The 230,686-nt window shown below is 55.1% G+C and carries 206 protein-coding genes, 2 tRNA genes, 2 other RNA genes, 7 pseudogenes and 1 other annotated feature (1 of these 218 cut by a window edge); of the genes and pseudogenes, 108 read left to right on the forward strand and 109 right to left on the reverse strand.

Annotated elements, in window-relative coordinates:
* The first annotated feature begins 87 nt into the window (after positions 1–87).
* From rluE to I6N93_RS08590, 8 genes are all read left to right on the forward strand, one after another.
* A complete protein-coding gene (gene rluE, locus I6N93_RS08555) occupies positions 88–714 on the forward strand; it encodes a 23S rRNA pseudouridine(2457) synthase RluE (RefSeq protein WP_112131612.1) in 627 nt (208 codons plus the stop codon).
* The gene (locus I6N93_RS08560) at positions 707–1,159 is read left to right on the forward strand and encodes an NUDIX hydrolase (protein ID WP_085687425.1); all 453 of its coding nucleotides are present in this window, start codon (positions 707–709) and stop codon (positions 1,157–1,159) included. Before rluE ends, I6N93_RS08560 begins: the two co-directional genes overlap by 8 nt.
* A gap of 102 nt (positions 1,160–1,261) precedes the next feature.
* The gene (gene mnmA, locus I6N93_RS08565) at positions 1,262–2,386 is read left to right on the forward strand and encodes a tRNA 2-thiouridine(34) synthase MnmA (RefSeq protein WP_085687423.1); all 1,125 of its coding nucleotides are present in this window, start codon (positions 1,262–1,264) and stop codon (positions 2,384–2,386) included.
* Positions 2,387–2,534: 148 nt separating this feature from the next.
* Positions 2,535–3,173: a high frequency lysogenization protein HflD gene (hflD, locus tag I6N93_RS08570; protein WP_085687542.1), complete on the forward strand. Its 639-nt coding sequence runs from the start codon at positions 2,535–2,537 to the stop codon at positions 3,171–3,173.
* 99 nt (positions 3,174–3,272) lie between these two features.
* On the forward strand, positions 3,273–4,643 hold the full coding sequence (gene purB, locus I6N93_RS08575) for an adenylosuccinate lyase (RefSeq protein WP_085687421.1): 1,371 nt from the start codon (positions 3,273–3,275) through the stop codon (positions 4,641–4,643).
* Between the two features lie 188 nt (positions 4,644–4,831).
* The gene (gene phoP / locus I6N93_RS08580) at positions 4,832–5,515 is read left to right on the forward strand and encodes a two-component system response regulator PhoP (RefSeq protein ID WP_094107785.1); all 684 of its coding nucleotides are present in this window, start codon (positions 4,832–4,834) and stop codon (positions 5,513–5,515) included.
* Between the two features lie 3 nt (positions 5,516–5,518).
* Positions 5,519–6,970, forward strand: coding sequence for a two-component system sensor histidine kinase PhoQ (gene phoQ / locus I6N93_RS08585; RefSeq protein ID WP_085686349.1), 1,452 nt, complete (start codon positions 5,519–5,521; stop codon positions 6,968–6,970).
* 66 nt (positions 6,971–7,036) lie between these two features.
* The gene (locus tag I6N93_RS08590) at positions 7,037–8,158 is read left to right on the forward strand and encodes a ribosomal protein uL16 3-hydroxylase (RefSeq protein ID WP_085686351.1); all 1,122 of its coding nucleotides are present in this window, start codon (positions 7,037–7,039) and stop codon (positions 8,156–8,158) included.
* A gap of 101 nt (positions 8,159–8,259) precedes the next feature.
* On the opposite strand, the gene pepT is transcribed toward I6N93_RS08590, so the two are convergent.
* The 8 genes from pepT to I6N93_RS08630 all read right to left on the reverse strand — a co-directional run bounded on the left by pepT (position 8,260) and on the right by I6N93_RS08630 (position 16,460).
* Positions 8,260–9,528, reverse strand: coding sequence for a peptidase T (gene pepT / locus I6N93_RS08595; protein ID WP_085686353.1), 1,269 nt, complete (start codon positions 9,526–9,528; stop codon positions 8,260–8,262).
* A 275-nt stretch (positions 9,529–9,803) separates the two neighbouring features.
* Positions 9,804–10,052: a FeoC-like transcriptional regulator gene (locus I6N93_RS08600; protein ID WP_085686355.1), complete on the reverse strand. Its 249-nt coding sequence runs from the start codon at positions 10,050–10,052 to the stop codon at positions 9,804–9,806.
* 36 nt (positions 10,053–10,088) lie between these two features.
* Entirely contained in the window at positions 10,089–12,410 is a 2,322-nt protein-coding gene (gene feoB / locus I6N93_RS08605; RefSeq protein WP_085686357.1) for a Fe(2+) transporter permease subunit FeoB, read from the reverse strand.
* 24 nt (positions 12,411–12,434) lie between these two features.
* On the reverse strand, positions 12,435–12,662 hold the full coding sequence (locus I6N93_RS08610; RefSeq protein WP_085686359.1) for a FeoA family protein: 228 nt from the start codon (positions 12,660–12,662) through the stop codon (positions 12,435–12,437).
* Between the two features lies 1 nt (position 12,663).
* Positions 12,664–12,918, reverse strand: coding sequence for a FeoA family protein (locus I6N93_RS08615; RefSeq protein ID WP_085686361.1), 255 nt, complete (start codon positions 12,916–12,918; stop codon positions 12,664–12,666).
* Between the two features lie 221 nt (positions 12,919–13,139).
* Positions 13,140–15,158 carry a carboxy terminal-processing peptidase gene (prc, locus tag I6N93_RS08620; protein ID WP_085686363.1) on the reverse strand — a complete coding sequence of 673 codons (2,019 nt, stop codon included), beginning with the start codon at positions 15,156–15,158 and terminating at the stop codon, positions 13,140–13,142.
* A 19-nt stretch (positions 15,159–15,177) separates the two neighbouring features.
* The gene (gene proQ, locus I6N93_RS08625; protein ID WP_085686365.1) at positions 15,178–15,870 is read right to left on the reverse strand and encodes an RNA chaperone ProQ; all 693 of its coding nucleotides are present in this window, start codon (positions 15,868–15,870) and stop codon (positions 15,178–15,180) included.
* Positions 15,871–15,965: 95 nt separating this feature from the next.
* Complete coding sequence (locus tag I6N93_RS08630) at positions 15,966–16,460, reverse strand: GAF domain-containing protein (protein WP_085686544.1); 495 nt, start codon at positions 16,458–16,460, stop codon at positions 15,966–15,968.
* A 282-nt stretch (positions 16,461–16,742) separates the two neighbouring features.
* Between I6N93_RS08630 and rsmF the strand changes: the two genes are divergently transcribed.
* Together rsmF and I6N93_RS08640 are read left to right on the forward strand one after the other, a co-directional pair.
* The gene (gene rsmF / locus I6N93_RS08635) at positions 16,743–18,191 is read left to right on the forward strand and encodes a 16S rRNA (cytosine(1407)-C(5))-methyltransferase RsmF (protein WP_085686367.1); all 1,449 of its coding nucleotides are present in this window, start codon (positions 16,743–16,745) and stop codon (positions 18,189–18,191) included.
* A gap of 117 nt (positions 18,192–18,308) precedes the next feature.
* Positions 18,309–18,500 (forward strand): YdfD/YebW family protein, encoded by a 192-nt coding sequence (locus I6N93_RS08640; RefSeq protein ID WP_085686369.1) that lies wholly within the window; start codon positions 18,309–18,311, stop codon positions 18,498–18,500.
* 182 nt (positions 18,501–18,682) lie between these two features.
* Here I6N93_RS08640 and I6N93_RS08645 read toward each other — a convergent pair whose 3' ends face one another.
* The gene (locus I6N93_RS08645; protein WP_085686370.1) at positions 18,683–19,510 is read right to left on the reverse strand and encodes a helix-turn-helix domain-containing protein; all 828 of its coding nucleotides are present in this window, start codon (positions 19,508–19,510) and stop codon (positions 18,683–18,685) included.
* Positions 19,511–20,013: 503 nt separating this feature from the next.
* On the opposite strand from I6N93_RS08645, the gene I6N93_RS08650 reads away from it, so the two are divergent.
* Positions 20,014–20,178, forward strand: coding sequence for a hypothetical protein (locus I6N93_RS08650; RefSeq protein WP_232099972.1), 165 nt, complete (start codon positions 20,014–20,016; stop codon positions 20,176–20,178).
* Positions 20,179–21,029: 851 nt separating this feature from the next.
* Here the strand turns inward: I6N93_RS08650 and I6N93_RS08655 are convergent.
* Positions 21,030–22,373 carry an MFS transporter gene (locus I6N93_RS08655; protein WP_085686374.1) on the reverse strand — a complete coding sequence of 448 codons (1,344 nt, stop codon included), beginning with the start codon at positions 22,371–22,373 and terminating at the stop codon, positions 21,030–21,032.
* Positions 22,374–22,789: 416 nt separating this feature from the next.
* Here I6N93_RS08655 and I6N93_RS08660 point away from each other — a divergent pair, with 416 nt between their 5' ends.
* From I6N93_RS08660 to I6N93_RS08680, 5 genes are all read left to right on the forward strand, one after another.
* Positions 22,790–22,999, forward strand: coding sequence for an ogr/Delta-like zinc finger family protein (locus I6N93_RS08660; RefSeq protein WP_085686376.1), 210 nt, complete (start codon positions 22,790–22,792; stop codon positions 22,997–22,999).
* 340 nt (positions 23,000–23,339) lie between these two features.
* On the forward strand, positions 23,340–24,659 hold the full coding sequence (gene guaD, locus I6N93_RS08665; RefSeq protein ID WP_085686378.1) for a guanine deaminase: 1,320 nt from the start codon (positions 23,340–23,342) through the stop codon (positions 24,657–24,659).
* Between the two features lie 492 nt (positions 24,660–25,151).
* The gene (locus I6N93_RS08670; RefSeq protein ID WP_232099974.1) at positions 25,152–26,948 is read left to right on the forward strand and encodes a sensor domain-containing diguanylate cyclase; all 1,797 of its coding nucleotides are present in this window, start codon (positions 25,152–25,154) and stop codon (positions 26,946–26,948) included.
* A gap of 352 nt (positions 26,949–27,300) precedes the next feature.
* Positions 27,301–27,621, forward strand: a complete 321-nt coding sequence (locus tag I6N93_RS08675; protein WP_085686382.1) for a phage holin family protein — start codon at positions 27,301–27,303, stop codon at positions 27,619–27,621.
* Between the two features lie 312 nt (positions 27,622–27,933).
* On the forward strand, positions 27,934–28,167 hold the full coding sequence (locus I6N93_RS08680; RefSeq protein WP_085686384.1) for a hypothetical protein: 234 nt from the start codon (positions 27,934–27,936) through the stop codon (positions 28,165–28,167).
* A gap of 41 nt (positions 28,168–28,208) precedes the next feature.
* Here the strand turns inward: I6N93_RS08680 and I6N93_RS08685 are convergent, their stop codons facing one another.
* Positions 28,209–28,502: a hypothetical protein gene (locus tag I6N93_RS08685; RefSeq protein WP_085686386.1), complete on the reverse strand. Its 294-nt coding sequence runs from the start codon at positions 28,500–28,502 to the stop codon at positions 28,209–28,211.
* 245 nt (positions 28,503–28,747) lie between these two features.
* Here I6N93_RS08685 and I6N93_RS08690 point away from each other — a divergent pair, with 245 nt between their 5' ends.
* From I6N93_RS08690 to I6N93_RS08700, 3 genes are all read left to right on the forward strand, one after another.
* Entirely contained in the window at positions 28,748–28,927 is a 180-nt protein-coding gene (locus I6N93_RS08690; protein WP_085686387.1) for a DUF2158 domain-containing protein, read from the forward strand.
* A 570-nt stretch (positions 28,928–29,497) separates the two neighbouring features.
* The gene (locus I6N93_RS08695) at positions 29,498–29,857 is read left to right on the forward strand and encodes a transcriptional regulator (protein ID WP_373853600.1); all 360 of its coding nucleotides are present in this window, start codon (positions 29,498–29,500) and stop codon (positions 29,855–29,857) included.
* A 777-nt stretch (positions 29,858–30,634) separates the two neighbouring features.
* The gene (locus tag I6N93_RS08700) at positions 30,635–31,078 is read left to right on the forward strand and encodes a PAAR domain-containing protein (RefSeq protein ID WP_085686391.1); all 444 of its coding nucleotides are present in this window, start codon (positions 30,635–30,637) and stop codon (positions 31,076–31,078) included.
* A gap of 215 nt (positions 31,079–31,293) precedes the next feature.
* On the opposite strand, the gene I6N93_RS08705 is transcribed toward I6N93_RS08700, so the two are convergent.
* Together I6N93_RS08705 and ftnA are read right to left on the reverse strand one after the other, a co-directional pair.
* Entirely contained in the window at positions 31,294–31,632 is a 339-nt protein-coding gene (locus I6N93_RS08705; protein WP_085686393.1) for a YebY family protein, read from the reverse strand.
* Positions 31,633–31,808: 176 nt separating this feature from the next.
* The gene (gene ftnA / locus I6N93_RS08710; RefSeq protein ID WP_085686395.1) at positions 31,809–32,318 is read right to left on the reverse strand and encodes a non-heme ferritin; all 510 of its coding nucleotides are present in this window, start codon (positions 32,316–32,318) and stop codon (positions 31,809–31,811) included.
* Positions 32,319–32,637: 319 nt separating this feature from the next.
* Between ftnA and I6N93_RS08715 the strand changes: the two genes are divergently transcribed.
* Positions 32,638–32,868, forward strand: coding sequence for a DNA polymerase III subunit theta (locus I6N93_RS08715; protein WP_085686397.1), 231 nt, complete (start codon positions 32,638–32,640; stop codon positions 32,866–32,868).
* A 165-nt stretch (positions 32,869–33,033) separates the two neighbouring features.
* Positions 33,034–34,212, forward strand: a complete 1,179-nt coding sequence (gene purT / locus I6N93_RS08720) for a formate-dependent phosphoribosylglycinamide formyltransferase (RefSeq protein WP_085686548.1) — start codon at positions 33,034–33,036, stop codon at positions 34,210–34,212.
* Positions 34,213–34,811: 599 nt separating this feature from the next.
* Here the strand turns inward: purT and I6N93_RS08725 are convergent.
* Both I6N93_RS08725 and zwf read right to left on the reverse strand, forming a co-directional pair.
* On the reverse strand, positions 34,812–35,453 hold the full coding sequence (locus tag I6N93_RS08725) for a bifunctional 4-hydroxy-2-oxoglutarate aldolase/2-dehydro-3-deoxy-phosphogluconate aldolase (protein ID WP_085686399.1): 642 nt from the start codon (positions 35,451–35,453) through the stop codon (positions 34,812–34,814).
* Positions 35,454–35,575: 122 nt separating this feature from the next.
* Positions 35,576–37,051 carry a glucose-6-phosphate dehydrogenase gene (zwf, locus tag I6N93_RS08730; protein WP_085686401.1) on the reverse strand — a complete coding sequence of 492 codons (1,476 nt, stop codon included), beginning with the start codon at positions 37,049–37,051 and terminating at the stop codon, positions 35,576–35,578.
* Between the two features lie 360 nt (positions 37,052–37,411).
* Between zwf and I6N93_RS08735 the strand changes: the two genes are divergently transcribed.
* The gene (locus tag I6N93_RS08735) at positions 37,412–38,281 is read left to right on the forward strand and encodes a MurR/RpiR family transcriptional regulator (protein WP_085686403.1); all 870 of its coding nucleotides are present in this window, start codon (positions 37,412–37,414) and stop codon (positions 38,279–38,281) included.
* A gap of 156 nt (positions 38,282–38,437) precedes the next feature.
* The gene (gene pyk / locus I6N93_RS08740) at positions 38,438–39,880 is read left to right on the forward strand and encodes a pyruvate kinase (protein ID WP_085686405.1); all 1,443 of its coding nucleotides are present in this window, start codon (positions 38,438–38,440) and stop codon (positions 39,878–39,880) included.
* A gap of 213 nt (positions 39,881–40,093) precedes the next feature.
* Here the strand turns inward: pyk and I6N93_RS08745 are convergent, their stop codons facing one another.
* From I6N93_RS08745 to znuA, 4 genes are all read right to left on the reverse strand, one after another.
* Positions 40,094–40,438, reverse strand: coding sequence for a hypothetical protein (locus I6N93_RS08745; RefSeq protein WP_085686407.1), 345 nt, complete (start codon positions 40,436–40,438; stop codon positions 40,094–40,096).
* Between the two features lie 332 nt (positions 40,439–40,770).
* Positions 40,771–41,733 carry a lauroyl-Kdo(2)-lipid IV(A) myristoyltransferase gene (lpxM, locus tag I6N93_RS08750; protein WP_085686409.1) on the reverse strand — a complete coding sequence of 321 codons (963 nt, stop codon included), beginning with the start codon at positions 41,731–41,733 and terminating at the stop codon, positions 40,771–40,773.
* Between the two features lie 152 nt (positions 41,734–41,885).
* Positions 41,886–43,265, reverse strand: coding sequence for a murein DD-endopeptidase MepM (gene mepM, locus I6N93_RS08755; protein ID WP_085686410.1), 1,380 nt, complete (start codon positions 43,263–43,265; stop codon positions 41,886–41,888).
* Positions 43,266–43,277: 12 nt separating this feature from the next.
* On the reverse strand, positions 43,278–44,252 hold the full coding sequence (gene znuA, locus I6N93_RS08760) for a zinc ABC transporter substrate-binding protein ZnuA (protein ID WP_085686412.1): 975 nt from the start codon (positions 44,250–44,252) through the stop codon (positions 43,278–43,280).
* A gap of 74 nt (positions 44,253–44,326) precedes the next feature.
* Between znuA and znuC the strand changes: the two genes are divergently transcribed.
* Complete coding sequence (gene znuC / locus I6N93_RS08765; protein WP_085686414.1) at positions 44,327–45,079, forward strand: zinc ABC transporter ATP-binding protein ZnuC; 753 nt, start codon at positions 44,327–44,329, stop codon at positions 45,077–45,079.
* Positions 45,076–45,861, forward strand: a complete 786-nt coding sequence (gene znuB, locus I6N93_RS08770; protein WP_085686415.1) for a zinc ABC transporter permease subunit ZnuB — start codon at positions 45,076–45,078, stop codon at positions 45,859–45,861. The genes znuC and znuB overlap by 4 nt, the downstream gene beginning before the upstream one ends.
* A 139-nt stretch (positions 45,862–46,000) precedes the next feature.
* On the opposite strand, the gene ruvB is transcribed toward znuB, so the two are convergent.
* The 6 genes from ruvB to aspS all read right to left on the reverse strand — a co-directional run bounded on the left by ruvB (position 46,001) and on the right by aspS (position 51,282).
* Entirely contained in the window at positions 46,001–47,005 is a 1,005-nt protein-coding gene (gene ruvB, locus I6N93_RS08775; RefSeq protein WP_085686417.1) for a Holliday junction branch migration DNA helicase RuvB, read from the reverse strand.
* A 7-nt stretch (positions 47,006–47,012) separates the two neighbouring features.
* Positions 47,013–47,630: a Holliday junction branch migration protein RuvA gene (ruvA, locus tag I6N93_RS08780; RefSeq protein WP_085686419.1), complete on the reverse strand. Its 618-nt coding sequence runs from the start codon at positions 47,628–47,630 to the stop codon at positions 47,013–47,015.
* A gap of 84 nt (positions 47,631–47,714) precedes the next feature.
* Positions 47,715–48,236 carry a crossover junction endodeoxyribonuclease RuvC gene (gene ruvC / locus I6N93_RS08785; RefSeq protein WP_085686421.1) on the reverse strand — a complete coding sequence of 174 codons (522 nt, stop codon included), beginning with the start codon at positions 48,234–48,236 and terminating at the stop codon, positions 47,715–47,717.
* Between the two features lie 37 nt (positions 48,237–48,273).
* A complete protein-coding gene (locus I6N93_RS08790) occupies positions 48,274–49,017 on the reverse strand; it encodes a YebC/PmpR family DNA-binding transcriptional regulator (protein ID WP_026741394.1) in 744 nt (247 codons plus the stop codon).
* A gap of 23 nt (positions 49,018–49,040) precedes the next feature.
* Positions 49,041–49,493, reverse strand: coding sequence for a dihydroneopterin triphosphate diphosphatase (nudB, locus tag I6N93_RS08795; protein WP_123225447.1), 453 nt, complete (start codon positions 49,491–49,493; stop codon positions 49,041–49,043).
* Entirely contained in the window at positions 49,486–51,282 is a 1,797-nt protein-coding gene (aspS, locus tag I6N93_RS08800; RefSeq protein WP_085686425.1) for an aspartate--tRNA ligase, read from the reverse strand. Before aspS ends, nudB begins: the two co-directional genes overlap by 8 nt.
* A 306-nt stretch (positions 51,283–51,588) precedes the next feature.
* Between aspS and I6N93_RS08805 the strand changes: the two genes are divergently transcribed.
* From I6N93_RS08805 to I6N93_RS08840, 8 genes are all read left to right on the forward strand, one after another.
* Positions 51,589–52,170, forward strand: coding sequence for a hydrolase (locus I6N93_RS08805; RefSeq protein ID WP_085686426.1), 582 nt, complete (start codon positions 51,589–51,591; stop codon positions 52,168–52,170).
* Between the two features lie 18 nt (positions 52,171–52,188).
* Entirely contained in the window at positions 52,189–53,004 is an 816-nt protein-coding gene (locus tag I6N93_RS08810) for a DUF72 domain-containing protein (protein ID WP_085686427.1), read from the forward strand.
* A gap of 155 nt (positions 53,005–53,159) precedes the next feature.
* Positions 53,160–53,555 (forward strand): MAPEG family protein, encoded by a 396-nt coding sequence (locus tag I6N93_RS08815; protein WP_085686428.1) that lies wholly within the window; start codon positions 53,160–53,162, stop codon positions 53,553–53,555.
* 120 nt (positions 53,556–53,675) lie between these two features.
* Entirely contained in the window at positions 53,676–54,419 is a 744-nt protein-coding gene (gene cmoA / locus I6N93_RS08820; RefSeq protein ID WP_085686430.1) for a carboxy-S-adenosyl-L-methionine synthase CmoA, read from the forward strand.
* Positions 54,416–55,387 (forward strand): tRNA 5-methoxyuridine(34)/uridine 5-oxyacetic acid(34) synthase CmoB, encoded by a 972-nt coding sequence (gene cmoB / locus I6N93_RS08825; RefSeq protein WP_085686432.1) that lies wholly within the window; start codon positions 54,416–54,418, stop codon positions 55,385–55,387. Before cmoA ends, cmoB begins: the two co-directional genes overlap by 4 nt.
* A gap of 310 nt (positions 55,388–55,697) precedes the next feature.
* Positions 55,698–56,009: a hypothetical protein gene (locus tag I6N93_RS08830; protein ID WP_085686434.1), complete on the forward strand. Its 312-nt coding sequence runs from the start codon at positions 55,698–55,700 to the stop codon at positions 56,007–56,009.
* A gap of 13 nt (positions 56,010–56,022) precedes the next feature.
* On the forward strand, positions 56,023–56,220 hold the full coding sequence (locus I6N93_RS08835) for a hypothetical protein (RefSeq protein WP_085686436.1): 198 nt from the start codon (positions 56,023–56,025) through the stop codon (positions 56,218–56,220).
* Positions 56,220–56,486, forward strand: coding sequence for a hypothetical protein (locus tag I6N93_RS08840; protein ID WP_085686438.1), 267 nt, complete (start codon positions 56,220–56,222; stop codon positions 56,484–56,486). The genes I6N93_RS08835 and I6N93_RS08840 overlap by 1 nt, the downstream gene beginning before the upstream one ends.
* A gap of 439 nt (positions 56,487–56,925) precedes the next feature.
* On the opposite strand, the gene cutC is transcribed toward I6N93_RS08840, so the two are convergent.
* Entirely contained in the window at positions 56,926–57,684 is a 759-nt protein-coding gene (gene cutC / locus I6N93_RS08845; protein ID WP_085686440.1) for a copper homeostasis protein CutC, read from the reverse strand.
* Positions 57,685–57,814: 130 nt separating this feature from the next.
* The gene (locus tag I6N93_RS08850; protein WP_085686550.1) at positions 57,815–58,420 is read right to left on the reverse strand and encodes a VOC family protein; all 606 of its coding nucleotides are present in this window, start codon (positions 58,418–58,420) and stop codon (positions 57,815–57,817) included.
* A 660-nt stretch (positions 58,421–59,080) separates the two neighbouring features.
* Between I6N93_RS08850 and argS the strand changes: the two genes are divergently transcribed.
* Positions 59,081–60,811 carry an arginine--tRNA ligase gene (argS, locus tag I6N93_RS08855; RefSeq protein ID WP_085686442.1) on the forward strand — a complete coding sequence of 577 codons (1,731 nt, stop codon included), beginning with the start codon at positions 59,081–59,083 and terminating at the stop codon, positions 60,809–60,811.
* Positions 60,812–61,066: 255 nt separating this feature from the next.
* On the opposite strand, the gene murJ is transcribed toward argS, so the two are convergent.
* Both murJ and rimJ read right to left on the reverse strand, forming a co-directional pair.
* Positions 61,067–62,602 (reverse strand): murein biosynthesis integral membrane protein MurJ, encoded by a 1,536-nt coding sequence (gene murJ, locus I6N93_RS08860; RefSeq protein WP_085686443.1) that lies wholly within the window; start codon positions 62,600–62,602, stop codon positions 61,067–61,069.
* 187 nt (positions 62,603–62,789) lie between these two features.
* Positions 62,790–63,374, reverse strand: a complete 585-nt coding sequence (gene rimJ, locus I6N93_RS08865) for a ribosomal protein S5-alanine N-acetyltransferase (RefSeq protein ID WP_085686444.1) — start codon at positions 63,372–63,374, stop codon at positions 62,790–62,792.
* 286 nt (positions 63,375–63,660) lie between these two features.
* Here rimJ and mdtH point away from each other — a divergent pair, with 286 nt between their 5' ends.
* From mdtH to I6N93_RS08880, 3 genes are all read left to right on the forward strand, one after another.
* On the forward strand, positions 63,661–64,866 hold the full coding sequence (mdtH, locus tag I6N93_RS08870) for a multidrug efflux MFS transporter MdtH (RefSeq protein WP_085686445.1): 1,206 nt from the start codon (positions 63,661–63,663) through the stop codon (positions 64,864–64,866).
* 169 nt (positions 64,867–65,035) lie between these two features.
* Positions 65,036–65,683, forward strand: coding sequence for a glutaredoxin 2 (grxB, locus tag I6N93_RS08875; RefSeq protein ID WP_085686446.1), 648 nt, complete (start codon positions 65,036–65,038; stop codon positions 65,681–65,683).
* A 144-nt stretch (positions 65,684–65,827) separates the two neighbouring features.
* Positions 65,828–66,391 carry a lipoprotein gene (locus I6N93_RS08880; RefSeq protein WP_085686447.1) on the forward strand — a complete coding sequence of 188 codons (564 nt, stop codon included), beginning with the start codon at positions 65,828–65,830 and terminating at the stop codon, positions 66,389–66,391.
* A 68-nt stretch (positions 66,392–66,459) separates the two neighbouring features.
* On the opposite strand, the gene I6N93_RS08885 is transcribed toward I6N93_RS08880, so the two are convergent.
* Positions 66,460–67,029 (reverse strand): TorD/DmsD family molecular chaperone, encoded by a 570-nt coding sequence (locus tag I6N93_RS08885; protein ID WP_085686448.1) that lies wholly within the window; start codon positions 67,027–67,029, stop codon positions 66,460–66,462.
* A gap of 31 nt (positions 67,030–67,060) precedes the next feature.
* On the reverse strand, positions 67,061–67,798 hold the full coding sequence (locus tag I6N93_RS08890; protein WP_085686449.1) for a phosphatase: 738 nt from the start codon (positions 67,796–67,798) through the stop codon (positions 67,061–67,063).
* 261 nt (positions 67,799–68,059) lie between these two features.
* On the opposite strand from I6N93_RS08890, the gene I6N93_RS08895 reads away from it, so the two are divergent.
* From I6N93_RS08895 to I6N93_RS08905, 3 genes are all read left to right on the forward strand, one after another.
* Positions 68,060–68,149 (forward strand) — tRNA-Ser (locus I6N93_RS08895).
* A 46-nt stretch (positions 68,150–68,195) separates the two neighbouring features.
* A non-coding RNA gene (locus tag I6N93_RS08900) (RtT sRNA) lies at positions 68,196–68,326 on the forward strand.
* Between the two features lie 46 nt (positions 68,327–68,372).
* Positions 68,373–68,503, forward strand: a non-coding RNA gene (locus tag I6N93_RS08905) — RtT sRNA.
* 183 nt (positions 68,504–68,686) lie between these two features.
* Here the strand turns inward: I6N93_RS08905 and I6N93_RS08910 are convergent.
* Positions 68,687–69,634, reverse strand: a complete 948-nt coding sequence (locus tag I6N93_RS08910; RefSeq protein WP_085686450.1) for a carbon-nitrogen hydrolase family protein — start codon at positions 69,632–69,634, stop codon at positions 68,687–68,689.
* Positions 69,635–69,746: 112 nt separating this feature from the next.
* Here I6N93_RS08910 and I6N93_RS08915 point away from each other — a divergent pair, with 112 nt between their 5' ends.
* From I6N93_RS08915 to yjiA, 4 genes are all read left to right on the forward strand, one after another.
* The gene (locus I6N93_RS08915) at positions 69,747–70,670 is read left to right on the forward strand and encodes a LysR family transcriptional regulator (RefSeq protein WP_085686451.1); all 924 of its coding nucleotides are present in this window, start codon (positions 69,747–69,749) and stop codon (positions 70,668–70,670) included.
* A gap of 332 nt (positions 70,671–71,002) precedes the next feature.
* Positions 71,003–73,153, forward strand: coding sequence for a carbon starvation CstA family protein (locus tag I6N93_RS08920; RefSeq protein WP_085686452.1), 2,151 nt, complete (start codon positions 71,003–71,005; stop codon positions 73,151–73,153).
* Between the two features lie 52 nt (positions 73,154–73,205).
* Positions 73,206–73,409, forward strand: a complete 204-nt coding sequence (locus I6N93_RS08925; protein WP_026743502.1) for a YbdD/YjiX family protein — start codon at positions 73,206–73,208, stop codon at positions 73,407–73,409.
* Positions 73,410–73,426: 17 nt separating this feature from the next.
* The gene (gene yjiA / locus I6N93_RS08930; protein ID WP_085686453.1) at positions 73,427–74,389 is read left to right on the forward strand and encodes a GTPase; all 963 of its coding nucleotides are present in this window, start codon (positions 73,427–73,429) and stop codon (positions 74,387–74,389) included.
* Positions 74,390–74,426: 37 nt separating this feature from the next.
* On the opposite strand, the gene btsR is transcribed toward yjiA, so the two are convergent.
* The 6 genes from btsR to cmoM all read right to left on the reverse strand — a co-directional run bounded on the left by btsR (position 74,427) and on the right by cmoM (position 84,513).
* Positions 74,427–75,146, reverse strand: coding sequence for a two-component system response regulator BtsR (gene btsR, locus I6N93_RS08935; protein WP_085686454.1), 720 nt, complete (start codon positions 75,144–75,146; stop codon positions 74,427–74,429).
* A complete protein-coding gene (locus I6N93_RS08940) occupies positions 75,140–76,828 on the reverse strand; it encodes a sensor histidine kinase (RefSeq protein ID WP_085686455.1) in 1,689 nt (562 codons plus the stop codon). The genes btsR and I6N93_RS08940 overlap by 7 nt, the downstream gene beginning before the upstream one ends.
* Positions 76,829–77,269: 441 nt before the next feature.
* Complete coding sequence (gene mukB / locus I6N93_RS08945) at positions 77,270–81,712, reverse strand: chromosome partition protein MukB (RefSeq protein WP_085686456.1); 4,443 nt, start codon at positions 81,710–81,712, stop codon at positions 77,270–77,272.
* The gene (mukE, locus tag I6N93_RS08950; RefSeq protein ID WP_085686500.1) at positions 81,709–82,428 is read right to left on the reverse strand and encodes a chromosome partition protein MukE; all 720 of its coding nucleotides are present in this window, start codon (positions 82,426–82,428) and stop codon (positions 81,709–81,711) included. The genes mukB and mukE overlap by 4 nt, the downstream gene beginning before the upstream one ends.
* Positions 82,409–83,731 carry a chromosome partition protein MukF gene (gene mukF / locus I6N93_RS08955; RefSeq protein WP_085686501.1) on the reverse strand — a complete coding sequence of 441 codons (1,323 nt, stop codon included), beginning with the start codon at positions 83,729–83,731 and terminating at the stop codon, positions 82,409–82,411. The genes mukE and mukF overlap by 20 nt, the downstream gene beginning before the upstream one ends.
* Positions 83,728–84,513 (reverse strand): tRNA uridine 5-oxyacetic acid(34) methyltransferase CmoM, encoded by a 786-nt coding sequence (cmoM, locus tag I6N93_RS08960; RefSeq protein ID WP_094107530.1) that lies wholly within the window; start codon positions 84,511–84,513, stop codon positions 83,728–83,730. The genes mukF and cmoM overlap by 4 nt, the downstream gene beginning before the upstream one ends.
* Before the next feature lie 153 nt (positions 84,514–84,666).
* Between cmoM and elyC the strand changes: the two genes are divergently transcribed.
* A complete protein-coding gene (gene elyC / locus I6N93_RS08965; RefSeq protein WP_085686502.1) occupies positions 84,667–85,443 on the forward strand; it encodes an envelope biogenesis factor ElyC in 777 nt (258 codons plus the stop codon).
* Here elyC and I6N93_RS08970 read toward each other — a convergent pair.
* The 8 genes from I6N93_RS08970 to I6N93_RS09005 all read right to left on the reverse strand — a co-directional run bounded on the left by I6N93_RS08970 (position 85,440) and on the right by I6N93_RS09005 (position 95,669).
* Positions 85,440–86,333 (reverse strand): YcbJ family phosphotransferase, encoded by an 894-nt coding sequence (locus I6N93_RS08970; protein ID WP_085686552.1) that lies wholly within the window; start codon positions 86,331–86,333, stop codon positions 85,440–85,442. The genes elyC and I6N93_RS08970 overlap by 4 nt on opposite strands.
* Positions 86,334–86,491: 158 nt before the next feature.
* Positions 86,492–87,805: a pectate lyase PelN gene (gene pelN / locus I6N93_RS08975; RefSeq protein ID WP_085686503.1), complete on the reverse strand. Its 1,314-nt coding sequence runs from the start codon at positions 87,803–87,805 to the stop codon at positions 86,492–86,494.
* 271 nt (positions 87,806–88,076) lie between these two features.
* Positions 88,077–88,829, reverse strand: coding sequence for a 3-deoxy-manno-octulosonate cytidylyltransferase (gene kdsB / locus I6N93_RS08980; RefSeq protein WP_085686504.1), 753 nt, complete (start codon positions 88,827–88,829; stop codon positions 88,077–88,079).
* The gene (locus I6N93_RS08985; protein ID WP_085686505.1) at positions 88,826–89,008 is read right to left on the reverse strand and encodes a Trm112 family protein; all 183 of its coding nucleotides are present in this window, start codon (positions 89,006–89,008) and stop codon (positions 88,826–88,828) included. The genes kdsB and I6N93_RS08985 overlap by 4 nt, the downstream gene beginning before the upstream one ends.
* A 48-nt stretch (positions 89,009–89,056) precedes the next feature.
* Entirely contained in the window at positions 89,057–90,067 is a 1,011-nt protein-coding gene (gene lpxK / locus I6N93_RS08990; protein ID WP_085686506.1) for a tetraacyldisaccharide 4'-kinase, read from the reverse strand.
* Entirely contained in the window at positions 90,064–91,812 is a 1,749-nt protein-coding gene (gene msbA, locus I6N93_RS08995; protein ID WP_085686508.1) for a lipid A ABC transporter ATP-binding protein/permease MsbA, read from the reverse strand. The genes lpxK and msbA overlap by 4 nt, the downstream gene beginning before the upstream one ends.
* A gap of 735 nt (positions 91,813–92,547) precedes the next feature.
* On the reverse strand, positions 92,548–94,812 hold the full coding sequence (locus I6N93_RS09000) for a ComEC family protein (protein ID WP_085686510.1): 2,265 nt from the start codon (positions 94,810–94,812) through the stop codon (positions 92,548–92,550).
* A gap of 518 nt (positions 94,813–95,330) precedes the next feature.
* Positions 95,331–95,669 carry a DUF496 family protein gene (locus tag I6N93_RS09005; protein ID WP_026740414.1) on the reverse strand — a complete coding sequence of 113 codons (339 nt, stop codon included), beginning with the start codon at positions 95,667–95,669 and terminating at the stop codon, positions 95,331–95,333.
* 117 nt (positions 95,670–95,786) lie between these two features.
* Between I6N93_RS09005 and I6N93_RS09010 the strand changes: the two genes are divergently transcribed.
* From I6N93_RS09010 to sbcB, 3 genes and pseudogenes are all read left to right on the forward strand, one after another.
* A complete protein-coding gene (locus tag I6N93_RS09010; RefSeq protein WP_139829919.1) occupies positions 95,787–96,287 on the forward strand; it encodes a hypothetical protein in 501 nt (166 codons plus the stop codon).
* A 226-nt stretch (positions 96,288–96,513) separates the two neighbouring features.
* Positions 96,514–96,860 (forward strand): annotated as a pseudogene (locus tag I6N93_RS09015) (LutC/YkgG family protein); the annotation flags it as partial.
* Between the two features lie 191 nt (positions 96,861–97,051).
* Positions 97,052–98,482, forward strand: coding sequence for an exodeoxyribonuclease I (gene sbcB / locus I6N93_RS09020; RefSeq protein WP_085686512.1), 1,431 nt, complete (start codon positions 97,052–97,054; stop codon positions 98,480–98,482).
* Between the two features lie 433 nt (positions 98,483–98,915).
* Here sbcB and I6N93_RS09025 read toward each other — a convergent pair whose 3' ends face one another.
* Positions 98,916–99,305: an ArsR/SmtB family transcription factor gene (locus I6N93_RS09025; protein ID WP_085686554.1), complete on the reverse strand. Its 390-nt coding sequence runs from the start codon at positions 99,303–99,305 to the stop codon at positions 98,916–98,918.
* A 150-nt stretch (positions 99,306–99,455) separates the two neighbouring features.
* Between I6N93_RS09025 and I6N93_RS09030 the strand changes: the two genes are divergently transcribed.
* Positions 99,456–99,800 carry an MFS transporter gene (locus tag I6N93_RS09030; protein WP_085686514.1) on the forward strand — a complete coding sequence of 115 codons (345 nt, stop codon included), beginning with the start codon at positions 99,456–99,458 and terminating at the stop codon, positions 99,798–99,800.
* Between the two features lie 148 nt (positions 99,801–99,948).
* Here I6N93_RS09030 and I6N93_RS09035 read toward each other — a convergent pair whose 3' ends face one another.
* From I6N93_RS09035 to I6N93_RS09080, 10 genes and pseudogenes are all read right to left on the reverse strand, one after another.
* Positions 99,949–101,310 carry an APC family permease gene (locus tag I6N93_RS09035; protein WP_085686516.1) on the reverse strand — a complete coding sequence of 454 codons (1,362 nt, stop codon included), beginning with the start codon at positions 101,308–101,310 and terminating at the stop codon, positions 99,949–99,951.
* Between the two features lie 473 nt (positions 101,311–101,783).
* Positions 101,784–102,521 (reverse strand): flagellar brake protein, encoded by a 738-nt coding sequence (locus tag I6N93_RS09040; protein WP_232099985.1) that lies wholly within the window; start codon positions 102,519–102,521, stop codon positions 101,784–101,786.
* A gap of 139 nt (positions 102,522–102,660) precedes the next feature.
* Entirely contained in the window at positions 102,661–103,557 is an 897-nt protein-coding gene (gene citG / locus I6N93_RS09045) for a triphosphoribosyl-dephospho-CoA synthase CitG (protein ID WP_085686520.1), read from the reverse strand.
* Entirely contained in the window at positions 103,535–104,077 is a 543-nt protein-coding gene (gene citX / locus I6N93_RS09050; RefSeq protein ID WP_085686522.1) for a citrate lyase holo-[acyl-carrier protein] synthase, read from the reverse strand. Before citX ends, citG begins: the two co-directional genes overlap by 23 nt.
* Positions 104,070–105,599: a citrate lyase subunit alpha gene (gene citF / locus I6N93_RS09055; RefSeq protein WP_085686524.1), complete on the reverse strand. Its 1,530-nt coding sequence runs from the start codon at positions 105,597–105,599 to the stop codon at positions 104,070–104,072. The genes citX and citF overlap by 8 nt, the downstream gene beginning before the upstream one ends.
* A gap of 36 nt (positions 105,600–105,635) precedes the next feature.
* Positions 105,636–106,511 carry a citrate (pro-3S)-lyase subunit beta gene (citE, locus tag I6N93_RS09060; RefSeq protein ID WP_085686526.1) on the reverse strand — a complete coding sequence of 292 codons (876 nt, stop codon included), beginning with the start codon at positions 106,509–106,511 and terminating at the stop codon, positions 105,636–105,638.
* Positions 106,511–106,801 carry a citrate lyase acyl carrier protein gene (gene citD / locus I6N93_RS09065; protein WP_085686528.1) on the reverse strand — a complete coding sequence of 97 codons (291 nt, stop codon included), beginning with the start codon at positions 106,799–106,801 and terminating at the stop codon, positions 106,511–106,513. The genes citE and citD overlap by 1 nt, the downstream gene beginning before the upstream one ends.
* A 32-nt stretch (positions 106,802–106,833) precedes the next feature.
* On the reverse strand, positions 106,834–107,877 hold the full coding sequence (gene citC / locus I6N93_RS09070; RefSeq protein WP_085686530.1) for a [citrate (pro-3S)-lyase] ligase: 1,044 nt from the start codon (positions 107,875–107,877) through the stop codon (positions 106,834–106,836).
* A 72-nt stretch (positions 107,878–107,949) separates the two neighbouring features.
* Complete coding sequence (locus I6N93_RS09075; RefSeq protein ID WP_085686532.1) at positions 107,950–108,834, reverse strand: fumarylacetoacetate hydrolase family protein; 885 nt, start codon at positions 108,832–108,834, stop codon at positions 107,950–107,952.
* Between the two features lie 55 nt (positions 108,835–108,889).
* Positions 108,890–110,246 (reverse strand): annotated as a pseudogene (locus I6N93_RS09080) (2-hydroxycarboxylate transporter family protein).
* Between the two features lie 82 nt (positions 110,247–110,328).
* On the opposite strand from I6N93_RS09080, the pseudogene I6N93_RS09085 reads away from it, so the two are divergent.
* Positions 110,329–110,583: pseudogene (locus I6N93_RS09085) on the forward strand (histidine kinase); the annotation flags it as partial.
* Positions 110,571–110,902 (forward strand): annotated as a pseudogene (locus I6N93_RS09090) (response regulator); the annotation flags it as partial. The pseudogenes I6N93_RS09085 and I6N93_RS09090, both read left to right, overlap by 13 nt.
* Here the strand turns inward: I6N93_RS09090 and I6N93_RS09095 are convergent.
* Positions 110,895–111,719 carry an SDR family oxidoreductase gene (locus I6N93_RS09095; protein WP_085686534.1) on the reverse strand — a complete coding sequence of 275 codons (825 nt, stop codon included), beginning with the start codon at positions 111,717–111,719 and terminating at the stop codon, positions 110,895–110,897. The pseudogene I6N93_RS09090 and the gene I6N93_RS09095 overlap by 8 nt on opposite strands.
* 199 nt (positions 111,720–111,918) lie before the next feature.
* Positions 111,919–112,041, forward strand: a sequence feature (His leader region).
* 62 nt (positions 112,042–112,103) lie between these two features.
* On the opposite strand from I6N93_RS09095, the gene hisG reads away from it, so the two are divergent.
* From hisG to hisIE, 8 genes are read left to right on the forward strand one after another with little or no spacing between them, the layout of a single operon-like run.
* Complete coding sequence (hisG, locus tag I6N93_RS09100) at positions 112,104–113,003, forward strand: ATP phosphoribosyltransferase (RefSeq protein WP_085686536.1); 900 nt, start codon at positions 112,104–112,106, stop codon at positions 113,001–113,003.
* Between the two features lie 5 nt (positions 113,004–113,008).
* Positions 113,009–114,319, forward strand: coding sequence for a histidinol dehydrogenase (gene hisD, locus I6N93_RS09105; protein WP_085686538.1), 1,311 nt, complete (start codon positions 113,009–113,011; stop codon positions 114,317–114,319).
* A complete protein-coding gene (hisC, locus tag I6N93_RS09110) occupies positions 114,316–115,389 on the forward strand; it encodes a histidinol-phosphate transaminase (protein ID WP_085686540.1) in 1,074 nt (357 codons plus the stop codon). Before hisD ends, hisC begins: the two co-directional genes overlap by 4 nt.
* A 15-nt stretch (positions 115,390–115,404) precedes the next feature.
* Positions 115,405–116,472: a bifunctional histidinol-phosphatase/imidazoleglycerol-phosphate dehydratase HisB gene (gene hisB, locus I6N93_RS09115; protein WP_112092112.1), complete on the forward strand. Its 1,068-nt coding sequence runs from the start codon at positions 115,405–115,407 to the stop codon at positions 116,470–116,472.
* Complete coding sequence (gene hisH / locus I6N93_RS09120; protein ID WP_085684526.1) at positions 116,472–117,062, forward strand: imidazole glycerol phosphate synthase subunit HisH; 591 nt, start codon at positions 116,472–116,474, stop codon at positions 117,060–117,062. Before hisB ends, hisH begins: the two co-directional genes overlap by 1 nt.
* A 6-nt stretch (positions 117,063–117,068) precedes the next feature.
* The gene (hisA, locus tag I6N93_RS09125) at positions 117,069–117,806 is read left to right on the forward strand and encodes a 1-(5-phosphoribosyl)-5-[(5-phosphoribosylamino)methylideneamino]imidazole-4-carboxamide isomerase (protein ID WP_085684528.1); all 738 of its coding nucleotides are present in this window, start codon (positions 117,069–117,071) and stop codon (positions 117,804–117,806) included.
* The gene (gene hisF, locus I6N93_RS09130; protein WP_085684530.1) at positions 117,788–118,564 is read left to right on the forward strand and encodes an imidazole glycerol phosphate synthase subunit HisF; all 777 of its coding nucleotides are present in this window, start codon (positions 117,788–117,790) and stop codon (positions 118,562–118,564) included. The genes hisA and hisF overlap by 19 nt, the downstream gene beginning before the upstream one ends.
* Positions 118,558–119,172, forward strand: coding sequence for a bifunctional phosphoribosyl-AMP cyclohydrolase/phosphoribosyl-ATP diphosphatase HisIE (gene hisIE / locus I6N93_RS09135; RefSeq protein ID WP_085684532.1), 615 nt, complete (start codon positions 118,558–118,560; stop codon positions 119,170–119,172). Before hisF ends, hisIE begins: the two co-directional genes overlap by 7 nt.
* 602 nt (positions 119,173–119,774) lie before the next feature.
* On the opposite strand, the gene ihfB is transcribed toward hisIE, so the two are convergent.
* The 5 genes from ihfB to serC form a co-directional block, all read right to left on the reverse strand.
* Positions 119,775–120,059, reverse strand: a complete 285-nt coding sequence (gene ihfB, locus I6N93_RS09140; RefSeq protein ID WP_026740440.1) for an integration host factor subunit beta — start codon at positions 120,057–120,059, stop codon at positions 119,775–119,777.
* Positions 120,060–120,149: 90 nt separating this feature from the next.
* A complete protein-coding gene (rpsA, locus tag I6N93_RS09145) occupies positions 120,150–121,823 on the reverse strand; it encodes a 30S ribosomal protein S1 (protein ID WP_099017393.1) in 1,674 nt (557 codons plus the stop codon).
* Between the two features lie 104 nt (positions 121,824–121,927).
* The gene (cmk, locus tag I6N93_RS09150; protein WP_085684536.1) at positions 121,928–122,617 is read right to left on the reverse strand and encodes a (d)CMP kinase; all 690 of its coding nucleotides are present in this window, start codon (positions 122,615–122,617) and stop codon (positions 121,928–121,930) included.
* Between the two features lie 184 nt (positions 122,618–122,801).
* Entirely contained in the window at positions 122,802–124,091 is a 1,290-nt protein-coding gene (gene aroA / locus I6N93_RS09155; RefSeq protein ID WP_085684538.1) for a 3-phosphoshikimate 1-carboxyvinyltransferase, read from the reverse strand.
* Between the two features lie 92 nt (positions 124,092–124,183).
* Complete coding sequence (gene serC / locus I6N93_RS09160) at positions 124,184–125,269, reverse strand: 3-phosphoserine/phosphohydroxythreonine transaminase (protein ID WP_085684540.1); 1,086 nt, start codon at positions 125,267–125,269, stop codon at positions 124,184–124,186.
* Between the two features lie 252 nt (positions 125,270–125,521).
* Here serC and ycaO point away from each other — a divergent pair, with 252 nt between their 5' ends.
* From ycaO to pflA, 4 genes are all read left to right on the forward strand, one after another.
* The gene (gene ycaO / locus I6N93_RS09165) at positions 125,522–127,282 is read left to right on the forward strand and encodes a 30S ribosomal protein S12 methylthiotransferase accessory factor YcaO (RefSeq protein ID WP_085684542.1); all 1,761 of its coding nucleotides are present in this window, start codon (positions 125,522–125,524) and stop codon (positions 127,280–127,282) included.
* Between the two features lie 519 nt (positions 127,283–127,801).
* On the forward strand, positions 127,802–128,659 hold the full coding sequence (focA, locus tag I6N93_RS09170; RefSeq protein WP_085684544.1) for a formate transporter FocA: 858 nt from the start codon (positions 127,802–127,804) through the stop codon (positions 128,657–128,659).
* 56 nt (positions 128,660–128,715) lie between these two features.
* Positions 128,716–131,004, forward strand: a complete 2,289-nt coding sequence (gene pflB, locus I6N93_RS09175; RefSeq protein WP_085684546.1) for a formate C-acetyltransferase — start codon at positions 128,716–128,718, stop codon at positions 131,002–131,004.
* Positions 131,005–131,238: 234 nt separating this feature from the next.
* Positions 131,239–131,979: a pyruvate formate lyase 1-activating protein gene (gene pflA / locus I6N93_RS09180; protein WP_085684958.1), complete on the forward strand. Its 741-nt coding sequence runs from the start codon at positions 131,239–131,241 to the stop codon at positions 131,977–131,979.
* A gap of 48 nt (positions 131,980–132,027) precedes the next feature.
* Here the strand turns inward: pflA and I6N93_RS09185 are convergent, their stop codons facing one another.
* The 6 genes from I6N93_RS09185 to lrp form a co-directional block, all read right to left on the reverse strand.
* Positions 132,028–133,182 carry an MFS transporter gene (locus tag I6N93_RS09185; protein ID WP_085684548.1) on the reverse strand — a complete coding sequence of 385 codons (1,155 nt, stop codon included), beginning with the start codon at positions 133,180–133,182 and terminating at the stop codon, positions 132,028–132,030.
* Between the two features lie 301 nt (positions 133,183–133,483).
* Positions 133,484–134,779: a serine--tRNA ligase gene (gene serS, locus I6N93_RS09190; RefSeq protein WP_085684550.1), complete on the reverse strand. Its 1,296-nt coding sequence runs from the start codon at positions 134,777–134,779 to the stop codon at positions 133,484–133,486.
* Between the two features lie 102 nt (positions 134,780–134,881).
* Entirely contained in the window at positions 134,882–136,225 is a 1,344-nt protein-coding gene (locus tag I6N93_RS09195) for a replication-associated recombination protein A (protein ID WP_085684552.1), read from the reverse strand.
* A 7-nt stretch (positions 136,226–136,232) separates the two neighbouring features.
* The gene (lolA, locus tag I6N93_RS09200) at positions 136,233–136,847 is read right to left on the reverse strand and encodes an outer membrane lipoprotein chaperone LolA (protein WP_373853583.1); all 615 of its coding nucleotides are present in this window, start codon (positions 136,845–136,847) and stop codon (positions 136,233–136,235) included.
* Between the two features lie 170 nt (positions 136,848–137,017).
* Complete coding sequence (locus I6N93_RS09205; RefSeq protein ID WP_085684554.1) at positions 137,018–140,308, reverse strand: DNA translocase FtsK 4TM domain-containing protein; 3,291 nt, start codon at positions 140,306–140,308, stop codon at positions 137,018–137,020.
* Positions 140,309–140,425: 117 nt separating this feature from the next.
* A complete protein-coding gene (gene lrp, locus I6N93_RS09210; RefSeq protein WP_011094192.1) occupies positions 140,426–140,920 on the reverse strand; it encodes a leucine-responsive transcriptional regulator Lrp in 495 nt (164 codons plus the stop codon).
* Positions 140,921–141,441: 521 nt separating this feature from the next.
* Between lrp and trxB the strand changes: the two genes are divergently transcribed.
* The 6 genes from trxB to treA all read left to right on the forward strand — a co-directional run bounded on the left by trxB (position 141,442) and on the right by treA (position 149,068).
* Positions 141,442–142,401: a thioredoxin-disulfide reductase gene (gene trxB, locus I6N93_RS09215; protein WP_085684556.1), complete on the forward strand. Its 960-nt coding sequence runs from the start codon at positions 141,442–141,444 to the stop codon at positions 142,399–142,401.
* A gap of 213 nt (positions 142,402–142,614) precedes the next feature.
* On the forward strand, positions 142,615–144,381 hold the full coding sequence (gene cydD / locus I6N93_RS09220; protein ID WP_085684558.1) for a heme ABC transporter permease/ATP-binding protein CydD: 1,767 nt from the start codon (positions 142,615–142,617) through the stop codon (positions 144,379–144,381).
* Between the two features lies 1 nt (position 144,382).
* Complete coding sequence (gene cydC / locus I6N93_RS09225) at positions 144,383–146,122, forward strand: heme ABC transporter ATP-binding protein/permease CydC (RefSeq protein ID WP_085684560.1); 1,740 nt, start codon at positions 144,383–144,385, stop codon at positions 146,120–146,122.
* Between the two features lie 12 nt (positions 146,123–146,134).
* Complete coding sequence (gene aat / locus I6N93_RS09230) at positions 146,135–146,833, forward strand: leucyl/phenylalanyl-tRNA--protein transferase (protein ID WP_085684562.1); 699 nt, start codon at positions 146,135–146,137, stop codon at positions 146,831–146,833.
* 122 nt (positions 146,834–146,955) lie between these two features.
* Positions 146,956–147,174 carry a translation initiation factor IF-1 gene (infA, locus tag I6N93_RS09235; RefSeq protein ID WP_002211347.1) on the forward strand — a complete coding sequence of 73 codons (219 nt, stop codon included), beginning with the start codon at positions 146,956–146,958 and terminating at the stop codon, positions 147,172–147,174.
* 271 nt (positions 147,175–147,445) lie between these two features.
* Positions 147,446–149,068, forward strand: coding sequence for an alpha,alpha-trehalase TreA (gene treA, locus I6N93_RS09240; RefSeq protein ID WP_085684563.1), 1,623 nt, complete (start codon positions 147,446–147,448; stop codon positions 149,066–149,068).
* A gap of 109 nt (positions 149,069–149,177) precedes the next feature.
* Here treA and clpA read toward each other — a convergent pair whose 3' ends face one another.
* Positions 149,178–151,451 (reverse strand): ATP-dependent Clp protease ATP-binding subunit ClpA, encoded by a 2,274-nt coding sequence (clpA, locus tag I6N93_RS09245; protein WP_085684565.1) that lies wholly within the window; start codon positions 151,449–151,451, stop codon positions 149,178–149,180.
* A gap of 30 nt (positions 151,452–151,481) precedes the next feature.
* Positions 151,482–151,802, reverse strand: a complete 321-nt coding sequence (gene clpS, locus I6N93_RS09250; RefSeq protein ID WP_085684567.1) for an ATP-dependent Clp protease adapter ClpS — start codon at positions 151,800–151,802, stop codon at positions 151,482–151,484.
* A 324-nt stretch (positions 151,803–152,126) separates the two neighbouring features.
* Between clpS and cspD the strand changes: the two genes are divergently transcribed.
* A complete protein-coding gene (cspD, locus tag I6N93_RS09255; protein WP_085684569.1) occupies positions 152,127–152,348 on the forward strand; it encodes a cold shock-like protein CspD in 222 nt (73 codons plus the stop codon).
* Between the two features lie 131 nt (positions 152,349–152,479).
* Here cspD and I6N93_RS17350 read toward each other — a convergent pair whose 3' ends face one another.
* On the reverse strand, positions 152,480–152,605 hold the full coding sequence (locus I6N93_RS17350; RefSeq protein ID WP_254900106.1) for a hypothetical protein: 126 nt from the start codon (positions 152,603–152,605) through the stop codon (positions 152,480–152,482).
* Positions 152,606–153,529: 924 nt separating this feature from the next.
* Positions 153,530–154,246 (reverse strand): DUF2813 domain-containing protein, encoded by a 717-nt coding sequence (locus tag I6N93_RS09260; protein ID WP_085684573.1) that lies wholly within the window; start codon positions 154,244–154,246, stop codon positions 153,530–153,532.
* Between the two features lie 170 nt (positions 154,247–154,416).
* Between I6N93_RS09260 and I6N93_RS09265 the strand changes: the two genes are divergently transcribed.
* Positions 154,417–155,319: a lysine exporter LysO family protein gene (locus tag I6N93_RS09265; protein ID WP_085684575.1), complete on the forward strand. Its 903-nt coding sequence runs from the start codon at positions 154,417–154,419 to the stop codon at positions 155,317–155,319.
* Between the two features lie 25 nt (positions 155,320–155,344).
* Here the strand turns inward: I6N93_RS09265 and I6N93_RS09270 are convergent, their stop codons facing one another.
* Positions 155,345–156,187, reverse strand: a complete 843-nt coding sequence (locus tag I6N93_RS09270; RefSeq protein WP_085684577.1) for an N-acetylmuramoyl-L-alanine amidase — start codon at positions 156,185–156,187, stop codon at positions 155,345–155,347.
* Between the two features lie 13 nt (positions 156,188–156,200).
* The gene (locus I6N93_RS09275) at positions 156,201–156,524 is read right to left on the reverse strand and encodes a heavy metal-binding domain-containing protein (protein WP_085652308.1); all 324 of its coding nucleotides are present in this window, start codon (positions 156,522–156,524) and stop codon (positions 156,201–156,203) included.
* 356 nt (positions 156,525–156,880) lie between these two features.
* On the opposite strand from I6N93_RS09275, the gene artP reads away from it, so the two are divergent.
* The 5 genes from artP to artJ (I6N93_RS09300) all read left to right on the forward strand — a co-directional run bounded on the left by artP (position 156,881) and on the right by artJ (I6N93_RS09300) (position 160,749).
* Positions 156,881–157,609 carry an arginine ABC transporter ATP-binding protein ArtP gene (gene artP, locus I6N93_RS09280; protein ID WP_176222513.1) on the forward strand — a complete coding sequence of 243 codons (729 nt, stop codon included), beginning with the start codon at positions 156,881–156,883 and terminating at the stop codon, positions 157,607–157,609.
* Between the two features lie 17 nt (positions 157,610–157,626).
* Positions 157,627–158,358, forward strand: coding sequence for an arginine ABC transporter substrate-binding protein (artJ, locus tag I6N93_RS09285; RefSeq protein WP_085684581.1), 732 nt, complete (start codon positions 157,627–157,629; stop codon positions 158,356–158,358).
* 11 nt (positions 158,359–158,369) lie between these two features.
* Positions 158,370–159,086, forward strand: coding sequence for an arginine ABC transporter permease ArtQ (gene artQ, locus I6N93_RS09290; protein WP_085684583.1), 717 nt, complete (start codon positions 158,370–158,372; stop codon positions 159,084–159,086).
* On the forward strand, positions 159,086–159,757 hold the full coding sequence (artM, locus tag I6N93_RS09295; RefSeq protein ID WP_085684585.1) for an arginine ABC transporter permease ArtM: 672 nt from the start codon (positions 159,086–159,088) through the stop codon (positions 159,755–159,757). The genes artQ and artM overlap by 1 nt, the downstream gene beginning before the upstream one ends.
* Positions 159,758–160,014: 257 nt before the next feature.
* The gene (gene artJ, locus I6N93_RS09300; RefSeq protein ID WP_085684587.1) at positions 160,015–160,749 is read left to right on the forward strand and encodes an arginine ABC transporter substrate-binding protein; all 735 of its coding nucleotides are present in this window, start codon (positions 160,015–160,017) and stop codon (positions 160,747–160,749) included.
* A 136-nt stretch (positions 160,750–160,885) separates the two neighbouring features.
* Here the strand turns inward: artJ (I6N93_RS09300) and rlmC are convergent, their stop codons facing one another.
* The 8 genes from rlmC to nfsA form a co-directional block, all read right to left on the reverse strand.
* A complete protein-coding gene (gene rlmC, locus I6N93_RS09305; RefSeq protein ID WP_085684589.1) occupies positions 160,886–162,016 on the reverse strand; it encodes a 23S rRNA (uracil(747)-C(5))-methyltransferase RlmC in 1,131 nt (376 codons plus the stop codon).
* Positions 162,017–162,083: 67 nt separating this feature from the next.
* A complete protein-coding gene (locus tag I6N93_RS09310) occupies positions 162,084–162,536 on the reverse strand; it encodes a YbjO family protein (RefSeq protein WP_254900107.1) in 453 nt (150 codons plus the stop codon).
* A gap of 115 nt (positions 162,537–162,651) precedes the next feature.
* Positions 162,652–163,497 (reverse strand): putrescine ABC transporter permease PotI, encoded by an 846-nt coding sequence (potI, locus tag I6N93_RS09315; protein WP_085684590.1) that lies wholly within the window; start codon positions 163,495–163,497, stop codon positions 162,652–162,654.
* Entirely contained in the window at positions 163,494–164,441 is a 948-nt protein-coding gene (potH, locus tag I6N93_RS09320) for a putrescine ABC transporter permease PotH (protein WP_085684592.1), read from the reverse strand. The genes potI and potH overlap by 4 nt, the downstream gene beginning before the upstream one ends.
* 18 nt (positions 164,442–164,459) lie before the next feature.
* Positions 164,460–165,593: a putrescine ABC transporter ATP-binding subunit PotG gene (gene potG, locus I6N93_RS09325; protein ID WP_085684594.1), complete on the reverse strand. Its 1,134-nt coding sequence runs from the start codon at positions 165,591–165,593 to the stop codon at positions 164,460–164,462.
* Between the two features lie 107 nt (positions 165,594–165,700).
* The gene (gene potF, locus I6N93_RS09330) at positions 165,701–166,810 is read right to left on the reverse strand and encodes a spermidine/putrescine ABC transporter substrate-binding protein PotF (RefSeq protein ID WP_085684596.1); all 1,110 of its coding nucleotides are present in this window, start codon (positions 166,808–166,810) and stop codon (positions 165,701–165,703) included.
* Between the two features lie 382 nt (positions 166,811–167,192).
* Positions 167,193–167,672 (reverse strand): type III secretion system chaperone family protein, encoded by a 480-nt coding sequence (locus I6N93_RS09335; RefSeq protein WP_085684598.1) that lies wholly within the window; start codon positions 167,670–167,672, stop codon positions 167,193–167,195.
* A 259-nt stretch (positions 167,673–167,931) separates the two neighbouring features.
* Positions 167,932–168,654, reverse strand: coding sequence for an oxygen-insensitive NADPH nitroreductase (nfsA, locus tag I6N93_RS09340; RefSeq protein WP_085684600.1), 723 nt, complete (start codon positions 168,652–168,654; stop codon positions 167,932–167,934).
* A 268-nt stretch (positions 168,655–168,922) separates the two neighbouring features.
* Between nfsA and I6N93_RS09345 the strand changes: the two genes are divergently transcribed.
* The gene (locus I6N93_RS09345) at positions 168,923–169,186 is read left to right on the forward strand and encodes a GrxA family glutaredoxin (RefSeq protein ID WP_026740479.1); all 264 of its coding nucleotides are present in this window, start codon (positions 168,923–168,925) and stop codon (positions 169,184–169,186) included.
* A 119-nt stretch (positions 169,187–169,305) separates the two neighbouring features.
* On the opposite strand, the gene ybjM is transcribed toward I6N93_RS09345, so the two are convergent.
* Positions 169,306–169,677: an inner membrane protein YbjM gene (gene ybjM / locus I6N93_RS09350; protein WP_085684602.1), complete on the reverse strand. Its 372-nt coding sequence runs from the start codon at positions 169,675–169,677 to the stop codon at positions 169,306–169,308.
* Positions 169,678–169,986: 309 nt separating this feature from the next.
* Here ybjM and I6N93_RS09355 point away from each other — a divergent pair, with 309 nt between their 5' ends.
* Together I6N93_RS09355 and deoR are read left to right on the forward strand one after the other, a co-directional pair.
* Complete coding sequence (locus I6N93_RS09355; RefSeq protein WP_085684604.1) at positions 169,987–171,675, forward strand: aspartate:alanine antiporter; 1,689 nt, start codon at positions 169,987–169,989, stop codon at positions 171,673–171,675.
* 529 nt (positions 171,676–172,204) lie between these two features.
* Complete coding sequence (gene deoR / locus I6N93_RS09360; protein ID WP_085684605.1) at positions 172,205–173,062, forward strand: DNA-binding transcriptional repressor DeoR; 858 nt, start codon at positions 172,205–172,207, stop codon at positions 173,060–173,062.
* Here the strand turns inward: deoR and I6N93_RS09365 are convergent.
* From I6N93_RS09365 to I6N93_RS09380, 4 genes are all read right to left on the reverse strand, one after another.
* Positions 172,998–174,185, reverse strand: a complete 1,188-nt coding sequence (locus I6N93_RS09365) for a serine hydrolase (RefSeq protein ID WP_099017394.1) — start codon at positions 174,183–174,185, stop codon at positions 172,998–173,000. The genes deoR and I6N93_RS09365 overlap by 65 nt on opposite strands.
* 247 nt (positions 174,186–174,432) lie before the next feature.
* The gene (locus tag I6N93_RS09370) at positions 174,433–175,092 is read right to left on the reverse strand and encodes a methionine ABC transporter permease (RefSeq protein WP_085684609.1); all 660 of its coding nucleotides are present in this window, start codon (positions 175,090–175,092) and stop codon (positions 174,433–174,435) included.
* Positions 175,085–176,101, reverse strand: coding sequence for a methionine ABC transporter ATP-binding protein (locus tag I6N93_RS09375; protein WP_085684611.1), 1,017 nt, complete (start codon positions 176,099–176,101; stop codon positions 175,085–175,087). The genes I6N93_RS09370 and I6N93_RS09375 overlap by 8 nt, the downstream gene beginning before the upstream one ends.
* A gap of 83 nt (positions 176,102–176,184) precedes the next feature.
* A complete protein-coding gene (locus I6N93_RS09380) occupies positions 176,185–177,024 on the reverse strand; it encodes a MetQ/NlpA family ABC transporter substrate-binding protein (protein ID WP_085684613.1) in 840 nt (279 codons plus the stop codon).
* A 184-nt stretch (positions 177,025–177,208) separates the two neighbouring features.
* Here I6N93_RS09380 and I6N93_RS09385 point away from each other — a divergent pair.
* The 3 genes and pseudogenes from I6N93_RS09385 to sanA all read left to right on the forward strand — a co-directional run bounded on the left by I6N93_RS09385 (position 177,209) and on the right by sanA (position 180,258).
* A pseudogene (locus I6N93_RS09385) lies at positions 177,209–177,825 on the forward strand (glutathione S-transferase family protein).
* 104 nt (positions 177,826–177,929) lie between these two features.
* The gene (rimO, locus tag I6N93_RS09390; protein WP_176222506.1) at positions 177,930–179,333 is read left to right on the forward strand and encodes a 30S ribosomal protein S12 methylthiotransferase RimO; all 1,404 of its coding nucleotides are present in this window, start codon (positions 177,930–177,932) and stop codon (positions 179,331–179,333) included.
* Positions 179,334–179,511: 178 nt separating this feature from the next.
* On the forward strand, positions 179,512–180,258 hold the full coding sequence (gene sanA, locus I6N93_RS09395; RefSeq protein ID WP_085684615.1) for an outer membrane permeability protein SanA: 747 nt from the start codon (positions 179,512–179,514) through the stop codon (positions 180,256–180,258).
* 13 nt (positions 180,259–180,271) lie between these two features.
* Here the strand turns inward: sanA and yeiB are convergent, their stop codons facing one another.
* From yeiB to I6N93_RS09430, 7 genes and pseudogenes are all read right to left on the reverse strand, one after another.
* On the reverse strand, positions 180,272–181,450 hold the full coding sequence (gene yeiB / locus I6N93_RS09400) for a DUF418 domain-containing protein YeiB (RefSeq protein WP_085684617.1): 1,179 nt from the start codon (positions 181,448–181,450) through the stop codon (positions 180,272–180,274).
* A 200-nt stretch (positions 181,451–181,650) separates the two neighbouring features.
* Positions 181,651–182,316, reverse strand: coding sequence for a GTP cyclohydrolase I FolE (gene folE, locus I6N93_RS09405; protein WP_085684619.1), 666 nt, complete (start codon positions 182,314–182,316; stop codon positions 181,651–181,653).
* Positions 182,317–182,619: 303 nt separating this feature from the next.
* Positions 182,620–183,249: a methyl-accepting chemotaxis protein gene (locus I6N93_RS09410; RefSeq protein WP_269152072.1), complete on the reverse strand. Its 630-nt coding sequence runs from the start codon at positions 183,247–183,249 to the stop codon at positions 182,620–182,622.
* 928 nt (positions 183,250–184,177) lie between these two features.
* Positions 184,178–185,866 (reverse strand): methyl-accepting chemotaxis protein, encoded by a 1,689-nt coding sequence (locus I6N93_RS09415; RefSeq protein ID WP_085684625.1) that lies wholly within the window; start codon positions 185,864–185,866, stop codon positions 184,178–184,180.
* Entirely contained in the window at positions 185,757–186,005 is a 249-nt protein-coding gene (locus I6N93_RS09420; protein ID WP_167459576.1) for a hypothetical protein, read from the reverse strand. The genes I6N93_RS09415 and I6N93_RS09420 overlap by 110 nt, the downstream gene beginning before the upstream one ends.
* 540 nt (positions 186,006–186,545) lie before the next feature.
* On the reverse strand, positions 186,546–186,884 hold the full coding sequence (locus I6N93_RS09425; protein WP_085684626.1) for an ArsR/SmtB family transcription factor: 339 nt from the start codon (positions 186,882–186,884) through the stop codon (positions 186,546–186,548).
* A 57-nt stretch (positions 186,885–186,941) separates the two neighbouring features.
* Positions 186,942–188,065, reverse strand: a pseudogene (locus I6N93_RS09430) (alkene reductase).
* Between the two features lie 214 nt (positions 188,066–188,279).
* Here I6N93_RS09430 and I6N93_RS09435 point away from each other — a divergent pair.
* The 4 genes from I6N93_RS09435 to I6N93_RS09450 all read left to right on the forward strand — a co-directional run bounded on the left by I6N93_RS09435 (position 188,280) and on the right by I6N93_RS09450 (position 191,629).
* On the forward strand, positions 188,280–189,143 hold the full coding sequence (locus I6N93_RS09435; protein ID WP_085684628.1) for a LysR family transcriptional regulator: 864 nt from the start codon (positions 188,280–188,282) through the stop codon (positions 189,141–189,143).
* 90 nt (positions 189,144–189,233) lie between these two features.
* On the forward strand, positions 189,234–190,355 hold the full coding sequence (locus I6N93_RS09440) for an S-(hydroxymethyl)glutathione dehydrogenase/class III alcohol dehydrogenase (protein WP_085684630.1): 1,122 nt from the start codon (positions 189,234–189,236) through the stop codon (positions 190,353–190,355).
* 17 nt (positions 190,356–190,372) lie between these two features.
* Positions 190,373–191,215, forward strand: a complete 843-nt coding sequence (gene fghA, locus I6N93_RS09445) for an S-formylglutathione hydrolase (protein ID WP_085684632.1) — start codon at positions 190,373–190,375, stop codon at positions 191,213–191,215.
* A 201-nt stretch (positions 191,216–191,416) separates the two neighbouring features.
* Positions 191,417–191,629 (forward strand): KTSC domain-containing protein, encoded by a 213-nt coding sequence (locus tag I6N93_RS09450; protein WP_085684969.1) that lies wholly within the window; start codon positions 191,417–191,419, stop codon positions 191,627–191,629.
* Between the two features lie 42 nt (positions 191,630–191,671).
* Here the strand turns inward: I6N93_RS09450 and I6N93_RS09455 are convergent, their stop codons facing one another.
* Entirely contained in the window at positions 191,672–192,760 is a 1,089-nt protein-coding gene (locus I6N93_RS09455; RefSeq protein WP_085684634.1) for an oxidoreductase, read from the reverse strand.
* A 266-nt stretch (positions 192,761–193,026) separates the two neighbouring features.
* Between I6N93_RS09455 and I6N93_RS09460 the strand changes: the two genes are divergently transcribed.
* From I6N93_RS09460 to I6N93_RS09470, 3 genes are all read left to right on the forward strand, one after another.
* The gene (locus tag I6N93_RS09460) at positions 193,027–194,538 is read left to right on the forward strand and encodes a sugar ABC transporter ATP-binding protein (RefSeq protein WP_085684636.1); all 1,512 of its coding nucleotides are present in this window, start codon (positions 193,027–193,029) and stop codon (positions 194,536–194,538) included.
* Positions 194,535–195,530, forward strand: a complete 996-nt coding sequence (locus I6N93_RS09465) for an ABC transporter permease (RefSeq protein WP_085684638.1) — start codon at positions 194,535–194,537, stop codon at positions 195,528–195,530. The genes I6N93_RS09460 and I6N93_RS09465 overlap by 4 nt, the downstream gene beginning before the upstream one ends.
* A 202-nt stretch (positions 195,531–195,732) precedes the next feature.
* Complete coding sequence (locus I6N93_RS09470; protein ID WP_085684640.1) at positions 195,733–196,923, forward strand: sugar transporter; 1,191 nt, start codon at positions 195,733–195,735, stop codon at positions 196,921–196,923.
* A gap of 219 nt (positions 196,924–197,142) precedes the next feature.
* Here I6N93_RS09470 and I6N93_RS09475 read toward each other — a convergent pair whose 3' ends face one another.
* Both I6N93_RS09475 and yieE read right to left on the reverse strand, forming a co-directional pair.
* On the reverse strand, positions 197,143–198,615 hold the full coding sequence (locus I6N93_RS09475) for an amino acid permease (RefSeq protein ID WP_085684642.1): 1,473 nt from the start codon (positions 198,613–198,615) through the stop codon (positions 197,143–197,145).
* Between the two features lie 183 nt (positions 198,616–198,798).
* Positions 198,799–199,683, reverse strand: a complete 885-nt coding sequence (gene yieE / locus I6N93_RS09480; protein ID WP_085684644.1) for a DNA-binding transcriptional regulator YeiE — start codon at positions 199,681–199,683, stop codon at positions 198,799–198,801.
* A gap of 112 nt (positions 199,684–199,795) precedes the next feature.
* On the opposite strand from yieE, the gene I6N93_RS09485 reads away from it, so the two are divergent.
* Positions 199,796–200,875 (forward strand): YeiH family protein, encoded by a 1,080-nt coding sequence (locus I6N93_RS09485; RefSeq protein ID WP_085684646.1) that lies wholly within the window; start codon positions 199,796–199,798, stop codon positions 200,873–200,875.
* Positions 200,876–200,988: 113 nt separating this feature from the next.
* Positions 200,989–201,840: a deoxyribonuclease IV gene (gene nfo / locus I6N93_RS09490; RefSeq protein ID WP_085684648.1), complete on the forward strand. Its 852-nt coding sequence runs from the start codon at positions 200,989–200,991 to the stop codon at positions 201,838–201,840.
* Positions 201,841–202,023: 183 nt separating this feature from the next.
* Here the strand turns inward: nfo and fruA are convergent, their stop codons facing one another.
* Genes fruA through fruB form a run of 3 tightly spaced genes read right to left on the reverse strand, consistent with a single transcriptional unit; the run spans position 202,024 to position 205,809 of the window.
* On the reverse strand, positions 202,024–203,727 hold the full coding sequence (gene fruA, locus I6N93_RS09495; RefSeq protein ID WP_085684650.1) for a PTS fructose transporter subunit IIBC: 1,704 nt from the start codon (positions 203,725–203,727) through the stop codon (positions 202,024–202,026).
* A 16-nt stretch (positions 203,728–203,743) separates the two neighbouring features.
* On the reverse strand, positions 203,744–204,682 hold the full coding sequence (fruK, locus tag I6N93_RS09500) for a 1-phosphofructokinase (RefSeq protein WP_026740507.1): 939 nt from the start codon (positions 204,680–204,682) through the stop codon (positions 203,744–203,746).
* Positions 204,679–205,809: a fused PTS fructose transporter subunit IIA/HPr protein gene (gene fruB / locus I6N93_RS09505; protein ID WP_085684652.1), complete on the reverse strand. Its 1,131-nt coding sequence runs from the start codon at positions 205,807–205,809 to the stop codon at positions 204,679–204,681. The genes fruK and fruB overlap by 4 nt, the downstream gene beginning before the upstream one ends.
* Positions 205,810–206,122: 313 nt before the next feature.
* On the opposite strand from fruB, the gene I6N93_RS09510 reads away from it, so the two are divergent.
* Positions 206,123–207,304, forward strand: coding sequence for a sugar efflux transporter (locus I6N93_RS09510; protein ID WP_085684654.1), 1,182 nt, complete (start codon positions 206,123–206,125; stop codon positions 207,302–207,304).
* 14 nt (positions 207,305–207,318) lie between these two features.
* On the opposite strand, the gene I6N93_RS09515 is transcribed toward I6N93_RS09510, so the two are convergent.
* Positions 207,319–207,573 (reverse strand): YkgJ family cysteine cluster protein, encoded by a 255-nt coding sequence (locus I6N93_RS09515; protein WP_085684656.1) that lies wholly within the window; start codon positions 207,571–207,573, stop codon positions 207,319–207,321.
* Between the two features lie 187 nt (positions 207,574–207,760).
* Between I6N93_RS09515 and yeiP the strand changes: the two genes are divergently transcribed.
* From yeiP to yejF, 8 genes and pseudogenes are all read left to right on the forward strand, one after another.
* Positions 207,761–208,333, forward strand: coding sequence for an elongation factor P-like protein YeiP (yeiP, locus tag I6N93_RS09520; RefSeq protein ID WP_085684658.1), 573 nt, complete (start codon positions 207,761–207,763; stop codon positions 208,331–208,333).
* An 84-nt stretch (positions 208,334–208,417) separates the two neighbouring features.
* Positions 208,418–208,750, forward strand: a pseudogene (locus I6N93_RS09525) (GTP-binding protein); the annotation flags it as partial.
* 79 nt (positions 208,751–208,829) lie between these two features.
* A complete protein-coding gene (locus tag I6N93_RS09530; RefSeq protein ID WP_085684660.1) occupies positions 208,830–209,546 on the forward strand; it encodes a phosphatase PAP2 family protein in 717 nt (238 codons plus the stop codon).
* Between the two features lie 409 nt (positions 209,547–209,955).
* Positions 209,956–210,534, forward strand: coding sequence for a bifunctional murein DD-endopeptidase/murein LD-carboxypeptidase (gene mepS / locus I6N93_RS09535; RefSeq protein WP_085684662.1), 579 nt, complete (start codon positions 209,956–209,958; stop codon positions 210,532–210,534).
* A 231-nt stretch (positions 210,535–210,765) separates the two neighbouring features.
* Positions 210,766–212,574, forward strand: coding sequence for an extracellular solute-binding protein (locus tag I6N93_RS09540; protein WP_085684664.1), 1,809 nt, complete (start codon positions 210,766–210,768; stop codon positions 212,572–212,574).
* Positions 212,575–212,583: 9 nt separating this feature from the next.
* The gene (locus I6N93_RS09545) at positions 212,584–213,663 is read left to right on the forward strand and encodes a microcin C ABC transporter permease YejB (protein ID WP_085684666.1); all 1,080 of its coding nucleotides are present in this window, start codon (positions 212,584–212,586) and stop codon (positions 213,661–213,663) included.
* Entirely contained in the window at positions 213,660–214,685 is a 1,026-nt protein-coding gene (locus I6N93_RS09550; protein ID WP_085684668.1) for an ABC transporter permease, read from the forward strand. The genes I6N93_RS09545 and I6N93_RS09550 overlap by 4 nt, the downstream gene beginning before the upstream one ends.
* A gap of 1 nt (position 214,686) precedes the next feature.
* Positions 214,687–216,279 (forward strand): microcin C ABC transporter ATP-binding protein YejF, encoded by a 1,593-nt coding sequence (gene yejF / locus I6N93_RS09555; protein WP_112123107.1) that lies wholly within the window; start codon positions 214,687–214,689, stop codon positions 216,277–216,279.
* 26 nt (positions 216,280–216,305) lie between these two features.
* Here yejF and I6N93_RS09560 read toward each other — a convergent pair whose 3' ends face one another.
* The 3 genes from I6N93_RS09560 to rsuA form a co-directional block, all read right to left on the reverse strand.
* Positions 216,306–216,650 (reverse strand): YejG family protein, encoded by a 345-nt coding sequence (locus tag I6N93_RS09560; RefSeq protein ID WP_085684670.1) that lies wholly within the window; start codon positions 216,648–216,650, stop codon positions 216,306–216,308.
* Between the two features lie 322 nt (positions 216,651–216,972).
* Positions 216,973–218,163: a Bcr/CflA family multidrug efflux MFS transporter gene (locus I6N93_RS09565; protein ID WP_085684672.1), complete on the reverse strand. Its 1,191-nt coding sequence runs from the start codon at positions 218,161–218,163 to the stop codon at positions 216,973–216,975.
* 147 nt (positions 218,164–218,310) lie between these two features.
* Complete coding sequence (gene rsuA, locus I6N93_RS09570; protein ID WP_085684972.1) at positions 218,311–219,009, reverse strand: 16S rRNA pseudouridine(516) synthase RsuA; 699 nt, start codon at positions 219,007–219,009, stop codon at positions 218,311–218,313.
* Positions 219,010–219,250: 241 nt separating this feature from the next.
* Here rsuA and I6N93_RS09575 point away from each other — a divergent pair, with 241 nt between their 5' ends.
* From I6N93_RS09575 to rplY, 3 genes are all read left to right on the forward strand, one after another.
* Complete coding sequence (locus I6N93_RS09575; RefSeq protein ID WP_158088399.1) at positions 219,251–219,427, forward strand: hypothetical protein; 177 nt, start codon at positions 219,251–219,253, stop codon at positions 219,425–219,427.
* Positions 219,428–219,429: 2 nt separating this feature from the next.
* Positions 219,430–221,190, forward strand: coding sequence for a DEAD/DEAH box helicase (locus I6N93_RS09580; protein ID WP_085684674.1), 1,761 nt, complete (start codon positions 219,430–219,432; stop codon positions 221,188–221,190).
* 138 nt (positions 221,191–221,328) lie between these two features.
* A complete protein-coding gene (rplY, locus tag I6N93_RS09585; protein ID WP_085684676.1) occupies positions 221,329–221,619 on the forward strand; it encodes a 50S ribosomal protein L25 in 291 nt (96 codons plus the stop codon).
* Between the two features lie 292 nt (positions 221,620–221,911).
* Here the strand turns inward: rplY and I6N93_RS09590 are convergent, their stop codons facing one another.
* The 4 genes from I6N93_RS09590 to yejK form a co-directional block, all read right to left on the reverse strand.
* Entirely contained in the window at positions 221,912–223,132 is a 1,221-nt protein-coding gene (locus I6N93_RS09590) for an L-lactate MFS transporter (RefSeq protein ID WP_085684678.1), read from the reverse strand.
* 136 nt (positions 223,133–223,268) lie between these two features.
* Positions 223,269–224,003, reverse strand: a complete 735-nt coding sequence (locus tag I6N93_RS09595; RefSeq protein WP_085684680.1) for a LytR/AlgR family response regulator transcription factor — start codon at positions 224,001–224,003, stop codon at positions 223,269–223,271.
* Positions 224,004–224,025: 22 nt separating this feature from the next.
* The gene (locus tag I6N93_RS09600) at positions 224,026–225,726 is read right to left on the reverse strand and encodes a sensor histidine kinase (protein WP_085684975.1); all 1,701 of its coding nucleotides are present in this window, start codon (positions 225,724–225,726) and stop codon (positions 224,026–224,028) included.
* Positions 225,727–225,916: 190 nt separating this feature from the next.
* On the reverse strand, positions 225,917–226,927 hold the full coding sequence (yejK, locus tag I6N93_RS09605) for a nucleoid-associated protein YejK (protein WP_085684682.1): 1,011 nt from the start codon (positions 226,925–226,927) through the stop codon (positions 225,917–225,919).
* A 177-nt stretch (positions 226,928–227,104) separates the two neighbouring features.
* On the opposite strand from yejK, the gene I6N93_RS09610 reads away from it, so the two are divergent.
* The 5 genes from I6N93_RS09610 to I6N93_RS09630 form a co-directional block, all read left to right on the forward strand.
* On the forward strand, positions 227,105–227,332 hold the full coding sequence (locus I6N93_RS09610; protein WP_085684684.1) for a YejL family protein: 228 nt from the start codon (positions 227,105–227,107) through the stop codon (positions 227,330–227,332).
* Between the two features lie 13 nt (positions 227,333–227,345).
* Entirely contained in the window at positions 227,346–229,100 is a 1,755-nt protein-coding gene (yejM, locus tag I6N93_RS09615; protein WP_085684686.1) for an LPS biosynthesis-modulating metalloenzyme YejM, read from the forward strand.
* Positions 229,101–229,178: 78 nt separating this feature from the next.
* Positions 229,179–229,255: transfer RNA gene (locus I6N93_RS09620), tRNA-Pro, on the forward strand.
* Between the two features lie 295 nt (positions 229,256–229,550).
* On the forward strand, positions 229,551–230,027 hold the full coding sequence (locus I6N93_RS09625) for a cold-shock protein (RefSeq protein ID WP_085684688.1): 477 nt from the start codon (positions 229,551–229,553) through the stop codon (positions 230,025–230,027).
* 456 nt (positions 230,028–230,483) lie between these two features.
* Positions 230,484–230,686 carry the 5' portion of a DUF2058 domain-containing protein gene (locus I6N93_RS09630; RefSeq protein WP_085684690.1) on the forward strand. 337 nt of this gene lie beyond the right edge of the window, so 203 of the gene's 540 nt are visible here — the first part of the coding sequence; its start codon is at positions 230,484–230,486; its stop codon lies off the right edge, out of view.

The raw sequence follows: 230,686 nt of genomic DNA on the forward strand, positions 1-230,686 counted from the left end.
GTATATTAATACTACTGGAATATCTAACCCGCGCCAACCGCAACCCTTTCGAGTATAATGGCTTTGTCACTCTCAGCCATGAATAAAATGAACACAATCCCTGTTAAAAATCACAAAGTTAAACGATTCAGTTCACGTTTTAACGTAAAAAAAGACGCGTCGCCGAAACCACGTCGAATCATCCTGTTCAACAAACCTTTCGATGTGCTTTCTCAGTTCACTGACGACTCAGGCCGCGCCACCTTGAAAGACTTTATTCCCATCGGCGACATTTATGCCGCCGGACGTCTGGATCGAGACAGCGAAGGACTTATGGTGCTCACCAATGCTGGCGCATTGCAAGCACGCCTGACTCAGCCGGGAAAGAGAACGGCCAAAATTTACTATGCGCAGGTTGAGGGGGTTCCCGACCCCGATGCGCTGGCACGATTTCGTGCGGGACTGACGCTCAACGACGGCATTACCCTGCCCGCGGATGTCGAATTAGTGGACGAACCCGACTGGTTGTGGCCGCGCAACCCGCCAATACGCGAACGAAAATCCATTCCGGTGAGCTGGCTGAAAATTACGTTGCAGGAAGGTCGCAACCGCCAGGTCCGCCGCATGACGGCGCACATTGGTTTCCCAACGCTGCGTTTAATCCGCTACAGTATGGCTAATCAGACTCTGGCCGGGTTATCGCCCGGGGAATGGAAGGAAATCACGCATGTTTAAACCTCATGTCACCGTCGCCAACATCGTCCAGGCAGAAGGCCGTTTTTTGGTGGTGGAAGAAACCGTCAACGGCAAAAGCCTCTGGAATCAGCCAGCGGGTCACCTCGAAGCTGAGGAAACGCTGATTCAGGCTGCCAGCCGCGAGCTGTATGAAGAAACGGGCGTCAAAGCGCAGCCTCAGCATTTCCTCCAGCTTCATCAATGGGTGGCTCCCGACGGCACGCCCTTCTTGCGCTTCAGCTTTACGATTGATCTGTCTCACCAGGTCGTCACCGTGCCTCAGGACAGTGACATTGACTGCTGCCACTGGCTGAGCGCCGAGGAAATTCTTCGCTCCAATAGATTGCGCTCGCCGCTGGTCGCGGAAAGCATTCGCTGCTATCAAAGCGGCACCCGATATCCTTTGAGCGTGCTGGGCGCGTTCAACTGGCCTTATCAGACCTAGTCGTTGGCCGTGGTGCGACGCTGCGGCCAATGTGCTACCCTATGCGGCCTATCATTTTGCCCTTATTTGTTGCATTAAATATTTTCTATTCGCGAGACTGCCATGTCAGATAACAGCCAGAAAAAAGTCATTGTCGGCATGTCCGGCGGCGTTGATTCTTCCGTTTCCGCATACCTCCTCCAACAGCAGAATTATCAGGTCGAAGGCCTGTTCATGAAAAACTGGGAGGAGGACGACGACACAGAATATTGTTCTGCGGCTGCCGATTTGGCCGATGCACAGGCTGTCTGCGACAAACTCGGCATGGAACTGCATACCGTCAACTTCGCGGCGGAATATTGGGACAACGTGTTCGAGCACTTCCTGGAAGAGTACAAAGCCGGTCGCACCCCTAACCCCGATATCCTGTGCAACAAGGAAATTAAATTCAAAGCGTTCCTGGAATTCGCCGCCGAAGATTTGGGCGCGGATTATATTGCCACCGGCCACTACGTGCGACGTCAGGATATCGACGGTAAAAGCCGACTGTTGCGCGGTCTGGATGGCAATAAAGACCAGAGTTATTTCCTGTACACCCTCAGCCATGAGCAATTGGCCCAAAGCCTGTTCCCGGTCGGCGAGCTGGAAAAAACCGAGGTGCGAAAAATTGCCGAACAGTTAGATCTGGCAACGGCCAAGAAGAAAGATTCCACTGGGATTTGCTTCATCGGCAAACGCAAATTCCGCGACTTCTTGGCCCGCTACCTTCCTGCTCAACCCGGCCCTATCATCGCCGTGGATGACGGCGGTACCATGGGCCGGCATCAGGGTCTGATGTATCACACACTGGGGCAGCGTAAAGGCCTCGGCATCGGCGGCGTTAAAGAAGGCGGCGACGATCCCTGGTATGTCGTCGATAAAGACGTGGCGAACAACGTGCTATACGTTGCGCAGGGCCACGAACATCCGCGGCTGATGTCCAACGGGTTGATCGCTCAGCAGTTGTACTGGGTTGACCGTGACAATGTCACTGAACCCTTCCGCTGTGTGGTGAAAACTCGTTATCGTCAGGCCGATATCCCCTGCACCGTTACGCCGTTGGGCGCCGAACGTATCGAAGTTCGCTTTGATGAGCCGGTCGCCGCCGTCACGCCGGGCCAGTCCGCCGTATTTTATCGGGGCGAAATCTGTCTTGGCGGAGGTGTTATCGAGGAGCGTCTGTGCGATAGCTCATCGGATTACGCCTGAATACCTCTCGAGACGGCTGATTCAAGAGCACGGCGCAACTAACCGCCCTGTTTCTAGCAGCGTCGTATCTCGTTTAACGCTCTCCACGTGGATAGCACGCTCCTGACGTCCCCGACGTCATGGAGCACTAAGAATGACAGGAGCCACCGTGGCCAAAAACTATTACGACATTACGCTGGCGCTGGCAGGCATTTGCCAATCGGCCAGTTTGGTGCAGCAGCTTGCGACGACGGGGACCTGCCAGCAGGCGGCGTTGCAGACGTCGCTCAACAGCGTTCTGGTAATGAAAGCGGCCAGCACGCTGGAGATTTTTGGTAACGACGAGAACAATCTGAAGCTGGGCGTTGAAACCCTGCTGGGCATCCTCAGTTCGTCGTCGCGCGAAAAAATCGGTGCCGACCAGTCCCGCTATACCTTAAGCCTCATGGCGCTGGAACGTCGTTTGCACAAAAACGGCAATGCCCTCAATGAACTCGGCAACCGTGTCGACCAGCTAGACCGCCAGTTGGAACACTATGAATTATTATCCGACCCGATGATTAACGTGCTGGCAGGTATCTACGTGGACGTCATCAGTCCACTGGGACCGCGCATTCAGGTCACCGGCTCACAGGAAGTCCTGAAAAATGCGCAGGTCCAGGCCAAAGTGCGCGCCATTTTGCTGGCGGGCATGCGCGCCGCCGTACTCTGGCAGCAAATTGGTGGAGGACGCCTGCAGCTTATGTTTTCCCGCGCCGCGTTGGTGAAACAGGCACGGCAGATTTTGTCGCGTTGCCGCGACCAATAGACAGGCCGGCGGACGACGATTCCGGTTCGTTCGCCATCATGAGATACTTGTAGCCACGCTTTTGTCTTTTATTAAAAACGATCCCAGGAGTTGCTCGCGATGGAATTAACCTCACTGACCGCCGTTTCCCCTATTGATGGACGCTACGGCGATAAAGTCAGCGCCCTGCGCACCATTTTCAGCGAATATGGCCTGCTGAAATTCCGGGTGCAGGTTGAAGTACGGTGGCTGCAAAAGCTGGCCTCCTGTGCAGCGATCAAAGAAGTTCCTTCATTTGATGCCGACGCAAACGCTTACCTCGATAACATCGTCGCTGAATTCAGCATTGAAGATGCCGCCCGCATTAAAACCATCGAACGCACCACTAACCATGACGTCAAAGCCGTCGAGTATTTCCTGAAGGAAAAAGTGGCCGCCGTACCAGCCCTTCAGGCGGTTAACGAATTTATCCATTTCGCCTGCACGTCTGAAGATATCAATAACCTGTCTCACGCCCTTATGCTGGAAACGGCGCGACGCGACGTGGTGCTGCCGTTCTGGCGCCAAACCATTGACGCTATCGGCGCGCTGGCTCAGGAATACCGCGATATCCCGCTGCTTTCGAGGACGCACGGCCAGCCCGCCACCCCATCCACCCTCGGTAAAGAGTTTGCAAACGTGGCCTACCGCATGGAGCGCCAATTCCGCCAGTTACAGCGGGTGGAAGTGATGGGCAAAATCAACGGCGCGGTCGGCAACTATAACGCGCATATGGTCGCTTACCCGGACGTCGACTGGCATACCTTTAGCGAAGAGTTCGTTACGTCGCTCGGCATCACATGGAACCCGTACACCACGCAGATTGAACCACATGACTATATCGCCGAGCTGTTCGATTGCGTCACCCGCTTCAATACCATTCTGATCGACTTCGATCGCGATGTGTGGGGCTATGTGGCGCTTAATCACTTCAAACAGAAGACCATCGCCGGCGAAATCGGCTCGTCCACCATGCCGCATAAAGTGAACCCGATCGACTTCGAAAACTCCGAAGGAAATCTGGGATTGGCGAATGCCGTGCTCGGCCACCTGTCCACCAAACTGCCGATCTCTCGCTGGCAGCGCGACCTGACAGACTCCACCGTGCTACGTAACCTGGGCGTGGGTTTAGGCTATGCGCTGATTGCCTATCAATCTACACTCAAAGGCATCAGTAAACTGGAGGTCAACCGGGACCGTCTGCTGGATGAGTTGGATCACAACTGGGAAGTCCTTGCCGAACCTATTCAGACCGTGATGCGTCGCTACGGCATCGAAAAACCGTATGAGAAACTGAAGGAGCTGACGCGCGGTAAACGCGTAGATGCCGAAGGCATGAAAGCCTTTATCGATAGCCTGGAACTGCCTGAGGAAGAGAAAGTCCGTCTGAAGGGTTTGACCCCTGCCAACTATATCGGCCGCGCCGTCAAAATGGTCGATGAGCTTAAATAGCCGGCAATCGGACAGGCGGAACACATTCCGCCTGTCCTCTCTCCCCCATTCCCGCGGTTTGTTGACCCTAAGTTTATTGCCCTGGTGAATAATGTGTTTTTCAATCAAGCCCGCTAAACCGACAATCCGAAGCCAGCCAATCTTCGGATAAGCCGGGTTAATCAACATCCTTTGATAGGAAAAACACTATGCGAATTCTGGTCGTCGAAGATAACGTTCTTTTACGTCATCACTTAACTGTTCAGATGAACGAAATGGGCCACCAGGTTGATGCCGCCGCAGACGCTAAAGAAGCCAACTACTTTTTGCATGAACATGCGCCGGATATCGCTGTCGTCGATCTTGGTCTACCCGACGAAGACGGCGTCAGCCTGATTCGCCGTTGGCGTTCTCAGCAGGTCAAAATACCCATACTGGTCTTAACCGCGCGCGAAAGCTGGCAAGAAAAAGTTATCGTGCTGGAAGCCGGTGCCGACGACTATGTGACCAAACCTTTTCATCTGGAAGAAGTGATGGCGCGAGTGCAGGCCTTGATGCGTCGTAACAGCGGATTGGCGTCTCAGGTCATTAGCATGCCGCCATTCGAGGTTGACCTGTCGCGACGTGAACTGCTCGTAAACAGCTCACCGATAAAACTCACCGCTTTCGAATACACGATTATCGAAACGCTCATCCGCAACCACGGCAAAGTCGTCAGCAAAGAGTCGCTGATGCTGCAACTCTACCCGGACGCGGAGTTACGCGAAAGCCATACCATTGATGTCCTGATGGGGCGTCTGCGTAAAAAATTGCAGGCCGCCGACTCACATGAAGTCATCACGACCGTGCGCGGTCAGGGCTATCGCTTCGATATTCAGGCCCGCCGGGACTGACACATGAGCAAGAAATCACCGCTATCGTTGCGCTTTCGTTTTTTAATCGCCACCGCCGCCGTCGTACTGGCGCTCACCTTATCCTACGGTGGCGTGGCCATTGTCGGCTACAGCGTTAGCTTCGATAAAACGTCTTTCCGCCTACTTCGAGGGGAAAGCAACCTGTTCTACAGTTTGATCCAGTGGCGGGAAAATCGACTGACTATCGCCCCGCCGCCCGAAATCGATATTAACTATCCAACGCTGGTGTTCATTTACGATCATGGCGGAAAACTGCTGTGGCGCGATCGTGCGGTGCCCGAGCTGGAGTCGCAGTTCAAGCCGGAGTGGCTGACGAAAACCGATTATCATGAGCTGGATACCGACACCGGCACCAGCAACGCCGTGCTGCAAGGCAGCCCGGCCATTCAGGATCGCCTGCGCGGTTATCATTCGGAAGACAAAACCCCCTTCACACACTCTGTGGCCGTCAATGTCTATCCTGCAACCGATCGCCTGCCGCCGTTGACTATCGTCGTTGTCGACCGAGTTCCGCAGGAGTTGCAGCAGGCAGATGTCGTCTGGGAATGGTTCCGCTACGTCTTTATCGCCCATCTTCTACTGGTGCTCCCCCTGCTGTGGCTAGCGGCCCACTGGAGTTTGAGGCCAATTAAAAATCTGGCTAATCAGATACAGGAACTTGAAAACGGCAGTCGCGAGAATCTGGATGAGCGGCCGCCTCAGGAGCTGAACAGCCTGGTCCGCAACCTAAACACCCTGCTGAAAAACGAACGACAGCGCTACCACAAATACCGTACCGCGTTGACAGACCTGACCCACAGTCTCAAAACGCCGCTGGCCGTGCTGCAAACCACACTACGGTCCCTGCGCACGGGCAAAGAGCTCACCATCGAACAGGCGGAGCCCGTGATGCTGACGCAGATTAGTCGGATATCTCAGCAGATAGGCTATTACCTGCATCGCGCCAGCGTTCATACGGATCACCTCAGCATTACCCGGGAAGTTCAGTCGGTGCCTGCGATGCTGGACGGTCTTTGCTTCGCGCTCAATAAGGTGTATCAGCGTAAAGGCGTCTCTTTGTCACTCGATATCGCGCCAGAGACCACGTTCATCGGCGAGAAAAATGACTTTATGGAAGTAATGGGCAATATCCTCGATAACGCCTGTAAATACAGTCTCGAATTCGTCGAGATCAGCGCCCAGTATTCCGGCCACATGCTGCATTTGATCGTTGAAGACGACGGTCCCGGCATCCTGAAGAGCAAACGCGAAGTCATATTCCAGCGGGGCCAACGCGCGGATACGTTGCGTCCCGGTCAAGGCATCGGTCTCGCCGTGGCGGTAGAGATTATCGAGCAATATCAGGGAGAGATTATCATCGGCGAGAGCCCCTTGGGCGGTGCCAAAGTCGAAGCCATTTTTGGTGGTCAGTACCTCAATCAAAACGACCGTTGAAAGGTCCGCACAGTCACGGCGGTTCCGCTATAATCGCCTTCAGCCCTCTGATAATGGAAATGCACGATGGACTACCAACTTAATCTCGACTGGCCGGATTTTCTGGCTCGCTACTGGCAAAAACGCCCTGTGGTGATCAAAGGCGGCTTTACGTCGTTTGTCGATCCCCTCAGCCCTGACGAGCTGGCCGGTCTGGCGCTGGAAAACGAGGTGGATAGCCGCCTGGTCAGTCATCAGGACGGACGCTGGGCCGTCAGCCACGGCCCCTTCGACAGCTACGATCACCTCGGTGAAACCAACTGGTCGCTGCTGGTGCAGGCGGTAGATCATTGGCATGAGCCGTCGTCTGCGTTGATGCGCCCTTTTCGCCATCTTCCCGACTGGCGTATCGACGACCTGATGATCTCATTCTCCGTCCCCGGCGGCGGCGTGGGGCCGCATCTCGATCAGTACGATGTTTTCATTATTCAGGGCACGGGTCGGCGCCGCTGGCGTGTCGGCGAAAAGGTGCCGATGAAGCAACACTGCCCGCATCCCGACCTGCTGCAGGTCGAGCCGTTCGAGGCCATCATCGATGAAGAGCTGCTGCCGGGCGATATTCTGTATATTCCGCCGGCGTTCCCGCATGAAGGCTATGCGCTGGAAAATTCGATGAACTACTCCGTAGGATTTCGTGCGCCCAGCGCACGAGAGTTGGTCAGCGGCTTTGCGGATTACGTGCTGGCGCGCGAGCTGGGCAGTCACCGCTACAGCGATCCGGATATCACGCCGCGCGAACATCCGGCTATCGTGCAAACAGCAGAACTGGACCGCCTCCAGCAGATGATGCTGGATCTGGTGCAGCAGCCGGAGTCGTTCCGGCTGTGGTTCGGCGAGTTCATTTCCCAGGCGCGCCACGAATTGGATTTGTCGCCGCCGGAGCCCCCTTATCAATCAGGAGAAATCTACGAGTTGATGCAACAGGGCGAAACACTGCGCCGACTCGGCGGTTTGCGCGTGATCTGGCTGGAGGGTCGCTGTTTCATCAATGGCGAACCGTTAAACAGTCCACACCAAGGGGCGCTGTCGGCGTTGGCGGAACATGACGTCATCGACGGCGAAATGCTTGAGGGCGCGTTGGACGATCCGTCCTTCCTCACCGAGCTGACCGCATTGGTTAATAACGGCTACTGGTACTTCGCGGATTAACCACCGATACGCCAATTCAGCAACGCGTCCCTAAGTCGGGATGCGTCGCTTCTATCCCTCAGCCTCTTGCACGCAGAATCATGACGTCGCAAGAGACGCGCTTAGAGCTTGACCACAGCAGGATGTTTCATTGGGGATAATTCAAGCGTGTTCTTCGCGGACAGTTCGGCGATATTCATGATGACGGACACGGCACTTTCCATGCCCTCTACCGTGACGAATTCATGTTTGCCGTGGTAGTTGTAGCCGCCGGTGAACAGATTAGGGCACGGTAATCCACGAAACGACAGCTGCGCGCCATCCGTTCCGCCGCGAATCGGCTTCATCACCGGCTCGATCCCGCACTTGCGCATGGCCTGCTGCGCCAGAACAATGACATGCGGATGCTGTTCAACCTGCTCGCGCATGTTGTAATAGCTGTCGGTCATGCTCAGTTCGATATAGCACTCAGGATGAAGGCCTTCACCGACCTTTTCGGCGATATCCATCAGGGTCTTTTTACGTTGTTCGAATCCGCTGCGTTCAAAGTCGCGAATGATGTATTTCATTTCAGCCCGTTCGACCGTGCCTTTGAGGCTGTGAAGGTGATAGAAGCCCTGATAGCCTTCGGTATGTTCCGGAGACTCGTCGGCCGGAACCCACTGGTGGAAACGCGTCGCTAACGTCAGCGCGTTGACCATCACGCCCTTGGCGCTGCCGGGATGAACGTTGTTGCCGACGATTTTCACCGTCGCAGAAGCCGCGTTGAAATTCTCGAACTCCAGCTCGCCGATACCACCGCCATCCACGGTGTATGCCCACTCAGCTCCAAAGCCGTCCACATCGAAATACTGGGTGCCTTTGCCCACTTCCTCATCCGGCGTGAAGGCGATGCAAATATCGCCGTGCGGGATCTGCCGTTTTTTCAGCCGCGCTATTGCAGTGATGATCTCGGCAATGCCGGCCTTGTCGTCAGCGCCCAGCAATGTTTTACCGTCGGTAGTAATCAGCGTATGCCCCAGCAGTTGATGCAGCACGGGGAACATCACCGGCGACAGCACCTCCTCGCCCACGCCCAGCGCAATGTCGCCGCCGCGGTAGTTTTCGACGATCTGCGGATTCACATGTTTAGCGGTGTAATCCGGGGAGGTGTCCATATGGGCGATAAAACCGATGGTGGGCACAGACCAGGCGACATTGCTCGGCAGCGTCGCGGTAACACATCCATATTTTCCGACCGTTACCTGCTCCAATCCCAAGGCGGTCAGCTCTTGCTGTAAGAGATGTGCCAGCTTCCATTGCCCTTCGGTGCTCGGCACCTGCCGGACGCCGGATTTGGATTGGGTATCATAGGATACGTAGTTCAAAAAACGATCGAGTAATTTTTCCATCTTTAACTCCCTTGGATGGATCGCAGGTTACATTATGAATAGGGCTCTCCGGGTAGATATTGCGTCACATCAGTTTTTATTAGTTTCGCTACATAACGATAGCCTATAAATCGCCGCCGAAGCCGCAGCACGCCGGAAAAGGAGACGCAGGTGAGAATGCATGTAGCAAAACCGCCGCGAGAAATAACGTAAGAGGTACGTTTACATAACAAAAAAGAAACAGGAAAATCCCGCTAAACCTGGCGGAGACCCAGCGGGAGATGAGATAGGGGCAATCAGCGCGATGCGAACTTGGAGGGCGTCTCCAGCCACTCATAATACTGGCTGAGACTTTTGTCACAAGAACAGCAACTGCCGCATTGAGTGCTCACAGCCACCGCGTGGAAGCGAACCAACCCTTTTCTAACCCAAATCGCCATCATGCCGTCAATCACGCCGGGTTCGATATGGAATGCGGCGCTAATGTCATGTACCGAGACTTTATGTTTTGCGCGAACGAAATCACGTAACTCTATTAAGGTCATGCGTTACTCTCTTGAGACTCATTAACTGAAGCCGGGTTATTGCGCATCCTGCGCCAGCCGCTGCTGCGATAAACTACGACGACGCAGCAATAGCGCCGTCACGCTCCACATCACGACAACTCCGGCAATTGCGGCCATCGAGTACAGCGGGTGTTGAGCAAAGCGGCCCACCTGATACACCAACACGGCGGCGCCATAGCCCAGTTCTGTCGTCCAGACGACGCAGAACAATGTCCAGCCGGTCCCCACCTCGCGCCAAATCGCGGAAACGGCCGCAATACAGGGCACGTAAAGCAGCACCATCAGCAAATAGCTGAATGCGCCTAATCGGCCATCGAACAGTTGAGTAATCACCGTCAGTGAGGTCACGGAAAACTCATTGTCCTTTGCGACGGCCGCCGTATCACTGAGATCGCCAATGTCGATTCCAAGCGGATTAAGTAACGCGTCGCCGAGCTTGCCGACGTTTTCCGGCAGCGTCGCCAACGCCTCTTGAACACCGCCCCACAGGCTAAATGGCGCGTCTTCTTCGCCCTCAGTGCCACTTTGCTGGCTTGCCATCGTGCCGTAAAGTGAATCCAACGTACCGACGACCGCTTCTTTGGCAAAAATGCCCGTAAATACACCGACGGCCGCCGGCCAGTTTTCCTGCGAGATCCCCATAGGTTTGAATACCGGTACAATCTCCTGACCAATCGCCGAGAGGACTGATTTCTGGGTATCCTGGTTGCCAAAAGTGCCGTCTGTCCCCAGCGAATTGAAGAAGCTCAGCACCGTGACCACCACGACAATCATTTTGCCAGCCCGCAGTACAAAGCCCTTCAGGCGCTCCCAGGTTCTGACCATCACGCTGTTCAGGCCGGGTAAGTGGTAGGGCGGGATTTCCATGACAAAAGACGAGGCATCGCCTTGCAGCGCAGTCTTTTTCAGCAGAAATCCCGTGCCGATAGCAGCGGCAATACCAATCAGGTAAAGACCGAAGACCAGATTCTGCCCGCCCTGGGTGAATAACGCCGTCGCGAACAGCACATACACCGGCAAACGTGCGCCGCAGGACATGAAGGGTGCCATCATCACCGTGACGATTCTGTCGCTGTGTTTTTCCATTGTGCGCGTCGCCATCACGGCAGGCACGTTACAGCCGAAACCGACGATCAGCGGCACGAAGGCTTTACCCGGCAGCCCGATACTGCGCATGAGGCGATCCATAACAAATGCGGCTCGCGCCATATATCCGGAGTCTTCCAGATAGGACAGGAATAGGTACAAGCAGGCAATCACCGGAATAAAGGTCGATACGGTCTGAATCCCGGAGCCTACCCCATCGGCAAGCAACGTCTTAAGCCATTCGGGACTATGAAGCGCCAGCAAGAGTTCGCCGAATCCTTTGACAAAAATCGTTTCAGACAATTTGTCGAAGAAGTCGATGAAGGCGCTGCCAATGTTGATGGTGAAGATAAACATCAGGTACATCATCAGCAGGAAAATCGGGATCCCCAGAAAACGGTGCAGAACAATCCGGTCAATTTTATCAGTCAACGTGGCCGACACCTCGCCACGACGGACCACCACATGGTGGGCAATCGACGCGACGAAACGATAACGGGCATCCGCTAGGAAGATATCCAGTTCATCGCCGTATTGCTCTTCCAGCACTGCAACCTTTTCATCGGCCGCCGCGAGTACATCAACCGGGATTTGACTGCGCACGGTGATATCGCGCTCCAGCAGTTGGAGCGCCGACCAGTAGGCGTTCACCGTTGACGATTGGCGTTTTAGCAGCTCGGCTATCGACAGTGCCGCCTCATGCAATGGCGGATCGTAAGGAACACCAACCGGAGGAACCTCAGGATGGTCCAGCGCTTCCTGGCACATTTCCTTCAGCACGTCTATCCCCCGCTTCTGCGTCGCGGTAATTGCGGTGACCGGACAGCCCAACGCGCTTCGCAGCACTTCCACGTTGATGTCCAACTTGCGGGACATGGCGATGTCCATCATGTTCACCGCCACGACCACCGGCACCTTCATGTCCAATAGCTGTGAAGTGAGGTACAAATTGCGCTCCAGATTGGAGGCATCGACAATATTCAACACCAGTTGGGCTTTACCAGTCAGAATGTAATCCCGCGCGACGCGTTCATCTTCCGAACTTTCGGAAGCCGGGTTGAGCGAGTAGACACCCGGCAGATCCACCAAGGTTATCTGACGGTTCTTAAGAAGGCATTCGCCGACTTTTTTTTCAACCGTCACGCCCGGCCAGTTGCCGACCGTCTGTTTGCTCCCAGTTAATGCGTTGAAAAGCGTGGTTTTACCGCAGTTGGGATTGCCTACGACACATATAACGGATTGCGTATCCATAACATCCTTGCTCGCTGAGCAGCATTAACACTGTTCCAAGATCATGATTTTAGCTTCTTTTTTACGCACGCTGATGGCGGAGCCTCGCACACGCAGTTCGATGGGGTCTCCCAGCGGAGCCACACGCGATACCCAAAATTCGACGCCCGGGGTGACGCCAAGCGCCAGTAAGCGCTTACGGTAATCCGCAGCACCTTTTTGATATCCCAAGACTTTCCAGCGCGTTCCCGCGGTCAGCGTTTCTTCTGACATGTTATGCGCTCCTTCCTGACTGCTGTGACGACACCCACACCTGTTTGCCCATATCCCAGTTGATGGCGATTCGGCTGTCGCCAGCGGCCAGCATCAACGGCTGGTTCGCTTCACGTTGAATCACCCGGACGTCTCGTCCGATGCAGATCCCCAGCTCCATTAAGCGTTGCTGCTGTTCGTCTGCAAGCCGAATGCGCGCGACCACGCCATGAGTATTAAGAGGAATATCGAGTAGTGTTTGAATACGTAAGGTCATCCGCAGACCTCCAATCTGTCCCGGCGATACGGGAGTGTGCTGACACAGCTGTCTTCTTGAGATAAAAAGACAAGTAAGAATAATTCTTAATATATTTCAGTCAGCAGATTGGCGTTTGACGCATGTCAAAGCAAGGATAGGTAGGTGAAATAAAACAGTGATAGAAACAAACAGGCCCCGGCTGACGATGCCGGGGCCTGTTACTCATACTGCGGGGATCATCATTTAATCTGCTGTTGCTGAGCTAAATCTTCAGCGATCTGCACCGTCTGATCCAGATAGGGATCCGGTTCCTGATAATCCTTGGGCAAGGTATCTAAGGTCTTTAACGTCGGCTTGCCCTGACGGGTCAAACGCTCATTGATTCGCTGCAGACGAATGGCTTCATCATCGTTATTCTCTTTCTGACGTTGAACCAGATTCAGAGAAACACGATCGCGTTTGTCTTTGAGCGCCTTGAATCGGGCAACATCCTGTTGGATGTATTGGAACTCCGGATCTTTAGCGATACGCTGGTCGTAATTCGTCTTCAGGACCGGCAGCAGCGAGGTGAAATCCCCCATTTTGGCGTAATCAGCCGGCTTGATGCTGTCCCACGGCAACGCGTTATCCTCGAATTGCTCTCCGGTCTCAATGGTTTCCAGCCCTGTTGGCATGATGATGTCAGGCGTAACACCTTTACGCTGGGTGCTGCCGCCATCGATACGATAGAACTTCTGGATGGTGTACTGCACCGAGCCAAGTGCCGGCCATTCCGGACGCAGCATCTGGTCATAAATACGATTCAGCGACCGATATTGCTGCACCGTGCCTTTGCCAAAGGTCGGTTCGCCCACAATCAATGCGCGTCCGTAATCCTGCATCGCGGCGGCAAAGATTTCCGACGCTGAGGCGCTAAAGCGATCGACCAATACCACCAACGGGCCTTTATAATACAGGGTAGCATCGGTATCGCTATCTTCACGGATCTTCCCGTTATTATCACGAATTTGCACTACGGGACCGCTCGGAATAAACAGTCCGGACAGGCTGACGGCTTCGGTCAGCGCACCACCGCCGTTGCCGCGCAGGTCGATGATAACGCTGCTGACGTTCTCAGCTTCCAGTTTCTGGAGCTGAACTTTCACATCGTCAGTCAGGCCCACGTAAAAACCGGGGATATCCAGCACGCCGACTTTGTCCTGACCGGCATGTTTGATGGTCATTTTGACCGCGCGATCTTCAAGCCGGATACGCTCACGCGTCAGCGTGACCGTTTTAGCTTTCGTGCCCTTGCCGGCCGGGAGGATCTCAAGGCGCACCTTGCTGCCTTTTGGTCCCTTGATCAACGCGACGACATCGTCCAACCGCCATCCGATAACGTCTACCATGGGTTTTCCCGTCTGACCGACAGCGACAATCTTGTCGCCAACCACAATTCTCTTACTTTTCATGGCAGGGCCGCCCGGCACCATGGAATTGATTACGGCGTAGTCTTCATCCATTTGCAATACGGCGCCGATGCCTTCAAGAGACAGGCTCATTTCCGTATTGAACTGTTCGGTATTGCGCGGGGAGAGATAGCTGGTATGCGGGTCGATTTCACGCGCGAGCGAGTTCATCACCAACTGGAAAACGTCTTCGCTGTTGGTCTGAACCAGACGACGAAGAGAAGCCTGATAGCGCTTAGTCAGGATATCCTTGACCTCGCTATCGCTTTTTTCCGTCAGTTTCAGACTGAGCCAGTCGAATTTGACCTTTGCATCCCAGAGACGATTTAGCTCATCCTGCGATTGCGGCCACGGCGCTTTATCTCGATCGAGGTCAATGTAATCATTGCCTGTGAGGTTTATCGGTTTGTTCAGCAGCGATAATGCATACTGATAGCGCTCAAAACGGCGTTTCTGCGCCAGGTTATACAACGCATAAGGCAAGTCTAATCGACCGTTGTTCAGGTCTTGACCTAGCTGACCTTTCCGCTTGTCGAACTGCGCTACATCTGACGCCAGCAGCACGTTATGGCTGTAGTCGAGCATGTTGAGGTAGCGAGCGAAAATTTTATCTGAGAACTGCTCATCCAGCATGAATTGCCGGTAATGAGAACGCAAAAACCGTGACGAGACGCGCTCGCTGACTGTGGCATCCTGCGCTTCCGGCTGCAATTGTGGAATCTGATCGACCCGCGTGATGTTCTCATTAGCATAGCTGCTGCCCGCCAATAGAAGACAGCCCAACACGGTCGATTTTACGAATTTGTTCATGCCGAGGTTGGCCTCCGTATCAGAACTGCAAGTGTTCTGCGCGTACGATCATCGCCATTCCTGAAGCCAACTGAACTCTGACTCCATCTTTGGCGACTTCAAGCACAGTGGCATCCATGGCACTTTTGCCCGCTCTGACTTTGATTTCCTGGCCGATATGCAGGCTGGAAATATCCGTCACAGCCTGTCGAGGCTGGTGCGATTGATCCGATAAAGAAGTCTGCGCTGTACGGGAAGAAGCCTGGCGTGTCTTACGTGCGGTGGAAGCGGCGTTGTCGCGGCGGGGCGCATTTTTACCGGCGGAAGGACGCTTACGCACGGGTTCGGCGACATCCCCCCGTTCGGCCCGTTTTTTCGCCTGCTGTTCGGTACGACGTGCCTGTACACGGGCTTTCGCTTCTTCCAACTGTTTGCGCGCATGTTCTACGTGCTGCTCTTCCAGTTCTCCGCAAGACGAACCGTCCAGATCGACACGCTGGGCTCCCAGCTTGATGCCATACAGATAACGCCAGCTAGAGGTATAAAGCCTCAATGCTGAACGCAACTGCGTTTTACTGATGTTGTCGGACTCGGGCACGCGGGTGACCAGATCCTGAAAAATACCGATTTTTAACGGCCGAGCTTCGCCTTCGAGAGAGAAACAGAGCGGGAAATGCTCTGCCAGATAAGCGATGACTTCTTTACTACTCTTCAACTTAGGTTGATTTTCCATGAAATTTCCTGATTACAACGGGTTCGCCAACCGGCGCAGGCATGAACAGGCGTCATTATAATGACGCTATCGGCAATTGCTACGTTATCCGTGTCTCAACTGAGAGAATTGATGAAACTAAGTACATCACTGTTCGCCAGTTGAGTATTCAGCGTTGAGACAACGGCCCTTAACCCAGCTTCATCATCGGCATCAAACCGCTGATATTCCGGGCTATCAATGTCCAGTACGCCAATGAGTTGTCCATTGACCACCAGCGGCAATACGATTTCTGCATTGCTTGCCGCATCACAGGCGATATGGCCGGGAAATGAGTGAACGTCCCCCACCCGCTGTACCTGTTTTTCCGTCATCGCCCGACCACACACGCCTTTACCCGCTGGAATGCGAACGCAAGCGACGCGCCCCTGAAACGGGCCAAGGAACAACGTGTCCCGCTCAAGCAGGTAAAAACCGGCCCAGTTTACGTGTTCGAGGCGTTCGAACAGCAAGGCGCTGCTGTTTGCCAGTATAGTAATAAAACGGTTTTCACCCGCGATCAGTGACGACAAATCCCTCACCAACTCTTCGTAAAATTCTTGTTTTTTCATCATACGGTAAGATTATCTTTCCAAACTGCCCGATGGCTTACACCAACGTGCCATTAAATAAGTATATAGGCCAGGATGCTACTAGATTTCTTCACTAGCATAAAATCAACAAATGCAGTTCCGGCAGAATTTGAGATAGTCTTACTTCCCAACAGACACCAATTGGAGTCCCAGCGGCCTCGCGCGTGCAGCGTCCAGGCTATAAAGGCCGTCCCCGGGACGGCTTGTCATAACTTTTATGCTAAAATCCGCGCTTTGCTTTTGCCCTAACGGAAATTGCCAGTGGCCAAACACATACCAGCAACGCTCTCAGCCGAATTTATCGATGCGACTCAGCGCATCATGCCAGGCCATCTGTCCATGGATGACTTCGTTGCGGCCTGCCAACGACCTCTGCGGCGCAGTATCCGGGTTAATACCCTCAAAATTAGCGTAACGGACTTCTGCGCATTTGCCTCCGCTCACGGGTGGAAGCTGGAACCCATTCCCTGGTGTGATACAGGATTTTGGATTTCGAATGCGGACGAAGAAGTCGTGCGGCTCGGCAATACGCTTGAACACCTCGCTGGATTGTTTTATATCCAGGAGGCCAGCTCGATGCTGCCCGTCAGCGCCCTGTTCTCTAACGGTTCTCAGCCGCAACGCGTGCTGGATGTGGCAGCAGCTCCCGGGTCCAAAACGACGCAAATCGCCGCATTGATGAATAATGAGGGCGGCATCGTCGCTAACGAGTACGCGGCCAGCCGGGTCAAAGTGTTGCATGCCAATTTGCACCGATGCGGCGTCAGTAATACCGCTCTGACGCATTTCGACGGACGCGTATTCGGCGGCGCGTTGCCGGAAAGCTTTGACGCAGTACTGCTGGATGCCCCCTGCTCGGGCGAAGGCGTGGTCAGAAAAGATCCCGCGGCGATGAGTCATTGGTCGCTGGAAAGCATCGCGAGCATCGCTGCAACCCAGCGCGAGCTGATCGTGAGCGCGTTCCATGCGTTAAAGCCCGGAGGAGCGCTGATTTACTCCACCTGCACACTCAACCACCAGGAAAACCAAGATGTTTGCCACTGGCTATTGGCACAATTCCCGGACGCTTGTGAGATTGAATCTTTAGGCAAGCTGTTCCATACGGCACATAAGGCTGCGACAGAGGACGGTTTTTTGCACGTATTCCCTCAGATTTTTGATAGCGAAGGGTTCTTCGTCGCACGCCTGAGAAAAACCGCCAGCATAGCTTCCTTGCCGCATCCCGGCTTCAAAACGGGCAAATTCCCGTTTAGTCCGCTGCATGGCAAAGTGGCGCAATCGTTGATTGCCGCAGCTCGCCAGCAGGGAATAGAGTGGAGTGAAGACCAGCTTCAACTGTGGCAACGCGATGATGAAATCTGGCTATTCCCTAACGCGTTAACGCCATTGCTCGGAAAAGTCCGCTTTTCAAGAGTGGGTATCAAGCTAGCCGAGCGCTTCGCCAAAGGCTATCGCTGGCAGCATGAAGCCATTGTCGCGTTAGGAAATAAGATCGCCTCGGCAGCATTTGAACTGAATGCCGCAGAGGCCCAAGCCTGGTTTCAGGGAAAGGATGTGTATCCCGAAGCAATGCCCGATGTCAGTGAAGCTCTGCTGATTTGGCGCAATGCGCCTTTAGGGATAGCTAAACGGATAGGTAGCCGATTTAAAAATACGCTACCCCGCGAGTTGGTCCGCGATGGCGCCAGCGCCGTGCCTTATGGCGACTAACCTCATCACGTCTGGGATGCTGATCCGGCATCCCCTTTTTCCCGCATTTTCAACTACACTTCCTGCGTTAGCCTGTTAGATCTTAAGCTCTCAGTCATACCAAGAGGAAGACATCGCATGTTCGCATTGGTGATTTTTGTCTGCTATTTGGGCGGGAGTTGTGAAGACCTGGTTGCGGGCGTTTATGAGACAGAAACACAATGTCTGAAAACCATGAGTGAGCAACGTATTCGAAATGGTGGATGCTATCCCATTGAAGATTTTATCGACGGGTTCTGGCACCCGGCAAAAGAGTATCGAGATATGTAACGACCCGCTATGGCCCCTACTGCATCACAAGCCAAGGCGGAAAAATCACCAGGCACTGCGGCTAAGATGCGGCGAACACACCTCCCACTTACACGCTAAGCTCCTTTGTTAATCCCGCTCCAGCCAATGGATAACCATTTCAATTGCGTGAGGCAGAGCGAAACGATAGACGCTTCACTCCGTCAAGCATTACGGGTGATCGTGAGCAGTACCAGCCCTACTGGCGAAACTTCATCCGCGCCGCACTGAAACTGAGCAGCGTTGCCGGTAACGGAGATCTTCTTCCCCGGCAGCAGAGAAACGTCATAGATGTCGTTTCTGCCGTCTATGTCTAGCAGCCAGCGTCCGTTCCCCAGGCAGGACACGCCGGTGTCCACCAGCCATGACGCCGTAGTCCCTTCCACGAGGAGAGGTGAATGCACGCCAGCAGGTAAGAATGCGTTATCCGCTTTCCAGTCACATGACTCCTGCAATTTACCGGCCTTGAGCGTCTTCCGCGGCACCAGAACGGTATCTCCCGTGTCGTTTGCATCGTGATGTCCTATATGGTGGGGAGATCCTTTACCTATCGCCAACCACTCCAGCGATACCCCAGTATCCAGCGCGCACGCCACCACAACGTCACCCGGAAAGAAATCACGACGGATCCAGGTGCTGATAGTGCCTGGCGCAATATCCAGCAGCTCACCGAGCTCTTTTTGCGTGCTAAAGCCATAGGCATCAAGCATACGCCGTAACACCGCTCGGCCGCCTGAAGCCAAAATCTGATCATAGAGCGCTTTGCCCTTAAGGTTCACGTCTTGATGCAGCATCTCAGGCGTATCGATAAATTCGCCGGTCACCAACCACCCCGCATCGACGCCATTATCAAGCGCGCATTTGAGGATAATATTGCCGGGGATACTGCCTCGCTGAACCCAATTGCTAATGGTATTTGCCGGAATGCCTGTTGCTTCGCTCAATTCCTTTTGTGTTTTTACCCCATAGCTTGACAGGATTCGCCCCAGCATAGACACCGTTGCTGTGGTATTACTTTCTCTGTTCAAAAACACCTCTTGAGCATGGAAATAGATGCGTTGTATGTCTTAACCGCCCTAAAAACCGTCACCGCTGCAATTGTCGAAGAAAAATCATGCGGCGTCTGATGATATTACAATTTTATCCCTTCCCAGCATGAAAATAATGAGGCCTTTTATCCAAAATTCCAGTGCAAAGGCTCAGTTAACTTACTTACTAATTGAAAAAATTGCCGCATTCGACCGCAAACCCGGCTTTTCAAGCTTCACAAGGATAAACGATGTAACGATTCATTTTTAATCAATGTGTTATAATCATAGATCCCGTCTTTAGCTGTAAGAAGCCGCCTCTGAAACCCCGTGGACAGTTATGGGTTGACGAATATAGCATTCTATAAAATACTGTATATAAATACAGTCATAAAAACAGGCAGACTATTGTGGAACATCTCAAAAACCAAGAATTGACACTGGCCAGAATCAGGCTGATTGCGGATATGACGTTAATATCTCAAATCCGTCCTGACGAGATGCAAGCAGCGATATCGTTGATTGCCGATCTGGCTCATGGTGCGGTAGAAACGGAAGACTTCCAACAGGCGCTACAGGATAGCGGCGACATTCAATGGTTCAAAGCCTGGTTCGAGCAGCACTCCATTTAGACAAGATCCCCCACGGCATCCCTTAATGGCTGAATGTTGCAGACAAGGTATAATCTTGGTCGACTACATTCACTTGCCGCCATTTACGACATTTATCATCATCGACGTAGAGGTTAATGAATCTATTTTCTTTATACGACCCATTAAAAATAGTTCCATTTCTACTTGATGTCTATTGACCAGATGACGATTCCTACTAAAGGCTATTAAAGGCTATTAAAGGCTATTTGGGATTCTCTGGGTTGGTCATTTGATGAAAAACTGACACTCCCGCCTCATTACCTCTATTGGTGATATTCCGTTTTTCACCTAAAAAAACAGGGAATTCACGCAATGCGCAATGTTATCAGAAGCATAAGAAATGGGAGTATTGATATTTCATCAACCCCTCCCCTTTTATTTCTCAAACCCTCTGAAAAAAACTTCCGCTCATTAAACCGGATAAAAAAACACCTTTTTTATTGTCTTATATTCATGCTTATCCCGCTGATCATATTACCAATCCCTGTACTGAAAACATTCACCAAGCAGTAGCTGATAATATAATTTCGAACCAGAGCATGGCAAAAATGAATATAAAGTAGCTACACACCTATTTAATTTTAGGAAATAATTGATACCGTGCGCGCCTTTATCACATGATAACTTCACATATTGAAGTTCCATTGCTTATCTTACGGGGTCAATAGTGGTGCGATATCATATCCCGCAGGTGTGATGCTATTATGCGATAAAGAAATGAGGACCAGGAAAAAGCTTGGAGCAGCAGGATAAACAATACCTGCACCGGTTCTCCAGCGTCTGGTTCCCGGCCACCTCCACCCTGGCGCTCAAGACAATACTGCTGAGGTTCAATGAATGAAAGCGACGGAACGATGACGACAGACAAACTGACCTTTCGCCAAAATCATCAAGGCCGTCAGAAAAGCCGGTAGTGCCAGAACAGCAAACATCACACCGAAGCTCCATTCCATGCCCAGCACCTGTGCACCGGCAAATGCGCTTATGATGGCGCCCATCCGCCCAACGCCGTGCATCCATCCCGAACCAGTCGCACGCGCGATCGTCGGATAGAAACGTGCGGAAAGCGCATTCATGCCGGTATTCGCGCCGTTAAGGCAAAAACCACTGAACGATGCCAGCAAAGCCAGTAAAACAAAATAGGATTCCGACAGCCCGATCAGCGCCGTCGCCACACCGCCCACCGCATAGATAACGCCAAGGGCCAGATGCGGATTGATACGATCCATTAGCCAACCGGCGAACAGCGAGCCGAAAGCGCCGCCGAACTGATACAAAGCGGTGATGACCGTCGCCTGAGTGACCGTCATCCCCGCCTCTTTGATCACAGTAGGTAGCCAACTGCCTAACAAGTACACCATAAACAACCCGAGGAAATAGCCGCCCCACAGCATGAAACTGCCAAAACGGTACTCTTTAGACAGCACTAACCGCATGGCGAACAACGCTTTTTTGTTTTCAGCAGGCATAGCGAACCGAGTGCCGAGTTGGCTAACACCCGGCGCAATTTTGTCGACGATGCGGTGAATGCGTTCAGAATTCGCGCGTTTGGTCACCAGAAATCTGACGGACTCAGGCAGTTTGACCACCAAAAACGGCAGCAGCAGCAGCGGCAAAATGCCTCCCATGATAAGAACCGTATGCCAGCCCCACTTTGGGATCAGCCAGGAAGCGGCAAACCCACCCGCCGCCGCGCCCACGCTAAAGCCGCAAAACACGATGGTGATGATAAACGAGCGTTTTTTTTCCGGCGCATATTCCGCAACCAGCGTTCCTACGTTGGGCATAGCGGCCCCCAGCCCCAGCCCGGTCAGGAAGCGGAAAATTACCAGGTGCTGTACATTTTGGGAGAACGCTGCTAACAGCGTCCATAAGCCGAATAGGAATACGCTGCTGATGATGACCACTTTGCGTCCACGCCAGTCGGCCAGAGGTCCAGAAATCATGGCCCCCAGAGCCAGCCCCACCAATGCCGCGCTGATGACAATTGCCAGCTCAGCGTTGCCAATTCCCCACGCTGCTTTGAGCGAAGGACCGATAAAGCCCATGATGGCGATATCCATACCGTCCAATGCAATAATGCAGAATGAAAGGATGATAATCAGCTTTTGATAGGCGCCGAGGGGGCGTTCGTTAATGAGCTGGCGAACGTCTAAGGGGGTGGAACCTGTCACGCTTAGTCTCCAATAACTCTTCTTCGGGCTGTTAACCTGGGCTTACACTGTAAACAAATATTTCCGACAGTAAAACAGCCCGACCATAATAAATTTGCTGTCCAGACGGATTCCGTGACGTAGCGCGCAGATGATATCCAACGCGCTCCGCCAATGAAAGCACCAAACCAATACCTGCTCTTTTTAGACCCAAGCAGAGAAAAACTCATAATGTGAATTATTTAAGTCACAACACCGAGTTACTCTTCACGAGGGGTAAGTAACTTTATTTCTTAAAAACAATATATTACATATAATTCACCGAAAAATACGAAGATATGAATTTATTTTTTTCGAAATTTATTTGCAAATTCAAACGGAAAATTTCACCATAAAAGATATGTTGAATAGATGAATCTGTTTAAGGAGATACCACCATGATGCATTGCCCTTTATGCCACCATGCCGCCCATGCGCGTTCCAGCCGATATCTGTCGGATGGCGCCAAGGAGCGCTACCACCAATGTACCAACGTCAATTGCGGGCATACATTCGTTACACTGGAAGCCGTCACCCGTTCGATCATGGTGCCAGGCAAAGTCGACCCCGTAGAGGCCCCCGCCGGTAACCCGCCTCCGCCGCCCTAATTACTCCATCATCCCTACCGGGTTAGGGGGGCGGTTTTCCCCCTCCCGTGCGATTTCTTGAGACCCACCGTTTCCCGCGTAGTCTCAATCATCTTCGACCTTTCAGTCGCCCGCTTTATTGACGCCCGCCGGCCCCTGCTTTTAGTATCAAGTGGCGTTTACTGATTTTCAGCCACTTGCACACAGATCAGTCCCCATGCAGGACTGCGCCAGCAAGAAGACGAATTGCTGCCGCAGGAGAACACACTCAAAAATCAGCCGATGTTTTCCATTGCCATCAATGAATGTTCTGAGACCTTATTTATGGACAAATCTATCGAATCTTTTCATGGAGGAGTGAATGATTGATGCCGTTGAAACTCAGGCGTACCGCGCCAGCCTGCTTTATTTCACCGCCGACCCACGGCACCACCCAGAAGAAGCCACCCACTTTATTGACGATGGTTTGTTGATTGTCCGGAATGGTAAGGTGCTAAAGGCGATGAATTATGCAGACGTCGCCGCCGACGAATTGGTCCCTATGGCGGTAAGGGATTATCGGGGTCAGTTGATCATGCCCGGCTTCATCGATACTCACGTCCATTTTCCCCAGGTCGAAATGATCGCCTCCTACGGTGAACAACTGCTGGAATGGCTGAATACCTATACGTTCCCGACCGAGCAAAAATATGCGGATGCCGACTATGCCCACCAAATGTCCCACGTGTTTATCCGTGAACTCCTGCGACACGGCACCACCAGCGCGATGGTTTTTGCGACGATGCATCCCCAGTCCGTCGACGCGCTATTTAGCGCGGCGGCAGATAAAGCGATGAGGCTGATTACCGGAAAAGTGATGATGGATCGTCACGCGCCTGCCGCGCTGTGCGATGACGCGCAACAAAGCTATCAGGACAGCCGAGCCCTGATTCGAAAATGGCATCATCATGGGCGGCTGCTGTATGCGGTAACGCCACGTTTTGCGCCGACTTCAACGCCGGAACAATTAAGACTGGCGGGTGAACTGCTGCGCGAGTTTCCGGACGTTTATATGCAAACGCATCTTAGTGAGAACAAGCAGGAAATCGCCTGGGTCAAATCCTTATTTCCCGAGCATCGCCACTATCTGGATGTCTATCACCATCACGGTCTGACCGGCCCTCGTTGTCTGTTCGCACACGCCCTTCATCTCGAAAAAGACGAAGTTGACACCTTGTCTAGCAGTCGCTCCTCCGTCGCCTTCTGCCCAAGTTCCAACCTGTTTCTGGGCAGCGGATTGTTTCCATTACACTCGCTGAAAGCAGCCGGAATCCGCGTGGGTATGGGAACGGATGTCGGAGCAGGCACCAGTTTATCGCTGCTGCAAACGCTGAACGAGGGTTACAAGGTGCAACAGTTGCTGGGCGAGAGACTGTCCGCCCGAGAAGGTTTGTACCAGGCGACGTTAGGAGGCGCGGAGGCGCTGTCATTGGATGACAAGCTGGGAAACTTCCTGCCGGGCAAAGAAGCGGATTTCGTCGTACTCGACTGGGCGAACACGCCATTGCAGCAACTACGCCAGGATCGGGCGACCACGCTGGATGAGAAACTGTTTGCCTTAATGATGCAAGGCGATGACCGCAATGTGGCCAAAACTTACGTTAACGGCGCCTGCGTCCACACACGCGAAGAGTCGGCATGACGCCATAGCGAGCGTCATCGGCTGATCACCTTATTGGCATTTACGGAGTGGTTTATTGGCAAGTATGAATTGTTTTCCATATAATTTTTCTTTCTTATTAGTCAGTTCTAGTGAGAAATCTCTGGTGCATGGGAGTTTCTGGCTATAATGCAACTCAGCAGCAGTCACTTACGCTATAAGCGGCGGACATTTTCGGCATAAAACCCCGAGTGTTGTTTTATGCCGAAATGGAACCCGTGCGTTCTCTTCCTAAGAGGCGCGTTTCTGCTGTCACTCAGCTTCAACATGCTTCCTCTTGTTTAAGGTGAACGTGCGGCCACACTGGGGTACGGGATTTTAGGCCTGACAACCTCTATACATACCGGGATGGCTATTCTCTTATTGAACCACCCTCCATCTGGGTATTGACCACAACAGCTAATAACTTAAGGCATAACCATGATTCCGCCTCTCGACGCCGGCGCACAGGAACAACGGAGTGCCCTTCTACGTATGATGAATATCCTGGATACGCGACCGGTCGAAGAATTGGAACGTATCACCCGCATTACCCAGTCCTTCTTCGAGGTTGACAGCGTGGTGATCTCGTTAATTGACACCGACCGCCAATGGTCGCTATCACGGCGAAATTTCCCCTACTCGGAAACACCGTTGTCGATCTCGTTTTGCGTCCACGCGGTGGCTTCCAACGCGCCGCTTATCGTTCCCGACGCGCGTAAAGATACCAGATTCAGCGCTAATCCGTTGGTGACGGGCAAGCAACAGGTCCGATTCCATGCTAGTTATCCACTACGCTCGTTCTACGGTATTCCTCTGGGGGCTCTTTGCCTTTATCACAGTCAGCCGGTTAAATTCACCAGTAAAAAACTCGAACACCTGAGCGATATGGCTTATGTGGTGCAAACCTATCTGCAGAGAGTTGAGATGCAGGCCGAAGCCGAAAGCACGCGGGATATGCTTCACCGGGCGGACTACGTCAACCGTCAGATTTTTTCTCAGGCAGCCATTGGCCTTGTGCTGATGACGCCGGATAAAAAACCGATCAGAGTCAACCATACGATCTGCAAAATGCTGGGGTATACCGAGGAAGGGCTGTTGCAGACCACGATGGAAAGTGTGACGTACCCGGGCGATCTCGCGCTGACCAAAGAGCGTTACGATAACCTTCTAAAAAAGGGCAATCGCAATACGACGTTTCAGAAGCGCTATTACCGGATGGACGGCTCGTTGATGTGGGCGATGGTTTCGGTGGCTCTTCTGTACAACCCCGATGGCAGTCAGCATGGCCTGCTGCTGGCGATAACCGACATCAGCAATCAGAAAGCCTCAGAAACCGCGCTACTTACGCTAAGTAAGGAGTTGGAGCAACGCGTAGAGCAACGCACGGAAGAGCTGCAGCGCAGCCATCAGTTTATTCAGGATATTACCGATCATATTCCCGCGATGATCTCCTGCATCAGCCCGGAAAATATCTTCACCTTCGCGAATCATCACCTTAAAGTGCTGCTGGGAAGTCAAGGGAATGAGCCCATTAACTCGCATCTCAGCACAGTTTTGCGTGCAAAGGAGCGCCAACTGTTCATGCCGTTATTGGATAAGGTGCGCAAAACCCGGCACCCGGTACATATTGAACATACCGTCGACTTGCCTCCCGGAGTCCATACCACCTATCATACGCAGATGGTCCCGGCAGAACCGCCGGCACAAGGCGTCTACGTCTTTTCCACCGATATAACCGATCTGACGTCTCTTCGCGATCAGCTTAAATTTGAAGCCAATCACGATCATCTCACCGGATTGCCCAACCGCCGCGCCGTTATCTCCTACCTTAACCAGCTTGCGATGAAGCCTCGGCAGAGCGGTCTGGCGTTGCTGTTCTTCGATCTGGATAACTTCAAACACTACAACGACCATTACGGACACGAATTTGGCGATCGGGTAATCAAAACTTTTGCACACATCTTAGGCCAAAATACTCGACCCAACGATCTTATCGGACGGTTGTCGGGAGATGAGTTCGTCATGGTGCTGCATGAACGCAAAGACATGGCGGGTGAAGTAGAGGAGATCTGCCGCACGCTGAAAGAACGCATTGAAAAGCCCACTCGCATTCACAGCCATGACATCGTTCTTACCGCCAGCGTGGGTATTGCTCTCTTAGGTAAATATGATCGTCTGGATGTTAATCACTTCATTCACGAAGCAGACACGGCGATGTATCAGGCTAAACGTCAGAGCACTCATTCCTCACGCGATCCCAAACGCGAGATTGAAGGTGACAATAAGTAACACCGTCACTACAAATTGACTGCAATACAATTTTGCGTATCAATACTCTCTGTTGGTTGCCGCTGAGTTCAGCGGCATGCCTCAATCCCGCCATCCCTCCTTTTTCTTAACCCACTGTTTGCTCTGGGCTCATACAACCCCCGGCACTGGCCCTCAATGGACTTAAACTGGTTACATAACGGTACAGGCATCGCAATGTGGCGAATGAGGAACGATCAGTATTTTCTTCCTGGTCCGTGTCGAGCCATAGGGAAGCTAATTAAACCCAGCTTAAATTACCGTTTGGACGGGGGATGCATTGACCAAGGGAGAGTTTGTCCCCATAGAACGTCCTAAAAGAGGAATTAACATCATGAGTGAAACAGATAAAAGTATTATGTCGCTATTCCTTATCGGCCTGCTGATTGCCGTAGGCAAAATTCTAATCAGTGGCAAACCCATTAGCCTAGGGCAATTTACCGGTCGATTATTACTGGGAGGTTTTGTGTCGATGATTGCCGGTGTCGCGTTGATACAATTCCCGACGCTGTCCTCCATAGCCATTGATGGCATTGGCGCAGCACTGGGGATTGCGGGTTATCAGACGATAGAGCTGTTTCTTCAGCGTCGCGCCCGCGACCAAGGGGATAAGGATACAGGTAGCGACAAAAATAATAATAACCGGACGGAATAGTGATTTTGAACGTGGAGCGCTTCCGTCCCCGGGCTGACATCAATTGAGGCTTCACCATGATGCTATCAGGATGCATTTCTTGACATACACAACAGGCATTCAGGTCAGCCCAGACTTCCCATCCTCTTATTCGTCGTGAGCGCCTTTTCCTTCCCAACCAAGTAGCAGGCAGGATACCATCAGGTTCAACATTTCTCATGAAGGACACCTCACTGACCCGGTAAAGAGCTTATTAACAGCGAACATGAGCGGATGAGTTTGTGAACCGAAGAACGACACCGTGCTATACTGCCCTTCCCAGAGATTTTTCGTATGAAATCAGAAGACACCCTTGACTGGTATCCCGCTCAACTTCCTCCTGTCAAAATTATTTTAGGCAACGCCGTTCTGGAAGTGATGAAAATTGGCCGTCCCGTCAATACACGCACCCTGCTGGAGTTTCTGCAGGTCATGCAGGGCCGCCAGAAACGGCGTGATGATAAAATCGCCATGCAAACCGCCATTAATGTTTTAAAAAACAATCAGGGCATTCATGGCAGAATTTAGAACCTGTTTTCCACAATGATGACGTCAGGGTATCGCATCGGTTAATGCTGACTCCTCCACGCCTCAACCATCTGTTTTGATACTTCATTTTCATAGCAAATAGGGGCATAGCCCCCAGCCCGACGCCATGCGCTTCGACCGCCGCACCGGCTACCATTCCTAGCTAAGTTATAAGGGCATGGACAATTTCGTGGATAATTGCTGATTGAATCCTGAATAATGGATTTTTTTACCTGTTCATCGCTAAAAACAGGTGATTTCGCCACTGATACATCCATAAAAAATAAAGCCAAGACCGCGATTGTTTTTATGCTAATAATATTATCTAATTTCATGCCATTTCCTTTTTGGAGTTACTGAATATAAGTCCTGTCAGACGAAAGCAGGATTAAATTCAACATCGTTAAGCCAGGTTTTATCCATCTGTTCATAGCATTAGACGATGAAAATTCATGTTTTTGACGCGAAAAACCGTTGTGCTATTCAAGGGTTATTCGTTGACTCATTTCGTCGTGATATAACCGCCAAATAGGGTAAACTTGCTATAATAAAAATAAATTACCCAACTGAGGAAGAATTTATGTTTAAAGAAGGTGATGTTATCCAGAGCAAAACCGGGGGGCCCAGGATGGTTATCCACAAAATCGAAGATGACAAACTTTGGTGCGTCCGGGTGGATGACGCATTAAAAAAAGAGATCCTCGTTGCGGCCGATGCCGTTAAGCACTATCGGGAAGAAGGTCCCTTCGGTGTTTGCTGACCTTAAGGTGGCCTACGCCACCTTAAGGTCAGCTATGACGTTGACGCTTGACTCTAACTGGATAACCGCTGAGCATCCTAAGGCGCTTCTCAAGCGCAGCCATATTATAACTAACCATGCAGACTCAACCTCCCGTAAAATTCAGCTTTGCTTCATGCTGTTATCCCAACACTATAAGGTTATCTCCACCCGTGAAGTCGCCTTCAAAAGTTCGTTGATGCCGAATTAAACTAATCTCTCACTCAGTTCATGACCAATAACTGTTGATCCGATAATATGAAGCTAGTTAAATACGAGGGTCAATGGGAAATAATCACACATCGATGGTGCCAGTTATTTAATAGAGAGAAAAACATTACCAGAGTGACATCATTTCGCTACATGGCATCAAGCGTAAATTAACCTTACAATAACAACACACTTGCTACATGGTTATTTTTAATCAGAACATCACTTGACATTTTTTACCCTGAATATATTCATGTGGCGAAACAGAATTACTTTTATAAAAGTCAACTTGTACTTAACCACGCCGAACTAAAATCTCGGCTTAAAATAAACCTTATGCTAATGAAAGATCTAGACCATCGTCTTATTTCCAGACTCGCTGAACTCAATATCAACGGTTTTTCCAAAGCCGATATGGCCAGAGCCGCAAACGTTAGCAAGCAAGCGGTTACCGGATGGTTTAGAACGGGAACGATAAGCAAAGCCTCCGCACTCGCCGTAGCGGATGCTAGCGGTGTTTCTGTCGCCTGGCTGTTTGGTAAAAAAGTAGACGAAGGCTCTGGACTGAAAGAACGTGAAATGCGAATGCTTAAATTATTTCGTCAACTTCCTGAGCCAGAACAAGATCACATGATCGACTTATTCCAAGTCCGACTTACGAAAATTGACGAATATGTAGAAAGTATTTGCGTGAAAGAGTGAAGCAAAAATGAAGAGGTTCTTTTATTTTCAACCACCATTTCCTCTGTGTGATTAAGGAATGAAAAGCTTCAAGGCTCGGCTAAAAAATCATATAGAGCATGTCAAAAAGGCTCTGAACATTGCACCACTGAAGGAACCACTCGGCAGGCGTTGATTCTACCCTTTCTGGATATTCTTAGTTTTAATGCCTACGGCCCAAAAAGGTCCGAGCAAAATACGGCGCTGACCTCCCGGCAATGAAAACCGGTGAACGCGTGACTTTGCGTTGGTACAGTGACAGCAGAATAATGCGGTGATAAGCGATAGCTTCGGGTTATCCCGTGCCAGTTGTATTGAATGACTGACGACGCACAAGTGCCAGAGAGATGAACGTTGTTCCCCCCTCTGTCACTTTGGTACTTTTGTTTTAAGGGCGGTAGTCATCCGTATTTGTCGCCAAAAATTCGTCGCTGCCGTCACTCAACACACCAGGTGTTGGTTAGACGATGACGCGCTATGCAGTAGCATTCTTTACAAGCAACCCCGGACAAAGCGTTTTTACCCACCGTTTGAAATCACCTAGAGACTTATCTTCTTTCTTCCATCGATAGAAAAATGCAGGACCCTTATCGCCAAGACTTGACGCTTACGGAATGACCCTTTATGCATGAAATGACAACGATCTCAGGTGTTCGATTTAACTAATTGTAGCTACCTACAATGCCGAGGTGGCTAACTGTCTGACGTCTGACTTTCAAGCAACATTAAAGTGGTCTTTACAGTAAAGGGATTTTTACTATGCCGGAAGCCGCCCGTCTAAACGACATTGGCAGTGGTCACGCGTGTTTTCCTGCAACTAAACCGATCTATGTTTACCTAAAGTCGACAGCAAGAGATGAACCGGGCACCGTGACGGGACAAAGAGAAATACTGACCGGGGAAGGAAAGTGGCTGGAAGCCGCCAGCTCAGGGCTAGGAGCGCTAATACCCACTCAGATTGCCGATAAGCTGAATGGCAAAACATTTACCCACTTCGACCAATTCCGTAAAGCGTTTTGGCTAGCAATTGCCAATGATCCTGAATTATCTAGTCAGTTCAATATATTAAATATCGAACGAATGAAGCAGGGTCAGGGGAGGGCTAAAGAATATACCTTTTATAAAAAAGACGGATATTGTATTCGGGCTAGAAAAAAACAATCAATAAAAAAAGACCGAATACGACTCCTGTATTCGGTCTAGGGAAATGGCTCTGGGGTAGAGCCGTGCGCTAAAAGTTGGCATTGACGCAGGCTTGGGAACCCACCCTTTAAGCGTAGACGAGGCATTTCCCTTTTCCAGCTATGTATGAGCCAACTTAGTACTTTTAGCCGTTATTAAACACATTTTTGTGATCACGAACTTGGTCATCGTAGCTCTCCCACCATCAATAACATGTTGGATGAAGAACGCTTAGGTCACTTGCACAGCTGTTGCGCACGGCTCACAAACGGTTGCAAACTTTTTTTCTGCCCGGGTTGGCGGGGATCGTCCAGCAGGATGATATCCAGCGACTGAGCGTTAACCTTACCCTGTCGAACCTGTGTCCGCGCGACATCGTTTAGCGGATATTGCATCAATGTGCCGGGATTGATGACATAGAGCGCGTTACCGGGGCGGCAGATCAACTGCACTTCTTCACGAGTAAATGCCCAGTTATCGCCATATTGCAGTTTGCTGATGTTCGCGATCCCCGCCGCCGCGTGCGCTGAAGCGCAAAAAGCGGCCGTTAACAGGAGCCAAATTAAATTTTTCATTTTGATTTCCACAGCAGAATAGATCGTCGTATTTACAAGGATTTTTGACTTATGCCGTCACGAATAAACGCAGTGGGATCATAACGACTGACTTGAGAGAAGTCGAGCCAGGGGGGGATTGGAAAAAAAATATAAGGCGACACAGCATCAGCATCAGCATCGCCTTTGTGCCGTTATCAGGCAGCAGGCGTGGTGCTGGCTGCCATTCTTTTGAGATCTTGATCGATAAAGAACAGTCCACCTTCGGAAGTGCTTACCATCGCCAATTTATCCAGAATAGAGTTGAACAGCTTCTCTTCTTCATGCTGCTCAGCTACATACCATTGCAAGAAATTAAACGTGGAATAATCCTGCAACGTCATGGCCGCATGCGCGAGTTCATTAATCTTTCCGGTAATCAACTGTTCGTGTTCGAAGGTCAACTTGAAAATATCAGTCAGAGAGTCGAATTCTACCGGCGGAGCTTCGATAGCGCCGAGGATCGGCATACTTCCCGTATCGTCCAGGTAGTCAAACAGACGCTGCATGTGCTCCATTTCTTCCTGAGAGTGAGACTTCAGGAAAGCCGATGCACCTTCAAAGCCTTTATTTCCACACCACGCGCTCATCTGCAAATACAGGTTGGCTGAGTAGAACTCTAGGTTCAGCTGTTCATTCAGCTTTTCAATCATTTCTTTTTTTAACATGTTAAATCCTTTTCCACTGACAGGGGATTATTCGAAAGGCATTATGCACAAAAATATAAAAATTAAAAACATACTATTAACTAATGATCTCATTATTTTTATCCCAAATTCAAAGTATTATCATTTATCTATGAGAATGGTTTTCATTGTTCTCTGTCGACATCAAATTTGATTTGATAATGATTTTCATTATTGGAAATTTAATTTAACGACTCATTTTCCTTGCCATAAAAACAGAGGCGTCTAAGCAAAGCCTGACGTAACTTGCCATTTTATCCGGGCTGTTTTATGTTTGTCGCGCCATACACAGGAGGACATCATGGGACATAATCTGGCCGACCTTCCATTCGAAGAGATGGAAAAAGTAAACGTCGATCTCGCCGCTTCCGGCGTCGCTTTCAAAGAGCGCTATAACATGCCGGTCATCCCTGACGTGCTTGAACAACAGCAGCCCGCACATTTGCGCGATTATTTCCGCGAACGGGTCAGCTTCTATCGTCAGCTTTCTTTGCAGTTCTCCACCCTGCCCTACGACCCTAACGGTAAATGATCCGTTAGTGCCGTCATCGGTCAAGTGATGACGGTTTTCTTCCCCCCTTACTTGCCTCTGCAAAATCACCATCCAAATAACTTGAAATGTCCGCCGGATGCGCACGCAAACGGTTTCGTTTATACTGCGCCGGAATTCTTATTAACCGCCTCGGATACTACTTTTATGTTAACAATTGGAACCGCCCTGCGTCCTGGAGCCACCCGCGTCATGCTGCTGGGATCGGGCGAGCTAGGAAAAGAAGTGGCGATTGAATGCCAACGTTTGGGAATTGAAGTCATCGCGGTGGATCGCTACGCCGATGCGCCGGCCATGCAGGTCGCTCACCGTAGTCACGTCATTAACATGCTGGACGGCGAAGCGCTCGAACGGCTGATTGCTCAGGAAAAACCTGACTACATCGTCCCCGAAATCGAAGCCATCGCCACCGAGACGCTGGTGGCTCTTGAGAAACAGGGGCAGCGCGTCGTCCCATGCGCTCAGGCCACCCGATTAACCATGAATCGGGAAGGCATTCGCCGTCTGGCTGCGGAAACGCTAGGCGTTCCGACCTCTCCCTACCAGTTTGCCGACAACGCTGAAAGTTTTCGCGAAGCCGCGCAGAACATGGGTTTTCCCTGCATTGTAAAACCCGTCATGAGCTCATCAGGGAAAGGCCAGAGCCTGATTCGTGACGCGCAGCAACTGGACTCGGCCTGGCGCTATGCGCAGGAAGGCGGACGGGCCGGAGGCGGAAAAGTGATTGTTGAAGGGCTGGTGAAATTTGATTTCGAAATCACCCTGCTCACCGTCAGCGCCGTCGATGGCCTTCATTTTTGCGCTCCGATTGGACACCGCCAGGAGGATGGAGACTACCGTGAATCCTGGCAGCCGCAGCAGATGAGCGCTGTGGCGCTTGAGCGGGCAAAAGCTATCGCCGGCAAGGTCGTTAAAGCGCTCGGCGGCTACGGCCTATTCGGCGTTGAACTGTTCATCTGTGGCGATGAGGTCATTTTCAGCGAAGTTTCGCCGCGACCGCACGATACCGGAATGGTGACGTTGATCTCGCAGGATCTGTCCGAGTTCGCATTGCACGTTCGCGCTTTCCTCGGCCTGCCGGTTGGCGCCATTCGCCAATACGGCGCTGCCGCTTCTGCCGTGATACTGCCAAGTCTGACCAGCAGCGACGTCCGCTATCAGGGACTGGAGCAAGCTCTGCGGCCACAGACGCAAATCCGCCTGTTCGGCAAGCCGGAAATTAACGGCCAGCGTCGAATGGGCGTCGCGTTGGCGATGGGTGTTACAACAGACGCTGCCGTGCAGCGCGCCAAAGCCGCCGCCGCCGCGGTCCAGGCCAACGGTTGACATATAGCGGCGCAGCCTGCCTGCGCCCTTTTTCTCTGCCTCATTCGATATCTCACACTATCGCCGAGCAATCATGGGTATCACCCCGAGCGTGTCGATTGACATCTGGAGAATAGGCCCAGACAACATTGGACATAGGATGAAAACGGTTGGTACAGGCAAAGCATCAAATCGCGTAAAGCAATATCCATGCGCCACGTCCGGAAGCTTCACGCATTACACGTTTATTCGTCCCATAATTGGGGATGATGCAGCGGTGAATAATACACTGATAGCCGCAGCGCATGCTGGCTTTGAGGAGTACCACAACTGTTGCGGATTTAGTGAGATCAGTTTTCACTAAGTGATGCATCGAAAGCCCAGCCTGCAAGAGCCATAGAGACATCACACGAGGGATTGCAGGGCCAGGTCTTGTAAAACAGCGGCTGGCAGATCCTAATCAATTGATAAAAGGGATTAAAGAGTTTGGGCGCAGTCCAGCGAACGACCAAATTGGGGTCATCGTCAAACAAAAAACCATCTCCGAAGAGATGGTTTAGCGCTGGCGCGATACACGGTCAAAGCGTCATTCACACTATGTCCGCGTTCGATGTGCCAAATCAGGCTTGAGCGCCGTTAATGGCGGTACGAGCCAGTTCTGTGATGCGACCATAATCGCCGCACTCCAGCGCGTCAGCTGGCACCAGCCATGAGCCGCCTACGCACAGCACGCTTTTCAGCGCCAGATAGTCGCGATAGTTGTTCGGCGTAATACCGCCGGTTGGGCAGAAACGGATTTTGCTGAACGGACCTGCGATAGCCTGCAGGGCTTTCACGCCACCGTTAGCCTCAGCCGGGAAGAATTTGAACTCAGTCAATCCGTAATCCATACCCAGCATCAGTTCTGAAACGGTGCTGATACCTGGAATCAGCGGAATATCGCCCGCCGTCGCCGCTTTCAACAGCGGTTCAGTCAAACCTGGGCTGATGGCGAACTGCGCGCCGGCACCGACCACCTGTGCCAGTTGCTGAGGATTGGTTACCGTTCCCGCCCCCACGATCGCGTCCGGCACTTCTTTCGCAATCAGGCGAATCGCTTCTACCGCACATTCGGTGCGCAACGTGAGTTCCAGTACGCGGATGCCGCCGGCGACCAAGGCTTTCGCCATCGGAACCGCATGTTCCAGTTTATTTACGACGATCACCGGAATAACCGGGCTAGCCGTCAAAATCTGTTCCGCACTGGTTTTCCAGTTTTTCATTAAGCGCTTTCTCCAGTCATACCCAATGGACATTGATTAATTTGGCGCGGTCGCCCCATCAGTAGACCGCGCCAGGATTTATTACCGCTTAGCGCCCGACAGCCGCAGGCAGCGGATAATGACTATTCGACTTCATTCCAGGAACGGCCATCACGGGTAATCATCGCCACGGACGCCACCGGGCCCCATGTGCCAGCCTGATAAGGTTTAGGCGCATCGTTGTCCTGATCCCAGGCTTCCATAATGGAATCTACCCATTTCCAGGCTTCTTCCACTTCGTCACGTCGAACGAACAACGCCTGAATACCTCGCATCGTTTCCAGCAGCAAACGCTCGTAAGCGTCCGCCAGATGCTCCTGATTGAACGTTTCGGAGAAGCTGAGATCCAGCTTGGTCGTCTGCAGTCGGTGCTTATGATCCAGACCCGGGATCTTGTTTAAAATCTGAATTTCGATCCCTTCGTCAGGCTGAAGACGAATAATCAGTTTGTTCTGCGGCAGTTGCTGATAAGAATCATGGAATAGATTCAGCGCCGGGTTTTTAAAGTACACCACGACTTCTGAACATTTGCTTGGCAACCGTTTTCCGGTGCGCAGGTAGAATGGCACGCCGGACCAGCGCCAATCGTCGATATCCACGCGAATGGCGACAAACGTCTCAGTATTACTGAATTTATTCGCGCCCTCCTCTTCCAGATAGCCCGGTACTTTCTTGCCCTGAACGAATCCGGAAGTGTATTGGCCGCGGACGGTAGTGTCATGAATGTTGGAGCGGTCAATACGGCGCAGCGATCGCAGTACCTTGACCTTCTCATCACGGATGCGATCCGTCGTTAGATCAGATGGCGGCGACATCGCGATCATGGTCAGGATCTGCAACAGATGGTTCTGGATCATGTCGCGCATCTGTCCGGCCTGATCGAAATATCCCCAGCGGCCTTCGATACCGACTTCTTCAGCGACGGTAATCTGAACGTGATCGATGGTACTGTTATCCCAATTATGGGCAAACAGCGAGTTGGCGAAACGTAACGCCAGCAGGTTCAGTACCGTTTCTTTTCCGAGATAATGGTCAATGCGGTAAACTTGACATTCGTTGAAGTGCTCCGCCACCTGATCATTGATGACCTGCGAAGAAGCCAGATCGGTTCCCAGCGGTTTTTCCATCACAACGCGAGCGGGCTCTTTGTTGAGCCCCGCGTTGCCAAGACCACCGCAGATAGCCCCAAAAGTGCTCGGCGGCATGGCGAAATAGTTAATCGTCACGCGGTTTTTCTGGTCAAGCATATCGCCCAATCGCTTGAACCCCGCGGCATCCTGTACATCCAGATTGCAGAAATCAAGCCGCTCGCTCAGTGTTTTCCACAGCTTCTCGTCCAGCGGCTCTTTAAGAAAGGTATCCAGCGCTTCCCGCACGACTTTGGTATAGGCCTTTTTGTCCCAGTCCGCTCGGCCGACGCCGATGATACGGGTGTCCGGGTGGATGTGACCTGCTTTTTCCAATTGGTATAGTGAAGGCAGCAATTTACGGCGCGCCAAATCCCCTTTTGCACCGAAAATCACCAGGTCACATGCCTGGGCCGTTGACGTTACCGCCATGTTCTATCTCCTCATTGCAGGATTCTGTAATTTTATTACATATGTAATGTACTATTTTTGGCTGGGACCAGTAAACCGTTAGCCTGCGATATACCTACAAACCTAGGTGTAACAACGTGATAGCTGAGTCTTTCCTTCGAAGTACTGATAGCGACACGGATCGTTGAGAAGAAAATAGCTAACCATTTTGACAGTGAGTGACTATTTTGAAAGTTGGACACACGTCATGTTCTGGTGAAAAAATCACAATTACCCCGCGCCGCCCTCTGCCACGCCAGGTTAGCGCATAGTATATTTCCACGAAATTCACATCGATTCACCTCTGGTTGAAATCGACATGACCATTGATGGTATCACTCTATGAAAATGCTGGATAAAATACGGACTCACCTGGATCGGTTGAGTAAGTCAGAAAGAAAGGTGGCTGAAGTCATTCTCGCCTCACCGCAGTCAGCTATCCATTCCAGTATAGCGACACTCGCTAAATTGGCGGACGTCAGCGAACCTACCGTCAACCGATTCTGTCGGCGGTTGGACAGCAAGGGCTTCCCCGATTTCAAACTGCAGCTGGCGCAAAGTCTTGCTAAAGGCACGCCTTATGTGAACCGCAATGTGGAAGAGGATGATACGGTCGAGGCCTACACCGCCAAAATCTTCGAGTCCACCATGGCCGGCCTGGAACATGCCAAATCGTGTCTCGACGTCACCGCCATCAACCGAGCGGTCGACCTACTGACCCAGGCCCGCAAAATTTCCTTCTTTGGCTTCGGGGCTTCGGCGGCCGTTGCGCATGACGCTATGAACAAATTCTTTCGCTTCAATGTCCCCGTGGCCTACTTCGACGATGTCGTCATGCAGCGTATGAGCTGCATGAATTCAGGCGAAGGCGACGTCGTGGTGTTGATTTCGCACACCGGTCGCACCAAAACCATGGTAGACATGGCGCGCATTGCCCGCGAAAATGACGCGACGGTCATCGCTATAACATCAGAAGGTACGCCGCTGGCACGAGAGGCGTCATTAACCCTACGGCTGGAAGTCCCGGAGGATACCGACGTCTACATGCCGATGATATCGCGCATCGCCCAACTCACGCTGATTGATGTACTGGCGACAGGGTTTACGCTACGGCGCGGCGCGAAATTTAGAGATAACTTGAAACGCGTCAAAGAAGCCTTGAAAGAATCGCGTTTTGATAAAGAAGGTCCGTTCATCACCCCGTATAATTGATTTTCACTCAGGCCGGTGCTGCTGCTTTTCACCGGTACGGTTCAACCGCCACGGCATCCCCCTTTGTGCGGATCGCCCTCTCCCCCAGAGAGAAGCGTCAGCCGTGTTTTAGATACTATCGCCCCATTCCAGCTTCACCAGTCAACGGAGTCATCCATGTCCAGACGGTTAAGAAGAACGAAGATTGTTACCACTCTGGGACCGGCAACCGACCGCGACAATAATCTGGAAAAGATTATTGCCGCTGGTGCGAATGTCGTCCGCATGAACTTCTCTCACGGCACCTCAGAAGATCACCAACTACGTGCCGATAATGTGCGTAAAATTGCGGCAAGATTAGGCCGCCACGTCGCTATTCTTGGCGATCTCCAGGGGCCGAAAATTCGCGTGTCCACCTTCAAGGAAGGCAAGATATTCCTCAACGTCGGCGACAAATTCCTGCTCGATGCCAATCTGGGTCGCGGGGAAGGCAATAAAGAAGGCGTCGGCATCGACTACAAGGGTTTGCCCGATGATGTTGTCCCCGGCGACATCCTGCTGCTGGATGATGGTCGCGTTCGGCTCAAAGTGCTTAACGTCGATGATTTGAAAGTCTATACCGAAGTGACCGTCGGGGGCCCGCTGTCGAATAACAAAGGCATCAACAAACTGGGTGGCGGACTCTCAGCGGCTGCGCTGACCGACAAAGACAAAGCGGATATCGTAACCGCCGCCAAAATCGGCGTGGACTATCTGGCCATATCTTTCCCTCGTACCGGCGCCGATCTTAATTACGCACGCCAATTAGCCTTAGAGGCGGGCTGTGAAGCCAAGATCGTATCCAAAGTCGAACGCGCGGAAGCCGTCGCGACGGACGAAGCGATGGACGACATCATCCTGGCTTCCGACGTCGTCATGGTCGCCCGAGGCGATCTGGGCGTAGAAATCGGCGACCCTGAGCTGGTCGGCATTCAGAAAAAGTTGATCCGGCGCGCCCGCAAGCTTAACCGTGCCGTCATCACCGCGACGCAGATGATGGAGTCCATGATCACCAATCCGATGCCGACACGCGCGGAAGTCATGGACGTCGCCAACGCCGTGCTGGACGGCACCGACGCCGTCATGCTGTCAGCAGAGACCGCCGCGGGCCAATACCCGGCGGAAACCGTAGCTGCGATGGCCAACGTGTGCCTGGGCGCCGAAAAAATCCCGAGCATCAACGTATCCACGCACCGTCTTGACGCCGAATTCGATAACGTCGAAGAGTCGGTGGCGATGTCAGCCATGTACGCAGCCAACCATCTGAAAGGCGTGACCGCCATCGTCGCGATGACCGAGTCCGGTCGTACCGCACTGATGATGTCTCGCATCAGTTCAGGTTTGCCTATTTTCGCGATGTCGCGCCATGAAGGTACGCTGAACCTGACCGCGCTCTATCGCGGCGTCACCCCCGTTCAATTCACTCGTTATTCTGACGGCGTAAAAGCCGCGAACGATGCCGTCATTCTGCTGCGCGACAAGGGCTTCCTGATGTCCGGAGACCTGGTGATCGTCACTCAGGGCGATGTTATGGGCACCGTAGGCACCACGAATACGGTCAGGATCTTGCGAGTCGAATAAGCGAATAATGCCGAGTCATCGTCTTCCGCGAGGGAATTGATGGATGAAAAAGAAAGAAGCCGGATATTCCGGCTTCTTTATCGGAGGATAAAAGGTAAAGAGTGTCCGAAATAGGCAATGTATTTCAAAGGGACGATAATCGCTACGTGAATTCAATCATCCACGTTGGATATTCTCACTCCATCACAACCCATTTCTATTTTCTGACACTTTTTATGGTTTATTTTTAGGCGGATATAATTCCTGCGGTTTCTCTTTCGCCGAATTCACATTATTGGCGTGATGCTTTGCGGCTGAATTTTTTGTTTTCACCTTTTCTTGCATGTCATTATTTTTCTTTTGTACCGCTTTCTGACGGCTTTCAGCGCGAGAATTGGCCGCTTCACGTTCTACCTCCAGTTTTTTAGCGGTATGGTCAGCCGATGCCGCGCGGCTTTGGCTCGTCACCACAGATGCTATAGGGTTACCGTGAACAGACTCATCCGCTGCGTTCGCCGCCGAACAACCCAGTACTGATGTAGCCAGTAAGACACCTAAAAATATCGGTTTGAAATGCATAATGAATATCCTTCTACCGCACGATTTAGTTAATATGATCAGTTTTATAAAACGCGACAGACATTTTCCTTCACTTGATTTACAGGCCCAACGCTGAAGTCACCGTTATGGCGCCCTTGAATAAAGTAATAACAAAGGACAAAGGAGATTAATACGAGGAATTGTCCGAGATAATAAAATGTCGGGCATCAATAAAATGCTAATTATGTCTGACGTTAAAATGGGGTAAGGTTTAATGATTAATTGTTTCCAAACTCATCGATGCCGTTATTTCTGGCACCGGTGAAATATGATAACGCGACGCGTTAATATCGTAAGAAGCCCGCGCTATATTACAAGTCTTTGCGCAGATAAGGCTCAGTTTCACCCGGCTTGCGGGTCTTCAACAATTTCAGGATCCAAGTGTACTGTTCCGGATTGGGGCGCACTAAAAACTCCAATTCTTCATTCATCCGACGCGCAATGCCTGCATCATCCGCTTCTGCGATATCGCTCATCGGCGGACGAATATAGATATTCAGCAGCGAAGTTCGTGCATTGTAGACCGGGAATAGCGGGACAATCTCGCTACGGCAGACTTTCATCAAACGACCGACGGCGGGCAGCGTGGCCTTGTAGGTGGCAAAGAAATCCACGAATTCGCTGTGCTTGGCCCCGTGATCCTGGTCCGGCAAATAGTAACCCCAATAGCCTTCCCGCACCGAACCGATAAAGGGTTTGATACCGTCGTTACGCGTGTGCAATCGGCCGCCAAAACGGCGTCTCAGCCGGTTCCACAGATAGTCAACCAGCTCATTTGTCTGGTTGTGGATCATCGCCGCCATTTTCTGGCCGCGCCAGCTCATCAGCATAGCCGGCAAATCGACCGCCCAGCCATGAGGCACCATAAAGATCACGTTGCGATCTTGGCCTCTCAACGTATCGATAATGTCCTCACCGTGCCACCGCACTCGCTCATAAACGCGTCGGGCCGGGAGAATCGCCAGCTCAACCATCAGCACAATGGACTGAATAGACGTCGCGAACATATCGTCGATGATCTTCTCTCGCTGGGGTTCGTTCATCTCTGGCATACACAGCTGCAGGTTGATGTGGGCACGGCGGCGCGCACCTTTAGAAACGCGTCCCACCATTCGGCCTAACGCGCCCAGCACCGGATCGCGCAGCTTAGCCGGGAGACAGGCGACAAGCGCCAGCGCGCCCGCGCCCAGCCAGATCCCCCAATAACGTGGGAGAAAAAAAGCGGATTGAAACTGGGGAATAAATTCAGATCGATTTTTCTTCACATAATCCATGCGTTTACTCTTGTGTACCCAATATAGACCGCGTTAATGCAGTCTGGATAGTGCCTATGCCTTAAGCCAGATCGCCGTCCTGAGAGGCTGTGCTCCACAAAAAAACAGCCGGTGGCGATGAGGCGACCGGCTGTTGCAAGACGTTAGGAGAATCAGTCCAGTTGCAACTGCGGCAGCATCTCACGCACCTGAGCCAGATAGTCACGACGTTCTTTGCCGTCCAACCCTTCAGAGCGCGGCAGCTTCGCCGTCAGCGGGTTGACCGCCTGCTGGTTGATCCAGACTTCATAGTGCAAATGTGGTCCCGTTGAGCGGCCGGTGTTGCCCGACAGCGCGATACGGTCACCGCGTTTAATTTTCTGACCCGGTTTAACCAAAAGTCGGCTCAGATGCATATAGCGCGTGGTGTACTGGCGACCATGCCGTAAGGCGATATAGTTGCCTGCCGCTCCGTCGCGCTTCGCGACCACCACTTCCCCGTCCCCGATAGCCAAGACGGGCGTTCCCACCGGCAGCGCAAAATCGACGCCGCGATGCGGTGCCACTCGCCCAGTGACCGGGTTGAGCCGACGAGGGTTAAAGTTGGAAGAGATTTTAAACTGTTTCATGGTGGGGAAACGCATAAAGCCGCGCGACAACCCCGAGCCTTCGCGATCGTAGAACTTCCCGTCTTCGGAACGGAATGCGTAATAATCTTTACCGCCGCTGCGCAAACGAACGGCCAGCAGCTCGCTTTGTTCGTTGTGCCCATCCAGGACTTCGCGGGACATCAACACCGAGAAACGATCGTCAAGGCGCAATTTACGGAAGTCCAACTGCCACTGCAGCGCTTTGATGACTTCGCGCACTTCCCCATTGGTCAGCCCGGCATTCAACGCGCTGTTGACAAAACTGCCGGTAAGCCGCCCGGTCAGCACCTTGTTGTGCCAATCGCCCTGCATATTTTCGATCGCTTCCTTGAAGACATCGCCTTTGCGGGTGTAAGTGCGAACCTCACGACGGGAAACCTGCCAACGTAGACTTCGCAAATCGCCATCTTGTCCTAGCTCCCAGGATATCTGCTGACCGATCTTCAGATTACGCAATGCGGAATTCTTCTCCGCCAAAGCGGCAATATCAGACATATCGATGCCGTACTGGGTCAGAATACTGCTGAGGGTATCACCGGTGGATACGACGTATTCATGCGCGGCATTGCCGTCCGAAACGTTGTCGTCCAGTTCATCCTTCGGGATATCGTCCGAGGGCGTCGGCTGCTCTAGCATCATATTGTCGTCGCTATCAGCGGAGTTCGCGTTAGCGGAAGAAGGCGCATCCAGCGGTTCACTGGCGGGGGGGGTTAACGTTTTAGGCTGATTTTTTTCGTTATCAGCATCTTTGATAATCACAGGCGCATCATTGACCGGGGGGTAAACCATTGGCCGCCAGACGGCGACGGCCAGAGTGACTATGGTCAGCGACCCCAACATCACGCGATGAGGTCTCGGGAGAGTGTTATACGCCTGAGCGATAGTTCGGACTATCTGCTGCACTTATTCGTATCCTCATGATTTTTTCTCCAGGCAGCTCAAATACTGGTTAGACAGTAGCAGCAGGAAACGCGCATAGCCGTCTTTATCCAGAGCGATGTTGCTTCCCAACGGGTCCAGGACGCCCATGCGTACCTGCGTTCCCTTGGCGACAGCACTGATGACCGCTGGCCTGAATTGTGGCTCAGCAAAAACGCATTCCGCTTTGTGCTCAACCAACTGTGTTCGTATTTGATGTAAACGCTGTGCTCCAGGCGAGATGGCCGGATTGATGGTGAAGTAACCAAGAGGGCTTAATCCGTAGTGTTGTTCAAAGTACCCATAGGCATCATGAAACACGAAATAGCCCTTGTTCCGCACAGGCGACAGCATATTAACAATATTTTTATCCGTTTGCGCAAGTTTCTCAGTGAAAAGAGTCAGATTCGCGTCTAATTTGTCCTTATTCTGCGGCATTAGTTCCAATAATTTGTCATGAATGGCGATGGCGGACGCTTGCGCCATTTCCGGCGACAGCCAGATGTGCATATTAAACTCACCGTGATGGTGGCCGTCGTGTTCGGCATGCGCCTCTGCAGCGTGGGAATGTTCGTCATGATCCGCATGGTCGCTGTGGCGATGCGACTCTTCGATCATTGCCGCTGCAATCGCTGGCTGTGCGGAAAGCGTGATCTGACGGTTCGCAGGAATTTGACTCAGCGGCTTTTGCAAGAAGGTTTCCAACTCCGGCCCCACCCAGATAACCAACTCAGAGGACTGTAAACGCTGGACATCAGAAGGACGCAGGGCATAATCGTGGGGCGACGCGCCGTCCGGCAGCAGCACTCCCGTCGGCGTCACTCCGTCAGCAATAGCGGCGGCGATGAAAGCCAGCGGGCGAATGGACGTCACAACGTCCGCACAAGTGACCGGCGAAGCCCCTACCGCCACGAGCAATGTGCCGGCGGTTAGCGCTTTTTTGATCCAGGGGGGTAAGTTACGGCGTGTCATGGCAGGTCATCCATCGAATTCAGAAAAATTTTTGTTATATTATAACGTCACAAGGTATCTGCAAGCAGAATTCTATGTCTACACTGGTTTCTCTCGATAACATTTCCGTCCAGTTCGGCAGTCGGCACGTACTCTCCGACATCTCGCTGACGCTGCAATCCGGACGTATTCTCACGCTTTTGGGCCCAAACGGCGCTGGAAAATCGACGTTGGTCAGAGTCGTACTCGGTCTACAGGACATTGCTGGCGGCACGTTGACGCGAACGCCCGGTTTGCGCATTGGCTACGTACCTCAGAAGCTGCACCTCGACGCCACCCTGCCCCTCACGGTCAGCCGCTTTATGCAGCTCAGTCCTGGCGTCAAAAAACGGGATATTCTGCCCGCATTGAAACGCGTCAATGCCGGACATCTGCCGGACCAACCGATGCAGAAACTCTCCGGCGGCGAAACCCAGCGTGTGCTGCTGGCCCGCGCGATCCTGACCCGTCCCCAGTTGCTGGTGCTGGATGAACCGACGCAGGGCGTCGACGTCAACGGCCAGTCAGCGCTGTACGACCTGATCAATCAGCTACGCCAGGAGTATGGCTGCGGGGTCTTGATGGTTTCCCATGACTTGCATCTGGTGATGGCGAAAACGGATGAGGTCTTGTGTCTCAATCAGCATGTTTGCTGCTCCGGCGCCCCGGAAGTCGTCTCGCTGCACCCCGGATTTTTGGCGATGTTTGGCCAGCACGGCGCGGAACAACTGGCCGTTTACCGGCATCACCACAATCATCGACATGATTTAAATGGAAAAGTGATTTTGAAAAGGCAGGATGACGCATGATCGAATTGCTGTTTCCCGGCTGGCTGGCGGGAATATTGCTGGCCGTGGCGGCCGGTCCGTTGGGTTCCTTTGTCGTATGGCGCAGAATGTCTTACTTTGGCGATACGCTCGCTCATGCTTCTCTGCTGGGGGTCGCTTTTGGTTTACTGCTGGATGTGAATCCCTTTTACGCCGTGATTGCCGTCACGCTGGCGCTGGCGCTGGGATTGGTCTGGCTGGAACGTCGCCCCTATCTCGCCATCGATACGCTGCTGGGTATTATGGCGCACAGCGCGCTCTCATTAGGTCTGGTTGTGGTGAGCCTGATGAGCAACGTCCGGGTTGACCTCATGGCCTACCTATTCGGCGACCTGCTCTCCGTGACAACAGATGATTTGTGGCTGATTGGCGGCGGTGTCGTCGTGGTCGTTTCTCTTCTGTGTTGGCAGTGGCGTTCACTGCTTTCCATGACCATCAGTCCCGAGCTGGCGCACGTTGACGGCGTGTCGGTGCAGCGTAGCAAGCTCCTGCTAATGCTGGTGACCGCCATGACGATCGGTCTGGCGATGAAGTTTGTCGGCGCGCTGATTATCACCTCGTTGTTGATCATCCCAGCGGCGGCCGCGCGGCGCTTTGCCCGTACGCCCGAGCAGATGGCGGGATTCGCCATCGTCATCGGGATGATTGCCGTCACAGGCGGGCTAGCGCTCTCCGCCGACGCCAATACGCCAGCCGGCCCCTCCGTCGTGCTCTGCGCCTCTCTGCTGTTTATGCTGAGCCTGATGAAGAAGCAATCCGCCTAGTTTGACCGCTGGTCTGCGTGGTCATCGTGCAGACCAGCCGATTCCCTTCCCGTTGGCTTTATCGCATCCTAAAACCTAAAAGAAGAAGGCCGCACTGTAGACGGCCTTCGGCAAAATAAATCGGATAGAAACGTCTGCGTTACTCTTCCCGCGTCAAACCAAAGTGACGATAAGCATGCTGAGTGGCGATACGTCCGCGCGGCGTGCGTTGCAAAAAGCCCTGCTGAATCAAGAACGGCTCCAGCACATCTTCGATGGTTTCACGCTCTTCGCCAATGGCGGCGGCCAGGTTATCCAGCCCGACCGGGCCGCCCATGAACTTATCGATCACCGCCAACAGCAGCTTGCGGTCCATGTAATCGAAGCCTTCTGAGTCGACCGCCAGCATATCTAATGCCTGGATCGCGATCTCGCCGTCAATGACGCCATTCGACTTCACTTCGGAAAAGTCCCTCACGCGACGCAGCAGACGGTTGGCGATACGAGGCGTTCCGCGGGCACGGCGGGCCACCTCGAGCGCGCCTTCCTCTGTCATCTCCAGTCCCAGACATAGGGCGCTGCGGCTGACGATATACTGCAAGTCCGGAACCTGATAGAACTCCAGGCGCTGAACGATGCCGAAGCGATCGCGCAGCGGCGAGGTCAAAGAGCCCGCCCGGGTCGTAGCACCCACCAGCGTGAACGGCGGCAGATCCAGCTTGATCGAACGCGCTGCGGGGCCTTCGCCGATCATGATATCCAGCTGATAGTCTTCCATCGCAGGATAAAGCACTTCCTCCACCACAGGCGACAGGCGATGAATTTCATCGATAAAAAGAACGTCGTGGGGTTCAAGGTTGGTCAGCAGCGCGGCCAGATCGCCCGCTTTTTCAAGCACAGGCCCGGAAGTGGTACGCAGGTTCACCCCCATTTCGTTAGCCACTATATTGGCCAGCGTGGTTTTCCCTAACCCCGGAGGACCGAAGATCAACAGATGATCCAGCGCGTCGCCTCGCTGTCTTGCCGCCTGAATGAAGATTTCCATCTGCTCGCGCACCTTAGGCTGGCCGACATATTCCGCCAACAGCTTGGGACGAATAGCGCGATCCAGCACTTCTTCTTCGGATACAACCTCGGGGGAAATTAAACGATCGGCTTCAATCATAGCTACCTCAAAGAACGGCGCGCAGCGCGTCCCGGATCAGAGTTTCGCAATCAGCACCCGGTTTGGCGACCTTACTGATCATCCGACCAGCTTCCTGCGGTTTATAACCCAGCGCGACCAGCGCAGACTCCGCTTCGGCCTCGATATCCGCAGATGATGCGGCAGCGTCCGTTACCGGCGGTAGCGTCAGATCGCTGGCGGAATTGAATAAGTCGCCATTTAGCCCCTTAAAGCGGTCCTTCATCTCTACCACCAGACGCTCGGCCGTTTTTTTGCCTACGCCGGGCAATTTTACCAGGGCGCCGATCTCCTGGCGCTCGACCGCGCTGACAAACTGCTGCGCCGACATACCGGAGAGGATCGCCAGCGCCAGTTTAGGGCCAACGCCATTCACTTTGATCAGTTCTCGGAACAGGGAACGTTCCTGCTTGTTGTTGAACCCGAACAGCAGCTGCGCGTCTTCTCGTACAACAAAATGGGTAAAGATGATGGTTTCCTGTCCAGCGCCGGGCAACTCATAGAAACAGGTCATCGGCATATGCACTTCATACCCCACGCCATTGGCTTCTATCAATACCTGCGGGGGTTGTTTTTCCAGAACGATGCCTCTGAGACGACCTATCACGTGACGTTTCCTTTTGAATATACGCTTAACGATGGGGTATAGCTTATACCATAAAAAAGGCTGGACGAATATCCAGCCTGGTCTCTAGCGCAGCCGCCCTCGCGCCAGCGTCAGCCTCTCTTTCCCCATGCGGGTGAGGTTCTGGCTGAAGTGGCAATGCGTGATGGCGATGGCCAGCGCATCGGCGGCGTCCGCCTGGGGATTGGCGGGCAGCTTCAGCAGGGAGCGCACCATATGCTGCACCTGGCTCTTCTCCGCAGCGCCGGTGCCGACCACGGTTTGCTTCACCTGACGCGCCGCATACTCGAAAACCGGCAGCGAATGATTGACGGCCGCAACAATGGCCGCGCCCCGCGCCTGTCCCAGCTTTAGCGCCGAGTCTGCGTTTCGCGCCATGAAAACCTGTTCGATAGCGAAACAGTCCGGCTGAAACTGGGTGATGATTTCACTCACGCCCGCATAAATCAGCTTGAGCCGTCCGGGGATATCATCCACCACGGTGCGAATACAGCCGCTACCGAGGTAGCTGATCTGCCGCCCCTGCTGGCGGACGATGCCATAACCGGTGATTCGCGAACCAGGGTCTATGCCCAGAATGATCGTCAACGCCCGTCTCCCCGCCGGTTTATCGCCGGCAACGCCATTACAGCAGCGCCGCCACCTCGTCGGAGATCTCACCGTTGTGGTAAACCTCCTGCACGTCGTCACAGTCTTCCAGCATGTCGATCAAACGCATCAGTTTCGGTGCGGTTTCTGCATCCATGTCGGCCTTGGTAGAAGGGATCATGGACACTTCTGCGGCTTCAGCCACCAGACCGGCGGCATCCAGCGCATCTTTCACTTCACCGAAGGTTTCCCACGGCGTGTAAACGTCGATAGCGCCGTCGTCATAGGTCACGACATCGTCCGCGCCGGCTTCCAGCGCCGCATCCATCACCGTGTCTTCATCCAGACCCGGCGCATAGGAAATAACGCCTTTTTTCGTGAACAGATAGGCGACGGAGCCGTCGGTTCCCAGGTTGCCGCCGCTTTTGGTAAAGGCGTGACGCACTTCGGAAACCGTGCGGTTGCGGTTGTCGCTCAGGCATTCCACCATCACCGCCGTGCCGCCGGGACCGTAACCTTCATAAATGATGGTTTCCATGTTGTCGGCATCATCGCCGCCCACGCCGCGGGCAATCGCACGGTTCAGGGTATCGCGCGTCATGTTGTTGGACAGCGCTTTATCGACCGCTGCACGCAAACGCGGGTTGGAAGCCACTTCACCGCCGCCCAGCCGGGCTGCCGTCACCAGCTCACGGATAATTTTGGTGAAAATTTTGCCGCGTTTGGAATCCTGCGCCGCTTTACGATGTTTCGTGTTGGCCCACTTACTATGACCTGCCATAAAAATCTCCGAAAAAAGCCTGTTCAGGCCGGATAAATAACAAATTCTTCAATCGCCTGCCGGTTACTCCATGACTTCGTCAGACGCGCCGCGCTGGGCGCATCCAGCCATTGATACGCAAGGTGTTCGCTGATCCGCACCTCACGTTCCGTAGGTAACGCCAGACAGAACCACGATTCCTTATTGTGCGTGACCCCCGGGGCATAGCGATGTCTTAAATGAGCAAAAAGCTCAAACTCAACACAGCGATGACAGTCGACCAGCGATAGCGATTCCGCTGCGATATCGATATCCACCTCTTCCTTTACTTCACGCTGTGCGGCATACCGCGCGGTTTCCCCTTCTTCCAGGCTGCCGGTAACCGACTGCCAGAAATCAGGATCGTCGCGCCGTTGCAACATGAGCACCCGCCCGGTGTCACGGGCATAGATAACCACCAGAACCGAAACGGGTCGCTTATAGGTCATATCATGGATTCTCTGACCGTTGATCCTGTGCCGCTTTGCCTTTGCCCACAACGGCGATGGAGAGTTCATCCAACGCCGCCGGGTTGGCGAAGTTAGGTGCTTCGGTCATCAGACAGGCTGCCGCCGTGGTTTTCGGGAACGCGATAACATCACGAATGTTGTCCGTCCCGGTCAACAACATCACCAGACGGTCGAGACCAAACGCCAGACCGGCATGCGGCGGCGTGCCGAACTTAAGGGCATCCAGCAGGAAGCCGAATTTTTCACGCTGCTCATGTTCGGTGATGCCCAGAATGCGGAATACCGCCTGTTGCATGTTGCCATTGTGGATACGCACGGAACCGCCGCCCACTTCATAGCCATTCAACACCATATCGTAGGCGTTGGCGATAGCCGAGGTCGGCGCGGCTTCCAGCGCCTCCGGCGTCATGTTGCTCGGCGCAGTAAACGGATGGTGCATCGCCGTCAAACCGCCTTCGCCATCGTCTTCGAACATCGGGAAGTCGATGACCCACAGAGGGCGCCAGCTGCCTTCTTCCGTCAGTTTCAGGTCGCGACCCAGCTTCAGTCGCAGCGCGCCCAGCGCGTCAGAGACCACGTTAGCCTTATCTGCGCCGAAGAAGATGATGTCGCCGTCTGCCGCTCCGGTGCGTTCCAGCAACGTCGTGATAATCGCTTCATTCAGGAACTTCGCGACCGGACTCTGGATACCTTCCAGGCCTTTCGCACGCTCGTTGACCTTGAGGTAGGCAAGACCTTTCGCGCCGTAAATCTCCACAAACTTCGCGTATTCATCGATCTGTTTACGGCTCAGCTGTGAACCACCCGGCACGCGCAACGCGGCAACGCGGCCAGCGGCATCGTTGGCAGGACCGGAGAACACCTTGAACTCGACGTCTTTCAGCAGATCGGCGACGTCCACCAGCTCCATCGGGTTACGCAGGTCCGGCTTGTCGGAACCGTAGCGGCGCATCGCTTCCGCAAAGGTCATGATCGGGAACTCGCCGAGATCGACGTCGAGAATATCCAGCCACAGCTCACGCACCAGTCTTTCCATCAGCTCGCGCACCTGCGGCGCGGTGAGAAACGACGTTTCCACATCGATCTGGGTGAACTCCGGCTGACGGTCTGCACGCAGATCTTCGTCACGGAAACATTTTACGATCTGATAGTAGCGGTCGAAACCCGACATCATCAGCAGCTGTTTAAACAGTTGAGGGGACTGCGGCAACGCGTAGAACTTGCCTTTATGTACCCGGCTTGGCACCAGATAGTCGCGTGCGCCTTCCGGCGTGGCTTTGGTCAGCATCGGCGTTTCAATATCCAGAAAACCGTGGCTGTCCATGTAACGGCGCACGAAGCTAGTGATACGTGCACGGGTTTTAAGACGCTGCGCCATTTCAGGACGGCGCAGATCGAGGTAGCGGTACTTTAGGCGAGCTTCTTCGCTGTTGATCTGATTACCGTCCAGCGGCAGCGGCTCAGCGCGGTTGATGATGGTCAGAGCAGTCGCGATAACTTCCACTTCACCGGTCGCCATGTCCTTGTTCACCTGATTGTCCGGGCGCGCGCGCACCTGACCGGTCAGTTGAATACAAAATTCGTTGCGTAGTTCGGAAGCCAGGGTAAATGCGTCCTGTCGATCGGGATCGAAAAAGACCTGAACCAGACCTTCGCGGTCACGCATATCAATAAAAATCAAGCCACCCAGATCGCGGCGACGGTTAACCCAGCCGCACAATGTCACTTCCTGGCCCACGTGGGACGAGTTTAACCGTCCGCAATATTCAGTACGCATCACGATGTCCTTTATACTCAAGCCGTTGCCGCGCCCAGCCAATCCGTTTAACGGCTGACGAAACGACGGCATGACTTGCGGGTATACTGTCCGATGAAAAAAGGGGGGCATTATAAAGGAATTTCCCCCTTTCGATAAGAGTCCCGACTGGCCGTGTCGGCTTTCTTCGCCGCTCTGCCCTTTGTTTGATAAAAAAGTTAACATCATTATCATCTGGTAACCGTTTTTGCTGGTTTGTTTACCAGCCTCCGCCTAACCTGAAGCCAAGATTGAAGACACGAGTCACCAAATAACAGGGCCCTCACTATGCTGACATTGATCCCTTCCACCACCGCGTTGGTACTGATCGACCTTCAGGAAGGTATTCTTCCTTTCGCCGGCGGCCCTTACGCCGCCGAAGACGTGGTCCATCGGGCGGATAAACTGGCGACAAGCTGCCGCCAGAGCGGCGTGACGATCATCCTCGTGCGCGTCGGCTGGTCCGCCGACTTTGGCGACGCGCCCCGGCAGACGGTCGATCAACCCAATGCAGGAGAAGCCCTGCCGGACAACTGGCTCACATTTGCGTCGGGGTTCCATGTCGGCGACAGTGATATCCGCATCATCAAGCATCAGTGGGGCGCGTTTTACGGCACGGATCTTGACCTGCAACTACGCCGCCGGGGCATCGACACCCTGATTCTGGGCGGCATTTCGACCAACATCGGCGTGGAATCCACCGCACGCAATGCCTGGGAGCATGGCTATAACCTCGTCATAGCCGAAGACCTGTGCAGCGCTGGCAGCACGGAGCAGCATCAAAGCAGTATGACGCATATTTTCCCGCGTATCGCGCGAGTCCGGAACAGCGCCGAGATCGAGCAGGCGTTAACCACAGACGCAGAATAGAAGGCATAACGCAAACCTATGTATATCGGATTACCGCAATGGCAGCATGCGGCCTGGGGAAAACTGGGGTTACGCGATTTGGCGGACTACGCCAGACATTTTAATTGCGTGGAAGGCAATACCACGTTTTATGCGTTGCCGTCCGCGGAAGTGGTTTTGCGCTGGCGGGACATGACGCACGATGATTTTCGTTTCTGCTTTAAATTCCCATCGACCATCAGTCATCAGGCGGCGCTGCGGGAGTGTCAGCCGGAAATGACGCAGTTCTTTCGCTGTATGGCGCCGCTGGCGGCCCGAATGGGACAGCTATGGCTGCAGTTGCCCGCCGCATTCGGCCCCAGCCAACTGCCGGATCTATGGCAGTTTCTGGATACGCTGCCGTCAGGCTATAACTATGGCGTCGAAGTTCGTCACCCTCAGTTTTTTGCCAAAGGCGAAGATGAGCGTCGGCTAAATCAGGGACTTCATCAGCGCGGCGTCAACAGAGTCATTATGGACAGCAGGCCGGTTCATAGCGCGATAGCCAAGAGTGAGGCAATGCGTGAAGCCCAACGCAAAAAACCACGTGTTCCCGTGCATGCCGTGGTGACCGCCTCACAGCCTTTCGTGCGATTTATCGGCAACGAGAGCCAAGAAGAGAACCTGCGCTGGTTTGAACCGTGGATCGCGAAACTGGCTCACTGGCAGACCGAAAAAACACCCTACCTGTTTATTCACACGCCGGATATCGGTTTTGCGCCGGAGCTGGCACGCTTACTTTGGCCCAACCTTAGCGCCGTCCTGCCGGATATGCCGCCGCGTCCGCATTGGCCGGAGCAGTCCACGCTGTTTTAATCCTTTCAGACAAGGCATTCGTTAGTTCTTTTTCTTATACTCGATCCATTCTGGTGGAAAATTTCAGATAAAAAACCGCGCCGTTTCAGGCGACAGTCGGGCAACAGAGAGGCTATTATTCTGCCAGCCGCTTTGGACAGGCAATGGAGTAGAAAATGGTAAGCACGCTATACGTGGTGCTCGGTGCATTGTTGTTAATCAAGCTTTCCTTTGACGTCGTAAAACTGAGGATGCAGTACCGTGTCGCCTATGGCGACGGCGGTTTCTATGAGCTGCAAACCGCGATTCGGGTTCACGGCAACGCGGTCGAATATATTCCTATTGGCGCCATCATGCTGGTGTTGATGGAAATGAACGGCGCGTTAATCGGCATGCTCCATCTCTGCGGCATTCTGTTAATCCTTGGTCGTCTGTTTCATTACTATGGTCTACGGCAGCGCGAATTCCGCTGGCGTCGCTATGGCATGATGTCGACCTACCTTTCTCTCACACTGATGGTGCTGGCGAATCTGTATTACCTGCCCTGGGAACTGATCTTGACCCTGCGCTAACCTTTTACTGACGGTAAGTCGGCTCACCCCGTGCTTACCGTATTGTCCTGACGCGCTCTTTTTGCTTCGCGTTTCTGATAGAATGCGCCCCAATTTCTTGTTCACATGTGTTTTTCCGCTATGACCAACCGCGATATGCTTTTTTCCACTCCCATCGCCAATCTGGGAGACTGGACGTTTGACGAACGCGTGGCCGAGGTCTTTCCCGACATGATCCAGCGCTCGGTGCCCGGCTACTCCAATATTATTTCCATGATCGGAATGCTGGCCGAGCGCTTTGTTCAGCCAAACTCGCATATTTACGATCTGGGCTGCTCCCTGGGCGCGGCAACGCTTTCCATGCGTCGCCACATCCCTGTGCCGGGCTGCCGCATTATCGCCGTAGACAACTCCACGGCGATGGTTGAACGCTGCCGCCGCCATATCGACGCCTTCCGCGCCGACACGCCCGTCGACGTGCGCGAGGCCGACGTACTCGATACGCCGATAGAAAATGCATCGCTGGTCGTGCTCAACTTCACCTTACAGTTTGTGGCACCAGAACGGCGACAAACGCTGCTGACGCGGATTTATGAAGGGCTGCGGCCTGGCGGAGCGCTGGTCTTGTCGGAAAAATTCAGCTTCGACGATAACACGGTCGGCGACCTGCTCTTCAACATGCATCATGATTTCAAACGTGCTAACGGCTATAGCGAGCTGGAAGTCAGTCAGAAACGCAGCATGTTGGAAAATGTCATGCTGACGGATAGCGTCGCCACGCACAAAGCGCGTCTGGCACAGGCCGGTTTCCAACACAGCGACGTCTGGTTCCAATGCTTCAACTTCGGCTCCCTGTTAGCTATCAAAGGGGAGGCCGCACAGTGATCGACTTTGGACGCTTTTATCAGCAGATTGCCATCGGGCCGCTCAGCCACTGGCTCAACACATTGCCGGCGCAAATAACCCAGTGGCAGCAAGAGTCGCTGCATGGCCGTTTTAAGCAGTGGTTCAACACGCTGGAACACTTGCCCGAACTGACTCCGACCTCGCTTGACCTGCAGAACGGCGTGTCGGCGACGATGATGCCCGATATCACCGACGGCCAGCGCGCCGGCATTGAGCAATTGCTGCGAAATCTGATGCCGTGGCGCAAAGGCCCCTATTCACTCTACGGCGTCTCTATCGACACCGAATGGCGCTCGGATTGGAAGTGGGATCGCGTGCTACCCCATATCTCTTCCTTGCAGGATCGTCACATCCTTGATGTCGGCTGCGGCAGTGGTTACCATCTGTGGCGCATGGTGGGCGCAGGCGCTCGCTTAGCCGTTGGCATCGATCCTATGCAGCTGTTTTTATGCCAGTTTGAAGCCGTTCGCCGCCTGCTGGGCGACGACCGTCGCGCCCACGTCTTACCTTTGGGAATTGAGCAACTGCCTGCGCTGGCCGCGTTTGATACCGTCTTTTCCATGGGGGTGCTTTACCACCGGCGCTCTCCGTTGGACCATCTGTGGCAGTTGAAAGATCAGTTGGTCAGCGGCGGCGAGCTGGTATTGGAAACGTTGGTTATCGAAGGGGATGAAAACAGCGTGCTGGTTCCGGGCGAACGCTACGGCCAGATGCGCAATGTCTATTTCCTACCTTCACCCGCAGCGCTAACCCAGTGGCTTGAAAAATGCGGCTTTGTGGACGTCCGGGTCGTCGACCTTTGCGTTACCACCACGCAGGAGCAGCGCCGCACAGACTGGATGGTCAGCGAGTCGCTGGCGGACTTCCTCGACTCGACAGACAGCACCAAAACGGTGGAGGGCTACCCTGCCCCGCTCCGCACGGTCATCGTCGCCAAAAAACCCTGACATGTTGTCGAACGAAGCCCCGGTCACGCGCCGGGGCGTATGCCTATGCCTGGGCCAAATAGAAAAGTCAGTCCGTATTACAAAGACACATTTAAAGAACAACTCGCAAAAAACAGAAAGGATGTTTTGATAACCAGCTAAATACTATCGACCCGCATTATCACAGCAGGCTGCACGCAATACAGCCTGGGCGCGCTGTTAGGACTGGCGCAGTGGAAGGAAGATGCGGCGATGCTGATAGCGCACGGTGATTATCTGCGTCAGACCTACGTCAATTCCCCTTGACGGTATCCCGAAATGACCCTCTGCAATGGGCAAAGGATTAGCCGATTTCTCGCACATTACTGATAGTGACACGCTAACGTTGATCTCTTGGATTTATAAATCCATGTTCCCTTACGCGAAACGGCCCGTTAACTCACGTCAAACCATAGATCAAAACATCAGAATTGTGGCTGCCGGCGGCGATCTCTTTACCATCGATTTTGCAACATTCCCAGGCGAACCTTTAAAAGAACTGAGTAATTCGCCTGAGCACCAGCAATATGAAACACAGCCTTTTAATCGCGAAGAAGCCATCACCGAAGTGCGTAATAGAAAGTTTAACCCCGTATTTTCATGATGAGGAAGCACGCATGGAATTACCAACCGTAGAAGATGAGGTTACCGTTGAGCGCGAAATTACCCGCACGGTGATCCCGGATTTATATTTCCCTGCGAAACACAGTGGAAAGGAAAATCGGGAATTATCGTTTATTGTGCGGGTAAAGGCGGCGTTAAAAAATCAGCGCCTTTGCCACAGCAAGATCAACGGCTATTTCCTGACAGCATAATGGAAAAACTTCCCCCTTCGCTGAAGGAATTGCCAGGACCCACCGTCGTTTCGGGGAGGCATACCGTCATTAATATGCCCAACACGCTGGAAGTCAGCCCTTCCGTTCTTAGCGCGGCGTCATTCTCAATGGAGCTGGTTAAATATCTGACGCCATCCGCCGATATCCACGCCGTCTTGCTGATACAGGTAATGACCTTTTCATGGAAAACGCGGGAAATGATATTGGTGCCGGCGCGCCGAACAAAGGCAGAAAGAGGGTTATGAACCTTATGTGCTGCCGACCAAAATGGCCGACATCGTTAAACAGGCGCAGTCTTCGTTGAACTGGGATCTGAAAGTCATGTTCTGTGCTGAAAAATATGGCGGACCGTTTTAAGCGGCATTGTGGATAAAGCCGGAAAAGACGGTAGTGAGCAGATTCTTTATTCCGAGCAGGCGAGAGACCGAATAGGGTCAGGCGGCGTTGATGGTGAAGAAATCCCCTATAGGGTCGTCGATAAGCCGAATTGCATTGCGGCAAACGCTGCCATGGCAACGATTTCTGCAAGCCGGAAGCGTAGCCGTCGCATAGACGACAACCGGGTCAGAACGTAACCGTCTGACGATAAGCGAAAAAAAGCCCCGGTAAAACACCGGGGCTTGGTACTCGCAAGCAAACCTGCTGAAGTATGCTGCGCGGCAAAGGTGGGCACATCGCGCCACTTTAAACGACCGGCGCGCTGTGCTGATCGGAGGTCAATGCGATCTTCATAGCCGCCACTACGTCGCCATCGACGCAGTAGTGTTGAAATTCATCGCCGTCGACATCGGCGCTCATAGTGACGCCGGCTTTGCGATAGCGCATGGGCGACGGCAACCACTGGCCCGCGGAACTGTGCAATTCTTGGATTCCGCAGGCACGAAATTTATGCAGGTTGGTCAGGCGCACGCCGGATCCCGCCATAATGATTGGACTGCAGTCTAGCGCATTAAGTTCCCGCAATAATGGCAAACCGCTTTCGGCACTCTGCTGCTGGCCGGAAGTCAGCACGCGGGAAACGCCCAGGTCCGCAAGCTGTGCCAACGCCTGCCGAGGGTTAAAACACATATCGAACGCCCTGTGAAACGTCACGGCCAATCCGTCGCAATGCGCCATCACCTGCTCCATACGCGCCAAATCGATATGCCCTTCCGCATTCAGGATACCGACGACCAACCCCGGAAAACCCAGCTCGCGGATCTGATCGATATCATACAAAATCGCTGAAAACTCCGTTGCACTGTAGCAAAAATCGCCGCCACGAGGCCGCACCATCGGATGCACCGGAAGCGTAAGGTGCTCACGCGCCTGGCGAAGCATACCGTAACCCGGCGTCAATCCACCCTCCCGCAGGCCCGCGCACAATTCCACACGGTCGGCCCCTGCGCGTTCAGCCGTCAACGCGCAATCGATGCTGTAGCAGCATACTTCCAGCTTAGGCATACATCCTCCCTAAAGTTGCGGTCAGGAGCAACAGCACTCCCGAATCAATGGTCCAATATACTATGGCACCGCGTTACCGCTCTTGAAGAGACTAACATCCAAGGACATGAAGTGGCGCACAGTATCGCATTCATCGCCCGGCTCGTTTCCCCAGTAGCGGCAGCAAATCCCCGTCGCGCTCGCTCTCGACGATATCCTGCAAGCTGAAAGGATGAAACTTGAGAGTGACGGCGCCGTTGGTGACCGCCAACGTCGGGTTAGGCAAACGTTCCTGCTCTCCCTGCGGCTGACTGAATTTAAGACAGATCCCCTGAGTTAGCAGCGCCTCGTCCGGGAGACAGGCCAGCGCACGCTGATGAAGCGTGGCCGGATCGCCCGGCAAAACCACTTCAACATGCTCCCAGCCTTCATGGGGATAACGTTTGTTACCCGGCCACGGCAGCTCAATACATGCGATCTGCCAAGGGCCGACCGTAATCGGCTGAGGCAAGGTAAACAGACAAATCGGCCGGCCATTGATCATGTTTTCTGACATCAGCGTCGCGCCCTGCGCCAGCAGCGCCTCGCGCCAGCGCTCCGCCGTCGCGTTTTGGTGGCAACGCAAGGAGATATGATCGGCCTCAAATTGCGCGATATCTAACGAAAGCTGCTCGGCAAGTTTGTCCATCTCAGACTCGAAACGAGACAGATCGGCTATTAATGACGCCGGGAGCGGTTGCGATGTATTAGCCGCCATTTTCTTTTCAAACGCCTCCATTAACTTTAAGTGCTTTTTTAATTTACAGAGAGATAGCATCGGCATCCAGCTTTAACGTAATTGTCAGCCGATTGCAGTTTCTTGTATATTTTTTTATCGTTTAAGATCATCAGTCTGATTCGTTAATTAACTAAATTCTGTCATATCCATGATGATTTTTTGCTTATCGGCAACGGTAATCCGGATGCTAATAACAATCTTAATTGACTGTTTTTACGTATATTCCTATAAGTCATGGGAGTAATCTTAAATACACTTTTGCCCATTGTTAACAAACAATAAAAGGGATAATTTCATTATTCCAAAAGATATAAAAAGGTCATTCAACATGTCGCTACTTATTGTATCGGTTTTATTAATTGCATTAGCCGGTTATGCTATATTTCGTCATCTTAAAAACATGAAAAGCGCGCGTTTAGTTACCGATAGACGAAATAAAAAACGTTAATCACTTTCTGGCTTTTTCTTTTTTTAGATTTGTCTGTATGGCTGTCTTCTTTTTATTTCCTCTACGTTTTTTCTACTGTGATGCGCCATCATCATAAGCTCCCTGAAGAGCCTGTGACACCGCAGCTCTGCTGACTCAATCTGCCAAATATGGTATAAGCAGGGGCTTAATTTGTAATGTAAGGTAACCCGGTGAATATTCAGGCTCTTCTTTCCGAAAAAGTCCGTCAGGCATTGGTTGCGGCGGGCGCACCCGCTGACAGCGAAGCGCAGGTTCGCCAATCGGCAAAAGCGCAATTTGGTGATTATCAGGCTAACGGCGTCATGACCGTAGCTAAAAAGTTAGGTATGCCTCCTCGTCAATTGGCGGAAAAAGTCGTTCATCTGTTGCGGTTGGAAGGAATTGCCGCCAAAACTGAAATCGCCGGTCCCGGCTTTATCAATATTTTCCTCGACCCTCAGTGGCTGGCCGCACAGTTAGAGCACGTGCTGACCAGTCCGAAACTGGGCGTGTCGCCGGTGGAACCACAAACGATTGTCATCGACTACTCCGCGCCGAACGTGGCCAAAGAGATGCATGTCGGCCACCTGCGCTCCACCATCATCGGCGACGCGGCGGTAAGAACGCTCGAATTCCTTGGTCATAACGTCATTCGCGCTAACCATGTCGGCGACTGGGGCACGCAGTTCGGCATGCTGATCGCGTTTCTGGAGAAAGTGCAGAACGAAAACGCCGGCGAGCTGGAGCTGTCCGATCTCGAAGCGTTCTATCGTGAAGCAAAACAGCATTACGATGCTGACGCAGATTTCGCCGAACGCGCTCGCGGCTATGTGGTGAAACTGCAGGGCGGCGACGAATATTGCCGTACCATGTGGCGCAAGCTGGTGGATATCACCATGAGCCAGAACCAGCGCAACTACGACCGACTTAACGTTACGCTGACTAAAGACGACGTGATGGGCGAAAGCCTTTACAACGACATGCTGCCGGGCATTGTCGCCGATCTGAAAGCCAAAGGTCTGGCAGTCGAAAGCGAAGGCGCCACGGTCGTATTCCTCGATGAGTTCAGAAACAAGGAAGGCGATCCGATGGGCGTGATCGTCCAGAAGAAAGACGGCGGTTACCTGTACACCACGACGGACATCGCCTGCGCCAAGTATCGTTACGAAACGCTGGGTGCCGACCGCGTCCTTTATTACATCGACTCCCGTCAGCATCAGCACCTGACGCAGGCCTGGACTATCGTCCGCAAAGCGGGCTACATCCCTGAAAGCGTGAGCCTGGAGCACCACATGTTTGGGATGATGCTAGGCAAAGACGGCAAGCCGTTCAAAACCCGCTCCGGCGGAACCATCAAACTGGCCGATCTACTGGATGAAGCCTACGAACGCGCGGTGAAGCTGATCGCCGACAAAAACCCGGAGATGCCGCAGGACGAAGTGGCCGAGCTGGCGAACGTCGTATCCATCGGCGCGGTAAAATATGCGGACCTCTCCAAGAGCCGCACCACCGACTACGTGTTCGACTGGGACAACATGCTAGCCTTCGAAGGCAATACCGCGCCTTACATGCAGTATGCCTACACCCGCGTCGCTTCTATCTTCAAGCGTGCCGGTGTCGATGAAGCCAGCCTGACTCAGCCGATCGTGCTGACCAACGATCGCGAACAGGCGCTGGCAACGCGTCTGTTGCAGTTCGAAGAAGTGATTACGACCGTGGCCCGCGACGGTACGCCACATGTCATGTGTGCTTATCTGTACGATCTGGCCGGTCAATTCTCCGGTTTCTACGAGCATTGCCCGATATTGAACGCCGAGAACAAGGCTGAACGCCAGAGCCGTCTGAAACTCGCGATGCTGACATCCAAGACGCTGAAGCAGGGTCTGGACACGTTGGGTATCCAGACTGTCGAGAAGATGTAACGCTTCCCTCCACGTCGTCCTCTCCGCAGGCGGCGTGTTTCTCCTCTCTCCTCACGTTGCCCCGATCGTCAATCCAAGCAGCATTTCTGCGTGCGCCTCAATGACCATCGACAGGTTTTACCCGGTGAGTGGCATTGTGCCCAATACATCATTTCTGTTGGAGAAGGCGTTGTGGAGAGAAGCCGCTATCGTCTGGCGGGGATGTAGCGTGCCCACGACGAGCGGGCACGCCGTGGGTGTGAATACGCATAAGGCTTAAATGCTGCGGCGCGAGAAATCTTTCGGACGAAATCCCATCAGCGCCAGCGTGACGAAGTAAGCGCCGCCGCCGGCCGCCACCATCACCATCAACCGCAAGATACGCGCCGCCATATTGCCCTGATCCCACGGCGGCATGATCTGATTTAGCGCCAGTAACGTCAGCGACATCACAACGACGGCCAGTAATAGCCGCACCAGAAAACGCATCCAGCCCGGCGACGGTTGGAAAATATGTTGCTTACGCAGTTGCCAAAACAGCAGCGCGGCGTTGATGCAGGAGGCCAGCCCGATCGACAGCGCCAGTCCGGCATGCTGCAACGGCCCGATAAACGCCAGATTCATCAGCTGCGTCAGCACCAGCGTCACCAACGCGATCTTCACCGGCGTTTTGATGTCCTGTCTCGCGTAAAAGCCGGGCACCAGCACTTTCACCAAGATTAACCCCATTAACCCGATGGAATACGCCACCAGCGCCCGCTGCGTCATCGCCGCATCAAAGGCGCTGAACTTACCGTATTGGAATAATGACACCGTCAGCGGTTTCGCCAAGAGTCCCAGCGCGACCGCACTTGGCAACGCCAACAGGAAGCACAGCCTCAGCCCCCAGTCCATCAGGTGGGAATACTCTTTGTGATTACCGCTGGCCGCGCTTTTCGACAGCGACGGCAGCAGAATAGTGCCTAACGCAACACCCAGCACGCCGGAGGGAAACTCCATCAGGCGATCGGCGTAATACATCCATGACACAGCGCCCTGACTCAGGAAAGAAGCGAAAATCGTATTGATAATTAATGAGATTTGACTCACCGACACACCGAGGATAGCCGGTACCATCAGCTTCATGACGCGGGCAACGCTCGGGTCGCGCCATTTGATGCGCGGCAAGACCAACATACCGATTTTCTTGAGGTGCGGCAGTTGGTATCCCAGCTGTAATACGCCGCCGACCACGACGGCCCAGGCCAGCGCCAGCACCGGCGGGTGAAAATACGGCGTAGCGAACAGGGCAAAAAAGATCATGCTGACATTGAGCAGCGTCGGCGCGAACGCGGGCACCGAAAAACGGTTCCAGGTATTGAGCACCGATCCGACCATCGACGTTAGTGAAATCAATAAAATATAAGGGAATGTGATGCGCAGCAGCGATGAGGTGAGTTCAAAACGCGCCGGGGTGTCGGCAAAGCCGGGAGCCGTCACCATAATCACCCAGGGCGCGGCCAACATGCCAGCGATGGTGACCAGCGTCAGCACCAGCGTCAGCATCCCGGCGATATAGGCCAGAAACGTGCGGGTGGCCTCTTCTCCCTGCTGGCTTTTATATTCGGCCAGAATGGGGACGAAAGCCTGGGAAAACGCGCCTTCAGCAAAAATGCGACGCAACAGGTTGGGAAGTTTAAAGGCGACAAAAAAGGCGTCCGTTGCCATACCCGCACCAAAAACGCGGGCGACGATAGCGTCACGCACAAAGCCCAGCAGGCGGGAAAGCATTGTCATTGAACTGACCGCAGCCAGTGATTTAAGTAAATTCATGCGAGTGTTCTGAATACCGGGGAAGATAATGGCACAAACAGCCGTCCGGCCGTACACGCCTATGGGGTGCGCTCAGTCTACGCATTGTGCAGGCAAAAGCTACCGGTTGGTGCCTTAGCTCGGCGCGTTAGGCCACTGAAATGTCTGAGCGACCTGATTTTTGCGACTGATATGAACGCCGGGCCAATTACTTACGCAGCGCCCAGCGATCGTTGGTCAACGAGGTTAATACGTGGTCTTGCCATTCGCCGTCGATCAGCAGGTAATCTCTGGCGTACCCCTCTTTTTCGAACCCCAGGCGCGCCAGCAGACCGCCGCTGCGATGGTTGTACGGCATATAGTTGGCCATGATGCGGTGCATACGCTGCTGAACAAACATATAACGCAGGCTCGCTTTCAGCGCTTCAAACATCAGCCCTTGCCCCTGCCATTTCTGCCCGAGCGAATAGCCCAGATAACAGGCGTGGAAAGATCCGCGCAGAATATTGCTGAAGTTGGCGACGCCGCGCACCTCGGCTTCCTGCGAGTCAAGCAGCAAGAAATAGAACGCGCTGCTCTGTTTATGCATATCGGCGATCACGCTCAAGCGCGCCTGCCATCCGGAAGGGTAGCAGTGGCTGGCATCACGTGCCGGCTCCCAGGGTTTTAAAAAATCGCGGTTTTCCGCGTAATACTCCGCCAGACGCCAGGCATCACGTTCATGAGCCAGACGCACCACCAGCCGGTCCGTCGTCAAACGTACCGTGGCAGATGTGGAACGATAGCCAAACATTTCTCTTCCCTCAGGTTCGGGGTGATCGATCGATTATGTTTATGGAACCAACAAAACGGCTATCCGCCAGCAATCAGCGGATAAACATAGCGTTAAGTTTACTATAAACCACGTTGACTGCATCAACGTAACCGTGCAATCAGCGTGCGTTTGCTCCTGCCATTCCCGCCGCTCCACGCCGTGAAGCGTCTGACGATAGAAAATATTATCTCCCTAACCTATCGCCATTCATCAATTGGCGAGAGAATGAACGGGCGGCCATTCCCTCTTTCCATGACGGTGCAACATGCCTTTAATGACGCAGGCGCGCAGCCTGGGTAAATATTTCATCCTGCTTGACAACATGCTGGTGATTTTAGGGTTCTTCGTCGTGTTCCCCCTGATTTCCATACGATTCGTCGATCAAATGGGCTGGGCCGCGCTGACGGTCGGCATCGCATTAGGACTGCGTCAGCTCACCCAACAGGGATTGGGGATCTTCGGCGGCGCGATTGCCGACCGGTTCGGCGTCAAGCCGATGATTATTACCGGCATGCTGATGCGCTCAGCCGGTTTTATCTGCATGGCGCTGACCACCACTCCGCTGGTACTGATGCTCTCCTGTTTTCTCTCAGGACTCGGCGGCACACTGTTTGACCCGCCGCGCACCGCGCTGGTCATCAAATTGACCCGCCCCAGCGAACGCGGGCGCTTTTTCTCCCTCTTGTTGATGCAGGACACGGCGGGGTCGGTCACCGGTGCGCTGCTCGGCAGTTGGCTGATGCAATATAATTTCAACGTCGTCTGCTGGGTCGGCGCTTTTATGTTCCTGCTGGCGGCGGGCATGAATGCCTGGCTGCTGCCTGCCTATCGAATCTCCACCACGCGGACGCCCATGCGCGAAGGCATGCTGCGGGTTCTGCGCGACAGCCGTTTTGTTATCTATGTACTGACGTTGACTGGGTATTTCATGCTGGCGGTGCAGGTACTGCTGATGATGCCCATCGTCGTCAACGAAGTCGCGGGAACGCCTGCGGCGGTTAAATGGATGTATGCCATTGAAGCCTCACTCTCTCTGACGTTGCTCTACCCGGTCGCGCGCTGGAGCGAGAAACGTTTTCGGCTGGAACAGCGGCTGATGGCCGGGCTGTTTATCATGACGCTCAGCCTGTTTCCGATGGGGATAGCGACGCATCTGAACCTGTTGCTGGTGCTGATCGGCCTGTTTTATTTCGGCTCCATCATCGCCGAACCCGCGCGCGAAACGCTGGGCGCTTCGCTGGCCAACGCCCGCGCCCGCGGCAGCTATATGGGCTTCAGCCGCATGGGATTGGCGTTAGGAGGCGCTCTCGGCTATAGCGGCGGCGGCTGGCTGTACGACAGCGGACGCGCACTCGGTCAGCCGGAGCTGCCGTGGTGCATGCTCGGGATCATTGGACTGATGACGCTGGCCGCACTGTATTGGCAGTTCCATCTAAGGCGTATTGAGCCCGCGATGCTGGGCGATCGCTAATCACGCCTCGATCTCTCTTTTACCGGGTGCCTTGCACCCGAATTGATCTCAAGTGAAAAGGCCCCCATACTTTTTCGTCATAGATGCCGTTTTTTACTGCGTGCTCACAGGGATGCTCTCGTGAATACGGCATCGGCATCGCCTTGATCGACTACAGAGGAACACCGGTATGAAACTTTATATTTATGACCACTGCCCATTCTGCGTGAAAGCCCGCATGATTTTTGGACTGAAAGATATCCCGGTAGAACTGGAATGCCTGCTCAATGACGACGAAAAGACGCCCATCTCCATGGTCGGTAAAAAAATGCTTCCCATTCTTCAAAAAGACGACGGCAGCTTTATGCCAGAGAGTCTGGATATCGTGGAGTATATCGATGCGTATGACGGCAAACCACTGCTGACCGGCCCGAATAATCCCGCCATTGAAGCCTGGATCCGCAAGGTGTCAGGCTATATCTCACGCCTGCTTATTCCCCGCTTCAGCCGCGCCCCTTTCGAAGAGTTCGCCACCCCTTCCGCCCGTGATTACTTCATCGCCAAAAAAGAGGTGATGATAGGCGATTTTGAAGATCAGTTCGGCCACTCCACCGGGTTGATCAAAAATATCAGCAGCGATCTCAAGAAGCTCGAGCCGCTGATCGTCCAGCCCAACGCCTGTAACGGAGAACTGTCGCTGGACGACCTTCACCTGTTCCCAATCCTGCGCTCCCTGACCATCGTCTCCGGCGTTTCAGTGCCGTCTAAAGTGGCCGACTACCGCGACAACGTGGCTAAACAAACCCAGATCCCGCTGCTAAGCGGCATGGCTCAATAAGATTTTTTTCACATATCGGCGCTCAACGTGTTGGTATGTGCTTCACCGTTTCAGGACTTTCCGATTGGCGCTGTCAAAGCAAAAGCGCACGCTGCCTCGCCATCAGATATCGGTAGTTTTGAGGGAATTAACGAGGTTATAACAATGAAGAAATCAGGATGGGCGACACTGGCATTGCTGGGCGGACTTATGCTCAGCGGCTGTAATCAGCTGACCCAGTACACCCTTAGCGAACAGGAAGTGAATCAATATTTGCAGGAACATAACGACTACCAGAAACAGATCGGCGTGCCGGGCGTTGTGGATGCAAATATCGTCCTGACCGATCTGTCCACGCAGATTGGCCGCGAAGAGCCCGGAAAAGTCACGTTGACCGGCAATGCCAAGGTTGACATCAGATCCCTGCTGGGCGCGCAGTCTGCGGACATGAAGCTGACGCTGAAGGCACAGCCGGTCTTCGATAAAGCGCAGGGCGCCATTTATCTAAAAGAGATGACGCTGACAGATTACACCGTGCAGCCGGAAAAAATGCAGACGATGTTCAAAACGCTGACGCCTTATCTTAATCAATCGCTTAAAAGCTATTTCGATCAAAAACCCGCCTATGTATTAAATGCAGAACACAGCACGAAAGAAGCGATGGCCAAGAAACTGGCGAAGGGCATTGAAGTGAAGCCGGGGCAGTTGATCATTCAACTGACTGAGTAATTTACAGCTGGCCGGGGACGCCGCCGCCCACGGCCAGTTTTAGCCTTGTGAAGGAATAGTCGGCTCGCTTACTCCTCGCCCTCTTCCGTTTCCGCCAGCTCTTCACGCATCGCTTCCAACGCTTCACGCGTCACTATCGCCAGCGCACGGTAAAACCTTGTGGTCGCATGACTTTCGGCTTTGCCCAGAAAACGGTCGCTCCACGGCAGCAGGTAGGTGTCGAATAGCGCGGTCTGCGCCTCGGTCTCATCTTCCTGAGCCTGATCCTCCAGCCATGAAGCTGCAAGCAGCAGTCCGCCAAAGTGGTCTGACGGACCTTCGCCTAGCGGCATGCCACGCTGCTGTAAAAATTCGCGCAACGCCGTTTCCGGAGACGACGGCGCGTAACCCGACCGCCAAGGCGTTACCGCCGCATCGTCACCGGCGAACAGCCGCTGATAATCGGCGCTCAGGGCATCAAGCCCTTCCTCCTTCAGGCTGGTTTGCATCCGCATCAACAGTGCATCCTGCTCAAGCGGCCACTGCTGACCCAGCTTGCCCTCTTTTACCAGCGCCATGAGCGGGATCAGCAGTGGATCTTGCGGCTGGCGATAAAACAGTGAGCCCAATACACGGCACACAATGGAAAATTCATTCATGCGTTAAACCTGTAGGTAAAGAGTGACAATGTCACAAAGAGGCCAATTCGGGGATAGCCGGCTGACCGCGGCGTTCCAGAAAATCCAGCACCCGACGCGGGCTGACATTCAACACGCGTTCCGCCGGGAAATCAATCTCCCTTAAAATACGCTCGCAATAGGGAAATTCGCCCAACGCGAACGCCACGTGGCTATCCGACCCTAGCGCCAGATATCCGCCCGCATCGCGCACCGCTTCAGCGATGGCCCGACAGTTGGCCTCGCTTCCTTTGCGGGAGTGAATAAAGGAGGAGTTGTTCAGCTCCAGAGCCACATCGTATTTCGCGGCCGTTTCCGCCACCGCCTGAATGTCGATAGGATATTTAGGGTTGCCGGGATGGCTGATGATATGCACGCTGCCTAGCGCCATCGCCGCGATCATCGCCTTGGTGTGCGCCTCTTTATCCTGCGGCGGAAACACCGGCTCGTGAAAGCCTGCGATAATCAGATCCAGACTCTCCAGCATCGGCCCCGTGCAGTCGATATCGCCGTTCAGATTTTTGATGTTGGCCTCGATACCCCGCAGGATACCAATGCCCTCCACAACCCTCGGCCATACGCGCATATTGATGAAGTGCCAATAATGCGGGGCATCCTCCATATCAGGACCGTGATCCGTGATCGCAAACAGTTGAATATGCTTACGCCGGGCTTCGGCAATATAGTCATGCAGGGTGCTATAGGCGTGGGTGCTGGCTACGGTGTGCATATGTAAATCGACGGGGTACATGGCTTCTCCTGGCGCTCATTTTACCGTACCAGCATACCATCCTTCCCTTCCCCACACAGCTCACGGGGGCAATTGTCACGTTATTTTAACAAATGCAAAACACGTTATAACGCCCGTCAGACGCCTGAATGCGCACTTCTGGCGAGTAAAACAGCAAATTGCGTTAACTTTAGCTAATCGCACCATAACGAGGCATAAGTGTGTTGACGCTGCAGGGGAATTTCCCTACAGTAGCGCCCGTTATCTGAGAGGATGACCACCGGTGAGGTGTCCGAGAGGCTGAAGGAGCACGCCTGGAAAGTGTGTATACGTGAAAACGTATCGAGGGTTCGAATCCCTCCCTCACCGCCATATTCCATAAGAAAGCCTGAGCGAAAGTTCGGGCTTTTTTGTATGCATAAATCCCCTTGAGGGAGGGTGAGAACCCTCGCCAGGGTTCGACAAAACGGCAGCGCCGTTTTGCATGGCCGCCAGGCCACCCGAAGGGCAAGGCGCGCAGCGCCGCCGTGAATCCCTCCCTCACCGCCATATTCCATAAGAAAGCCTGAGCGAAAGTTCAGGCTTTTTCGTGTGCATAAATCTCCTCGAGGGAGGGTGAGAACCCTCGCCAGGGTTCGACAAAACGGCAGCGCCGTTTTGCATGGCCGCCAGGCCACCCGAAGGGCAAGGCGCGCAGCGCCGCCGTGAATCCCTCCCTCACCGCCATATTCCATAAGAAAGCCTGAGCGAAAGTTCGGGCTTTTTTGTATGCATAAATCCCCTTGAGGGAGGGTGAGAACCCTCGCCAGGGTTCGACAAAACGGCAGCGCCGTTTTGCATGGCCGCCAGGCCACCCGAAGGGCAAGGCGTACCGCCACGCCGTCTATCCTGCCCCGCGACGTGACTTAATCAGCTCGTCTTGATATCCCCCGCCGCATTTTTATATCGCACGGCGGATCGGGGCGTTTCATCTACCGTCAGGGTAAACACATCCGGGCGGGCGTAGTGGCCGGTGACGTCAAGATCGTAGCGGGCTTTGACCAGTTCATCGGTGTCGATTTCCGCCGTCAACAGGCCCTTTTCCCCGGTCAGCGGACCAGCCAGCACATTGCCCATCGGGTCGACGATCAGGCTGCCGCCGTTGATCAGCGGACGGTTATTGTCCCAGCCAGTTATGCTGATCCCCAACTCGGCGGGCGACGCCTGAATTTGGCAGGCGGTGATCACGAAACAGCGCCCCTCATGGGCGATGTGCCGCATGGACGCCTGCCAGTTTTCACGCTCATCCACGGTCGGCGCGCACCAAATCTCCACGCCTTTGCCATACATGGCCATGCGCAGCGCGGGCATGTGGTTTTCCCAGCAAATCGCCGCGCCGACCTTCCCAGCCTGCGTATTGACGACGGTCAGCGTCGAACCGTCCCCCTGCCCCCAGATCAGCCGTTCAGTACCGGTCGGCATCAGCTTACGGTGCTTGCCGACCAGTCCATCTTCGGGCGTGAAGAACAGCGCGCTGCAGTAGAGCGTATTACCGTCGCGCTCAATGGCGCCGACCACCAGCGACGCGCCGGTGCGGGCGGATAATCCCGCCAGCGCTTCGCACTCTTCGCCGTTGAAATCGATAGCGTTGTGGTAATAACGCTCGTAGGCCTCGCGCCCTTCCGGCAGACGATAGCCCAGATAGGTACCGAAGATTTCCCCTTTGGGATATCCCCCTAACAGCGCCTCCGGCATGACGACCAGCGCACAGCCGCTGCGCGCGATCTCGTCCTCATACGCCAAAATCTCTGCTAACGTCGCCGCCTTCCCGGCGGGAGAAGACCCTAATTGCAATGCCGCTACAACGGATTTCGCCATACTCTGTTCCCCTGTCATCAATGGTTAGTGGCCGCCCCGTAGGTGATGCGGCATGGGCTTTAGAGTGGCACTGAGCTAGAATGAATGAAACCCCACTTCGTCGCTGAATATTATGAATGAAATTAATATCGGAACGCTGGATCTCAACTTGCTTAAAACTTTCGAGGCGTTGTATGAAGAAGGCAGCGCCAGTCGCGCGGGCGTCAGACTCGGGTTGACCCAGTCCGCTGTGAGCGCCGCGCTGAAGCGGCTGAAAACGCTGTACAACGACCCGCTGTTTATCCGCAACGGACGGGGATTGGCGCCGACGCCGCGCGCCAGCGAGCTGCAACCGCTGATCAGCGACGCCTTGAACAAATGTCGTGAAACGCTGCTGCTGAACAGTGAAACCGCGTCCTATGCGGGCCGAACGGTTATCGTGGGTCTGTCCGATGATTTCGAGCTGGCGCTGGCTCAGCCGCTGTTGCAGAAGCTGAATCAGCAGTCGCCCGGTCTGCGCGTTGTGTTCCGGCAGACCCACAGCCAGATCGCCGCCGATATGCTGCTGCGACACGAGCTGGATCTGGCGCTGACGGCGGGAGGATTCACCTACCGTTCACTGTCCAAAAGTCATCTGGCGACCGGGGGCTACGCCTGCCTGATCACCGCAACGCCGGATGTGCCCTCGCCTGCGCTCTCGCTCGACGAGTTTATTCGCCGTCCGCATCTATTGGTCTCGCACGGCGGCTATATCGGACTAATGGATGAAAAGCTGACGGAACTGGGGCTCGTCCGTACCGTCGGCGCATCAACCACGCACTTCGCCGCCATTCCCTGGCTGCTGAAAGACAGCGATCTGGTCACGACCATTCCGGCGCATGCAGCAAGGGCCATCGCCGGGATGGTGCCGACGCTGCGCTGCGTGCCTTGTCCATTGGCGATGCCGAACTACGCGATTGAGTTAGGGTGCCGCCAACCGGCCCTGCGCGACCGGCCGATACTGCGGGTGCGCGAGGCACTGACCGAATTGACGACCGCTTTCGACTGGGCCGGATAGACAATAAATTGATGTAGGTAACACTTTTAGCATTTTGTCGCGGCATCACCGCCTTTACCCGCAGCCTGTTGCTCCAATTTACCGTTTATAATGAGATCGCCCTCACACATTTAAGCAGACAATAACCTCATGAATACCACTGGCGCCCCCCCATGACCGCTCATCGGTGCTATCCCGCCGCTTACTCAATTATCCTCCCCACGAACCGCTTGTTTCTCCACGATAGCCGCTAGTATTAACACTGGCTTTATCTCTAACCCCTAAAACCCATACAGCCTTATTAAAGCAGTCGTTTCGCTGTTTTACTGGTTTGTCTGACAAGCAGGTTTTGTATGAAAAATAATGCGTTCCTCAAACATATTCCCTGGGTAGTCATCGGCATCATCGGCGCTTTCTGTCTCGCGGTCGTCGCCCTGCGCCGGGGAGAAAACGTCAGCGCGCTGTGGATTGTCGTCGCGTCCGTCTCCGTCTATCTGGTGGCGTACCGCTATTACAGCCTGTACATCGCCCAGAAAGTCATGAAATTGGACCCGTCGCGCGCGACGCCCGCCGTCATCAACAATGACGGTCTCAACTACGTGCCCACCAACCGCTACGTGCTGTTCGGACATCACTTCGCGGCTATCGCGGGCGCAGGACCATTAGTAGGACCGGTTCTGGCGGCGCAGATGGGCTATCTGCCCGGCACGCTGTGGCTGCTGGCGGGCGTCGTGCTGGCCGGTGCCGTGCAGGATTTCATGGTGCTGTTTATCTCCTCTCGCCGCAACGGCGCGTCGCTGGGTGAGATGATCAAGGAAGAGATGGGCCGCGTACCGGGCACCATCGCTCTGTTCGGCTGCTTCCTGATTATGATTATCATCCTGGCAGTGCTGGCGTTGATCGTGGTGAAAGCGCTGGCGGAAAGTCCGTGGGGCGTGTTCACCGTATGCTCGACGGTGCCTATCGCTTTGTTCATGGGCATCTACATGCGCTTCCTTCGTCCTGGCCGTGTGGGCGAGGTTTCCGTCATCGGTATCGTGCTGCTGGTCGCCTCCATCTGGTTCGGCGGCATTATCGCGCAAGACCCCTTCTGGGGACCGGCGCTCACCTTTAAAGACACCACCATCACCTTTACCCTGATCGGCTATGCGTTTATCTCCGCACTGCTGCCGGTATGGCTGATACTGGCACCGCGCGACTATCTGGCGACGTTCCTGAAGATCGGCGTCATTGTTGGTCTGGCCGTAGGCATTGTGATCCTAAATCCGGACTTGAAAATGCCTGCCATCACCCAATACGTGGACGGCACCGGCCCGCTGTGGAAAGGCGCATTGTTCCCTTTCCTGTTTATCACCATCGCCTGTGGCGCAGTATCCGGCTTCCATGCCCTGATCGCCTCCGGCACCACGCCGAAACTGCTGGCTTGCGAAACGGATGCGCGTTTCATCGGCTACGGCGCCATGCTGATGGAGTCCTTCGTCGCCATCATGGCGCTGGTGGCCGCGTCCATCATTGAACCGGGCCTCTACTTCGCGATGAACACCCCGCCTTCAGGTCTGGGGATCGTTATGCCGAACCTGCACCAGTTGGGGACGGAAAACGCGCCGCTGGTCTTGTCGCAGCTGAAAGAGGTGACCACGCAGGCGGCGGCGACCGTCAGTAGTTGGGGCTTTGTGATTTCGCCGGAACAGATTCTGCAGACCGCCAAAGATATCGGCGAACCGTCCGTGCTGAACCGCGCAGGCGGCGCGCCGACGCTGGCGGTGGGGATCGCGCTGGTGTTCCACCAGATCATTCCCGCCGCGGATATGGGCTTCTGGTATCACTTCGGCATTCTGTTTGAAGCGCTGTTCATTCTGACCGCATTGGATGCCGGTACACGATCCGGCCGCTTCATGCTGCAGGACCTGTTGGGCAACTTCATTCCGTTCCTGAAGAAAACCAACTCGCTGCCCGCCGGCATCGTCGGTACGGCAGGCTGCGTGGGTCTGTGGGGCTACCTGCTCTATCAGGGCGTGGTCGATCCGCTCGGCGGCGTGAAAAGCCTGTGGCCGCTGTTCGGTATTTCCAACCAGATGCTGGCCGCGGTCGCGCTGGTGCTCGCCGCCGTCGTCCTGGTGAAAATGAAGCGCACGCAATATCTTTGGGTGCCGCTGCTGCCCGCCGCCTGGCTGCTGATATGCACCACCTGGGCGCTGGGAATGAAATTGTTCAGTACCAACCCGCAGATGGAAGGTTTCCTGTTCATGGCTCGGGAGTATAAAGCGCGTATTCTGGCGGGCGGCGAACTGACCGCGCAGGAAGTCGCGAATATGAATCACATCGTGATCAATAACTATACCAACGCCGGTCTGAGCATTCTGTTCCTGGTCGTGGTCTACAGTATTATTTTCTACGGTATTCGCACCTGGCTGAACGCAAGAAAAACGGATCAGCGGACGGACAAGGAAACGCCTTATGTCCCCATCCCTGAAGGCGGCGTAAAAACCTCTTCCGGACATTGATGGTACTCAGCACAGCCCCGCCTCGGCGGGGCTGAACCCTTAGGAAAACACGATGTTTGATCAATTAGGCAAGGCGTCGAAGTATCTCGGACAGGCCGCTCGCATGCTGATCGGGATCCCTGACTATGAAACCTATGTCACGCATATGCAAACCAACCATCCGGACAGCCCGATAATGACTTACGAAGCCTTTTTCCGTGAGCGTCAGCAGGCGCGCTACGGTGGAGACGGCAAAGGCGGCATGCGCTGCTGCTGACCCAGAGGAGAATCATAATGACCCCCATTCCCGTCACGGTATTAACCGGTTTCCTCGGCGCGGGCAAAACCACTCTGCTGCGCCATATACTTAACGCCCCCCACGGCTTGAACATCGCCGTCATTGAAAACGAATTTGGCGATGTCGCCTTCGACGATCAATTGATCGGCGACCGCGCGACGCAGATCAAAACGCTGACCAACGGCTGTATTTGCTGCACCCGCTCCAGCGAGCTAGAAGATGCGATGCTCGATCTGCTCGACGGTCGGGACAAGGGCGACATCTTATTCGACAGGCTGATGATAGAGTGCACCGGCATGGCCGACCCCGGCCCGATTATTCAGACCTTTTTCTCCCATGAGATACTGTGTGAGCGCTATTTGCTGGACGGCGTCGTCACGCTGGTAGACGCCGTGCATGCCGACGAACAGCTCGATCGCTTCCCGTTGGCACAATCGCAGATTGGCTACGCCGACCGCCTGCTGTTGACCAAAACCGACCTCACGGGCGATCACGCCGCGCTGACGGAACGCCTGGGCCGGATCAATGCCCGCGCACCGATTTACCCGGTCACTCAGGGCCAGATTGATCTATCGAATTTATTCAACACCCAAGGCTTTCTGCTTGACGACCGCGTGGTCGCCGCCAAGCCGGTATACCGCTTCGCCCCCGGCAAGCCGGATGACATCGCCTCTATCGTTGTGACGCTCGACTACCCGGTCGCGCTGGACGCGGTATCTAAAGTCATGGAAAGCTTACTGGCCGGTTTTACCGATAACCTGCTGCGCTACAAGGGGATGCTGTGGATTCAGGATCAGCCTCGCTGCCTGCTGTTTCAGGGCGTGCAACGCCTGTACAACGCCGACTGGGATCGCGAATGGCTACCCGGGGAGACGCCGCGCAGCACGCTGATTTTCATCGGCGTGCAACTGCCGGAACAGGACATCCGCCAGGCCTTCGAGAGCCTGCGCCCCCAATGACAAACGTCAAACTGTCGTCGCTAAGCGTTTTCGCCGTTCAAAGGCCGAGCGTTTCCTTGAGGTTTTTAAGATAACGGCGGCTGACCGGCACGGTCTGACCGTCGCGCAGCAGCAGCTCCGCCTGTCCATTGTCCTCCAGTCGGATCTCGCTAAGATGAGCCATGTTGACCAGATATTGGCGGTGACAGCGCAGCAGCGGCGTGCGATGTTCCAGCGTTCGCAGCGTCAGGTCGGTGAACCCCTCCCGGCCGCCGTGGCTGGTGACATAGACGCCGCTCATGCGGCTGCTGACGTAAGCAACGTCCTCCATCTGCAGCAGATAGATACGGCCGCGACCGTTGCAGGGAATAAATTTTAGCGGCGGCTGTTGGTCGGAAAACACAGAAATATCCTGCGCCTGTCGTTCCTGCCGCAAACGCGTCAGGGTTTTCTGCAACCGCGTGGACTCGATTGGTTTGAGCAGGTAATCAAACGCGTGCTCTTCGAATGCTTTGACCGCGTACTCATCGAAAGCGGTCAAGAATACCGTGTAGGGTCGGTGCTGATGCTCCAGCATCCCTACCATCTCCAGACCGCTGATGCGCGGCATTTGAATGTCGAGAAACATCACATCGGGACGCAGCGCATGGACGGCGCCAATGGCTTCCACCGCGTTGGCGCACTCGCCGACAACCTTGATATCGCTCTCCTGTTGCAGTAACACACGCAGGTTTTCCCTCGCCAGCGGTTCATCGTCGACAATCAACACTCTCAACATAGACGCTCCTCCCAAGGCAGCCGAAGAATGATGCGGGTGAACCAGTCCGGCTCACAGGTGACGGTCAGGCCGTAACCGTCGCCAAAACGCGCTCGCAGGCGCTTATCCACCAGACTCATTCCCAGACCGGTACTGCTGTGGCTGGGTTGATAAAGACCGGCGTTATCTTCTATCACCAGAATCAGATGATCCCCTTCCCGGCTGGCCTGTATTGTGATTTCGCCGACGCCCAGCAGCTGTGAGGTGCCGTGCTTAATGGCATTTTCCACTATCGGTTGCAACGTGAACGCGGGCAGCCTCTGCATCGACAGTTCATCCGGTACTTTCAACTGAACGTTGAGCCGCGACTGAAATCGCGCCTTTTCAATTTGCAGGTAGGCGTTAACGTGATCCAGCTCATCAGCCAGCGTGACGATCTCCGTCGAGCGCTTGAGATTTTTGCGAAAGAAGGTCGACAGATACTGCACCAGCTGACCGGCTTTGTCGCTATCGTGGCGGATAACGGCCATCAGGGTATTGAGCGCGTTAAACAGAAAATGCGGATTCACCTGCGCATGCAGTAATTTGATCTCCGATTGCGCCAACAACACCTTCTGATCTTCATATTTGCCGGCGAGAATTTGCGCCGATAGCAACTGCGCGATCCCTTCGCCTAACGTCCGATTGATGGAGCTGAACAGGCGATGCTTGGCTTCATAGAGTTTAATCGTCCCAATCACACACTGGTTCTCGCCGCGCAGAGGAATGACCAGCGTGGAGCCCAGTTTGCACTGCGGATGCAGCGAGCAGCGGTATGGCATCTCGTTACCGTCCGCATACACGACCTCGCCGGTTTCCAGCGCGCGCCAGGTGTAGTCAGATGAAATCGGCTTGCCCGGCAAATGGTGGTCATCGCCGATGCCGGTAAACGCCAGCAGTTTCTCACGATCCGTGATCGCCACCGCGCCGATATCCAGTTCCTGAAACAGCACCTGCGCCACTTTGGTGCTGTTCTCTTCGTTGAAGCCCTGACGCAATATCCCCTCGGTTGACGCCGCCACCCGAAGCGCGGTCGCGGAAAACGCCGAGGTGTACTTTTCGAACATCGCGCGCTTATCCAGCAGGATGCGCATAAACATTGCGGCCCCGACGGTGTTGGTCACCATCATGGGCGCAGCGATGCTTTGAACCAGCTGCAATGCCTCCTGAAACGGGCGGGCAAGCAGCAAGATGATCGCCATTTGCGTCAGTTCAGCGACCAGCGTCACCGCGCCCGCCGTCAGTGGGCTGAACAAACTATCGCTGCGTCCGCGCCGGATCAGCACGCTGTGCACCAGCCCGCCCAGCAATCCCTCAGTGATGGTGGAAACCATGCAACTGAATGCGGTCATCCCGCCCATGGCATAACGATGCAGCCCGCCGGTCAGGCCGACCAGTCCGCCGACCACAGGCCCGCCCAATAATCCGCCCATGACGGCGCCGATAGCGCGCGTATTGGCGATCGAATCGTCAATATGCAGACCCAGATAGGTTCCCATAATGCAGAACATGGAGAAGGTGACGTAACACAGCAGTTTGTGCGGTAACCGCACCGTGATTTGAATTAGAGGAATAAACAGACGAGTTTTACTCATCAACCAGGCGATGACTAAAAACACACACATTTGCTGCAACAGCAGTAACACTAAATTGAATGCGTACATACCCGCAGGCCGCCAGTTTTCTATGGTGTTAGCTTAGCCTGATTCGCACAGAGATTCTTTGAATAGTGGCATAAATCTGACAAAGAGTAGTCAAAATGCGGTTGCGGAGGTCGTTAGCCCTGAGTGGCTCGACGGACCGGGCAATATGTCAAAACCAGACGGCAGGAACTCCCGATATTGTCCTGAAGTCGCCCCCCCTGAATTTCCATAAGTAGACGAGGAGAACGAGTGACATTGTCACGGGTTCAATCCTATTAAATCGCTGTCGGCGTTAGCCGGGAATAAGAGGCCATAAAGGCGAGCTGGAAAGGGAGGAACGGTGTCAGGCGGTGTCTGACTCTGAATGGAGCCAGAGCCATATTCAGGCAGAATCGATGAAAGAAAGGAAAATAACAGGCGATCCCCGCCGCAGCGGAGATCGCTATTAATGCACTCGCAGCGCTATGACGTCGGCGTCGCCACACTCTCTTCGGTTTCGCCGGCGAAGCCGCGCAGGCCAACCACATGCACATGCTCGTGGTTCTGGTAGACCTTACGGACCAGCTTGTAGGTGGTGCCTTTCTCTGGGCTGATGTTCTCGGGCGCCGCGATGATCAGCTGCATTTCCAGCCGTTCACACAGCTCGAACAGCGTGGCGATGGACTTGGCATCCAGACGCGCCGCTTCATCGAGGAACAGCAGACGACAAGGCGAAATATCCTTGCCGCGCAGCCGTTTGGACTCTTCTTCCCAGCTCTGCACCACCATCACCAGAATCGACATCCCGGTACCGATGGCTTCCCCGGTCGACAGCGCCCCGCTCTCCGCACGCAGCCAGCCGTCGGTGCCGCGGTTGACTTCCACTTCCATCTCCAGATAGTTGCGGTAGTCCAGCAGCTCCTCGCCGATGGTCTGCGGCGCGCGCTGGCCCATATCGATTTCCGGATTCAGGCGCTGATAGAGTTTCGCCAGCGCCTCCGAGAAGGTCAGGCGGTTGCTGCTAAACAGATCCTGATGCATCTCCTGCTGTTCCGACAGCACGTTCAGAAGCGTGGTATGCGTTTCACGCACGTTCACGTTCAAGCGGACGCTGTTGACCTGACCGAACGCCACCGCCTGCAGCCCCTGGTTCAGCATGCGAATACGGTTCTGCTCGCGCTGAATGGTTTTGCGAATAATGTTGGCCACGCTGCGGGAGCTGATCGCCAGCGTTTTCTCGCGCGACGTCAGCTCTTCCGTCAGACGGTTAAGCTCGATCTCCATCTGTTCGATGGCTTCCACCGGGTCATCGGTACGAATGATGTCCTGACGAATGCGCTCGCGCAGATGCTGATAAACGGCGATGTAGAACTGGATTTTGCGTTCCGGACGTTTGGGATCTTCGGATAAACGCAACACGTCGCGCAGGTGCTCGTTGTCCGCTACCGCCTGACGCAACGCGCCCAGCGCCTTATCCGACATAGAACGCAGCTCGTCGGCGCTCATGTAGGCCAGTTCGCGGCGATGCAGCCGTCGCTCCATGCCGTTGTCGCGTACCAGACGCATGACGGAGCACCAGCCCGACTTGGCGGTGACAACCTGTTCACGCATCACGTGGTAGCCGCGCTCCAGCTTGCGCAGTTTCTTTTGCAAGGCCTCCATTTCGGCCTCGCAGAAGGTCAGCTGTTTCTCCAACTGGTTGCGACGCGCTCGGTTGTTGCTCAACGCCGCGTTCAGCTCGTCGCGACGCTGACGGGCGCGGGCTTCGGACTCGGCATCCGCGCGCACGCCGATATCGGTGAGTTCCTGCGTCAACTCTTTCAGCATCTCGCGCTTGGCGTCATAGGCGCTTTTCAGCGACGCCTGTAGCTGGCTGTACTGCGTCAGCTGAGCCTGATGCTGACGCAGCTGTTCGCGGGCGCGGGTACGCTCGGTTTCCGCCTGCTCCAGCCGCTGACGCAGCTTGTCGTTGAGATCGGCGTCGGCATGCAGCATGCTCGCAGAATCGGTATAGCTGAAATGCGCCCGGCGCTGCACGACCTCGGTCAGCGCGAAGGCCTGCTGTTTAGCGAGACGCTGCGCGCTCTGCGCCTGCGTGTAGTCCGCCTGCAGCTGTTCATGCTGTTGCGGATCGTTCTGCAAGACGCTGACCAGCGGCTCCAACTGCGCCAGCGTGGCGCCGTGCTGCTGGATGAAACGCGCGGCCTCTTCCGCCTCGTCAAGCTCCTCGCGGATTTCATCCACCCGATCGGCCAACGTGTCGTCGCACAACAGGCTGATGCGCGGGATCAGACGGTTCAGCAGCGCCGTGTTCTCTTTGGCCTGCTCATACTGCTGACGCTGCTGCTGGTTTTCATTGTCGAAATTGCTAATGGCCCGTTCCAGCTCGCCGCGACGCGCGTTAAGCTGGCGGATGTCCTCTTCCGGATCGTCGTCGAACGCCACGGCCAGATGCGCGCCGATAAAACGGCTGAACGCCTGATGCAGACGCTGGGTTTTCTGGACGTCGAACGACAGCGAAGCGTACTGCTCGGACAGCGCGTCGCGTTCGCTGCGCAGGCTTTCCAGACGCTGTTCACGGGCGGCGCGGCCAAACAACGGCACGGACGGGAAGCGCGAGTAGCGCCACTGACGGTCGGCGATCTTCACCACGACCGCTTTTTCCAGCTCTTCCACTTCGAACACGCCGTCATCGAACGACTGCGGATCGCCCTCGATCAGGTAGAGATCTTCCGGACAATCTTCTAGGCCGGAGAGCTGCTCACGCACCAGCGACAGGTCCGCGACCACGATAGCGTGACGCGACGGGCCATACAGCGCGGAGAAGTATGGCGCGTCGTCCAGCGTGACATCATCGTAGATCTCCGACAACAGTACACCGCCAAAACGCTCCGCCAGCGCGTTCAGGCGCTGATCTTCCGACCCGCCCGGCTGGCTGAGCCGTTCGATCTGCGCCTCGACTTCGCGCTTGCGGGCCGCCACTTCGTCGCGCTCGACGGTGGTTTCGCGCTCACGCTCCAGCAGCTGCTGCATGCATTCCGTGACCTGACGACTATCCTCGAAATCTTCCCCGCTCTGTTCACTGAGCTGGGACAACGTTTCCTGCGCCGCCAGCCACACCGGCGCGCGGGCCGTTAGCTGCTGGATGCGCTGCTGGATATGATCCAGCTCCTGACGCAACGCCATACGACGTTCGCCGGCTTCCGCCACCAGTCCGGCCAACTCTTCAATCTGCGCGTCTAATTCCTGCTGCACGCCCTCAAGCTCTTCCGGCTGATACTCCTGACCGTTGCGCTTGGCAAAATCCTGCAGCAGACGTTCGGCGTCCTGCTGCTCGCGCAGACGCTGTTCCAGTTCGGACAACCGCATCCGCAGCGGCTGCACGCGTTGGGCCTGATAAAGCTGGGAGGCGCTGTCGCGCAGGGCGTCTTTGGCGGCCTGCCAGGCTTCGCTGCGGCTGACTGCGCCTGCTACCCGGGTCACCAGTTGATAGGCCTGCTCGTATTGGCTGTGCGCCGCATCCGCCACGCTTAATTTCTGCTCCAGCATCAGCAGCAGTTCGGTGGCTTCCTGCTCGCGGGCGTGGAATGTGTCCAGCCAGTCATCGGCGTTTTCCGGCGTCAGATCCGGCTGTTGACAGAGGGCGCGGGCGCGCTCCAGCGCCTGCCGCGCCTGCTGATACTGGATGGCGCGCGTTTGCTGCGCGTCCAGCGCCTGCTGGTAGTCCGCCAGCTGGCTTTTCAGCTCGTCGACTTCCTGCTCCGCCGCGTCGGCGCGCTCCTGATTTTCTTCTTGCTGATCGCGCGATTCCGCCACGATTTCGTTCTGTTCTTCAAGCTTGTCACTCAGCTCTTCCAGATCGCCGCTGTAGCGCTCGATTTTTTCCTGCTGACGCATCGCCGTCTGCACCAGACTCAAATGGTCGCTGGCGGACTGATAGTCAGTTTCGAGATCGCTCTCCGCGCCGCTCTGCTCATGCAGCTCGCGCGACATTTCCACATGGCGGTACTGCTCGGTCGCCAGCTGCTTGCGGCTGCCGAACAGATCGCGACGCAGCGTCAGCGCGTCGTCCAGATGAATGCGCCGCTCGTTGGCATGCCGCATGTAGTCCGCCGCTACGTAAGAGGTAGCTTCAGAAATCAGATGCTTAAACAGATCGCGGTCAGACTGGGTGACGCGAATAGCTTCCAGCGTCATGCGGTTTTCGCGCAGTGCGGCTTCCATATCCTGAAACGCCTTGCGCACGCCGCTGTTTTCCGGCAACAGGTAGTCGCGCAGCGAGCGGGTGATGGCGCTGGATATACCGCCGTACAACGACGCTTCGATCAGGTGATAGAACTTGCTGCGATCGGACGCAGAGCGTAGCCGCCGCGGCACGATCCCTAAATCGAACATCAGAGAGTGGTAATCGGTGATGGAGCTGAACTGCTTAAACTGCACCCCGTCGATTTCTTCGAGACGCTCTTTCAGCTCCGGCAACGGCAGCACGCGCGCCTGACGTTCGCCCACGGTCTGGGTCAGAATCTCGGTCGGGGCGACGGAGGTCGGCAGCCCCTGAATGGTGAAGGGTTTGATATCCACTTTGCGATCGCGACCGGCGACCTGCTGCAGGCGCACGCCCACCAGCACGCGCTGATGACGGGAGTTCACCACGTCGAGAATGGAATAGCACACCCCGGCGCGCAGCTTGCCGTGCAGCCCTTTATCGCGAGAGCCGGAAGTCGCCCCGGCCTCGGTGGTGTTGCGGAAGTGCAGCAGGGTCAGGTCGGGGATCAGCGCGGTGACGAAGGCCGCCATCGTGGTGGACTTCCCGGCGCCGTTACCGCCCGACAGCGTGGTGACCAGTTCATCCAGGTCGAAGGTACGGGCGAAGAAACCGTTCCAGTTAACCAGCGTCAGTGAGCGAAATTTACCGCGTTCAATCATTCCTGTTCATCCTCAACACTCGGGTTATCGCCGCTTGACTCTCCGTCGTCGCTGTCTTCGAGCGACAGGCTGCTTTCCACCGGCATGGCTTCGCCATCGCGGATCATGCGCAGCTGCGCTTCACGCGGGTCGTCGCCGCTGCGCACGTCGGCGCCGAAGCGGAACACCGCTTCGGTAATGCGGAATTTGCTGTTGTCGCTGCCCATGAAGTAAATCATGCCCAGCCGACGCAGACGGTTCAGCGAGGTGCGGACTTTTTCCTGCAGTTTCTGACGGTCCAGATCCGACCCGGTGGAACGCTGATTGACCAGCTTCAATAATTTGTTTTCATCCGCCAGGCTCATCAGCTCGTCATACAAATCCTGCTGGCTGAAGATGCCCTCGTGCGCGAGACGTTCGGGGCTGAGGTAGAGATAGCAGAGGATTTTCCCCACCATCATGTCCAGCTCCGACAGGACGGAACGCGGGATCAGCGTCGTTGAACGCGGACGCAGGTAGAAAAAGCCCTCCGGCGCGCGAATCAGTTCTACGTTATAGCGGCTGTAGAAGAGCTCCAGCTCCTCCTGAAACTCCATCAGCAGGGCGTGGTTTTCCAGCTCTTCAACGCCAATGTGGCGTCCAGCGCGCAGTTGGCTGTCCATCGCAGGAAACTGCGGGTTGGACAGCGCGGCCATCAGTTTGGCCGTGATAATCGGTTCAATATTTGTCGATGACATGGGCCTGTACCTTGGCTCCGTAATCATTGATTGCCTGCCATTGCGCGGGCAATCCGGTAAAATCGGCTTCGGCCACGCCCAGACGCACGGCCTGGTCGACCACAATTCTGGCAACGTCAAATTGCCGGGAGCGAGGATATTGCGCCAGATAGTCGCGCATCACCTCGCTCAGAGACAGCGGAATGCGCTGCTCTTTATATTTTTCCAACGCTTGCTCCACCAGCGCGGCAACCTGCTCACGCATCTCGCTGAACTCTTCATATTCCAGCTCCGGCGGCAGTTCCCCGGTGACCTCATCGCTGCGCAGCGCCAGCTCTTCGTCACGCATATCCAACAACCGGTCGGCGTTGGCAAAGGTCAGCGCCCACGGCTGGTCGAAATAGGTCTGCACCGACTGCCGCAACCGCTGTGAGAAGACGCGGTTTTTATCCATATCGATGGCGGTACGAATAAATTTGTGCACGTGGCGGTCGTAGCCGATCCACAGGTCGATGGTCTGCTGTCCCCAACTAATGATGCGGTCCAGCTTACCCTGCAGGTCGAACACCAGGTTATCCACAAAGCCCAGCGTATCGTTGCCGAGGGTCGCGTCCTGAATGCGCAGCAGATTGGCCTGCAGCTTGTCACCTGCGGCCTCCAGCGTATCCTGCAGCTCGCGCAGCGTGTCGGAAGTTTCGGTCAGCAACTGTTCGCAGTTGCTGATGGCCGCGCGCCAGTCCTGCGTCAACAGCCCGGCGATATTCTCTTTCACCCCCTGCTGCTGTTCGTCCATGATACGCTGGGTCAGATCGATGCTGTCGAAGATTTCCGCCACCGAGTATTTCAGCGGCGCAAAGACGTTGCGGTGCCAGTGAAATTCGTCGCCGCCCTCTTCCGCTGCTTCTGCGGCGCGGCCTAATTCCTGAGCGACGATAGAAAGCTGCATGGAGAGACGCAGCGCGGAGAATTCGCGCTGACGAATATAGTAGTCCGTGATCCCGATGCCGAGCGGCGTCAGTCGGTAGATGGCATTGCCGTCCGCCAGCTCGCTGGTGAACCGGTTCAACAGGCGCTGCCGCACCAGATCGTTGATTGCGTTATTGGCGCGTTGGGCAATGGTTTCGTGAGTTTGTTCAAATCCCTGGCTGACGTGGCGGAACGCGTCCACCAGTTCCCCTTCACTCATCTCGCCGTCCATGCGCTCGCCGTTGAGCGTGGCAATCGACAGCAAAAACGCCAGCCTTTCCGTCGGCAGCGAAATCGAAAAATCGTTTTTTCTAGCCCAGGCGACCAGTTCGGGTACGGTCTGGGAAAAATCACTCATAATGCATCCTTCAAAAAGGGCTTATGCGCCATAACGTGGATGTAGCGCCCCAGGCTGACGAAAGGCTCCTGCCGGCAATAGCGCTGCTCGAGCGCCAGCAGAGTATCAAACTCGTCAATCTGTTTTTGCTTGTCCCGCAAATAATCGTGAAATACCCGTATCCCGGTTTTGCCGCTGATTGTCAGACTTAATGCGGAGAGCCAACCGTAGACCTCATCGGGATCCAGCGGATGGTCGGGGGACAGCGAACGCCGCTTGCGTTTCGGCATGCCGACGTCGACATAGCCGAAGTTGCCCAGCACCATGTTGCGCATCAAAAGGGCATGATGATTATAAAACATCAGCGATAACGCTCCACCCGGCGCCAGACAGTCCGTCAGCGTGCTTAATACCGGCTGGGGTTCAGCCACCCACTCCAACACCGCGTGAAACAATACCAGATCGGCGGGCCGATCCATATATGAGGCGATATCCTGTGCTGCGCAGTGAACGACGCGCAGACGATCCGTGAGGCCTTGCGTTTCCGCGGCAGCCTGCGCCCGCCGAATCATCTCATCGGACACATCGCACAACAAGACCTGGTGTCCTAAAGCGGCCAGACGGCAGGCCATATGACCTTCGCCGCCGCCGGCATCCACAATGACCAGCGGACGTTGCGGAAGACGGGCCAGCAAGGTTTCCAGATCCTGCCACAGCACGGCCTGACGCAATTTCCCTTTGGTGGTGCCGTAGATATTCCGGGCAAATTTTTCAGCGATATCGTTAAAGTTACGATCCTGCATTCCACGGGTTCCACGCAATTGATGACGGCGCATCCACAGTGCGCCGCCTCGCTCCTAATCTGACATTTTGGCATAGGCTGACATAGAATGAATCGCCTGAGACCACGTTCTCCGCCTGGATGGCGTTTTTTCACTCAACCTGGATGCGATTTTATGCTGTTTGACCTCAAAAAGTATGTTGGCAGCCTGCTGCAGCCGCTGCCGCTTTTGCTGTTATTAATGGGGATCGCGCTGCTGCTGCTGTGGTTCACCCAACGCCAGAAGACTGGACGCATCATCCTGACGGTGAGCTGGCTAACGCTGACCTTGCTCAGCCTGCAGCCGGTGGCGGATCGGCTTTTACTTCCGCTGGAGTCCAGCTATCCCACATGGCAGCCCGGCCAGCAGCGAGTCGGCTATATCGTCGTCCTCGGCGGCGGCTACACCTACAATCCCGAATGGGCGCCCAGTTCAAATCTGGTCGGTAACAGTCTGCCGCGCGTGACCGAGGGGATTCGGCTCTACCATGCCAATCCCGCCGCCAAATTGATCTTCACCGGGGCCGCGGCGAAAGGCAATCCGGTGACCAGCGCCAGCACGGCCGCGCGAGTCGCGGAGAGTCTGGGCGTACCGGCGGAAGATATCCTACAGGTAGGAACGGCGCGTGATACTTCGGAGGAAGCGGCCGGTACGGCGCTATTGGTGGGACAGCAGCCTTTTCTGTTGGTGACGTCCGCCAACCATCTGCCGCGCGCCATGCGCTTCTTCGAGGGACAAGGATTACATCCGATCCCCGCCCCAGCTAATCAGATGGCGATCACGTCTCCGCTGAATCCGTGGGAAAAGCTGTTCCCGTCAGCGCTCAATCTCTCACACAGCGAGCGGGCGTGGTATGAAACGCTGGGTGGCCTGTGGCAGAAGATCAGGGGAACGCAGGCGACGGCGGATTAATCCAGCCAGGGCAGCAGTTCTCGCGAAGCCCGGTCGAACAGCTCACGATCCAACTGGCCGGTGTGAATATAGCGCGACACGGCGGCCCACACGACGTAAAGCCAGCGCCGGGAAACGAAGGTTTCTGACACCGAATTACGGCGCAAATAATGGTACAGCAGCTGTTCCGCCATCCCCTCTTCACACAGCCGGAACAGGTCATATTCACGCGGTGCCCACAGCATCATGCCCGGATTGATCATCGCCAGCAGTTGATCGCTGCGGCTATCCTTCAGCATGCTGCGCAGCGACAGGTTACCGTGCACCAGCACGCAAGGATCGTTGAAGTTTTGGAACAGCGCAGGCAGTGCCTGGCGGGATCGGAACAACAACGCGCGATCTTCCCGCGTCAGCAGCGGCGTCTGCACCAGCATCAGCGTGGACCATAGAACCTCCAGCCGCTGGGCATACCACTTGGGCCAGCTGTTTTCCTGAATGCTGTCGACCGACCCGACGCAACCGTGGCTGTCAATACGATGCCAGGCCAGTACGCCATCCACGATCTGGTCCATGAGCGACGCCCAGCGCTGTGGCGTCCGCGTCGGTGTTTCGACCGGTACGCCGCGCAGCCGTTCCAGCAGCAACAGCTCTTTATGCGACGGATGCTGACTCATGACCATCCCGTAGACGGTAGGCACCCGCACATCGCCCTCACGCGCCAACATAGACAGTTTATAAGCCTCCTGCTGAGCGACGCCCTGACACACATAGCTTTTGACCAGCAGCGGGATCGCGTGACCTTCCTTGTCATACATGGCGTACAGATGTGCATAAGGTTGTTCGCTAATACGTTCGACGCGGCTAAGAGGTTCCCCTAATACCGCACTCAACTCGGCTTTGAGCAATTCCATAAACATGAGACCTTGACTGAAGGGGAGGCTTGTTGATCGTATCATGCCGCTGAGGGGGGGCGTTTTTCCTCAATATAGATCAAACAAAGCCGAATCAGCCCATGATGGGCGCAGAACCTAAAGAATAGCAAAAGGTTCTGCGCAAGGTGAGGCAGGGGTTATTGACGTTCGAACGCACCGAGGTCCGGCGCGGCGCCTTTGTAAGGCAGATTGAGATTACCGCCCTTGTCGATGAGCCAACTACCGGCGGACAAATGCAGACTTTTCAGGTCGGGCAGACTGCCGTCCGCTTTCCGTTTTGCATCCCAGCCGGTTACGGCGACGCTCTCAAACTCCGCATCGGACAGCACTTTTGACTGATTCCACGAGTTGTAGCGCATATCCGCGCCTTGGGTATGCGTGAGCGCGACACCGCCATACGAGATATTGTTTCGCGCCACGCCCAAGCCGACGTCTCCACCGCTGGCGTTAATACCCAGCAGGTTGAAGTTAGGTTTGTTTTTGTAGCCGGTATTGTTAAAGAAGTTATTGGCGACCGGGTGATGGTTGGCATAAAAACCTGCGCTTTTATTCATGAACGCGACGCTCTGACGCACGGTATGTTTGGGTGCGTCAGCGACGTAGCGTGCGCCGTATCCGCCAATTTTGAAACCGTTGCCGTTGCCCGCGGCCAGCGACGTGGTCGTGCCGGGCAGGTAGCCGTGCAGCCACGCCCAGGAATTTTCAACCAAAACAGGCGAATAGGCGTTAATAAAGTCGAAACCGTCATCCGAATTCGACCATGCCCGACAGCCGCGCAGCAGGTTACCCGGTTGGTTGGCGGCGACATGTACGCCGAAGCCGTCACCGCTCTGCCCTGCGCCGTTTGACGTCAGCGGGTCGTAGTTATGGTGGGAGTCGCAGTTAATCACCTTATTGTTGGCGCCGTTCTGCAAGAACAGTCCAGTTCCCATGATGTGATGGATGTTTAACTGCTCGAACGTGTTGTTGCTGCCCTTGATCCACACACCCCAGGATTCATGATTGAGATTGTTATGCTGCGGGACACCGACAATCTCCAGCCCCTTCAGTGAGATCCAGTTTGCCGCCACGTTGAAGCCTTTGATGCGGCAGTCGTCTTTCATTTTACTGAAGTCGAACACCGGCGTTTCGCCGGAGTAGGCCCAGTACTGAATCGGTTTGCCCGCCGTCCCGCTTTTATTCAGCGTCACCGCGTTGACGACATCGGTACGACTGGCGCACTGGTTAACCCCCTCGGTAAAACTGTATTTACCGCCGCGTATCCACAGCCGGTCGCCGGGCATGAGGGTTTGCTGCGCCCGCCCAAACGTTTTCCAGGGCGCGGTGAGGGTGCCGCTGCCGTTATCGTTGCCGGTCGGCGACAAGTAAAAGGTGGCGGCCGTCGTCGGCGCAACCGCGCCTGCCAGCAGGCTCAGCGCCAGCGCTGAGCGAATAGTGTTACTCATTTCCATGTATTACTCCTTCCATTGGGGGTCTTTGATGACTCTTTTTGAGGTTCCCCAACACGCGCAGCGCGGTGTCGTGACATCCTCAGGCAATCTTGAACGCATCATTCGCCGCCTTACCCAGTCAGACGGCGCTTCCCTCTGATAACGTTCGATACCGGACCTATTCGGCCCGATTCTGAATCCGGGATTCAGGGCGTTTTGTCCCGGATGTCAATAAAAGCAGGCGGCTATCATATCCGCCTGTGGTCATAACAAAACGATGAAGCGGGAACGTTCAACCGCCCGCCATCGCCAAACGCACGCGCTCCAGATCTTCCGGCGTATCGACGCCGACGCTCGGAATCGCTTTCGCCACGTCAACGTGGATTTTTTCGCCGTACCACAGCACGCGCAACTGCTCCAGCAGTTCGATTTTTTCCAGTTCGCTCGGCGCCCAGCTGACGTAACGGCGTACAAATCCAGCCCGGTAGGCATAGATGCCGATGTGACGCAGGAAATGATCGCCGACATTCTCTTTGGACTGGGCGAAACGCTCACGGTCCCACGGGATTGGCGCGCGGGAAAAGTACAGCGCATACCCTGCCGCATCTCTCACCACTTTTACCGCGTTCGGGTTGAAGACATCTTCTCTGCCGACAATCGGCACAGCTAACGTCGCCATCCCTGCCCGGCTTCCCGCCAGGTTTTCAGCGACCTGACGTACGATGACCGGGGGGATCATCGGTTCGTCGCCCTGAATGTTTACGATGATCTCGTCATCCGGAAGACGGTAGCGTTCAATCACTTCCGCCAGCCGCTCCGTCCCCGAATTGTGATCGGGACGGGTCAGACAGACTTCTCCGCCCGCCTGACGAACGACCTGCTCGACGTCGGGATGGTCGGTGGCGACGATCACACGCTCTGCGCCCGACTCCTGCGCGCGTTCCATCACGTGGATCACCATCGGTTTACCGTTGATGTCCGCCAGCGGCTTGCCCGGTAAACGGCTGGAGGCAAAGCGGGCCGGAATTATTACGGTAAACGTCATTTTGCGGTCTCGTCGGCAGTCAGATGGCGGGCCTCATGATCCAGCAGGACGGGGATGCCGTCGCGCACGGGATAGGCCAGACCTTCTATCTTGCAGATAAGTTCCTGTTTTTCTCTATCAAAGACCAGGCGGCCGTTACAGACCGGACAAGCCACTATTTCAAGTAAACGATGATCCATCGTGCTTCCTCCATCAAGAAGCTCTTTGTCAATAAGAGGCAACGCGCCTTAGCGGGCGTTCGGGTTGCCCTGTCGATACTGCGCAATCAGCTGTTCGAGCCGTGATAATACGGCTTCGGCGGGCGCGGCGGCTAGCTCGGCGGTCACCGGCAAATACCACCAGTTTTTCTGTGCGAAAGCGCGGCACTTCACCGCGTCTTTTTCGGTCATGATCAGCGGCTGACGTTCGCCGCCGGGTAACGACGCAAGCTGGGCAGGCGAATAGGACTGGTGATCTGCGAATGCGACCTCATGCTGCACGATCGCGCCCTTTTGTTTGAGTGTGGCAAAGAATCGCGGCGGATGCCCAATCCCGGCCATCGCCACCAGCGGCGGTAGCTCGGCAACCGGGCGTCGTTCGCCCGTCGCCAGATTCACGGCCTCGTCCGCGGACAGCCGCATAGCAATTTCGCCAGGCTGAGCATCGCCGCCATTAGCGATAATCGCATCGACGGATGCCAGCCGGGACGCCCGCTCGCGCATCGGTCCGGCGGGCAGCCACCAGCCGTTGCCGAAACGGCGCATGCCATCAACGACCACGATTTCGACATCCCGCGCCAATGCATAGTGTTGCAAACCGTCGTCGGCGATCACGATATCCAAGGGATAGGCGGCCAACAGCGCCGCTACGGCCTCGCGGCGTTTGGGCGCAACGGCGACGGGCGCGTCCGTGCGTTGAAAAATCAGTACTGGTTCGTCGCCCGCCTGCGCGGTGGTCACCCCAGACGAAATCACCAGAGGATAGCGATCCGCTTTTCCACCGTAGCCGCGAGAGACTACCCCCACGCGGTAACCACGCTGCTGCAGCCGTTCCACCAGCCAGATAACGACCGGCGTTTTCCCGTTGCCTCCCGCAGTTAGGTTCCCCACCACCGCCACCGGCAAAGGCGCGCGCCACGCATGACGCCACCCCCGGCGATAGCTCAGGCGGATGAACCCGCTCACCGCCCCATAGATCAGCGACAGCGGGATCAGCAGCCTGTAGAGCGGCGAGCGACCTGACCAGATTCGGTCAATCATGAGCCAAACTGCATCTTGTGCAACTGCGCATAAGCGCCATCACGGGTAATCAAATCGTGATGATTACCGCGTTCAATAATGCGTCCATCTTCTACCACCAGAATCTCGTCGGCATTTTCAATGGTCGAGAGACGGTGCGCGATGACCAGTGCGGTACGATCTTTCTGCAGCTCGTCCAGCGCCGACTGAATCGCACGCTCGGATTCGGTATCTAATGCCGAGGTCGCTTCGTCCAGAATCAGTATCGGGCAGTCGCGCAGCAGCGCACGCGCTATCGCGATACGCTGACGCTGTCCGCCGGACAGCAGCACGCCGTTTTCACCAATCACCGTATCCAATCCATTCTCCATCTTGCTGATGAAGTCCATCGCATGCGCCATGGTGGCCGCGCGTTCGATATCTTCGCGGCTGAACGATTTGTCGTAGGCATACGCGATATTGTTCGCGATGGTGTCGTTGAACAGATGCACGTTCTGGGACACCAGCGCGACCTGATTACGCAGTGAAGACAGCGTGTAGTCACGCAGATCGTGACCGTCCAGAATGATTTCGCCCGACTGGATATCGTAAAAACGCGTGATGAGATTGGCGATAGTGGACTTACCGGAGCCGGAACGCCCCACCAGCGCGACGGTTTTACCCGGCGGCACGTGCAGGCTGATATTGTTCAGCGCCAGCGTCTCTTTGCCCGGATAGGCGAAATCGACATGACGGAACTCCAGATCGCCTTTAGCGCGCTTAATCACGCGAGTGCCTTTGTCCGTTTCCTGTTCCATATCCAGAATAGTGAACAAGGTCTGGCAGGCGGCCATACCGCGCTGGAACTGCGCGTTCACGTTAGTCAGCGATTTCAGCGGACGCATCAGGGTGAACATAGCGGAGAAGACGACCGTAATGGTCCCGGCGGTCAACGTTTCCATCACGGAGGGGAAGCTGGCGGCATACAGCACAAAGGCCAGCGCCAGCGACGCGATAAACTGCACCACCGGATCGGAAATGGAGGAGGCAGACACCATTTTCATGTTCTGCTGGCGCATGCGGTTGCTCACCGAATCAAAGCGCTCCGCTTCCACTTTCTGTCCGCCGAAAATCAGGACTTCCTTATGCCCTTTGAGCATCTGCTCCGCGCTGGTCGTCACCTGCCCCATCGTGTTTTGCATATTTTTACTGATGTTACGGAAGCGTTTGGACACCAGACGAATGCTGTAGGAGACGATGGGCGCGATCACAATCAGGATCAGCGAAAGCTGCCAGCTGTACCAGAACATTAGTACGAACAGGCCGATAATGGAGGCACCCTCACGAACTACGGTCACCAGGGCGTTCGACGAGGAGGCCGCGACCTGTTCGGTATCGTAGGTGATTCGCGACAGCAACGTCCCGGTGGACTGCTGGTCGAAGAACGAAACCGGCATGCCCATGATGTGGCTAAATAACCGGCGACGCATGTTCATCACGACCTTGCCGGAGACCCACGCCACGCAGTAGCTGGAGATGTAGCTGGAGATCCCACGCATCACCATCAGCCCGATAATGGCCAACGGCATCCACACCAGCACGTTGCGGTCAGCCTTGCCGAATCCGTCATCCAACAAAGGCTTGAGCAGAGACAACATCAGCGTGTCGCTGGCGGCATTCATCACAAGTGCGACGCCTGCGACGAACAACCCCGTTTTAAACGGCGTGATCATCGGCCATAGGCGACGAAATGTCTGCCACGTGGAAAGATCTTGATCATTAATCATGCAATAAACCTGAGCCTATAGAAATAGCCGCCTATATTACCCATTCATGGCCCCGTGAGAAAGACTAAAGGGGAATCAGGGCGATATGCGGAAATGCGGCATCGAATGCATTCGCGCTTTGGCGCTACTTGTCTTTACCCTACGTCGCCCCCCAACGCTGTCTGTGTGTTTATGCGCAGTGTTGCCGCACCTCGTAATTTCTTTTTTCAACCATGCCGGAAGACACCGCGTGCGATATTTCCCGCCTGGCGAGGCAACGCGCAGCAATATTCCACAAAGAGGAGGCGTGAAGCGTCATTTCAATAACATCATCGCAAATCATTAATTAATGACGCCCAATGAAATACACATAACGCCGCTTTTATTTTTACGTGAATAATATTCAAGGGAAAATAGAGTAACCGGACGTTGTTTATTTCAAATAGAGGGATGTTCAACAGATTCCCTGAATAGCTTCCCGTCATAGCGCTACACTTGCGAAAGATGACATCCCGCTAGCGCTGTAGCCACACAATGGCAGGAGGAGCATCAATGCGAGAAGCTATTTAGAAAAGACCGTGACGCTTATTTTATTGAGCGGTTTGCCCCCTGCCATAATCGATTAACATTCCTTATCGCTCCCGGCATGACATTACCCTTGCTCAACTGCCTAGGGATTCCGCCGGCAACGAAGCATGCTTCCCGGTTCGCTTAACCCCGACGATGCTCATCTCTCATCGACATACCCCGTCTCACTCAGGGCGCGTCGGAATTTACGCCAAAACGACGGTGATACCAACGCGGGGAAATGTTTTCCCGAAAGCCTAATACCTGCCAGCGTTCTGAGAAAAAGCGCACGCTCAATTGACCGGACGTCGCAGTATCGTGCCAGGGGTAACCCATCTGGCGATAGCGCCGCCGCACTTTAATCGACGGCAGCCGCCACGGGTTATAGCGGGAGTTGGACGACGCAGACCATTTCGCCCCCACCGCACGCATAAAGGGTGGCGACGATGACGTCGCGCTGCCGTGATGCGGCACCTGTAAAATATCAGCCGCCAGCGCCAGCCGCTGGGTACGTAGCAGCGCCGCTTCCGTTTGCGCCTCCACATCGCCGGTGAGTAGAACCCGAAACCGGCCATCGTCGACCATGACCACACAGGAATCATTATTGCCTGCATTGCGGGCTATTCGCGGAGGCCATAACACGCTGAAACTCAGCCCCTGCCACTGCCAGCGCTGTCCTTGCAGACACGGTTGGTGTCCAACCTGCGCCATCGGGCTAAATACCTGAACGGCGGAAAACTGCCGCTGCAGTTCGATCAGTCCGCCGCTGTGGTCCAGATGACTGTGGCTCACGATAATTCGCTCCAGTTCCAGCCCCCGCCACCTTAAATAGGGCACAATTTCATGGCTCGCCATATTGCCGCCTGCCCAGCGCGCCCCTGTATCGTAGAGCACGGCTTTGCCGTTACGCTCAATCATCACGGCCACCCCGTGGCCGACATCCAGCATGTCCACCCGCCACAGGGGCGCTGGCGCTTTTGGCCGCAAGAGTAGGATTAACAACAGACTGACCACGCTGAGAGGCGCATATCGCCACCAGGCAAACCGCCAGATCGCTACCGCCAGCCATCCGGACAAACTGAACGGCAGCGCCTGCTCTCCTAATGACCACCAGCCGGAAGGCAACGCCGCCAGCGGCGCGAATACGGCCGTCAGCGAGCGATCGGCCAACCACCAAAAGACCGCGCTGAATGTTGGGGCGAAGGATACCAGCAGCGCCACCAATACCAGCGGCGTAGTGACAAAGGATACCAGCGGCACGGCCCAGAGATTTGCGGGCAAAGACGTCATACTGACGCCGTGAAACAACATGACCTGCAACGGCAGCAGCAATAACGTCATACCCATTTGCAAATGCAGCCAGCGGAGCCATATCCAGCGTTTAGGCCGTAGAAAATAGTGAGGCAGCGGCGCCCACTGATACCAGAAAATTAACGCCGCCACGGCGAGACTCGATAACCAGAAGCTGTCCGACAACACGCTCAGCGGATCGCCGGTCAGAATCAGGGCCACGCACCCAAGCCAGACCTGCCACGGCGTACAGCTGACGCCCATGAGTCGCAGCAACGTCCACACGCTCAACGCCAGACCGGCCCTGACCGCCGGCGGATTGCAGCCCGCCAACCACACATAGCACAAAGCGGCGGACAGCCCGACGACCAATGGAAAGCGGTAGCCGATACGATGTACCGGCAGCAGGCATTGCACTCCCCGCGCCAATCCCCACCCAAACAGCGCCGCCAGCGCGATGTGTAGCCCGGAGATCGCCATCAGATGCATCGTGCCCGTCTGCCGCAAAAGAGCCTGGGTATCGTCATCAACGGTCGCCATTTCGCCGAGCGTCAGCGCCAACAGGATCGAACGCCACGGCAGGCGTTGCGTCTGATGCTCCACCGTCGTCACGATATCCTGCCGAACTCCGCAACGCGCATCCAGAACCGTCGCGTGTAGAACCGCTCCCGTCAGCGTTTGCCTGCGGGCCAGCGACCAGCGCTGGCTGTCGAATCCCCCTTCGTTCAGCCGACTGTGCACGGGGCGCAGTTGCAGCCGCAGACGCCAGCGTTGCCCGCCGCACCACGCATTCAGCGCCGCCGCCGAGTTCAATCGCACCGCGACCGGAGGAAACAGCCAGCGTTCATCGACCCGAATCAAACGCACTACCGGGGTCGCGTCCGGCAACCCACCAAAGCGCATGCTGGCGATCGCGACGTCTGCCGTCACCGGACGCGATGTCAGGTCCACCGTCTGGCGGACGGCCTGCCCGGCGTTGTAGCATCCCCAGACCAGCGCGAATACCGCCAAGACCAGGGGACGCAGCCTGCTGGGAAGGTAACGGTAGGCCGGGATCAGCGCCGCCAGCCCCCCTAACAAGACGGAGGCCGGCGGGATTTGCGGCAACCACAACAGCGGTAAAATACCGCTTACCAGCGCGAGCGCCATGACATTCAGCGACATAGTAAAGCGGCACTCCCTGACCATTTGGCTCGCCCGTCGGACGGCGTTTTTTATCCCTTCACTCAGTCTATTTTTCATCGTACTAAAATCACAGCGGCCAGCGATTAAAGCTCGAACCGCCGCGCAAACATTAATGTCATGCCATGCAACGACGTTTGGGCAGAAAAAGTGCTGGCAGTGAAGCAATGCGCGGAGGGATGTGAGGAAAACAGCCTAAATTCAGTGCGTCATCATCCGGGAACCGGAGAGCCTCGCCGACAGCCAATGCGCCAGACCGCTCTCGCGCCCCCTTCACCCATACCGGGGCTAGATTCGATGCGCTGCGTCGTATGGGCCGGCGGCGGCGTTTTGCTGTGACCTGATGTGAAACGGCCGGTTTTTGCGCACCAGCCGTTCGTCGCCAGTCAGGATTATTGACGCGAATCGAATGGCGCGAGGCACGGGTTGCGGTGTCTGGCAGAACGCAGGCAAAAAAAAAAGGATCGCCGACGCGATCCCTTGGATAGGTCATGAAACGGTTACTTGGTCTCAGCGGCCGATTTGATTTCACCCATTTCTTTAATTTTGCGTGACAGCTCACGGCGTTCTTTCGACAGATCCGCATTTTTGATGATGTACTCATCCACACGGTCTTCATAGTCGCTGCGCATGTTGGCAATGATGTTCTGAATATCATCGATCGACATACCCGGCTTGATGTATTCGCTCAGGTTGTCCAGCAGCAACACACGTTTCTGGTTATCACGGATTTTCTTTTCGTTATCGGCGATTTCACGCTGCAGCTTGTTTTTACGACGAAATGTACGCACAAATGCCAATACGTCCTGGAAACACGGTTTGTTGTTACCCTTATCCATTTTCTACCCTTACTTAACTCATATTAAGATTCAAGATGCGGAAACCGCCCGTGCTAAACCTACAGGTTAGCCGTTCTCATCGACAAGTCGATATGGACGAAGTGCAGTCCCTGCCTGATGCCGACGGCGATTACAGATGAGCTTGTTTTATCATTGTTTTCACTTTCTTTCACCCGCTTTCCCCTCCGCTCGCCGCAGGACGGCATGGCATGGCGGCTGACCGACCACTCTTCGTACAATTTTGACCACGTGGACGCGGCGTTTCAGCGTGCCTGCGCCGGCGCTCTTCTCTCCTCCTATCCTCGCCTTGCGACCCACTGGCATACTCTATGCTCTTATGCCATTAGCGCGCTCATCATATCGACTTCATCGTCTATAGGCGTCGTATATTTAAGTGGCCTTATATTAAAAAGTGAGATTAGCCACAGCAATGCCTTATTACGTGGACGATGGCCAGCGGTAACAAACCGAAACAAAAAAAGAGGTGTCATTATACTTCCGCGTCTTCGAAACATTAATTTCGGACCATGCCGCAATATCCTTCTTTATCTTTCCGGCAATCAATCATTTATCCAGGGAAATATTATCAGGCGCGATAAATCATCGGAAATGGATTAATTCGACATGTTGAGTACCGTTATCCGAAAATAAATAACTGCGCCTATCGCACTATTTTCCCGCTCACGGGCGCATGATTTTACATGCAAAGGAATAACAGAGAGGCAAGCAAGTGAATGTGAATTTTTCGTCACCTGTATTGGTGATGCGCTGAAATCAAAAATGGCGCAAAACTCGGTATTCCTACTCGAAAAACTGGGATGCACCGTCCACGGATGCGTCACAGGGCGAACAGAATATTCACGCCGCTGAGCAGGCCTATGTCGGCGTCGAGTTCGCCGAGTATGGACTGACGGAGTCCGGCGGCGTCGTTCTGTTTTCCGCACCGGAACGCCCGCGTTCGCTGAGCCTGCTGCCTACCTCCTCGATTTTCGTGGTGCGCAAAAGCACGCTCCTGCCCGCGTTGCTCAGTTAGCGGAGCGTCTGCATCAGATGGCGCAGGCCGGAGAGCGCATGCCTTCGTGCATTAACCTGATCGGCGGCCCCAGCTCCACGGCCGACATCGAGCTGAGCAAAGTGATCGGGGTACATGGCCCGGTCAACGCCGCTTATCTCATCATCGAGGATGGCTGACCGCTGCGCGGCCTGTCCCGGCGACCGCGCCGGAACGTTTCCCGCCTGATGGCACCGATTGCCCCCGCCGGCTTCTGCCGGGCGGCGATATGGTTTACCATTGCCGCCATGCCATGTTTCGCTTACCGGCGTCGTAAGCGAAAACTCCTCATCCGCATCGGGCGGGTCATCGCAACCGACAGAGAAACACCGTGTCCAACAAACCCAGCACTCCGACATTTTTCATCCACGATTATGAGACCTTCGGCAAGCATCCGGCCCGGGACAGGCCAGCGCAGTTTGCTGGCGTCCGTACCGATATGGACTTCAACATCATCGGTGAACCGCTGGTCATCTACTGTCAGCCGACGGACGACTATCTGCCGGAGCCGGAAGCAGTGCTCATCACCGGCATTACGCCGCAGGTTGCCAAGAGCAAAGGCGTATGCGAGGCGGAATTCGCGCGTCAGATCCACGAAGCCTTTAGCGTGCCGGGCACCTGTGTTCTGGGCTACAACAACATTCGTTTCGATGATGAAGTCAGCCGCAACATTTTTTACCGCAACTTCTACGATCCCTACGCGTACAGCTGGAAAAACGGTAACTCCCGCTGGGATCTGCTCGATGCCCTGCGCGCCTGCTACGCGCTGCGGCCGGAAGGGATCGTCTGGCCGGAAAATGACGACGGCCTGCCCAGCTTCCGACTCGAACACCTGACCAAGGCGAACGGCGTCGAACACACGCACGCCCATGACGCGATGGCCGACGTTTTTGCTACGATCGCCATGGCTAAACGGCTGAAAACCGCGCAGCCTAAACTCTTCGACTATCTGTTCCAGCTGCGTAACAAGAATAAGGTTAACGCGCTGATTGATATCCCGAACATGAAACCGCTGATGCACGTTTCGGGCATGTTCGGCGCCGCGCGGGGCAATACCAGCTGGATTGCTCCGCTTGCCTGGCATCCTGAAAATCGCAATGCGGTGATCATGTGCGACCTGGCGGGCGATATCTCGCCGCTGCTGGAGCTGGAGCCTGATGAACTGCGAACGCGGTTGTACACTAAGCGCGACCAGTTGGAAGAAGGTCAGTCTCCCGTCCCGCTCAAACTGGTGCAAATCAACAAGTGTCCCGTACTGGCCCCGGCCAGTACACTACGCCCGGAAGATGCGGCGCGGTTGGGGATCGACCGACAGCACTGTCTCGATAACCTGCAACGCCTGCGCCAGCACCCGCTGGTGCGGGAAAAAGCGGTGGCGCTGTATGCCGAGGCGCCCGACTTCGCCGCCGCTGACGATGTAGATCTTCAGCTGTACGACGGCTTCTTCAGTGACGCTGACCGGGCGGCCATGACCATCATTCAGGAAACCTCGCCGCAAAACCTGCCCGCGCTCGATCTGAAATTCGCCGACGGCCGCATTGCAGAACTGCTTTTCCGCTTTCGCGCCCGCAATTATCCCGCCACGCTGGATGACCGCGAGCAGCAGCGCTGGCTGCAGCACCGCAAAGCGATCTTTACGCCGGAGCGTCTGGAGACCTATCTGAATAATCTGCAAGAGCTGTATCAGCTGCATCAGGGTGATGAGAAAAAGGCGCAACTGCTTAAGTCGCTGTTCGCCTATGCGCAGCAGGTGGTGGGATAACGCCGGAGTGATGCGGATACAGCCTCAATGAGATAACCCGCCCGCCAGCGAAACTTCTGCCGGGCGGTCTGATTCTACCGGCGTAAGGACTCAACTCACCGCGCCGCCGCACTTCGAGCAATGAAAATGTCCACGGTCCAGTCTTGGTTGCCGTCATGGGCGGCGTAAAAGGTCTTATAAGCCTGCCGGTCAGGCGAGATTCCGGCCGCTGTCTGCCCTCTCCTGCTTTTCAAGCCAGAAGCTGCACAGGCACCTAGTGGTGACAGGGAGTGGTGGCAAGTATAAGGGCGATATCGCGGGTGAAGTCGCATTGCTACGCCTTGCCGCAATCCACCTTCCGAAACGAAGGCGCAGCCCGCAGGCTGCGCCTTCGCTATGGTCAATGTTCAGTCACTGGAAGCAGCATATCGCCGCCAATGCGCGTAGCGAGGTGCTACCGTGGCTTCTTTCCTGGCGATGGCTGCCAGTTGGCAACGAGTGCAAGCAGTCCCGGAAAGCGCGCTTCGAGGTCTTCGCTGCGCAGCCGACTGCGCCGCTCCAGCCCATACTGCCGCTGGCGGATCACACCCGCTTCGCGCAACGCCTTGAAGTGGTGAGTCAGCGACGACTTGGGGCGGTCGAACCCGAACCAGCCGCATGGATGATCGTATGCCTGCGCCTCCAGCATCAGCTTGCGCACGATCGTCAGGCGTAGGGGGTCGGCCAGTGCGCCCAGGATGGTTTCAAGGCGCAGGTCTGCGATATCCGGTTCTGGCAACGGGTCGGGCAGGTTGGCGGGTTCGCCGCCTGACGCAACCGATTTGGTTTTATTGACAGTGCTCATGGGCTGGTTGTAGCCATTGCACATGATTTATCGAACAGGTTTATTCCACAGCCCAGACAGGGTGCTTCGGAGATCCATTCGGTGGGCAACTGGTGTGACGGCAAGGCTTCGCCCTTTAGCTCCCCAGTGCGGTCGGCGACGGCGCTGTCGATGGTTGGGTTGGCGCTGGCCATACATGCCTCACTGATGCCGGCGTTGGTCGCGTCCGCGCTACTCGCCGGCGCCGGTCAGGGGCTGGGCCAACTGGGCGGCTTGACCCTGATCGGCCTGCATGTCCCGGACAGCCATCGCGCGCAAGCCAACGCCGTCCTCAATATCGGCAGCTACATCCCGGCCGGCTTGCTACCGGTAGCGGCGGGCTACCTGGTGGATGCGGTGGGATTGGCGTCGGGGGCCACACTGTTCGCGCTGGTGCTGACGGCCGCGGCGCTGGCCGGCGGCACCTGGGCCACGCGGCATGCAGGCGACAGAACCCTCGACGGAGGACAGGCATAGAGAGTTTCGCCATCGGCGCGGCTTTCTGTTCGTCGCCGAAGCACCGCGCTCCGCCCGCGCGGCAGAGCGATGGCGTATCGAGAAAAAAAACGGCCGCCGGGGATCGCTTCCTCGGCGGCCGTTTTAACGTCAGGCTAACCTGGCAGAGTTAGACGATGTCTTCACCACACTGCGGCACCGGCTGTCTGAAGCGACGGGTCACCACCGCCAGATACAGCAGGCCAATCGCGGCCCAGACCAGTCCCAACGTCATCGACGTCGCTTCCAGATTCAGCCACAGCGCGCCAACCGCCAGCGCGCCCATGACGGGCAGCACCAGATAATTAATGTGGTCTTTCAGCGTTTTGTTGCAACCTTCCCGAATGTAGAACTGGGAAATCACAGACAGATTGACGAAGGTAAACGCCACCAGCGCGCCGAAATTGATCAGCGCCGTTGCCGTCACCAAGTCAAAGCACACCGCCGACAGTGCGATCGCGCCCACCAACAGGACGTTCAGCGCGGGCGTCCGCCATTCCGGGTGGATATAGCCGAAGAAACGCTCCGGGAACACGCCGTCGCGCCCCATGACATACATCAGACGTGAAACGCCCGCGTGTGCCGCCATCCCGGACGCCAGTACGGTGATGCAGGAGAAGACCAGCACGATAGACTGGAACAGTTTACCCGCGACGTAGAGCATGATTTCCGGCTGAGACGCATCCGGATCGTGGAAGCGTGAGATATCCGGAAAAAACAGCTGCAGGAAGTAGGACACCACGATGAAGATAATCCCGCCGATCAGCGCCGTCAGGAAAATGGCTTTCGGGATCACGCGGCCCGCGTCCGGCGTCTCTTCCGACAGGGAGCTAATGCCATCGAAGCCGAGGAAGGAGAAGCAGAGTATCGTCGCACCGGTAATCATCGGCACCACCTGCGCCTGCTCGGACCAGAACGGTTTGCTGCTCAGCAGCGTACCCGCGCCTTCCCCGCCGGAAATCCCCTGGATCACCAGCGTCAGGAAGACCGCCATAATCGCCACCTGCACGATCACGATCGCCGAGTTGAGGTTCGCGACGATGTTGATACCGCGCAGGTTGAAGAGCGTCATCAGTGCGACCAGCGCGGCCACGAAGATCCAGGACGGCACGCCGGGGAAGATGGCTTCCAGATAAATTTTAGCCAGCAGAATATTAATCATGGGCATGAACAGGTAGTCCAGCAGCGATGACCATCCCACCATGAAACCAACGTGCGGGCTAATCGCTTTTTGCGCATAGGTATAAGCCGAGCCCGCGGACGGGAATCGACGCACCAGTTTTCCATAGCTCACCGCCGTGAACAGAATGCCGGTCAAGGCGAAGGCGTAAGCGGTCGCCACGTGGCCATCGGTGAGGCCGGAAACAATGCCGAAGGTGTCAAAAATTGTCATGGGCTGCAAATAGGCGAGCCCCATCATCACGACTTGCCAGAGCGTCAGTGTTTTTCTTAGTTGTACTCGTTGGCTGGAAACCGCTGCGTTATGCGACATGATGCATCCCTCCATTGCCGGCAACAGACGTGCGGGTCAGGGATGTCATGGATCTATTGGACATGGGAAGTCGGTGAGAAACGGTGTGATTTGACATAGATGAAGACAGGTTGCCGCCGTCAACGGACGCTGACGCGCGATTGAAGAAAGTCAACGCCGCTGCGGCGCCATAGTCGCTGCTCACACAGCGCAAACCGGCTGGCACCGGTACTGCTACAACAGAATGCCCCATTTCGCATATTCCTCTGTTCTGCCTTTGCGGCAGACCTAATCTGATATCGTTCCGGCACGATGTCCGTGCCCCTTTATGATGAAAAAGTCTCAAAAAAATAACCGACGCTATTAACGTCGGTTATTTCAGGGCGCGTATTCTGCCGCAGAGGGGAGCAAGAGACAAGATTTTACGACTCAGGAGAGGTTATTTGAATTAAGTCACCGGCAACGCCGCGAAAATCACCGGCGTCAGCAAAAAATCACAGCACCCGTTTTCTTTTTTCGTGCTGTTCCAGCTCCAGCGCGGTAATCACCTGTTGCAAGCTCCGCTCCTGTGCGGGGGTCAGGCAGGGAAATTTGAAGCTAAGCCGCTGCACCTTTTTCACTTCGCCTTTGGCGCAGACAATCCGGCTGACCGCATGACTGATGAACTGCACGTCGATGCTGAATTCTCCATACGTGCCCAGCTCCAGCGTGACATTTTCAAGAATCTCGCCCTGCTCCAGCTGTTCCGCGACGTCTTCCTGTTCACTCAGCAGACAGACGCCGCCGAGAGAAAGATCTTTAATCGTAAACTGGAAACGGCTGTCATCCGGCAGACTGCCTCGACAAATCATCGGCGGCCAGGCTGGGGAATTGATGCGGAAGTAGCTGCGGCGCTGGATGCGGTAAAGGTCAGCGGGAATTTCAGCGCGGAAGGCCGGTAACCCCTGATAATCGATTTTTGACACCACGTTCGCTTTAAATTCCACCTTCGCACCCGCCGGTTCGGCGACAAAATTCAGCTCCGCGTCAAAGACGTCGCTCTCTTGCATCGTGCCGCCGAGGTCGAAGATAAAGGTATTGTCGTCCGGCTGGACATCCAGGATATTGCTGATGAAATGGCCCCGAGCGTGGTTCACCATCAGAGTCGTATTGTTTTTATGCAGCTCGCGTAACGTCGCGCATATTGCCAGTTTATTTCTCTTCAGAAATTTTTCTTTTTTGGTTTCGTCCATTTTGTCCATCCCAGAGTTAAATCATTACCGCTGACAAAGGATTCCCGATAAGTCATCAGCTTAGAGTTATAGGTACGATATCGTCATTTGTGTCCCCAACTTTACGTTAGATTGACATTTTTGGGGGTGATTAAAAAATTTATTCGGCAGGATAATGATGTAGCAACCAGGTCAGCGCCAGAAGATCGGCCGTGCCGCCAGGACTGAGATGACGCGCGGTCAAGGCGCGGTCCATCGCCTGTAAACGGGGAATGGTGACGCCCTGCGCCAGCAGATCGGCCGCATAACGCTGGACGAACGCCAGCCCTTCCATCCCGCCGCGAGACACGATGTTGGTGTCCGGATTGTGCGCCATCAGCACCACCAGCGTGTGCAGCAACGCCATTTCCCGATCGTACTCGCCAAGCGCCTGTCGATAGGCAGGCAGCGCCAGTCGGGTTACCGTCTGAAAGCCGCTGGCGGCCTCTCCGCGCGCGCCGGTCAGCCCATAACGCTGGAACAACTGCTCTCCGGCCGTCGCCGCGCGACGAGATGGAAACAGCTCGTCGCGCACCAGATCGCGACACATATCCGCCACCGTTTGGCATAAGCTCCGCTGCGTCAGCGCCACGCCGTTCGCCGCCAGCCAGCCCGCAGCGCTGCACAGCAGACCGCAGGCAAAGATGCCGCCTTTGTGCGTGTTGACGCCCTGCGTCGCCGCGAGCATGGCCTGTTCGCAAGCGATGCCGACGGGCCGAACCTGTGCCAATAGCTGCTTAGGCGACGCGTCCGCATGCTCATACCCTACGTCGATAAAACGACGCAGCCACGGCGTCATCGCCCTGATGCTTTTCTGAAACAGCGGCACGTCCATGTCGTGGTGCGCGCCGTTGTTCGCCCGGTCCACCAGACCCGGTTTCGGCGTCAGCATGACCTCCACCGTCAGCGCCTGCACCACCCGCTGGTCGATATCCGGCAGAGGCAGCGCCACGCGAGCGACAAACCCAAAAACGTCAGGCTGTGCCAGCCGGGCGTCAGCCAGCGGGGAAATAGGCATTTAGCCTCTCCTCGATCCGGGCGATGACGACGGGCAACGGATGCCGACGCGAGCGCGCGCAGACATGGGCTGGCTCATCGCACAACAGACAGCTGCGACCAGCACGTTCAAGACGTGAGCGATTGAGCGCACCGGACCGCGGGCAGAATACGTCGAAGTCCCACAGCCGCCCGAGCGGATGCGAGTCTTCGAGGGTCACGGCGGCGCGTTTGATCGCCAGCGCATCGCCGTCCACCGCCCAGAATCCTTCCGCGCCCGTCGCCTGCCAGTGCAGTTGATGTTCCGCTACCGGCCAGCTTTGTTCGCGACTCAAGGCATCGAACGCCGTCACGGCCTCTTCCATTGCGCGGCGGTACAGCGGCGAGTCTTTGACCGGCCCCGGCGTCACCAGCGTTAGCGACACCAAAGGAACATGGTGCTGCGCCAGCAGCGCCTGCTGCCGGGCGGCTCTTCGCTCTTTCGCCTCCAGCAGGCGTTCCAGCGAAACCGTTGCGGGCGACAGCGCCGTCACGTTACTCATCGTCCTCTTTCACCTGACGCACAACGTCGATGACGCTGCCGTCGCGATAGCGGATCACCCCGACGATGCGGTCGTGAAACGCGATCGGTTTCGGCTTGCCCACCAGCGCGACTGCCCGCTCATACAGCGCTTCAATCGGCATCACGGTCAAGCCGGCGGCGGTGAGTTGTTCTGCCACTTCCGGCCGCGCCGGATTCACCGCAATCCCATGATCGGTCACCAGGACGTCAATACTTTCGCCCGGCGTCACGCAGGTGGTGACATGGCGAACCACCGTCGGAATACGGCTACGGATCAACGGAGCCACCACAATGGTCAGGTTGGCCGCCGTCGCCACGTCGCAGTGTCCGCCGGAAGCGCCGCGCATTACGCCGTCGGAGCCGGTAATCACGTTAACGTTGAAGTTCATATCGATTTCCAGTGCGCTCAGGATCACCACGTCCAGCTGATCGCAGCACGCCGCCTTGGCGGTCGGGTTAGCGTAGACGTTGGTCGAGATTTCAACATGGTTGGGATTGGTCGCCAGCGAGGCCACCGCGTTGGCATCAAAGCATTGGGTATCCAGCAATTTCTCGATCAACCCTTTTTCATGCAGATCGACGATGCTGCCGGTGATGCCGCCAAGGGCGAAACGCGCCACGATGTTCTGCTTCTGCATCCGATCTTCGAGGAAGCGGGTGCAAGCGGTGGAGGCCGCGCCGGAGCCGGTCTGGATAGAGAAGCCGGGTTTGAAATAGCCGGAATGTTCAATCACATCAGCGGCGGAGCGGGCGATCAGCAGTTCACGCGGATTGCTGGTCACGCGCGCCGCGCCGACGCTGATTTTGGCCGGATCGCCGACCTCTTCGACCTGCACGATGTAGTCCACCTGATCCTGCACGATGCTGGCGGGCATATTGGGAAACGGCACCAGACTCTCGGTCAGCAGCACGACGTTGCGAGCGAACTCCGCATCCACCATCGCGTAGCCCAGCGAGCCGCAGCGGGATTTGCCGTCCGTGCCGTTGGCGTTGCCGAACTCGTCGCTGCACGGCACGCCCAGAAAGGCGACGTCTATCTTCAGTTCGCCGCTTTGCAGCAGGTGCACGCGGCCGCCGTGAGAGTGGATCTGCACCGGCTCTTTCATCAACCCGTGCGAAACGGCGTCGGCCAGCTTGCCGCGCATCCCCGAGGTGTAAATCTTACTAATCACCCCGTTGCGAATGTGTTTGACCAGCGGCGCGTTGCAGCTCATCAGCGAGCTGGAGGCTAGCGTCAGGTCTTTGAATTCCATGTCCGCCAGCGTATCCATCACCTTGTTGATCACCTTGTCCCCTTCACGGAAATGGTGATGGAAGGAGATGGTCATCCCGTCTTTCAGACCGCTTTTAACGATGGCCTCTTGCAAATCGGCGCACAGCTTGCGCTCGTGCTTCTGAGTCAGATCGTTCAGCCACGGCGTGTTGTGGTTGGCGTCGACGAACGGCTGTAATTCGCTTTTATCCGGAAACTGCTGACGCAGCGTTTCAATAATGTTGCTCATGATCACATCCTGTCATTGCTGAAAAAAGGCCGACGTTCACTGACGCACACCCGATGCCTGGGCGAGCTCCACCACCCGGCGGGCATGGTCGATAATCGGCGCGTCAATCATCTTGCCGTTGAGCGAGATGACGCCCAGTCCGGCGCGCTCGCCTTCTTCCGCCGTCTTGATCACCAGTTGGGCGTAGTCCACCTCATCCTGTGTCGGCGCGTAGGCGTTGTGCAGCAATTCAATCTGACGCGGATTGATCAGCGATTTCCCGTTAAAGCCCAGTTTGCGGATCAGCTTGACCTCCCGCAGGAAGCCCTCTTCATCGTTGACGTTGGAGTACACCACGTCGAACGCGTCGATGCCGGCGGCGCGGGCGGCGTGCAGCACGGCGCAGCGGGCATAGAACAGCTCGGTGCCGTCACCGCGTTCCGTCTGCATATCCATCACATAGTCGAAGGCGGCGAGCGCGATGCCGATCATGCGCTCGGAGGACCGCGCGATAGACACCGCATTAATAACGCCGACGGCGGATTCGATGGCCGCCATGATGCGCGTCGATCCCACTTCGCGACCACACGCTTTTTCAATGCGCACCAGATGCTGTTCCAGCTCGTCGACATCGTCGGTGGAGTCGGTTTTCGGCAGACGAATCACATCCGCGCCCCCGCGCACCGCCGCTTCCAGATCCAGCAGCCCGAACGGCGTACTCAGTTGGTTAATGCGCACTACGGTTTCAATGTCCTGATACATCGGGTGTTGCAGCGCGTGGAACACCAGCAGACGCGCGGTGTCCTTTTCACGCAGAGACACGGCATCTTCCAGGTCGAACATGATCGAATCAGGTTTATAGATGAATGCGTTGGAGAGCATGGCGGCGCTGGAACCAGGGAGAAATAGCATACTGCGGCGTAATGTCGACATTAGAGTTTCTCCCATTCGATCTGCCGGGCATCCGCCCCGCGCAGGACGGCGCTCTGCACCCGGGCGCGGATCACGCAATCCAGCGCGCCCTTGTCTTCCACGATGATGGTGCCGTCCTCAACGCCCAGCGACCGCAGGGTTTCTTCGACGACTTTTTTGATTTGATCTCCGAACTGCTTGATGACTTCACTGTTGATCACGACGGTTAACTGACCTTCCGCAGGGGCGACTTTGACCAGCAAATCGCTGGACTCAAAGGTGCCCGCCAAGGCTTCCTTGACAATCTTCATCTTTATTTCCTGCCTGATACATGAAAAGTGAATTACGCGTACTGAGGCTCACAGTAACGCTGTAAATGCTGCAATGTGGTCGGCGGCACCATGTCCCGGATAGGATCGAGCTGGCGCAGCTTCAAGAGTTTTCGGACTTCCGAGGCGGAGATGGCCCGGCCTGAGTGTTCGCAGGTGCGCTCGATTTCAATTACCTTGAGCGCAGGCGCCTTCACTTTGCCATCCTGCTCCAGCCAGTAATGCATATCCTGATTGTATTGATACGTCACCGGGCAGAAGGGTTCTGTCCCGACGAAACGCTGGTTGATGCCCAGCGCCGGGGCGATGTATTGGCGGAAAATAATCAGGTCGATGGCCGCATGGGCCTGCGTGATCAGTTTCTCTTCCTTCAGGAAATAGCCGGGAAAGGTGGCTTTGGAAATCATGTAGTCCGAGCCGGGATGCACCGTCAGATTGGGGATGTGTTCAACCCCTTTCTGCACCATCTCCAGCCGCTCGCTGTACGGAAAGAAAGAGACGTCTTCCCGAACGACGAAAATATGCAGCCAGTCGCTGGCGCTGGCGGCCTGCTCGGCCAGATAGCGGTGACCCAGCGTGAAAGGGTTGGCGTTCATCACAATAGAGCCGATGTGCTCGCCGGGCTGCCGCAGCGCAGACAGCGTCTGACAGTACTGTTTAATGCCGATCGGCGTATTTTCCATCAGCACCGCCGTCTCGTCGTAGCTGGCGATGGGATAAAATCCGCAGCCGCGGAAAATGGCGATGTTGTCGGGTTTGGTATAGAGAAAAAGATGGAACGTGCCGCGATCGGCGGCCAGCTGGACGACCTCATTGACCATCCGCACCCCCAGGTTCAGGTCTCTGAACTCGGGGTCTACCGCCACGCATTTAATGGTGTTCGACGCCAGTCCCGCGCAGGCCACCAGATGACCGCCGTGCCGCCCTACCACAAAGGTATTCACGTCATTGTCCATGCCCAACTGACAATGTGTCAGAAACTGGCGGATCTCCTCCAACTCCTCGGCATGGTCTTTGACATCCAGTGTGGTGATAAAGAAAGACTCATCGTCATACATACGGTAATCCTGCTTCTGACGGCTATTCAACATAACGGCTTAAAAATATCCCCGCGCGAACGGGGACCGAATTCAATGGGTGATCGTGGCTGACGAGGGCTGAACGTCATCGATGCGGCTTTTGGCCTCGGCAATGGTATTGCTCAACCTGCCGAGATGCTCGATGTCGACTTCAATGCGATCGCCGGGACGCATAAACAGTGGAGGATGGCGTTTTTTGCCCACGCCGCCCGGAGAACCGGTGATGATGACATCACCCGGCGCCAGCGAAGTAAAGGTACTGATGTACTCAATCAGTTCCGGCACCTTGTGCACCATGTTGCGAGTGTTATCGTCCTGCACCTGACTGCCGTTGAGGTAGGTGTGTATATCGAGTACCTGCGGGTCGGGGATCTCATCGCTCGTCGTCAGGTAAGGACCAAACGCGCCGGTCTTCGGCCAGTTTTTACCGGCGGTGAACCAGCTGTGCTGCCAGTCGCGGACGGAGCCGTCCATGTAGCAGCTGTATCCCGCGACAAACGATAGCGCGTCCTCACGAGCGATGTTTTGCCCATGACGACCGACAACCACCGCCAGCTCGCCCTCATAGTCGAACTCATCCGAGAACTGGGGTTTCAGCACATCGGTCATGTGCCCGGTCTGAGAGTCGGCAAAGCGCACAAACAGCGTCGGCGCCGGGTCGGCCTGATCAAACTCTTCGCGTTTCGCCGCGTAATTCATGCCGACGCACAAGATTTTCCCTGGGTTAACGATGACCGGTAAGAAAGTGACATCCGACTCCGCCACATCAGGCGCTTCATCGACAAGGGCTTTCGCCGCCGCCAAGCCGTTTCCCGCCAGTAATGCTTTCAAATCCGGATAACGTTGACCCAGTCTGCTGCGCAGGTCGATAAAGCCAGCCGGTGTATAAATGCCGTAGCTGTCTTTTCCGTTATGGCGGTAGCCTGCAAGTTTCATAATGATTCCCGTATTAAAAATGACCTATGCTTCACGGCTTTACTGTCGTACTGACTTAAATCAGAAAGTTACCGAGGACCAGTAACGCCAAGGAAACATTGATTGCGCCGCCGATGCGCGTGGCGATCTGCGCGAAAGGCATCAGCACCATGCGATTGCCGGAGGTCAGGATAGCCACATCTCCTGTACCACCCTGCCCACTCTGGCAGCAAGAGACAATCGCGACATCTATGGGGTACATCCCGATCTTTTTACCGACGAAAAATCCGGTCGCGACCAGCGTCACCACGGTAGATACGATAACGATCAGGTTCGTGATGGTGAAATCATGCACCAACGCCTCCCACGGCGTAATCGCGACGCCGACGGCAAAGAGAATGGGAAAGGTCACTGACGTCTGGAAAATTTGTACACGACCAGGGATCCTTCCAGAATCCGCGGCGAAACGCCATGCGCCAACTTCACTAAAACCTTAGCAAATATCATGCCAAGCGGTGCATGCAGACCAATATATTTATGGCCCAGCATGCCCACCCTATAGAGCATGATGGCCAGCAACGCTCCCGAGGCCAGCGCGGTAACGTCGATTTTTCCGCTAAGTTCAGCCGACAGCGCCGTCGTTTTCTTATCGCCGTTTGATTTGCCCGGCATCAGTTCACCCTCACCGGTTAGGTGCGGATAATGCTTGCCGAGTTGATTGAGCCCCCCGCCAGCATGATGGCGGTCAGACTGCCCAGCATGATAATGGGCAATATTCGTCCCAGCGCCGCGCCCTGATCCATATGCAGCAGGGCCGCATAGCCGATGGAAAGCGGTATCGCCCCCTCACCCACGCCGCCCGCCATGGTGGGCAGCACCAGGAAGAAGAACACCTGGAATGGGTCCAGGCCCAGCGCGACCCCGACGCCGACCAACATCCCGACAATTTCGCCGCACAGCATGGGAAAGAAAATCCTGATGAAGCCCTGAATTAATGTCTCCCGATTCATGCTCATGATGCTGCCGACGATAATGCAGCAAATGTAGAGATAAAGGATGTTGGTGGACTTATAGAACAGGGTGGCAGAGCCAACCACGACCTTCGGCAGCAGCCCATAATATACCAGCGCGGAGGGAATAAAGGTGGCGCAAATGGCCGCGGCCCCCATTTTTCCAATAATCGGCAAACGCTTGCCGAATTCGCCGCAGGCAAAACCGAAAAAGGCCAGCGTCGCCACCATGACGACAATATCGCTGGGCAGCTTGCCGTCCAGGCAGTCAAGCGCGATGAATAGACCGATAAGAAGAAATAGCGGCAGAGGAATAATACCGATTTTGTATGTATCCAGTACATACCACCATTTTTCTTTAAGCGAACGCTTCACAGAGCGCTTATCTTTTACAGCGATATATGAATCATCTGTCGTACTCATGCCCATTCCTCCTTATATTATTGTTCGGGCTGGAGCCGCAGGAGATCAAACTGCTGCTACGCCAACAGCCTGCGGATATTACGCCCTGAGTGGATTACTGGTGGGGAAATACGCCAGCGCACGGGAGAAAGGCCTGCAGATGCTCTTCGACCCTCGCGGTCAGTTGAAGGCTATTCCCGACGCGCTGCGTGAGACGGAGCTGATGTCGATCATCGGCAACCTGATGGATAACGCGATGGAAGCTACGCTGGCCAGCCTGCGGCCGCACGAACCGATTGAAGTCTATATTCATGATAATGAACGGGAACCGGTGATTGAAATCGCCGTCAAAAATACACCTACAAAGTTGTCGACCAGCAAAACGTGACGCGCTGTACCAGCTCCAGTCGAGCGCCGCCCCGACCGGCTCAACGGTGAAAGGCATTGAGGAAAATACCTCGAATTTGATCCAGCAGATCTTCCATGACGCCCCGGTCACGCTGTTTTCCGTCGACGAGGTGGTCGCCCTAACCGGGCTGAGCAAGACCACCGCCCGCCGCTATCTGGAGCACAGTCTGGAGAATCGTTTTCTCGACGTGCAGATGCGGTACGGCAAAATCGGTCATCCGCGCCGCTTGTACCGCAAAATGGCGGCTGAAAACGGGATAGTCAGTTGAGCGGGATAGTCATCGGGTCCGGATGCAGATACTCAAATCCCAGTTCGCGACAGATAAGCTGGCCGTCGACGAGACGCGCCGCCGCCGGGTCGCCTTCCAAGAATCGGGGCGGCTCCAAATGCAGGCGCTGCGCCTGCGCCGTATAAAAAACCTCTCGGGAGGGATGCAGCGGCGCGCACAGGTTGTAGAGATGCCCGCCATGCGGCAGCTGCAACAGCAGAAGAATGGCCGCCACCACATCCTCCTGATGGACCAGATTCACGCCGTGGCTACCATTCGGCACGTCGCGTCGTCCGGCCAGAAAACGTCCCGGATGACGTTCGGCGCCCACCAGCCCGGCGAGCCGAACGATATCCACCTCCGTATTCGGCAGCGCATGCAGCCACTGTTCCAGCTCAACGATGCTTTGCGCCGTCGCGGTCTCGGGCTGAAGCGCGCTATTCTCCTTAACGGTGCCCTGAGTCCGTCCATATACCGACGTCGTGCTGGTAAACAGGATGCGGGGAACGCCATAGGCCAACGCGTTGTTGACGATCGCCTGCACCGCATCCAGATAGCGCGCGCCCTCCTGTGACACCTTGCTCGGCGGCAGCGTCACAATCAGCGCATCCGTTTTCAGCAGCGCGTCCAGCTCACGGGCCTCACACTCAGGCAGCGGCGTCAGGCGCAGGCGGTAACACTCAATCCCGACGTTGCGCGACGCTTCTACGCCGTCATTCGTCGTTTTGCTTCCCGCCACCTGATACCCCCGGCCCATCAACGCCAATGCCAGCGGCATTCCCAGCCAGCCTAATCCGATAATCGACACTTTTTTCATCTTACGCTCCCGCCGTATCCGGCTTGGTTTCTCACCCACTATCCACGCTCAATTAACCATAGCAACATCAAATGCCCGCGGAGAGGTAAAAAACGGTTGCATAGCGGATACGAGTTGGTTTAGGTTAAGTCCCGGACGAAAATAAAATCATCAACATTAGTGGAAAAGAAAATATTATGTTAAGCGATCTGTTCAACCACCATCATCACCATCATCCTGACTAGTCTTTCAGGCGATTGGTGCTGGAAGACATTGAGATCTTCCAGTGGCGCAGAATGCTAAAGAGAACCCTCGGAAGATCATCTTCCGAGGGTTTTTTTGTACCCGCCGTTTTACAAGAAGCCTGCATCAACAGGCGCATCAGACAGGAAAATTGAGGTTTATATGCTGGATAAAACACGTTTACGCATTGCGATGCAGAAATCAGGCCGTTTGAGCGACGAGTCTCGCGAGTTACTGGCCCGCTGCGGTATTAAAATCAATTTACAGCAGCAGCGTCTCATTGCTTTTGCTGAGAATATGCCCATTGATATCCTGCGCGTTCGCGATGACGATATCCCGGGGCTGGTCATGGACGGCGTCGTCGATCTGGGCATCATCGGCGAAAACGTGCTGGAGGAAGAGTTACTCGACCGTCGCGCTCAGGGCGAAGACCCGCGCTACTTTATGCTGCGCCGTCTGGATTTCGGCGGCTGTCGCCTGTCGCTGGCGATGCCGCTGGATGAGGAATACGCCGGTCCTCAGTGCCTGCAAAACAAGCGCATCGCCACGTCTTACCCCCACCTCCTGAAACAGTACCTCGATAAGCAAGACATCAACTTCAAATCCTGCCTGCTGAATGGCTCCGTTGAAGTCGCGCCCCGCGCGGGTCTGGCCGACGCCATCTGCGACCTGGTGTCGACCGGGGCAACGCTGGAAGCCAACGGTCTGCGCGAAGTCGAAGTGATTTACCGCTCCAAAGCCTGCCTGATTCAGCGCGATGGCGAAATGCCGGCGGAAAAACAGCAGTTGATCGACAAACTGCTGACCCGTATGCAGGGCGTGATTCAGGCCCGCGAATCCAAATACATCATGCTGCACGCGCCCAGCGAACGTCTGGACGAAATCATCTCTCTGCTGCCGGGCGCCGAGCGTCCCACCATTTTGCCGCTGGCCGGAGAGAAAAGCCGCGTCGCCATGCACATGGTGAGCAGCGAAACCCTGTTCTGGGAAACGATGGAAAAACTGAAAGCCCTGGGCGCCAGCTCTATTCTGGTGCTGCCGATTGAGAAGATGATGGAGTAATCACCATGGCGAACAGCTTCGAAACACTGATTGATTGGCAGGCCTGCTCAGAACAAGAGCGGCAACAATTACTGACCCGTCCGGCGATTTCCGCGTCTGACCGCATTACCGCTATTGTCAGCGACGTTTTGGATCGTGTGAAAGCCGAAGGCGACAGCGCCCTGCGCGACTTCAGCGCCCGGTTCGACAAAGTGCAGGTGAACAACCTGCGCATCAGTCAGCAGGAAATAGACGCCGCGGCCGATCGTCTGGGCGATGACATCAAACAGGCGATGGCGATTGCCATACGCAATATCAAAACGTTCCACGAAGCGCAGCAGTTGCCGCCGGTGGACGTTGAAACCCAGCCGGGCGTTCGCTGCCAGCAGCTGACCCGCCCAATCGCCAACGTCGGGCTTTATATTCCGGGGGGATCTGCCCCCCTGCTCTCGACGGTACTGATGTTGGCGACGCCAGCAACTATCGCAGGCTGCAACCGCGTTATTCTATGCTCTCCGCCGCCGATTGCGGATGAAATTCTGTATGCGGCGCAGCTGTGCGGCGTGCAGGAAGTCTTCCAACTGGGCGGCGCGCAGGCGGTAGCGGCCATGGCGTTCGGCACCAAAAGTATTCCCAAGATGGATAAGATTTTCGGTCCCGGCAATGCCTACGTGACCGAAGCCAAACGTCAGGTGAGTCAGCGTCTGGATGGCGCAGCGATCGATATGCCCGCCGGTCCTTCCGAAGTGCTGGTGATTGCCGACAGCGGCGCGACGCCAGACTTCATCGCTTCCGACCTACTCTCTCAGGCAGAGCACGGTCCTGACTCGCAGGTGATTCTGCTGACGCCGGATCGCGATCTGGCTCTGGCCGTCACCGTAGCGGTCGAACAGCAGCTCCGTCAGCTTCCGCGCCGCGACATCGCCGCGCAGGCGCTGGCCAGCAGCCGCGTGATTGTCACCCGCGACCTGGCTCAGTGCGTGGAGATCAGCAACCAGTACGGCCCTGAACACTTAATCATCCAGACCCGCAATGCCCGCGATCTGGTCGACGACGTCATCAGCGCCGGTTCCGTCTTCCTCGGCGACTGGTCTCCGGAGTCCGCGGGCGACTATGCCTCCGGCACCAACCACGTCCTACCGACCTATGGCTATACCGCCACCTATTCCAGTCTGGGACTGGCGGATTTCCAGAAACGGATGACCGTTCAGCAATTAACACCGCAGGGCCTGCTGGCGCTGGCGCCGGCGGTCGAAGTCATGGCGCAGGCGGAGCAACTGACCGCCCACAAAAACGCCGTCTCCCTGCGCGTCGCGGCCCTGAAGGAGCAAGCATGAGCATCGAAAATCTGGCACGCGAAAACGTCCGTCAGTTGACGCCCTACCTGTCGGCCCGCCGACTGGGCGGCAGCGGCGACGTCTGGCTAAACGCCAACGAATATCCTCAGGAGCCGGAATACCAGCTCACGCTGCCGACGCTGAACCGTTATCCGGAATGCCAGCCGAAACGGGTGATCGAACGCTACGCGGGCTATGCAGGCGTCCGACCGGAGCAAGTGCTGGCTAGCCGCGGGGCGGATGAAGGCATCGAACTGCTGATCCGCGCCTTCTGCGAACCCGGTAAAGACGCCATTCTATTCTGCCCGCCGACCTATGGCATGTACGCGGTCAGCGCCGAAACGTTTGGTGTCGAACGCCGCATGGCGCAGAGCACCGCGGACTGGCAGCTGGATATGGACTCGATCGAACGTCAGCTCGACAACGTCAAGGTGATCTACGTTTGCAGCCCGAACAACCCGACGGGCAACCTGGTCAACCCTAAAGATCTGCGCCGCCTGCTGGAACTGGCGCAGGACAAGGCGCTGGTCGTTATCGATGAAGCCTACATCGAGTTCTGTCCGGAGGCGTCTACCGTCAGTTGGCTGGCAGACTATCCTCATCTGGTGATCCTGCGCACGTTGTCCAAAGCATTCGCGCTGGCAGGGCTGCGCTGCGGCTTCACGTTGGCGAACGAAGACGTTATTCAACTGCTGTTGAAGGTGATTGCCCCCTACCCGCTCTCTTTGCCGGTCGCGGACATCGCCGCTCAGGCGTTGAGCGACGCGGGTATCGCCAAAATGAAGAAGAACGTCGCCGGGATACTGGAAAACCGTCGCTGGCTGGCCGACGCGCTGCGGCCGCTCGACTGCGTGGAATCGGTTTTCCCCAGCGAAAGCAACTACCTGCTGGTGAAGTTCGACCCGACGACCCAGGTGTTCAAATCTCTGTGGGATCAAGGCATTATTCTGCGCGACCAAAATAAACAGCCCGGGCTGGCCGGCTGCCTGCGTATTACCGTCGGCACCCGCTACGAATGCGAACGCGTTATCGCGGCCCTGCAGGCGCTTTCCGGCATCACCACCGCTTAATCTTGAGGAACGATTGTGGGATTGAAATACCTTTTTATCGACCGTGACGGCACGCTGATCGCCGAGCCCCCTGAGGATTATCAGGTCGACCGGCTGGACAAACTGGCGCTGGAGCCGAATGTCATCCCTTCGCTGCTGGCGCTGCAAAAGGCTGGCTTTAAACTGGTGATGATCACCAATCAGGATGGACTGGGCACCGCCAGCTTCCCGCAGGAAAACTTCGATCCGCCGCATAACCTGATGATGCAGATCTTCTCCTCTCAAGGGATTGCCTTTGAGCGTGTGCTGATCTGCCCGCACCTGCCGTCCGACCACTGCGACTGCCGCAAACCGAAAACCGCGCTGGTGGACGCCTTCCTGAAAGACAACGTGATGGACAGCGGCAACAGCTATGTCATCGGCGATCGGGAAACGGATATCGAACTAGCGAAAAACATGGGGATCACCGGTCTGCGCTACCAGCGAAGCGGTCTGAACTGGGCGGAAATCATCACCCAACTGACCCGCCGTGACCGTCACGCATACGTCAGCCGGGTGACGCGCGAAACGGCCATCGACGTCAACGTCTGGCTCGACCGTGAGGGCGAGAGCAAAATCAGCACCGGCGTCGGCTTCTTCGACCACATGCTGGACCAGATCGCTACCCACGGCGGTTTCCGCATGCAGATCGAAGTTAAAGGCGATCTGTACATCGACGACCACCACACGGTTGAGGACACCGCGCTGGCGCTGGGCGAAGCGTTGAATAAGGCGCTTGGCGACAAACGCGGTATCGGCCGCTTCGGTTTCGTGCTGCCGATGGACGAATGTCTGGCTCGCTGTGCGCTGGATATCTCCGGTCGTCCGCACCTGGAATATAAAGCGGAATTCAACTACCAGCGCGTGGGCGATCTGAGCACGGAAATGGTCGAACACTTCTTCCGTTCGCTCTCTTACGCGATGGCTTGCACGTTGCATCTCAAGACCAAAGGCCGCAACGATCACCATCGCGTCGAAAGTTTGTTTAAAGCCTTTGGCCGCGCGCTGCGTCAGGCTATCCGGGTCGAAGGCGATACGTTGCCGAGTTCGAAAGGAGTACTGTGATGGACGTGGTGATTCTGGATACCGGCTGCGCCAATCTGTCATCCGTCGCGTATGCGGTGAAACGCCTGGGCTATGACCCGGTCATCAGCCGCGAGCCGGATGTGGTGCTGCATGCCGATAAACTGTTTCTGCCGGGCGTCGGTACGGCGCAGGCCGCCATGGAACAGTTGAAAGCACGCGATCTTGTCGACCTGATTAAAGCCTGCACTCAGCCCGTACTGGGCATCTGTTTGGGTATGCAGTTGCTGGGCCGCGTCAGCGATGAGAACGGCGGCATCGACACGCTAGGCATCGTGGATGCGCCCGTGCTGAAAATGGAAGACAAAGGCCTGCCTCTGCCGCACATGGGATGGAATCAACTGACGCCACAGGCGGGCCACCGCCTGTTCCGCGATATCCCTGAAGACGCTTACTTCTACTTCGTGCACAGCTACGCCATGCCGGTCTGCGCCGATACCATCGCTCAAGCTCAGTACGGCGATACCTTTACGGCGGCCGTACAAAAAGAGAATTTCTACGGCGTGCAGTTCCACCCGGAACGTTCCGGTGCCGCCGGCGCACAGTTGCTGAAGAACTTTCTGGAGATGTAAACGATCATGATTATTCCCGCTTTAGACTTGATCGACGGGCAGGTGGTCCGTTTGCATCAGGGCGACTACGGACAGCAACGTCAGTACGGCAGCGATCCGCTTCCCCGCCTGCAGGATTATCAGCAGCAAGGCGCTCAGGTGCTGCATTTGGTTGATTTGACCGGCGCGAAAGATCCGGCGGCACGTCAGATCCCCCTGTTGAAAACGCTGTTGTCCGGCGTCTCCGTACCGGTACAGGTCGGTGGCGGCATCCGCACCGAACAGGACGTTGAAGCGCTGCTGGAAGCAGGCGCTCGCCGCGTGGTCATCGGCTCCACCGCCGTCAAAGATCCTGCGTTAGTGCAATCGTGGTTTACGCGCTACGGCACCGAGGTATTGGTACTGGCGCTGGACGTGCGTATTGACGCCGACGGCGTCAAAAATGTGGCGATCAGCGGCTGGCAGGAAAATTCAGGCGTCACGCTGGAACAGACCGTCGAGCGCTATCTGCCGTTCGGTCTACGTCACGTGCTGTGTACCGATATATCCCGCGACGGCACGCTGCAGGGCGCTAACGTCGAGCTTTATCGAGAAATCGGCCAACAATACCCGCAGGTAGCATTTCAGGCTTCCGGCGGCATCGGCTCTCTCGCGGATATCGACGCGCTGCGCGGCAGCGGCGTGCAGGGCGTGATCGTAGGTCGCGCCCTATTGGAAGGAAAATTTAACGTAGCGGAGGCAATCGCATGCTGGCAAAACGGATAATTCCCTGTCTCGACGTTCGCGACGGACAGGTGGTTAAAGGCGTTCAATTCCGCAACCACGAAATTATCGGTGATATTGTTCCTCTGGCGCAGCGCTATGCGCAGGAAGGCGCGGATGAACTGGTGTTCTACGATATCACGGCGTCTTCCGACGGCCGCGTCGTGGATAAAACCTGGGTGTCTCGCGTGGCGGAAGTGATCGATATCCCGTTCTGCGTGGCCGGCGGTATCAAAAGTCTGGAAGAAGCCGCCCAGATTCTGTCGTTCGGCGCCGACAAAATTTCCATCAACTCGCCGGCGCTGGCCGACCCGACGTTGATTTCCCGATTGGCCGACCGCTTCGGCGTTCAATGCATCGTAGTCGGAATTGATACCTGGCATGACGCCGACACCGGGCGTTATCATGTTAACCAATACACAGGCGACGAGAATCGCACCCGCGTCACTCAGTGGGAAACGCTGGATTGGGTTCAGGAAGTTCAGAAGCTCGGCGCAGGTGAAATCGTTCTCAACATGATGAACCAGGACGGTGTCCGCAGCGGCTATGATTTGGAACAGCTGCGGCAGGTTCGAGACGTCTGTCAGGTGCCGTTGATCGCCTCCGGCGGCGCCGGTACTCGCGAGCATTTCCTGGAAGCATTTCAGAATGCGCGCGTCGATGGCGCGCTGGCGGCATCGGTCTTTCATAAACAAATCATTAATATTGGTGAACTGAAACAGTTCCTCAAGCAACAAGGCGTGGAGATCCGGAAGTGTTAACCGAACAGCAAAGAAGCCAGCTAGACTGGGAAAAAACCGACGGCATGCTGCCAGCCATCGTACAACATGCCGTTTCCGGCGAAGTACTGATGCTGGGCTATATGAATCCGGAAGCGCTGCAGGCGACCGAAAAAACGGGCAAGGTCACCTTTTTCTCTCGCACCAAAAACCGACTGTGGATTAAAGGCGAAACGTCGGGCAACGTCCTGAACGTCGTCTCCATCACGCCGGACTGCGATAACGATACGCTGCTGGTTCTGGCCCATCCTGTCGGCCCCACCTGCCACACCGGAACAAGCAGTTGCTTCTCGCCGGCGGCCAGCCAGTGGCAGTTCCTGTTTGAGCTGGAGCAGTTGCTGGCAAGCCGCAAGACCGCCGATCCTGAGAGTTCCTACACCGCACGGCTCTATGCTAGCGGCACGAAGCGTATCGCACAAAAAGTCGGTGAAGAAGGATTAGAGACCGCGCTGGCGGCAACCGTGCATGACAAGGAGGAGTTGACCAACGAAGCTTCCGATCTGATGTACCATCTGCTGGTACTGCTTCAGGATCAGGATTTGGATCTGGCGACCATTATCGGCCGTTTGCGGGAGCGTCATACCCAGTAATCGTCCCATGAAGAGGGTCATCCCGAAGTTTGCTGGGGTGGCCAATACCGCCGAGTGCGATGACAGTGGCGAGTTGCGCTTCGTAAAATCTGATTGCTCGCCTAATTTCACTACGAGCCCAGCGACCTTGACGATGGGGCCTGATAGGCATCGTTCAGCAAGTCTCCAACATGTGCGCCGTACCCTGCCCTCGTCATGGATAAAGGGCTGTTCATCGCATGATCCTTTCAGAGCAAAAAATAACGTAGAACTCCCACCTAAAAACTCTCGGCGTTGCGCGGCGGACGTCCATTCCCCACGGTATATTGCTATTGCTTTGTCGTTTGTAAATGATGCTGCTATGCATACACACCACATGGGGATTCTGCTGATAATCAGGTCGCTTCAGAGGGGTTACTTCTGTTGGTAATCGGTTTATTTGATTGCGTCCTGTTGATGGTCATACGTCATTACCCGAGACGCCCTCAATACGGATAGGAGTAAGCAAACAGGGCAAATTGCAGATAGAAAAAAGGCGCCCTATAAAAGGCGCCTTTTAAAATTTCTTACTCAGCAGTCTGTTGCACGTGATACCGCGCAAGATGCTAATCTACCGCTGTCGATCAGCCGTAGATATTGGCACGGTCGCGCAGTTCCTTGCCAGGTTTGAAATGAGGAACGTATTTACCTTCAAGTTCCACCTTCTCACCCGTCTTCGGGTTACGTCCGACTCGCGGTGCACGGTAGTGAAGTGAGAAACTGCCGAACCCACGGATCTCGATACGATCGCCTTCTGCCAGCGTACTCGCCATCTGCTCGAGCATCTCTTTCACTGCGTCCTCGACCAACTTGGCCGGGATATGAGATTGCTGTCCAGCAAGTCTTTCAATAAGCTCAGACTTGGTCATAGTTCCTCCAAGTATATGGTCAGTTAACACCATAGTAACTTACTACCGTTTGAGACCGGACGGCATCGACTGCCGCCCGGTCCACCGTGATTATTCGCCTTTAGCTGCTTTGAAAGCTTCAGCCATTGCACTGGAGAAGTTGCTTTCGTCCTGTTTGTTGTTAACAGAAGCAATAGCATCTTTCTCGTCAGCTTCGTCTTTAGCACGAACAGACAGGCTAACTACGCGATTCTTACGGTCAACGCCGGTGTACTTCGCTTCGACGGAATCGCCAACGTTCAGAACCAGAGTTGCGTCTTCGACGCGGTCGCGCGCGGCTTCAGAAGCCCGCAGGTAACCTTCAACGCCATCAGCTAATTCAACTGTAGCACCTTTAGCGTCAACGGCAGTAACTTTACCCGTAACAATCGCACCTTTCTTGTTCACAGACAGGTAGTTGTTGAACGGATCTTCAGCCAGCTGTTTAACGCCCAGAGAGATGCGCTCACGCTCTGCATCAACCTGCAGGACAACTGCAGCGATTTCGTCACCTTTCTTGTACTCGCGAACAGCTTCTTCGCCAGCCACGTTCCAGGAGATGTCGGACAGGTGAACCAGACCGTCAATACCGCCATCCAGACCGATGAAGATACCGAAGTCAGTGATAGACTTGATCTTACCTTCTACGCGGTCACCCTTGTTGTGGGTTTCAGCGAACAGCTGCCACGGGTTGGATTTGCACTGTTTCAGGCCCAGGGAGATACGACGACGTTCTTCGTCGATATCCAGAACCATAACTTCAACCACGTCACCCACGTTAACCACTTTGGACGGATGGATGTTTTTATTGGTCCAATCCATTTCAGAAACGTGAACCAGACCTTCAACGCCTTCTTCGATTTCAACAAAGCAGCCGTAGTCAGTCAGGTTGGTCACGCGACCAGTCAGACGAGTGCTTTCCGGGTAACGTTTAGCGATAGCAACCCAGGGATCTTCGCCCAGCTGTTTCAGACCCAAAGATACTCGGGTACGTTCGCGGTCGAATTTCAGCACCTTAACATTGATTTCATCGCCCACATTGACGATTTCGCTAGGATGCTTAACGCGTTTCCAAGCCATGTCAGTGATGTGCAGCAGGCCGTCAACGCCGCCCAGATCAACGAATGCACCGTAGTCAGTGAGGTTCTTAACGATACCTTTGACTTCCATGCCTTCCTGCAGGTTTTCCAGCAGCTGATCGCGCTCTGCACTGTTTTCGGATTCGATAACTGCACGGCGGGAAACCACAACGTTGTTGCGTTTCTGGTCCAGCTTGATCACTTTGAACTCAAGCTCTTTGCCTTCCAGGTGCAGCGTGTCGCGTACCGGACGAACGTCTACCAGAGAGCCCGGCAGGAACGCACGGATACCGTTCAGTTCAACGGTGAAACCGCCTTTAACTTTACCGTTGATAACACCGGTAACAGTCGCAGCTTCTTCGTAAGCTTTTTCCAGCGTCAGCCATGCTTCGTGACGCTTAGCTTTCTCACGGGACAGCAGAGTTTCGCCGAAGCCGTCTTCAACAGCGTCCAGTGCAACGTCAACTTCATCGCCAACCTGAATTTCAATTTCGCCCTGCGCGTTCTTGAACTGCTCGGCCGGGATGGCGGACTCAGATTTCAGACCGGCGTCAACCAGTACGACATCTTTGTCGATAGCAACAACAACACCGCGAACGATGGAACCCGGACGGGTTTCGATTTCTTTCAGGGATTCTTCAAAGAGTTGAGCAAAAGATTCAGTCATGTTGATAATCTTAGGGTTTCTTAATTTAACGTCCATCTGGCATCCTGCTCGATGGGGCTGTTTCACATACCTCGCTACGCATCCTTACAGCGAGGTGGGATTATTTATTGATCGGCCGGACCCAGCTTCTGACTCACATAGGCCAGCGCCCTTTCAACCACTTCATCTAGCGACATCTCGGTCGAGTCCAGCACCAGAGCTTCCGGCGCCGGCGCCAACGGCGCTACGGCTCGATTACGATCGCGATCGTCGCGTTCTTTAATCTCGGATAAAAGACGTTCGAAGTTAACACTAAAGCCCTTCGCCTGCAACTGCAGCATGCGGCGTTGCGCACGCTCTTCCGCGCTGGCGTCGAGGAAAATCTTTACGGCCGCATCGGGAAAGACGACGGTCCCCATATCCCGACCATCGGCAATGAGCCCAGGTGCCTCGCGAAAAGCGCGCTGACGCCGCAATAGCGCTTCGCGCACGCGTGGGAATGCCGCAGTCTGCGACGCCGTGTTGCCCACTTCTTCGGTGCGGATTTCCAGACTGACGTCTTCGCCTTCCAGCACCACGTTCAACTGCCCATCTTCAGGAATAAAACGGACATCAAGGTGCGTCGCCAGCGGCACTAACGCCTCTTCAGAGTGGATATCCACCTGATGATGCAAAGCCGCCAGCGCCAATACGCGATAGATCGCGCCGGAATCCAACAGGTTCCAATGCAACGCTTCCGCTAATGCCTTGCATAGCGTGCCTTTACCCGCGCCACTCGGCCCGTCAACCGTAATTACCGGTGCAGTCACCGCCATGTTCTTCTCCTTCACACAGGGAAAATCTTCGTGCCATTGTAGACAATAAAGTCAGCTATTATATGCCGACATAGCGATAAACATTTAATAAAAGACTTATACCTACTAAATATCCGGCGAATTCTTATACGAATAGCGGATAAAACTGTTCAGGGAGGCGCGATCCCCCCTGGCATAACAGGAATCAAGCAAACTGGCTCAATCTTGCCAATTGCTCAAAATAGTCGGGGAAGGTTTTAGCCGTGCATTTAGGATCAAGGATCGTTACGGGCGTATCAGAGAGAGCCAGCAAGGAGAAACACATTGCCATGCGGTGATCGTTGTAAGTACCGATTTCGGCTGGCGTCAGCTGTTTCGGCGGCGTGATGCGGATATAGTCATGCCCTTCTTCCACTTCCGCGCCCGCTTTACGCAGCTCGGTCGTCATCGCCGCTAAACGATCGGTTTCCTTGACTCGCCAGTTGTAGATATTGCGCAGCGTGGTAGTGCCTCCCTCCGCGAACATGGCCGCAGTAGCGATAGTCATCGCCGCGTCGGGGATGTGATTCATGTCCATGTCTATGGCGTGCAACGCTTTACGCTCGCATTCGATATAGTCGTCGCCCCAACGAATAATCGCGCCCATTTTTTCCAGCACGTCGGCAAAACGCACATCGCCCTGAACGCTGTTACGGCCTACGCCCGTCACTCGCACGACGCCACCCCGGATCGCTCCGGCGGCCAGAAAATAGGACGCAGATGACGCATCCCCTTCAACTAAATAATGGCCCGGCGAACGATAGCGCCGTCGCCCTGCAATCTCGAACGTCTGGTAACCCTTGTTTTCAACGGTGATGCCGAACGTTTCCATCATGTGCAACGTGATGTCGATGTACGGCTTGGAGACCAGGTCGCCTTTGATGCTGATGCGCGTATCCTGAGTCGCCAGCGGAGACATCATCAGTAACGCCGTCAGGAACTGGCTCGATACGCTGCCGTCCACCGTAATATCGCCGCCTTGGAAACCACCGTGCAAACGCAGCGGCGGGTAGTTTTCCTGCTCCAGGTAGTCGATACGCGCGCCGCCCTGACGCAGCGACTCGACCAGATGACCGATGGGACGCTCTTTCATGCGCGGTTCGCCCGTCAGGATAACGTCCCCTTCCGTCAAGCACAGCGCGGCAGCCAGCGGACGCATCGCGGTTCCGGCATTACCCAAGAACAATTCAAGCGGCTCGCTGACGTGAAACGGGTGCCCTAGCCCCATGATATCGCACTGGTTGCGGTCCGCAGATAGTTGATAACTGACGCCCAACGCCTTGAGCGCGGTTAACATATGACGCACATCATCGCTATCCAGCAAATTGGTTAAGCGCGTCCTGCCTTCCGCCAGCGCCGCCAGCAGCAACGCGCGATTAGATACACTTTTCGAGCCAGGAAGATTGATCGTGCCATTAATGCGTTTTATGGGTTGTAGGGTCAGGGATTCCTGCATATGAATTGTTGCCTCCAAGATATTGATATAAAAAACCCGGTATGTGGACCGGGGTTTTTAAATAGGGCGACCACGGCCGCATGGTACGGCAATCAGCCGTGGCGACGTTCGAAGTCAGCCATAAACTCGGTCAGGGCCTTCACGCCTTCCAGCGGCATCGCATTATAGATGGATGCACGCATCCCGCCAACGGCCCGGTGGCCTTTCAGCGCATGCAGCCCCATCTGTTGCGCTTCTTGCAGAAATACGCTGTCCAACGCGGCATCCGCCAGCAAGAAAGGCACATTCATCCGGGAGCGGTTAGATACAGCGACGTCGTTACTATAAAAGTCGCTGCGATCGATGGCGGAATAGAGCAGATCGGCTTTCGCCTGATTGCGCTTTTCCATTTCAACCAAACCGCCCTGTGCTTTGAGCCATTTGAACACCAGACCGGAGAGATACCACGCAAAGGTTGGCGGTGTGTTGTACATGGAACCATTGTCGGCCAGAATTTTGTAATCCAGCATAGACGGCAATTCACGGCGGGACTTACCCAGCAAGTCACTACGCACAATCACCAGCGTCAGACCGGCAGGCCCGATATTTTTCTGAGCGCCGGCATAGATAACGCCATAGCGATTCACATCAATGGCGTGGGAGAGAATGCTTGAGGAGTAGTCGGCCACGACCACTTTGTCGCCAAAATCGGGCTGCTCTTCGATGGCCATACCGTCGATGGTTTCATTCGGGCAATAATGAACGAAAGCGGCATCGTCGGACAGCGCCCACTCGCGCATGGGTTTCACCGCACGCAGGCCATCCACGCGCGTTTTCACGTCGATGACATTGGGCGTGCCGTATTTCTGCGCTTCGTTAATGGCGCTGTGGGCCCAATAGCCGCCGTCGATATAATCGGCATTGTTATTGTTGCCCAGCAGGTTCATCGGGACCGCCGCAAACTGCGCTCGCGCACCGCCGTGGCAGAAAAGGACTTTGTAGTTGGAGGGGATATTGAGGAGATCGCGCAGATCCTGTTCAGACTCGGTAGCAACCTGGATAAATTCTTTGCTGCGATGGCTGATTTCCATCACCGACGTACCCAACTCCTGCCAATTACACAATTCCTGTTGCGCTTGACGCATGACATCGGCCGGCAGCATTGCCGGACCGGCGCTAAAATTAAAAACCTGAGTCATTTCCCCTCACCACACTCTGTCTAAATGATAAAAATGGCGACTTGAGTCGTCGCTGGTTTTGCTTGGTTACTGGTTTTATCACTCGTCATTCATGCCTGCAACGCTTATTCACCCCGGTTGCCGAAAACGTTGCCAGGCAGGTTCCAATGCCGGCCCTTCACCTGTTGCCTGTCTGTTATAGAGAATAAATAGAGTCGGCGCATAAAAGTCCGTATCATGCCTTTTTTGCAAAAAAACAACCGAGTGAGCAACATGACCCAAACGTTCATCCCAGGCAAAGACGCCGCCCTGGAAGACTCCATCGCCCGCTTTCAACAGCAGCTCCAAGACCTGGGGTTCAGCATCGAAGAAGCCTCGTGGCTGAATCCGGTGCCAAACGTCTGGTCCGTCCATATCCGCGACCGTGATTGCGCGCTATGTTTCACCAATGGCAAAGGCGCAACGAAAAAAGCGGCGTTGGCTTCTGCGCTCGGTGAATATTTCGAGCGCCTGTCCACCAACTATTTCTTTGCCGATTTTTACCTGGGTCAATCTATCGCTGACGGCGACTTCGTCCATTATCCGGACGAAAAATGGTTCGCCCTGCCGGAGGACGACACGCTGCCAAAGGGTATCCTCGATGAGCGGCTGCGCGCGTTCTATGATCCAGAACAGGAACTGGCCGCGAGCGACCTGATCGATTTGCAGTCCGGCAACGCCGAACGCGGTATCTGCGCGCTGCCTTTCACGCGCCAGTCCGATCTCCTGACGGTCTATATTCCGGTCAACATTATCGGCAACCTTTATGTTTCTAACGGAATGTCTGCGGGCAATAGCGCTAACGAAGCTCGCGTGCAGGGCCTTTCCGAAGTGTTTGAGCGCTACGTGAAAAACAGAATCATCGCGGAAGCCATCAGCCTGCCGAAAATCCCGGCGGAGGTGCTGTCCCGCTATCCGGGCGTCGTCGAAGCCATCGTCACGCTGGAGCAGGAAGGTTTTCCGATTTTCGCCTTTGACGCTTCGCTAGGCGGCAAATATCCGGTGATCAGCGTAGTGTTGTTTAACCCGGCCAACGGCACGTGTTTCGCTTCCTTCGGCGCACACCCCGACTTCGGCGTCGCTCTGGAGCGCACCGTCACTGAGCTCCTGCAGGGACGGGGCCTGAAAGATCTGGATGTTTTCACCCCGCCGACTTTCGACAATGATGAAGTCGCCGAACATACTAACCTGGAGACGCACTTTATCGATTCCAGCGGTTTGATCTCCTGGGATCTCTTTAAAGAAGAGTCAGACTACGCCTTTAACGACTGGGATTTCAGCGGTACGACCGCGCAGGAATTTGCGACGTTGATGGACATCTTCCGCGCGGAAGATAAGGAAGTGTATGTCGCCGATTACAAGCATCTTTCCGTGTACGCCTGCCGTATTCTGGTGCCAGGGATGTCCGATATTTATCCCGCTGAAGATCTGCTGCTGGCGAACAACAGCATGGGCGCGCATCTGCGCGAAACGTTGCTGGCTTTACCTGACAGTCAATTTGAGCCGGAAGATTATCTGGCGCTGCTGCAACAGCTCGACGACGAAGGGCTGGACGACTTTACTCGCGTGCGCGAACTGTTAGGTATTGCGACCGGCAAAGATAATGGCTGGTTCACGCTGCGTGTCGGAGAACTTAAATCCATGCTGGCGCTGGCGGGGGGCGATCTGGAACAAGCGCTAAGTTGGGTCGAGTGGACGCAGGATTTCAACCAATCAGTCTTCAGTCATGAGCACAGCAACTATTATCGCTGCCTACAAACCCTGCTGGAACTGGCGCTGGAATCTGAAAGAGAGGCTGCGCAATATTACGACGCATTGGTCAAGATGTACGGTCAGGATACCGTTGAACAGGCCAGCGCGGCCATCGCCGGTGAATCCTGCTTCTATAAGCTTTTCTCTGTCGATGCCTCACTGACCACTTTGCCAGCCCATCAGTCTCTACTGGCCGCCTATGAAAAGCTGCAGCAAGCCAAACGCAAACACTGGCACGCCTAATCTTCCAGCAAAACGGCAAGCATATGCTTGCCGTACCTCGCCATGACCTCGTTTTTTATTAGCGGGATATATATTTACATTCCGATGGATTCCCATCGCTGCAACAATGTTTTACACTCCCCGCGGCTTTCTACCCCCGGTTTCCGTTTTTCGTCAGCCTCTATTATGGCAGGTTAAATGCAGGGGTATTTTCCCCTAACCTATTAATTTAATTGTGGATATTATTTTTTATGTTACTATTTGGTTAAATTTCGACTAATGGCGAAAGATCTAACCGCTATAATTATAAGTTAAGTGCTGTTTTTATAAAAAAAACCCACCCCGATGCGTCAACTTAAACAATTTTTATATTTTTTAAAAAATAATTTTTTCTTTATATTCAATTATATATATAGTGTTTTATGGCTTTTTGAGGGGTATTAGTCCTGTCAAGAACCCGCCATTATGATCCATGTCAAATTTCGCATTTATATGCTTTGTTAATATCACTGTGCTGATAAATTTTAAGAGAGAGTTAGTGTGAAAGCTGACAACCCCTTTACTCTGCTACTTCCGGCAGCAATAGCAAAAGTTGCGGAAGATGCAGGTGTCTATAAAGCGACAAAAAAACCGCTTACTACTTTTTCCCTTGCGATAAGTGCAGGAATTTTCATCTCCATCGCATTTGTTTTCTACATCACTGCTACAACTGGATCGGCCTCTATGCCTTTCGGCATGACCAAGTTGATCGGCGGTATCTGCTTCTCTCTGGGGCTGATGCTGGTGGTGGTCTGCGGTGCAGACTTGTTTACATCTACGGTGCTGATTCTTGTGGCCAAGGCCAGTGGCCGCATTACCTGGCGTCAGTTAGGCTATAACTGGATAAACGTCTATTTTGGGAACCTGGTGGGAGCGCTGATATTCGTTGCGCTGATTTGGTTCTCAGGCGAGCACATGGTCGCTAACGGCGCGTGGGGTTTGAATATCCTGCAGACCGCGAGTCACAAGCTTGAACATACGTTCATTGAAGCGCTGTGTCTCGGCATCCTGGCGAATCTGATGGTCTGTCTGGCTGTCTGGATGAGTTACTCCGGTCGCACCCTGCTCGACAAATGTCTGATTATGGTTTTGCCAGTAGCCATGTTTGTTGCCAGCGGCTTCGAGCATAGCATTGCAAACATGTTCATGATTCCTATGGGAATTGTGATTAAAAACTTCGCTTCGGAAGAGTTCTGGCATGCCATAGGAATGGTGCCGAGCCAATTCGAACACCTGACCGTCCACAACTTTATTGTCGATAACCTAATCCCAGTCACTATCGGCAACATCATTGGGGGCGGGTTGTTGGTAGGCTTAACTTATTGGGTTATTTATTTGCGTGGCGAAAACAAGTACTAGAGTGTTATCGGCCGCAACATCGGGTTTTAAAAATCCATACAAAAGGTAGGTGTAAAATGACCGATCTGAATGAAAAATTAGCCAGCGCATGGCAGGGTTTCAGCAAAGGTGAATGGCAAAATGAAGTCAATGTCCGTGACTTCATCCAGAAAAACTACACGCCGTATGAAGGCGATGAGTCTTTCCTGGTGGGCGCAACTCCTGCGACCAGCGCGCTGTGGGATAAAGTTATGGAAGGCGTCAAACAGGAAAACCGCACTCATGCGCCTGTCGATTTCGATACCGACCTTGCCGCTACCATCACCTCGCATGATGCTGGCTATATTGATAGCAACCTCGAAAAAGTGGTTGGTCTTCAGACCGATGCTCCGCTGAAACGTGCGCTTATCCCATTCGGCGGCATCAAGATGGTTGAAAGTTCTTGCAAAGCGTACAACCGCGAGCTGGATCCGGAACTGAAAAAAATCTTCACCGATTACCGCAAAACTCACAACCAGGGCGTGTTCGACGTTTATACGCCGGATATCCTGCGTTGCCGTAAATCCGGTGTTCTGACCGGTCTGCCGGATGCGTATGGTCGTGGCCGCATCATCGGTGACTACCGTCGTGTTGCGCTGTATGGTATCGACTACCTGATGAAAGAGAAATTCGCTCAGTTCAGCTCTCTGCAGAGCAAACTGGAAAACGGCGAAGATCTGGAAGCCACTATCCGTCTGCGTGAAGAAATCGCTGAACAGCATCGCGCTCTGGGACAGATCAAAGAAATGGCCGCCAAATACGGCTGTGATATCTCTGCTCCGGCTATCACCGCTCAGGAAGCTGTACAGTGGACCTACTTCGGCTACCTGGCTGCCGTTAAGTCTCAGAACGGTGCAGCTATGTCCTTCGGTCGTGTTTCCACCTTCCTGGATATCTTCATCGAACGAGACCTGAAAGCAGGTAAAATCACTGAACAGGACGCTCAGGAACTGATCGACCACCTGGTCATGAAACTGCGTATGGTTCGCTTCCTACGTACCCCTGAATACGATGAGCTGTTCTCCGGAGATCCGATCTGGGCGACTGAATCTCTGGCCGGTATGGGCCTGGATGGCCGGACTCTGGTCACCAAAACCAGCTTCCGTTTTCTGAACACCCTGTACACCATGGGGCCGTCTCCGGAACCGAACATGACCATTCTGTGGTCTGAAAAACTACCGTCAAACTTCAAAAAATACGCAGCTAAAGTCTCCATCGACACCTCTTCTCTGCAGTACGAGAATGATGACCTGATGCGTCCTGACTTTGACAATGACGACTACGCCATTGCCTGTTGCGTTAGCCCGATGGTTGTGGGCAAACAAATGCAGTTCTTCGGCGCCCGTGCTAACCTGGCGAAGACTATGCTGTATGCAATCAACGGCGGCATGGACGAAAAAATGAAGATGCAGGTGGGGCCGAAATCTGCACCGATCCTGAGCGAAACCCTGAACTTCGACGAAGTCATGGAACGTATGGATCACTTCATGGACTGGCTGGCGAAACAGTACGTCACCGCACTGAACATCATTCACTACATGCATGATAAGTACAGCTACGAAGCTTCACTGATGGCTCTGCATGACCGTGATGTGTATCGCACTATGGCATGCGGCATCGCTGGTCTGTCTGTCGCGGCCGACTCCCTGTCCGCCATCAAATACGCCAAAGTTAAACCTATCCGTGACGAAGACGGTTTGGCTATCGACTTTGACATCGAAGGCGAATACCCGCAGTTCGGTAACAACGACCCGCGCGTTGACGACCTGGCCTGTGACCTGGTTGAACGCTTCATGAAAAAAATTCAGAAGCTGAATACTTACCGCAACGCCGTACCAACTCAGTCCGTTCTGACCATCACGTCCAACGTGGTTTACGGTAAGAAAACGGGTAATACGCCGGATGGACGTCGCGCAGGCGCGCCGTTTGGACCGGGCGCTAACCCGATGCACGGTCGTGACCAGAAAGGTGCTGTCGCCTCTCTGACTTCGGTTGCCAAACTGCCGTTTGCTTACGCTAAAGATGGTATCTCTTACACCTTCTCTATCGTGCCGAACGCACTGGGTAAAGACGACGATGTCCGCAAAGCTAATCTGGCTGGCCTGATGGACGGTTATTTCCATCATGAAGCATCCAACAACGTTGAAGGTGGTCAGCACCTGAACGTGAACGTGATGAACCGAGAAATGTTGCTCGACGCAATGGAAAACCCGGAAAAATATCCTCAGTTGACCATCCGTGTTTCTGGTTACGCAGTGCGCTTCAACTCACTGACCAAAGAACAGCAGCAGGACGTGATCACGCGTACCTTCACGCAGTCCATCTGATTATCATGTCTGCCTGAAAAGGCGTAAAATAAAGGCTCCACTCTGTGGGGCCTTTTTTCACCGCTTCGCCGGAGTATCCAGAGCCTGTTTTGTCAGCCCGCCGTGACCGTTTACAAGGGATGGCTGCCAAAACAGATTCGACGCAACGTCATCCTGCTGTGCTTCATGCACGAAGGCGTCATTCTGCGCCCCAGCTGGCCGCTATTGTTCGGCCCAACCCGGAGAAACCTCGCAATGTCAGTAATTGGACGTATTCACTCTTTCGAATCCTGTGGAACCGTCGACGGTCCAGGCATTCGCTTCATCGTCTTTTTTCAGGGATGTTTGATGCGCTGTCTTTACTGCCACAACCGCGACACCTGGGATACCCACGGTGGCAAAGAGATTACGGTAGAAGAGCTGATGAAAGAGGTGGTCACCTATCGTCATTATATGAATGCATCCGGCGGCGGCGTCACGGCCTCTGGTGGCGAAGCCATTTTGCAGGCGGAATTCGTTCGCGATTGGTTCCGTGCCTGTCAGGAGCAAGGCATTAATACCTGTCTTGATACCAATGGGTTTGTTCGCCGTTACGATCCGGTTATCGATGAACTGCTTGATGCGACCGATTTGGTGATGCTCGATTTGAAACAGCTTGACGACACCATCCACCAGAACCTGGTCGGCGTTTCCAATCATCGCACTCTGGAATTTGCACGTTATCTCGCCAAACGTCAGCAGAGAACGTGGATTCGCTATGTGGTCGTACCCGGTTGGTCTGACGATGACAAGTCGACGCATATGCTGGGAGAGTTCACCCAAGAAATGGGGAATATTGAAAAGATTGAACTCCTACCCTACCACGAGTTGGGTAAACACAAGTGGGTCGCTATGGGTGAGGAATACCAGTTGGACGGCGTTAAACCCCCGAAGGCAGAGACCATGAATCGCGTTAAGTCCATTCTCGAAAGCTACGGTCACCACGTCGTTTATTGACGCTGACAATAAGCCGGTCAGCCTACGACCGGCTTATTGATTGATTCGTTAAGCCGCCGCCAACGGATTGGGTTGTTGGTGATTGGCCTTTTTCAACAGTATCACCAGATAACAGAAAGCAATGGCGCCAATCAGGACGAACAGTAATTTATCGGAATAGGATTGCATCAGCATCGCCGCCAAACTGGGTCCTGTCAGGCTGCCGATAGTGTAGCTCAGTAATAAAGCCTGATTCATCGCCACCAACTCTCCCGCCGCCACTTTCTCGCAGGCCCAGGACATGGCAACGGGATAAAGCGTAAATGCCGCGCAACCCAGAATGAACAACGCAGGCACCATGGCATAACGACTAAAGCCCAGCATCATGATGCTGCCGATGATTACCGCGATGACCAGCCCTCTCAGCACCATTAGGCGACCATAGCGGTCCGCCATTTTGCCTACCGGCCATTGTCCAAAAATACCGGCGCTAATCAGTAACGCCATCCAATAACCGACCTGTGCATCGCTCATTCCCTGATGGGCCAGATAGAGCGGCATCAAACCATACATTGAGCCCAGGATGACACCGGACATCACGCAGCCGTTGATGCCTAAACGGGCAGTCCTATAGCGTAACATCTGCCAAACGTTGACCTTATGCGTCATCATTTGCGGTGGAGAAAGGCGGGCAAACAGCATCGGTAAAACGCTCAGAACCACCAGGGTGACAGCCCACGGCAAGACGCTGAACACATCGGTTTGAACCATGCTTAGAAGCAGTTGCCCCACCACGCTTCCCAGATAGTACGCCATCATATATGCCGCCAGCAGTTGCCCCCGGTTAGTCGCATGGCCGCTGCACAGCAGCGCGCTCTCCACCACCACCCATATCAATGCGCAACCGACGCCAGCTATCAGGCGACACAGCAGCCAGCTCCAGAAATCGACGGACAGCGCTAACGCAGCGGTGGCGAGTGCAAGCAGGATTGCAGCAAAGTAATAGGCACGGTTAAACTCAAAACGGCGGATCAAAGCACCAGCTAGCAACGTGCCTATCAAGTTTCCGCTGAAGTAAGAAGAGCCCACCAGCCCGACTTGCCATACAGATAGCTGTTGAGCATTCAACCAAAGGGGGACCAGCGTATTGAGCACAGCAAGGCAGATTGTTAGCAGTAGGAGACCGCTAAGCAGCAAAATAACCGGGCGTGTATAGGTGAACATGGGTCAATGACCATGAGAGAAGATATTTTGCGCGCATCATGCCACCAGCAAAGTTAAAGTCAATCAGTGTTGAGAGAGTGACCGCACGATCTGTTCATGGCCTCATAAGGCGTGGCCCTATTACACCTTATCGAACCCCGGCTGGCGATAGTACTTTATGATGATGCCTTCCTCCTCTGACGTTTAAAATCGAATTCACCCCATGCCTGATTTCGTAAAAAATCCCTCGTTATTTGCCTGAAAAACAAAAATTTAGGCATAAAAAAACGCCCCTTCAGGGCGTTTTTTCAGCAGCGGTGACTTAACCGATAACTTCCTGCCCATTCATGTACGGGCGCAGTACTTCCGGCACTTCGATACGGCCATCCGCTTGTTGATAGTTTTCCATCACGGCGACCAGCGCGCGCCCTACAGCCAGACCTGACCCGTTCAGCGTGTGTACCAGACGGGTTTTCTTTTCACCCTTGGCGCGGCAACGAGCCTGCATACGACGCGCCTGGAAATCCCACATGTTGGAGCAAGAGGAAATTTCACGGTAGGTATTCTGCGCCGGCAGCCATACTTCCAGATCGTAAGTCTTGCAGGAGCCAAAGCCCATATCGCCCGTGCACAGCAGCACTTTGCGATAAGGCAGGTTCAGCAGTTGCAAGATTTTTTCCGCGTGTCCGGTCAACTCTTCCAGCGCCTGCATAGAATCTTCCGGGCGAACAATCTGCACCATCTCGACTTTATCGAACTGGTGGACACGAATCAGACCACGCGTATCACGACCGTAAGACCCGGCTTCGGAACGGAAGCACGGCGTATGCGCCGTCATTTTGATCGGCAATGACTCTTCGTCCAGGATCTCGTTACGCACCAGGTTGGTTAACGGCACTTCGGCCGTTGGGATCAGTGCATAGTTGCTGCTGTCAGCTTCTTCCGACAACGGTTTGGTGTGGAATAGGTCCTCGCCAAACTTCGGTAACTGACCCGTTCCGTACAGGGAATCCTGATTGACCAGATATGGGACATAGGCTTCCAGATAACCGTGCCGCTCGGTATGCTGGTCCAGCATGAACTGGGCAAGCGCGCGGTGCATACGCGCAATCTGTCCGCGCATCACGGAGAAGCGCGAACCGGTCAGCTTAACCCCATCAGCCATGCTCAGACCCTGATTGATTTCACCCAAATCGACGTGATCGCGAGGTTCAAAGTCCAGCTGGCGCGGCTCGCCCCAGCGGCTGATTTCCTGATTTTCGGTATCGTCCTTACCCAACGGCACACAGTCGTCAGGCAGGTTCGGGATCGTCAAAGACAGTTCGCGAATCGCGCTCTGGAGCTGATCGAGCTCGGTTTTCGCAGACTCCAGCTTCTCACCCAATGCGTTGACTTCACGGCGCAGCGGTTCAATATCTTCACCACGTGCTTTAGCCGCGCCGATCTCTTTCGAGCGGGAGTTACGTTCTGCCAGCAAACTTTCCGTTTCGACCTGTAGAGTTTTGCGACGCGCCTCCTGTGAACGCAGCGCCTCAACGTCCAGTGTAAAACCTCGGCGAGCCAGTAATTTTTCGGCAACTGCGTCTAGCTCATTACGCAGTAAATTGGGATCGAGCATGCTAGTCCTGTGCTTTTTATTGATGGAATAGATATAACAGCGGGCCTGAAAAGGTCCCTGCAGCAGAAAATTATCGGCTGTAACCTTACCGCAACGGGTAGGCTAGCGGTAGCGTTTTGTCGGGCTATTTTGATCCTGAGAGGCCAGCCAGGCGAGCTTTTCACCGATCTTTCCCTCTAAACCGCGCGAGGTTGGATGATAATACTGCGTGGCCGCCATTTCCGAGGGGAAATAGTTCTCGCCCGCCGCATAGGCATTGGGTTCATCGTGTGCATAACGATACTCAGCACCGAGCCCCATCTCTTTCATGAGTGCAGTTGGCGCATTGCGTAAGTGGTCAGGCACATCAAAATCCGGCTTTTCACGCGCATCACGCATCGCCGCCTTGAATGCGGTATAAACGGCATTGCTTTTCGGCGCACACGCCAGATAGACGATGGCCTGAGCGATCGCCCTTTCTCCTTCGGATGGACCCACACGGGTGAAACAGTCCCACGCGGCAATCGCTACCTGCATACCGCGAGGATCGGCATTGCCCACATCTTCCGATGCAATCGCCAGCAAACGTCGAGCGACATACAGTGGGTCGCCGCCCGCCGTGATAATACGTGCATACCAGTAAAGTGCCGCATCCGGCGCGGATCCGCGTACTGATTTATGCAACGCGGAGATCAAGTCATAATATCGGTCGCCTTTATTATCAAAACGCGCGCTGCGTTCACCGGCGACCTCATTAAGTAAGGCAGGCGTCAGGTGACGCTCACCGGCGGCATTGACCTCCGCCATATCCGACATCATTTCCAGCAAATTAAGTGCGCGCCGGGCATCTCCGCTCACTAGCTGAGACAGCAGACGGCGCGTTTCGTCAAGCAAGACGATGTGCTGTTTTCCCAAACCGCGCTCGCTATCCTGCAGCGCCTGGGTCAAGACAACTTCGATATCCTCCGCCGTCAGCGCTTTTAATAAATAGACGCGGGCGCGGGATAACAATGCGGAATTCAGCTCGAACGAGGGATTCTCCGTGGTCGCGCCGATGAAGGTGATCGTGCCATCCTCGATATGAGGGAGAAAAGCATCCTGCTGGCTTTTATTGAACCGGTGAACTTCGTCCACGAACAGAATGGTGCGGCGTCCGGCATTGCGGTTATGCCGCGCACGTTCAATCGCTTCACGAATCTCTTTGATACCAGAGGTCACGGCTGAAATACGCTCCACATCAGCAACCCCGTAACGACCAATCAACTCCGCCAGCGTCGTTTTTCCCGTTCCCGGAGGCCCCCACAGAATCATGGAGTGAAGCTGGCCGGACTCAATCGCACGCGGTAATGGTTTACCCGGACCTAACAGATGCTGCTGCCCGATATACTGCGCTAATGTGACTGGCCGCATACGTGCGGCCAGTGGCTGAAACTCATTCTGGGAAAAATCGAGTGACAGATTACTCACAGACGCCTCACTGACGTTGATCGTCCACCGCCACCCCTTTGGGCGGTGTAAAGGTGAATTTTTCCGCGTCTACCGCTCCGTTTTGCTGATCTTTGAGGACGTAACGACTACGCTGACCGTCCTGCTCGGTGGCGGTAAAACCTTTGATAGTGCCGGAACTGGTCACGCTGATGGAGAATTGACGCAGGTTGCCGCCGGCGGACTTCGGCATCAGCTCAAAGTCATCGCCCTTCTGCGTAACATGATAATTTTTCCAATCGCTCGGGCTATTGCGCGTAATCAGGATGAATGGCGTGTTTCCCGTCACATCTTTTACCCAGGTCGCCGTGACTTGTTCGACGAACGGATTATAGAACCACAGCGTTTTGCCGTCGGAAATCAGTACGCTTTCATCAGGCGATGTCGTTTTCCAGTTAAACAAATTTGGGCGCTGGACCCACAGCTCTCCTTCACCATCCTGTACCGCTGAACCATCATTGCCAGTGACCTTTTGAGAAAAGCTGGCGTGGAAACTGTTTACTTTGCTCAGGCGACTTTGCAGATCGCTGGAGGCATCTGCGTATACGGCGCTGGATACCATACTCGACAGCAAACAACCGGTCATTAACCATTTTTTTATCATAAGAAGATCCCTTTACTATCCTGATGGCATAGGTAGGCGGCTATCACTGACAACCACCGAGTATATTACCCAACTGTAGATCAGCGAGGTGAACCGAAACAGCTGTACTTATCTGTATTGTCAGGCTTTCACTCATCTTTACACAGACGACGCCCGTTTCGGCCTATGTATTACTCCATTGGCGGGGGAGCGAGAACTTCGCGATTACCGTTATGACCCGGGGAACTGACAATACCTTGCGCCTCCATCTGTTCGACAAGACGCGCCGCACGGTTGTAGCCAATGCGGAACTGACGCTGTACGCCGGAAATCGACGCGCGACGTTTTTCCACCACAAAGGCCACGGCCTGGTCGAACAACGGGTCGAGCTCTTCATCCCCATCCAGACCCAGACTACCGCCTTCGCCCTCTTCGCCCCCCTTGACGATACTGTCAATGTATTCAGGGCGACCGCGCGCTTTCCAGTCTTGAACGACGGCATGCACTTCCTGATCCCGGACAAAGGCACCATGCACACGCACAGGGATAGAAGAGTTAGGCGCCATATACAACATGTCGCCCATACCCAGCAGTGATTCCGCCCCGCCCTGATCGAGAATCGTTCTGGAGTCAATTTTACTGGAAACCGTAAAGGCGATACGCGTGGGAATGTTGGCCTTGATCAGCCCTGTGATGACATCCACCGACGGGCGCTGAGTCGCCAGAACCAAATGGATACCCGCGGCACGCGCTTTCTGCGCCAGACGAGCGATGAGCTCTTCGACCTTTTTACCTACCGCCATCATCAGATCGGCGAATTCATCCACCATCACCACGATGTAAGGCAGTTTTTCCAGCATAGGCGGCTGTATTTCCATACTATCGCCCGGCTTCCAGAACGGATCGGGAATGGGTCGTCCCATAGATTCAGCCTGCTCGACACGTTCGTTGTAACCGCTCAGGTTACGCACGCCCAACGCCGACATCAGCTTATAACGCCGCTCCATTTCGCCAACGCACCAACGCAGCGCGTTAGCCGCATCCTTCATGTCCGTCACGACTTCCGTCAGCAGATGCGGGATACCTTCGTAAACAGACAGCTCCAACATTTTCGGGTCGATCATGATGAAGCGAACATCTTGCGGGGATGCTTTGTACAACATACTGATAATCATGGCGTTGACGCCTACGGACTTGCCAGAACCGGTCGTCCCTGCGACCAGCAGGTGTGGCATTTTAGCCAGATCGGCCACTACCGGCTGACCCGCGATATCCTTGCCTAATACAACCGACAGCGGCGAAGGATTGTCGCGGAAACGGTCGCAATCCAAAACCTCCCGCAGGAAGACGGTTTGTCGACGCTTGTTCGGCAACTCCAGACCGACGTATGGCTTGCCGGGAATGACCTCCACAATACGCACGGCCACCACGGACAGTGAACGGGCCAGGTCCTTCGCGAGATTAGAAATTCGGGCCGCTTTCACGCCAGGCGCCAGATCCAGATCGAAGCGAGTAATGACCGGTCCAGGGTGATATCCCACCACCGTCGCCTTGACGCGGTAATCCGCCAAACGCGCCTCAATCAACCTAGCTGTCTGTTCCAGCGCGAAATCATCCACCGGATCATCGTTACCTGAAGGTGGAGTCAGCAGATCAAAAGACGGAAATGGCGTGGTCGGCTTCTGTAACGGCTGGTCGTTGCGCATCAGGAATGGGTGGATCAGGCTATCCATGATGGACGGCGAAGCGTCGTCGTCTTTGTCGTCCTGCGCTTCGTGTGCTGGTGTCGCAGGTTGTACAGAAGGCGTCATCGGCGTTTGCGATGCGACATGCTCGACGGCTGCCGCCGCTTCTTGCTGCGGAGACAAAGTGAATAACGGTTCGCTTGGGGCGTCGTCAACCAAATCAGCCAGTGGCGAAATAGCGAAAACGCTGTCCAGCGGCGGAACCTGAGTCGAGCGAGAGGGTTGAGCGGAATGCGGCGGCTGAAGGTAAGACGGAGCAATCGGCTCGGCGAAGACCGCATCCGGTCCATCATTCAAGGTATCGTGACCGTAACGTTCCTGTTGCTGCTCTGCAAAGTCCTGAGCCAACTGATGCATCAGCGCATCGTCCTCTTGGTTAGCCTCAGTCTGCTCGACCGCCTCTTCAACGCCATTCGGCTGCGCTTGACGCTGAGCTTCTCGCTCCTGCTGCTCCGCAAGCCGCTGGGACGGCAATTTAATACCATACGAAGCCAGTTCGCGCCGTGTCGGGATACGCACAGGATTCGGCCGCGGCAATTCAGGGCCGACACCCTGCTTGATCTGCGGATTCGTATCCTCGGCTGAAAATGCCGGCGTAAACGGCAACGAAGATGCAGCCTGATTTGGTGATACGGTCGCCGCTGCCGTTGCTGCGACCGTCGTCACTGGCGTCGACGACACAGGGGGAACTCGGTCAACTGGCGGAGCGTGATGTACCGGGTTTTCGCTCAAAGGCTCGGCAGCCGTAAATTCAGGGACGTCAAAAGAATACAGCGGTGGCACTTCACTTTCTTTCACTTCGCTGGCGGGCTTATTTATATCCATCGGGACGGTAACGACCTTCCGGCTGTCAATCGGCGTGGTTGGCGCCGTCACGTTTTCGGCCGCCGTTGCGCTTGCAGACATGCTCTTCGCGACGTCCCCTATTACCGGATCGGCAGGTTGCGGCGAAAATGGGTGTCCTTCATTTGCAGCCGACTGAGCGGTAAGAACCGCTGGGGCTGCGAGCAACACATCGTCTTCATCTTCCTCGTGTCCACGAAACGCTGAAGACGCGGCGGTGTCGGTTTCATGCTCCGTCTGGCGCGCTACGTCCTCGTCGTCGACATAATCATCACGCCGTCCGCGATTGGAGAAAAAAGTCAGGCAGCCCATCGCCGCAGCCCCGATTTTCTCTGCAATCGCCAGCCAAGACCAGCCGGTGAATAACGTCAGACCCGCAGCCCATACGCACAACAGAATCAACGTGGAACCGATGCTGTTAAAGCGCGGGATCATGGCACTGCTCAGCAAACTGCCCAGCACGCCGCCGGAGGCAAAATAATAAAGGTCGTCCACGTTGACGGCGGCTAGACCGCACGACGTCAGGATAAGCGCCAGAGCGCCAATCAGGCGTAAGGAGAAGGTAAAGTAGTCAAGTGCATACTGACGGTTTCGCTGACGATAAATCAGCCAGCATAGCGAGATCATCACGGGGGGAATGGCATAAGCCAGTACGCCAAAAACGAAAAATAGCGTATCGGCCATCCAAGCGCCAACGCCTCCGCCCAGGTTGTGAATGGGTTCATGCCAGGCAGTCTGAGACCAGCTAGGGTCGGACGGGCTGAAACTCAGCAACGCAGCGGCCAGGTAACAGGCGAACAGCCCAGCAGTAACCAGCAACGCCTCAATCAAACGTCGCCCAGCGCTGAGTTTTTCCAGCGTAATTTCTTTATCTTCAGTATATTCCTGGCTCAAGCGTCTCTCCAGGTTTCGGTAAAGGAGTCATGACAAAACGCCGAGAAAGTCCCGGCGCTGTAGCTGTATAAATTCACAGGAGTGTAGCTAAATTTACCGGGCTTTGCACCCATACCGTCAGCGTGTCTTGATGACCAGCCGGTTGCTCTGCTTAACTTCTTCCATCACCACATAGGTGCGGGTGTCGTTAACGCCAGGCAGACGCAGCAGCGTTTCCCCCAGCAGTTTACGGTAGGCAGACATGTCCGGCACGCGGGTTTTTAGCAGATAGTCAAAATCCCCGGAAACCAGATGACACTCCTGAATTTCTTCCAGCTTCTGTACTGCGGTATTGAACTGCTCAAAGACATCCGGCGCGCCACGGTTTAGTGTAATTTCGACGAAGACCAAAAGCGAAGCATCCAGATAATGCGGATTCAGTAACGCCGTATAGCCATTGATAAAACCCTGTCGTTCCAGACGTCGAACGCGTTCCAAGCACGGCGTGGGAGATAGTCCAACCCGCTTGGAAAGCTCCACGTTGGAGATACGACCATCTTTTTGCAATTCGTTCAGGATATTGCGATCGATACGATCAAGATCTTTTCCCGGACGTTTTTTTGTGTCTACCATTATTATTGTCTCTCTTCACTCTTCCCTGCTCATCGCTCTCTCCAGCCCACATCAATGTGCTAGAGTTGCCCCTAAAGAAGACCCCTGTCTATTTTGTACATCAAAAGTCACGTCTGTTTATTCCGTCTATCGCGTGCGACAAACAGGTGCATGAGCTATGCTGTCGCCTGTCAATTAAACAATGCAAAAACGGATAAAAGGCCGAGCATTCAACTATTCACATACAAAAAATTTCCTCTTCATAGGATGTTTTCGCAAAAGCGCAGCCGATTGTCAAAGCAAAACAATTAAAATCAGAAGAAACTGCCAGATTCAAATCCCCAACAGGTATCAGGCAGCGTTTTAGCGCTTCAAGGGCAACCGTATGTTACCGCATTACATCCCCGCACCAGACCTGTATCACTTTTTTCAATGATTGTTAACTATAGGATAAATAGTTAACAACATTCTTCTGCGCTTTTTTTAGGTCGGTAATTTCCTTACAATCGCTTCATCGTCCCTTCACTGGAGTTAAGGAACTCATGGGTACAGCCAAACACCGCAAACTGTTGATTCTGGGCTCCGGCCCCGCCGGATATACCGCCGCGGTCTATGCTGCGCGCGCCAACCTGAACCCGCTGCTGATTACCGGGATGGAAAAAGGCGGTCAGTTGACCACCACGACGGAAGTGGAAAACTGGCCGGGCGATGCCGATGATCTGACCGGCCCGGCACTAATGGAACGTATGCACGCCCATGCCGCCAAGTTCAATACGGAAATCGTCTTCGACCACATCAACCGCGTCGACCTGCGGACACGTCCTTTCCGTCTGTTCGGCGACAGCGATGAATACAGCTGCGACGCCCTGATCATCGCCACGGGCGCCTCCGCCCGCTATCTGGGTCTGCCGTCCGAAGAGGCGTTCAAAGGCAAAGGCGTTTCCGCCTGCGCGACCTGCGACGGATTCTTTTATCGTAATCAGAAGGTCGCCGTTGTCGGCGGCGGCAACACGGCGGTAGAAGAAGCTCTGTATCTGTCCAACATCGCCTCTGAAGTGCACCTGATTCACCGCCGCGATTCTTTCCGCTCAGAAAAAATTCTGATCGACCGCCTGAACGAGAAAGTCGCGAACGGCAACATCGTGCTGCACACTGACCGTACTTTGGATGAGGTGCTGGGCGATGAGATGGGCGTCACCGGCGTTCGTCTGCGCGATACCCACAGCGAAGCTACGGAAACCCTCGACGTCGCCGGGGCCTTCATCGCCATTGGCCACAGTCCTAATACCGCTATTTTCGACGACCAGCTCGCGCTGGAAAACGGCTATATCAAGGTTCAATCCGGCATTCACGGTAACGCGACTCAAACCAGTATCCCCGGTGTGTTCGCTGCCGGTGATGTGATGGATCACATCTACCGTCAGGCCATCACCTCGGCCGGTACGGGATGTATGGCGGCGTTAGATGCCGAACGTTATCTGGATGGTCTGGGCAACAGCTGATCATCGTCGTCTGAGGGAGTCTTCGCTCCCTCAGGCTTTTGTTTCATGATTTGTAAAAATTGATCGCCCAGCACTATTTTCCTTCGCTTTTCGTTTGCATGCCCTCTTCGTCAAGGTAACATGACGCCAATCTGACCGAACGCCCGAACAAATGTTAACCCTCGGTTATACAAGCGTTATTTCGCATGACTCCCATAAGACAACCGGCATCTAATGAATAGTACCCGACAACAAGAACTCACCCGCTGGCTGAAACAGCAGAGCCGGTTGGCGCAACGCTGGCTACGCCTTTCGCTTCTGTTAGGGCTGGTGAGCGGCCTGCTAATCATCGCTCAAGCCTGGTTACTCGCGGCGCTCTTGCAAGCGCTCATCATCGACCACACGCCACGCGGACAGTTAATCGCACCGTTTTCGCTATTGGCTGCCACATTTTGTCTGCGAGCCTTGGTGAGTTGGATTCGAGAGCGCGTCGGATTCCGCTGCGGTGAAGTCATCCGCCGACAAATTCGCAGCATGGTACTGGACCGCTTGCAGCAGTTGGGACCGGCCTGGATTCAGGGTAAACCGGCGGGGAGCTGGGCATCGCTGATTCTGGAGCAAGTCGACGATATGCAGGATTATTATGCCCGCTATCTGCCGCAGATGTATTTAGCGGCTCTGATGCCGCTGCTAATCCTCATTTGCGTCTTTCCCATCAACTGGGCGGCGGGGTTAATCCTGTTTTTGACGGCCCCCTTGATCCCTGTTTTTATGGCGATGGTCGGTATGGGCGCAGCAGAAGCCAATCGCCGCAATTTCCTGGCGTTGGAACGCCTCAGCGGCCATTTTCTGGATCGTCTACGCGGACTGGATACCCTGCGCTTGTTCTTCCGCGGTCAGGCGGAAACCCATCACATCCGTCAAGCCTCCGAAGATTTTCGCCACCGCACGATGGAAGTGTTGCGAATGGCCTTTCTCTCTTCCGGCGTCCTGGAGTTCTTCGCCTCTATATCCATCGCCATCGTCGCGGTCTATTTCGGATTCTCTTATCTGGGCGAACTCAACTTTGGTCATTACGGTACTGGCGTCACATTATTTGCCGGTTTTCTGGTCCTGATCCTGGCGCCGGAATTCTTCCAGCCGCTGCGCGATTTGGGCACGTTCTATCACGCGAAGGCACAGGCCGTTGGCGCAGCGGATACGCTGTTCGCCTTCCTGTCTCAAGAAGGCGAGAAAGTCGGTCACGGCCAGACGGATTTCGATAGCCTTGAACCGCTGAAATTGGTGGCCAAAGAGCTGAAGATCCTCTCCCCCGCCGGCACCGTTCTCGCCGGACCACTCTCATTCACCATCGAAGCAGGACAACGGGTGGCGTTGGTCGGTGCCAGCGGCGCAGGTAAAACATCGCTGCTGAATGTCTTGTTAGGATTCCTGCCTTATCAAGGATCTCTGACCGTCAATAACGTCGAGCTAAGCACCATTGCCCCTGCGGCATGGCGTAAACAGCTGAGCTGGGTCGGTCAGAATCCGCATCTGCCGGAACAGACGCTGCGACAGAATATCCTGCTGGGTGATCCTGAAGCAGACGAGCAGAGGCTTCAGGAAGCGGTAGAACGCGCTTATATTCACGAATTTCTGCCTTCTCTCCCATTGGGGCTGGAAACGGTCCTGGGCGATGGCGCAGCGCGTCTGTCGGTCGGACAGGCACAGCGTGTAGCGGTGGCAAGAGCCCTGATTCATCCCAGCCATTTGCTGTTGCTGGACGAACCTACGGCGAGCCTGGACGCGCATAGCGAACAGCGGGTGATGAAAGCACTGAGCATGGCCTCCGCGAGACAGACAACGCTATTAATTACTCATCAGCTCGACGAAGCCCGTAGTTATGATGAGGTGTGGGTGATGGCGGCGGGCCGTCTGGTGCAGCAAGGTCGTTTCAGTGAGCTTAGCGTGACGCCGGGGCCCTTTACCGAATTGATGACACAGCGCCGGGGAGAACTCTGAGATGAAGAAAACACAGGTCTTCCAGGTATTGATGCCATTTCTAGGGCTTTATCGCCGCTACTTTTGGCGACTGAGTCTGGGCGTGGTGCTGGCCATTTTCACCCTACTCGCCAGTATCGGATTACTCACGCTCTCGGGTTGGTTCCTGGCCGGCTCGGCGCTGGCCGGACTCGCCGGGCTTTATACCTTCAACTACATGTTGCCCGCCGCTGGTGTCCGCGGTGCGGCGATTATGCGCACCGCGAGCCGCTACTTCGAACGACTGGTCAGTCACGACGCCACCTTCCGCGTGCTACTACATCTGCGTGTTTTTACCTTCAGCCGTATTCTGCCGCTTTCTCCCGGCAGACTCAGCCGTTTCAGGCAGGCAGATTTGCTCAACCGTCTGGTGGCGGATGTCGATACGCTGGACCATTTGTATCTGCGCGTTATCTCCCCGCTGGTCAGCGCCCTATCGGTTATCGTGGTCGTGGCCTTCGGTCTTAGCTGGTTGGATAGCACGTTAGCGATGACACTGGCGACCAGCATGCTGCTGCTTTTGGTCATCATGCCGCCGCTCTTTTACCGCTCGGGCCAGCCTATCGGCGAGGAAATGACGCAGTTACGCGCGCAATATCGTCTGCAGTTAACCACCTGGCTGCTGGGGCAGGCTGAACTGACAATTTTTGGCTCGTTAGTCTCCTTCCGTCATCGACTGGATCAACTGGAAAACCGCTGGTTATTACGGCAACGCCAGCAGGCGACGCTCAGCGCACTGTCGCAATCCCTTATCATTCTGAGCAGCGGACTCACCGTCACGCTGATCCTGTGGATGGCGGCCAACGGCGTCGGCGGCGACACGCAGCCGGACGCGCTAATCGCTTTGTTTATTTTTGCGTCGCTGGCGGCCTTCGAAGCCTTGGGGCCGGTGGCCAACGCTTTCCAACATATCGGCCAGGTCGCCGCCTCCGCCGTTCGAGTCGACCAATTGATGAAACTGACGCCTGCGGTCATCTTCGCTGACGAAGGGCCCGCCCCATCCTCTCAGGCCGCGTTGACGTTAAACAATGTGAGTTTCACCTATCCGGATCAGCCCCAGCCGGGGCTGCAGCATATTTCGCTAAGCCTCCAACCCGGCGAGCACATTGCTCTTTTAGGCAAAACCGGTTGCGGTAAATCAACATTGTTACAATTGATCACCCGCGCCTGGGACAGTACCAAAGGCGAGATCAGCCTTAACGGCTCGCCATTATCGACCTGGTCCGAAGAGAACCTGCGCAGCATGATGAGCGTCGTACCTCAACGGATACATCTTTTCAGCGATACACTGCGTGAGAACCTGCGGCTGGCCGCTCCGCAGGCCGGTGACGAGGAGCTAGCTCACATCCTGCAACGAGTAGGGTTGTCTAATCTGCTGGAGCAAGAGGGACTGAATGCCTGGCTGGGGGAAGGCGGCCGTCAACTGTCCGGAGGCGAACAGCGCCGGATAGGTCTGGCACGTGCGCTACTACATTCTGCGCCGCTAATTCTGCTGGACGAACCCACTGAAGGACTGGATGCCGAAACGGAACAGCGAATGCTTCAGCTTCTGCGTGAACATTGCAAAAATAAAACCTTATTGGTGATTACTCACCGTCTGTGCGGTTTAGAAAGTATGGACCGTCTGTACATCATGGACGGCGGTCAGCTCATCGAACAGGGTGATCATCAGACGCTTATGGCGCAGCAAGGCCGATACTGGCAGTTTCATCAACATCTTTAGGCGAGGCCAGATATGCAGCTGTTTGAGCTTTCACCCTTTTCCATGCAGTTTCCCGATCCGGAAATGGCGTTGAACGATCCTAACGGTCTGCTAGCATTTGGGGGCGATCTGGCACCGTCACGACTGATGGTCGCCTATCAGCACGGCATCTTCCCTTGGTACTCCGAGGGTGATCCGATCCTATGGTGGACGCCCGACCCGCGCGCCGTCCTGTTTCCCGATGCGTTTCACCTCAGTCGCAGCATGAAAAAATTTATCCGCAGGACTGAGTATCGCGTAACGCTGAATCAGGCCTTCTCCGATGTCATCACTGCCTGCGCCACCGAACGTGAAGAAGGCACCTGGATCGACGATGACATTATTGACGCTTTTTGCCAGCTGCATCAGGCAGGACAGGCGCATTCGGTGGAAGTGTGGCATAATGATAGGCTGATCGGCGGTCTGTACGGCATTTCGCAGGGCGCGTTGTTCTGCGGCGAGTCCATGTTTAGCCGGGCGGACAATGCCTCGAAATGCGGTTTACTGGCGTTTTTGCGTCACTTTGTCCGCCACGGTGGCCAGCTGATTGACTGCCAAATACTGAATGAGCACACGGCATCGCTGGGAGCCACTGAAATACCGCGCCGGGAGTTCATGCAACACCTTTCCCGGCTGCGTCCCGCGACGCTGGGTGAAACGTGCTGGCAGAAACAAACTCTGCCGCTCGCCTAATCAAATGACCCGCCCATAACGAATTAATCAAGCGCCGAGTAGCGACGCTTCTTTACATAATGTGGGTTTTTCGGCATTATCTTGCCGGTTAAAAACTAAGGTAGTTAAACCTAGAGGATTCGATGGCCAAAGAAGACAATATTGAAATGCAAGGCACCGTACTTGATACGCTGCCCAACACCATGTTCCGCGTTGAATTGGAAAACGGGCACGTGGTTACCGCTCATATCTCCGGTAAAATGCGTAAAAACTATATCCGCATCCTGACGGGTGACAAAGTCACAGTGGAGCTGACCCCGTACGACCTGAGCAAAGGCCGCATTGTCTTCCGTAGCCGCTAACAGGCCCGCCATCGCTTAACGCGATCCCACGAAGATGTTCGCCCTCCTGCCCTTTCCGCTTGCGGTCAGGGCTTTTGTTTTTGTGCTCGCCTTCACATTTATATCATTACAAGTTGTGACCCTTTCTACAGATCGCTCTTCGGTTAACACCTCATCTACCCATTTATCCTAAGATAATTGCACTGAGCAATATTTACAAAATTGTTGCTTTTTTATTGCTCAACTTGATCATAATAGGGGAGTAAAACCAGCGCTGTTAACCCTCCAGGCGATGAGGACATATCCGTTTTTGATTATTTTACAGATAACCACAATTCTGGCTTTCCCCGTTCTGGTGATGAAGCACGCTCACGCAGAAACCCCACAGCCGCAACGTATCGTCACGGCTCCGCCGGATATCACGATGGGACCGCTTTTCGAAGCGGTGCAGAAAGCGAAGATGTTTCCGGATCAAAAAACGTTTGTTGACGCGGTTCCCCGGTACTCGCCATCGGCCATCATGGCGGATTACTACATGCAGCGTCGGCTAGACAACTTTGATCTGCAGCATTTCGTGCGACACAACTTCATTATTCCAGCGGATGGTAAAGGTTATATCCCACCGGGCGGCCAGACGCTGCGGGAGCATATCATTGACCTGTGGCCGCACCTCACCCGCAGCACACCTGACATCACCCGCTGGGACTCGCTCCTTCCGCTGCCCAACGCTTACGTTGTGCCGGGCGGACGTTTCCGCGAAGTCTATTACTGGGACAGCTATTTCACCATGTTGGGCCTCGCCGAGAGCGAGCAGTGGGATCTCATCCGCAACATGGTGCAAAACTTTGCCTTTCAGATAGACCGTTACGGACACATTCCCAACGGGAATCGCACCTATTATCTGAGCCGTTCGCAGCCTCCTTTCTTCACCAAAATGGTAGAGCTGCTGGCGAAGCACGACGGCGACAATCTGCTGGTCACCTATCTGCCACAGATGCAGCGGGAATATCAGTACTGGATGGACGGCGAAAACAGTCTGCAGCCTGGACAGGTGGACAAACGAGCGGTTCGCCTTGGTGACGATGTACTGAACCGCTACTGGGACGACCGCAACGTGCCGAGGACAGAGTCTTGGCTCGACGACGTCACCACCGCCAGTCAGGTGCCGGAAAGCGAGCGTTCTCAGCTATACCGCGACCTGCGTGCAGGAGCCGCCTCCGGTTGGGATTTCAGTTCACGCTGGCTGAAAGATCCAATGAAGCTGTCGACGATTCACACTACCGACATTCTGCCGGTAGACCTGAATGCGATGCTCTATCACAATGAAATGGCGCTAGCGAAAGCCAGTCGTTTAGCCAACAACATGGCCGATGCCGATCGTTACGCCCTCCGTGCCGACAAGCGCAAACAGGCGCTGAATCGCTACTTTTGGAACGCTGGAAAGCGCTACTACGCGGATTACGATTGGCGTCAGGGTAAAGTGAGCCAACAATTGACGGCGGCGACACTGTTTCCGCTGTATGTTCAGGCCGCCCCGCAAAATTACGCCGACGAGACTACCCAGGCGGTCCGTAACGAGTTGGTGCAAGAAGGCGGCATGGTCACGACCACGGTGCACTCTCACCAGCAGTGGGATGCGCCGAATGCCTGGGCACCACTACAGTGGGTTGCGGTGGAAGGGTTACGCTATTATCAGCAAGAGGCGCTCGCTGAAGAAATTGCGGTCCGTTTTCTCAACAGCGTTCAGCATACCTATGAACGCGAGCATAAGCTGGTAGAGAAATACGCAGTTGAAACCGGCGAACTCGGCGGCGGCGGCGGCGGCGAATACGAACTGCAGGACGGGTTTGGCTGGACCAATGGCGTGACCCTAAAGCTGTTGAGTCTCTATCCGCCCCAGCAGAGAGACAAGTAAAACGCCCGGCTTTTCTGGCTTTCGATTAAACTACTCAACTTATCTCATAAAAAATAAGGGCATCCATAAGGATGCCCTTGACGTTAGGGAAACCGGAGCGTGGTTAAGACTATACCGCGCCCTCGGTTTTGCGTTTCTGAGCGCTATGGAAGCTATAGCTCAGCTGCTGAGTCACGGTATCCAGTTCTACCGTGACAGATCCCCCTTCTACCAGCGAGCCAAACAGCAGCTCGTTGGCCAGCGGTTTCTTGAGGTTTTCCTGAATAATTCGCGCCATCGGACGCGCACCCATCGCCTTGTCGTAGCCTTTCTCTGCCAGCCAGTCGCGTGCATCTTCGCTGACTTCCAGCGACACGCCTTTGGCATCCAGCTGCGCCTGCAATTCAACGATGAATTTATCCACCACCTGCTGAATCACTTCGGTCGAGAGATGGTTGAACCAAATGATGCCATCCAGACGGTTACGGAATTCCGGCGTAAACACTTTCTTGATCTCTTCCATCGCATCGCTGCTGTTATCCTGCTGAATCAGCCCAATGGATTTGCGCTGAGTTTCCCTGATCCCTGCGTTGGTGGTCATCACCAGAATGACATTACGGAAGTCGGCCTTACGGCCGTTGTTGTCGGTCAAGGTTCCGTTATCCATCACCTGCAGTAACAGGTTAAACACATCCGGATGCGCTTTCTCTATCTCATCGAGCAACAGAACGGCATGCGGATGTTTGATCACCGCATCCGTCAGCAGCCCGCCCTGATCGTACCCGACATAGCCCGGAGGCGCGCCGATCAGACGGCTCACCGTGTGGCGCTCCATATACTCGGACATATCGAAGCGCAGCAGCTCGATGTCCATGGCTTTCGCTAATTGCACTGTGACTTCGGTTTTACCCACCCCTGTCGGGCCAGCAAACAGGAACGAACCGACCGGTTTGCGTTCATGACCCAGCCCCGCGCGGCTCATCTTGATCGCCTCGGTCAGCGCTTCGATAGCTTTATCCTGGCCGAACACCAGCATTTTCAGGCGGTCGCCAAGGTTTTTCAGCACATCGCGGTCGCTGGCGGAAACGCTCTTTTCGGGAATACGCGCAATACGCGCCACCACAGACTCAATATCCGCCACGTTGACCGTTTTCTTGCGTTTGCTTACCGGCATGAGTCGACTACGCGCGCCGGCTTCATCGATCACGTCGATCGCTTTGTCCGGCAGATGGCGGTCATTGATATATTTCACCGCCAGCTCAACGGCCGCGCGCACGGCTTTCGCGGTATAACGCACGTCGTGGTGGGCCTCATATTTTGGTTTCAGACCATTGATAATTTGCACGGTCTCTTCAACGCTCGGTTCAGTGATATCGATCTTCTGGAAGCGACGCGCCAGCGCCCGATCCTTTTCGAAGATATTGCTGAACTCCTGATAAGTCGTCGAGCCGATCACGCGGATTTTACCACTCGACAGCAGTGGCTTGATCAGGTTAGCCGCATCAACCTGACCGCCCGAGGCCGCTCCTGCGCCGATGATGGTGTGAATTTCATCTATAAACAGAATGCTCGTTTGATCCTGCTCCAGCTGTTTCAAGAGCGCTTTGAAGCGTTTCTCGAAATCACCGCGATATTTGGTGCCCGCCAGCAGCGAGCCGATATCCAGGGAGTAAATGGTGCAGTCGGCGATCACTTCAGGGACATCGCCCTTAACGATACGCCAGGCCAGACCTTCAGCGATGGCCGTTTTACCTACGCCGGATTCACCGACCAGCAGCGGGTTGTTTTTACGGCGGCGACAGAGCACCTGAACCGTGCGTTCCAGTTCGCGTTCGCGACCAATGAGCGGGTCAATGCCGCCGACGCGGGCCAGTTGATTAAGGTTGGTGGTGAAATTCTCCATACGCTCCTCCCCTCCAGCCTGCTCTTCGTTAACCGGATTTTCCTGGCTGACCGACGGCCCGGACTCTTCTTTACGCGTACCATGGGAAATAAAATTCACCACATCAAGGCGGCTGACATCGTGCTTACGCAATAGATAGGCAGCCTGGGATTCCTGTTCGCTGAAGATGGCGACCAACACATTGGCGCCGGAGACTTCGCTGTGTCCGGAGGACTGTACGTGGAACACCGCACGCTGCAGCACGCGTTGAAAGCTCAGCGTCGGCTGCGTATCGCGTTCTGCTTCACTCTCAGGCAGCGTTGGCGTCGTCTGTTCAATGAAGGTTTCCAGTTCCTGACGTAAAGCATCCAGATCGACTGTGCATGCGTCCAATGCTTCACGTGCGGAGGTATTGCTGAGCAAAGCCAGCAGCAAATGCTCCACGGTCATAAACTCGTGTCGGTGCTCACGCGCTCTGGCGAAAGCCATGTTGAGACTGAGTTCCAGTTCTTGATTGAGCATTAAACACCTCCCCCAATATATTGCCTTAAATCAGGCTTTTTCCAGCGTACAGAGCAACGGATGCTCGTTATCTTTGGCATAACGATTAACCTGATCGACTTTGGTTTCCGCCACTTCGGCGCTGTATACGCCACAGATGGCCTTTCCCTGATAATGAACCGTAAGCATCAGTTGCGTTGCACGTTCGATATCATAAGAAAAGAACTTTTGCAGTACGTCAATAACAAATTCCATCGGCGTATAATTGTCGTTATTGAGCACAACGTTATACATGGAGGGTGGCTGCAATGCTTCGGCATGGCGAGCCTTGGTTTGGCCCTCAGTGTGCGACCACGTACTATGATTTCCCATCATTTTTCCAAATCTTAACTGTCATCTTGCCCTGGCCCACTGTACTTAACAGTAGCACGTCTATTTTTTATTTTACCATTGCCGGATCAAAATCACCCGGCAACAAAATGACATCAACCCATTTCTGCGATAGGCGTAATCTTCTCATTCATTCCGTTACCCATATCAAAGTTTAACGAAGCCATCGCACCGCTCAATTCATCGCGCTTGACGGCCCGGGCGATTTTAATAGAGTCTTAGGTTTATTGATGATCTTTTAATCAATTTGATTTTACCTTAACCAATAACCCCACCGTAAAATACGCTTACGAAGGATGGAGATGTATGGAGACGGGTACTGTTAAATGGTTCAATAACGCCAAAGGCTTTGGTTTTATTTGCCCTGAGGGCGGAGGGGAAGACATTTTCGCACACTATTCGACCATTCAGATGGACGGCTACCGCACTCTGAAAGCCGGCCAGGTGGTTAATTATAGTGTGCATCAGGGACCAAAAGGCAATCATGCCAGTCTGATCGTGCCGTTAGTCAATGCGCCGGTGGCCTGAGGGCTGGCCATGTAGTGCGCGTTGATGTTGAATTTGTCCAAAAGGCGGGTTACCGAGGTGGCCAGCCTTTTTTCTTATCTAGCACGCAGGTTCATTAACACGACAATCGTGTCACTCAGATAATGGCGCTTTCAGCGTTCGAATGCGATGCGAAAAGATTCACGTTCTGCATCGCTCAGATCAAGACGCATCAAACAATCATCCAGCAAAACAGGAATGTTGGCATCTTTCAATAATACTGCCCACGCCTGTTTCATGCTGTCATCCAGATAAATAGGCTGTTCATTTCACTTTATCAGACTGGCCAGTTTGATTTTTTTTTATCTTCGCCGATATAGTATATGGCTGAACGCGCATGAAAAACGATATTCTGATGTCGCCGAGCTCTATTGGAACGAGTGTTAATTCCGACAGGCATTTCGCTTTACGGCCAGCACGAAAAAATTTTACGCCGTTATTAAAGGACAGAACAGCCAGAATAAGCAGAGCGCCGATAAGCCCACTGGCGGCGATAATTCAGTTATTCAATTTATCCAATCCCAGAGTCAGCGTCGCCAGCTCAGGATGCTCGGACGAGATGACGATATCCGTCGTGTAATTGCCGCGCGAGTCATCCAAAAACATGATATCTATCTTTGAGGCATGCTCTTCATTTTTTATAATTATACTCAACACCCGCAGAGCAGATCGTAATGCTATATATCATTCGTCATTTACCACGATAAATATCGGCATCTGCAATAACCAACGGGCTTTTAGTAATAATACAGTCTTAGTAAATGTCGGGCACTTCGTTTTTAATAAATACCGAAGAGAAACATAGCAATAACAAAGCCGCAATAAAAACACCTAAACGGCTGGCAATGCCTGGCCGGGAAATAAAGATAGGTCAGAAGGAGAGTATCGACTTTGCATTTTCCATTAAAAATATATTCTTATTTTTTGCCGTGGTGAAATCGATGTTTCATATAAGTCAGAAACAATAAATGGCGGCGCGAATATGGTGATTTTCCCTTACTCTGTAAAAATTTCATTGTTTTTTGAGGTGAAATAACGATTAATTGAATCTTGGTGAATTTCAACCTAATAAAATAGGGATTAATCATAAAATAAAGGTTTCATTACGAGATGAAAGCCAGTCAACCGCCCAGGCCGGCAGGTCCCATTGTCATCGATATCCGCTAATCAGCCCTTCCCCGCGCCAGCCAAAGCACACGCGCAAACATATGACGGATCAGCGGTGGAATCGCCTCTTCGCCTCTTGCCGCCGCATCCATAGCAACTTCTATCGCGAGATCCGGCTTGGAGGTCCGGTGAATGGCCTTGCTGATGATTTTGGGCGGCGACAGCGGCACATTGTCCGGCAACTGGGCTACGCGGTGGTAAACCTGCGCAAAGCCGCTCTTGTACATAAAATATTCCATATCTCGCGCTGGCAGCATCGTCAAATGATCGCGTTCGTGCTGATCCAACAGCAGACTGCGGGTCGTCGCGGCATACTTTTTACCCGCATCATCGCCATCAACCAACACATGCCACTCAATGCCCATACGCTGAGCGAACCTGAGCAACGGCTTCAGGCGATCATTGCCGTGAATAAACAAAGGCAACAGCTTACGGTAGCGCGCGGACTGATGGTGTCCGACATCGGTTTCGAGAAAGGTGAACACGACCTGAAGATGCTTTTCGCGGCGGCTTTCCTCTCCTGGGATAAAATGAAAATCATCCGACTGGAAACAATATAGCGGCGGTGCGGGCGACAGCAGCAGAGAGAGCGCGTCGAGCAAGCTGGATTTCCCCCAGGCATTCTCGCCAATCAGGACCGTATTCTCATCCAGCACCAGAGACAGTCGGTTAATCCCCTGGAAACCATCAATATCAACCCGTTCCAGATACATCCGCCGCTCCTCGTGGGCTACGTCATTACCAACATGGAGACAAAGCGCCGAAGGGTCAAGTCCTGCCAACGCTCATTGCTTTACCTGATTTTGTTTTTTATTTAAAATCACATAATTACAACTTATCACACCAGCCGAACCGCGCCACTGTCCCAAGGAAAATCTTCATCATGTATTCAGGATTATTGATTATTCTGCTGCCGCTGGTACTCGGCTATCTGATTCCTGTGCGCAACAAAACGTTGCTGCAAGGGGTGAACCGGCTACTGAGCTGGATGGTCTATGTCATCTTATTCCTGATGGGCATTAGCCTCGCGTTTCTTGAAAATCTGGGCAGCAACCTAATGGCCGTACTGCAATATGCCGCCGTCAGCACGGTCTGCATTATCGCGGCGAATGTGCTGGCGCTGCGGCTGCTGGAAAGACGCAACGCCTGGAAGGCCACGACGGTATCCCACGACGCGCTTCCATCTCGGCTAAAAATGATGTTGGAATCGTTACAGCTTTGCGGCGTGGTGTTGGTGGGATTCCTGTTGGGGCTGAGCCAATGGCCCCCATTGAAATTCGCGGCCTCAGGCGGAGAATACGCATTGCTTGTGCTGTTGTGTCTCGTCGGGATCCAACTGCGCAACAGCGGCATGACCTTGCGACAGATCGTTCTCAATCGCCGCGGCACGATCATCGCCGTCGTCGTGGCCGTCAGCGCGTTGTGCGGCGGCGCACTGGCCTCGCTGCTGCTCGACCTGCCTTTAAAAACCGGTCTGGCGATGGCTTCCGGCTACGGTTGGTACTCGCTGTCTGGCATCCTGATGACCAACGCCTACGGTCCGGTCATCGGCAGCGCGGCCTTCTTTAACGATCTGGCGCGAGAACTGATTGCCATCACGCTCATTCCCAGTCTGATTCGCTCTCGACGCGCCAGCGCGCTTGGCCTGTGCGGTGCCACCTCGATGGACTTTACCCTGCCGGTGCTGCAACGCAGCGGCGGCGTCGACATGGTTCCGCCCGCCATCGTGCACGGTTTCATACTGAGCCTGCTCTCGCCAGTCCTGATCGCGCTATTCGTCGCCTGAGCCAACGTCGCGGGTAAAACCCCCGCTACTGCCCCCCGTATTTCTCCAGCAGCGAATCCACGATAGCCTCGGTTTCCGCATCGGCAAAACCGTCATAGCGCCGGGGGCGGAAATGCATCTGGAATGCCGCGATCACGCGCTGCTGCTGTTGCGCCGTCATCGAAGCACTGACCTCGTAGCCATAGCGAGCCAGTTTATCCAGCAGCAAGCGGGGAGAGACGGGTTCATTCGGCGCGCGGCCCCCAAGATAAAGCCGTATCCGATCCGCATCAGGCCAGGCGCCGATACCGGCGTCCGCCAGCTGCTTCCACGGGAATAACGGTCCCGGGTCAACCTTTCTTTGCGGCGCGATGTCGCTATGGGCTACCACATTCTGAGGCGCAATCTGATGACGTTGCAGAATATCGCGAGCCAGATGCGCCAGCAGAGTCACCTGCTCCGGCGAATACGGCGCCCAACGACATCCCCCCAACAGCGGGCAGCGATAACCCTGATTCTCCAGCTCAATACCCACGGAGACGGAATTCAGTTGAACCGAGCCACGCCAATAGCTGACCCCAGCATGCCACGCGGCCTGAGACTCCGGCACCAACTGCCACGCTACGGGGCGCCACGCGCTCAGCGGCGGCTTTTCCGGTATCAAATAGTGCGCGCTGACTTCGCCCCGCATCAGGAGGCGCAGCGAGTTCCCGAAATCTTCCGCCGTATAGTGAATGACCAGCAGTCTGACGCGGGAAGTCTGATTGCGCGAAACATCCGCCGTATACAGCCGGTAGTTGTTGCCAATGATCGAAGCGGGCACGGTCGTGACCGGCGCTTGGCATCCTGCCAACAGCGCCAGTAGCCCGAAAAACAGCACGTCGCGCATGAGCCTACGACCGCTAGCGGCTGATCTTGACGGCGGTGCCGCTGATGGTAACCATCAGCATACTGCTGTCCTTTCCCACGGTTTCATAATCAATGTCGATGCCCACCACGGCATTGGCGCCCAGTTCCGCTGCCTGCTCTTCCAGCTCTTTAAACGCAATCTGGCGCGCGCGCCGCAGCTCTTTCTCGTAAGCGCCTGAACGGCCGCCGACGATATCCCGGATCCCGGCAAAGAAATCGCGGAAAATATTTGCGCCGAGGATCGCCTCGCCTGCGACCACGCCGCAGTACTCCGTAATCACAAAACCTTCGAGTGTAGGGGTTGTAGACAGTTGCATAGCCATCTCCTTGAAGAATGCGGATGAGTCATCAGATACTTCAATACCGTGTTCGCGCGGCCACATCGAAAGAGGACGCAGACGGCGCTGACCCGGAGAAAGTATAGCCCGCTAATGTGCTGAAACCTCCGGCGGATTCATAACGATTTTCCCATTGAGAAAACTGCAGACGATGAAGAATGGTTAATTTGGCGAGTTTCTCACCTGAGAAATCAGGCGATGAAGACGAGATATCGTTATTTTATGCTATAAAATGACTCTAAAGCGCCTGTTTGCAAATTTTAACCCGTGATGATTGCATAACTATTCTGCCAACGGTACCATTCGCGGCATCAATGTCTATTCAATTTTTGCGCATGAGTATTCAACTAAACAGCATTAACTGTTTCTACGGCGCGCATCAGGCGCTGTTCAATGTCTCCCTAAACTGCCCGGTCGGAGAAACGCTGGTCCTGTTGGGCCCCAGCGGCGCGGGAAAAAGCTCCCTTCTGCGAGTGCTTAACTTGCTGGAGATGCCGCGTTCCGGTTCGCTGTCTATCGCCGGTAACCAGTTCAACTTCAATCACACGCCGGACGATGACGCCATTCGCGTACTCCGGCAAAATGTCGGGATGGTTTTTCAGCAATATAACCTGTGGCCGCACCTCACGGTGCAGCAGAACCTGGTCGAAGCGCCTTGCCGCGTGCTGGGTTTAGGTCGTCAGGAGGCTCACGCCCGCGCTGAAAAACTACTGAAACGTCTGCGCCTGAACGACTTCGCCGATCGCTATCCGCTGCATCTTTCCGGCGGCCAGCAGCAGCGTGTTGCGATTGCGCGCGCGTTGATGATGGAACCGCAGGTTCTGCTGTTTGATGAGCCGACGGCGGCGCTCGATCCAGAAATCACGGCTCAGGTCGTGGGTATCATTCAAGAGCTGAGCCAAACAGGCATCACCCAGGTCATCGTTACCCACGAGGTGGATTTCGCGCGTAAAACCGCTAGCCGCATGGTGTATATGGAGGACGGACGCGTTGTGGAACACGGCGACGCTACGCACTTCGCCCAGCCGCAAACCCGTGAGTTTGCCAGCTACTTATCACACTGATGATTCAGGAAAGTTATATGAAAAAGGTCCTTGTTGCCGCGCTGCTTGCCGGAGCGAGCATGACAGCCAGCGCAGCAGATGTCCTGCGTTTTGCGACTGAAGCATCTTATCCTCCCTTTGAATTCGTCGATGCCGACAATCAGATTCAGGGATTTGATATTGATCTGGCTAAGGCGCTGTGTCAGAAAATGGCAGTGACCTGTACCTTCAATAATCAGTCGTTCGACAGCCTAATCCCGGGGCTGAAATTCCGCCGCTTCGATGCCGTCATCACCGGTATGGATATCACGCCCGAACGCCAGCGCCAGGTCAGCTTTACCCAGCCTTACTATGACAACTCCGCCCTGTTCATCGCTCCGAAAGACAGCATAATGGATGTCTCAGCACTGAACGGCAGACGCGTCGGCGTGCAAAATGGCACCACTCATCAGAAATACCTCATGGATATGCGCCAGGACATTACCGCCGTGCCTTACGACAGCTACCAGAATGCGGCGCTGGATTTAAAAAATGGACGCGTTTCCGCCATCTTTGGGGACACTGCCGTGGTCAACGAATGGCTGAAGCAGAATCCGAATCTGGCCGTTGTCGGCGAAAAAGTGACGAACAAAGCTTACTTTGGCGCCGGTCTGGGCATCGCCGTCCGTTTGCATAACGATGCGCTGCTGCAAAAATTCAACGACGCGCTGAACAGCATCAAACAGGACGGGACTTACCAGGCCCTCTATCAAAAATGGTTCCAGCAATAGTCTGATACGCGATGATTGAATTACACCCTTTAGCCAGCGCCGCCGGAATGACCGTCGGTCTTGCCCTTTGCGCTTTGTTGTTAGGCCTGATTTTGGCGATGTTGTTTGCCCTGTGGGAAACGGCGCGCTGGAAAATCGTTAGCGCCTGCGGCACCGCGATAGTCACATTGCTTCGCGGCCTGCCGGAAATTCTGGTGGTGCTTTTTATCTACTTCGGCTCTTCGCAACTGCTGCTGATGTTGGCGGACGGATTCACGATCAACCTGTATCTGTTCCAAATCCCGATCCAGCTGAATATCGAGACCTTCGAAGTCAACCCGTTCGTGTGCGGCGTTATCGCACTGGCCCTGCTGTACGCCGCCTATGCGTCACAGACATTGCGCGGCGCGCTGAAATCGGTCCCGCGCGGTCAGTGGGAATCCGGACAAGCGTTGGGGATGACAAAAGGCGCGATCTTCCGTCGTCTGATCATGCCGCAGATGTGGCGCCATGCACTGCCGGGACTGGGAAACCAGTGGCTGGTGCTGCTGAAAGATACGGCGCTGGTATCGCTGATCAGCGTCAACGACCTTATGTTGCAGACCAAAAGTATTGCCACGCGCACGCAGGAGCCTTTTACCTGGTACATGATGGCTGCGGCCATTTATCTGGTGATAACCCTGTTGAGCCAATGGGTCCTCAAACGTATTGAAACCCGCACGACTCGCTTCGAACGGAGGCCCTCCTGATGCTTGATTATATTCCCGAACTGCTCAAGGGCCTGCACACCAGCATCACGCTGACGGTCGCCGCGCTCATTGTAGCGCTGTTTTTATCGTTGCTCTTGACTGTGGTGCTGACGCTAAAGACGCCGCTGCTCTCTACGCTGTCCCGCGCTTACATCACGCTGTTTACCGGCACCCCGCTGCTGGTGCAGATTTTCCTGATCTATTACGGTCCAGGCCAGTTTGACGCCATCAAGCAGATCACCTGGCTGTGGTCGTTGTTCTCTCAGCCGTGGCTATGCGCCATGATCGCGCTGGCGCTTAACAGTGCCGCCTACACCACCCAGCTGTTTTACGGCGCGGTGCGAGCCATTCCGGACGGTCAGTGGCAATCCTGCGCGGCCTTGGGGATGAACAAACGCCAGACGCTACGCATTTTGTTGCCTTTCGCCTTCAAACGCGCGCTATCTTCCTACTCGAACGAAGTCGTGCTGGTGTTTAAGGGGACGTCCCTCGCCTACACCATTACGCTGATGGATGTAATGGGCTATGGACAACAGCTGTACGGCCGCACATACGACGTCCTGGTGTTCGGTGCCGCCGGGATCGTTTACCTTTGTGTCAATGGTCTGCTAACGTTAATTCTGCGGATGGTCGAACGCAGGGCTCTGGCCTTTGAAAATCACGATGCGTGACGTGATCTGCCAGCCCGGGAGAGCCGCCTCTCCCATTTTTTTATGCAGTTGAGTACGCAACCTGTGATGATTGGGATGCGTCGCTGATCGGAAAAAGTCCTTTCATATTAGCGTTCCATCCAGTAATACCGTCAAACTCTCTTTCTCATTAGTGAATTTGTAGTTATTTTGTTTGCATAAAAATTCACCCAATGGCAAGGTGAGCCTCTAAGGCGAATCGTGATTTTCGTCTAAAACCGTTATCTGGAGTGAACACAATGAAGAAATGGGTACTTGCCACGCTGTTGGCTGGAATGACCTTTGGCGCTGCGGCCGCAGACAGCATTCGGTTTGCCTCTTCGGCTACCTATCCGCCGTTTGAATTTATGGATGCGAATAATCAGATTGCCGGCTTCGATATCGATCTGGCCAAGGCCATGTGCGACCAGATGAAGGCCACGTGCACCTTTACTAATCAGGCTTTTGACAGCCTCATCCCGGCACTGAAATTCCGTCGTTACGACGCTGTCATTTCCGGTATGGACATCACGCCGGAACGCAGCAAGCAGGTCGCTTTTACACAGCCTTACTATGCCAACTCCGCCATTGTGATCTCGCAGAAAGGGAAATTCGCTACATTTGCCGATCTCAAGGGCAAGCGTATCGGTATGGAAAACGGCACCACTCATCAGAAATACCTCAACGAGAAGCATCCTGAGATACAGACGGTGTCTTACGATAGCTACCAAAACGCCATCATCGATCTTAAAAACGGCCGTATTGATGGGGTGTTCGGTGATACCGCGGTCGTCAATGAATGGCTGAAAAACAATCCTGAACTGGGGACTGTGGGTGAAAAAATCACCGACCCGGCCTACTTCGGCATCGGTCTGGGGATTGCCGTACGTCCGGATAACACCGCCCTGCTGGCGAAATTGAATCAGGCGCTGAGCGAGGTGAAGGCGAACGGCACTTATAAAACGATTAGCGATAAGTGGTTCCCCGCGCAGTAAGTCGAAGAAACACTATCAGAAACGGGCTGCACAGCGGCCCGTGTTAACCCCCTCCCCGATGCTGACTCCCCGCTCGCGTTTAACCCCTGGTTCACCCGCGAGAACGCGATGACGAGCCCGAAACCGTCTGCGGGGGTTATGCCATCCGTTTCAGCAAGGTCAGCACTTCATAGTGCGCGGTATGCGGAAACATATCGAACAGCTGAATGTGCTCGGCGCGATAGCCTGGCAGGAGCGACATGTCCTTCGCCATGCTTTGGGCGTTACAGCTGGAGTACAGGATGTACGGCGGCGCCATGCGGCTGAGATATTGGCAGAGATCGTCCCCGATACCGCGACGAGGCGGGTTCACAATCACTAAATCCGGCATGGCCCCTTCCCCGGTCGCAAACCGCGTCGAATCCAGCGCTTCAAAATGAACCTTCTTCAGCCCGAGCTGCTCGGCGGAGCGTCGCGCGCACGCGATAGCCTCGGCGCTGATTTCAATACCGGTCAGCGCCATCGCAGGCGTCGCACAGTGAAGTCCGAAGCCGCCCACGCCGCAGAATAGATCCCACAGGCTGCGGACCGGCAGCGCTTGCACCCAGCGCCGGGCAGTGTCGTATAGAGAAGCGGCCACGTCAGGGTTGGTTTGGAAGAAACTTCGCGGACGGATGGCGAGCGGTATCTGATTAAACGCTTCCTCCAGCACCTGCTGACGACTGAGCGGAATTTCTTGCTCCCCCTCCATGATCGCCTGATGCACAGGCTGGATATTCGCAGAGATCACCGCCAGCTGCGGCAGCTGTTCCTGCAGCCACGGTAAGACGGCGCGCAGCTGGTTCAGTTTGGTTTCCGAGCGTAAAACAAACCGCAGCATAAAATGCCCGTTCAACCGACTTTCCGTCAGCAGCAGATATTTCAGCTCACCGCGCCGCCGGGCGACCTGATAAGGCGTTAATCCCGCCCGCGCGATAAACGTCTTCAGTACCGTAAAGACAGGTTGGAAACTGTCGGGATAAAGCGGACAGTCGCACAGGTCAACGGGGGTGCCGTCGCGATGCAGTACGCCCAACATCGGACGTTCGACGCTGCCGCTCACCACCATCTTGGCTTTATTGCGAAAGGCGCTATGCGGCGACGGATATGCCGGCAGCCACTGACGAACCGGATGGTCGGCCAGCAGTCCGTTCAGGTGCTGCTGCTTGTCTTCCAACTGCTGAGGATACTCTTTTTCCAACCATTGGCAGGAACGGCAGGTGCCGTCGTTGTAGCGGGCGCAATGCATCACGGTAAATCTGAAACCTGTTAAGAAACCAAAGAAGGCGAATTGTATCACCCCCTTGAACGAAAGATTATTTGTGGCGCATAAAAAAGCGTTGGCTGCGCCGAGGGACAAACAGGAGCAGCAGCATGACGACATCCGCCGCCTTGTGCTCCAGCAGCTGTTGAAGCACCCCTATTTCATTCTCTGCGCTCAGATAGAAGATAGGTGGCAGCACATTCGCCACCGACGCGATAAGCATGTAGAGCATCGTCAGACATTGGCAAACCAGATAGCACCAGCGGCCCCAGTCGCGACCATACAGCACCGCAAACCCGCAGCGGATCTCAAGGCAGAACAGCAGCCATGCCGCCAGCATCAGCAGCGTGGTATCCCATTGTGCGGCGCTGTCGCTCAGCCAGCCGCCGAAACCACTCACCCCCAGCTCGCCAATCACCAATGCCAGCCCCACGCAGCGGGTGGCGACGATACCGGTTCCCGCCACCATGACCGCCACGGGCGTTCCGCGTCGGTATAGTCGCAATACATCCTTTTTTATAGACAGAATAGGACTCTCCTCCCCATAAACAATAACGCCACCTCAAATCAAGGTGGCGTTATCACGACGGCCGGACCGGCGCTCACTCACGGAATGCCGCTCAGCCCTGACGGGCTTTTTGCATGTCACGCTGCCGTTGCTTTTCCGCCCGTGCCATAAACCACCACGCGATAATACCAATAATGCCGACCACCAAGAGTATCAGCGAAGCCAGCGCGTTAATCTGCGGATTGACCCCCATCCTCACGCTGGAGAAGACTAGCATAGGCAGCGTGGTTGCGCCGGGTCCCGAGACAAAACTGGCGATCACCAAATCGTCCAGCGACAGCGTGAACGCCAGCAGCCAGCCGGATACCAGCGCAGGCGCAATCATCGGCACGGTAATGATGAAAAACACTTTGAGCGGCGTCGCGCCCAAATCCATCGCCGCTTCTTCAATCGAGCGATCCAGCTCACGTAGGCGTGCGCTGACCACGACCGCTACATAGGCCGAGCAGAAAGTCACGTGAGCCAGCCAGATAGTCAACATCCCGCGCTCCGCAGGCCAGCCGATGGCATGCCCCAGTGCGACAAACAGCAGCAGCAGCGACAGGCCGGTAATAACGTCGGGCATCACCAGCGGCGCGGTCAGCATGAAGGCGAAACCGTTCGAACCGCGGAAGCTGCCGAAACGCACCATCACCAGCGACGCCATCGTCCCGATCACGACCGCCATCGTCGCCGCCGCCGCCGCGATCGTCAGGCTGAGCACCACCGCGCTAATCATCGCGGAGTCATGGAACAACGCCGTATACCACTGCGTAGACCACCCGGCCCACACCGTCACCAGACGAGAGCTGTTAAACGAGTAAACCACCAGCATCAGCATTGGCGCATACAGGAAGGTGAATCCCAGCACCAGAATCAGAATACGCCAAGGGGATCGCACTGCCGGTAAATCGTTCATGCCTGCTCCTTCGCCGCTTTATTTTGATGTTTGTGGAACCAGATGATAGGGACGATCAGCAGGAGCAGCATCACCGTCGCTACCGCGGACGCCACCGGCCAGTCGCGGTTATTGAAAAATTCCTGCCACAGAATACGGCCAATCATGATGCTGTCCGGCCCGCCCAACAGTTCTGGGATGACGTATTCGCCGACGGTCGGGATAAACACCAACATCGAACCCGCGATGATACCGCCCTTGGTCAACGGTACGATCACGCTCAAGAAGGTTTTGAACGGCCGGGCACCGAGATCCAGCGACGCTTCTACCAGCGAATAGTCCAGACGCGTCAGCGCGGTGTAAATCGGCAGCACCATAAACGGCAGATAGGAGTAAACCACGCCGATGTAGACCGCCAGATTGGTATGCAGGATCGTCAGCGGATTATCGATGGCGCCCAGCCACATCAGAAAGTTATTCAGGATGCCGTTCTCTTTGAGGATCCCCATCCACGCATAAACCCGGATCAGGAACGACGTCCACGACGGTAAAATCACCAGCAGCAACAGAATATTGCGGGTTGATGGCTTGCTGTGCGCGACCGCCCAGGCCAACGGATAGCCCAATAGCAGACACAGCAGCGTCGAAATCGCCGCGACCTGTAGCGACTGGAGATAGGCTTCTATGTACAGCGAGTCGGACAGCAGTTGCAAGTAGTTGCCGATGTTCAGCGCGATATTCAACGTGCCATCGACCCATGTCATCAGGCCCGTGTACGGAGGCACAGTACGCGCCATTTCCGCCAGGCTGATTTTGAAGACAATCAGGAAAGGTAGCATGAACAGGCACAGCAGCCATAAATACGGCAGCGCAATCACCACCTTGTGTCCATGCAGCATCCGCCAGCGCCTGAGCAGGCCGACGGACTTCCCCGTTGTCGGACGTTGTTCAGATAAGGTCGTCATTGATGTGTGTTCCCCTTGCTACACCGTCAACACCACACAGCTGTCCGCATCCCAGCATAACCGCACTTCATCGCCCCACGTCGGCGCATTTTTGCGATAGCGGTCTGCATTTTGCAACTGAGCGCTGATGATCTGCCCGCTTTGAACGCGAACGTGATAAATCGACAAGTCGCCCAGATAAGCGATATGCACCACCTCGCCTACGGCGAAGTTGCAGCCGTCTTCCGGCACGTTCTCGCACAGCATGATTTTTTCCGGGCGCAACGCGATGGACACCGGCACGCCGTCCACGACCGAGACATCGGAAGCCACTTTGAGCGGATGCACCAGCCCCGGACTTTGCACGATGAACGCATCGTCCCGACGTTCCTGCAACAGCCCTTCGAACATGTTCACAGAGCCGATAAACTCCGCGCTGAACCGGGTGGTCGGATTCTCGTAAATCTCTTCCGGTTCGCCGATCTGCACAAACTTGCCGCGATTCATGATCGCGATACGCCCCGCCATCGTCATCGCTTCTTCCTGATCGTGCGTGACCATGACACAGGTCACGCCGACGCGGTCCAGAATATCGACAACTTCCAACTGCATGCGATCGCGCAGCTTTTTATCCAGCGCGCCCATCGGTTCATCCAACAGCAACAGCTTCGGCCGTTTGGAGAGGCTGCGCGCCAATGCAACGCGCTGACGCTGACCGCCGGAAAGCTGATGCGGCTTGCGATTGGCGAACTCCTGCATGTGTACGAGCGACAGCATTTCCGCCACGCGGTCTTTGATCTCGCCGCGCGACAGCTTATCCTGCTTGAGGCCAAACGCGATGTTCTTCTCTACGGACATATGGGGGAAGAGCGCGTAAGACTGGAACATCATATTAATGGGACGCAGATAGGGCGGCACTAACGACAGATCCTGACCGTCCAGCATGATTTGCCCCTGCGTCGGTCGTTCGAAGCCGGCCAACATACGCAGCAGCGTGGATTTACCGCAACCGGAGGCACCGAGCAGAGCAAAAAGTTCACCCTTGTAAATGGTCAGACTAACGTCATCGACAGCCAGTTGGCCGTCGTAGGATTTGGTCAGATTGCGGACCTCCAGCAACGGAGTGGCCGCCTTTTGGGTTTTAGGCTGAGGGCGGGATATCGCTTCGTTCACAAATAGGACTCTCCGGCAGAAGCAAGATACATCACAGTCACCGGACTGCGACAGATGAAAGGGGCAATCAGGCGACCGATGCCTGATTGCCGGGGTCAGAACGGTGGCTATTTACCGCTTTTGACCTTAGTCCACGAACGGGTGATCACGCGATCGATTTTCGGGGACTGTACTTTTAACGTAAACAGCTTGGCGCGGACATCAGCCGGCGGGTAAATACCCGGGTTATTTTTGACGTCGGCGTTCACCAGCGGCAAAGAGGCCTTGTTCGGGTTGGCATAATAAACATAGTTGGTGACGCCTGCGATCACATCTGGCTTCAACAGGTAGTTGAGGAACGCATAGGCTTCATCCAGATTTTTGGCATCTTTCGGGATCGCCAGCACGTCGAAGAAGGCCAGCGCGCCCTCTTTCGGGATGCTGTAGCCGATATTGACGCCATTTTTCGCCTCTATGGCGCGGTTCGACGCCTGCATGACATCCCCAGCCCAGCCGATAGCGACGCAAATATCGCCGTTAGCGAGATCGTTGATGTATTGCGAGGAGTGGAAGTAGCGGATGCTCGGGCGCAGCTTAAGCAGCAGGTCGTTTGCGGATTGCGTGTAGTCGTTCTCTTTGGTGCTGTTGGGATCTTTACCCTGATAATTCAGCACGGTGGCATAGATTTCCGCCGGGGCGTCGAGGAAGGAAACGCCGCAACTTTTCAGTTTTTCCAGGTTTTCAGGCTTCAGTACCAGATCCCAGCTGTCCACCGGGGCGTCTTTGCCCAGCACTGCTTTGACCTTATCGACGTTGTAGCCGATACCGGTGGTCGCCCACAGATACGGCACCGCGTATTTGTGCCCCGGATCGTGAGGTTCAATCAGTTTCATCAATTCAGGATCGAGGTTTGCGTAGTTCGGTAGCCGGCTCTTGTCGAGCGGCTGGAAAATACCCGCGCTTAGCTGGCGCTCCAGGAAGCTGGCCGAAGGCACCACCAGATCGAATCCGGTGCTGCCCGCCATCAGTTTGCCTTCCAGCAGTTCGTTGGAGTCAAACACGTCATAAACCACTTTGATGCCCGATACTTTCTGGAAATTTTGCAGCGTGTCCGGCGCAATATAGTCAGACCAGTTGTAGACATGCAGCGTTTTATCTTCCGCCAATGCCGTGACGGACGCAGCCATCAGCACACTGGCAACCACACCCGATAACCATTTTTTACGTTGGGTGAACATCCGTTCATTCCTCCATCTCAGGGGATAAGTTAGGTTCATCTGTGTATCAATCGATAACGCGAGTGCGTCGACCGGGGCAGCCTTCGCAATTTATTTTCATCGAATTGCGTCAGAATTCAGTATAGCGGCTGACCGTGGGATGGTAACACCGCGGACCGCAGGCATAACTACCGCGTTAAAGCATAACCGTACTGAACTGGGGGCACCATAGAGGGGAAGTAAAACCGGGGTTTATGAATGATTTACCGGTATTTGGTTGATACTGCACGTCCAATGCCGCCTAAATGCCGTGGAATATATGGCAATTAGGCGAGAAAACCAAAATAAACGTCGGGTTATAAAAATAAGAAAATGCGATGGTATTGACTGATTAATAACACGATCAATGAAGGCTAGGCGCGATAACATGAGCAGCAGGAATCTCTTCTTCATCACCGATAAACAGCAGATTGTTGGCTCCGGCTTCCAAAATTACCATCGACGTCTGCTCTTCGGCCTGCTGCATAAAGTAGCGGAACTGCTCAAGACTCATCCCAGCACCTGCGCTAAAGGTCTGGCAGGCGATCAGCTTCGGCAGATTGTCGTCCTGAATATCCAGAAAGACCTTGACCGTCAGGGAACTGGCGTTGGCTTGACTCAGGTCTCCCACCAGCGGGATCAGCGCAGTCGGCTTCACTTCCGCCAACGCGGAAAACACGATGACCTTATCGACGATATCAACCTTGGCATCAAAAATACCGTCGAAGTTTTGCATATGCGGTAAATGCAGCGCGTCGCAAGCGTCACATTCGAAATAAATGATACCCAATTGATCCAGCCACCGCCGTAGCACATTCAAATCAGGGACGATGATTGAATCCATATAAACTTGCCTCATTACTTACCCGTAAGTGAAAAAAAACACCGGCCCGACGCGGTGCCCGAACGCGAACCCAGTATATCAAGAGCGACGCCGCCGAGTCCCCCTGTTTTTGCCGCCTGAAAGCCTCCCCCATCCTTGCGTGGTCTTCATCGCCAACGGAATTGGCGTTGTGCGAATTGATCGCGCTCCAGCAACGGCGGGGATTAGGCCACACGAGGCCGGATAGAAGCGCTTCGGCTCAGGCCACACACCGCTATCTTCAGCGTTTAATCCACCCCTGACGATGCAGATAATCCAGCATGAAAGGACGTTGCTCTTTCGCCAGCGCTTTCCTGATATGGTCGCTCCAGCCGCCACTTCGCTGATTACCGCTGCGTTGCTGGTAATACTCCGTCAGGTGCTGGTCATAGTGCGCCAGTACCGTTTTGTCCATCATCGCGTAGGTATTTTCATGAATCACCAGTTCAGCAGGCAGCCGCGGCTTCTGATCCGGCTGGGCAGCCGGATGTCCCAAGCACAGCCCGAATAACGGCAGCACCTGCTCAGGCAGTTTCAGCAACGCCGTGACCTCCGCGATATGGTTGCGGATTCCGCCAATATAGACACCACCCAACCCGAGCGACTCCGCCGCCACCAGCGTATTCTGCGCCATAATGGCGGTGTCAACGCAGCCCAGCAGCAGCTGCTCCGCCAGCCCCACTTCCGCCTCCGGGAAGATTTGCAAATGCCGATTGAAGTCCGCGCAAAAAACCCAGAACTCCGGCGCCTGTGCCACATACGCCTGACCGCCGCTCAGTGCTACCAGCGCCTGACGGGACGTATTGTCGGTGATGCGAATGATAGAGCTGCATTGCAACATGCTGGAGGTCGAGGCACTTCGGGCGGACTGCAAAATAGCCTGGCACTGATCGTCGGTCACCGGCTGGTTGGTAAATTGGCGAATGGAGCGGTGTTGACACAGCAAATCGATTGTAGGAGTCACGTTGGCAATCCTTACACGTATGAAAAGGGCTATCGCGCCCATCGTCAATACAGGCGCGACAATCAGTGGATAAAACGCGACGGCGGGCATCGCTCAGCCCACAATTATAAGACAGCTTGCCCCGCTCACAACGCGGCGAGTTCATCTTCTTTGTGGTACTGATAGACTTAGGGCATCAATACGACAGGCAATGACTGCTTTTTATTGCATTCTTGAGCGGGCATAGTAAAAGGGTTGGCTAAATTTAAGGTTGAACTAAGGAGTGAGCATGTTTGCTGTCATTTTTGGACGTCCGGGTTGCCCCTATTGTGTACGCGCGAAAGAACTGGCGGAAAAACTGACCGCCCAGCGCGATGATTTCAGCTATCGCTACGTTGATATTCAGGAAGAAGGGATCACCAAAGCAGACCTGTCAAAAACCGTCGGCAAACCGGTTGAGACCGTTCCGCAGATTTTCTTGGATGAGCAGCATATTGGCGGCTGCACAGATTTTGAAGCTTATGCGAAAGAGCATCTGAATCTGTTCAAGTGACAATGTCACTTAATCAGTTATTGATGAGACAGAAGGCGCTTCCCGCGCCTTTTTTAGCTGATGGGTAAGTCACAGCGAATGACTCGCTGGCTGGATGAAAGAAAAACACCCTCGTTTCGTCAGCGAAAGAAGTAACGCACCACCGCCCTCAGAAACAGCAGCAGCAACCCACCCAGCAAAGTCCAGAAAACCGACACAACGACATACGCCACGTCCTGCCAGAACGACCCGCAAGACGCGTGGCCTGCGCGCAGCAGCCACAGGCAAATGGGAACCGCCGTCAGGGCGCCAATCAGGGTATAGCGCATTCTGTCGCAACCCGTCAGATAGCTGGAGATCATACCCGGCAGCAGAAACAGCAACATGCCCGGCTCGCCATTGCCGCCATGTACCGTTGCCACTTTGAACGACATCATCTTTTGACTGATAAAAACCAGCGTAAACAATACCATACAACTAATTATTCCAACCCAACCTTTATTGTTCGCCATGCTTCGCCTTCTCACTATAAACAGGTGACAATACCTTTCGACCTCGTCATAAAGCACAGGCCACCAATCATGGTATTTCCCTGATGTGCCAAGACGGTACTCTCGGCGCGTTTTATCTGCATGCACAGCTGGTTGTAACGCAAATAAACTTCTAGAATAGCGACCGCCACATCAATCGTTACCGACAAGGCTGATTCCTTTCATTTCATGCAACTTCTGCTGTCGACGCCAGCGTCCTTGCAATGGAGTAAATCTAGCCTAAATTACTTTTATATCAAGAACTTAATAGTAAAAAATAAGTTGCATCCCATGAATATAAACGTCGCTGATTTGTTAAACGGGAATTACATTCTGCTGCTGTTCGTCGTTCTGTGTTTGGGTCTTTGTTTAGGGAAGTTAAGGCTAGGTTCCGTACAACTCGGTAATTCTATTGGAGTTTTAGTGGTCTCATTGTTTCTGGGCCAACAACATTTCACCATTAATGCCGAAGCCCTCAGCCTGGGATTCATGTTGTTTATTTTTTGTGTAGGCGTCGAAGCTGGCCCCAACTTCTTTTCAATTTTTTTCCGCGACGGCAAAAACTATCTGATGCTGGCTCTGGTTATGGTCGGCAGCGCGCTGGTACTCGCTCTGATATTAGGCAAGGTTTTCGGCTGGGGGATCGGACTGACCGCCGGGATGTTGGCCGGCTCCATGACCTCGACCCCGGTACTGGTCGGAGCAGGCGATACACTCAGGAACGCATTTGGAACCACGCCGCTACTCGGCATCGAGCAGGAACATCTCAGTCTGGGCTATGCCCTGACCTATCTTATCGGCTTAGTCAGCCTGATCTTTGGCGCACGCTATCTGCCCAAATTGCAGCATCAGGATCTGCCGACCAGCGCCCAGCAAATCGCCCGGGAGCGCGGTCTGGATGCCGACAGCCAGCGTAAGATTTATCTGCCGATTATCCGCGCTTATCGCGTCGGGCCAGAGCTGGTGGCGTGGGCCGATGGCAAAAACCTGCGCGAGCTGGGCATCTATCGTCAAACCGGCTGCTACATCGAACGTATTCGGCGGAACGGTATTCTGGCCAGCCCGGACGGCGATGCGGTGCTGCAACTCGGTGATGAAATCTCGCTGGTCGGTTACCCGGATGCGCACGCGCGGCTCAATCCCAACTTCCGCGACGGCAAAGAGGTCTTCGACCGCGATCTGTTGGATATGCGCATCGTCACCGAAGAGATCGTGGTGAAAAACCATAACGCCGTCGGCAAACGGCTCAGCCAGCTCAAACTGACCGACCACGGCTGCTTTCTTAACCGCATCGTCCGCAGCCAGATTGAAATGCCGATTGACGATGGGGTGGTGCTGAATAAAGGGGATGTGTTGCAGGTCAGCGGCGACACCCGGCGGGTAAAAAGCATTGCAGACCGCATCGGGTTTATCTCCATCCACAGTCAGCTCACCGACCTGCTCGCCTTTTGCGCCTTTTTTATTATCGGCATCATGATTGGACTGATCTCATTCCAGTTCAGTCACTTCTCGTTCGGCGTCGGCAACGCCGCCGGGCTGCTGTTCGCGGGCATCATGCTGGGCTTTTTGCGGGCCAACCACCCCACTTTCGGCTATATCCCGCAGGGAGCGTTGAATATGGTGAAGGAATTCGGGCTGATGGTCTTCATGGCTGGCGTTGGCCTGAGCGCGGGCGGCACCATCAACAGCAGTCTGGGCACCATTGGTCTGCAAATGCTACTGTCCGGGCTGCTGGTCAGCCTGGTGCCGGTGTTTATCTGTTTCCTGTTTGGCGTCTATATCCTGCGCATGAACCGCGCGCTGCTGTTTGGCGCCATCATGGGAGCCCGAACCTGCGCCCCGGCGATGGATATCATCAGCGATGCCGCCCGCAGCAATATTCCAGCGCTCGGCTATGCCGGCACCTATGCCATCGCCAATGTTCTCCTGACGCTGGCGGGCTCGCTGATTGTCATCATCTGGCCGGAGCTCCCGCTGTAGCGGGAGGTTGATAAGCACAGACGGTTTCAATAGAGAAGTGCAGCACGGTGGACGAATCGTCCGTTTATCCACCGCGCACCACACCGAAGTCGCTACCATCATGTTACTTATCTTCGGGAACGAAATGACTCGCCATGATGCTATAAGGCTTAATACGCCAAAGCCTTACTTAAATAGGCCCTGATTGCCTGCATTCGTGATTAGTTATACTTATCTAAATATGTATTCCATAAGTTTCTCACCGTCTGTTTGCACCACTGTCAGCTAAACCGCTATATTACTGCCCCGCCCGCCGACTCACCGGCTTGGGCTATTTCCCGCATGAACATGGCTGTTCCTGCTGCTTCAGACTGCGATTGACCGCACTCTGGCACGGCACACGCTGTGCGCCACCTTTTCGACCTCTGAACTTAGGCAACCTCGCGTTGGCGTCAACCTGTCGCTGTCGACGGGAGTCCGAAGTTAAACACGGAGGCGGACACCTTTCGCGCTGCACTTTTTATTTTGACACTATTGACTGGGGACTATCATGGTAATGCGCCGCATCGAACGGCTGAACACACTGGCTCAAGCCTTGAAAAAAACCGACAAAATGCACCTTAAAGAGGCGGCGCTATTGCTGGGCGTTTCTGAAATGACCGTGAGGCGCGACCTGAACAGTGAAGAGACCAGCGTGATGTTGCTGGGCGGTTATGTGGTCGGCGATCCTCGGAGCCACACTGTCGGTGGTTATCTCGTTGCCGAACGTGAACAGTGTCACGTGGAAGAGAAACGCCGGGCCGGCGAACGTGCGGCACAGTTGGTCGAAGCCAACGACATCATTTTTTTCGACTGCGGCACCACGACCAGCTTCATTATCGACGCGATCCCGGATGATATCGGCTTCACCGGCGTCTGCTATTCACTCAATACCTTTATGGCGCTGCAAAATAAACCCTTGAGTCAGGCTATCTTGCTGGGCGGACTGTTCAACGCGGGCAAAGCCCTGTTTACCCCGATCGGCCACCAGCACGACATGGACCATCTCTGCCCGCATGTCGCATTTATCTCCGCGGAAGGGGTCGATCGCCAGGTGGGCGCCACCTGCCTGGATGTCGCCGAACTGGCGATAAAACATCGCGCTTTGTCGGCCAGCCAACGTAACGTTCTGGTCGTCGACAACAGCAAGTTCGAGAAACGCAGCCCGGCCCGCATCGGCGAACTGACGCTCTTCGATGCGCTGGTCACCGACCGTTTACCCGCCGCCGATTACATCCGTCTCTGCGCGGAACAGGGCATTCAGTTGCTCACCCCGGCGCAGCCGGAAACGCCAAACCCGACAATCACCCCAGTAGACCGCCAAACCACTGATTCAGCTTCATCAGCACCGCATCCCACATGCGGCTAAAGAATCCGGCTTCCGGCACATCGTCCATCGCCACCAGCGGACGCTGGGCGATGGATTTCCCGTCCAGTTGAAAGTCGACCGTCCCCACGGCCTGCCCTTTTTTCAGCGGCGCCGTCAGCGGTGGTGAATTGAGCGTGAAGCTGGCCCGCAGATTTTTGCCCTGTCCTTTGGGAACGCTGAGCGCGGCGTCTTCAGCCACGCTCAACCGTGCCTGTGGGCTTTCACCGAACCATAGACGCTGGGTCGTCAGTACCGTATCGCTGCGTACCGGCGTGACCGTGTCGTAAAATCGGAATCCCCAGGTCAGCAATTTCTCACTTTCGCGAAAGCGCACGGCGTCGGTCGGGGCGCCCAGCACAACGGATATAAGACGCATCTCGCCTTGCGTGGCCGAAGCCACCAAATTATGGCCTGCGCCGTTGGTATGACCGGTCTTCACTCCGTCCACCGCCAGATTGCTGCTCCACAGCAGACGGTTCCGGTTCATCTGGCGGATATTGTTGAAGGTGAAAGACTTCTCTTTGTGCAGAGCATATTCGTCGGGCACGTCCCGAATCAGCGCCCGACTAAGCAGCGCCATATCCCGAGCAGTGCTGTATTGCCCCTCCGCATCCAGACCGTGGACGGTCAGGAAATGCGTGTTGGTCAACCCCAGCGCGTTGACGTACTGGTTCATCAGCCCGACAAATGCGTCCTGACTGCCCGCCACATAGTCCGCCAGCGCGATGCTGGCATCGTTGCCGGACTGAATGACGATGCCTTTATTCAGTTCTGAGACCGCAATCTGATCACCGGGCTTTAGGAACATCAGCGAGGAACCGCGCAGCGCTGGATTGCCGGTCGCCCAGGCATCTTTTCCGACGGTCACCACATCGGTGGTTTTGATTTTGCCGGCTTTCACCGCCTGCCCGATCATATAGCTGGCCATGATCTTGGTCAGACTGGCGGGATCGAGCCGCTCATCCGCCTGGGATTCGGCCAGCACCTGCCCGCTATGGAAATCCATGAGGATATAGGCTTTGGCGTCGATCTGCGGCGCAGGCGGCGCTTGTTCCGCGGCCACAGGGAATATCGTTACGAAGATCAGGCTGGCAATGCCAGCCTGTAAACGGGGAAAACGCATCATGATTTTCATCGGTTAGCCGCTTTGTCCTTAGGTCGTTAACTACGGAGAGGAACTCTATGCAGACATATTCTGACACACTCAAAATTAGCCGTTCACGTGCGGTAATAAAACGTCTCAGTGTGTAAAGTTACTCAAACATGAGGAAAGGCATTTGTCGCAGATAAAACCGAAGAATAAAAGGAGAGGATTAGGGGTCCTTTCCCACCGCCGCGATCGGACGAGGGAAAAGGAGAGCCCGGTAAAATCAGCGTCGTTCGCGCTTATCGGCCCGTTTCGCCAGCCAGTCGCCCAGCGTTTGTACGATCTGCACCAGAATCACTAGCGCAATAACGGTCACAATCATTACCTGAGTTTCGTAGCGGTAGTAGCCGAAGCGGATCGCCAGATCCCCTACGCCGCCGCCGCCGACGATGCCCGCCATCGCCGAGTAGCCGATCAGGCTCACCAACGTAATCGTCAGACCGCGCAGCAGCCCGGCGTGCGCTTCCGGCAGCAGCACCGTGCCGATGATACGCATCGGACTGGCGCCAAACGCCTCTGCGGCTTCCACAATCCCCGGGTCGACTTCCCGCAGCGCGCTGTCTACCAGCCGCGCATAGAACGCGATAGCGGCAACGGACATCGGCACCGAGGCCGCGATAGGACCGATAGTATTGCCGAGCAGGATCTGCGTCAGCGGGAGCAGCAGCACCAGCAAAATCACGAACGGAATCGAACGAATGATATTCACCAGCACGGTGCTGAGCAGATAGAAAAAGCGATTTTCCCAGAAGAGATGCCGGTCGGTGACGTAGATTAACAGCCCCAGCGGCAGGCCGCCGATCACGGCGAACAGCGTGGAAATGCCCACCATCTGGAAGGTTTCGCCGAATGCGGCGATCAAATCACCCCATAACTCACCCATGCAGCACCTCCACGTTCGCAGTTTTATGTCGAATATAGTCTACGGCCGCCGTGACCTGAGACGGATCAGACGGATGCGTCAGCAGCGCTACTAAAATGCCCAGCGCCCGGTTGCCGATGTACTCGATTTTGCCGTGCAGAATATTCACGGATACGCCGAAGCGCGTCGCCACATCCGACAACACCGGTTGTTCGGCGGAGTCGCCAACAAACAGGATTTTCAGCAACGTCCCCTGTAAATCCACTTTCAGCCGGGTAGGCAGTTCCAGATTCAGCGTATGCGCCACCAGTTGGCGAGTGAAATCATGCTGCGGCGTCGCGAAGATATCGAACACGTCGCCCTCTTCCACCACGCGTCCGCCGGTCATGACCGCAACGCGATTACAAATCGTCTTGATGACGCTCATTTCATGAGAGATCAGTACGATGGTGATGCCGAGCTTCACGTTGATCTCTTTCAGCAACGCCAGGATCGCGGCTGAGGTTTCCAAATCCAACGCCGACGTCGGCTCATCGCACAGCAGCACTTCAGGATGGTTGGCTATCGCCCGAGCAATACCGACCCGCTGCTTTTGCCCACCGCTGAGCTGCGCCGGATATGCCTGAGCCTTGTCCGCCAGCCCGACCAGCGCCAGAATCTCCGGCACGCGACGGTCGATGTCCGGCCCGGACTTGCCCGCCGATTTCAGGCTGAACGCTACATTTTGCGCGACGGTGCGCGTTTGCATCAGATTGAAATGCTGGAAAATCATGCCGACTTTTTGCCGACAGTGCCGCAGCTTGGCGCCGCGAAGATCGCTGATGCGCACGCCGTTCACGCTGACATGGCCCGACGTCGGGCGCTGCAACAGGTTGATGGTGCGTAACAGGGTGCTTTTCCCTGCGCCGCTCGCCCCGACGATGCCATATACATCGCCCCGGCGGATATGCAGTGAAACATTATCCACTGCTTTCGTTTCTCGTTGTTTCCCATCAGGAAAATCAACGCTGACATTGTCTATGCGAATCATCGTTCGCGGACTCCCAACCGAATAACGGAACAACAGAAAGCCGGTCGGCGACCGGCTCTATAAAGAATAACCCAGCCAGACCGTTATTGGGCGGTCGTCTGCGCGTGCATCCATTCCGGTTTCTGGAACTGACTGAACATTGTCGCCGGGTTGTCGATAACCGCCGCGTAGGCTGGCGACTCGACGGCAGCTTTGATGTCCTTCACGAACGGTTTATCCACATCCGCCGTCCGGACGGCAATCACATTCTTAAGGTTTTCATCCAGCGTTTCCAGCTTCAGCGCGGAAGAGAGCTTCAGTCCGGCGGAAATCGCGAAGTTACCGTTGATCAACGAGGCCGTGACGCTATCCAGAGTCCGCGGCAGCTGAGCAGCTTCGAGCGGCTTGAACACCAGTCCACGCGGGTTGCTGACGATGTCTTTTTCCGATGCCTTAGTCGGGTCAATGTCCGGCTTGATGGTAATCAGTCCCAGCGACTGCAGGAAACGCAGACCACGCGCCAGGTTGGTGGGATCGTTGGACAACGTCACGATATCGCCTTTCTTCAGTTCGTCCAGCGAGGTGATTTTGCGCGAATAGAAGCCCATGCCGGCGGTCGGCACCACGATCAGACGGGTCAGTTTCAGACCTTTATCCGCCGCGAACTTGTCCAGATAAAGGGTATGCTGAAACAGATTGGCGTCGATGCCGCCGTTCGACAGCGCGAGGTTAGGCTGTACGTAGTCGCTGAACTCGCGTACCACAACTTTATAGCCTTTCTGCGTCAGCGCCGGTTTGATGGCCTGTTTGACCATGTCGCCATAGGGGCCCGGGGCGACGCCGAATACGATGGTGTGTGCGTCGCTCTGCGCGAAAGCGCAGTGAATACCCGAGGCTAATAATGCTGCAGCAAACGTCGCCCGCATAGAATGAGAAAATGTCATAACACCCTTCCTGTCTGAGTCATCGTTGTCATTGGTTATCGTGATTATTAGGGGAATCAGCGTAATAAATAAATAATAAAAACGCCTATGATTATGCAGGCACCCGATGGGCGATTTTATTGCAAGTATCGCCACCTGGTCTTCTCTACACTGTGGGTCAGAACGTAACAGAAGGATCAACACAATGCTAACGCTGTGGGGACGCGAGAATTCGACGAACGTCAAAAAGGGACTCTGGTGCGCAGAGGAGTTAGGGCTGACATACCAACACATTCTACTGGGCGGTGCTTTCGGGGTAATCACGCCCCCGAGTATCTGGCGCTCAATCCCAACGGACTCATTCCCTGTCTGCGGGACGATGAGCTGGTCCTGTGGGAATCCAACACCATTGTGCGCTATCTGACGGCGCAGTATGGGCAAGGTTCGCTCTATCCGGCCGATGCAAAGGCGCGCGCCGGTGCGGAGAAATGGATGGATTGGGCGATCTCCTTCGCCACGTTTTTTGGGCCGGTATTCATTAATATGATGCGCACACCTCCCGCCCAGCGTGATGTGGCCGCCGTTGAAGCCAATATCGAGCGCTGCGAATCGCTGCTCAGCATCGCCGATAGCGCGCTGGCCTCTCTGCCCTGGCTATCCGGGGAGGACTTCGGCGTCGGCGATATCCCGCTCGGCTGCATCGCCTACGGCTGGTTCGGTATGCCCATCGTGCGCCAGTCGCACCCCCATCTGGAGCGCTGGTATCAGCAATTGACGACGCGAGCGGCGTTCAAAAACAAAGTGATGATCCCCCTGAGCTAAACGATTGGGTCCGCCGTCAAGATTGGCGGCCGGATCTGTTTCCTGCCGTTGATTCAGGTATAATCCGCCGACTTTTTCCCGTACAACCCGATGTATGAGACGCTATGACTGTTAACACTTTCGATCCTTCGCAGACCACCACGCTGGCGGCCCCGGAGAAAACGCTGACCCAGCAAAAGACCGGCGGCGACAAGCCGCAGGGCAATAAAATCGGTTTTGTTAGCCTGGGCTGCCCTAAAAACCTGGTGGATTCCGAGCGCATCCTTACAGAGCTGCGCACCGAAGGGTATCAGGTGGTGCCAAGCTATCACGATGCCGATCTGGTGATTGTCAACACCTGCGGCTTTATCGACAGCGCCGTGCAGGAATCGCTGGAAACCATCGGCGAAGCGTTGAATGAAAACGGTAAGGTCATCGTCACCGGCTGTCTTGGCGCGAAAGAGAATCAAATCCGCGAAGTGCATCCCAATGTGCTGGAAATCAGCGGGCCGCACAGCTACGAGCAGGTGCTGTCTCACGTCCATCACTATGTGCCGCAGCCGGAGCACAACCCGTTCACCAGCCTGGTGCCGGAATCCGGCGTGAAGCTGACGCCGCGTCACTACGCCTACCTTAAGATTTCCGAAGGCTGCGACCATCGCTGCACTTTCTGCATCATCCCCTCGATGCGCGGCAAGCTGGATAGCCGCCCTGTCGGCTCTGTATTGGATGAAGCTAAACGTCTGGCCGACGCCGGGGTGAAAGAGCTGCTGGTTATCTCGCAGGATACCTCCGCCTACGGCACCGACATCAAACACCGCACCGGCTTCTGGAATGGTCAGCCGGTCAAGTCCAGCATGGTCAGCCTGTGCGAGCAGTTGGCGACGCTGGGCATTTGGGTCCGTCTCCACTACGTCTACCCTTACCCGCACGTCGACGAGGTGATCCCGCTGATGGCTGAAGGCAAGATTCTGCCGTATCTGGATATCCCGCTACAGCACGCCAGCCCGAAAGTGTTGAAGCTGATGAAACGCCCCGGCGCCGTCGAACGCACGCTGGAGCGCATTAAACGCTGGCGCGAGATCTGCCCGGCGCTGACGCTGCGCTCAACCTTCATCGTCGGCTTCCCCGGCGAAACGGAAGAAGACTTCCAGATGTTGCTGGACTTCCTGAAAGAAGCACAGCTGGATCGCGTTGGCTGCTTCAAATTCAGCCCGGTGGAAGGCGCTACCGCCAATGCATTGCCCGACCCGGTGCCGGAAGAGATCAAGGAAGAGCGCTACCACCGATTTATGCAACTGCAGCAGCAGATTTCCGCGCAGCGTCTGCAGGCGAAAATCGGCCTGGAACTCCCGGTGCTGATCGATGAAGTGGATGAAGACGGTGCCATTGGCCGCAGCATGGCCGACGCCCCGGAAATCGACGGCGCGGTCTATCTAAACGATGAAACACGCCTCAAACCCGGCGATATCGTCACCGTGAAAATTGAACACGCCGACGAATACGACCTATGGGGCAGCCGGGTCTAACGACGTCACACCGGGGGATGATTTTTCCTCCTGTCTCCCGGTGTTTTTTTACTTTTGAATGATCCCCTGCACTAAAAATCGTCATTAAGCGCTCCTGCAAGACGCTTCGCCTTGCGAGATCTCGGCGGGTAAAGTAGCCTTGCCGGATGATTTGATTCGTGCTGAATAAGGCAGACGCATGTGGAAACGCCTGATATTTGGTCTTTTCACCAGCATCCTGGTGCTGGCAGGAGGCGCCTTTCTGCTTGACCGCTGTATCAGCTGGCGCACCGCCCCCTATATTTTTGACGACCTGAAAGACCTCCCCGCCCGCCCCGTCGGCGTCGTGTTGGGCACGGCAAAATACTACCGCGCCGGTGGCGTCAACCAATACTATCTGTACCGCATTCAGGGCGCGCTTAACGCCTACAACAGCGGGAAAGTAAGTTATCTGCTGCTCAGCGGCGACAACGCTCAGCAAAGCTATAACGAACCGATGACGATGCGCCGCGACCTCATTTCCGCAGGCGTTCCGCCGATGGATATCGTGCTCGACTACGCGGGGTTCCGCACGTTGGACTCGATTGTTCGCACCCGCAAAGTGTTCGATACCAACGACTTCACCATTATCACCCAACGCTTTCACTGTGAACGCGCGCTGTTTATCGCGCTGCATCTGGGGATACAGGCGCAGTGTTATGCTGTGCCGTCGCCCAAGGATATTTGGATGGTGCGGATTCGGGAGTTCGGCGCCCGTCTGGGTACCCTGTTCGATCTGTATGTTTTGAAACGCGAACCCCGGTTTCTCGGCCCGATGATCCCTATTCCCGCGCCGCATACGATTTCCGCCGATGAGCCCGGCTATCCGGCCGTGCCGCCCGAGTTCCTGCGGGACGACGCAACGGAGACGGCCAGCAAGAAATCAGCGGGCGCGCTCCGGCCTTAAATCAAAACCGGGGTTACTTGCTGATGGCGACATCGGGTTTGCCGGCAACGAACCGCGTCAGACGTCGCCATAACCACTCCATTGGCCCCTGCCGAAAAACCCGCAGCCAGTAATGCGCGAACAGCAGGTTGACGATCCACATCGGCGGCACCAACGCCAACAACGCCAGACGATCCAGCTTCATAAACCAACCCAGATGGTAGAACAGCGTGGTGCACATCAGCGTTTGCAGCAGATAGCTGCTTAACGCCATCCGGCCGATATCGCTAATCCATTTCGTCAGGTGCCAGCGCCGCAGCATCGGCCAGTAGCCATAGCACAGGCCCAGGTAGCCGATCGCCTGCAGCGGCGCACTCAACTCGCCAGGGATCTGCAGCAGCAGGCCGCACCAGCGATACTCCCAGTTCAGATGCCACTGCGCCACGACGCCCGCGCCGTTGATGATCCATGCGGGGATCAGCAGCACCCATGCAATTCGGCGATAGTGGCTCAGGCTGAATTCGCCTTTAAGCCACCCGCTGCGCATCAGCGCGCCGCCGAGCAACATCGCCCCGCAGAGCAGCCAACCGTACTGTACGCCCATTGATAGCAGACTTTGACTTAGCATCGACAGCCGATGGCTCCAGGCTGCCGGTCCGCCGGTCACCAGCCAGTGCGCCTCATAAGCGAGATCGGCCGGGCCGGGCTGCCAGAAGCGCCCGCCGGTTTGGCTTAGCAGTTGGCTAAGAACCACCAGTATGGCGATACCCGCCAGATACATGATTGTCCCCGCTCTGAACAACAGTCTGGGGCTGTCAGCCATTCGCAGCATGCCACAGCACACCAGACCAATCAGCCCGTAATCCAGCAGAATATCGCCATCCCAAAAGAAAAGGCTGTGAATCAGGCCGAAGATCATCAGCCAGAACAGGCGGGCGTGGATCCAACTCCGCCCTCTTGGCTGCAACAGCTGCAAGCTCGCGCCAAACAGCAAGGCGAACATGGTCAGAAATTTCCCCTGCACCAGAATATCCATCACCGCCCAGGTCCAGGCATCACGAAGTGACGGCAAACCGTTATAGGCAGGATTAAGGTAGGCGGCCTCGGGCAAACCAAAGGCGGAAACGTTCATCAGCAGGATGCCAAGCAACGCCACGCCACGGACAAAATCCAACGTGGCGATGCGGGGTTGTTCTCGGGGTGGAGTGACCATAGGCGTAAGGGTAGCTCGCAGTCTAAGTAAATTCGGGTGTGGTTAGGTCCGTAAATTGTAATGACTGACAGCGCAAAAACCTACGGTTTTACCTCACCGGGCAAGGAGATAGCGCAACCGAAAGGAGAAAACGGGCGTGGCGGGCATAAAAAAGGCGTCATTGGTGAAACTGACGCCGATGAGTTTTATCGTGCGAACCCTCAGTTATGGTGGCGCACCGCGCGCAGGAACTCTTGGCGCGTATTCTGGCTGGACTTGAACAGACCGCCCAGCGACGTGGTAGTGGTGGCGCTTGTGGCATCGCGAATGCCACGCGCTTTCACGCAGTAGTGCACCGCATCAATGGAGACGGCGACGTTGTTGGTGCCCAGCAGCGTCTGCAACGCGACGAGAATCTGCTGGGTCAGACGCTCCTGCACCTGCGGACGCTGAGAGAAAAATTGCACGATGCGGTTGATCTTGGACAGGCCGATGACGCCATCCTTGGGGATATAGGCGACGGTGGCCTTACCGTCGATGGTGACGAAGTGATGCTCGCAGGTGCTGGTCAGATTGATGTCGCGCACCGTCACCATTTCATCCACCTTCATCTTGTTTTGAATGATGGTGATTTTGGGGAAGTTGGTGTAGTCCAGACCGGAGAAAATCTCATCAACATACATTTTAGCGATGCGGTGCGGCGTTTCCATCAGGCTATCGTCCGTAAGATCCAGACTTAGTAGATTCATGATTTCCGTCATGTGCTCCGCAATGCGGGTTTTACGGGTCTCCCGATCGAGCATTTCCCCGCACAACGGCGTTTCCAAACCTCGCGCCAGCAGCGCCTCATGGACCAGGGCGGCTTCTTGGGTCAAAGGTGATGACATTATCGTTCTCCAGCAGGTGTACTTAATGCGGCGCCATACCGTCTTCAGGCGTTGTCCGCAATAGGCCATGGAATTGATGACTGCAAACCGGGCATCAACACAGCGCCACTGACGGATGCACCAGGCGCGAATCAGCGCCTTTTAATGAGGGACACAGCCTAATGGAGAGTTCGGCGATTATCCAGTGATTGTATGTCATGATTGATGAAATCGCTGCAAGTTATGAATGATGGCAGCTGCCATCATGGGGGATGGCGGTGACCCGGCGCGGCGCAAATATCCGGATAACCGGGGGCGAGACGTTTAAAATTTCTCCCAGCCGTCATTGTTGTCCGCACGCGCGGCGGGCAGAAGTTTCACAGCGGTTATCGGTTTCACCGCGGGGATGCTCATTGCCGAAATGGGGCCATTGTCGTCCTCTAACTGGAAGAGATCCACCACCTTGGACAAATCATGCGACTGCCGATCCAACTGCGCGACCGCAGCCGACGACTCCTGCACCAGCGCGGCATTTTGCTGGGTTACGCCGTCCAACTCGTGTACAGCCGGCCCGACCTGCGTGATGCCCTGCGTCTGCTCGTCGGTGGCGGCGTTGATTTCACCGATCAAGTCGCTGACGTGCGCAATGGCGGTGATGATGGTTTCCATCGCTTCGGAAGACTGCTGAACCTGCTTGTCGCCGACTTGCACATTGACCTCCGATTCCGCAATCAGTTCAGCGATCTCCTTCGCCGCCTGGGCACTGCGCTGCGCAAGGCTACGAACCTCACTCGCCACCACGGCGAATCCCCGTCCTTGCTCACCGCCGCGCACGGCTTCTACCTCTGCATTTAATGCCAGAATATTGGTCTGGAACGCAATGCCGTTAATCACATGGGTGATATCCAAAATCTTGCCGGAGCTGTCGGTAATTTTTGCCCTCGTTTTGGCCACGTTGCTGCCGATTTCTCCCCCCCTTCTTAGCTACGCCTGCGGCATCCTGCGCCAGCAGTAGCGAGATCGTTACGCTGAAGCGCGGCATTCATGGAGTCTACCGCATCACTAATCACCGCTTCCCGGATGGTATACACACCGTTCGCCGTGGCCGGCTCAATCCCGATATGTTCGGAATTTTTGAAGTTTTCCTGCGCCGTTTTCGTATTCTGAATGGCATCCCTGCGCCATATTCATCGTTTTCCTGGCATTAACCTGATCGTTCTCCTGCATATAATCCATCGCACGTCCCAAACGGATCACGGCGCGGAAATACTGGTCATTGCCGTAAATCAAGAAAGAGTCTTTTTTTCTGCACTTCATCCTGCGTCAGTAAATTTGTCGCCTGATTCAGAGAATAAATACTGTACTCCGACGCGATACCCCATATCACGATCGGTGTACCCACAACGGCTAATATCATCACATGTATGCTGATGTTTTAAAAAATACATATCCCACCCCATAAGAATATTTAATAGGTCCGCGCCCTGACGCGAACAATATTCTTTCTTTTCGATGAATGAATGTGCAGCGATGATTAACCATGTTCAGATGCGTTAAGTCCTGCCCTGCGTCGCTTCCTAACTATCTGATTTAAATCCCTGCAATAAATTGCAGCCAAGTTTAAACGGCGATAAGACCGCCGTGAAAAATACCTACCGGGTTTTAATGTCCCAAATATAGGCATGGGTATAAAAGGGGTATTCAGAGCCACGCTTTTATCTAAAGGGAAATGAGACCTGCATCGACGCCAGCGAAAAACAACTATTATTGGCCCTGCGGGTCTTGGCAATCTTGATTATATGGCGAGAGTTAAAAGAGAAAGAGGAATAAAAAACGCACCGGCGAAACCGGCGCGCTTAGTGATCCTGATTAACGATAAAAATTAAAACTGTTCCCAGTTGTCATTGCTGTTTGGCGTTTTGCTGGCGACAGGCGCAACAGCCAATGCCGGTTTTTGGCTCAGCGCTGGGCGTTTCAGTTCCAGTCCGTTTTGGCTGCGGCCCACCGCCGGATGCTCTTCGTTATCCAGTTTGAAGACCGTCACGGCATCGGTCAGATGACGCGCCTGCTCTTCCAGAGAAGCCGCGGCGGCGGAGGCTTCCTGCACCAACGCGGCGTTCTGCTGGGTCACGCCGTCCATTTGCGTCACCGCACTGCCGACCTGTTCAATGCCGCGGCTCTGCTCATCGGAGGCCGAGGCGATTTCCCCGATCAGGTCGTTGACATGGGTAATAGAGGTAATGATGGTGCCCATGGCTTCACCCGCTTTTTTCACCTGGGTGGATCCCATATCGACGCGCGATACGGATTCTGCGATCAGACCTTCGATCTCTTTGGCCGCCTGAGCGCTGCGCTGCGCCAGATTACGGACTTCACCTGCCACCACGGCGAAACCACGCCCCTGCTCACCGGCTCTGGCCGCTTCAACCGCCGCATTCAACGCCAGAATATTGGTCTGGAACGCAATGCCGTTAATGACGCTGGTGATGTCCGCGATTTTGCGGGAACTGGTCGCAATATCGTTCATCGTACCCACGACTTCATCCGTAATCTCGCCGCCTTTACGCGCGACGATAGACGCTTCGTGCGCCAGTTTGCTGGCCTGATGAACATTTTCAGCATTCATTTTCACGGTCGAGCTCAACTCCTCCATACTGGCGGCCGTTTCCTGCAACGCGGCGGCCTGCTGTTCGGTACGGGCGGACAGGTCGTTGTTGCCCAGGCGAATCTCGCTGGAACCCTGGTGGATGGATAATGCGCTAGCGCGGATGGTGCCCACCGTCGAACGCAGGCTGTTTTGCAAAAAGGTGACGTGCGGGAACAGCTGACCGGCGCAGTTGCGGCCAAACTCTTTCAAATCGTAGCTCAGTTGTCCTTCGCTCAGACGTTCAAGGTGCGACTTCAGCTGATTAATCGGCTTCACCAGATAGTTAACCAAATAACGGTCGCTGATGATCAAAATGATCAGGCCCAGCACCATCGTGGCAATCAGTATGCGCTTGTTCATTGAGGTCATCGCATGGACATCGTCAATGGCCTGGTTGGTTCGCAGCGCCTCGGCAAATTGGTCCGAATTGGCAGCGAAGCTGACGCTGAGGGCAGGATAAGTCACGCGGTAAATCTGGCGAAATTCGTCTATGCGACCCGCCTGTAACGCGGCGAACATGGGGTCGATACCCGACTCAATCAGCGCAGACCAGGTCGACGCCGTATGGGTGATCAACGTTGAGTCAATTTCCAGCGGATCGTTTTGGCGGAACTGTTCCAGCGCATCTTTAGTGTTTTGGATGGCGACGCTGGCTGAATCCAGCATGGTTTTAGCGGTTGCCGCATCACCGAGCTGGACATAGTCTGCGCTTCTCAGCATACGCGTCACCGCGCGAAAATAGTGATCGCCCCCTTTCACCAGCACCAGATAGCTTTTTTTCTGCGACTGGTTAACGTCAAGCAGCGCCTCCATTTTATTGAATTCGGAAACGGTAAATAATGATACGCCGACCCAAAGGAGGAGGAATATGCCAAGTGTAATTAACATCATAGCCCTGATGGTGACATTCTTCAGAAAAATCATAAATAAACTCCATTTGTTTTACTAACGATTTCATGCCCGTGCTGATAAGCAAAACAGGCTTTTGAATCAGTAAAATCGTTCTTTTATTAAAGGGAATAACCGTTGCTGTATTCGGCCACTCGCCGGCGGGTTTGCCCAAGGCGTTCCATTTTTCAATAAATGGAACACGCAAATAACAAGTGGCGCGGCTTAGTATATATCGGAGAGGAGACCAGGCTAGTTATCATTTTTGATAATATTGTGAAAAGACTCAAAACTAATGGCTGCGCATCGCAATGGTTGAAGGCCCGGTGATTAATCGTCGTATTTGATACTTTTTATTTATGCGTAAGAAAATTAAATATTCTTACCTGTTAAATCAAAAGGATTATTTTTATTCATTTTTTATTGAATTTATATTTTGTGCATTACTGTCATTACGCATGCGATGAATCTACCCGATGGACAGGCCCTGAAATGGGTAAAGATAATCACTCCCGTTACTGATATTCGAACCATTCCCAGATTAACTTTCTACGCTTAACCACCCCAACGTGATTATTTTTTCTCGCCCTATTAATTATAATCACCAGGAGGTCAATCTCAGCGCATGGACTTAATCATTAATCCACGGCCATTAAAATAATGACCTCTTACTACAACGGCGAGAATAAAGCGAGGCACGTTTGAAGCAATGCGGTTAACAAGTCGGTCCGTCGTGCGGGACGCCCACGCCCAGCTCGTCGGTCAACGCGGTCATGATGGCGGAAATACGGCTTTCGTTACGTTTATAGTAGGTCCAAATGCCGACTTTGGTCGCTTCGATCACGCCCAGCGCCTGCAGACTTTTAAGGCATAACGAGGTGGCCGGCTGCGATAAGCCCGCTTTTTTCTGAATCAGGCTGGCGCACACGCCATACTGCTGATAGTCGTAGAGCTGCGTATCATCAGCGAAAGCGGTGTCAGGATCCTTCAGCCAGACCAGAATGGCTCTGCGCGTAGGATGGGAAAAAGCTTTGAGCGCCTCGTTTAAGCCCATAATCATTCACCTTGTTGTCATGGTCAGGCGGCATCTCTTCGGATGCCGCCCGCTTAATTACTCTTCGCTCGACGGATAGTCAATATAACCTTTATCCGTCCCACCAAATAGCGAGCCGGCGTCAACGGTGTTTAACGGCAGACCATGCCGGATACGGTGCGGTAAATCCGGATTGGCGATGAAGGTACGGCCGAACCCAAACAGGTCGCCATATCCCTGCGCCAACCGGTGTTCCGCTTTCTGCTGGGTATATTTCCCGGCATACATGATCACGCCCGAGAAGGTCTCCCGCAGCGCCTGACGAAACGTTTCCGGCAGTTCGGGATTGTTCTCCCAGTCGGCTTCGGCAATCGATAGGTAGGCGATCCCCATCGACTGCAACATCGCTGCCGCCGACACGTAGGTGTGATGCGGATCGTTTTCAACCAGCCCCAGATAAACGCGCTCTTCGTCGGTGGTTTCAAACAGCGGCGCGAAACGGACGCCGACACGCGATGCCCCGAAAACGTCGATGACGGCTTCGGTCACTTCTTTCAGGAACCGCAGACGGTTCGTCAGCGAACCGCCGTATTCGTCGGTACGCAGGTTGGTATGGTGAGAAATGAACTGGTTAATCAGGTAACCGTTGGCGGCATGCAGTTCGACGCCGTCAAAACCCGCGTCGCGCGCATTTTCCGCCGCCTTGCGATACTGCCGCACCAGCGCCTTCACTTCAGCCGTCGACAGCGCGCGCGGCAAGCTGGGATCCGCCAGCGTACCGGTACCCGGCCCGGTTTCAATAAAGACTTTGACGCTTTCAGCACGCAGCGCAGACGGTGCGACCGGTGCCGCGCCGTCCGGCTGCAGCGACGTATGAGACACTCGCCCCACGTGCCACAGCTGGCAGAAAATCACGCCGCCCTCTTCGTGCACCGCGTCCGTCACCTTACGCCAGCCCGCCACCTGTTCCGCGTTATAAATACCGGGCGTCCAGGCGTAGCCCTACCCTGAGGCTCAATCTGGGTGCCTTCCGTCACCATAAAACCGGCGGTGGCGCGTTGACGATAGTACGTCGCCATCAGATCGTTGGGGATGTCGCCGGGCTGGGAGCTACGAGAGCGGGTCAACGGCGGCAAGGCAATACGGTTGCGCAGTGTGAAATCACCCAGAGTCAGGGGGGTAAACAGTACGTGTTCAGACATCAATTTTTCCAATATCAGCGAAATAAGCTCGCCACCCTAACACATTTATAAATTTAAATATAATAATGTGATATTTGCCTCGTTGCTGGTTGCACCCACATCGGGTTTGAGCACTGCCTCCCCGATAGTTAAGAAATATTGCAACCAACTAAATCAACCTATAATATTCACTTTACAACAACTATAACAACAAACTTATTCACGAATAGAGAATATGGATCTCACCCAACTCCGCATGTTTTGTCTGGTTGCCGATAGCGGCTCCATGGCTCGCGCCGCCGAACTGCTACAACGTGTTCCTTCCAATCTAACGACGCGATTGCGTCAGTTGGAGTCAGAACTTGGCACGGATCTGTTCATACGCGAAAAGCAGCGTCTGCGACTATCGCCAGCCGGACACAATTTTCTGGGATATGCCCGCAAAATCCTCGCGTTGAGTGATGAAGCGTTGATGATAAGCCATGGCGTCACGCCAGGCGGGCAATTTTTACTAGGAACGGAAGAACACGCCGCCCTGCTGTTGCTGCCCGAACTCCTGGCGCAATTTCATCACCGCTTTCCGCAGGTTGTGACCACGCTGACATGCGCCGCCGGGACGCAGTTACTGGACGAGGTCAATCACGGCGCGCTGGCCGCCGCGCTGGTCAGTTGTCCCATTGATAACGATGCGCTGCACCACTGTCGGATCGTCAGCGATCGCCTGGTACTCATCACCTCGCGCCAGCATCCAAAGGTGAAGCAAGCAAAAGAATTAGCAGGCACAGTGATACTGCAAGCCGCTGACGCCGGCGATTATCGGCCTCTGCTCACCGACTGGAGCCGCGGGCAGAGCGCGTTGTCGGGGCCGTGGATTGCGGTGAACTCACTCACCGCGCTGCTGGCCAGCGTCGCCGGCGGGTCGGGCGCGGCATTTCTGCCTCAGTCCATACTGACCGCGCTACCCGGCGGCAGCCAGGTTCAGACCCATCCGCTGCCTGAGACGGTCGACGATATCGCCGTCGAACTGGTATGGCGTCGGGATGCTTTTGGTCCCAACGTTGAAGCCTTAAAAAAGCTGATGATTGAACGATTTTCATAATAAGCCGTTTCGCGAGGTCGCAGAACGATCTCATCGTGACCCATAACGAACCCGCAACATAATCGCGAGTCATTGATACAGGAATTCACCATGCAAACCATCAAAACCCGTGCCGCCATCGCCTGGGGCCCCAACCAGCCTTTGTCCATCGAAGAAGTCGATTTGATGCCGCCGCAAAAGGGGGAAGTGCTGGTGCGCATCATCGCCAGCGGCGTTTGCCACACCGACGCCTATACCCTGTCCGGTAAAGATCCGGAAGGCGTGTTCCCCGCGATCCTCGGACATGAGGGCGCAGGTATCGTCGAAGCCATCGGCGAAGGTGTGACCAGCGTCGCCGTCGGCGATCACGTCATTCCGCTCTACACGCCGGAATGCGGCGAGTGTAAGTTCTGTCGCTCGGGTAAGACCAACCTGTGCCAGGCCATCCGTACTACGCAGGGTAAGGGCCTGATGCCGGACGGCACCACACGATTCTCTAAAGACGGCCAGCCGATTTTCCACTATATGGGAACGTCCACGTTCGCCGAGCACACCGTGGTTCCCGAAATTTCACTGGCGAAAATCAGCCCTGAAGCCCCACTGGAAGAAGTCTGCCTATTGGGTTGCGGCGTGACGACCGGCATGGGTGCCGTCACTAACACGGCGAAAGTGCAGCCGGGCGACACGGTGGCGGTATTCGGTCTGGGTGGCATCGGCCTCTCTGCCGTTATCGGGGCAAAAATGGCCGGTGCAGGACGTATCATCGGCATCGACATCAACACCAGCAAGTTTGAACTGGCGCGTAAACTGGGCGCGACGGATCTGGTGAACCCCAAAGAGTACGACAAACCGATTCAGGACGTGATCGTCGAGATGACCGACGGCGGCGTCGATTTCTCTTTCGAATGTATTGGCAACGTGAACGTCATGCGTTCGGCGCTGGAGTGCTGCCATAAAGGCTGGGGCGAGTCCGTGATCATCGGCGTCGCCGGCGCGGGCGAAGAGATTTCCACCCGTCCGTTCCAGCTTGTGACCGGTCGCGTATGGCGTGGCTCCGCCTTTGGCGGCGTGAAAGGCCGCAGCCAGCTGCCGGAGATCGTTCAGCGCTATCTGGATGGCGAATTTCCGCTGACCGACTTCATTACGCATACGATGAAGCTGGAAGACATCAACGACGCTTTCGACCTGATGCATGAAGGTAAATCGATCCGTACCGTGATTCACTTTAACTAAGCTGAGGTCGCCCCGTCATGACTGCGCCATTGGAACTTCTTGAGCAACACCGCCTCTTCGGCGGTTGGCAACAGCGTTATCGTCACACCTCAGCCGTGCTGCAGTGCGACATGACGTTTAGCCTTTATCTGCCGCCGACGGCGGAGAAAACGCCGCCGCCAGTGCTGTACTGGCTGTCCGGGCTAACCTGCACTGATGAAAACTTCGCGGTGAAATCCGGGGCGCAGCGCATCGCGGCCGAGCTGGGATTGGCGCTGGTGATCCCGGACACCAGCCCGCGCGGCGAGGCGGTCGCCGACGACAGCGGGTACGATTTGGGCCAGGGCGCGGGCTTTTACGTTAACGCGACCGAAGCGCCGTGGCAGTCGCACTACCGGATGTTCGACTATATCAGCGATGAACTGCCGCAGCTGATTCGGCAGCATGTCGACGTCAGCGACCGTCAGTCCATCAGCGGTCATTCAATGGGCGGCCACGGCGCGCTGATGCTCGCACTGCGTCATCCGGGACGGTATCGGTCGGTGTCGGCTTTCGCGCCTATCGTCAACCCCAGCGCGGTGCCCTGGGGGCGCAAAGCGTTCAGCGCCTATCTTGGCGAGGACGAACAGCGGTGGCGTGACTACGACAGCTGCCATCTGCTGGCCGCTGGCGATCCTCCGCTGCCGATACTGATCGATCAGGGCGAGGACGATCCGTTCCTGCCGGAGCAGCTACAGCCGCAAGCGCTGGACGCCATCGCCCGCCAGCGGCAGTGGCCGCTGACGCTGCGCATACAGCCTGGCTACGATCACAGCTATTTCTTCATTGCCAGCTTTATCGAGGATCATCTGCGTTTCCACGGGAAATTCTTGCAGCCATAAGGTGAGAGGGGTTTAATACCTGCACGGACACAGGCAAGGCTTGGCTTTTTGAGGTCCGGCGGCATCAGGCCGATTTTCCGGATTTCAGCGCTCTGTCTTGCATGCCCGTCCCGTAGAGACAATAAGACACACAGTCACAGCATTGCAGAACGCCCGCAGTTTCGGGCGATAATGCTGCACAGCCAACAGGGAGTGACCAATTTGCAACGTAAGCGTCTTTCATCCGCCGATCTGTTTGCCGTCGGCTACGATGCTGAAACCAGCATTCTTGAAATCGAATTCCTTAATGGAAGCCTTTACCAGTATCAAGGCGTAGCGCGCATGATTTACGAAGAACTGCTCGCTTCGAGTTCGAAAGGCAGCTATTACTCTCGCTACATCAAAAATTCATTTCCCTACCAAAAATTGCAGTAATCATTCAGGGCGGAAAATCGCCCTGCCTTCATTATCTCAATCTCACTCGCTCACGGACTCCACCCGCCTGAACGCCGTCATCAGACGCGCTTCATCCAGCGCCACCGGTACAAAGTGGATGGATTCGCCCGGTTGTAGGGTACGATCGATAATCGCATTCATCGCCGCCGAGTCGTTGATGTCTATCGCCAGATCGGCCAGCGTGGTGGGCAGCCCCATCAGACGAAATGCCGCGCTGAGTTCAAGCAATGCCTCGGAATCGTCCAGCAGCGCGCACTGCACCAGGATGCCGTAAGCCACCTTGGTGCCGTGAAGAAAACGCTCCAAGTGCGGCAACACCGTCAGCCCGTTATGCACCGCATGCGCCGCTGCCACGCGGGTGTAACGCTCGCCCAGACCGCCGACCATGCCGCCGCCGGCGATAATCGCTTCGACCACGTCCAGAAAGTCCTGATTAATCGTTCCCGACTCAACCGCTTTCAGCGCGGCTTCGCTTTGTCGCAGCAGCACGTTGCGAATGTCCAATGCCGTCTGCAACCCCAGCCGAACGGTCAGCGGCAGCGTCTCCGGGCGGGGACTCAGCACCACGGCTTCGTACCACTTGGCAAGCGTATCGCCGATACCGGCCAGCAGATAGTCCACCGGGGCAGACAGGATAATGCGCGGTTCCACCAACACTATATGGTTCGCGTCTTCGAAAATTTCGAACCGTAACGCCTGTCCCTCGTCGTTATACCAGACGGACAGCGGCGTCCACGCCGCGCAGGTCGCCGCAATCGTCGGGATCGCCACGAGCGGAACGCCCAGACGACGCGCCACCACTTTGGCGGTATCCAGTACCGCCCCGCCCCCGACGCCGATGACCACGGAACGATCGTCGCCCGCCAAAGTGACCCATCTTTCGACTTCGCTTTCGCTGCAGTGCGCGGCGAAGCATCCCCGCTTTGCGCCTTCCGCCGAAAACTCGGCGGGCAGATAAGGTTTCGCGGCGTTCAGCGCGCGTTCGCCGTGGATCCATAGCGCCCGTTTAAGCATCGGCGCAGGATAGAAATCGGCCAGTTTGTCGATAGCCCCTGGAAAGGAAAAGTAATTCGCCGGCCCAACCTGGACACGGATAGGTGTTGTGCTCATTATCGGTTATTCCTTGCGTTACAGCGTGTTGGCCTTTTATTGCGGTGGGGCGGTCACCCCGATTGCGGTTTTTGTCATCAGACCGTCAACGCATCTTAAAATCATCGGGTCCTATTCTTAATCACTTTTTTGCTTAAGTTATGCTTTTTCATTTTCAAACGCGGCGCGGATCCCCGCTATTCAGCATTCTTTATCTCACAAAAGTGTGTTAATTTTCAGCCGGCTAACGCCACTATCCCTTATCGCCAAGACGAGTCGCCGTAGTTATGTCCATTGCCCACCGTTCACGTTTGGAAATGCGCGACATTTCCATCTCCTTCGCCGGTTTCCCGGCGTTAAAACAGGTGCAGTTCGCCCTGGAGGGCGGTTCTATTCACGCTCTGACGGGCGCTAACGGCGCCGGAAAATCCACCCTGATGGCGATTCTGTCGGGGTCGCATGACCGCTATACCGGTGATATCTTGCTGGACGGCGAAGCCGTTTCCATCCACTCCCCGCGTGATGCCAAGCGATACGGCATTCATCTGGTTCAGCAGGAAGTCGACGCGGCGCTGGTGCCGACGCTCTCGGTCGCGGAAAACATCATGCTGGATACGCTGGCGCAAAACGGCCACGGCCTGAACTGGCCGTATCTCCGCCGTCAAGCTGCTGCGCTGCTGGCGCAACTGGGTATAACCCTCAACGTGCGGCGCCGCATGGAACACTGCACGCTGGCGGAAAAACAGCAGGTGCTGCTGGCGCGTGCACTGTCGCATGACTGCCGTTTTCTGATCCTCGACGAGCCCACGGCGCCGCTGGATCAGGAAGAGAGCGAACGGCTCTTTGCCGTCGTGCGCCGCCTGCAGGAGGAGGGCATCGGTATCGTGTTTATTTCTCACCGCATTCACGAGTTGAAAGCGATTTGCGACACGCTGACCGTGCTTCGCGACGGCGAATTCGTCAGCCGCACGTCGATGCAGGGGCTGAGCAGCGAACAGATCGTCGAAAATATGCTCGGTCATCAGCTAACCGACATCTTCCCTCCCCGCACGCCGGTATCGCATGACGAGACGCTGTTGCGCATTGAAGGCCTGCATGACGACACGTTGCTGCGGGATATCACTCTGACGCTGCGCAAAGGCGAAATTCTGGGCATCGCCGGTCTGGCGGGCGCCGGAAAGACCGAGCTGTGCAAGGCGCTGTTTGGCGCAAGCCGTAGTCGCATTCGCGCGGGAACATATCGTGGACAGCCCTGGAAACCACGCACCCCTGCCGATTCTGTCGCCGCGGGGATCGCGCTGGTGCCGGAAGAGCGTCGCAAGGAGGGGATTTTCATTGATGAAACCGTGTCAATGAACCTGAGCATCGCCGCCAGCGACAGCTTTTCCCGCTGGGGCGTGTTCAGCAGAGGCCAGGCCGTCACCTGGGCAAAACAATTGATCCGGCAGCTCGACATTCGCACCCGTGGCCCTCAGCAGACCATTCGCCGTTTGTCCGGCGGCAACCAGCAAAAGGTCGCCATCGGCAAATGGATGCGCAGCGATATGCAGGTGCTGATTTTTGACGAACCGACCAAAGGCGTGGACATCAAAGCCAAGCAGGATTTGTTTGGATTGATGGGGGCGCTGTCGCAACAGGGGAAAGGGATTATTTACGCCTCGGGTGAATTCTCCGAACTGGTGGGATTGTGCGATCGCATCTGCGTGCTGTGGGATGGCCGTGTCGTGGCGGAGCTGGACGCCGCGGCGACGGACGAAGAAACCCTTTTATTGTATTCAACCGGAGGAACTCCTGCGTGAGTCAGCAACATTCATCTAACGGGGCTCTCCCTGTCATCCATCGTCTGTTCGATTTCCTGTACAAATGGGGCATGCTGCTGACCGTCGTCGCGCTGGTGGTGCTGTTTGGACTGGCGTCAGATAACTTTCTCGACCCGTACAACATCATCAACATCCTGAGATCCATCGCCATTGTGACGGTGATCGCCATCGGCGTGTCCTTGTCGCTGTCCGTCGGCGGCTTCGACCTGTCTGTGGGTTCGACGGCATCGCTGGCCAACGCGCTGGTGGTTTCGCTGTTCGTCTGGTACGGCTTCGGCACGACGGGCGCGATTTTACTGACGCTGGCGCTGTGCATGCTGGTGGGATTATTCAACGCCTTCCTGATCGTCATTCTGCGCATTCCGGACATGCTGGCGACGCTGGCGAGTCTGTTTGTGATTCAGGGCGTCGCGATGACCTACAGTTACGGCGGCTCAATCACCCAAAACATGGTCTTACCCAGCGGGGAAATGGCGGAAGGTCTGATCCCGGAATTTTTCTCCACTCTCGGGCAGGTGCCGACCATCGTCGTGATCATGCTGGCGGTTACCGTCATCGTACAACTGTACCTCTCACTGACCAAACACGGACGCCGGATGTACGCCATCGGCGGTAATCCCGAAGCCGCTCGTCTCGCCGGTATTCGCTCCGCGCGCTACCGGGTCATGGCCTACGTATTTTCCTCGCTGCTGGCCGCGCTGGGCGGTATCTTGCTGGCGTCGCGCATCGGTTCCTCTCAGGTCAACGCCGGTGGCGGCTATTTGATGGATGCCGTAGCCGCCGCCTATATCGGATTTTCGCTAGCGGGTTCCGGCAAACCGAACGCACTGGGCACGCTGGTCGGCGCCGTGCTGCTGGGTGTATTGCAAAATGGTCTGGTCATGCTGTCCGTGCCCTATTACGCCATGGACATCATTAAAGGGCTGGTGCTCGCCGCCGCGCTGGCGATGACCTACTTCCAAAAACGCTAAGCACGCTCACCGGCGTATCTAAGGCATTGCCCGATAGATACACCGGTGACGAAACCGGTTATTGCACAAACCGGTTAACTTCTCGTTATAAAGCGCACATTTCACTTAAAAAAATTCATACAAAATTGTGATCTACATCGTATTTCTTTACCTCTTTGTCTAAAATAAGCGCGTTCTTCCTTATTCATTTCGAGAAATATTTATGGAATCCGCCGCACCATCACGCTCCACAGCCTGGATGCGTGTCATTACGCTGTCTGTTGCCGCGTTTATTTTTAACACCACCGAATTCATTCCCGTCGGACTTCTCAGCGGCATTGCGCAGAGTTTTGCCATGAAGACAGAAGAAGTCGGACTGATGATTACTATTTACGCCTGGATTGTGACCCTGGCGTCCTTGATCTGCGTGCTGCTGACCAGCGGCATCGAGCGGCGCAAGCTGCTGATCGGGATCTTTTGCCTGTTTATCGCCAGCCATGTGCTGTCGGCGGTGGCCTGGAACTTCACGGTGCTGGTGATCTCCCGCGCCGGGGTGGCGCTGGCCCACTCTGTGTTCTGGTCCATCACCGCCTCGCTGGCTATCCGCATGGCGCCGCCGGGAAAACGTGCGGCGGCGCTGAGTATGCTCGCTACGGGTACGGCGCTGGCGATGGTGCTGGGTCTGCCGATGGGCCGCGTAGTCGGTCAGTTGCTGGGCTGGCGCGTGACCTTTATGGTGATTGCAGTCGGCGCCACGGTTTCACTGATTCTGCTGGCGCGCCTGTTGCCGCGTCTGCCGAGCGAACACTCCGGCTCGCTGGCCAGCGTTCCCATGCTGTTCAAGCGCCCGGAACTGGTGACGGTGTATGTGCTGATCGTCATTCTGGTCACCGCGCACTTCACGGCTTACAGCTATATCGAGCCGTTTATCCAGAATGTGGCCGGCCAGTCCGAAAACTTCACGACGCTGATCCTGTTGCTGTTCGGGGCTGCGGGTATTCTCGGCAGCGTGCTATATAGCCGTTACAGCGACAAACACCCGACCGGCTTTTTGCTTAGCGCGATCGGATTGCTGGTGCTTTCGTTGGGGTTGTTGCTGCCTGCCGCGGGCTACGAATCCAGCATGATCGTCCTGTGCATGGTGTGGGGCATGGCGATCATGGGCATTGGTCTGGCGATGCAGACCAACGTTTTGAGCCTGGCCCCGGATGCTAGCGATATTGCAATGTCCATCTTCTCGGGCCTTTATAACCTGGGTATCGGCGCAGGCGCCCTGCTAGGCAGTAAAGTCAGCCTGTATGTGGGCATGAGCACGATTGGGTATGTGGCTGCGCCGCTGGCGCTGCTGCCATTGGCATGGATTCTGTATACCTCCTACCGCCGCGCCCGTCCTGAAAGTCATCCTTCCGCCTGACGGCTTGCGCACTTTCCCTCTCCGGCTCCCTCGCGGGCCGGAGTTTCCCACTTCCCGCTTCTTCTACTCTGCCCGTTACTGCTTTCCTCCATCGTCCGTGGACCACGCATCGAACGATCCCTTTTTATCTCCGCCTTGAGCCATCATGACGCGCCCCATAAAAAAGCCGGTCAGCACAAAGCGTGCGACCGGCCTTTTCAGTGGCTTACCCTGGCGGGATTATTCGTAGCGCGGAAACACCATATCGGCATATTTCACAAAGCGGGTACGTTTCACCCGCTTGTACGTAAACCAGATAGTCAGGAACAGCGGAATGCCGATATAAGTGGCCGCTACGCCGTACCAGTCAATCTGGTCCGCCAGAAACGCCTCATAGTTCTGACCCAATGTAATAATCAGGCACAGCACAAAGGCAAAGATTGGCCCCAGCGGGAAGAAGCTGGACAGGTACGGTAATGCCGTCAAATCGCCGCCCTGCTTAATGAAACCACGACGGAACCGATAGTGGCTGATGGCAATGCCGAGCCACGCAATAAAGCCCGTCATCCCCGAGGTGTTCAGCAACCACAGATAGACCGTCTGATTACCGAACATGGAGGTCAGGAAGCACAGTGCGGCCACGACGGTCGTCGCATACAGCGCGTTGCGCGGCACGCCGCCCCGAGACAGTCGGCCGAACATCGCCGGCGCTTTACCTTCCCGCGCCAGCGTGAACAGCATACGGGTAGAGGCATACATGCCGGAGTTCCCCGCCGACAGCACGGCCGTCAATATCACCGCGTTCATCACTGCCGCGGCGGACAGCAGGCCAGCGTTCTGGAACACCAGCGTAAACGGACTGACGCTAATGTCTTTGACGTCGGTGCGCAGCAGGTTCGGGTCGGTGTAAGGAATAATCAGGCTGATGATCAGGATGGCGAACACATAGAACAGCAGGATACGCCAGAATACCTGCCGGATGGCGCGAGGAATGTTCTTCTGCGGATCTTTGGATTCGCCGGCGGCAATCCCAATCAGCTCCGTCCCTTGGAAGGAGAAGCCCACGATCATCGCAACGCCGATCATCGCCGAGAAGCCGCCAGCGAATGGCGCATCGCCGATTTGCCAGTTGTGCAGACCCGCGTGCTCTCCCCCTCTCAGGATACCGACAATCATCAGCACGCCCACCCCGATAAATATCAGCACGGTGATGACTTTGATGAGGGAGAACCAATATTCCGCTTCGCCAAAACCTTTTACGGAGATGTAGTTCAGCAAGAAGATCACGGTCAGGAAGAGTGCGCTCCAAATCCAGCCCGGCACATCCGGATACCAGTAGCCCATCACCAGCTGCGCTGCGACCAAGTCGACGGCGATAGTCACCGCCCAGTTGTACCAGTAGTTCCAGCCCAGCGCGAAGCCGAATCCCTCGCCCACATAGCGTGCGCCATAGGTTGAGAAAGAGCCGGATACCGGCATGAAGGCCGCCAGTTCACCGAGGCTGGTCATCAGGAAGTAAACCATCAAGCCAATCAGCACATAAGAAAGCAGCGCGCCGCCCGGTCCGGCCTGCGCCACGGTGGCCCCGGAGGCCACAAAGAGTCCTGTCCCGATCGAACCGCCGATGGCGATCATCGTAAGATGCCGCGCTTTGAGTTCACGGCGTAGCGTTCCGCCCCCTTGCGATGGGGTCTGAGTATCGTGTTGAGCCATCTTGATTCCGCTTGGCCGATAAAATTGAGGGCCGGATTGTAACAAATACCCCCCGGCTGGGTAGCGGGAATCGCTAATCATAAGAGAGGTTAATAACCCGCTCCTGATTATAAGGAACAGCTATTTATACCGCGTGGAGATAATCATTATCCATCCACTCATCCAGAAGCGGGTAACGGCGATTTACGCTTCGCAGACCGGCTGGCGACAATACTCCAGAAAACGGCACAACACGTTGGACAGATGCTTTTGCCGGTGGTGAACCAGATAGAGCGTGCGATTAAGGTTGTGCAGCGGCACCCGGAGTTCCAACAGCGCGCCCGACGCCAACTGATCGGCAATCACATGACGGGACAGGCAGCTGATCCCCATGCCGTAACGCACCGCATGTTTGATCGCCTCTGAATTGCCCAGCTCCATCATCAGTTGGAAATGCGGCAGCCGGTCCAGCAGCAGATGGTCCAGCACTTCACGCGTGCCCGAGCCCTGCTCGCGCAGAATCCACGGCGCGTTTGCGAGCGCCTCTAACGTCACCGGCCCCTGCCCGGCCAACGGGCTATCTGCGGAACAGAATACGACCAGTTCGTCCTCTACCCAGGCCTGCGTAATCAGGTCCGGATGATGGCATGGCCCTTCGATCAATCCGAGGTCGACGCTGAACTGCGACACCGCGTTGACAACGTCCTGCGTGTTGCCGACCTGCAACTCCAGCGGTGTATCCGGGGAGTTGCGGCGGTAGCGGGCGATGATCGCGGGCATCAGATAATTACCGATGGTGCTGCTGGCGTAGATGCGCAAGGCGCCGACGTCGCGACGAAACAGCTGTTCGATCTCCGAAGACTGTTCCAGCAGCGCCAATGCCTTGGGAAACAGTAAACGTCCGTGCTCATTGACCACCAGCCGTTTGCCGACGCGGTCGAAAAGCTGCACGCCCAGATGGCCTTCCAAATCGGACAACGCCGCGCTGACTGCTGATTGCGAGAGCGCCAGCGCGACGGAAGCCTGCGTCGTCGACCCTGTTTTCAAAACTTCGGTAAAGACTTCCAACTGACGTAGGGTGATGTGCATAGCAGGCTCTTATCGTAAATACTCATAGGTTATAAATATATAATCAATTTCTATTTTAAGCACGCGGCGCATAGCCTGTGACCCTAAGAGATCCCGTCACAAGGTGTATGCCATGCCGCTATTCTTATCCCGTCTTCGGGCCGTTCCCTTCATATTCACCGTCCGACCACTGCTGCCCGGCATTCTCGCGATCGGTCTGATCATGCTGGCCGTGATGTGGCTGACGAATTTCCCCGTGGTTATCCGCTGGGGGCTCGGCTCCCTGACGCTGGCGATCCTGCTAGGCATGGTGCTGGGCAATACGCTCTATCCGTGGGTGCAGAGGTCATGCGACGCGGGCGTGCAGTGGACGAAGCATTATCTGTTACGCCTTGGGATCGTGCTTTATGGATTTAAACTCAGCTTCGTACAGATTACCGCCATCGGCCCTCGCGGGCTGATCATCGACGTCCTCACGCTGACCTCCACGCTGCTCTTAGCCTGCTGGATGGGCCGCCGCTGGTTTAAACTGGATGAACAAACGGTACTGCTCGTCGGCGCGGGTAGCAGCATCTGCGGCGCGGCTGCGGTGTTGGCGACCGCGCCCGTGCTAAAAGCCACCGCGGATAAAGTCGCCGTCGCCGTATCCACCGTGGTGATATTCGGCACGACCGCCATGTTTCTTTACCCCTGGATCTACGCGCATCTCCAGTCCGGCCATGCTGGCCTGTTTACCGCGCAGACATTTGGCGTCTATCTCGGCTCGACGCTGCATGAGGTGGCGCAGGTAGTCGCGGCGGGTCATGCGATTAATAACGATGCGGAAAACATGGCGGTCATCGCCAAAATGCTGCGCGTGATGATGCTGGCGCCCTTCCTGTTCCTGCTTGGCCTGTGGCTTAAACGGCAGCGTTCTGCCGCGATTTATGCGGAGGAAGCCGCGCCAATGATGTTTCCCTGGTTCGCCGTCGTGTTCATCCTGGTGGCGGGATTTAACTCGCTCTCTTTGCTGCCCGCCAACTGGGTCGACACGCTGGTCAAGCTCGACGGAGTGCTCCTGACGATGGCGATGGCCGCGCTGGGGATCGCCACCCGCGTCCAGATGCTCAGGCAGGCAGGCATCAAGCCGGTGCTGTTGGCGCTGCTGCTGTTTATCTGGCTGATTGTTGGCGGCGGCGCGATCAATCTGGGCGTCTTGCATCTGTTTTCCTGATTCGGACACGCCGGACTTGCCGCCCCCGGTAGCGATAATGTCATAATGCGCTCGCCAGGCGACGCTCTATGGTATCCATCCCGTTGGGACGTTCCGACATACAGGAGAAAAGAATGAAATATGTAGGTGCTCACGTCAGCGCCGCAGGCGGCGTTGATCAGGCCGTCATCCGCGCGCACGAGCTCGAAGCAACGGCGTTTGCGCTGTTTACCAAAAACCAGCGCCAGTGGCTCGCCGCGCCGTTAACCCCGGACGTGATCGACCGCTTCAAGTCCGCCTGTGAGCAATATCATTACACCCCGGCCCAGATCCTGCCCCACGACAGCTATCTGATTAACCTGGGTCACCCCGTTGAAGAGGCGCTGGAAAAGTCACGTGCCGCGTTCATCGACGAGCTGAGCCGCTGTCAGGAACTGGGGCTGACACTGCTGAACTTTCATCCCGGCAGCCATTTGCAGCAGATCGATGAAAGCCGCTGCCTTTCACGTATCGCCGAGTCCATCAACATCGCGCTGGATGCCACTGCAGGCGTCACTGCGGTGATTGAAAATACAGCGGGACAAGGCAGCAACCTCGGTTTCCGTTTCGAGCATTTGGCCGAAATCATCGACCAGGTCGAAGATAAAAGCCGGGTCGGATTTTGCATTGATACCTGCCACGCCTTTGCCGGCGGTTATGATCTACGCACGGAAGACGATTGCCGGCGCACTTTCGAAGAATTGGAAGAGATCGTCGGTTTCCGCTATCTGCGCGGCATGCATCTCAACGATGCGAAAAGCGAATTTAATAGTCGTGTCGACCGCCACCACAGCTTAGGTGAAGGCAACATCGGCAAAACGGTGTTCAGCTACATTATGCGCGATCCCCGCTTCGACGAGATTCCTCTGATCCTGGAAACGGTGAATCCCGATATCTGGCCGGACGAAATTGCGTGGCTGAAGTCGCAGCAGCGCATCGCAGGCTAAGAAAGCCCCCGCGCCGGTAAAAGAATCATAACCGCCGCCGCACCCTGACGATCCCCTTCCTGCGCATCAATCCGGCACGCCAACGGGGAATATTATCGACCGTCTCCCAATAAAAAAAGCCAGTCCGAAGACTGGCGTTCATCATCAACATCCCTGTTATCTCCTAGGGACCGTTCAAATGTATTAGCTCTGCGCCGTGACGGTCGCCGTCGGTTCCGGCCGTTTCAGCAGGGCGTACAGCACGCCGCTGACCACCGTACCGGCGATGATCGCAAGCAGGTAACCGATAACCGGCGTAATCGCCCCCGGAATCAACAGTACGAACAGGCCCCCGTGCGGCGCCATCAGTTTAGCGCCCACCGCCATGGACAGCGCGCCGGTCAATGCGCCGCCGACAATGCAGCACGGCAGTACGCGCATCGGATCACGTGCAGCATAAGGGATCGCGCCTTCGGAAATGAAGCACATACCCAGCACCAGCGCGGCCTTGCCGCCTTCGCGTTCCGGCGGCGTGAATTTCTTACCCGCCAGCAGCGTCGCCAGCCCCATCGCCAGCGGCGGCACCATCCCGCCGGCCATGACAGCCGCCATCGGTGCGTAAACCTGGCTACTGAGCAACGTGGTGCCGAAAACGTAGGCCACCTTGTTTACCGGTCCCCCCATATCCGTACACATCATGCCGCCCAACACTGCGCCGAGGATGACCGCGTTGGCCGTTCCCATTGACTGCAGCCAGGAGGTCAGCCCCGTCAGGATTTTGGCGACCGGCGTACCGACCACATAAATCATGATCAGGCCGGTAATCAGCGTCGCTATCAGCGGAATAATCAGTATGGGCTTCAGTGCGGTGAGACTTTGCGGCAGCTTGACGTGATTATTAATGGCGCGGGCCAGATACCCCGCCAGGAACCCGGCGATGATCCCGCCGATAAATCCCGCGCCGGTACTCACCGCCAACATCCCGCCGACCAGCCCCGGCGTCAGCCCCGGACGGTCCGCGATGGAAAAGGCGATATAACCGGCCAACACCGGCACCATCAGCGCGAAAGCGGAACCGCCCCCGATCTTCATCAGCGCCGCAGCCAACGTCCCTTCCTGCTTGAAGGCCTCGATGCCGAACACGAACGAAAGCGCGATACACAGGCCACCGGCCACCACCATCGGCAGCATGTAAGACACCCCAGTCAGCAGGTGGCTGTAAGGGCCTGTACCGCCTTTTTTACCGCCGGCAGCCGACGCGCTGGACTGCCCAGCCGGCTGGTAAACGGTCGCTTCCTCCAGCGCTTTATCCAGCTCCTGCGCGGTTTTTTTCAGCGCCAGACCGGTCGAGGTACGGTACATTTTCTTGCCCGCGAACTTACTGAGGTCGACTTCGATATCGGCGGCGACGATCACCACATCCGCCTGTTCAACCTCCTCCGGCGTGATAGGGTTGCCCGCGCCCACGGAGCCGCGGGTTTCCACTTTCACCCACCAGCCGCGCTTCTTCGCTTCCGTTTCGATGGCTTCCGCCGCCATAAAAGTGTGAGCGACGCCGGTCGGACACGCCGTAACGGCGACAATGCGGGTCACACCGCTCGACACCGCGGAGGATGACGCTTTCGTCGTTGCCGGTGCGCTCGCCTGATAAGGCACGGCTTCCGACTTGGCTTTTTCCAGCAACGCATCCGGCTGACTCAGCGCCTGCGCGACATCGGCGAAAAACGCGTTTTTCCCGTTTAGCGCGCTGTCTGCCTGTTGATCGCCAAACACGATGACCAGATCAGCCTCGGCAGGCTGTTCCGTCAGCGTGAGTCCCGCTTTCGACGCTGCGACGCCAAGCTGGTTGTGCACTAATCTGCTTTTGACTCTTCCTAAAGACTTATCGAATATCAGCAGCGTTTTCATTGTGCTTCTCCTGCTGTTAATTGAAAGGTTTCAGATCAACGCGGGCCATCATCGCAGCAAGCTGCGGCCGGTCCGTCACGCCAACATTGCTCTGGCTGACCGCCAGTGCCGCGACCGCCGTCGCCAGACGCAGAGTATGTTCGCTGGATTCGCGCATCAGCAGGCCGTAAATCAGGCCGCCGACCATCGAGTCGCCCGCGCCGACGGTGCTGATCACATCGCAGGCCGGCGGCTTGGCCAGCCAGGCGCCGGAAGCATTGACCCACAGCGCGCCTTCCGCGCCCAGGGAAATGACGACATGTGCAATCCCCTGTTCACGCAGCGCGTGCGCGGCATCGACCACATCGTCCAGCGTCGGCAACTTGCGGCCCGCCCAGATTTCCAACTCGCGACGGTTGGGTTTGACCAGCCACGGCGAGGCTTTCAGACCGGCGACCAGCGCTTCGCGGCTGCTGTCGAAAATGATGCACGGGCATTGGCTGCGCAGGCGGGTCATCCAGTCGGTGAAGGCGTCAGGATCGACGCCTGCCGGCAGGCTTCCGCTGACCGCCACCATGTCGAACTGACCCAGCCAGCTCAGCGAATCGTTAACGAAGCGCTGCCAATCTTGCGGCGTCACTTCAAAGCCCGAGAAGTTCAGGTCCGTGACGTCACCGTCCTGCTCCGTCAGCTTGACGTTGATACGTGTACGTCCGTTGACGACCTGAAAACGGTTGGCGATCCCCAGTTCGCTGAACAGTTGCTGAAATCCATCCTGGTTATCTTTGCCCAGGAATCCCCCCACCGTCACATCAATGCCCAAGTCTTTCAGGACCTTGGCGACGTTAATCCCTTTACCCGCAGCGTGCAGACCTGCGGTTTGGACCAAGTTGACTTCCCCACGTTCGACCTGCGGGCAGTATCCCACCAGATCGTAAGCCGGATTCAGCGTAATGGTCGCGACTCTCCTGCTCATGCTCCCTCCCCTAATCCGGATGCAATAGCTTCACCGATGGCTTTCAGCGCGGCTTCAGCATCGCTGCCATTGGCGGTAAATCGTAAATGATGGCCGGACTTCACGCCCAGAGCCACCACTTTCATCAGGCTACGGGCGTTCGCCGGTTTGCCTGTCCCGTCGAGGTTGGCGACGGTAATTTCACTCGTAAACTGTTTGACGACGTTGACCAGCATGGCGCCGGGACGGGCATGCAGGCCGTGTTCATTACGAATAATGAACTCCGCCACCAGCGCGTTGCTTTCTTCCGCCGCTTCGCTGGATAACAAGGTCAGCAGCGTCGGCGCGTCGGCGCTGAGCAGGCTGTCGAACTTACCCGCGCTCAGTAACTTGCTCAGGTAATCAATCGGCGCATTTACCTGATCGTCGGCGGCTGACACCGTCAGCAGCATCGCCACCTTTTCGTCATCAGCAACCAAAGGCTCCAGCGGACGACTAATCGCCAGCGCGCTAATCAGATTGCCCTCCTGGCTGTCGCTGACCCAGATGCCGTGGCCCAGATGCAACGGCTTGCTGACCACCACATTGCTGACGAAGCGGGCGTCGACGGCACCGATCTGCTGTAATTTGCCCGCGTTTAGCGCCTGCAGCGTGACCAGATTATCCGTCGCCACGTTCAGAGAAATCAGCGAGGCGTCGAAGCGGAACTCCGCCGTCTGCTGTTCGCCCATCAGCACACTGCGCAACTCTTCCGTCGACGTGGTTGACGCCAGGCGTTCAGCCACGCTGTCATCGCTCAGAACGTGAGTCAACTGACGCAGCAGCGCCAAATGTTCGTCGGAGCGTGCCGCGATCCCCAAGACGACGTAAGCGGTTTGGTTGTCTCCCCAGGCGATCCCTTTAGGAAACTGAAACACCTGAATGCCCGTCTTGCGGACCAGGTTGCGCGTATCCGTCGTTCCATGCGGTATGGCGATACCGTTTCCCAGATAAGTAGAAGTTTGCAGTTCACGCTGTAGCATTCCTTCAACATACTCTTCGCTGACGCAACCTGCTTCAGTCAGCGCGGCTGCCACTTGTTTGATGGCCTCCTGCTTGTCGCCGGCGGTCGCCCCTATATGAATATCTTGCTGTGACAACTGGAACATAGTTCTCCTCTCCCGCCAAAATTGAATCGTTTCAGCTTTTATGGAAAAAAAATGGCCGAGTGATTAAAATCGTTTCATAAAACGCGCTACTGAAGCGTTTCAGAATACTGCGTCTTTCCCAATGTCTATGCAAGCATTGTCCATTAAACTCAGTATGATTCTTAGAGGTAACGCACATTTTCGCATCAACACGGTTATAGTTCAGTTTTAGCGCGATGCCAGCTGAAATGTGCTGAAGAAAACGGTTTACCCTTTTACGTCCCGCAGGCGTAGAATACGACGCTCTGTTCATTTTTCACTCCGTCAGACCACCATGCATACATCCGCCACGACACCGCGACGACTGCCAGACATCACCGTGTCCGCTTTTCTGCTTGTTGCGTTTCTCTCCGGTATCGCCGGAGCCTTGCAGCTCCCGACCCTGAGTCTGTTCCTCTCCATGGAAGTCCATGCGCGTCCGGTACTCGTGGGTTTGTTCTACACCGGCAATGCGGTCATCGGCATTGTGGTCAGCCAACTCCTGGCCAGTTACTCCGACAACCGCGGCGACCGCAAGCGGCTGATCGTGGCCTGCTGCCTGTTCGGCGCGTTGGCCTGCCTGCTGTTTGCCTGGAATAGAAACTATGCAGTGCTGTTGTTGGTAGGCGTATTGCTCTCGAGCTTCGGCTCGACGGCCAATCCACAGCTGTTCGCGCTGGCGCGTGAGTATGCCGACCGTTCAGGGCGCGAGGCCGCGATGTTCAGCTCCGTGATGCGCGCGCAGATCTCGCTTTCCTGGGTTATCGGTCCGCCCATCGCCTTCGCGTTAGCGCTGGGATTGGGCTTCCCGGCGATGTATATGACCGCAACCGGCGTGTTCTTACTGTGCGGTCTGATGGTCGGACTGCTGCTGCCGTCGATGCCGAAGCATCCCCGCATCAAAACCGCCGAAACGCTGGATTCGCCGCGCAGCCACCGCCGCGACACACTGCTGCTCTGCGCCGCCTGTACGCTGATGTGGACCTGCAACGGCATCTACCTCATTAATATGCCGCTTTATTTAGTGCAAGAGCTGAAGCTGGAAGAGAAGCTGGCGGGCGTAATGATGGGCACGGCGGCCGGGCTGGAAATTCCGGCGATGCTGATTTCGGGTTATCTCGCCCGGCGTCTCGGCAAGCGCTATTTAATGAGGCTGGCTATCGCCGCCGGCCTGCTGTTTTATCTCGGATTATGCCTGCTGGACTCTCCGCGGGCGCTGCTGGCGTTACAGTTGCTGAACGCCGTGTTTATCGGCATTCTGGCCGGTATAGGCATGCTCTATTTTCAGGATTTGATGCCGGGTCAGGCAGGCGCGGCCACGACGCTGTTTTCGAATACCTCCCGCGTCGGCTGGATCATTTCGGGTTCGCTGGGCGGACTGGTGGCGGAGATCTGGAACTATCACGCGGGATTCATCCTTGCGCTTGGTCTGAGTCTGGCGGCAGGCTACTGCATGTGGCGCATTAAAGATGCCTGACTCGGGGCAACCATTCAGGGTGCCGTCGCGTTTTCCAATTGAATCAGGTAAATGAGAGATTCATCTCTATGCTGGCCGCACATATCCCGCCGGGGTTGCAGGCTGGCGCACACGGCAGGCCGCAGCGGCGAATGAAAAATCTTGCAGCGCATTCGCGCATCCAGATGGATGCAAGGCGTATTAGCGGGTTTTCCCTGCGGCATGCCGGGAAGCGGGCTCGATATAGAAGGTGCGATGCAGCAAGCGCCGCAGTCGGGACGACAGTCCATCACGATGTTCCTGTGGGCGATGAGATACAGGGAGACAAAGGCGGACCTTATCAGCCCTCATCGGCAAAGACTACCGCTTTTCCACGCGTTGACGCCGCTTGACGTAAATCCTGCTTGCCTGAATCCGGCCGCGCGAGTAACTTGTCGCCACAAAAATTTATCTCACCCTTCACAAGGTATGTCTTCCATGGCAAGAGCTAACGAAATCAAACGCGGTATGGCCGTTAACTACAACGGCAAACTGCTGCTGGTCAAAGATATCGATATTCAGAGTCCAAGCGCCCGTGGTGCCAGCACGCTATACAAAATGCGTTTTTCCGATGTCCGCACTGGACTGAAAGTCGAAGAGCGCTTTAAAGGCGATGATATCCTCGACACCATTACCCTTTCTCGCCGCCAGGTGACCTTCTCTTATATCGATGGCGACGAATATGTCTTCATGGATGATGAAGACTACACGCCGTACAACTTCAAAAGAGAGCAGATTGAAGATGAGCTGTTGTTTATTCCTGAAGGCGGTATGCCGGGCATTCAGGTCCTGACGATGGATGGACAGATTCTGGCGCTGGAACTTCCGCAGACGGTCGATCTGGAAATTGTCGACACCGCCCCCGGTATCAAAGGCGCTTCCGCCAGCGCACGCAATAAACCGGCCACCCTGAACACCGGTCTGGTGATACAGGTGCCGGAATACCTCAGCGCTGGCGAAAAAATCCGTATCCACATCCCGGAGCGCCGATACATGGGCCGCGCCGAATAACGCAGGCTGTACCGACCCCGGTTTGCGCCGAGCGTCTTGTTTTACTGATTTCTTCGGGAGACGCCTGTATTAACCCAAGTCAATGTGATTACCGGCTTCCTCGGCAGCGGCAAAACCACCACCCAGTTTCACCTGCCGTCTCAAAAACCGGCGGATGAAGTCTGGGCGGTGCTGGTCAACGAATACGGCGAAATAAATATCGATGGCGCGTTACGGGCCGACCGCGGAGCCGTGCAGAAAGAGATCCCCGGCGGGTGTTTGTGTTGCGTCAACGGATTGCCGATGCAGGTCGGGCTGAATATGCTGCTCTAGCAGAAGAAACTGCTTCGTTTGCTGATCGAACCCACCGGACTCGGGCGCCCGGATAGCCGTATTGATATAACCAACGAGACCGAAGCGGTGTGGAATTCGCTCCAGCGCAGCGCACATTGTTACAATCCCGTTTAACCGCACTGCGGTAGTTTATTTTTAATCTTTTAGTTAATGAGCAGTTCCTATGTCCAAACGAAATATTCCTGTGATTCTTTTATTGAACGCGATTGGCATTGCGTTGTTTCTTTCCTGGTATTTACCGGCCAATCACGGCTTCTGGTTTGCCATCGATGAATCTATTTTCTTTTATTTTAATCAGCCCCTGTCGACCCACCACGCATTCCTGATGCTGGTGGCGATGACCAACAACCGCGCGTTTGACGGCTGTTCTTTGCTGGCAATGGGCGCGCTGTACCTGAGTTTTTACCTCAAAGCCACGCAGGTCGATCGCCGTCGACTGCTGATACTGGGGATCGTCATGCTGCTCACCGCCGTGGTGCTGAACCAGCTCGGCCATCTGCTGCCGGCGCAGCACGCCAGCCCTTCGCTGTTTTTCGAGCACATTAACCGCGTCGGCGAACTCACCGGCATCCCGACCAAGGACGCCTCCCGCGACAGCTTCCCCGGCGACCACGGCATGATGCTGATGATTTTTGCCGCCTTTATGCTGCGCTATTTCGGTGTAAAAGCCTTTTCGATCGGCGTGCTGATTACCATTGTCTTTTCATTGCCGCGAGTGATGATTGGCGCGCACTGGTTCACAGATATCGCCGTCGGCTCGCTGTCCGTCGCACTGGTGGGATTGAGCTGGTGGCTGCTGACGCCAGCCAGCGACGCTCTGCTCAATGCCCTGAACCGCCGACTCCCCGGTAAATACCGCCCGACCGACGCCTCGCATTGACGCTTCACCGCAGCCAGATATCCTGCCTTTTGGCTGCGGTTCTCTCTTCTTTACCCCGTTTTTTCGTCAATAAAACCGTGTTCTGCTACCATTAATCCATTCCGCAGTGATTCATATCCGCTTTTTGTAAAATTTCATCACGAGTTCATATAAATAAAAGGAGGAAAAGTACTCGCAAATTTTTTTTCATTCCGGTAGTCTCGACAAAATCTGTTGTTTATGAACGATTGTCCGCCACGCACGAAATGCGATAGACAGAACATACCGCTATAGAAAAAGTGCTGCTCGGCACGGTTTGGCGATCCGGTTATTGTCCCTAAATAACGATTCCTGAGTCTTATTGGGTTTGGCATATACAGCATATAGCGATCATTTCGTTCGCTAAGGACACGAAGGGAATATAACAGCAATGGTCAAATCTCAACCGGTACTGAGATACATCTGGCGGGCCCTGCCTGCCGTCGCGGCAGCAATCGTTCTTACCGCCTGCAGCAGCAATAACAGTGATACGGTATTAAATTCTCAGATTGATAGGCGTGTGGTTAATGGTGATCCTTCACTACAAGCCTCTCAGGCTGAATTCGAAGCGATGGTCCAGAACGTGGAAGTGAAAACCAAGTTGCTTGACCAGTACGCGAGTTGGAAAGGCGTTCGTTACCGCTTAGGCGGCCAAACCAAGAAAGGCATCGATTGCTCCGCCTTTGTTCAGCGCACCTTCCGTGAACAGTTCGGCATGGATCTTCCCCGCTCCAGCTATGAGCAACAGGAAGTTGGTCAGAAAATTCAACGCAATAAATTACGCCCTGGCGATCTGGTCCTGTTTCGCGCCGGTTCGACGGGACGCCACGTAGGCATTTATCTCGGCGGCCAGCAGTTTGTCCATGCGTCAACCAGCAGCGGCGTCACCATCTCGAATCTGGACGAAACCTACTGGAAACACCGTTATCAGGAAGGGCGTCGGGTGCTCGCGCAGGCTCCGCACAGCTAATCCTTCTTTTCCCTGTTGATGCCGACCAAAAGAAATCCTAAACGCCGCATATTTATCGCGGCGTTTTTCATTGGCGCTCGCACGAGCTCCTGCTAACACAAAAGGAATACGTTAAAATGCCTTTTCGTGCCTGTGCCAGCACCATCGCTTTTTATACAACGATGCAACGCGCCACACCGACTCGTTGGCCAGCATTACTTGAACGACGTTATTCAGGAGTCAGCTGCCCCGATGTTTAAATCCGTCGCTTTCACCTTACTGTTTATCGCGTTCCCGCTATCGGGGCTGGCTGAGACGCTGCAACAGCCTTTTGCTTTCACCATGTTGGACGCCCCGAAGTACAATAAAAGCTTCACCCACTTCGATTATGTCAACCCAGATGCCCCAAAAGGCGGGCGCATCACCCTCAGCGCGTTAGGTTCGTTCGATAATTTCAACCGCTATGCTTCACGGGGATTGTCCGCGGTCAGAACCGAAGTCCTTTATGATTCACTGTACGTCAATTCCGATGATGAGTCCGGTAGCTATTACCCACTGATCGCCAGCGGCGCGCGCTACGACAGCGGCTATCGTTGGCTGGAGATCGACCTGAATCCCCGCGCCCGCTTTCACGATAACTCGCCGGTCACCGCCTCAGACGTCGCCTTCACCTTCAATACCTTTATGACGCAGGGTGTCCCGCAGTTCCGCGTATACTACAAAGGCACGACCGCCCGTGCGCTCAACCCGCTTACCGTGCGGTTCGACTTCGGCGCACCGGATAAAGACAAAATGATCGGGCTACTGACGCTGCCCATTATCCCGGAAGCGTTCTGGCGACATCGCAAGTTCAACGAACCTCTGACCCAGCCTCCTCTGGCGGGTGGACCATACCGGATCTCCGACTATCATATCGGCCAATACGTTATTTATTCCCGCGTGAAGGACTATTGGGCGGCCGATCTGCCGGTCAACAAAGGGCTATATAATTTCGATGCTATTCGCTACGACTACTATCTGGATGAAAGCGTGGCGCTGGAGGCGTTTAAAGCCGGGGCTTTCGATATGCGCATCGAAACCTCCCCCAAACACTGGACGACGCTATACCAGGGCGGCAACTTTTCTCGAGGTTATATTATCAAGAAAGACGAGCTGAACACGGCAGCGCAGTCGACGCGCTGGCTGGTATTCAACACGACTCGCCCGCTGTTTCACGATCGACGAGTGCGTCAGGCGCTGACGCTGGCGTTTGATTTTAACTGGATGAACAAAACGCTGTTCTTTAACAGCTATCAGCGCGCCAACAGTCTGTTTCAAAACACGGAGTATGCGGCGACGGGCAGTCCCAGCGCCAACGAGCTGCAGTGGCTGACGCCGCTGAAAGATCGCATTCCTGCTGAAGTCTTCGGCCCCGCCTACCGTCCGCCGGAATCCGATGGCAGCGGCTACGATCGTACTCATCTGCTCCAGGCGCTCGACCTGCTGAAACAGGCAGGCTGGGAGCTGAAAAACAATGCGTTAGTCAATCAGCAGACCGGTCATCCTTTCCGGTTTGAACTGCTGATCTCCAACGCCGGCAACGCTCAGTTCGTACTCCCATTTCAGCACAGCCTGAAACGGCTTGGCATCGAGATGACGGTGCGTATAGTGGATGTACCGCAGTTCAACAACCGTCTGCGTAAGCGGGATTTCGATATGCTGTCGCGGCCGTATGTCACCGAGCCGTATCCCAGCGCCAATCTGGCGATGAGCTGGAGCAGCCAGTATCTCGACTCCAGCTACAACTCCCCCGGCGTTCAAGACCCGGCCATCGATCGCCTCATCGACCAAATCATCCGTCATCAGGGCGATAAGTCGGCGTTGCTGCCGCTAGGGCGCGCGCTAGATCGGGTAGTGACCTGGCATCAGTTCATGATCCCCATGTGGTTCAGCAATCACGATCGCTTCGCCTACTGGAACAAGTTCAGCATGCCCGCCGTGCGTCCAACGTATGCGCTAGGATTCGACAGCTGGTGGTACGACGCCAGCAAAGCCGCCACCCTCCCGGACGAACGGCGATAAGGACTGGATATGGGAACTTACCTGGTACGACGACTGCTCTTCGTGATCCCCACCCTGTGGGCGATCATCACCCTCAATTTTTTCATCGTGCAAATCGCGCCCGGCGGACCGGTCGATCAAGCTATCGCCGCGATTGAGATGGGACAACTGAGCGGCTACGGCAGCAGGGGGAATGCCCATGGGCCCGGCGGCAAACCCTCGGTGGAGAATACCTATCGCGGCGGCCGGGGACTGGACCCGGAAGTAATACAGGAAATCACCCGGCGCTACGGTTTCGACAAACCTCTGCACGAGCGCTATTTCAAGATGCTGTGGGACTATGTGCGTTTCGACTTCGGCGATAGCCTGTTCCGCGGCGAGTCGGTGATCGGCCTTATTAAGGATCGCATGCCGGTTTCCATCTCGCTGGGGCTTTGGAGCACCCTGATCATCTATCTGGTCTCAATACCGCTGGGTATTAAAAAGGCGGTTCGCGACGGTTCTCGCTTTGATACCTGGAGCAGCGCGCTCATCGTTGTTGGTTACGCCATCCCGGCGTTTTTGTTCGCCATCCTGCTGATTGTGCTATTCGCGGGCGGCAGCTATCTGGACTGGTTCCCGCTGCGCGGTTTGGTCTCCAGCCACTTCCACACCCTGCCCTGGTACGGCAAGATAACCGACTATTTGTGGCATATCACGCTGCCGGTGTTAGCGCTGGTGATCGGCGGCTTCGCCACGCTGACTATGCTGACGAAAAACGCCTTTCTGGATGAGATCCGCAAACAGTACGTCGTCACCGCCCGCGCCAAGGGGCTGAACGAAAAAAGCATTCTGTATCGTCATGTGTTCCGTAACGCCATGCTGCTGGTTATCGCCGGTTTCCCCGCCACCTTTATCAGCATGTTCTTTACCGGTTCGCTGCTGATCGAGGTCATGTTCTCGCTCAACGGTCTGGGGCTATTGGGCTATGACGCCACGCTGCAACGTGATTATCCGGTGATGTTTGGTACGCTGTATATTTTCACGATCGTTGGATTGTTGCTGAATATCATCAGCGATATGACCTATACGCTGGTCGATCCGCGTATTGATTTCGAGGAGCGCCAATGAGCCGATTCAGCCCTCCTAACCAAGCCCGCTGGGCGCGTTTCCGGCAAAACCGCCGGGGCTACTGGTCGCTATGGATTTTTTTAATCTTTTTCATCGTCACGCTGTTTTCAGAACTGATCGCCAACGATAAGCCGCTGTTGGTGCGTTATGACGGTCGGTTTTATGTCCCGTTGATGGCGAACTACAGTGAAACCACCTTTGGCGGGCAGTTTGCCACCACGGCCGACTATCGCGACCCGTATCTGGTCAAACGGCTGGAAGATCACGGCTGGGCGATTTGGCCGCCGATCCGCTACCGCTACGACACCATCAATTACGCCGCGACCACGGCATTCCCCTCTCCGCCGTCCCGGGACAATCTGCTGGGGACCGACGGTCAGGGCAAGGACGTCTTGGCGCAGGTGCTATACGGCTTTCGTCTGTCGCTCCTGTTCGGCCTGTCGCTCACACTGCTGTCCTCCGTCATCGGCATTGTCGTCGGCGCGACGCAGGGCTACTACGGCGGCCGGCTCGACCTCTGGGGACAACGCATTATCGAAGTCTGGTCGGGCATGCCGACGCTGTTTTTAATTATTCTGCTCTCCAGCGTGCTGCAGCCGACGTTCTGGTGGCTGCTGGCGATTACCGTGCTGTTCGGCTGGATGACGCTAGTCAGCGTGGTGCGGGCGGAATTCCTGCGCACCCGTAACTTCGACTACATCCGCGCGGCTCAGGCCATGGGCGTCAGCGACATCATGATTATTCTCCGCTGCATACTGCCCAACGCGATGGTGGCGACGCTCACCTATCTGCCGTTTATCCTATGCGGTTCCATTATCACGCTGACGTCGTTGGACTTTTTGGGTTTCGGCCTGCCGATGGGGTCTCCATCGCTAGGCGGACTGCTGCTCGAAGGCAAAAATAACCTGCAGGCGCCGTGGCTGGGGATCACCATCTTCATGGTGATGGCAATCGTCCTGTCACTCCTTATCTTTATCGGCGAAGCGGTGCGCGACGCCTTCGATCCGAGCAAGGTGTATTGATATGGCCACGACTCCCCTGTTACAGATCAAGGACCTCAGTATCGCCTTTCAGCGTGGTGATGCCGAAAAGCGTGTAGTGGACGGCGTCTCCTTTGATATCCGCGCGGGCGAAACGCTTGCGCTGGTCGGCGAATCCGGTTCGGGGAAAAGCGTGACGGCGCTGTCGATTCTGCGCCTGTTGCCCTCTCCGCCGACGCGCTATCCTCAGGGCGATATCCTGTTCAAAGGTCAATCCTTGCTGCATGCGCAGGAAGAGACGCTGAGGCGGCTGCGAGGTAATCGCATCGCCATGATTTTTCAGGAGCCGATGGTCTCGCTCAATCCGCTGCAAAGCGTGGAAACACAGCTGTCTGAGGTGCTGTCGTTGCACCGGGGAATGCGCCGGGAGGCCGCGCGCGGCGAGATCGTCGATTGTCTGGAACGCGTCGGCATTCGCCAGGCAAAATCGCGTCTGGCGGAATACCCGCATCAACTGTCGGGCGGAGAACGTCAGCGCATCATGATCGCCATGGCGCTACTCACCCAGCCCGATTTGCTGATCGCCGACGAGCCCACCACCGCGCTGGATGTTACAGTGCAGGCGCAAATCCTGACCCTGCTGGCGGGGCTGAAACAGGAGCTGGGGATGAGTCTGCTGTTCATCACCCATAACCTGAACATCGTCCGGCAACTGGCGGACAACATCGCAGTGATGCAAAACGGCCAATGCGTTGAACTGAATCAGGCTAACGCGCTGCTGACGTCTCCCCAGCATCCTTATACTCGCCGCCTGCTGGACGCGGAACCGACCGGCTCGCCACCCGCGCTGACGACCGAGCATTTACCCCTGTTGGAAGTTAAGCACCTGAGCGTCAGTTTCCCGGTCAAACGCGGGCTGCTCGGGCGTAAAACGGCTGAAAAGAAAGTGGTACAAGACATCAGCTTTACGCTGCGGCGGGGTGAAAGTCTGGGACTGGTCGGCGAATCCGGCTCCGGCAAAAGCACCACGGGACTGGCGCTGCTAAGGCTGCTGGCCTCTCAAGGGGAAATCTGGTTCGACGGTCAGCCGCTTCACCAGTTCGCCCGCCGTCAGATGCTGCCGGTGCGCCGGCGTATACAGGTGGTTTTTCAGGACCCTAACTCTTCGCTCAATCCGCGCCTGAACATGGAACAGATTATTGCCGAAGGGCTGAAGGTACATGCAAAAATGACGCCGGCAGAGCGCGAAGAACAGGTCATTGCCGCGCTCCGGGAGGTGGGGCTAGACCCGGACAGCCGCCACCGCTACCCGTCCGAATTTTCCGGCGGCCAGCGCCAGCGCATCGCGATTGCCCGCGCGTTGATCCTGCAACCCGAGCTGCTGATTCTGGATGAGCCGACCTCGTCGCTCGACCGCACCGTACAGGCGCAAATATTGACGCTGTTGCAGACGCTACAGCGCAAACATGGGATTGCCTATCTGTTTATCAGTCATGACCTACAGGTGGTGCGCACGTTATGTCATCAGGTCATTGTGTTGCAACAGGGCCATGTCGTGGAACAGGGAGACTGCCGGGAGGTCTTTACTCAGCCGCAGCAGCTCTATACGCGTGAATTGTTAAAGTTATCGGTGTGAGAGCAACCCGGCCTGCGGGTTGCCGTTCAGAAGGGATATTGTGCGCTAATGGGCTCGGCAATCGCCACGCCCAGATTTTTCAGCCGGCATAAGGCGGCGCTTTCATCCTGGCGGTGCAGAAACAGGCAAGATTCCCCTTCCCATTCCAGCACGCTGCACTCCACCTGGATTTCGTCCAGCGATCGTTTCAGCTGAGGCATAATACGCCGAGCATCTTCTTCATTATGACTTAACATTTTGAATCCGATGAGGTTATCGTCATCTTCGCTGCCGTTTAGGGGGATCGGTTCCACACGGATACCCGTGCAGCCGGTTGACCAACGGTAACTTTGCGGCAAACGATGAACCACCGAAAGTTGAAGACTATTCACAGCTGTTTCCTCGGTTAAGCAAAAATGCAAATTTACAAAATAACAACACAATAAAAACATCTTTGACGCGGGCTTCCTGGCTGACATCAGCCCTGCGCTACGACGCTCGTGGCGGTAAAACCACCCGGCGACCTGATCGTGATAACCCATTCTGGCGGTTATATTTTGTTAAGGCGATCACGAATAAGGGGTAAATTTCGTTATATGTAACCTTTTACCCCCGATATCTCAATCGTTATTTTCATATTATTCACTTTTTATAGCAAAATATTCACAATCAAGGAACATTTGTGCTTCTTGGTTGAGGCATATGGCGATCGATTCAGGCGCGACGAGGACGGTTGGCGTAGAAATAGAACGCCAGTGCCCCAGCGGAACAGACCACCATGCTGATCACCATCGGCCAGGCGGTGTGGAACGCCGCCACCGATAGCGCGACGCCGACCAGCGAGCCTAATCCGAAACGCAACGTCCCTGCGACGGACGAGGCCGTTCCCGCCATGTGCGGAAAATCGCCCAGTACCACGGCCAGCGCATTTGAGGCTACCGTCGCCACGCAGCCGACGTAGACGGCCACCCCAACGACCAGCGGCAGAAATCCCAGATTCAGGGCGCAAACCGCCACCAGAAAGATCCCCATGACAAACTGAATCAGAATACCCAGTCTGAACATGAATATAGCGCCCATTCGCGACACGATGCGGCTATTCAACAATGTCATCAGGAACAGGAAGATAATGTTAAGCGCAAAATAGTAACCGAAATTCTGCGGCGACACGCCGTTCAGATCGATGTATACAAACGGTCCCGCGCTCAAAAACGAGAACATACCGGCAAACGACAGGCCGCTGGCGAGCATGTAACTCATCACCCGGCGATGACGGAACAGCAGCACAAAGTTGTTCAGCGTCGTTTGCAGATTAAACCGCTGTCGGCGTTCGAGAGGCAGCGACTCACGCACATACTTCCAGACCAGCACCGAGGTCAGAAGCGAGGCGGCGGCGATGGTCCAGAAGATGGCGTGCCAGTTCAACCAAAACAGCAGCGCGCCCCCCAAAATGGGCGCCAGCAGAGGAGCCACGGTCATGACCAAGATGACAAACGACATCATCCGCGAGAATTCCTCTTTGGAGAACATATCCCGCATCAGCGCATTGATGACTACGCTGGCGGACGCCGCGGACAGACCGTGGAGAAAACGCATCGCCACCAGTTGCTCCACCGTTTGTGAAAGCGCGCAGGCGACGGCCGCGACCGTAAACATAATCACGCCCCAGAGGATCACCGGGCGTCGTCCGACGCTGTCCGACATGGGGCCATAAAAAATTTGGCCGATGGCGAAACCGAAGATATAGGCGCTGAGGGTCATCTGCACCCGCCCGGCGTCCACATCAAACTCTTTGGCGATCACCGGTAACGCAGGCAGATACATGTCGATCGCCAGCGGCATCAGCATGGAGATCAGGCCCAGTATGACGATCAGACCAACGCGGGAAGGTAGTTGAGCTTGCACTGAAAATCATTCTCCTGATAGACAACACGATCCCACGACGGCGGAGCGCCAGGCTCCGTATGCTGTCACGACGGCCCGGACGTAACAATTGACGAAACGCTGGGCTAGCGGGACACCCATACTGATGATGGCCCGACCAGAAGACAGCTAGAGGCCGACGCTGGCCACTTCTTCCGGCATGAGAGGACGGTACTCCCCTTCTGCCAGCGAGTCATCCAGCACGATGCCGCCGATACGCTCCCGGTGGAGCGCCACGACGTGGTTACCCACCGCGGCGAACATGCGTTTCACCTGATGATAGCGGCCCTCGCTGATAGTCAACCGCACCTGCCGATCATCGACGTGTTCTAACGTTGCAGGCAACGTCAGACTTTTTTCATTGTTCAGTTGGATCCCGGCGGCGAACTGCGCGGCCGTTTCCGGCTGTAACGGTTGTTCCAGCGTCACAAGATAGGTTTTCTCGCAGTGATGCTTGGGCGAGGTGATGCGATGAGACCACTGCCCGTCGTCCGTCAGCAGCACCAGTCCGCTGGTATCAATATCCAGACGGCCTGCGGCATGGAGCTTGTGCGCCATCGGCTCATCCATAAAGTATAAAATAGTCGGGTGGTCCGGATCGTCGGTAGAGCAAACATAGCCCTGCGGCTTATGCAGCATGAAGTAGCGCGGCCCGTGCTGCTGTTCGAGGGGACGACCGTCAAACTCGACGACCTGGTCCGGCAACAGCTTGAAAGCACCGGTTTTAACGACGTCGCCATCCACCGTGACTCGCTGAGCGCGGAGTTCACGCGCTACCAGAGAACGGCTGAGTCCCAACTGCTGAGATAAAAATTTGTCCAATCGCATTAACGGTTTACTGCCTATATTGCATATGTGGCCGATCAGGGCATGGCCCTGCGTGCAGGAGCTATCCATCGTGTCGCTGTGTTTGCCGCGCCGACCGCAAATGCTTGCGGATTGACCGGACCAACGCCTACCGTTGCTCGCTCCTCTCCTGAGTAATAGGCATAATAGAAGCAATTTCGCCCCTGTCCAAGCGGCAGCCCCCTTCTAAATGGCGGTGTGCGTATTCCAAAGGAGCCTTATTATGTCATCAATTCAGGGTGATGAAGTACTACAAATGACGATCCCGACCCAGCGCCACGCCACGATAACCCCTTTGCTCTCCGGCGCTTCCGTCACTTTCCATCAACGCCTCCGCCTGCATGCCGACGCTCGGAAACCGGCGTCCACCCTGCCTTTAACTCCCCTACGCTATCGCTAACGATGTCGTTTACGCTACGTCCCTACCAGCGCGAGGCCGTTGACGCCACGCTGGACTATTTTCGTCAGCACGCCTCACCCGCCGTTATCGTCCTTCCTACCGGCGCGGGCAAAAGTCTGGTGATTGCTGAACTGGCGCGGCTGGCGCGCGGACGCGTGCTGGTATTGGCTCACGTCAAAGAGCTGGTGGAGCAAAACCACGCCAAGTACCGGGCGCTAGGGCTGGAAGCCGATATTTTTTCCGCCGGACTGCGTCAACGTCAAAGCCAGGGCAAAGTGGTCTTCGGCAGCGTTCAATCCGTCGCACGCCATCTCGCGCATTTTGATCAGGCGTTTTCGCTGATGATCGTCGATGAGTGTCATCGTATCGGAGATGCGGATGATAGCCAGTACCGCCAGATTCTGCGCCATCTGCAGAGCGTCAATCCCCGGCTGCGGCTACTTGGGCTGACCGCGACCCCTTATCGGCTCGGCAAGGGGTGGATCTATCAATACCACTATCATGGGATGGTGCGGGGAGACGAAAATTGTCTGTTTCGCGACTGTATCTATGAGCTGCCGCTGCGTTACATGATCAAACACGGTTTTCTGGTGCCGCCGGATCGTCTGGATATGCCGGTGATTCAGTACGACTTCAGCAAACTGAAAGTACAGGGCCACGGTCTGTTCAGCGAGGCCGACCTGAACCGGGAACTGAAACGTCAGAAACGCGTCACGCCGCAAATCATCCGTCAGATTCAGGATTACGGGGCCGACCGCAAAGGGGTGATGATCTTCGCCGCCACGGTGGAACACGCCGCTGAAATCACCGGCCTGCTGCCGGAGGGCGAAGCGGCGCTCATCAGCGGAGAAACCCCGCCTGGAGCGCGCGATACCTTGATTACGGCGTTCAAGCAGCAGAAATTGCGCTATCTGGTCAACGTTTCTGTACTGACCACCGGCTTTGACGCGCCTCATGTCGATCTAATCGCCATCTTGCGTCCTACCGAATCCGTCAGCCTGTATCAGCAAATTGTCGGGCGCGGCCTGCGCCTATCTCCGGGCAAAACCGACTGCCTGATTCTGGACTACGCGGGCAATCCCTTCGACCTCTACACGCCGGAAGTGGGTGCCAGTAAGTCGCATGCGGACAGTCAGCCGGTGCAGGTGTTTTGCCCGCAGTGCGGCTTTGCCAATCTGTTCTGGGGAAAATGTACGGAAGACGGCACGGTGATCGAACATTTCGGCCGCCGCTGTCAGGGGTTTACCGAAGATGACGACGGCCGGCGCGAGCAGTGCGATTACCGCTTCCGCTTCAAAAGCTGCCCGCAGTGCGGCGCCGAAAATGACATTGCCGCCCGTCGCTGTCATCAGTGCGACGCCGTGCTGGTTGATCCGGACGATATGCTCAAAGCAGCGCTAAAACTCCGCGACGCTCTCGTGCTGCGGTGCAGCGGCATGAGTCTGACGCCCGGAGAGGATAGCAAAGGCGACTGGCTGCGCATCACCTACCATGATGAGGACGGCGCGGAGGTCAACGAACGCTTCCGGCTGCATACGCCCGCGCAACGCAACGCCTTTGAGTACCTATTCCTGCGCGTTCATCAACGCGCCCCTGGCGTTCCGTTCGCGTGGAAAACCAGCGCCGACATCCTGCAACAACAGGAGCGACTACGTGCGCCCGACTTCGTCGTCGCCCGCCTGCAGGGAAAATTCTGGCAAATCCGCGAAAAGCTGTTCGATTATCAGGGCCGGTACCGACGCGCCAATGAGCTACGAGGCTGAGTGTGCGGCGGTTTTATTTGCCCGAAGCGCCATATTCCGCTAGAATTCCGCCCGCTTTTGCTTCGGCATGAGCAGAATCATCCAACCTGTTGCTGGGTCGCCTGTAGCAGGATCACTTTTATATCAGTAGAGAAAGCCATGATTACTATCAACGCAGAAGTTCGTAAAGAGCAGGGTAAGGGTGCGAGCCGCCGCCTGCGCATCGCCGGTAAATTCCCCGCTATCGTTTACGGTGGTACGGAAGCGCCTATCGCTATCGAACTGGATCACGATCCGGTTAAAAACCTGGAAGAGCGTACGGGTGAGCCGTTCTACACCGAAGCTCTGACTCTGGTTATTGATGGCAAAGAAACGAAAGTGAAGGTTCAGGCTGTTCAGCGTCACGTGTTCAAACCTAAACTGACTCACATCGACTTCGTTCGCGTTTAAATGACGTCTTGAGTCATCCCGCTGTTTCAGCGGATAAAAACGCCGCCTCGCGGCGTTTTTTTATGGCCCCAGCTCAGCCTCCTTCCCACTTTATCCCCCATCGCCCCGCACGCTAATGAGCCGCGCCTGACATCACCCACCTCTCTGCGCGTCGCTTTGTATGCGCTGACGACCCTCCACGCGCCGTAGCCGACACAAGGCGGGCAGAAACTCATCTCCAGCCTGTGGGAAATCAAAAAACAAAAAAGCCTCCGGACAGAGGCTGTTAAGGAAGTAAGACAAAGTACGTTAGTTAGGCGTTGCTGCTCTGCGTCACCAGCTTGGCTGACTGCGAAGGCGTCGACTTAGGCGGTCTGATCACCAGCGTAATCATCAGAGAGATGACCGACAGCACGGTGATGGCGATGAAGGTGCTCTGGAATCCCCCTAGCTGCGCGGCGATGAAGGAACCAGACAACGCGCCCAGACCAAACCCCTGATAAATCAACCCGTAGTTTTTGCTGTGGTGACGCAGGCCGAAGAAGTCGCCCACGATCGCCGGGAAGACCGTGATGTTACCACCGAAGCAGAAGGCGACCGCGCCGGTGCACAGGAAGAAGGTCAGGTGGTTCATCGGCAGGAAGGCCATGACGGAGACAGAGATCGCCGTGACCAGCAGCGTGAAATTAATCACCCGCAGGCGGCCGACTTTGTCGGACAGCGATCCCAGTATCAGACGCCCCGCCGTGTTACAGATGGCGATGGCGGAGACGGCGTTAGCGGCGGTGACCGCATCCAGGCCCACCATGCGTACCCCGATATCTTTGGCGATGCCAATCAGATACAGACCGCTCATGCAGGCAGTGAAGAACACGACAAACAGCATCCAGGATTCTTTGACCGCCAGCATCTCGCTAACGGTAAAGTTGATGTTGCCAGCGCCAGTGGCATTCGCAGCGGTCGGCAGTACCCGCGCTTCTTTCAGCAGCAGAGACCCCGTCACGATTAGCGCCATCGCCATCATCCCCCACCAGAAGAATGTCTGGGAGATACCGACATGGCCCAACAATGCGCTGTTGATGTATTTGAACAGCAGGCTTCCGGTACCGTAAGCGCCGACAGACACGCCTGCGATCAGGCCTTTGCGGTTAGGGAACCATTTGATTAGGTTGGACAGCGTGGTGATGTAGGCCGTACCGTCGGCGAATCCGACCACCACGCCCACCAGCAACCAGATCGCCGTCAGTGAAGTAACGTAGGCGCTGCACATCAGAGCCAGTCCCAGCACCAGACCGGAAATCAACGTCAGTTTACGAATGCCGATGCGTTCCTGAATGCGGCCGGCGAACAGGGTGGCGAACGCCAGAAAGAAGCTGGTAATAGAGAAGGTCGTGGCGACAGAGCCGAGAGACCAGTTAAATTTGTCGACCAGAGGCTGGTTATAGAGGCTCCAGGTATAAATAGTTCCCAGACCCATTTGCGCCAGGATAGTCCCTGCCACAATCACTGCACGATTTACCGGTTTGGCGTTCATTCCGGATCCCTCATTAATTTTCTGGTGTTGAAATGAGCAGGTAAAAGCATCTGCTGAATAACACCATTATAAAGAGGAGGCTCATCCATGAGTTTAGTAAGGGCATGAACTGCTGCGCAGAGGGAATAAACTGCCTTTAAAGGCGCATTAACTGCCGGAACTCTTTGACCTTGCCGCGGCTAACGGGCACCTGGAAATCCAAATCGCTGAGCTTAAGGATGTAAGTATTGTTGAACCACGGTTCGATCTCGCGAATTTTACTCAGGTTGACGCAGTACGAGCGATGGCAACGGAAGAAGTAGGCTTCGGGCAGTCGACTACAGAACTCGGTGATGTTCATCGACATCACAAATTCGTCTCTCTTGGTGTAGACGAACGTCAATTTTTCGTGGGATTCCGCATAATAGATATCGTGAATATTCGTCACGATAATGCGTTTATCCTTCACCAGATTGATAGTCATCGGCGCCGAACGCGCCGCGCCGCCGACGACCGTGGTCGCCTGTTGCTGATGCCATGCCGCCTCGAGCTTTTGAAGCATGCTGACGATGCGCGTTTCGTGATACGGCTTCAGGATGTAGTCGAACGCTTCCAGCTCGAATGCTTCGACCGCATGGTTTTTATAAGCGGTAATAAAAACGACCAGCGGCTTGTGAGCGAACTGACTGATATTTTTCGCCAGCAGCACCCCGTCCAACGACGGAATATTAATATCCAGAAAGATGACGTCCACCTTGTGGTGCTGAAGGTATTTCAGCACGTCAAGGCCATCATCAAAGACCCCTTCCACCTTAATCTGGCTGTGCTCTTTGATCAGCCAGCTTAGCTCTTGCTGGGCAAGAAATTCATCTTCAACAATAATTGCTTTCACTAAAATATCCTGATGACTTGACTCAGGGAGGGAAGGCTACCGCGCTTTCCGGCAGCGACGCCCCGTTTTTACTGATGTAAAACTCGATTTCCGTACCCGGATTCAGCCGCCGAATGTGCAGACCATCGCCATACAATAGCTTGATACGGTGATGCACGTTAAGCAGCCCGATTTTGTTTCCCGGCATTTCATTTTTGGCGACCCACTCGATTACTTCATCGCTGATACCGCTGCCGGTATCCCGCACTGAGACGCGAATACGGTCGCCCACTTCCTGAATACTGAGCACCACCACACCATTGCCCTTACAGGGACGAACGCCGTGTACGATGGCATTTTCAATCAGCGGCTGAATCAGCAGGCTCGGAATATGGCAGTTGACGTCCTCATCGATGTCATAAAGCACCGTCAGCTTATCCCCGAAACGCGCCTGCTCGATGGCAATGTAATCTTTGACCTGATAGAGCTCGCTTTTGATATCGATAAGCTCGTCGTCGTTGCGTTCCAGGTTGTAACGCAAATAGCGAGATAAGTTGATAATCAGCTGACGCGCCGTATCCGGGTTCAGCCGAATCGACGTGGAGATCGCATTCAGCGCGTTGAACAGGAAGTGCGGGTTGATCTTACTCTGTAAGGCCCGCAGCTCCGCCCTATCCGCCATTTCCCTCAGTTGCTCGGCGCGCGACACCTCCAGCTGCGTGGAGATAATCTGCGACAGCCCGATCGCCATCTCTCTCAACGACCAGGTGATGCGGTAGGCGTGGCGATAGTAAATTTTCAGCGTCCCCGTGACCTTGCCCTTTTCCCTCAGCGGAATGACGATCATCGAGTGGATTTCCGGCGTTCGATGCGCCTCATCGTTATTTTTGATGATGATTTTCCCGCTCTTAAGCGCATGGAGCGTGGTCGGACTGAGATCGCGATCGCCGCTGTGATACTTCTCCTCACCGAAGCCAACGTAGGTCAGCACCTGCTGGGTGTTGGTCATCGCCACCGCGTCCGCGTTGATGTCGGTACGGATGATGTCGCACACCTTGCGCAGCGATTCGATATTCACATGCCGGAACAGCGGCAGCGTTTTGTTGGCGATATCGAGCGACAGCTTCGCCTGCCGGGCGGCAATCGCTTCTTTCTCCCCTTCCACGCTGCGCACCAGCAGCACGATCAGCCCGATGCTGACGGTACCGAGGATCATCGGGATCGCGATGTGGGCTACAATGTCCAGCCCCAGCGCGACAGGCCGCGTCCACAGCACCACCAGCAGCATGGTCAGCGTTTCGCACAGCATGCCGCCGACGATACCGATGCTCCAATGCTTATTACGGGGAATACGCAGGTGGATCCAGGCGGACATAAATCCGGCTACGATGCTGGTCACCAGACAGGGCACCGACGTGATACCGTCAATATCGATAAGATAGCGGTGCAACCCGGCGATAATACCGGTGGTGATCCCGACCCAAGGCCCGAACAGAATCCCCCCGGACATGACGGCGACCACGCGCACATTCACCAGAGAACCGTCGACATTAATGCCGGACCAGGTGCTGAACAACGCGAACATGGAAAAAATCGCCGTGACGACGAACAGATCGAACGGCGAGTGCTCGTCCTGCTGCAACAACTGCCGGAAATGGCGCGTTCGGGTCAGGAAAAAAAGGCAAATCAGCATCAGAGCGGCACGATCGTACACCGCCAACAGCATATTGAGGTTAGATTGCACAGGAATCTCACGCAATGAAAACGGATGCAGAGCCGCCATCATAAGGCAGTCCGCATCCGGGTGACAAATACCATTAAAAGACCAGGCGCGACGCCGCGCCAGTCGCTGAACAAAGAGGAAATAACGCCTTTAATAACGGAGCGAATATCGCCGGCGAACGAGGTAAGCTTCCGCCCGCCGTTCGGCTCCGTTAGCGATCGCCGCCGCTCAGTCGTCGTTGCAGTTGGTCACGCAGGTTCGGTGGCGTACCCTTGATGGTCAGCGTGTCGGTCGCCGCATCCCAGAAGATACGTTCGCCCAAAAGCAACGCGTCGAAATTGATGCTCAGCCCACCGCCGCTACCGGCGAATTTGGTCAACTGACGCAGCGTACTGCGGTCTGCCGGGAAGCTGTCCGCCAGCTCATAGCCCTGCTCTGTCGTGAAGGCTTCCAGCGTTTTATCGCCCAGAGGCGGCAGTTCCTGCGACAGGGAAGACAGCTCGATCTCTTCTCCGGCCTGTAGCTGCTCGTTGCAGTAACTGTAGACCTGCCGACGGTATTCCTGACGCTCGTTCTTATCCAGCGCCGCTTCCGCACAATACTCATCGACCGCCTTCAGCAAACCGCGGTTCTGCGCTTTGGTATCCAGCCCTTCCGCCGCGCCCAGGAAATCCATGAAGAAGTCGGAGACTTTGCGTCCCACCCGGCCTTTGAGGAACGTCAGATAGCGAGTGGACTCGGGATTGGTGTCCCATTCCGTCAAATCGATGCGGGCCACGATGTCGGCGTGGTTAATATCCAGATAATGGGTATTGCTGATATCCAACTGTTCGTTGACGCGCAGGCTACTGCAACTATTCAGTACGGTCACCAGCAGATACTCCACCGCCAGATAGCGGTACTGGCAAAACAGCACGATGCCGCCGTCGGCAAACGGGTACTTCGCCAGTTCGTCGCGCAAACGGCCGGTGGCGGCGCGAGTAAATGCCAGGAACTCCTCGTCGCCTCTGCGACAGGCCCGTAGTGCATCCGCCAGCTCGCTTTGCTCATTAAACAGACCGTAAGCTTTATTTTTGGCGCTGTATACGCGGTGCAATTCGGCCATCATGTCGTTTACAGCGTCGTTGGGGGTCAGTAACGAGTCGCGGAGGACTAATTCCAACGTTTGCTCATCGCGCTTGATTAACTGATGCAGGGCGATCTGGTCGATATCCAGACTCATGTTAGACTCTCCTTTTAGCAAGGTGCGTATTCAAGCACCTCAGCGTAGCTGCTGCAACCTTATCCGCCGTGGTCGCATCGTCCCGTCACTGACATTGTCTACGGCAATAAAAGTGCGGAAAACGATGCCTCTATACGGTAATATGTTCGACTTTAACCGTCTGAGAATCACCATTTTATGCCACGAACATCCCGTTATAGTGACGAACAAGTTGAACGATTGCTGTCGGATTTGGTCAATATTCTGGAAAAACATCGCGCACCAACCGATCTTGCTTTGATGGTGCTGGGAAACATGGTCACAAACCTGCTGAATACCAGCGTCGCTCCGGCCCAACGTCAGATGTTGGCGCGTTCCTTTGCCGAAGCGCTGCAGTCTTCGGTGAAAGCTGACAACACACACTGATGCCGATCTCTTTATGGTAACCAACCGCCCGCGCTACCGCGAAAAAGTCTCCCAGATGATTAGTTGGGGACACTGGTTTGCTCTTTTCAACATTCTCCTCAGTCTGGGACTGGGTAGCCGCTATCTGTTTGTTGCCGACTGGCCTGCCTCGCTGACCGGGCGTATTTACGCGCTGGTCAGCTGGCTCGGCCACTTCAGTTTTATTGGGTTCGCGATATACCTGCTGATTCTCTTCCCGCTCACGTTCTTCGTGATGTCGCAGCGCCTGTTGCGGGTGATCTCCGCAGCGGTGGCGACAGCGGGACTGACGCTGCTGATCATTGATTCCGCCGTGTTTGCCCGCTTCCATCTGCATCTCAATCTCACGGTATGGGAATTGGTCACTAACCCGGATCAGAGCGAAACGGCCCGCGACTGGCAGCTGTTGTTCATCAGTGTACCCATCATTTTTATGGTCGAAATGCTGTTCGGCACCTGGAGCTGGCAGAAGCTGCGCAGCCTGAACCGACGCAGTTTCGGCAAGCCCCTCGCCGGGGTTTTCATTGCCGCCTTCTGCGCTTCACATCTGATGTATATCTGGGCCGATGCCAATTTCTACCGGCCGATCACCATGCAGCGCGCCAACCTGCCGCTATCCTACCCGATGACGGCCCGCCGTTTTCTGGAGAAACATGGCTTGCTTGATGCGCAGGAATATCAGCGTCGTCTTACACAGCAGGGGAATCCCGAGGCGTTATCCGTCGAGTATCCGCTTAACGACATCACCTTCCGCGACGCGGGCAGCGGTTACAACCTGCTGTTGGTGGTGGTCGACAGTTTGCCGGAAAACACGCCGCAGGCGATGCCTGACCTGGCACGTTTCTCGGAGGAGAACGTCCGCTTCAGCCATCATCTCAGCGCGGGCAGCGACCCCAATGCCGGACTGCTCAATCTGTTTTACGGCATCTCCAGCACCTATATGGACGGTATCCTGGCCAGCAGCAAGCCGTCGGCGCTGATCGGCGCACTTGGGCAGCAGGGCTACCAGTTCAGCCTGTTCTCATCGTCGGGATTTAACAGCCCGCTTTATCGGCAAGCTCTGCTCTCTGACTTCTCATTGTCGGAAGCGGCTTCACAAAGTACTGACGCGATCGCGGCTCAATGGCTGAAATGGCTGGACGGGCACCCGTCAGGCTCTCGTTGGTTCTCCTACGTCGAACTTACTCATAACGTCAACACGAACCAGTCTACGTCGGAGCAGCAGCGCCGCTACCAGCAGGATAATGCAACGCTGGATCGCCAGATTGCGCGGATGCTAGACGGCTTACGCGAAAAAAATCTGCTGGATAACACCGTCGTCGTCGTGACCGCCGCGCAGAGCACGCCCGCCAGCCTGAGGGATAATATGCCAATGCCGATGGCGCGTTCGCTTTATCAGGTGCCGCTGGTGGTTCACTGGCCGGGAACGCCAGCGCAGATCATCAGCAAGATGACGGACCATAAGGATGTCATGACAACGCTGATGCAGCGTTTGCTACACGTACAGACGCCGGCGAGAGACTTCTCTCAAGGCGAAGATCTGTTTACAGCAGAGAGACGCAACGCCTGGCTGACTAACGGCAGCGACGATTTACTGTCGATCACGACGCCCGAACAGATTATCTTGCTGGGTACGCACGGCAGCTACCGTACCTTCGATCAGGAAGGTCGAGAACTTACGTCAGAAAAACCGCAGCTAGGCCTGCTATTGCAAGTGCTAACGGATGAAAGGCGATTTATCGCCAACTAACTGCCTAAATCTAAAGCAGTCGTTATGTTCAGCTATTGCAATCAGATCTGGAAACGGTAATATGTGCCTCCACAGTGTCGGCACGTAGCGCAGCTTGGTAGCGCACCGTCATGGGGTGTCGGGGGTCGGAGGTTCGAATCCTCTCGTGCCGACCAAATAATCCCTGAAAAACCAACCTCTTACGGTTGGTTTTTTTTCGCCTGAAATTTGCCGATGGTAAAATTCATCGACTTTTTCACATTCAATCCTTTCCAAATTGTTCGTCTATGCATGATTTGTAGATAAACCAGATCTCAGCAACCTCACCGCTTAATCATCTGGACTGCCCCTTTGCCAATCGGCAAATTATCATCAAGACTTAAGCCAAAGGCATAGTCTGCGCAGGCATAGTGCTTTACACTGCGCGCTGCAAAACAGAGTAGACAAACGATTAAGTAGGCGAAAACGGCGATGAATGGAACAATCACAACCTGGTTCAAAGATAAAGGCTTTGGATTTATTCAAGATGAGAATGGAGATAACCGTTATTTTCATGTAATCAAAGTCGCCAACCCTGATCACATCAAAAAAGATGCAGCAGTCACTTTCGAACCCACCACAAACAATAAGGGTTTATCCGCCTACGCGGTGAGAGTCATACCGGAAAGCAAATACATCTTCATCGCCGGCGAGCGCGTGAAGCTCACATCCATAAAGTCTTTCCAGGTTTACAGCGAAGAAGTGCCTGCTGACACCCGCATAGATAAAGAAAACACGGTGCTGTCTGTAGGTGCATTGATGGGATGTATCAAGCCGAAATCTGCCGCGAAACCGGGTGAAATTCGCTCGCTAAGAAAGCTCGCGATCACTACCTTCCAGGGCTCAACGTTGACCTTCACCGAAGATGAGATAGACGTGGATACTACGGTGAAACTGCTTAAGGGCTGATAACCATTTAGGCTGACTCTTGCCGAAATCCTGCTTCATTGATAGGCAAGATTTCGGCAGGCTGACAACCTCGGCGACGTCATCTTCAGCTCTTTCATAAATGATCCCAGCAACCAAATCACTCACATTATGCTCTGGTAAATACTTTTACCGCGTTAGGCCGCCATATCCTTCTTAAATAAATGCCTGCAAAGGACGGCTTATCGTGCGTTTTTTTCGCGCCAGCGGACGGTAATCCTTTAACCTGCCATGCTTTCAGGATGCGGCAAGATGGCTATTTCTGAGATCTCACAGCGCTACCATCCGATAAGGAATATCTGATTTAGAAAGCAAGTTGCTTCAGCCTTTGATATACATTCGAACTAGATCCAAAGCATGATGGTGCCCTGCAACCTGATACAGTCCCCAAAATTACAGGTATAATCCCATCATAATTTACCGGATTTAGAAACGAAGATGGCCAAACTTACCTTACAAGAACAGATGTTGAAAGCTGGATTAGTGACCAGCAAAAAAATGGCTAAAGTCCAAAGAACGGCTAAAAAATCACGCATTCAGGCTCGTGAGGCAAGAGCGGCGGTGGAAGAAAATAAAAAAGAACAACTCGAACGTGACAAACAGCTAAGCGAACAGCAGAAAATGGCTACTCTATCCAAAGA

Source organism: Lonsdalea populi, from assembly GCF_015999465.1.
In the GTDB taxonomy this organism is placed as follows: domain Bacteria; phylum Pseudomonadota; class Gammaproteobacteria; order Enterobacterales; family Enterobacteriaceae; genus Lonsdalea; species Lonsdalea populi.

Coding starts and splice junctions, on each gene's coding strand:
- artM (WP_085684585.1), top strand. CDS start 159,086: ATGCTTGATTATATTCCCGAACTGCTCAAGGGCCTGCACACCAGCATC.
- I6N93_RS09030 (WP_085686514.1), top strand. CDS start 99,456: ATGGTTGGGTTGGCGCTGGCCATACATGCCTCACTGATGCCGGCGTTG.
- I6N93_RS09275 (WP_085652308.1), bottom strand. CDS start 156,524: ATGCAACTGTCTACAACCCCTACACTCGAAGGTTTTGTGATTACGGAG.
- I6N93_RS09260 (WP_085684573.1), bottom strand. CDS start 154,246: ATGTATCTGGAACGGGTTGATATTGATGGTTTCCAGGGGATTAACCGA.
- hisH (WP_085684526.1), top strand. CDS start 116,472: ATGGACGTGGTGATTCTGGATACCGGCTGCGCCAATCTGTCATCCGTC.
- I6N93_RS08615 (WP_085686361.1), bottom strand. CDS start 12,918: ATGACCTTACGTATTCAAACACTACTCGATATTCCTCTTAATACTCAT.
- aspS (WP_085686425.1), bottom strand. CDS start 51,282: ATGCGTACTGAATATTGCGGACGGTTAAACTCGTCCCACGTGGGCCAG.
- I6N93_RS08590 (WP_085686351.1), top strand. CDS start 7,037: ATGGACTACCAACTTAATCTCGACTGGCCGGATTTTCTGGCTCGCTAC.
- I6N93_RS08735 (WP_085686403.1), top strand. CDS start 37,412: ATGAAAATGCTGGATAAAATACGGACTCACCTGGATCGGTTGAGTAAG.
- I6N93_RS08690 (WP_085686387.1), top strand. CDS start 28,748: ATGTTTAAAGAAGGTGATGTTATCCAGAGCAAAACCGGGGGGCCCAGG.
- I6N93_RS08680 (WP_085686384.1), top strand. CDS start 27,934: ATGAAATCAGAAGACACCCTTGACTGGTATCCCGCTCAACTTCCTCCT.
- I6N93_RS17350 (WP_254900106.1), bottom strand. CDS start 152,605: ATGAAACAGGCGTGGGCAGTATTATTGAAAGATGCCAACATTCCTGTT.
- ycaO (WP_085684542.1), top strand. CDS start 125,522: ATGACCCAAACGTTCATCCCAGGCAAAGACGCCGCCCTGGAAGACTCC.
- I6N93_RS08810 (WP_085686427.1), top strand. CDS start 52,189: ATGTATATCGGATTACCGCAATGGCAGCATGCGGCCTGGGGAAAACTG.
- grxB (WP_085686446.1), top strand. CDS start 65,036: ATGAAACTTTATATTTATGACCACTGCCCATTCTGCGTGAAAGCCCGC.
- cydD (WP_085684558.1), top strand. CDS start 142,615: ATGAATAGTACCCGACAACAAGAACTCACCCGCTGGCTGAAACAGCAG.
- clpS (WP_085684567.1), bottom strand. CDS start 151,802: ATGGGAAATCATAGTACGTGGTCGCACACTGAGGGCCAAACCAAGGCT.
- I6N93_RS09425 (WP_085684626.1), bottom strand. CDS start 186,884: ATGGGCTTAAACGAGGCGCTCAAAGCTTTTTCCCATCCTACGCGCAGA.
- I6N93_RS08670 (WP_232099974.1), top strand. CDS start 25,152: ATGATGAATATCCTGGATACGCGACCGGTCGAAGAATTGGAACGTATC.
- I6N93_RS09005 (WP_026740414.1), bottom strand. CDS start 95,669: ATGGATAAGGGTAACAACAAACCGTGTTTCCAGGACGTATTGGCATTT.
- potI (WP_085684590.1), bottom strand. CDS start 163,497: ATGAACGATTTACCGGCAGTGCGATCCCCTTGGCGTATTCTGATTCTG.
- I6N93_RS08645 (WP_085686370.1), bottom strand. CDS start 19,510: ATGCTGGGGCGAATCCTGTCAAGCTATGGGGTAAAAACACAAAAGGAA.
- I6N93_RS09335 (WP_085684598.1), bottom strand. CDS start 167,672: ATGGATTCAATCATCGTCCCTGATTTGAATGTGCTACGGCGGTGGCTG.
- I6N93_RS08915 (WP_085686451.1), top strand. CDS start 69,747: ATGAATGAAATTAATATCGGAACGCTGGATCTCAACTTGCTTAAAACT.
- lpxK (WP_085686506.1), bottom strand. CDS start 90,067: ATGATTGACCGAATCTGGTCAGGTCGCTCGCCGCTCTACAGGCTGCTG.
- I6N93_RS08600 (WP_085686355.1), bottom strand. CDS start 10,052: ATGACCTTAATAGAGTTACGTGATTTCGTTCGCGCAAAACATAAAGTC.
- I6N93_RS09575 (WP_158088399.1), top strand. CDS start 219,251: ATGTCATCAATTCAGGGTGATGAAGTACTACAAATGACGATCCCGACC.
- guaD (WP_085686378.1), top strand. CDS start 23,340: ATGATTGATGCCGTTGAAACTCAGGCGTACCGCGCCAGCCTGCTTTAT.
- phoP (WP_094107785.1), top strand. CDS start 4,832: ATGCGAATTCTGGTCGTCGAAGATAACGTTCTTTTACGTCATCACTTA.
- citF (WP_085686524.1), bottom strand. CDS start 105,599: ATGAGCAACATTATTGAAACGCTGCGTCAGCAGTTTCCGGATAAAAGC.
- feoB (WP_085686357.1), bottom strand. CDS start 12,410: ATGGATACGCAATCCGTTATATGTGTCGTAGGCAATCCCAACTGCGGT.
- I6N93_RS08850 (WP_085686550.1), bottom strand. CDS start 58,420: ATGGCGGCTAATACATCGCAACCGCTCCCGGCGTCATTAATAGCCGAT.
- I6N93_RS09515 (WP_085684656.1), bottom strand. CDS start 207,573: ATGGACTGTCGTCCCGACTGCGGCGCTTGCTGCATCGCACCTTCTATA.
- I6N93_RS09270 (WP_085684577.1), bottom strand. CDS start 156,187: ATGCGCGACGTGCTGTTTTTCGGGCTACTGGCGCTGTTGGCAGGATGC.
- sanA (WP_085684615.1), top strand. CDS start 179,512: ATGTGGAAACGCCTGATATTTGGTCTTTTCACCAGCATCCTGGTGCTG.
- I6N93_RS08650 (WP_232099972.1), top strand. CDS start 20,014: ATGACGTTAATATCTCAAATCCGTCCTGACGAGATGCAAGCAGCGATA.
- mepS (WP_085684662.1), top strand. CDS start 209,956: ATGGTCAAATCTCAACCGGTACTGAGATACATCTGGCGGGCCCTGCCT.
- pelN (WP_085686503.1), bottom strand. CDS start 87,805: ATGGAAATGAGTAACACTATTCGCTCAGCGCTGGCGCTGAGCCTGCTG.
- cmk (WP_085684536.1), bottom strand. CDS start 122,617: ATGGCGGTGACTGCACCGGTAATTACGGTTGACGGGCCGAGTGGCGCG.
- I6N93_RS08940 (WP_085686455.1), bottom strand. CDS start 76,828: ATGTACGCATTCAATTTAGTGTTACTGCTGTTGCAGCAAATGTGTGTG.
- I6N93_RS09455 (WP_085684634.1), bottom strand. CDS start 192,760: ATGAGCACAACACCTATCCGTGTCCAGGTTGGGCCGGCGAATTACTTT.
- yejF (WP_112123107.1), top strand. CDS start 214,687: ATGGCCACGACTCCCCTGTTACAGATCAAGGACCTCAGTATCGCCTTT.
- cspD (WP_085684569.1), top strand. CDS start 152,127: ATGGAGACGGGTACTGTTAAATGGTTCAATAACGCCAAAGGCTTTGGT.
- I6N93_RS08640 (WP_085686369.1), top strand. CDS start 18,309: ATGTTCGCATTGGTGATTTTTGTCTGCTATTTGGGCGGGAGTTGTGAA.
- citE (WP_085686526.1), bottom strand. CDS start 106,511: ATGTCGACATTACGCCGCAGTATGCTATTTCTCCCTGGTTCCAGCGCC.
- citC (WP_085686530.1), bottom strand. CDS start 107,877: ATGTATGACGATGAGTCTTTCTTTATCACCACACTGGATGTCAAAGAC.
- artJ (WP_085684587.1), top strand. CDS start 160,015: ATGAAGAAATGGGTACTTGCCACGCTGTTGGCTGGAATGACCTTTGGC.
- I6N93_RS09025 (WP_085686554.1), bottom strand. CDS start 99,305: ATGAGCACTGTCAATAAAACCAAATCGGTTGCGTCAGGCGGCGAACCC.
- lrp (WP_011094192.1), bottom strand. CDS start 140,920: ATGGTAGACACAAAAAAACGTCCGGGAAAAGATCTTGATCGTATCGAT.
- cutC (WP_085686440.1), bottom strand. CDS start 57,684: ATGCCTAAGCTGGAAGTATGCTGCTACAGCATCGATTGCGCGTTGACG.
- I6N93_RS09185 (WP_085684548.1), bottom strand. CDS start 133,182: ATGTTCACCTATACACGCCCGGTTATTTTGCTGCTTAGCGGTCTCCTA.
- mukE (WP_085686500.1), bottom strand. CDS start 82,428: ATGTCATCGACAAATATTGAACCGATTATCACGGCCAAACTGATGGCC.
- deoR (WP_085684605.1), top strand. CDS start 172,205: ATGGTAATGCGCCGCATCGAACGGCTGAACACACTGGCTCAAGCCTTG.
- I6N93_RS09470 (WP_085684640.1), top strand. CDS start 195,733: ATGGAATCCGCCGCACCATCACGCTCCACAGCCTGGATGCGTGTCATT.
- I6N93_RS08925 (WP_026743502.1), top strand. CDS start 73,206: ATGTTTGATCAATTAGGCAAGGCGTCGAAGTATCTCGGACAGGCCGCT.
- I6N93_RS08970 (WP_085686552.1), bottom strand. CDS start 86,333: ATGGAATTGCTCAAAGCCGAGTTGAGTGCGGTATTAGGGGAACCTCTT.
- rlmC (WP_085684589.1), bottom strand. CDS start 162,016: ATGCATTGCGCCCGCTACAACGACGGCACCTGCCGTTCCTGCCAATGG.
- I6N93_RS09095 (WP_085686534.1), bottom strand. CDS start 111,719: ATGAAAAAAGTGTCGATTATCGGATTAGGCTGGCTGGGAATGCCGCTG.
- citD (WP_085686528.1), bottom strand. CDS start 106,801: ATGAAGATTGTCAAGGAAGCCTTGGCGGGCACCTTTGAGTCCAGCGAT.
- I6N93_RS08660 (WP_085686376.1), top strand. CDS start 22,790: ATGATGCATTGCCCTTTATGCCACCATGCCGCCCATGCGCGTTCCAGC.
- I6N93_RS08745 (WP_085686407.1), bottom strand. CDS start 40,438: ATGCATTTCAAACCGATATTTTTAGGTGTCTTACTGGCTACATCAGTA.
- I6N93_RS08830 (WP_085686434.1), top strand. CDS start 55,698: ATGGGCAAAGGATTAGCCGATTTCTCGCACATTACTGATAGTGACACG.
- pyk (WP_085686405.1), top strand. CDS start 38,438: ATGTCCAGACGGTTAAGAAGAACGAAGATTGTTACCACTCTGGGACCG.
- pflB (WP_085684546.1), top strand. CDS start 128,716: ATGACCGATCTGAATGAAAAATTAGCCAGCGCATGGCAGGGTTTCAGC.
- hisG (WP_085686536.1), top strand. CDS start 112,104: ATGCTGGATAAAACACGTTTACGCATTGCGATGCAGAAATCAGGCCGT.
- I6N93_RS09075 (WP_085686532.1), bottom strand. CDS start 108,834: ATGAAACTTGCAGGCTACCGCCATAACGGAAAAGACAGCTACGGCATT.
- citG (WP_085686520.1), bottom strand. CDS start 103,557: ATGCCTATTTCCCCGCTGGCTGACGCCCGGCTGGCACAGCCTGACGTT.
- mukB (WP_085686456.1), bottom strand. CDS start 81,712: ATGATTGAACGCGGTAAATTTCGCTCACTGACGCTGGTTAACTGGAAC.
- zwf (WP_085686401.1), bottom strand. CDS start 37,051: ATGGCGGTAACGTCAACGGCCCAGGCATGTGACCTGGTGATTTTCGGT.
- aat (WP_085684562.1), top strand. CDS start 146,135: ATGCAGCTGTTTGAGCTTTCACCCTTTTCCATGCAGTTTCCCGATCCG.
- phoQ (WP_085686349.1), top strand. CDS start 5,519: ATGAGCAAGAAATCACCGCTATCGTTGCGCTTTCGTTTTTTAATCGCC.
- I6N93_RS09040 (WP_232099985.1), bottom strand. CDS start 102,521: ATGGACGAAACCAAAAAAGAAAAATTTCTGAAGAGAAATAAACTGGCA.
- fghA (WP_085684632.1), top strand. CDS start 190,373: ATGACTGCGCCATTGGAACTTCTTGAGCAACACCGCCTCTTCGGCGGT.
- rimO (WP_176222506.1), top strand. CDS start 177,930: ATGACTGTTAACACTTTCGATCCTTCGCAGACCACCACGCTGGCGGCC.
- I6N93_RS08920 (WP_085686452.1), top strand. CDS start 71,003: ATGAAAAATAATGCGTTCCTCAAACATATTCCCTGGGTAGTCATCGGC.
- trxB (WP_085684556.1), top strand. CDS start 141,442: ATGGGTACAGCCAAACACCGCAAACTGTTGATTCTGGGCTCCGGCCCC.
- murJ (WP_085686443.1), bottom strand. CDS start 62,602: ATGAATTTACTTAAATCACTGGCTGCGGTCAGTTCAATGACAATGCTT.
- potF (WP_085684596.1), bottom strand. CDS start 166,810: ATGTTCACCCAACGTAAAAAATGGTTATCGGGTGTGGTTGCCAGTGTG.
- pflA (WP_085684958.1), top strand. CDS start 131,239: ATGTCAGTAATTGGACGTATTCACTCTTTCGAATCCTGTGGAACCGTC.
- I6N93_RS09415 (WP_085684625.1), bottom strand. CDS start 185,866: ATGATTTTTCTGAAGAATGTCACCATCAGGGCTATGATGTTAATTACA.
- ruvB (WP_085686417.1), bottom strand. CDS start 47,005: ATGATTGAAGCCGATCGTTTAATTTCCCCCGAGGTTGTATCCGAAGAA.
- hisF (WP_085684530.1), top strand. CDS start 117,788: ATGCTGGCAAAACGGATAATTCCCTGTCTCGACGTTCGCGACGGACAG.
- I6N93_RS09485 (WP_085684646.1), top strand. CDS start 199,796: ATGCCGCTATTCTTATCCCGTCTTCGGGCCGTTCCCTTCATATTCACC.
- I6N93_RS08805 (WP_085686426.1), top strand. CDS start 51,589: ATGCTGACATTGATCCCTTCCACCACCGCGTTGGTACTGATCGACCTT.
- I6N93_RS08560 (WP_085687425.1), top strand. CDS start 707: ATGTTTAAACCTCATGTCACCGTCGCCAACATCGTCCAGGCAGAAGGC.
- I6N93_RS08835 (WP_085686436.1), top strand. CDS start 56,023: ATGGAATTACCAACCGTAGAAGATGAGGTTACCGTTGAGCGCGAAATT.
- mnmA (WP_085687423.1), top strand. CDS start 1,262: ATGTCAGATAACAGCCAGAAAAAAGTCATTGTCGGCATGTCCGGCGGC.
- I6N93_RS08790 (WP_026741394.1), bottom strand. CDS start 49,017: ATGGCAGGTCATAGTAAGTGGGCCAACACGAAACATCGTAAAGCGGCG.
- I6N93_RS09375 (WP_085684611.1), bottom strand. CDS start 176,101: ATGATTCGCATAGACAATGTCAGCGTTGATTTTCCTGATGGGAAACAA.
- I6N93_RS09550 (WP_085684668.1), top strand. CDS start 213,660: ATGAGCCGATTCAGCCCTCCTAACCAAGCCCGCTGGGCGCGTTTCCGG.
- I6N93_RS08815 (WP_085686428.1), top strand. CDS start 53,160: ATGGTAAGCACGCTATACGTGGTGCTCGGTGCATTGTTGTTAATCAAG.
- I6N93_RS08705 (WP_085686393.1), bottom strand. CDS start 31,632: ATGAAAAATTTAATTTGGCTCCTGTTAACGGCCGCTTTTTGCGCTTCA.
- ftnA (WP_085686395.1), bottom strand. CDS start 32,318: ATGTTAAAAAAAGAAATGATTGAAAAGCTGAATGAACAGCTGAACCTA.
- I6N93_RS09435 (WP_085684628.1), top strand. CDS start 188,280: ATGGATCTCACCCAACTCCGCATGTTTTGTCTGGTTGCCGATAGCGGC.
- I6N93_RS09610 (WP_085684684.1), top strand. CDS start 227,105: ATGCCACGAACATCCCGTTATAGTGACGAACAAGTTGAACGATTGCTG.
- serC (WP_085684540.1), bottom strand. CDS start 125,269: ATGACTCAGGTTTTTAATTTTAGCGCCGGTCCGGCAATGCTGCCGGCC.
- hisA (WP_085684528.1), top strand. CDS start 117,069: ATGATTATTCCCGCTTTAGACTTGATCGACGGGCAGGTGGTCCGTTTG.
- rplY (WP_085684676.1), top strand. CDS start 221,329: ATGATTACTATCAACGCAGAAGTTCGTAAAGAGCAGGGTAAGGGTGCG.
- I6N93_RS08700 (WP_085686391.1), top strand. CDS start 30,635: ATGCCGGAAGCCGCCCGTCTAAACGACATTGGCAGTGGTCACGCGTGT.
- I6N93_RS08685 (WP_085686386.1), bottom strand. CDS start 28,502: ATGAAATTAGATAATATTATTAGCATAAAAACAATCGCGGTCTTGGCT.
- I6N93_RS09440 (WP_085684630.1), top strand. CDS start 189,234: ATGCAAACCATCAAAACCCGTGCCGCCATCGCCTGGGGCCCCAACCAG.
- I6N93_RS09380 (WP_085684613.1), bottom strand. CDS start 177,024: ATGACATTTTCTCATTCTATGCGGGCGACGTTTGCTGCAGCATTATTA.
- I6N93_RS09475 (WP_085684642.1), bottom strand. CDS start 198,615: ATGGCTCAACACGATACTCAGACCCCATCGCAAGGGGGCGGAACGCTA.
- purT (WP_085686548.1), top strand. CDS start 33,034: ATGTTAACAATTGGAACCGCCCTGCGTCCTGGAGCCACCCGCGTCATG.
- artP (WP_176222513.1), top strand. CDS start 156,881: ATGAGTATTCAACTAAACAGCATTAACTGTTTCTACGGCGCGCATCAG.
- proQ (WP_085686365.1), bottom strand. CDS start 15,870: ATGGAAAATCAACCTAAGTTGAAGAGTAGTAAAGAAGTCATCGCTTAT.
- I6N93_RS08610 (WP_085686359.1), bottom strand. CDS start 12,662: ATGTCAGAAGAAACGCTGACCGCGGGAACGCGCTGGAAAGTCTTGGGA.
- I6N93_RS08725 (WP_085686399.1), bottom strand. CDS start 35,453: ATGAAAAACTGGAAAACCAGTGCGGAACAGATTTTGACGGCTAGCCCG.
- lpxM (WP_085686409.1), bottom strand. CDS start 41,733: ATGGATTATGTGAAGAAAAATCGATCTGAATTTATTCCCCAGTTTCAA.
- I6N93_RS09345 (WP_026740479.1), top strand. CDS start 168,923: ATGTTTGCTGTCATTTTTGGACGTCCGGGTTGCCCCTATTGTGTACGC.
- znuB (WP_085686415.1), top strand. CDS start 45,076: ATGATCGAATTGCTGTTTCCCGGCTGGCTGGCGGGAATATTGCTGGCC.
- rimJ (WP_085686444.1), bottom strand. CDS start 63,374: ATGTTTGGCTATCGTTCCACATCTGCCACGGTACGTTTGACGACGGAC.
- serS (WP_085684550.1), bottom strand. CDS start 134,779: ATGCTCGATCCCAATTTACTGCGTAATGAGCTAGACGCAGTTGCCGAA.
- yeiP (WP_085684658.1), top strand. CDS start 207,761: ATGGCAAGAGCTAACGAAATCAAACGCGGTATGGCCGTTAACTACAAC.
- fruK (WP_026740507.1), bottom strand. CDS start 204,682: ATGAGCAGGAGAGTCGCGACCATTACGCTGAATCCGGCTTACGATCTG.
- I6N93_RS09580 (WP_085684674.1), top strand. CDS start 219,430: ATGTCGTTTACGCTACGTCCCTACCAGCGCGAGGCCGTTGACGCCACG.
- artQ (WP_085684583.1), top strand. CDS start 158,370: ATGATTGAATTACACCCTTTAGCCAGCGCCGCCGGAATGACCGTCGGT.
- potH (WP_085684592.1), bottom strand. CDS start 164,441: ATGACGACCTTATCTGAACAACGTCCGACAACGGGGAAGTCCGTCGGC.
- mdtH (WP_085686445.1), top strand. CDS start 63,661: ATGCCTTTAATGACGCAGGCGCGCAGCCTGGGTAAATATTTCATCCTG.
- I6N93_RS08880 (WP_085686447.1), top strand. CDS start 65,828: ATGAAGAAATCAGGATGGGCGACACTGGCATTGCTGGGCGGACTTATG.
- znuC (WP_085686414.1), top strand. CDS start 44,327: ATGTCTACACTGGTTTCTCTCGATAACATTTCCGTCCAGTTCGGCAGT.
- rpsA (WP_099017393.1), bottom strand. CDS start 121,823: ATGACTGAATCTTTTGCTCAACTCTTTGAAGAATCCCTGAAAGAAATC.
- rluE (WP_112131612.1), top strand. CDS start 88: ATGAACACAATCCCTGTTAAAAATCACAAAGTTAAACGATTCAGTTCA.
- I6N93_RS08840 (WP_085686438.1), top strand. CDS start 56,220: ATGGAAAAACTTCCCCCTTCGCTGAAGGAATTGCCAGGACCCACCGTC.
- infA (WP_002211347.1), top strand. CDS start 146,956: ATGGCCAAAGAAGACAATATTGAAATGCAAGGCACCGTACTTGATACG.
- I6N93_RS08910 (WP_085686450.1), bottom strand. CDS start 69,634: ATGGCGAAATCCGTTGTAGCGGCATTGCAATTAGGGTCTTCTCCCGCC.
- I6N93_RS08715 (WP_085686397.1), top strand. CDS start 32,638: ATGGGACATAATCTGGCCGACCTTCCATTCGAAGAGATGGAAAAAGTA.
- I6N93_RS09000 (WP_085686510.1), bottom strand. CDS start 94,812: ATGTCGCTGAATGTCATGGCGCTCGCGCTGGTAAGCGGTATTTTACCG.
- cmoA (WP_085686430.1), top strand. CDS start 53,676: ATGACCAACCGCGATATGCTTTTTTCCACTCCCATCGCCAATCTGGGA.
- I6N93_RS08675 (WP_085686382.1), top strand. CDS start 27,301: ATGAGTGAAACAGATAAAAGTATTATGTCGCTATTCCTTATCGGCCTG.
- I6N93_RS09265 (WP_085684575.1), top strand. CDS start 154,417: ATGTATTCAGGATTATTGATTATTCTGCTGCCGCTGGTACTCGGCTAT.
- purB (WP_085687421.1), top strand. CDS start 3,273: ATGGAATTAACCTCACTGACCGCCGTTTCCCCTATTGATGGACGCTAC.
- I6N93_RS09010 (WP_139829919.1), top strand. CDS start 95,787: ATGCCGACGGCGATTACAGATGAGCTTGTTTTATCATTGTTTTCACTT.
- I6N93_RS08890 (WP_085686449.1), bottom strand. CDS start 67,798: ATGTACCCCGTCGATTTACATATGCACACCGTAGCCAGCACCCACGCC.
- hisD (WP_085686538.1), top strand. CDS start 113,009: ATGGCGAACAGCTTCGAAACACTGATTGATTGGCAGGCCTGCTCAGAA.
- pepT (WP_085686353.1), bottom strand. CDS start 9,528: ATGGAAAAATTACTCGATCGTTTTTTGAACTACGTATCCTATGATACC.
- cydC (WP_085684560.1), top strand. CDS start 144,383: ATGAAGAAAACACAGGTCTTCCAGGTATTGATGCCATTTCTAGGGCTT.
- lolA (WP_373853583.1), bottom strand. CDS start 136,847: ATGATAAAAAAATGGTTAATGACCGGTTGTTTGCTGTCGAGTATGGTA.
- fruA (WP_085684650.1), bottom strand. CDS start 203,727: ATGAAAACGCTGCTGATATTCGATAAGTCTTTAGGAAGAGTCAAAAGC.
- yjiA (WP_085686453.1), top strand. CDS start 73,427: ATGACCCCCATTCCCGTCACGGTATTAACCGGTTTCCTCGGCGCGGGC.
- cmoM (WP_094107530.1), bottom strand. CDS start 84,513: ATGCAGGATCGTAACTTTAACGATATCGCTGAAAAATTTGCCCGGAAT.
- I6N93_RS09035 (WP_085686516.1), bottom strand. CDS start 101,310: ATGTCGCATAACGCAGCGGTTTCCAGCCAACGAGTACAACTAAGAAAA.
- I6N93_RS09460 (WP_085684636.1), top strand. CDS start 193,027: ATGTCCATTGCCCACCGTTCACGTTTGGAAATGCGCGACATTTCCATC.
- aroA (WP_085684538.1), bottom strand. CDS start 124,091: ATGCAGGAATCCCTGACCCTACAACCCATAAAACGCATTAATGGCACG.
- I6N93_RS09545 (WP_085684666.1), top strand. CDS start 212,584: ATGGGAACTTACCTGGTACGACGACTGCTCTTCGTGATCCCCACCCTG.
- I6N93_RS08985 (WP_085686505.1), bottom strand. CDS start 89,008: ATGGATCATCGTTTACTTGAAATAGTGGCTTGTCCGGTCTGTAACGGC.
- treA (WP_085684563.1), top strand. CDS start 147,446: ATGAGGACATATCCGTTTTTGATTATTTTACAGATAACCACAATTCTG.
- elyC (WP_085686502.1), top strand. CDS start 84,667: ATGCTGTTTGACCTCAAAAAGTATGTTGGCAGCCTGCTGCAGCCGCTG.
- yeiB (WP_085684617.1), bottom strand. CDS start 181,450: ATGGTCACTCCACCCCGAGAACAACCCCGCATCGCCACGTTGGATTTT.
- I6N93_RS09540 (WP_085684664.1), top strand. CDS start 210,766: ATGTTTAAATCCGTCGCTTTCACCTTACTGTTTATCGCGTTCCCGCTA.
- nfo (WP_085684648.1), top strand. CDS start 200,989: ATGAAATATGTAGGTGCTCACGTCAGCGCCGCAGGCGGCGTTGATCAG.
- prc (WP_085686363.1), bottom strand. CDS start 15,158: ATGAACAAATTCGTAAAATCGACCGTGTTGGGCTGTCTTCTATTGGCG.
- I6N93_RS09370 (WP_085684609.1), bottom strand. CDS start 175,092: ATGGGTGAGTTATGGGGTGATTTGATCGCCGCATTCGGCGAAACCTTC.
- msbA (WP_085686508.1), bottom strand. CDS start 91,812: ATGATTAATGATCAAGATCTTTCCACGTGGCAGACATTTCGTCGCCTA.
- znuA (WP_085686412.1), bottom strand. CDS start 44,252: ATGACACGCCGTAACTTACCCCCCTGGATCAAAAAAGCGCTAACCGCC.
- artJ (WP_085684581.1), top strand. CDS start 157,627: ATGAAAAAGGTCCTTGTTGCCGCGCTGCTTGCCGGAGCGAGCATGACA.
- citX (WP_085686522.1), bottom strand. CDS start 104,077: ATGAGTAACGTGACGGCGCTGTCGCCCGCAACGGTTTCGCTGGAACGC.
- yieE (WP_085684644.1), bottom strand. CDS start 199,683: ATGCACATCACCCTACGTCAGTTGGAAGTCTTTACCGAAGTTTTGAAA.
- I6N93_RS09530 (WP_085684660.1), top strand. CDS start 208,830: ATGTCCAAACGAAATATTCCTGTGATTCTTTTATTGAACGCGATTGGC.
- yejK (WP_085684682.1), bottom strand. CDS start 226,927: ATGAGTCTGGATATCGACCAGATCGCCCTGCATCAGTTAATCAAGCGC.
- I6N93_RS09355 (WP_085684604.1), top strand. CDS start 169,987: ATGAATATAAACGTCGCTGATTTGTTAAACGGGAATTACATTCTGCTG.
- kdsB (WP_085686504.1), bottom strand. CDS start 88,829: ATGACGTTTACCGTAATAATTCCGGCCCGCTTTGCCTCCAGCCGTTTA.
- I6N93_RS09625 (WP_085684688.1), top strand. CDS start 229,551: ATGAATGGAACAATCACAACCTGGTTCAAAGATAAAGGCTTTGGATTT.
- ybjM (WP_085684602.1), bottom strand. CDS start 169,677: ATGGCGAACAATAAAGGTTGGGTTGGAATAATTAGTTGTATGGTATTG.
- hisC (WP_085686540.1), top strand. CDS start 114,316: ATGAGCATCGAAAATCTGGCACGCGAAAACGTCCGTCAGTTGACGCCC.
- ihfB (WP_026740440.1), bottom strand. CDS start 120,059: ATGACCAAGTCTGAGCTTATTGAAAGACTTGCTGGACAGCAATCTCAT.
- folE (WP_085684619.1), bottom strand. CDS start 182,316: ATGTCATCACCTTTGACCCAAGAAGCCGCCCTGGTCCATGAGGCGCTG.
- I6N93_RS08695 (WP_373853600.1), top strand. CDS start 29,498: ATGAAAGATCTAGACCATCGTCTTATTTCCAGACTCGCTGAACTCAAT.
- btsR (WP_085686454.1), bottom strand. CDS start 75,146: ATGTTGAGAGTGTTGATTGTCGACGATGAACCGCTGGCGAGGGAAAAC.
- mukF (WP_085686501.1), bottom strand. CDS start 83,731: ATGAGTGATTTTTCCCAGACCGTACCCGAACTGGTCGCCTGGGCTAGA.
- rsuA (WP_085684972.1), bottom strand. CDS start 219,009: ATGCGATTGGACAAATTTTTATCTCAGCAGTTGGGACTCAGCCGTTCT.
- I6N93_RS09365 (WP_099017394.1), bottom strand. CDS start 174,185: ATGCGTTTTCCCCGTTTACAGGCTGGCATTGCCAGCCTGATCTTCGTA.
- fruB (WP_085684652.1), bottom strand. CDS start 205,809: ATGTTCCAGTTGTCACAGCAAGATATTCATATAGGGGCGACCGCCGGC.
- I6N93_RS09590 (WP_085684678.1), bottom strand. CDS start 223,132: ATGAACGCCAAACCGGTAAATCGTGCAGTGATTGTGGCAGGGACTATC.
- I6N93_RS08885 (WP_085686448.1), bottom strand. CDS start 67,029: ATGAATGAATTTTCCATTGTGTGCCGTGTATTGGGCTCACTGTTTTAT.
- yejM (WP_085684686.1), top strand. CDS start 227,346: ATGGTAACCAACCGCCCGCGCTACCGCGAAAAAGTCTCCCAGATGATT.
- clpA (WP_085684565.1), bottom strand. CDS start 151,451: ATGCTCAATCAAGAACTGGAACTCAGTCTCAACATGGCTTTCGCCAGA.
- I6N93_RS08630 (WP_085686544.1), bottom strand. CDS start 16,460: ATGAAAAAACAAGAATTTTACGAAGAGTTGGTGAGGGATTTGTCGTCA.
- I6N93_RS09510 (WP_085684654.1), top strand. CDS start 206,123: ATGCATACATCCGCCACGACACCGCGACGACTGCCAGACATCACCGTG.